Annotated in this window: 150 protein-coding genes and 1 pseudogene (1 of these 151 running past the window's edge); 63 read left to right on the forward strand and 88 right to left on the reverse strand. The window is 71.0% G+C overall.

Going from position 1 to position 171,210, the window contains the following annotated elements; translation table 11 throughout:
* The 15 genes from recQ to ACFYP5_RS04445 all read right to left on the reverse strand — a co-directional run.
* Positions 1-1,716: the 5' portion of a DNA helicase RecQ gene (recQ, locus tag ACFYP5_RS04375; protein WP_389030276.1), read on the reverse strand. Its footprint begins 294 nt before the window's first position; 1,716 of the gene's 2,010 nt are visible here — the first part of the coding sequence; its start codon is at positions 1,714-1,716; the stop codon falls past the left edge of the window.
* Between the two features lie 127 nt (positions 1,717-1,843).
* On the reverse strand, positions 1,844-3,508 hold the full coding sequence (nuoN, locus tag ACFYP5_RS04380) for an NADH-quinone oxidoreductase subunit NuoN (RefSeq protein WP_389030278.1): 1,665 nt from the start codon (positions 3,506-3,508) through the stop codon (positions 1,844-1,846).
* The gene (locus tag ACFYP5_RS04385) at positions 3,505-5,076 is read right to left on the reverse strand and encodes an NADH-quinone oxidoreductase subunit M (protein ID WP_389030280.1); all 1,572 of its coding nucleotides are present in this window, start codon (positions 5,074-5,076) and stop codon (positions 3,505-3,507) included. Before ACFYP5_RS04385 ends, nuoN begins: the two co-directional genes overlap by 4 nt.
* A gap of 4 nt (positions 5,077-5,080) precedes the next feature.
* Positions 5,081-6,976 carry an NADH-quinone oxidoreductase subunit L gene (nuoL, locus tag ACFYP5_RS04390; protein WP_389030283.1) on the reverse strand — a complete coding sequence of 632 codons (1,896 nt, stop codon included), beginning with the start codon at positions 6,974-6,976 and terminating at the stop codon, positions 5,081-5,083.
* Between the two features lie 14 nt (positions 6,977-6,990).
* On the reverse strand, positions 6,991-7,290 hold the full coding sequence (gene nuoK, locus ACFYP5_RS04395; protein WP_024493678.1) for an NADH-quinone oxidoreductase subunit NuoK: 300 nt from the start codon (positions 7,288-7,290) through the stop codon (positions 6,991-6,993).
* Positions 7,287-8,111, reverse strand: a complete 825-nt coding sequence (locus tag ACFYP5_RS04400) for an NADH-quinone oxidoreductase subunit J (protein ID WP_389030286.1) — start codon at positions 8,109-8,111, stop codon at positions 7,287-7,289. Before ACFYP5_RS04400 ends, nuoK begins: the two co-directional genes overlap by 4 nt.
* Positions 8,108-8,737 (reverse strand): NADH-quinone oxidoreductase subunit NuoI, encoded by a 630-nt coding sequence (gene nuoI, locus ACFYP5_RS04405; RefSeq protein ID WP_389030289.1) that lies wholly within the window; start codon positions 8,735-8,737, stop codon positions 8,108-8,110. The genes ACFYP5_RS04400 and nuoI overlap by 4 nt, the downstream gene beginning before the upstream one ends.
* Positions 8,730-10,154, reverse strand: coding sequence for an NADH-quinone oxidoreductase subunit NuoH (nuoH, locus tag ACFYP5_RS04410; protein WP_389030291.1), 1,425 nt, complete (start codon positions 10,152-10,154; stop codon positions 8,730-8,732). Before nuoH ends, nuoI begins: the two co-directional genes overlap by 8 nt.
* A complete protein-coding gene (locus ACFYP5_RS04415; protein ID WP_389030294.1) occupies positions 10,151-12,658 on the reverse strand; it encodes an NADH-quinone oxidoreductase subunit G in 2,508 nt (835 codons plus the stop codon). Before ACFYP5_RS04415 ends, nuoH begins: the two co-directional genes overlap by 4 nt.
* On the reverse strand, positions 12,655-14,037 hold the full coding sequence (nuoF, locus tag ACFYP5_RS04420; RefSeq protein WP_389030297.1) for an NADH-quinone oxidoreductase subunit NuoF: 1,383 nt from the start codon (positions 14,035-14,037) through the stop codon (positions 12,655-12,657). Before nuoF ends, ACFYP5_RS04415 begins: the two co-directional genes overlap by 4 nt.
* Positions 14,034-14,861, reverse strand: coding sequence for an NADH-quinone oxidoreductase subunit NuoE (gene nuoE / locus ACFYP5_RS04425; RefSeq protein WP_389030769.1), 828 nt, complete (start codon positions 14,859-14,861; stop codon positions 14,034-14,036). The genes nuoF and nuoE overlap by 4 nt, the downstream gene beginning before the upstream one ends.
* Positions 14,862-14,890: 29 nt before the next feature.
* Complete coding sequence (locus ACFYP5_RS04430; RefSeq protein ID WP_389030300.1) at positions 14,891-16,249, reverse strand: NADH-quinone oxidoreductase subunit D; 1,359 nt, start codon at positions 16,247-16,249, stop codon at positions 14,891-14,893.
* Complete coding sequence (locus tag ACFYP5_RS04435) at positions 16,249-16,959, reverse strand: NADH-quinone oxidoreductase subunit C (RefSeq protein WP_389030303.1); 711 nt, start codon at positions 16,957-16,959, stop codon at positions 16,249-16,251. Before ACFYP5_RS04435 ends, ACFYP5_RS04430 begins: the two co-directional genes overlap by 1 nt.
* Complete coding sequence (locus ACFYP5_RS04440; RefSeq protein WP_030975705.1) at positions 16,956-17,510, reverse strand: NADH-quinone oxidoreductase subunit B family protein; 555 nt, start codon at positions 17,508-17,510, stop codon at positions 16,956-16,958. The genes ACFYP5_RS04435 and ACFYP5_RS04440 overlap by 4 nt, the downstream gene beginning before the upstream one ends.
* A gap of 18 nt (positions 17,511-17,528) precedes the next feature.
* A complete protein-coding gene (locus tag ACFYP5_RS04445; RefSeq protein WP_003992243.1) occupies positions 17,529-17,888 on the reverse strand; it encodes an NADH-quinone oxidoreductase subunit A in 360 nt (119 codons plus the stop codon).
* 761 nt (positions 17,889-18,649) lie between these two features.
* On the opposite strand from ACFYP5_RS04445, the gene ACFYP5_RS04450 reads away from it, so the two are divergent.
* Complete coding sequence (locus tag ACFYP5_RS04450) at positions 18,650-19,459, forward strand: C40 family peptidase (RefSeq protein ID WP_389030306.1); 810 nt, start codon at positions 18,650-18,652, stop codon at positions 19,457-19,459.
* 129 nt (positions 19,460-19,588) lie between these two features.
* Here ACFYP5_RS04450 and ACFYP5_RS04455 read toward each other — a convergent pair whose 3' ends face one another.
* The 9 genes and pseudogenes from ACFYP5_RS04455 to ACFYP5_RS04495 all read right to left on the reverse strand — a co-directional run bounded on the left by ACFYP5_RS04455 (position 19,589) and on the right by ACFYP5_RS04495 (position 31,852).
* A complete protein-coding gene (locus ACFYP5_RS04455) occupies positions 19,589-21,382 on the reverse strand; it encodes an FAD-dependent oxidoreductase (RefSeq protein ID WP_389030308.1) in 1,794 nt (597 codons plus the stop codon).
* Positions 21,383-21,746: 364 nt separating this feature from the next.
* Positions 21,747-23,030: a geranylgeranyl reductase family protein gene (locus ACFYP5_RS04460; RefSeq protein WP_389030312.1), complete on the reverse strand. Its 1,284-nt coding sequence runs from the start codon at positions 23,028-23,030 to the stop codon at positions 21,747-21,749.
* A gap of 342 nt (positions 23,031-23,372) precedes the next feature.
* Positions 23,373-25,550 (reverse strand): hypothetical protein, encoded by a 2,178-nt coding sequence (locus ACFYP5_RS04465; protein ID WP_389030802.1) that lies wholly within the window; start codon positions 25,548-25,550, stop codon positions 23,373-23,375.
* A gap of 57 nt (positions 25,551-25,607) precedes the next feature.
* Positions 25,608-25,838, reverse strand: a pseudogene (locus tag ACFYP5_RS04470) (zinc ribbon domain-containing protein); the annotation flags it as partial.
* Between the two features lie 58 nt (positions 25,839-25,896).
* Positions 25,897-26,589, reverse strand: a complete 693-nt coding sequence (locus ACFYP5_RS04475; RefSeq protein ID WP_389030315.1) for a demethylmenaquinone methyltransferase — start codon at positions 26,587-26,589, stop codon at positions 25,897-25,899.
* 298 nt (positions 26,590-26,887) lie between these two features.
* A complete protein-coding gene (locus tag ACFYP5_RS04480; RefSeq protein ID WP_389030318.1) occupies positions 26,888-27,541 on the reverse strand; it encodes a hypothetical protein in 654 nt (217 codons plus the stop codon).
* A gap of 7 nt (positions 27,542-27,548) precedes the next feature.
* The gene (gene mqnC, locus ACFYP5_RS04485) at positions 27,549-28,748 is read right to left on the reverse strand and encodes a cyclic dehypoxanthinyl futalosine synthase (protein WP_326605206.1); all 1,200 of its coding nucleotides are present in this window, start codon (positions 28,746-28,748) and stop codon (positions 27,549-27,551) included.
* Between the two features lie 72 nt (positions 28,749-28,820).
* On the reverse strand, positions 28,821-30,584 hold the full coding sequence (locus ACFYP5_RS04490) for a serine/threonine-protein kinase (RefSeq protein WP_389030322.1): 1,764 nt from the start codon (positions 30,582-30,584) through the stop codon (positions 28,821-28,823).
* Between the two features lie 389 nt (positions 30,585-30,973).
* Positions 30,974-31,852, reverse strand: a complete 879-nt coding sequence (locus ACFYP5_RS04495; RefSeq protein ID WP_389030325.1) for a menaquinone biosynthetic enzyme MqnA/MqnD family protein — start codon at positions 31,850-31,852, stop codon at positions 30,974-30,976.
* Between the two features lie 353 nt (positions 31,853-32,205).
* Here ACFYP5_RS04495 and ACFYP5_RS04500 point away from each other — a divergent pair, with 353 nt between their 5' ends.
* The gene (locus ACFYP5_RS04500; RefSeq protein ID WP_003967102.1) at positions 32,206-32,409 is read left to right on the forward strand and encodes a cold-shock protein; all 204 of its coding nucleotides are present in this window, start codon (positions 32,206-32,208) and stop codon (positions 32,407-32,409) included.
* A gap of 169 nt (positions 32,410-32,578) precedes the next feature.
* Positions 32,579-33,406, forward strand: coding sequence for a MerR family transcriptional regulator (locus ACFYP5_RS04505; protein ID WP_389030328.1), 828 nt, complete (start codon positions 32,579-32,581; stop codon positions 33,404-33,406).
* Positions 33,407-33,511: 105 nt separating this feature from the next.
* On the opposite strand, the gene ACFYP5_RS04510 is transcribed toward ACFYP5_RS04505, so the two are convergent.
* The gene (locus tag ACFYP5_RS04510; RefSeq protein ID WP_389030331.1) at positions 33,512-34,738 is read right to left on the reverse strand and encodes an amidohydrolase family protein; all 1,227 of its coding nucleotides are present in this window, start codon (positions 34,736-34,738) and stop codon (positions 33,512-33,514) included.
* Between the two features lie 260 nt (positions 34,739-34,998).
* Here ACFYP5_RS04510 and ACFYP5_RS04515 point away from each other — a divergent pair, with 260 nt between their 5' ends.
* Together ACFYP5_RS04515 and ACFYP5_RS04520 are read left to right on the forward strand one after the other, a co-directional pair.
* Positions 34,999-37,956 (forward strand): BTAD domain-containing putative transcriptional regulator, encoded by a 2,958-nt coding sequence (locus ACFYP5_RS04515; protein WP_389030334.1) that lies wholly within the window; start codon positions 34,999-35,001, stop codon positions 37,954-37,956.
* Positions 37,957-38,160: 204 nt separating this feature from the next.
* The gene (locus tag ACFYP5_RS04520; RefSeq protein WP_389030337.1) at positions 38,161-38,325 is read left to right on the forward strand and encodes a hypothetical protein; all 165 of its coding nucleotides are present in this window, start codon (positions 38,161-38,163) and stop codon (positions 38,323-38,325) included.
* A gap of 97 nt (positions 38,326-38,422) precedes the next feature.
* On the opposite strand, the gene ACFYP5_RS04525 is transcribed toward ACFYP5_RS04520, so the two are convergent.
* Entirely contained in the window at positions 38,423-39,979 is a 1,557-nt protein-coding gene (locus tag ACFYP5_RS04525; protein ID WP_389030340.1) for a FadD3 family acyl-CoA ligase, read from the reverse strand.
* 97 nt (positions 39,980-40,076) lie between these two features.
* Here ACFYP5_RS04525 and ACFYP5_RS04530 point away from each other — a divergent pair, with 97 nt between their 5' ends.
* Genes ACFYP5_RS04530 through ACFYP5_RS04540 form a run of 3 tightly spaced genes read left to right on the forward strand, consistent with a single transcriptional unit; the run spans position 40,077 to position 42,477 of the window.
* Positions 40,077-41,225 carry a lipid-transfer protein gene (locus tag ACFYP5_RS04530; RefSeq protein ID WP_389030343.1) on the forward strand — a complete coding sequence of 383 codons (1,149 nt, stop codon included), beginning with the start codon at positions 40,077-40,079 and terminating at the stop codon, positions 41,223-41,225.
* Between the two features lies 1 nt (position 41,226).
* Positions 41,227-41,667, forward strand: a complete 441-nt coding sequence (locus ACFYP5_RS04535) for a Zn-ribbon domain-containing OB-fold protein (protein ID WP_389030346.1) — start codon at positions 41,227-41,229, stop codon at positions 41,665-41,667.
* 30 nt (positions 41,668-41,697) lie between these two features.
* A complete protein-coding gene (locus ACFYP5_RS04540; protein ID WP_389030349.1) occupies positions 41,698-42,477 on the forward strand; it encodes an enoyl-CoA hydratase/isomerase family protein in 780 nt (259 codons plus the stop codon).
* Between the two features lie 51 nt (positions 42,478-42,528).
* On the opposite strand, the gene ACFYP5_RS04545 is transcribed toward ACFYP5_RS04540, so the two are convergent.
* Positions 42,529-43,092 (reverse strand): hypothetical protein, encoded by a 564-nt coding sequence (locus ACFYP5_RS04545; protein ID WP_389030352.1) that lies wholly within the window; start codon positions 43,090-43,092, stop codon positions 42,529-42,531.
* Positions 43,093-43,285: 193 nt separating this feature from the next.
* On the opposite strand from ACFYP5_RS04545, the gene ACFYP5_RS04550 reads away from it, so the two are divergent.
* Positions 43,286-43,936 carry a hypothetical protein gene (locus tag ACFYP5_RS04550; RefSeq protein ID WP_389030355.1) on the forward strand — a complete coding sequence of 217 codons (651 nt, stop codon included), beginning with the start codon at positions 43,286-43,288 and terminating at the stop codon, positions 43,934-43,936.
* A gap of 69 nt (positions 43,937-44,005) precedes the next feature.
* Here the strand turns inward: ACFYP5_RS04550 and ACFYP5_RS04555 are convergent, their stop codons facing one another.
* Both ACFYP5_RS04555 and ACFYP5_RS04560 read right to left on the reverse strand, forming a co-directional pair.
* Positions 44,006-46,408 carry a PQQ-binding-like beta-propeller repeat protein gene (locus ACFYP5_RS04555; RefSeq protein ID WP_389030357.1) on the reverse strand — a complete coding sequence of 801 codons (2,403 nt, stop codon included), beginning with the start codon at positions 46,406-46,408 and terminating at the stop codon, positions 44,006-44,008.
* Between the two features lie 171 nt (positions 46,409-46,579).
* The gene (locus ACFYP5_RS04560; protein ID WP_389030360.1) at positions 46,580-47,551 is read right to left on the reverse strand and encodes a VOC family protein; all 972 of its coding nucleotides are present in this window, start codon (positions 47,549-47,551) and stop codon (positions 46,580-46,582) included.
* Positions 47,552-47,847: 296 nt separating this feature from the next.
* On the opposite strand from ACFYP5_RS04560, the gene ACFYP5_RS04565 reads away from it, so the two are divergent.
* A complete protein-coding gene (locus tag ACFYP5_RS04565) occupies positions 47,848-48,495 on the forward strand; it encodes a TetR family transcriptional regulator (protein ID WP_030975659.1) in 648 nt (215 codons plus the stop codon).
* 110 nt (positions 48,496-48,605) lie between these two features.
* Here ACFYP5_RS04565 and ACFYP5_RS04570 read toward each other — a convergent pair whose 3' ends face one another.
* Positions 48,606-49,097, reverse strand: a complete 492-nt coding sequence (locus tag ACFYP5_RS04570; protein WP_389030363.1) for a nitroreductase family deazaflavin-dependent oxidoreductase — start codon at positions 49,095-49,097, stop codon at positions 48,606-48,608.
* Entirely contained in the window at positions 49,097-50,341 is a 1,245-nt protein-coding gene (locus tag ACFYP5_RS04575; protein WP_389030366.1) for an acyl-CoA dehydrogenase family protein, read from the reverse strand. The genes ACFYP5_RS04570 and ACFYP5_RS04575 overlap by 1 nt, the downstream gene beginning before the upstream one ends.
* 140 nt (positions 50,342-50,481) lie before the next feature.
* On the opposite strand from ACFYP5_RS04575, the gene ACFYP5_RS04580 reads away from it, so the two are divergent.
* From ACFYP5_RS04580 to ACFYP5_RS04605, 6 genes are all read left to right on the forward strand, one after another.
* A complete protein-coding gene (locus ACFYP5_RS04580) occupies positions 50,482-51,663 on the forward strand; it encodes an acetyl-CoA acetyltransferase (protein ID WP_389030369.1) in 1,182 nt (393 codons plus the stop codon).
* Between the two features lie 138 nt (positions 51,664-51,801).
* A complete protein-coding gene (locus ACFYP5_RS04585; RefSeq protein WP_389030372.1) occupies positions 51,802-52,161 on the forward strand; it encodes a DUF805 domain-containing protein in 360 nt (119 codons plus the stop codon).
* Positions 52,162-52,421: 260 nt separating this feature from the next.
* A complete protein-coding gene (locus tag ACFYP5_RS04590) occupies positions 52,422-53,108 on the forward strand; it encodes a pyridoxal 5'-phosphate synthase (RefSeq protein ID WP_389030374.1) in 687 nt (228 codons plus the stop codon).
* A gap of 110 nt (positions 53,109-53,218) precedes the next feature.
* Positions 53,219-54,127 carry a zinc metalloprotease HtpX gene (htpX, locus tag ACFYP5_RS04595; protein WP_389030377.1) on the forward strand — a complete coding sequence of 303 codons (909 nt, stop codon included), beginning with the start codon at positions 53,219-53,221 and terminating at the stop codon, positions 54,125-54,127.
* A gap of 18 nt (positions 54,128-54,145) precedes the next feature.
* A complete protein-coding gene (locus tag ACFYP5_RS04600) occupies positions 54,146-54,730 on the forward strand; it encodes a hypothetical protein (RefSeq protein WP_389030380.1) in 585 nt (194 codons plus the stop codon).
* A gap of 34 nt (positions 54,731-54,764) precedes the next feature.
* Positions 54,765-55,367, forward strand: a complete 603-nt coding sequence (locus ACFYP5_RS04605) for a DUF1707 domain-containing protein (protein WP_389030383.1) — start codon at positions 54,765-54,767, stop codon at positions 55,365-55,367.
* Between the two features lie 34 nt (positions 55,368-55,401).
* On the opposite strand, the gene ACFYP5_RS04610 is transcribed toward ACFYP5_RS04605, so the two are convergent.
* Positions 55,402-55,812 (reverse strand): Zn-ribbon domain-containing OB-fold protein, encoded by a 411-nt coding sequence (locus ACFYP5_RS04610; RefSeq protein ID WP_389030386.1) that lies wholly within the window; start codon positions 55,810-55,812, stop codon positions 55,402-55,404.
* Positions 55,809-56,261 (reverse strand): DoxX family protein, encoded by a 453-nt coding sequence (locus tag ACFYP5_RS04615; RefSeq protein ID WP_389030389.1) that lies wholly within the window; start codon positions 56,259-56,261, stop codon positions 55,809-55,811. The genes ACFYP5_RS04610 and ACFYP5_RS04615 overlap by 4 nt, the downstream gene beginning before the upstream one ends.
* Positions 56,262-56,433: 172 nt before the next feature.
* Between ACFYP5_RS04615 and ACFYP5_RS04620 the strand changes: the two genes are divergently transcribed.
* From ACFYP5_RS04620 to ACFYP5_RS04640, 5 genes are all read left to right on the forward strand, one after another.
* Positions 56,434-57,651 (forward strand): flavin-containing monooxygenase, encoded by a 1,218-nt coding sequence (locus ACFYP5_RS04620; RefSeq protein WP_389030392.1) that lies wholly within the window; start codon positions 56,434-56,436, stop codon positions 57,649-57,651.
* A gap of 114 nt (positions 57,652-57,765) precedes the next feature.
* The gene (locus ACFYP5_RS04625) at positions 57,766-58,224 is read left to right on the forward strand and encodes a carboxymuconolactone decarboxylase family protein (RefSeq protein WP_389030394.1); all 459 of its coding nucleotides are present in this window, start codon (positions 57,766-57,768) and stop codon (positions 58,222-58,224) included.
* A gap of 148 nt (positions 58,225-58,372) precedes the next feature.
* Complete coding sequence (locus tag ACFYP5_RS04630) at positions 58,373-60,601, forward strand: acetate--CoA ligase family protein (protein ID WP_389030397.1); 2,229 nt, start codon at positions 58,373-58,375, stop codon at positions 60,599-60,601.
* 31 nt (positions 60,602-60,632) lie between these two features.
* Positions 60,633-61,463: an enoyl-CoA hydratase/isomerase family protein gene (locus tag ACFYP5_RS04635; RefSeq protein ID WP_389030400.1), complete on the forward strand. Its 831-nt coding sequence runs from the start codon at positions 60,633-60,635 to the stop codon at positions 61,461-61,463.
* Positions 61,464-61,535: 72 nt separating this feature from the next.
* Positions 61,536-62,141: a flavin reductase family protein gene (locus ACFYP5_RS04640; RefSeq protein WP_389030772.1), complete on the forward strand. Its 606-nt coding sequence runs from the start codon at positions 61,536-61,538 to the stop codon at positions 62,139-62,141.
* A 66-nt stretch (positions 62,142-62,207) separates the two neighbouring features.
* Here ACFYP5_RS04640 and ACFYP5_RS04645 read toward each other — a convergent pair whose 3' ends face one another.
* Entirely contained in the window at positions 62,208-63,539 is a 1,332-nt protein-coding gene (locus ACFYP5_RS04645) for an MFS transporter (RefSeq protein ID WP_389030403.1), read from the reverse strand.
* Positions 63,540-63,700: 161 nt separating this feature from the next.
* Here ACFYP5_RS04645 and ACFYP5_RS04650 point away from each other — a divergent pair, with 161 nt between their 5' ends.
* Entirely contained in the window at positions 63,701-64,033 is a 333-nt protein-coding gene (locus ACFYP5_RS04650) for a hypothetical protein (protein ID WP_389030406.1), read from the forward strand.
* Between the two features lie 19 nt (positions 64,034-64,052).
* Here the strand turns inward: ACFYP5_RS04650 and ACFYP5_RS04655 are convergent, their stop codons facing one another.
* On the reverse strand, positions 64,053-64,424 hold the full coding sequence (locus ACFYP5_RS04655) for a DUF2809 domain-containing protein (RefSeq protein WP_389030409.1): 372 nt from the start codon (positions 64,422-64,424) through the stop codon (positions 64,053-64,055).
* Positions 64,421-65,746: an MFS transporter gene (locus tag ACFYP5_RS04660; RefSeq protein ID WP_389030412.1), complete on the reverse strand. Its 1,326-nt coding sequence runs from the start codon at positions 65,744-65,746 to the stop codon at positions 64,421-64,423. The genes ACFYP5_RS04655 and ACFYP5_RS04660 overlap by 4 nt, the downstream gene beginning before the upstream one ends.
* A gap of 57 nt (positions 65,747-65,803) precedes the next feature.
* Between ACFYP5_RS04660 and ACFYP5_RS04665 the strand changes: the two genes are divergently transcribed.
* Positions 65,804-66,793, forward strand: coding sequence for a GlxA family transcriptional regulator (locus ACFYP5_RS04665; RefSeq protein ID WP_389030415.1), 990 nt, complete (start codon positions 65,804-65,806; stop codon positions 66,791-66,793).
* A 25-nt stretch (positions 66,794-66,818) separates the two neighbouring features.
* Here ACFYP5_RS04665 and ACFYP5_RS04670 read toward each other — a convergent pair whose 3' ends face one another.
* The 3 genes from ACFYP5_RS04670 to ACFYP5_RS04680 form a co-directional block, all read right to left on the reverse strand.
* The gene (locus tag ACFYP5_RS04670) at positions 66,819-67,868 is read right to left on the reverse strand and encodes a Zn-dependent alcohol dehydrogenase (protein WP_389030418.1); all 1,050 of its coding nucleotides are present in this window, start codon (positions 67,866-67,868) and stop codon (positions 66,819-66,821) included.
* Positions 67,865-69,016 (reverse strand): acyl-CoA dehydrogenase family protein, encoded by a 1,152-nt coding sequence (locus ACFYP5_RS04675; protein WP_389030422.1) that lies wholly within the window; start codon positions 69,014-69,016, stop codon positions 67,865-67,867. Before ACFYP5_RS04675 ends, ACFYP5_RS04670 begins: the two co-directional genes overlap by 4 nt.
* Positions 69,017-69,098: 82 nt before the next feature.
* Positions 69,099-70,013 (reverse strand): SDR family oxidoreductase, encoded by a 915-nt coding sequence (locus ACFYP5_RS04680; protein WP_389030425.1) that lies wholly within the window; start codon positions 70,011-70,013, stop codon positions 69,099-69,101.
* 99 nt (positions 70,014-70,112) lie between these two features.
* Here ACFYP5_RS04680 and ACFYP5_RS04685 point away from each other — a divergent pair, with 99 nt between their 5' ends.
* On the forward strand, positions 70,113-71,039 hold the full coding sequence (locus ACFYP5_RS04685) for a cyclase family protein (RefSeq protein ID WP_389030428.1): 927 nt from the start codon (positions 70,113-70,115) through the stop codon (positions 71,037-71,039).
* A 3-nt stretch (positions 71,040-71,042) separates the two neighbouring features.
* Here the strand turns inward: ACFYP5_RS04685 and ACFYP5_RS04690 are convergent, their stop codons facing one another.
* The 4 genes from ACFYP5_RS04690 to ACFYP5_RS04705 form a co-directional block, all read right to left on the reverse strand.
* Positions 71,043-71,537, reverse strand: coding sequence for an ATP-binding protein (locus ACFYP5_RS04690; protein WP_389030431.1), 495 nt, complete (start codon positions 71,535-71,537; stop codon positions 71,043-71,045).
* A gap of 527 nt (positions 71,538-72,064) precedes the next feature.
* Entirely contained in the window at positions 72,065-73,018 is a 954-nt protein-coding gene (locus ACFYP5_RS04695; protein WP_389030434.1) for an acyl-CoA dehydrogenase family protein, read from the reverse strand.
* 7 nt (positions 73,019-73,025) lie between these two features.
* Positions 73,026-74,192: an acyl-CoA dehydrogenase gene (locus ACFYP5_RS04700; protein WP_389030437.1), complete on the reverse strand. Its 1,167-nt coding sequence runs from the start codon at positions 74,190-74,192 to the stop codon at positions 73,026-73,028.
* Positions 74,189-75,394, reverse strand: coding sequence for an amidohydrolase family protein (locus ACFYP5_RS04705; RefSeq protein ID WP_389030440.1), 1,206 nt, complete (start codon positions 75,392-75,394; stop codon positions 74,189-74,191). Before ACFYP5_RS04705 ends, ACFYP5_RS04700 begins: the two co-directional genes overlap by 4 nt.
* A gap of 189 nt (positions 75,395-75,583) precedes the next feature.
* Here ACFYP5_RS04705 and ACFYP5_RS04710 point away from each other — a divergent pair, with 189 nt between their 5' ends.
* Positions 75,584-77,128, forward strand: coding sequence for a class I adenylate-forming enzyme family protein (locus tag ACFYP5_RS04710; RefSeq protein ID WP_389030442.1), 1,545 nt, complete (start codon positions 75,584-75,586; stop codon positions 77,126-77,128).
* A 139-nt stretch (positions 77,129-77,267) separates the two neighbouring features.
* Here ACFYP5_RS04710 and ACFYP5_RS04715 read toward each other — a convergent pair whose 3' ends face one another.
* The gene (locus ACFYP5_RS04715; RefSeq protein ID WP_327126241.1) at positions 77,268-77,789 is read right to left on the reverse strand and encodes an EF-hand domain-containing protein; all 522 of its coding nucleotides are present in this window, start codon (positions 77,787-77,789) and stop codon (positions 77,268-77,270) included.
* Between the two features lie 93 nt (positions 77,790-77,882).
* Positions 77,883-78,257 carry an STAS domain-containing protein gene (locus tag ACFYP5_RS04720; RefSeq protein WP_389030445.1) on the reverse strand — a complete coding sequence of 125 codons (375 nt, stop codon included), beginning with the start codon at positions 78,255-78,257 and terminating at the stop codon, positions 77,883-77,885.
* A 277-nt stretch (positions 78,258-78,534) separates the two neighbouring features.
* On the opposite strand from ACFYP5_RS04720, the gene ACFYP5_RS04725 reads away from it, so the two are divergent.
* Positions 78,535-79,164, forward strand: coding sequence for an RNA polymerase sigma factor (locus ACFYP5_RS04725; protein WP_389030448.1), 630 nt, complete (start codon positions 78,535-78,537; stop codon positions 79,162-79,164).
* Positions 79,161-80,585 carry a maleylpyruvate isomerase N-terminal domain-containing protein gene (locus ACFYP5_RS04730; protein WP_389030451.1) on the forward strand — a complete coding sequence of 475 codons (1,425 nt, stop codon included), beginning with the start codon at positions 79,161-79,163 and terminating at the stop codon, positions 80,583-80,585. The genes ACFYP5_RS04725 and ACFYP5_RS04730 overlap by 4 nt, the downstream gene beginning before the upstream one ends.
* A 63-nt stretch (positions 80,586-80,648) precedes the next feature.
* Here ACFYP5_RS04730 and purU read toward each other — a convergent pair whose 3' ends face one another.
* Entirely contained in the window at positions 80,649-81,527 is an 879-nt protein-coding gene (gene purU, locus ACFYP5_RS04735; RefSeq protein WP_389030454.1) for a formyltetrahydrofolate deformylase, read from the reverse strand.
* A 28-nt stretch (positions 81,528-81,555) separates the two neighbouring features.
* Positions 81,556-82,002 carry a hypothetical protein gene (locus tag ACFYP5_RS04740; RefSeq protein ID WP_389030775.1) on the reverse strand — a complete coding sequence of 149 codons (447 nt, stop codon included), beginning with the start codon at positions 82,000-82,002 and terminating at the stop codon, positions 81,556-81,558.
* Positions 82,003-82,176: 174 nt separating this feature from the next.
* On the opposite strand from ACFYP5_RS04740, the gene ACFYP5_RS04745 reads away from it, so the two are divergent.
* On the forward strand, positions 82,177-83,457 hold the full coding sequence (locus tag ACFYP5_RS04745; RefSeq protein ID WP_389030457.1) for an ABC transporter substrate-binding protein: 1,281 nt from the start codon (positions 82,177-82,179) through the stop codon (positions 83,455-83,457).
* A 90-nt stretch (positions 83,458-83,547) separates the two neighbouring features.
* On the opposite strand, the gene ACFYP5_RS04750 is transcribed toward ACFYP5_RS04745, so the two are convergent.
* Both ACFYP5_RS04750 and ACFYP5_RS04755 read right to left on the reverse strand, forming a co-directional pair.
* The gene (locus tag ACFYP5_RS04750; RefSeq protein WP_389030460.1) at positions 83,548-84,915 is read right to left on the reverse strand and encodes a hypothetical protein; all 1,368 of its coding nucleotides are present in this window, start codon (positions 84,913-84,915) and stop codon (positions 83,548-83,550) included.
* A 148-nt stretch (positions 84,916-85,063) separates the two neighbouring features.
* On the reverse strand, positions 85,064-86,446 hold the full coding sequence (locus ACFYP5_RS04755; protein WP_389030463.1) for a transcriptional regulator: 1,383 nt from the start codon (positions 86,444-86,446) through the stop codon (positions 85,064-85,066).
* Positions 86,447-86,782: 336 nt separating this feature from the next.
* Here ACFYP5_RS04755 and ACFYP5_RS04760 point away from each other — a divergent pair, with 336 nt between their 5' ends.
* Genes ACFYP5_RS04760 through ACFYP5_RS04770 form a run of 3 tightly spaced genes read left to right on the forward strand, consistent with a single transcriptional unit; the run spans position 86,783 to position 89,938 of the window.
* Positions 86,783-87,439, forward strand: coding sequence for a bifunctional DNA primase/polymerase (locus ACFYP5_RS04760; protein WP_389030778.1), 657 nt, complete (start codon positions 86,783-86,785; stop codon positions 87,437-87,439).
* Positions 87,440-87,479: 40 nt separating this feature from the next.
* Complete coding sequence (locus ACFYP5_RS04765) at positions 87,480-88,289, forward strand: ABC transporter ATP-binding protein (protein ID WP_389030466.1); 810 nt, start codon at positions 87,480-87,482, stop codon at positions 88,287-88,289.
* Positions 88,286-89,938: a transporter gene (locus ACFYP5_RS04770; protein WP_389030469.1), complete on the forward strand. Its 1,653-nt coding sequence runs from the start codon at positions 88,286-88,288 to the stop codon at positions 89,936-89,938. The genes ACFYP5_RS04765 and ACFYP5_RS04770 overlap by 4 nt, the downstream gene beginning before the upstream one ends.
* A 32-nt stretch (positions 89,939-89,970) precedes the next feature.
* Here ACFYP5_RS04770 and ACFYP5_RS04775 read toward each other — a convergent pair whose 3' ends face one another.
* Both ACFYP5_RS04775 and ACFYP5_RS04780 read right to left on the reverse strand, forming a co-directional pair.
* Positions 89,971-90,864: an alpha/beta fold hydrolase gene (locus ACFYP5_RS04775; protein WP_389030781.1), complete on the reverse strand. Its 894-nt coding sequence runs from the start codon at positions 90,862-90,864 to the stop codon at positions 89,971-89,973.
* 596 nt (positions 90,865-91,460) lie between these two features.
* On the reverse strand, positions 91,461-92,153 hold the full coding sequence (locus ACFYP5_RS04780) for a metal-dependent transcriptional regulator (RefSeq protein WP_030926443.1): 693 nt from the start codon (positions 92,151-92,153) through the stop codon (positions 91,461-91,463).
* A gap of 219 nt (positions 92,154-92,372) precedes the next feature.
* Here ACFYP5_RS04780 and ACFYP5_RS04785 point away from each other — a divergent pair, with 219 nt between their 5' ends.
* On the forward strand, positions 92,373-93,128 hold the full coding sequence (locus tag ACFYP5_RS04785) for an SIS domain-containing protein (RefSeq protein ID WP_389030472.1): 756 nt from the start codon (positions 92,373-92,375) through the stop codon (positions 93,126-93,128).
* Here the strand turns inward: ACFYP5_RS04785 and ACFYP5_RS04790 are convergent.
* From ACFYP5_RS04790 to pdxH, 3 genes are all read right to left on the reverse strand, one after another.
* Positions 93,116-93,406 carry a hypothetical protein gene (locus tag ACFYP5_RS04790; protein ID WP_389030475.1) on the reverse strand — a complete coding sequence of 97 codons (291 nt, stop codon included), beginning with the start codon at positions 93,404-93,406 and terminating at the stop codon, positions 93,116-93,118. The two genes, ACFYP5_RS04785 and ACFYP5_RS04790, sit on opposite strands and share 13 nt — an antisense overlap.
* Before the next feature lie 109 nt (positions 93,407-93,515).
* Positions 93,516-94,850 carry a PAS domain-containing protein gene (locus tag ACFYP5_RS04795; RefSeq protein ID WP_389030478.1) on the reverse strand — a complete coding sequence of 445 codons (1,335 nt, stop codon included), beginning with the start codon at positions 94,848-94,850 and terminating at the stop codon, positions 93,516-93,518.
* 365 nt (positions 94,851-95,215) lie between these two features.
* Entirely contained in the window at positions 95,216-95,842 is a 627-nt protein-coding gene (gene pdxH / locus ACFYP5_RS04800) for a pyridoxamine 5'-phosphate oxidase (protein WP_389030782.1), read from the reverse strand.
* A gap of 224 nt (positions 95,843-96,066) precedes the next feature.
* Here pdxH and ACFYP5_RS04805 point away from each other — a divergent pair, with 224 nt between their 5' ends.
* Positions 96,067-97,167, forward strand: a complete 1,101-nt coding sequence (locus ACFYP5_RS04805) for a citrate synthase 2 (RefSeq protein WP_389030784.1) — start codon at positions 96,067-96,069, stop codon at positions 97,165-97,167.
* A gap of 158 nt (positions 97,168-97,325) precedes the next feature.
* Here ACFYP5_RS04805 and ACFYP5_RS04810 read toward each other — a convergent pair whose 3' ends face one another.
* From ACFYP5_RS04810 to ACFYP5_RS04845, 8 genes are read right to left on the reverse strand one after another with little or no spacing between them, the layout of a single operon-like run.
* Complete coding sequence (locus ACFYP5_RS04810; protein WP_389030480.1) at positions 97,326-97,919, reverse strand: TetR/AcrR family transcriptional regulator; 594 nt, start codon at positions 97,917-97,919, stop codon at positions 97,326-97,328.
* Positions 97,907-98,641 carry an enoyl-CoA hydratase family protein gene (locus tag ACFYP5_RS04815; protein WP_389030483.1) on the reverse strand — a complete coding sequence of 245 codons (735 nt, stop codon included), beginning with the start codon at positions 98,639-98,641 and terminating at the stop codon, positions 97,907-97,909. Before ACFYP5_RS04815 ends, ACFYP5_RS04810 begins: the two co-directional genes overlap by 13 nt.
* Positions 98,638-100,263, reverse strand: a complete 1,626-nt coding sequence (locus ACFYP5_RS04820) for a 4-coumarate--CoA ligase family protein (RefSeq protein WP_389030486.1) — start codon at positions 100,261-100,263, stop codon at positions 98,638-98,640. Before ACFYP5_RS04820 ends, ACFYP5_RS04815 begins: the two co-directional genes overlap by 4 nt.
* 45 nt (positions 100,264-100,308) lie before the next feature.
* Complete coding sequence (locus ACFYP5_RS04825) at positions 100,309-101,505, reverse strand: acyl-CoA dehydrogenase family protein (RefSeq protein WP_389030489.1); 1,197 nt, start codon at positions 101,503-101,505, stop codon at positions 100,309-100,311.
* On the reverse strand, positions 101,502-103,448 hold the full coding sequence (locus ACFYP5_RS04830; protein ID WP_389030492.1) for an acetyl/propionyl/methylcrotonyl-CoA carboxylase subunit alpha: 1,947 nt from the start codon (positions 103,446-103,448) through the stop codon (positions 101,502-101,504). Before ACFYP5_RS04830 ends, ACFYP5_RS04825 begins: the two co-directional genes overlap by 4 nt.
* 8 nt (positions 103,449-103,456) lie before the next feature.
* Entirely contained in the window at positions 103,457-105,055 is a 1,599-nt protein-coding gene (locus ACFYP5_RS04835; RefSeq protein ID WP_389030495.1) for an acyl-CoA carboxylase subunit beta, read from the reverse strand.
* On the reverse strand, positions 105,052-106,770 hold the full coding sequence (locus ACFYP5_RS04840) for an acyclic terpene utilization AtuA family protein (protein ID WP_389030498.1): 1,719 nt from the start codon (positions 106,768-106,770) through the stop codon (positions 105,052-105,054). Before ACFYP5_RS04840 ends, ACFYP5_RS04835 begins: the two co-directional genes overlap by 4 nt.
* A complete protein-coding gene (locus ACFYP5_RS04845) occupies positions 106,767-107,588 on the reverse strand; it encodes a TIGR03084 family metal-binding protein (protein ID WP_389030501.1) in 822 nt (273 codons plus the stop codon). Before ACFYP5_RS04845 ends, ACFYP5_RS04840 begins: the two co-directional genes overlap by 4 nt.
* A 133-nt stretch (positions 107,589-107,721) precedes the next feature.
* On the opposite strand from ACFYP5_RS04845, the gene ACFYP5_RS04850 reads away from it, so the two are divergent.
* Positions 107,722-108,468: an NUDIX domain-containing protein gene (locus tag ACFYP5_RS04850; RefSeq protein ID WP_389030504.1), complete on the forward strand. Its 747-nt coding sequence runs from the start codon at positions 107,722-107,724 to the stop codon at positions 108,466-108,468.
* Between the two features lie 11 nt (positions 108,469-108,479).
* On the opposite strand, the gene ACFYP5_RS04855 is transcribed toward ACFYP5_RS04850, so the two are convergent.
* On the reverse strand, positions 108,480-109,454 hold the full coding sequence (locus ACFYP5_RS04855) for a DMT family transporter (RefSeq protein WP_389030506.1): 975 nt from the start codon (positions 109,452-109,454) through the stop codon (positions 108,480-108,482).
* 162 nt (positions 109,455-109,616) lie between these two features.
* On the opposite strand from ACFYP5_RS04855, the gene ACFYP5_RS04860 reads away from it, so the two are divergent.
* The gene (locus tag ACFYP5_RS04860; RefSeq protein WP_389030509.1) at positions 109,617-110,501 is read left to right on the forward strand and encodes a LysR family transcriptional regulator; all 885 of its coding nucleotides are present in this window, start codon (positions 109,617-109,619) and stop codon (positions 110,499-110,501) included.
* A 300-nt stretch (positions 110,502-110,801) separates the two neighbouring features.
* On the opposite strand, the gene ACFYP5_RS04865 is transcribed toward ACFYP5_RS04860, so the two are convergent.
* A complete protein-coding gene (locus tag ACFYP5_RS04865; RefSeq protein ID WP_389030512.1) occupies positions 110,802-113,621 on the reverse strand; it encodes an FAD-binding and (Fe-S)-binding domain-containing protein in 2,820 nt (939 codons plus the stop codon).
* A gap of 285 nt (positions 113,622-113,906) precedes the next feature.
* On the opposite strand from ACFYP5_RS04865, the gene ACFYP5_RS04870 reads away from it, so the two are divergent.
* The 7 genes from ACFYP5_RS04870 (at position 113,907) to serC (ending at position 120,491) form a co-directional block, all read left to right on the forward strand.
* Positions 113,907-115,397: an ATP-binding protein gene (locus ACFYP5_RS04870; RefSeq protein ID WP_389030515.1), complete on the forward strand. Its 1,491-nt coding sequence runs from the start codon at positions 113,907-113,909 to the stop codon at positions 115,395-115,397.
* Entirely contained in the window at positions 115,394-115,831 is a 438-nt protein-coding gene (locus tag ACFYP5_RS04875; RefSeq protein ID WP_389030518.1) for a roadblock/LC7 domain-containing protein, read from the forward strand. The genes ACFYP5_RS04870 and ACFYP5_RS04875 overlap by 4 nt, the downstream gene beginning before the upstream one ends.
* On the forward strand, positions 115,828-116,190 hold the full coding sequence (locus tag ACFYP5_RS04880) for a DUF742 domain-containing protein (RefSeq protein WP_389030521.1): 363 nt from the start codon (positions 115,828-115,830) through the stop codon (positions 116,188-116,190). Before ACFYP5_RS04875 ends, ACFYP5_RS04880 begins: the two co-directional genes overlap by 4 nt.
* Entirely contained in the window at positions 116,171-116,821 is a 651-nt protein-coding gene (locus ACFYP5_RS04885) for an ATP/GTP-binding protein (protein ID WP_389030523.1), read from the forward strand. The genes ACFYP5_RS04880 and ACFYP5_RS04885 overlap by 20 nt, the downstream gene beginning before the upstream one ends.
* Complete coding sequence (locus tag ACFYP5_RS04890) at positions 116,818-118,071, forward strand: cytochrome P450 (protein WP_389030526.1); 1,254 nt, start codon at positions 116,818-116,820, stop codon at positions 118,069-118,071. Before ACFYP5_RS04885 ends, ACFYP5_RS04890 begins: the two co-directional genes overlap by 4 nt.
* Complete coding sequence (locus ACFYP5_RS04895; protein WP_389030529.1) at positions 118,071-119,279, forward strand: cytochrome P450; 1,209 nt, start codon at positions 118,071-118,073, stop codon at positions 119,277-119,279. The genes ACFYP5_RS04890 and ACFYP5_RS04895 overlap by 1 nt, the downstream gene beginning before the upstream one ends.
* A gap of 93 nt (positions 119,280-119,372) precedes the next feature.
* The gene (serC, locus tag ACFYP5_RS04900; RefSeq protein ID WP_389030532.1) at positions 119,373-120,491 is read left to right on the forward strand and encodes a phosphoserine transaminase; all 1,119 of its coding nucleotides are present in this window, start codon (positions 119,373-119,375) and stop codon (positions 120,489-120,491) included.
* A gap of 65 nt (positions 120,492-120,556) precedes the next feature.
* Here the strand turns inward: serC and ACFYP5_RS04905 are convergent, their stop codons facing one another.
* The 3 genes from ACFYP5_RS04905 to ACFYP5_RS04915 form a co-directional block, all read right to left on the reverse strand.
* Positions 120,557-120,967, reverse strand: coding sequence for a DUF4259 domain-containing protein (locus tag ACFYP5_RS04905; protein ID WP_389030535.1), 411 nt, complete (start codon positions 120,965-120,967; stop codon positions 120,557-120,559).
* A gap of 147 nt (positions 120,968-121,114) precedes the next feature.
* Positions 121,115-121,642, reverse strand: a complete 528-nt coding sequence (locus tag ACFYP5_RS04910; protein WP_389030538.1) for a GNAT family N-acetyltransferase — start codon at positions 121,640-121,642, stop codon at positions 121,115-121,117.
* An 80-nt stretch (positions 121,643-121,722) separates the two neighbouring features.
* The gene (locus tag ACFYP5_RS04915) at positions 121,723-122,733 is read right to left on the reverse strand and encodes a WD40 repeat domain-containing protein (RefSeq protein ID WP_389030541.1); all 1,011 of its coding nucleotides are present in this window, start codon (positions 122,731-122,733) and stop codon (positions 121,723-121,725) included.
* Positions 122,734-122,792: 59 nt separating this feature from the next.
* Here ACFYP5_RS04915 and ACFYP5_RS04920 point away from each other — a divergent pair, with 59 nt between their 5' ends.
* A complete protein-coding gene (locus tag ACFYP5_RS04920) occupies positions 122,793-123,524 on the forward strand; it encodes a GDSL-type esterase/lipase family protein (RefSeq protein ID WP_389030544.1) in 732 nt (243 codons plus the stop codon).
* Here the strand turns inward: ACFYP5_RS04920 and ACFYP5_RS04925 are convergent.
* Together ACFYP5_RS04925 and ACFYP5_RS04930 are read right to left on the reverse strand one after the other, a co-directional pair.
* Positions 123,505-124,164 (reverse strand): TetR/AcrR family transcriptional regulator, encoded by a 660-nt coding sequence (locus ACFYP5_RS04925; protein WP_389030546.1) that lies wholly within the window; start codon positions 124,162-124,164, stop codon positions 123,505-123,507. The two genes, ACFYP5_RS04920 and ACFYP5_RS04925, sit on opposite strands and share 20 nt — an antisense overlap.
* Before the next feature lie 260 nt (positions 124,165-124,424).
* Positions 124,425-126,218 carry a protein kinase gene (locus tag ACFYP5_RS04930; protein ID WP_389030549.1) on the reverse strand — a complete coding sequence of 598 codons (1,794 nt, stop codon included), beginning with the start codon at positions 126,216-126,218 and terminating at the stop codon, positions 124,425-124,427.
* Between the two features lie 435 nt (positions 126,219-126,653).
* Between ACFYP5_RS04930 and ACFYP5_RS04935 the strand changes: the two genes are divergently transcribed.
* Together ACFYP5_RS04935 and ACFYP5_RS04940 are read left to right on the forward strand one after the other, a co-directional pair.
* Positions 126,654-127,982 (forward strand): AAA family ATPase, encoded by a 1,329-nt coding sequence (locus tag ACFYP5_RS04935; RefSeq protein ID WP_389030551.1) that lies wholly within the window; start codon positions 126,654-126,656, stop codon positions 127,980-127,982.
* Positions 127,979-129,043 carry a tetratricopeptide repeat protein gene (locus ACFYP5_RS04940; RefSeq protein ID WP_389030554.1) on the forward strand — a complete coding sequence of 355 codons (1,065 nt, stop codon included), beginning with the start codon at positions 127,979-127,981 and terminating at the stop codon, positions 129,041-129,043. The genes ACFYP5_RS04935 and ACFYP5_RS04940 overlap by 4 nt, the downstream gene beginning before the upstream one ends.
* A gap of 1 nt (position 129,044) precedes the next feature.
* On the opposite strand, the gene ACFYP5_RS04945 is transcribed toward ACFYP5_RS04940, so the two are convergent.
* The 4 genes from ACFYP5_RS04945 to ACFYP5_RS04960 form a co-directional block, all read right to left on the reverse strand.
* On the reverse strand, positions 129,045-129,908 hold the full coding sequence (locus tag ACFYP5_RS04945) for an ABC transporter permease (protein WP_389030557.1): 864 nt from the start codon (positions 129,906-129,908) through the stop codon (positions 129,045-129,047).
* Positions 129,868-130,734 carry an ABC transporter ATP-binding protein gene (locus ACFYP5_RS04950; protein ID WP_389030560.1) on the reverse strand — a complete coding sequence of 289 codons (867 nt, stop codon included), beginning with the start codon at positions 130,732-130,734 and terminating at the stop codon, positions 129,868-129,870. The genes ACFYP5_RS04945 and ACFYP5_RS04950 overlap by 41 nt, the downstream gene beginning before the upstream one ends.
* Complete coding sequence (locus ACFYP5_RS04955) at positions 130,731-131,186, reverse strand: MarR family winged helix-turn-helix transcriptional regulator (protein ID WP_389030563.1); 456 nt, start codon at positions 131,184-131,186, stop codon at positions 130,731-130,733. Before ACFYP5_RS04955 ends, ACFYP5_RS04950 begins: the two co-directional genes overlap by 4 nt.
* Positions 131,187-131,247: 61 nt before the next feature.
* Positions 131,248-131,742 carry a hypothetical protein gene (locus ACFYP5_RS04960; protein ID WP_389030565.1) on the reverse strand — a complete coding sequence of 165 codons (495 nt, stop codon included), beginning with the start codon at positions 131,740-131,742 and terminating at the stop codon, positions 131,248-131,250.
* A gap of 62 nt (positions 131,743-131,804) precedes the next feature.
* On the opposite strand from ACFYP5_RS04960, the gene pip reads away from it, so the two are divergent.
* Together pip and ACFYP5_RS04970 are read left to right on the forward strand one after the other, a co-directional pair.
* Positions 131,805-132,776 (forward strand): prolyl aminopeptidase, encoded by a 972-nt coding sequence (gene pip, locus ACFYP5_RS04965; RefSeq protein WP_389030568.1) that lies wholly within the window; start codon positions 131,805-131,807, stop codon positions 132,774-132,776.
* A 184-nt stretch (positions 132,777-132,960) separates the two neighbouring features.
* Positions 132,961-135,240, forward strand: coding sequence for an N-acetylmuramoyl-L-alanine amidase (locus tag ACFYP5_RS04970; protein WP_389030571.1), 2,280 nt, complete (start codon positions 132,961-132,963; stop codon positions 135,238-135,240).
* An 84-nt stretch (positions 135,241-135,324) separates the two neighbouring features.
* Here ACFYP5_RS04970 and ACFYP5_RS04975 read toward each other — a convergent pair whose 3' ends face one another.
* The gene (locus ACFYP5_RS04975; protein WP_389030573.1) at positions 135,325-136,320 is read right to left on the reverse strand and encodes an aldo/keto reductase; all 996 of its coding nucleotides are present in this window, start codon (positions 136,318-136,320) and stop codon (positions 135,325-135,327) included.
* Between the two features lie 55 nt (positions 136,321-136,375).
* On the reverse strand, positions 136,376-136,915 hold the full coding sequence (locus ACFYP5_RS04980; RefSeq protein ID WP_389030576.1) for a PadR family transcriptional regulator: 540 nt from the start codon (positions 136,913-136,915) through the stop codon (positions 136,376-136,378).
* 85 nt (positions 136,916-137,000) lie between these two features.
* On the opposite strand from ACFYP5_RS04980, the gene ACFYP5_RS04985 reads away from it, so the two are divergent.
* On the forward strand, positions 137,001-137,774 hold the full coding sequence (locus tag ACFYP5_RS04985) for an alpha/beta fold hydrolase (RefSeq protein WP_389030579.1): 774 nt from the start codon (positions 137,001-137,003) through the stop codon (positions 137,772-137,774).
* 132 nt (positions 137,775-137,906) lie between these two features.
* On the opposite strand, the gene thpR is transcribed toward ACFYP5_RS04985, so the two are convergent.
* The 3 genes from thpR to ACFYP5_RS05000 all read right to left on the reverse strand — a co-directional run bounded on the left by thpR (position 137,907) and on the right by ACFYP5_RS05000 (position 140,496).
* Complete coding sequence (gene thpR / locus ACFYP5_RS04990; protein ID WP_389030787.1) at positions 137,907-138,470, reverse strand: RNA 2',3'-cyclic phosphodiesterase; 564 nt, start codon at positions 138,468-138,470, stop codon at positions 137,907-137,909.
* A 150-nt stretch (positions 138,471-138,620) separates the two neighbouring features.
* Positions 138,621-139,955: an MFS transporter gene (locus tag ACFYP5_RS04995; protein WP_389030582.1), complete on the reverse strand. Its 1,335-nt coding sequence runs from the start codon at positions 139,953-139,955 to the stop codon at positions 138,621-138,623.
* A gap of 100 nt (positions 139,956-140,055) precedes the next feature.
* A complete protein-coding gene (locus ACFYP5_RS05000; RefSeq protein WP_030926516.1) occupies positions 140,056-140,496 on the reverse strand; it encodes a MarR family winged helix-turn-helix transcriptional regulator in 441 nt (146 codons plus the stop codon).
* 135 nt (positions 140,497-140,631) lie between these two features.
* Here ACFYP5_RS05000 and ACFYP5_RS05005 point away from each other — a divergent pair, with 135 nt between their 5' ends.
* Positions 140,632-140,826: a ribbon-helix-helix protein, CopG family gene (locus ACFYP5_RS05005; protein ID WP_389030585.1), complete on the forward strand. Its 195-nt coding sequence runs from the start codon at positions 140,632-140,634 to the stop codon at positions 140,824-140,826.
* 42 nt (positions 140,827-140,868) lie between these two features.
* Here ACFYP5_RS05005 and ACFYP5_RS05010 read toward each other — a convergent pair whose 3' ends face one another.
* Positions 140,869-142,326 carry an NCS2 family permease gene (locus ACFYP5_RS05010; RefSeq protein WP_389030587.1) on the reverse strand — a complete coding sequence of 486 codons (1,458 nt, stop codon included), beginning with the start codon at positions 142,324-142,326 and terminating at the stop codon, positions 140,869-140,871.
* A 185-nt stretch (positions 142,327-142,511) separates the two neighbouring features.
* On the opposite strand from ACFYP5_RS05010, the gene ACFYP5_RS05015 reads away from it, so the two are divergent.
* Complete coding sequence (locus tag ACFYP5_RS05015; RefSeq protein WP_389030590.1) at positions 142,512-142,796, forward strand: DUF2530 domain-containing protein; 285 nt, start codon at positions 142,512-142,514, stop codon at positions 142,794-142,796.
* A gap of 191 nt (positions 142,797-142,987) precedes the next feature.
* The gene (locus ACFYP5_RS05020) at positions 142,988-145,456 is read left to right on the forward strand and encodes an HAD-IC family P-type ATPase (protein WP_389030592.1); all 2,469 of its coding nucleotides are present in this window, start codon (positions 142,988-142,990) and stop codon (positions 145,454-145,456) included.
* A gap of 3 nt (positions 145,457-145,459) precedes the next feature.
* Here the strand turns inward: ACFYP5_RS05020 and ACFYP5_RS05025 are convergent, their stop codons facing one another.
* The 4 genes from ACFYP5_RS05025 to ACFYP5_RS05040 all read right to left on the reverse strand — a co-directional run bounded on the left by ACFYP5_RS05025 (position 145,460) and on the right by ACFYP5_RS05040 (position 152,036).
* Positions 145,460-146,227, reverse strand: coding sequence for a DUF5707 domain-containing protein (locus ACFYP5_RS05025; RefSeq protein WP_389030595.1), 768 nt, complete (start codon positions 146,225-146,227; stop codon positions 145,460-145,462).
* 174 nt (positions 146,228-146,401) lie between these two features.
* Positions 146,402-147,331, reverse strand: coding sequence for a hypothetical protein (locus tag ACFYP5_RS05030; protein WP_389030597.1), 930 nt, complete (start codon positions 147,329-147,331; stop codon positions 146,402-146,404).
* Positions 147,332-147,508: 177 nt separating this feature from the next.
* Positions 147,509-150,715, reverse strand: coding sequence for a sacsin N-terminal ATP-binding-like domain-containing protein (locus tag ACFYP5_RS05035; RefSeq protein ID WP_389030790.1), 3,207 nt, complete (start codon positions 150,713-150,715; stop codon positions 147,509-147,511).
* A gap of 385 nt (positions 150,716-151,100) precedes the next feature.
* Complete coding sequence (locus ACFYP5_RS05040) at positions 151,101-152,036, reverse strand: DUF3027 domain-containing protein (RefSeq protein WP_389030600.1); 936 nt, start codon at positions 152,034-152,036, stop codon at positions 151,101-151,103.
* A gap of 404 nt (positions 152,037-152,440) precedes the next feature.
* On the opposite strand from ACFYP5_RS05040, the gene ACFYP5_RS05045 reads away from it, so the two are divergent.
* The 4 genes from ACFYP5_RS05045 to ACFYP5_RS05060 are packed head-to-tail and all read left to right on the forward strand — an operon-like array spanning position 152,441 to position 155,998.
* Positions 152,441-153,877, forward strand: coding sequence for an MFS transporter (locus tag ACFYP5_RS05045; protein WP_389030603.1), 1,437 nt, complete (start codon positions 152,441-152,443; stop codon positions 153,875-153,877).
* Between the two features lie 27 nt (positions 153,878-153,904).
* A complete protein-coding gene (locus tag ACFYP5_RS05050) occupies positions 153,905-154,384 on the forward strand; it encodes a DUF2771 domain-containing protein (RefSeq protein WP_389030605.1) in 480 nt (159 codons plus the stop codon).
* A gap of 29 nt (positions 154,385-154,413) precedes the next feature.
* Positions 154,414-155,148 (forward strand): futalosine hydrolase, encoded by a 735-nt coding sequence (locus ACFYP5_RS05055; RefSeq protein WP_389030608.1) that lies wholly within the window; start codon positions 154,414-154,416, stop codon positions 155,146-155,148.
* Positions 155,132-155,998 carry a 1,4-dihydroxy-6-naphthoate synthase gene (locus tag ACFYP5_RS05060; protein WP_389030611.1) on the forward strand — a complete coding sequence of 289 codons (867 nt, stop codon included), beginning with the start codon at positions 155,132-155,134 and terminating at the stop codon, positions 155,996-155,998. The genes ACFYP5_RS05055 and ACFYP5_RS05060 overlap by 17 nt, the downstream gene beginning before the upstream one ends.
* Positions 155,999-156,050: 52 nt before the next feature.
* On the opposite strand, the gene ACFYP5_RS05065 is transcribed toward ACFYP5_RS05060, so the two are convergent.
* Entirely contained in the window at positions 156,051-156,434 is a 384-nt protein-coding gene (locus tag ACFYP5_RS05065) for a cold-shock protein (protein WP_037692759.1), read from the reverse strand.
* Between the two features lie 197 nt (positions 156,435-156,631).
* Between ACFYP5_RS05065 and ACFYP5_RS05070 the strand changes: the two genes are divergently transcribed.
* Positions 156,632-156,868, forward strand: a complete 237-nt coding sequence (locus ACFYP5_RS05070; RefSeq protein WP_030926548.1) for a hypothetical protein — start codon at positions 156,632-156,634, stop codon at positions 156,866-156,868.
* A 45-nt stretch (positions 156,869-156,913) separates the two neighbouring features.
* Here the strand turns inward: ACFYP5_RS05070 and ACFYP5_RS05075 are convergent, their stop codons facing one another.
* Positions 156,914-157,540 carry an HAD family hydrolase gene (locus ACFYP5_RS05075; RefSeq protein WP_389030793.1) on the reverse strand — a complete coding sequence of 209 codons (627 nt, stop codon included), beginning with the start codon at positions 157,538-157,540 and terminating at the stop codon, positions 156,914-156,916.
* A gap of 137 nt (positions 157,541-157,677) precedes the next feature.
* Here ACFYP5_RS05075 and ACFYP5_RS05080 point away from each other — a divergent pair, with 137 nt between their 5' ends.
* The 3 genes from ACFYP5_RS05080 to ACFYP5_RS05090 are packed head-to-tail and all read left to right on the forward strand — an operon-like array spanning position 157,678 to position 160,615.
* The gene (locus tag ACFYP5_RS05080) at positions 157,678-158,688 is read left to right on the forward strand and encodes a FecCD family ABC transporter permease (RefSeq protein WP_389030796.1); all 1,011 of its coding nucleotides are present in this window, start codon (positions 157,678-157,680) and stop codon (positions 158,686-158,688) included.
* Entirely contained in the window at positions 158,685-159,761 is a 1,077-nt protein-coding gene (locus ACFYP5_RS05085) for a FecCD family ABC transporter permease (RefSeq protein ID WP_389030613.1), read from the forward strand. Before ACFYP5_RS05080 ends, ACFYP5_RS05085 begins: the two co-directional genes overlap by 4 nt.
* A complete protein-coding gene (locus ACFYP5_RS05090; RefSeq protein WP_389030616.1) occupies positions 159,758-160,615 on the forward strand; it encodes an ABC transporter ATP-binding protein in 858 nt (285 codons plus the stop codon). Before ACFYP5_RS05085 ends, ACFYP5_RS05090 begins: the two co-directional genes overlap by 4 nt.
* Positions 160,616-160,786: 171 nt before the next feature.
* On the opposite strand, the gene ACFYP5_RS05095 is transcribed toward ACFYP5_RS05090, so the two are convergent.
* Complete coding sequence (locus ACFYP5_RS05095) at positions 160,787-161,890, reverse strand: hypothetical protein (RefSeq protein WP_389030619.1); 1,104 nt, start codon at positions 161,888-161,890, stop codon at positions 160,787-160,789.
* A gap of 76 nt (positions 161,891-161,966) precedes the next feature.
* Between ACFYP5_RS05095 and ACFYP5_RS05100 the strand changes: the two genes are divergently transcribed.
* The gene (locus ACFYP5_RS05100) at positions 161,967-164,426 is read left to right on the forward strand and encodes a helicase-associated domain-containing protein (protein WP_389030622.1); all 2,460 of its coding nucleotides are present in this window, start codon (positions 161,967-161,969) and stop codon (positions 164,424-164,426) included.
* Between the two features lie 239 nt (positions 164,427-164,665).
* Entirely contained in the window at positions 164,666-166,309 is a 1,644-nt protein-coding gene (locus ACFYP5_RS05105; RefSeq protein ID WP_389030625.1) for a DNA repair helicase XPB, read from the forward strand.
* 94 nt (positions 166,310-166,403) lie between these two features.
* Here the strand turns inward: ACFYP5_RS05105 and ACFYP5_RS05110 are convergent, their stop codons facing one another.
* The gene (locus tag ACFYP5_RS05110) at positions 166,404-166,631 is read right to left on the reverse strand and encodes a hypothetical protein (RefSeq protein ID WP_389030628.1); all 228 of its coding nucleotides are present in this window, start codon (positions 166,629-166,631) and stop codon (positions 166,404-166,406) included.
* Between the two features lie 382 nt (positions 166,632-167,013).
* On the opposite strand from ACFYP5_RS05110, the gene ACFYP5_RS05115 reads away from it, so the two are divergent.
* Entirely contained in the window at positions 167,014-169,101 is a 2,088-nt protein-coding gene (locus tag ACFYP5_RS05115) for a HelD family protein (RefSeq protein WP_389030630.1), read from the forward strand.
* A gap of 67 nt (positions 169,102-169,168) precedes the next feature.
* Here the strand turns inward: ACFYP5_RS05115 and ACFYP5_RS05120 are convergent, their stop codons facing one another.
* Positions 169,169-169,876: a copper homeostasis protein CutC gene (locus ACFYP5_RS05120; protein WP_389030633.1), complete on the reverse strand. Its 708-nt coding sequence runs from the start codon at positions 169,874-169,876 to the stop codon at positions 169,169-169,171.
* 243 nt (positions 169,877-170,119) lie between these two features.
* Here ACFYP5_RS05120 and ACFYP5_RS05125 point away from each other — a divergent pair.
* On the forward strand, positions 170,120-171,210 hold a 1,091-nt coding region (locus tag ACFYP5_RS05125; protein WP_389030635.1), incomplete at its 3' end, for a heavy metal translocating P-type ATPase.

Here is a 171,210-nt window from a genome sequence, read left to right on the forward strand (position 1 = left end):
GACGTACGCCGGGACGCCCTGCTCCTTCGCCTGGGCACCGCGCCAGGCGCGCAGCGCCTCGAAGACCGGTACGGCCTCCGGGGCCAGCTCGGCGACGGCCGCCGCCTTCGGGCTCCGTTCGCCCTTCGAGGAGCGCGACGCGGGCTTCGGCGCCTCCTTGCGCAGCCGCACCTCCCGCTCCCGGCCGAGCACCGAAGCGCTCTGTCCGGTGAGCACCAGCGTGCCGTACTCGCCCTCGACCTCCAGCAGGCCCTGGGCCAGCAACTGCCGCACCACACCCCGCCATTCCGCCTCGGACAGCTCCTCGCCGATCCCGAACACCGACAGCTGGTCGTGGTCGAACTGGATGACCTTCGCGGTCTTGCGGCCCAGCAGGATGTCGATGATCTGACCGGCGCCGAACTTCTGGCCGCGCTCCCGCTTCAGCCGGACCACGGTGGACAGCAGCTTCTGCGCGGCCACCGTGCCGTCCCAGGTCTCGGGCGGGGTGAGGCACGTGTCGCAGTTGCCGCAGGCCGCCTTCTGGGGCTCCTGGCCGAAGTAGGTCAGCAGCCGGGCGCGGCGGCAGTCGGCTGTCTCGCACAGGGCGAGCATCGCGTCGAGGTGGGCGCCCGCGCGGCGGCGGAACGCCTCGTCACCCTCGCCGCCCTGGATCAGCTTGCGCTGCTGCACGACGTCCTGGAGTCCGTAGGCCATCCAGGCCGTGGACGGCAGCCCGTCGCGGCCCGCGCGGCCGGTCTCCTGGTAGTAGCCCTCGACGGACTTCGGCAGGTCGAGGTGGGCGACGAACCGGACGTCCGGCTTGTCGATGCCCATGCCGAACGCGATCGTCGCCACGACGACCAGGCCGTCCTCGCGCAGGAACCGCGCCTGGTGGCGCGCCCGCGTCCCGGCGTCCAGACCCGCGTGGTACGGGACGGCCTCGATGCCGTTGCGACAGAGGAACTCGGCCGTCTTCTCCGTCGAGTTGCGCGACAGGCAGTAGACGATGCCGACGTCCCCCGCGTGCTCCTCCTTCAGGAAGGACAGCAGCTGCTTCTTCGGTTCGGCCTTCGGCACGATCCGGTACTGGATGTTGGGCCGGTCGAAACTGGCGACGAAGTGCTTCGCGTCGGGCATGCCGAGGCGCTGGGTGATCTCCTGGTGCGTGGCGTTCGTCGCCGTCGCCGTCAGGGCGATCCGCGGTACGTCGGGCCAGCGCTCGCCGAGCACGGACAGGGCCAGATAGTCCGGCCGGAAGTCGTGGCCCCACTGGGCGACGCAGTGCGCCTCGTCGATGGCGAAGACGGAGATCTTGCCCCGCGCCAGCAGACCGAGGGTGGAGTCCAGGCGCAGCCGCTCCGGTGCCAGATAGAGCACGTCGAGCTCACCGGCGAGAAATGCGGCCTCCATCACGCGGCGCTCGTCGAAGTCCTGCGTGGAGTTGATGAACCCGGCGCGCACGCCGAGCGCCCGCAGCGCGTCAACCTGGTCCTGCATGAGGGCGATCAGCGGAGAGATCACGATGCCCGTACCGGGTCTCACCAGGGCCGGGATCTGGTAGCAGAGGGACTTCCCGCCACCGGTCGGCATCAGGACGACGGCGTCACCGCCCGCCACCACATGGTCGACGACCGCCTCCTGCTCGCCGCGGAACGCCTCGTAGCCGAACACCCGATGCAGCGTCCGCAATGCGTCGCTCTCGGTCACACCCATGGTCACGCCCGTCCCGCTCATCGCTCTGTCCCCCGAGGTCCGCCCTGTTCCGTCCGGCACCGACCCTGCCACGATAAGCGCCGCCTACGACAACGCCGGACGGGCTTGACTTCTGGGGCCCGTCCGGCGTTCGCGTGGTCTCTGCGCGTTACCGCACGAACACTCCCGCCTGGCTCGCCAGGTCGAGGAAGTACTGCGGGGCCAGGCCCAGCACCAGCGTGACCGCGACGCCGACCGCGATCGTCGTCATCGTCAGCGGCGACGGGACGGCGACCGTCGGGCCGTCCGCCTTCGGCTCGCTGAAGAACATCAGCACGATGACCCTGATGTAGAAGAACGCGGCGATCGCGGACGAGATCACACCGACCACGACCAGACCGCCTGCCCCGCCCTCCGCCGCCGCCTTGAAGACCGCGAACTTTCCGGCGAAGCCCGAGGTCAGCGGGATACCGGCGAAGGCCAGCAGGTACACCGCGAAGACCGCGGCGACCAGCGGCGAGCGCCGGCCGAGCCCGGCCCACTTCGACAGGTGCGTGGCCTCGCCGCCCGCGTCGCGCACCAGGGTGACGACGGCGAACGCGCCGACGGTCACGAAGGAGTACGCGCCCAGGTAGAAGAGCACCGAGGAGATGCCGCTGGGGGTCGTCGCGATGACACCGGCGAGGATGAAGCCGGCGTGCGCGATGGACGAGTAGGCCAGCAGCCGCTTGATGTCGGTCTGGGTGATGGCGACGATCGCCCCGCCCAGCATCGTGACGATCGCGACGGCCCACATGACCGGCCGCCAGTCCCAGCTGAGGCCCGGCAGCACCACGTACAGCAGGCGCAGCAGCGCACCGAACGCGGCGACCTTCGTGGCCGCGGCCATGAAGCCGGTGACCGGGGTCGGGGCGCCCTGGTAGACGTCCGGGGTCCACATGTGGAACGGGACGGCACCGACCTTGAAGAGCAGCCCGGTGAGGATCATCGCGCCGCCGATAAGCAGCAGCACGTCGTTGCCCATGGTGTCGGCGAGCGCCGGGTCGATCTGGGTGACGGATCCGTCGACCACATCGGCGACGGCCGCGTACGAGACGGAGCCCGCGTAGCCGTACAGCAGGGCGATCCCGAAGAGCAGGAACGCCGACGAGAAGGCGCCGAGCAGGAAGTACTTCACCGCGGCCTCCTGCGACATCAGCCGCTTGCGGCGGGCGACGGCGCACAGCAGGTAGAGCGGGAGGGAGAAGACCTCCAGGGCCACGAAGAGCGTCAGCAGGTCGTTGGCCGCCGGGAAGACCAGCATGCCCGCCACCGAGAAGAGGAGCAGCGGGAAGACCTCGGTGGTGGTGAAGCCCGCCTTGACCGCGGCCTGCTCGCTCTCGCTGCCGGGTACGGACGCGGCCTGCGCGGCGAACGAGTCGACGCGGTTTCCGTGCGCCACGGGGTCGAGCCGGCGCTCGGCGAACGTGAAGACGGCGACCAGCGACGTCAGCAGGATGGTGCCCTGCAGGAACAGGGCGGGTCCGTCGACGGCGATGGCACCCATCGCGGCGATGTATGCCTTCGTCGTTCCGTATCCCCCGGCCGCGAGGCCGACGACCGCGGCGAACGCGGCGGCGAGGGCGACGACGGTCAGGAAGACCTGCGTGTAGTAGCGGGCCCGGCGCGGCACGAAGGCCTCGACGAGTACGCCGACGACGGCGACACCGATCACGATGAGGACCGGGGTCAGCTGGGCGTACTCGATGACCGGCGCGTTGAACTTCTCTTTCGGGGCGGCCGATGTCACCCCGCCCGCCATTGTCCACAGGCTGTGGACAGCTGTTGCGCTCACTTGGCGGCCTCCACCTCAGGCTGGGGGTCCTTCTTCTGGACGTCCGACATGGTGTGCTGCACCGCGGGGTTGACGATCTCCGTCAGCGGCTTCGGATAGACACCCAGGAAGATCAGCAGCGCGATCAGCGGGACGACCACCACCAGCTCCCGGGCCTTGAGGTCGGCCATGCCCTGGACCTCGGCCTTCACCGGGCCCGTCATCGTCCGCTGGTAGAGGACGAGGACGTAGAGCGCGGCGAGCACGATCCCGGTGGTGGCGACGATGCCGGCTGCCGGGTAGGCGCTGAACGTGCCGACCAGGACCAGGAATTCGCTGACGAACGGCGAGAGCCCCGGCAGCGACAGGGTCGCGAGCCCGCCGATCAGGAAGGTGCCGGCCAGGACCGGCGCCACCTTCTGCACCCCGCCGTAGTCGGCGATGAGCCGCGAACCGCGCCGGGTGATCAGGAAGCCGGCCACCAGCATCAGCGCGGCGGTCGAGATGCCGTGGTTGACCATGTAGAGCGTGGCGCCCGACTGTCCCTGGCTGGTCATCGCGAAGATGCCCAGGATGATGAAGCCGAAGTGGGAGATCGACGCGTAGGCGATCAGCCGCTTGATGTCGCGCTGGCCGACGGCGAGCAGCGCCCCGTACACGATGCTGATCAGCGCCAGGACCAGGATCACCGGCGTCGCCCACTTGCTGGCCTCCGGGAACAGCTGGAGGCAGAAGCGGAGCATCGCGAACGTGCCGACCTTGTCGACGACCGCGGTGATCAGGACGGCGACCGGGGAGGTCGCCTCCCCCATGGCGTTGGGCAGCCAGGTGTGCAACGGCCAGAGCGGGGCCTTCACCGCGAAGGCGAAGAAGAACCCGAGGAACAGCCAGCGTTCGGTGCTGGTCGCCATAGAGAGCGAGCCGTTGGCGCGGGCCTCGGCGATGTCGGAGAGCGAGAAGGTGCCCGCGACGACGTACAGGCCGATGACGGCGGCCAGCATGATGAGCCCGCCGACCAGGTTGTAGAGGAGGAACTTCACGGCTGCGTAAGAGCGTTGCGCCGCGGCGTTCTCGTCACTGCCGGTGTGGGCCCGGTCCCCGAAGCCGCCGATGAGGAAGTACATCGGGATGAGCATGGCTTCGAAGAGGATGTAGAAGAGGAAGACGTCGGTGGCCTCGAAGGAGAGGATCACCATCGCTTCGACCATCAGGATCAGGGCGAAGAAGCCCTGGGTGGGGCGCCAGCGCGAGGACTTCGTCTCCAGGGGGTCGGCGTCGTGCCAGCCGGCCAGGATGACGAACGGGATCAGCAGGGCGGTGAGCGCCATGAGCGCCACCCCGATGCCGTCCACACCGAGTTCGTACCGGACGCCGAAGTCCTTGATCCAGGCGTGCGATTCGGTGAGCTGGTAGCGGGCGCCGCCGGGCTCGAAACGGGCGAGCGCGACGCCCGCCAGGACGAGCGTGGCCAGCGAGAAGAGCAGCGCCAGCCATTTGGCGGCGGTGCGCCGGGCGGCCGGGACGGCTGCGGTGGCGATCGCGCCGATCGCCGGGAGCGCAGCCGTCGCTGTCAGGAGGGGAAAGGACATGTGATCAGACCGCCCTCATCAGCAGGGTCGCGGCGATGACGACCGCCGTACCGCCGAACATCGAGACCGCGTAGGAACGGGCATAGCCGTTCTGCAACTTGCGCAGCCGGCCGGAGAGCCCGCCCATCGACGCCGCCGTGCCGTTGACGACGCCGTCGACCAGGGTGTGGTCGACGTACACCAGGGAGCGGGTGAGGTGCTCGCCGCCGCGGACCAGGACCACGTGGTTGAAGTCGTCCTGCAGGAGGTCACGGCGGGCGGCCCGGGTGAGCAGCGAGCCACGCGGGGCGACGACCGGTACCGGCCGGCGTCCATACATCGTCCAGGCGATGGCGACGCCGATGACGAGCACCACCATGGTGGCGGCGGTGACGGTCGCGGCACCGACCGGCGATTCTCCGTGGCTGTGGCCGGTGACCGGCTCCAGCCAGTTCAGGAAGCGGTCGCCGATGGAGAAGAAGCCTCCGGCGAAGACCGAACCGAACGCCAGGACGATCATGGGGATCGTCATCGACTTCGGGGACTCGTGCGGATGCGGCTCATGGCCTTCCGCGTCGGGCTGCCACCGCTTCTCGCCGAAGAACGTCAGCAGCATCACGCGCGTCATGTAGAACGCGGTGATCGCGGCACCCAGCAAGGCGACGCCGCCGAGGATCCAGCCCTCGGTGCCGCCCTTGGCGAACGCCGCCTCGATGATCTTGTCCTTGGAGAAGAAGCCGGACAGGCCGGGGAACCCGATGATCGCCAGATAGCCGAGGCCGAAGGTGATGAAGGTGACCGGCATGTACCTGCGCAGGCCGCCGAACTTCCGCATGTCCACCTCGTCGTTCATGCCGTGCATGACCGAACCGGCGCCGAGGAAGAGCCCGGCCTTGAAGAAGCCGTGCGTCACCAGGTGCATGATCGCGAAGACATAGCCGATCGGGCCGAGCCCGGCGGCCAGGATCATGTAGCCGATCTGCGACATCGTCGACCCGGCGAGGGCCTTCTTGATGTCGTCCTTCGCGCAACCGACGATCGCACCGAAGAGCAGCGTGACCGCACCGACGACCACGACGACCAGCTGTGCGTCCGGCGCGGCGTTGAAGATCGCGCCGGAGCGGACGATCAGGTAGACGCCCGCGGTCACCATGGTGGCGGCGTGGATGAGGGCGGAGACCGGGGTCGGACCCTCCATCGCGTCACCGAGCCAGGACTGCAGCGGCACCTGGGCCGACTTGCCGCAGGCGGCGAGCAGCAGCATCAGGCCGATCGCCGTCAGCTTGCCCTCGCTCGTCCCCCCGGTCGACGCCAGGACGGGACCGAAGGCGAACGTGCCGAACGTGGTGAACATCAGCATGATCGCGATCGACAGGCCCATGTCGCCGACCCGGTTGACCAGGAACGCCTTCTTGGCGGCGGTGGCCGCACTGGGCTTGTGCTGCCAGAAGCCGATCAGCAGGTACGACGCCAGACCGACGCCCTCCCACCCGACGTACAGCAACAGGTAGTTGTCGGCGAGGACCAGCAGGAGCATCGCCGCGAGGAACAGGTTCAGATAGCCGAAGAACCGGCGCCGCCGCTCGTCGTGCTCCATGTAGCCGATCGAGTAGATGTGGATCAGGGTGCCCACACCGGTGATCAGCAGCACGAACGTCATCGACAACTGATCGAGCTGGAAGGCCACATCGGCCTGGAAGCCCTCGACCGGGATCCAGCTGAACAGGTACTGGTGCAGCGCCCGGTGCTCGGCGCCCTTCCCCAGCATGTCGACGAAGAGCACCGCGCCGACGACGAATGAAGCGGCGGCGAGCAGCGTGCCGATCCAGTGTCCGAAGCGGTCCAGCCGACGGCCTCCGCAGAGCAGGACGGCCGCTCCGAGCAGGGGCGCCGCGACAAGCAGCGCAATGAGGTTGTCCACGATTCAGCGTCCCCTTACAACTTCATCAGGCTGGCGTCGTCGACCGAGGCCGAGTGGCGGGAACGGAACAGCGACACGATGATCGCGAGCCCGACCACGACCTCGGCGGCGGCGACGACCATCGTGAAGAAGGCGATGATCTGGCCGTCGAGGTTGCCGTGCATCCGGGAGAAGGTGACGAACGCGAGGTTGCAGGCGTTGAGCATCAGCTCGACGCACATGAACACCACGATCGCGTTCCGCCTGATCAGCACCCCGGACGCGCCGATGGTGAACAACAGAGCGGCGAGATAGAGGTAGTTGACCGGATTCACTTGGCGACCCCCTCTTCTTCGTTGTCACGGCCGAGCCGCTCCTCGGAGCGCTGCTCCAGGGCCTTGAGCTGGGCGAGCGACTCGTTCGACACGTCGCGGATCTGGCCGCGCTTGCGCAGCGTCTGCATGACGGTGAGCTCGGACGGGGTGCCGTCCGGGAGCAGACCGGCGATGTCCACCGCGTTGTGCCGGGCGTAGACACCGGGTGCGGGCAGCGGCGGCAGGTGCTGGCCGCGTACGCGCTCCTCGGACATCTCCCGCTGGGTCTTGGCCCGTTCGGTGCGCTCGCGGTGGGTGAGCACCATCGCGCCGACCGTCGCCGTGATCAGCAGGGCGCCGGTGATCTCGAAGGCGAAGACGTACTTGGTGAAGATGAGGCTGGCGAGCCCCTCGACGTTCCCGCCGTGCGCGGCGTTGGCGGTGCCGAGTCCGTTGAAGCTGTTCAGGGATGCGTGGGCGATGCCCGCGATCAGCAGGACACCGAAGCCGAGTCCGCACCCCGCGGCCAGCCAGCGCTGCCCCTTGAGGGTCTCCTTCAGTGAGTCCGCCGCCGTGACACCGACGAGCATGACCACGAAGAGGAACAGCATCATGATCGCGCCCGTGTAGACGACGATCTGGACGACACCGAGGAAGTACGCACCGTTGGCGAGGTAGAAGACCGCCAGGACGATCATGGTCCCGGCCAGGCTCAGCGCACTGTGCACGGCCTTCTTCATCAGTACGGTGGACAGCGCGCCGAGCACGGCCACCGTGCCGAGCAGCCAGAACTGGACGGTCTCCCCGGTCGACATGAGGGAGGTCGCGGCGAGGCCGGTCATGCGTCCACCTCCTGGGCCGCACCGTTGTTCTCGTTGTCGCCGTCGGACGGCTTCTCGCCCTTGGAGACCGCGACCTGACGCTCCGTACCCGGCGCGGCCTCCGTCACCAGGCCCCGGTAGTAGTCCTGCTCGTCCGTCCCCGGGAAGATCGCGTGCGGGGTGTCGACCATGCCTTCCTCCAGGCCGGCGAGCAGCTCACTCTTGGTGTAGATGAGGCTCTCGCGGGTGGTGTTGGCGAGCTCGAACTCATTGGTCATCGTCAGCGCCCGGGTCGGGCAGGCCTCGATGCACAGTCCGCAGAGAATGCAGCGCGCGTAGTTGATCTGGTAGACGCGGCCGTAGCGCTCACCCGGGGAGTAGCGCTCCTCGTCGGTATTGTCCGCGCCCTCCACATAGATGGCATCGGCCGGACAGGCCCAGGCGCACAGCTCGCAGCCGACGCATTTCTCCAGACCGTCGGGGTGACGGTTGAGCTGATGCCGGCCGTGGAAGCGCGGCGCCGTCACCTTCTGCTGTTCCGGGTACTGCTCGGTCAGCCGCTTCTTGAACATGGCCTTGAAGGTCACGCCGAAGCCGGCCACAGGGTTCTGGAACTTCTCCCCCGAGGGTTCCGATGACTCAGGCACCGTCAGCCTCCTTTCCGTCACTCGGACTTGCGCCCATCTGACTGCCGTCACTCTGAGTATCCGACCCACCACTGACAACGAGCTCCCGCTCATGCCGCGGCCTGCGGCGCGGTACCGGCGGCAGGGTCTGTCCGGGCAGCGGTGGCACCGGGAATCCGCCCGCCATCGGGTCGAACGCGGGTCCTGGTTCCGGTGCCGGTTCCGCCCCGGCCCCCTTGCCCGAGCGGTCCCGGAAGATGTCGGCGACGAAGGAGATCAGCAGGATCGCGATCACGGCGCCCGCCACGGACAGCAACAGCGTGTTGAAGTCGTAGCCGTCGTTGCGCAGCGCCCGCACGGTCGCGACCAGCATCAGCCAGACCACGGAGACCGGGATCAGGATCTTCCAGCCGAGCTTCATCAGCTGGTCGTAGCGGACGCGGGGCAGGGTGCCACGCAGCCAGATGAAGAAGAACAGCAGCAGCTGGACCTTGACGACGAACCACAGCATCGGCCACCAGCCGTGGTTCGCCCCCTCCCAGAAGGTGCTGATCGGCCACGGGGCCCGCCAGCCGCCCAGGAACAGGGTCGTGGAGACCGCGGAGACGGTGACCATGTTGACGTACTCGGCGAGCATGAACATCGCGAACTTGATCGACGAGTACTCGGTGTTGAAGCCGCCGACCAGGTCGCCCTCGGACTCCGGCATGTCGAACGGGGCACGGTTGGTCTCGCCGACCATCGTGACGATGTAGATGATGAACGAGACCGGCAGCAGGATGATGAACCAGCGGTCGTGCTGCGCCTCCACGATCTTCGAGGTCGACATCGACCCGGAGTAGAGGAAGACGGAGGCGAACGCCGCGCCCATCGCGATCTCGTACGAGATCATCTGCGCGCACGAGCGCAGGCCGCCGAGGAGCGGGTACGTCGATCCGGAGGACCAGCCGGCCAGCACGATGCCGTAGATCCCGACCGAGGCGACCGCGAGGATGTAGAGCATCGCGATCGGCAGGTCGGTGAGCTGCATCGCCGTACGGTGGCCGAAGATCGAGACCTCGTTGCCGGACGGGCCGAACGGGATCACCGCGATCGCCATGAACGCCGGTACGGCGGCGACGATCGGCGCGAGGACATAGACGACCTTGTCCGCCCGCTTGACGATGACGTCTTCCTTCAGCATCAGCTTGATGCCGTCGGCGAGCGACTGGAGCATGCCCCAGGGGCCGTGCCGGTTGGGGCCGATGCGCAGCTGCATCCAGGCGACGACCTTGCGCTCCCACACGATGGAGAAGAGCACGGTCACCATCAGGAACGCGAAGCAGAACACCGCCTTGATGACGACGAGCCACCAGGGGTCGGTGCCGAACATCGACAGATCCTCGGCGGCGAGTACGGCACGGTCGGGTGCCGCGGCCAGTTGAGCGAGGGCAGTCACGCTCGCACCTCCGGTGTGACGTCGGGAGTACCCGGGGCGGCGGGACCGATCCGGACCAGGCCGCCGGGGTGGGCGCCGGTGTCGGCCGGGACACCCCGCCCGACGGAGTTCAGCGGCACCCAGACCACCCGGTCCGGCATGTCGGTGACCTGCAGCGGGAGTTCGACGCTGCCGGACGGTCCGGTGACGGCCAGCAGATCGCCGTCCTTCACCCCCGTCTCGGCGGCGGTGACGGCGGAGAGCCGGGCGACCGCGGCGTGCCGGGTGCCGGCCAGCGCGGCGTCGCCCTCCTGGAGCCTGCCCTGGTCGAGCAGGAGCCGGTGGCCCGCGAGGACCGCCTCGCCCTCGCCGGCCCGGGGCAGCGGCTGCGCCGACTCCTGCGGGTCGGAGGCGTGTGTGCCGGCCCAGCCGCCGAGCCGGTCCAGCTCACGGCGTACGGACTTCACATCCGGCAGCGCGAAGTGGACGTCCAGCGTGTCGGCCAGCATGTGCAGGACCCGGGCGTCCGTCGGGGCGGGCGTCCGCGTCAGCTGCTCGGGCTTGAGGGCTGCCTCGAACATCCGGGCCCTGCCTTCCCAGTTGAGGAAGGTGCCGGCCTTCTCGGCCACCGCGGCGACCGGGAACACCACGTCGGCCCGCTCGGTGACCTCGCTGGGCCTCAGCTCCAGCGAGACGAGGAAGCCGACCTGGTCCAGTGCCTCCAGGGCACGTGCCGGGTCCGGCAGGTCGACGGCCTCGACGCCGGCGACGAGCAGCGCGCCCAGTTCGCCGGTGGCCGCGGCCTCGAGGATCTGGCCGGTGTCGCGGCCGAACCGGCCGGGCAGTTCGGCGACGCCCCAGACGGCCGCCACCTCGTCCCTGGCCCGCGGGTCGGTGGCCGGACGGCCGCCGGGCAGCAGCGACGGAAGCGCGCCCGCCTCCACCGCACCGCGCTCGCCGGCCCGGCGCGGGATCCACACCAGCCGGGCCCCGGTCGCGGTCGCGGCCCGTACCGCGGCGGTCAGCCCGCCCGGCACCGCGGCCAGTCGCTCGCCGACCACGATCACGGCGCCCTCGCCGCGCAGCGCCTCGGCGGTCGCCGCCCCGTCGCCGTCGAGTCCGACGCTGCCCGCGATCGCGTCCAGCCACTCGGTCTCGGTGCCGGGTGCGGCGGGAAGCAGCGTGCCGCCCGCCTTCGTCAGTCCGCGGGTGGCGTGCGAGGCGACGGCGAAGGTGCGCTGGCCGTGCTTGCGGTTGGCCTTGCGCAGCCGCAGGAAGACGCCGGGGGCCTCCTCCTCGGACTCGAAGCCCACCAGCAGTACGGTCGACGCCTTCTCCAGCGTGGTGTACGTGAGGCCGCTGCCGTCCAGGTCACGTCCGCGTCCTGCGACGCGGGCCGCCAGGAAGTCGGCCTCCTCGCTGCTGTGCGCCCGGGCCCTGAAGTCGATGTCGTTCGTATCGAGGGCGATCCGGGCGAACTTGCTGTACGCGTACGCGTCCTCGACGGTCAGCCGGCCGCCCGTGAGGACACCGGTCCTGCCGCGTGCGGCGGCGAGCCCGGCGGCCGCGGCCGCCAGCGCCTCGGGCCAGCTCGCCGGTGCGAGGACGCCGTCCTCGTCGCGTACCAGCGGAGTGGTGAGCCGGTCCCGCTGCTGTGCGTAACGGAACCCGAAGCGGCCCTTGTCGCAGACCCACTCCTCGTTGACCTCGGGGTCGTTGGCGGCGAGCCGCCGCATGACCTTGCCGCGCCGGTGGTCGGTGCGGGTCGCGCAGCCGCCCGCGCAGTGCTCGCAGACCGACGGCGACGACACCAGGTCGAAGGGCCGGGAGCGGAAACGGTAGGCCGCCGAGGTCAGCGCGCCGACCGGGCAGATCTGGATGGTGTTGCCGGAGAAGTACGACTCGAACGGGTCGCCCTCACCCGTACCGACCTGCTGGAGCGCGCCGCGCTCGATCAGCTCGATCATCGGGTCGCCCGCCACCTGGTTGGAGAACCGGGTGCAGCGCGCGCAGAGCACACACCGCTCACGGTCCAGCAGCACCTGGGTGGAGATCGGGACGGGCTTCTCGTACGTCCGCTTCTTTCCGTCGAACCGGGAGTCCGGGTCGCCGTGCGACATCGCCTGGTTCTGCAGCGGGCACTCGCCGCCCTTGTCGCAGACCGGGCAGTCCAGCGGGTGGTTGATCAGCAGCAGCTCCATCACCCCGCGCTGCGCCTTGTCGGCGACCGGTGAGGTGAGCTGCGACTTGACGACCATGCCGTCGGTGCAGGTGATGGTGCAGGACGCCATCGGCTTGCGCTGGCCCTCGACCTCGACGATGCACTGCCGGCAGGCGCCGGCCGGGTCGAGGAGCGGGTGGTCGCAGAAGCGCGGGATCTCGATCCCGAGGAGTTCGGCGGCCCGGATGACCAGGGTGCCCTTGGGCACGCTGATCTCGATGCCGTCGATCGTCAGCGTGACAAGGTCCTCGGGCGGGAGCGCCGCCTCGCCGCCCCCGGAGGGCGCACTTGTGGTGACTGTCATGCGTTCACCCCCTGGTGAGCGTTCTTGTCGTCGGCCCAGGCGGTCGACTTGGCGGGATCGAAGGGGCAGCCCTTGCCGGTGATGTGCCGCTCGTACTCCTCGCGGAAGTACTTCAGCGAGGAGAAGATCGGCGAGGCGGCGCCGTCGCCGAGGGCGCAGAAGGACTTGCCGTTGATGTTGTCCGCGATGTCGTTCAGCTTGTCGAGGTCGGCCATCTGCCCCTTGCCGGCCTCGATGTCGCGGAGCAACTGGACGAGCCAGTAGGTGCCTTCGCGGCACGGCGTGCACTTCCCGCAGGACTCGTGGGCGTAGAACTCGGTCCAGCGGGTGACGGCCCGCACCACGCACGTCGTCTCGTCGAAGCACTGGAGCGCCTTGGTGCCGAGCATGGAGCCCGCGGCGCCGACGCCCTCGTAGTCGAGGGGCACGTCGAGGTGCTCGTCGGTGAACATCGGGGTGGAGGAGCCGCCCGGGGTCCAGAACTTCAGCCGGTGACCGGGGCGCATGCCTCCGCTCATGTCGAGCAGCTGGCGCAGCGTGATGCCGAGCGGCGCCTCGTACTGGCCGGGGCTGGCGACATGCCCGCTGAGCGAGTACAGCGTGAAGCCCGGGGACTTCTCGCTGCCCATCGACTTGAACCAGTCCTTGCCCTTGCTCAGGATCGCGGGAACCGACGCGATGGACTCGACGTTGTTCACCACGGTGGGGCAGGCGTACAGACCGGCGACCGCGGGGAAGGGGGGCCGCAGCCGGGGCTGGCCGCGTCGCCCTTCGAGCGAGTCGAGCAGCGCGGTCTCCTCACCACAGATGTACGCGCCCGCGCCCGCGTGCACGGTGAGTTCCAGGTCGAGCCCGGAGCCCAGGACGCTCGTCCCGAGGTAGCCCGCCTCGTATGCCTCGCGCACGGCCTCGTGCAACCGCCGAAGTACGGGGACGACTTCACCGCGCAGATAGATGAAGGCGTGCGAGGACCGGATCGCGTAGCAGGCGATCACGATGCCCTCGATGAGGCTGTGCGGGTTGGCGAAGAGGAGCGGGATGTCCTTGCAGGTCCCGGGCTCCGACTCGTCGGCGTTGACCACCAGGTAGTGCGGCTTGCCGTCTCCCTGCGGGATGAACTGCCACTTCATACCGGTGGGGAAGCCGGCGCCGCCGCGGCCGCGCAGTCCGGAGTCCTTGACGTACGCGATGAGGTCGTCCGGCGTCATGGCGAGGGCCTTGCGCAGCCCCTCGTAGCCGCCGTGCCGCCGGTAGGTGTCCAGGGTCCAGGACTCGGGCTCGTCCCAGAAGGCGGAGAGCACGGGCGAGAGCAGCTTCTCGGGGCCCGCCCCGCCGCCGTTGCCGCCCCCGTCGTTGATTTCGGCTGCCAATGTCATCACTCCCCCTCCTCAGCTGCCGGACCGGCCGGGTGGTCCGGGTCGGATGCAGAGGTCTGCTGCGGTGCGTCGTGGGAGCTGAGGTGCTCGGCGCCCGGCTGCGGACGGTCCTGCGGAGCTTCCGCGCGGGCTGACTCGCCACGCGGAGCGACGACCTTCGGGTGCAGCCCCTCGCCCTTCGCGAGCCGGAGACCGACGAGCGAGGCGGGTCCGGCGCCGCCGGTGGCCTCGACGGCACCGGGGCGCTGGTCGGGGAAGCCGGCCAGGATCCGGGCGGTCTCCTTGTACGAGCAGAGCGGGGCGCCGCGGGTGGGTTCGACGGTGCGCCCGGCGATCAGGTCGTCGACGAGCTGTGTCGCGCTCTCCGGCGTCTGGTTGTCGAAGAACTCCCAGTTGACCATCACGACGGGTGCGAAGTCGCAGGCCGCGTTGCACTCGATGTGTTCGAGGGTGACCTTGCCGTCCTCGGTCGTCTCGTTGTTGCCGACGCCGAGGTGCTGCTTGAGCCGGTCGAAGATGGCGTCGCCGCCCATCACCGCGCACAGCGTGTTGGTGCAGACGCCGACCTGGTAGTCGCCGCTCGGCCTGCGCCGGTACATCGAGTAGAAGGTGGCGACCGCGGTGACCTCGGCGGTGGTGAGGCCGAGCAGCTCGGCGCAGAGCGCCATGCCCGTACGGGAGACGTACCCCTCCTCGGACTGCACCAGGTGCAGCAGCGGCAGCAGCGCGGAGCGGCTGTCGGGGTAGCGGGCGATCACCTCCTTCGCGTCCGCTTCGAGCCTGGCGCGCACCTCGGCCGGGTAGGCGGGAGCGGGGAGCTGCGGCATCCCCAGACTGACTTCCTGACGTACTTCGGTCACCGGTCGACGCCTCCCATCACGGGGTCGATGGACGCGACGGCGACGATGACGTCGGCGACCTGGCCGCCCTCGCACATCGCCGCCATGGCCTGAAGATTGGTGAAGGACGGGTCGCGGAAGTGGACCCGGTAGGGGCGGGTTCCGCCGTCCGAGACGACATGCACGCCGAGCTCGCCCTTGGGCGACTCGACGGCGGTGTACGTCTGGCCGGCCGGGACCCGGAAGCCCTCGGTCACCAGCTTGAAGTGGTGGATCAGGGCCTCCATGGAGGTGCCCATGATCTTCTTGATGTGATCGAGCGAGTTGCCGAGCCCGTCGGGCCCGAGCGCGAGCTGCGCGGGCCAGGCGATCTTCTTGTCGGCGACCATCACCGGTCCCGGGGCGAGCCGGTCGATGCACTGCTCGATGATCCGCAGCGACTGGCGCATCTCCTCGAGACGGATGAGGAAGCGGCCGTAGGCGTCGCAGCTGTCGGCGGTGGGGACGTCGAACTCGTAGTTCTCGTAGCCGCAGTAGGGGTCTGTCTTGCGCAGGTCGTGCGGGAGTCCGGCGGAGCGCAGGATCGGACCGGTGGCGCCCAGCGCCATGCAGCCGGTCAGGTCGAGGTAGCCGACGTCCTGCATGCGGGCCTTGAAGATGGGGTTGCCGGTGGCGAGCTTGTCGTACTCCGGCAGGTTGTTCTTCATGGTCTTCACGAACTCGCGCAGCTGGTCGACCGCGCCCGGCGGCAGGTCCTGGGCGAGTCCGCCGGGACGGACGAACGCGTGGTTCATCCGGAGCCCGGTGATGAGCTCGAAGAGATCGAGAACCAGTTCACGATCGCGGAACCCGTAGATCATGATCGTGGTGGCGCCGAGCTCCATACCGCCGGTGGCGATGCACACCAGGTGCGAGGAGATCCGGTTGAGCTCCATCAGCAGGACGCGCAGGACGCTCGCCCGGTCGGGGATCTGGTCCTCGATGCCGAGCAGCTTCTCGACGCCGAGGCAGTACGCCGTCTCGTTGAAGAACGGCGTCAGGTAATCCATGCGCGTGACGAACGTGGTGCCCTGGGTCCAGTTCCGGAATTCGAGGTTCTTCTCGATGCCGGTGTGGAGGTAGCCGATGCCGCAGCGGGCCTCGGTGACGGTCTCGCCGTCGATCTCCAGGATCAGCCGCAGCACGCCGTGCGTGGACGGGTGCTGGGGGCCCATGTTGACGATGATGCGCTCGTCGTCGGACTTGACCGCCGACTCGACGACCTCGTCCCAGTCGCCGCCGGTGACTGTATATACGGTCCCCTCCGTCGTGGACCTGGCATTCGAAAGGTGCGTCCCGGAGGGATCCGACGAGGGGTGGGCGTGTGGAGTAGTCATCAGGAGTACGACCTCCGCTGGTCCGGAGCCGGGATCTGGGCGCCCTTGTACTCGACGGCGATGCCACCGAGTGGGTAGTCCTTGCGCTGCGGGAAGCCCTGCCAGTCGTCCGGCATCATGATCCGGGTGAGGGCCGGGTGCCCGTCGAAGACGAGCCCGAAGAAGTCGTAGGTCTCACGCTCGTGCCAGTCGTTGGTCGGATAGACCGTGACGAGCGACGGGACGTGCGGGTCGCTGTCCGGGGCCGAGACCTCCAGCCGGATCAGCCGGCCGTGAGTGATCGACCGCAGGTGGTAGACGGCGTGCAGCTCCCGGCCCTTGTCGCCGAGGAAGTGGACACCGCTCACCCCCGTACAGAGCTCGAAACGCAGGGCCGGGTCGTCACGCAGGGTCCGGGCCACGGTGAGCAGGTGCTCGCGAGCGATGTGGAAGGTGAGCTCGCCGCGGTCGACGACGGTCTTCTCGATGGCGTTCTCGGGAAGCAGGTCCTGTTCCTCCAGGGCCCCTTCGAGTTCGTCGGCCACCTCGTCGAACCAGCCGCCGTACGGACGGGACGTGGCGCCCGGCAGCGTCACGGTGCGGACGAGGCCGCCGTAGCCGGAGGTGTCACCGCCGTTGTTGGCGCCGAACATGCCCTTCCGTACGCCGATGACCTCGCCGGTCTCGTCGCGCGGCGCGGGTACGCCGTTGTTGTTCTGCTCGTCGCTCACCGCAGCAGCCCCTTCATCTCGATCAGGGGAAGCGCCTTGAGTGCCGCGTCCTCCGCCTCGCGGGCGGCCTCCTCCGCATTGACCCCGAGCTTGGAGCTCTGGATCTTCTGGTGGAGCTTGAGGATGGCGTCCATCAGCATCTCGGGACGCGGCGGGCAACCCGGCAAATAGATATCGACCGGGACAATGTGATCAACACCCTGCACAATGGCATAATTGTTGAACATTCCACCTGATGATGCGCAAACCCCCATGGAGATGACCCACTTGGGATTCGGCATCTGGTCATAGACCTGCCTCAGGACGGGCGCCATCTTCTGGCTGACCCGCCCTGCCACGATCATCAGATCCGCCTGCCGCGGCGATCCGCGGAAGACCTCCATCCCGAAACGGGCCAGGTCGTAGCGCCCGGCTCCGGTCGTCATCATCTCGATGGCGCAGCAGGCGAGGCCGAAGGTGGCAGGGAATACGGAGGACTTCCGCACCCAGCCGGCGGCCTGCTCGACAGTGGTCAACACGAAGCCGCTGGGCAGCTTCTCTTCGAGTCCCATGGTGTGCCCCTCAGCCCCTCAGTCCCATTCCAGGCCGCCGCGACGCCATACATACGCATAGGCGACGAAGACGGTGAGCACGAAGAGCAGCATCTCGACGAGCCCGAAGATCCCCAGGGCGTCGAAGGTGACCGCCCAGGGATAGAGGAAGACGATCTCGATGTCGAAGACGATGAAGAGCATCGCCGTCAGGTAGTACTTGATGGGGAAGCGGCCGCCTCCGGCTGGAGTGGGGGTGGGTTCAATACCGCACTCGTACGCTTCGAGCTTTGCTCGGTTGTATCGCTTCGGGCCGATTAGCGTGGCCATGACCACGGAGAAGATCGCAAACCCTGCCCCGAGGGCGCCGAGCACGAGGATGGGCGCGTAGGCATTCACGCTCCTCGCTCCTTCCAGTCGTCCTTGACCGTTGGACCGCATCGGGCGACCGGCTCGCCACCTCACCAAGATCGTGCACATGTGAGGCAGTTCACAAGCCCGACTGCCCCGCATCCTATGCCTGCCGTCCTGTGATCTGCGACACGGGGTGCTACACCGGCTTTGTGATCTCCACCACCCGGCGAAGGATCATGAAGCCGGATGAGAGGTGATCTTCGTACGCAAAGCGGCCGGGTGATCACGAGACGTGACATCTGATGTTGTTACCGCTGGTCAAAGCGATGTTCCTCTAACAATCAGACGCCTCGACATGCAAATTGGCAATGGACGACGGGGAGTGATAAGAGGATCCGTCCCGGTCTGGACTCACCCGCGCGAGGGGTTCACGGGGAGCGAAGTGGACGCGTGCACACATTCGCGATCTTCCGGTCGAAAGGCCACCCGCCCGGCGCCGTCGCGGCGCCGGGTGTTGTCGGCCGCTCGTATGCCCACCACGTAACAGTCATGCTGTGACCTGCGTCACTCCACTCGACCTTCAACAAAAGCGGGCTTGGCCATTGGTGTGAACGGATGGTAAGTGGCGGGCAATTCGGGCGAATTCCCGAAAGACCGTGATCACAGCGGTGATCACCCCTGCCTGTTTTGCCCGTTACGGCGTCAATAAGGGCCGCCAGAAAGCGGATTCATAGATTCCGTACGTAACTGTGTCGCAACACACGTTTCTTGAAGGGACCCCTGAGGCCCTGATAGCGCTAGTACTCATGTCCCACACCGCTCACATACCCAGCCACCGGAAGCCCCGCCGAAACGCCTCGAAGACGGCGCTGCGAGCCGGAGTTGCCGGTGGCGTCCTCAGCACCATCGCGGTCGCCGCGGCCGCCGGTCCGGCCCAGGCCGAGCCGGTGACCCAGACCATCGAGATGCCCACCCTCACCACCGGGCTCTCCACCGCCGTCGCCGCATCCGCCGAAGCCACGCAGCAGGTCGCCCTGGACCTGGAGACGCAGGCCCACGAGGACGCCGCCGCCAGCACCGCCGCAAAGGCCGCCAAGAAGGCCAAGGCCGAGGCCGTACGCAAGGCGGAGGCCAAGAAGAAGGCGGAGGCCGCCGCCAAGGCCAAGGCGGAGGCCGCCCTGCGCGCCTCCCGCTCCGAGGCCCGCACGACGCTCAGCGCCACCGCCGGCTCCGCCTCCGTCGCCTCCTCGTCGAGCGCCACCGGCTCCGCCGCGTCCGTCATCTCGTTCGTCAAGGCGCAGGTCGGCGACGCGTACGTGTCCGGCGGCACCGGCCCCAACTCCTGGGACTGCTCCGGCCTGGTCCAGGCCGCGTTCCGCTCGGTGGGCGTCGACCTGCCGCGCGTCTCGCAGGCCCAGTCGACCGCCGGCACCCAGGTCTCCCTGAGCAACCTTCAGCCGGGCGACATCCTGTACTGGGGCGGCGCGGGCTCCGCGTACCACGTCGGTGTCTATGTGGGCGGTGGCCAGTTCGTCGGCGCGCAGAACCCGAGCACCGGTGTGGTGCTCCGCTCCCTGGACTACGACCCGCCGTCGGGCGCGGTCCGCGTTCTCTGAGTTCCTCGAGTTCTCCGGGTTCGCCGAGTTCTCGGATTCACAAGCGCATGTGATCCGGCTGAGGGCCGTCACTCCCCGCTCGGGAGTGACGGCCCTCAGCCGTACGGTCCGCCCCGGCCGCCCCCGCGCTCACCCCAGGTCGAAGGTGTTCGGAAGCCCCAGCCCGAAGCGCACCTCGTCGATGCGCTTGAGGGGCTCCAGCTCGGGCGGCCGGTAGTGACCCCAGGTCGTGCAGCGCTCCGTGGTCGAGCCGTCGGCGTCGAGCAGAGCATTGACGGCGTGCCGGGCCGCCTCGTTGGCCCCCTCCATGGACGCCAGGTTCATTCCGGTACGGATGTAGTCGCCGGCCAGGAAGAAGTTGGGCACTGCCGTCCTGGCCGACGGCCGGTTGTAGAGCGAGCCGGTCGGGTGGATGAGCAGTTGCTCGCGGTTGGCCGGCTCGGGCCCGCCCATACCGGTGACCGCGGGGTCCAGGAACCAGCCCAGCCGGTCCTCGTCCTTCAGTCCCGGGTCGCCCGCGATCCCGACCGCGTCGGTGAGTTGGGCCCAGACCTCGGCCACGAACTCCTCACGGGTGCACTGCTTGGCTGTCTTCCCGTAGAGGATGCCCGGCTTGTCCCACTCGGAGGCGATCGCCGAGACGCAGTCGACGGCGCGTCCGTCCCCGTATTCGGCGGAGAAGTCGTGCGCGTCCCAGAACTGCGCCTGCCCGACCGCGGTGACGGACCAGGGCGAGTCCAGACAGTTGACGTGTCCGTTGACCATGGGGCTCGGGGTGCGCATGTAGAACTGCACCCCCACCATCCAGTCGGTACGCAGCGCGTCGCAGCGCCCGAGCTGGGGATCGGCGGCGCGCAGAGCCGCCCCCCACGTCGGTCGCGCGTGCTCGACGGGCAGCGCGCTGATGTAGTGATCGGCGGTGACAACCCGGTTGCCGGCGCCGTCGGCCGAGCTCACCCGCACGCCGGTGACCTGCCCACCGCTGTAGAGCACGTCGTGCACCCGCGTGGAGAGGACGAATTCCACGCCGAGTGAGCGCAGACGGGCCACCCAGGGGTCGAGCCATGCCTCGTTGGTCGGGCCGTTGAGCACCCGGTCGACATCGCCGTCGTGCCCGAGGCCCAGCAGCCCGAAGACCAGGAAATTCTCCATGTAGACGCCGGCGACGGTGCGGGTGGAGGACTCCTCCGCCTTGGTGGCGGTGAGGTTGCGGCTCTGCCCGATGCCGAAGAAGCGGCGGTACTCCTCGCTGAAGTCCTCCGCGCGGATGAAGTCCCACCAGGGGACCTTCTCCCACTGCTGGTCGCGGCGCAGCTCGCAGCTGGTGAGGAAGACGAGCAGCCGGTTGACGAAGTAGCCGAGCTCATGGGCGGGCATGTTGGTGGCCAGCTGGAGGGCGGCGAGCAGCTGGTCACGGATCCAGCCGGGAGTGATGTCCTGCGGCCGCGGCGGGGTGGTGACCCGGCGCAGCGGGAAGTGCAGGTCGGCGCGGCCGTCGGAGCGGGCGAAGAGGGTCTCGGTGCCGGCACGCAGATTGTCGTGGACGCCCTGCGCGTTGCCGGCGAACGGGATGCGGCGCAGCGTGTCGGGGAGGTTGCGGTAGAAGCCGGGGACGAACCGGAATCCGTGTTCACCGGGGAGCGGCTTGCGCCCGCCCTCGCCGGTGCCGGGCACATCCATGGAGCGTGCCTTGCCGCCGAGGACGTCGTAGTACTCGTAGACGGTCACGGCGTAACCGCGCTCGACGAGCTCGTGGGCGGCGCTCAGACCCGACACCCCGCCGCCCAGCACCGCCACGCGCTTGCCCTCGGCGTCCTCTGCGTCCCCTGCGGCCTCCGCACGGCCCGCCGGCCACAGCGCGGCGGTGCCGAGTGCCCCGCCGGTGCCCGCCAGGAACCGTCTGCGGGTATGTCCCTGAGTCATGAAGAAGCCTCCGCTTCGGATACGTCTGCCATGACTGCGTGAGGGTAGGGACGGGCCTTGCACACGGGAAGCCGGTGCGCGGGAAGGGCCACAGCATCCTCACCCACCGTTCGCACCGCGCCCGTGACGGCCGGTCTCGGTGGCTTCAACTCCCTTGCCCCGCACGTGAATACGCCCACCGGGCGAGGCGGGACGTAGCCCGCTGCCCGGCCGGTCCGGCATGCAGCGGGCGGTCATCCACCTGAAGCGCGAGGGGTTGTCCAAGGCGGATGCGCACCCGGCCGCGCCTCCCGGACAGCGGTGCGCCGTCGCCGACGAGGTCGCCGCGGCCCACGCCCTGGAGGACGTGGGCCGTCATCCCGGCTCAGGAGCTCGGGGCCACCTTCGCCAGGCCGTTGATGATGCGGTCCATCGCGTCGCCGCCCGTCGGGTCGGTGAGGTTGGCCAGCATCTTCAGCGTGAACTTCATCAGCACCGGGTGCGTCAGACCACGCTGCGTGGCGATCTTCATGACCTTCGGGTTGCCGATCAGCTTCACGAAGGCCCGGCCCATCGTGTAGTAGCCGCCGTAGGTCTCCTTGAGGATCTTCGGATAGCTGTGCAGTGCAAGTTCGCGCTGGGCCGGGGTCGCGCGGGCGTGCGCCTGGACGATGACGTCCGCGGCGATCTGGCCCGACTCCATGGCGTATGCGATGCCTTCGCCGTTGAACGGGTTGACCATGCCGCCCGCGTCGCCGACGAGCAGCAGACCCTTGGTGTAGTGCGGCTGGCGGTTGAAGGCCATCGGGAGCGCGGCGCCGCGGATCGGGCCCGTCATGTTCTCCTCGGTGTAGCCCCAGTCGGCGGGCATCGAGGCGCACCACGCCTTGAGGACCTCACGCCAGTCCAGCTCCTTGAACGCGGACGACGAGTTGAGGATGCCGAGACCGACGTTGGACGTGCCGTCGCCCATGCCGAAGATCCAGCCGTAGCCGGGCAGCAGCCGGTCCTGGGGGCCGCGCCGGTCCCACAGTTCCAGCCAGGACTCCAGGTAGTCGTCGTCGTGCCGTGGCGAGGTGAAGTACGTACGCACCGCCACACCCATCGGGCGGTCCTCGCGGCGGTGCAGGCCCATGGCGAGCGACAGCCGGGTGGAGTTGCCGTCGGCGGCGACGACGAGCGGAGCGTGGAAGGTGACCGGGGTCTTCTCCTCGCCGAGCTTCGCGTTCACCCCGGTGATGTGACCGGTGCGCGCGTCGACGATCGGGGCGCCGACGTTGCAGCGCTCGTACAGCCGCGCGCCCGCCTTCTGTGCCTGGCGGGCCAACTGCTCGTCGAAGTCGTCGCGCTTGCGGACCAGACCATAGTCCGGGTACGAGGCGAGGTCCGGCCAGTCCAGCTGGAGGCGGACGCCGCCGCCGATGATGCGCAGACCCTTGTTGCGCAGCCAGCCGGCCTCTTCGGAGATGTCGATACCCATGGAGACGAGCTGCTTGGTGGCTCGCGGGGTGAGGCCGTCGCCGCACACCTTCTCGCGCGGGAAGGCGGTCTTCTCCAGCAGGAGGACGTCGAGTCCGGCCTTGGCGAGGTAGTACGCGGTCGTGGAGCCGGCTGGGCCTGCCCCGACGACGATCACATCCGCGCTGTGTTCGGAGAGGGGCTCGGTCACGGTCGGATCTCCCGAAGACTCGAAATCGCGTGCCGCGCGGCACATGTCCCGTGCAGTCTATGGGGGCCCGCTGACCAACCTTCCGAAGGGCTCCCCGATGGCGGCCGCGGCCCCCGCCGCCCCCGTCCGTGCAGCTGCGTGTCCCGGCGGACGAGGCCGCCCTCTCCTGGCACCGGGCGTTCGACGACCCCGAGGTCGTGGAGTTCTCCGGCGGTGCGTCGGCGGAGCTCTCGCTGTACGAGGAGTGGGCCGCGCCTCCCCGGGCTCGCGACCTTCACGACCGAGCGTTCGGGACAGGTGGTGCAGTGCTTCCGGCCGGCGCCGGAAGCGTGACGAGCCGGATCAGTCGAGGTCGTTGAGCATCCAGGTGGACAGGGCGGTGTCGAAGATCTGCCGGGCGTCCGGCCAGTAGCGGTCGCGCTCGGTGGTGTAGATCGCGTACTCGGTGCCGTCGTCGGCGATGTAGCTCTGGTCGATCGCGTGGATCGTCTCGCCGCTCTGCTTGTCCTCGTACGTGTACTCCCAGATCGCGCCCTGGAGTCCCTGGAAGGTGTTGGCACCGAGCTGCAGCCGCCGGTAGTTCTTCTGGTTGGCGTCGGCGGTCCGCTCCAGGTTCCGGAAGTTCTCGTACGAGGTGTACGGGGCATTGCGGATGACGCCGACCTTCAGCTCGGCCCGGCCGGTGGAACCGGCGTACGTGATCTGATGGTTCTTCTCGCTCTCCCGGTCCCACCGGACCGGAACGGCGAAGGAGAAGCCGGCGCTGTCGGAGACCATGCGGTAGCCGTCGGGGACGGTGGGCGCGGCGGGGGGCGTGGTCGCGGACGCTGTGGGGGACGTGGTCGGGGACGGCGTCGGGCCGGCTTCGGGGGGCGCGCTGTCACTGCTCCCGGACGCCGCGGGCCTGTCGTCCTCGGCGGCCGCAGCGGGCGGCCGCCGGTCGTCGCTCCTGTCGTTCTTGAGGAACAGGACTCCGGCGGTGGCCCCGGCGCCCAGCACGACGGCCGCGACAAGGGTCACGCTCCAGACGACGACGGAGCGCCTGCGGGCGGCGGTGGCGGCCGTTGCGGTGGCTGCCACCGCGGGGCCGAGGTGCACGGTCCGCGGATCGTACGGGGCGTACGGCGCGGGCTGGGGGGTGGCCGTGGGGACGGTCGTGGGCGGTGTCTGCGGCGGCGGGTTCCAGGCGGGAGGCTGAGGCTGTGTTCCGGGGACCCACTCCGGCGCCGGCGCCGGAGTGCCGGCCGGACGCCCCACCAGCCGCAGCAGATGCGGCGCCACCAGCACCGCTCCCCCCACCCACAGCAGCCCGAAGAGCAGCGCGTCCGGCACGCTCGGGGCGATCTCCGCCATGCCCTGACCGCCCACACCGGCGACATCGCCCGAGAGCTCCGCGGACACCCCGCTCAACCCGGTGAGCAGCAGATACAGCACGAGGAACAGTCCACCGGTGATGGCCTGTTCGCGCCGCTCCACCGACCGGCGGGCGGCCGACACACCGGCGTACAGCGCGCAGACGAGGCCGGTCAGCACCGCACCGGTCACCGCCCACCCGTTCACCGCGTCGCCCAACTCGGGGAGTCCGAAGCCGCCGTGCTCCATCCCGGCGCCGAACCAGCCGAACTCGCCGCGCACGTCGTACTCGACCGGGGCGCCCCAGCTCACCCCGAGCACCGCCAGACCGATGTTGGGCAGCACCGGCAGTGCGAGCAGCATGGCCGTGCCGTCCACCCCGTCGGCGTTGGCGTACGCGACGAACCCGATCAGCGCGCAGAGCGCGATCACCGCTCCGAGCGCCCGGACCGCCGTGCCCGTCGCACGGACCACGGCATGCGCGGCAGGGCGCTGCGCCAGCCACTGGGCCGCCACGTCCTGCTGCAGAACGCCGCCGGTGACGAGCAGCGAGAGGACGAGCGCGCCGAGCGCCGCGAGCAGCGGGGAGGACGAGACCGAGACCCCGGCGATGTCCGGCTGGGCGAACAGTCCGAGGACCAGGATCGCGCCGGTGACCAGGGCACTGATCCGCACCGCCGCCTCCATGCCGCCGCCCTGCTTGCGGGCCGCCCGGGAGGCGAGCAGCAGCGCACCGACCCAGAGCACGGTGACGGTGAGCGGTACGAGGGAGAGCGTTGCGCCGGCCTGTCCGGCGGTCCCGTAGCCGGCGCCGAACGCGTCGGAACCCCCGGATCCGTCGGAACCGGAGCCGTACGGCGAGCCCGGCCCCGCCGCCCGGACCTCGAAGCCGCCGCCGAACGCCTGGAGCAGCATGGCGAGTGCGATCCGCAGCCGGTCGCTCCAGCCGACGACGACCTCGTCGCCCTGACCGTACGAGGGGACGGCCAGCGCCACCGCGAGCGCCAGGATCAGCCCGGTCGGCCAGGCGGCCGCCTTCAGCGACCCCGCCCAGTCGCCGCGCATCGCCCGGCCGAGGAACTCGCCTGCGGGCGACTGCCGGACGGGTGCGTGACCGGGCGGCGCCGGTTCGGGTGCGTGGCCGGGCTGCCGGGGCGGTGGGGCCATGGGCGGCAGCGCGGGAGGAACAGGGGTCCCTGCTCCCGTCGCGGTCGGCTGTTCCCGCCCGCATCTCATGCAGAAGCGCGCCCCTTCGGGCGCGGCGGTTCCGCAGTGCGGGCAGTAGGACGGCGGCATGGGAGGACTCCGGCGCGGCGACGGGGACACAGAGAACCGGTGACACACGGGAGCGGAGAAAACGCGTGCCGTATCAACGGACACATCTTCCCGCCCACCGGTTCCCGCATTCACCGAACCCGGCAACTTCCGTCCGCGCAGGGGCTCGTCCCGGTTCATCGCGGCAGCGCCGCCTCCGGGCCGCCTCGGTACCGTCGCGTCCCGACCGCCGCAGGCGTCAGGGGCGTACGCCCCGGTGCAGTGCCACCACACCGCCGGTGAGATTGCGCCAGGCCACCTTCGACCAGCCGGCCTTCTGCAGCAGCTGGGCGAGCCCGGGCTGGTCGGGCCAGGCGCGGATGGACTCGGCGAGATAGACGTACGCGTCGGGGTTGGACGACACGGCCCGCGCGACCGGCGGCAGTGCCCGCATCAGGTACTCGGTGTAGACCGTGCGGAACGGCGCCCAGGTCGGCTGCGAGAACTCACAGATCACCACCCGGCCGCCCGGCTTGGTCACCCGGTACAGCTCGCGCAGCGCCGTATCCGTGTCCTGGACGTTGCGCAGCCCGAAGGAGATCGTCACCGCGTCGAACGTCTCGTCGCGGAACGGCAGTTTCGTGGCGTCGCCCGCGGTGAACGGCAGCCAGGAGTGCCGCTTCTTGCCCACCTGGAGCATCCCGACGGAGAAGTCGCACGGCACGACGTACGCGCCGGTCGCGGCGAACGGCAGCGAGGACGTCGCCGTGCCCGCGGCCAGGTCGAGGACCTTCTCTGCCGGGCGGGCGTGCACCGCCTTCGCGACCTCCTTGCGCCACAGCCGGGCCTGGCCGAGCGACAGCACATCGTTGGTGAGGTCGTAGTTCGCCGCCACGTCGTCGAACATCGAGGCGACTTCGTGCGGCTGCTTGTCCAGGGTTGCTCGGGTCACCTACCCATTCAAGCAGCCCGGCCGGCGGCGCCTCGCGCCGGTCGGCACCCGACCCGCCGGAAGTCGGCCTCCCCCTGACCGGGCACCGGCTGGGGCATGGCCACGAGACGTGCCCGGAACCTCGACAGGACGGTGTGGCACCTGACAGGACCTCCCGACACGGGTGCCGGTACGCAGCGTCGGAGGCGATGCATCGCAAGGCGCAGGGGCGCCCTCATGGGCGTGTTCGGGGTTCCGGCAACGCGGCGAGGTGCCGTAGCTGTCGTCCTGCGCGCCGCCAGGGATTACGGGACGCCCCTCAGCGCCGCCGGTACACCAGCCGCCCGCCCAGCACCGTGGCCACACACGTCCCCGCGCCCGCCGCGCACAGCGCCGCCTCGTCGGGGACGTCGAAGACCGCGAGGTCGGCGCGGCCGCCGACGGTGAGCGGGCCGTGCGTCGAACCGGGCAGGTCGTGCCCCTCCGCGAACGGGTCCAGGCTCGGTTCGCCGACGAGGATGCCGGGGGCGCCGACGGCCGAGACCTCCGTCAGCCCCGAGCGGGCCACGGCGGTACGGACGGCCGGGTCGTGGAACCGGCCCGCGAGGTGCGTCGTCCCGTACCGCAGCATCTGCTGCAGCCCACGCCGTACGCTGCCCGCCCGCCGCGTCGCGTCCATCCCGGCGGCCAGCCGCTCGAACGCCTCACCCCACAAGGGCCGGTCGCCCAGCTCGTCCGCCTCGCGCGGGTCGGGGTGGTAGCAGCGGGTGAGGAGCCACAGGCCGTGCCACTGCCGCAGACCGGGGGTGATGACGCCGGGCCACCGGCGGACGCGGGCCGTCGGGTGGGCGGCCAGGACGTCGTCGTACGGGCCGAGCGCGACGATCCGGTCGCCGTCCACGGCCACCGCGCCCTGCCGGACGGCAGCCGCGCCGACCGGAAGGACCAGCGGCGCGGCATGAACGGTCAGCAATGCGGGCTCAGTTGGCGCTCAGGAGCTTCAGCTCCGGATGCGCGGTGCCGCCCTCGATCGCGGTGGACGAGATGTGCGAGACGACGCGCTCGTCGACCGGGTCGTTCGCCGGGTCGTCGTGGACGACGAGGTGCTCGTACGTCGTGGCGCGCTGCGCCGGGACGCGGCCCGCCTTGCGGATGAGGTCGATGATCTCCAGCCGGTTGGAGCGGTGCTTGGCACCCGCCGAGGAGACGACGTTCTCCTCCAGCATGATCGAGCCGAGGTCGTCGGCGCCGTAGTGCAGCGACAGTTGGCCGACCTCCTTGCCGGTGGTCAGCCAGGAGCCCTGGATGTGCGCGACGTTGTCGAGGAAGAGCCGGGCGATGGCGATCATCCGCAGGTACTCGAAGAGCGTGGCCTGCGTCCGGCCCTTCAGGTGGTTGTTCTCCGGCTGGTACGTGTACGGGATGAACGCGCGGAAGCCACCGGTCCGGTCCTGTACGTCGCGGATCATCCGCAGGTGCTCGATGCGCTCGGCGTTGGTCTCGCCGGTGCCCATCAGCATGGTGGAGGTGGACTCGACACCGAGCCGGTGCGCCGCCTCCATGATCTCCAGCCAGCGCTCGCCGGACTCCTTGAGCGGGGCGATCGCCTTGCGCGGCCGGGCCGGCAGCAGCTCGGCACCGGCTCCCGCGAAGGAGTCGAGACCGGCGGTGTGGATCCGCTGGATGGCCTCCTCGACGGAGACCTTGGAGATCCGGGCCATGTGCTCGACCTCGGAGGCGCCCAGCGAGTGGATCACCAGCTGCGGGAACGCCTTCTTGATCGCGGAGAAGTGCTCCTCGTAGTACTCGACGCCGTAGTCCGGGTGGTGTCCGCCCTGGAACATGATCTGCGTGCCGCCGAGTTCGACGGTCTCCGCGCAGCGGCGCAGGATGTCGTCGAGGTCGCGGGACCAGCCCTTGGCGGTGTCCTTCGGCGCTGCGTAGAAGGCGCAGAACTTGCAGGCCGTGACGCACACGTTGGTGTAGTTGATGTTGCGCTCGATGATGTACGTCGCGATGTGCTCCGTACCGGCGTAACGGCGGCGGCGCACGGCGTCCGCGGCCGCACCCAGTGCGTGCAGCGGCGCCGACCGGTAGAGGTCGAGTGCCTCCTCCGGAGTGATCCGCCCGCCCTCGGCGGCTCGGTCGAGGATGGGCTGGAGGTCGGCCTTCTCGGTCACCGGGCTGTCACCTTTCGGCGGTTTTTCAACGGATCTACGGACCGGTTCAGCCTACGCCAGCCCCTGTCGGGGTCAGCGGCCGGACCGGCTGAGCGTGCCGTACGGCAGGCCCGCGCCCCTCTCCTCCGACTTGAAGCGCAGTGTGCCGTCGCCGACCAGGGTGAAGACGACGTCGGTGGTGGTGCTCGTGCACAGCCCGGCGGTGTTGGGGCGGTCCGGATCGGTGCGTTCCCGGAGCGTCAGTTCCTTGGCGGTGCCCGAGGAGAGCCGGGCGATGCTGCTGCAGCTGACGGTCACTCCGAGGGTGGAGACCGTGGTGTTCATACGGACGACGTCCGTGCCCTTCTTCCCCTCGGTGAACACGGCGGTGAGGGTGCCGTGCGGTTGTCCGGTGGTCTTCTCGGTCAACGGCCCCTTCCAGGTGCCGACGAACGCCTTCGGCAGCGCGGCGACCTGGTGGGCGCTGCCCTCGTCCGCCGGGGTCGACGGCCGGGTGTCGGACGTGGTGGGCGGGGGCTGGGCCACGCCGCCGTGCCCCCCGGCGTCACCGCCACCGCTGCCCGGCAACAGATCGAAGAGGAAGGCGCTGCCCACGGTCACGGCGGCGAGCGCGCCCGCCACCGCGAGGGCGACGGTGCAACTGAGTCTGCGACCGTGGTTCCGGTCGGGGCGGGCGGGCCCGGAGCCGGCGCCGACGGTGAGGGAGAAGCGGGGGTCGGGGGTACGGGGGCCGGGCAGCCCGGTCGAGTTGTCCCCGACGCCCCCGGCCGGCCCATACGCCCGAGGAGGGAGGGCCGGCTCGATCGGCGGCCCGAACACCCCGAGCACAGCGCCGGCCCGGCCCGCGGCCTGCGCCTCGTCGCCACCCGGTGTCCCGTCGGCCTGGCCGTCGAGGAACGCGTTGCTGAACGGCACCGGCCCCGACTGCACGGGCGCGTCCTGCGGTTCCAGGTCCAGCAGCGCCACCGCGGCCCGGCTGAGCTCACGCACCAGGGTGCCGGGCAGCCAGCCCGCCGCCACCCGCGCGGCCGCCCCGTCCGGGGCCAGCCGCCGGGCCAGCTCCGAAGGGGTGGGCCGGAGCGCCGGGTCCTTCGCCAGACACGCGGCGATCACCTCCCGCAGTTCACCCTCGATCTCTCCCAGCTCCGGTTCCTCGTGCACCACCTTGTAGAGGAGCACGGCCGAGGAGTCGCCGAGGAAGGGTGCGAGGCCCGTCGCCGCGTACGCGAGCACCGCACCGAGCGAGAACATGTCGGCCGCGCCCGAGATGTCCAGGCCCCGGATCTGCTCCGGTGCCATGTAGCCGGGCGAGCCGACCGAGACGCCGGTGGAGGTGAGCGAGGCGGTGGCGTCGATGGCCCGGGCGATGCCGAAGTCGATCAGACGGGGGCCGTCCAGGGCGAGCAGCACGTTGGACGGCTTCACATCGCGATGGATGAGGCCCTGCCCGTGCACGGCTGCCAGCGCCTCCGCGAGTCCGGCACCCAGGGTCCGTACCGACTGTTCCGGCAGCGGCCCGTGCTCGGCGACCGCCCCCGACAGTGGCGGCCCGGCGACATAGCCGGTGGCCACCCACGGCACGGGCGCGTCCGGGTCGGCGTCCAGGACGGGCGCCGTCCACTGCGCCCCGATCCGCCGCGCCGCGTCCACCTCCAGGCGGAACCGGGCCCGGAACTGCTCGTCGAGCGCGAAATGCGGATGGACGACCTTGACCGCGACGGTACGTCCCCCCGCGCTGCGCCCCAGATAGACCCGGCCCATGCCGCCCGCGCCGAGCCTGCCGAGCAGACGGTAGGCGCCGATGGTGAGCGGCTCGCCGGCTTCCAGCGGCTGCATATGGACTCCCCCTGTGGACCGGCCGGACCTCCGACCGAAGCCTAGGGGGCGAAGGTCACGCGGTCACAGAGAAACCATCCGCCGATTTCGCCCCTATGGGAACGAACAGCGGTTTTCGACACAGCAAAAGGCGCGAATGTGTCGTTCACTCGAACGACTCCTGCACTCAACCGGGACGCACCCCGGACGCCGGCCGCTATTCGGATAAGGCGTGCGGGGTGGCCGGTCGCGGCATTCGCGGCATTCGCCGGAAGGGAATCCCCGGGAGGGAATCCCCCGGACCGGGCTATAAATACCGGGCTATAAATAACGCCGGCGCGGGCAGGGCGGGAAGGGCAGGAGAAGGTTCAGGATTCACCCATTGCCGGGCCCTTTCCCGTCCGCAAGGATCAGTGGTCGAGCAGCTCGACGTTCACATCTGCCGGGAAGCCGCTCGTCGGTCCCGTCCGGCGCGCGAACTCCCGTACACCCTCCAGCTGGGCCGCGCCGAAGCGGAAGTCCAGCGTCGTGAAGTACCGCTCCAGCAGTTCCGCGTCGAAGACCTCCCACCGCGCCGCGGTCTCCGAGACCTTGGTGACCTCTTCCAGGGACAGGTCGCGCGAGGCGAGGAACGCCCGGTGGACCTCGTTCACCATGGCCGGGTGGGCGGCCAGGTAGTCCTTGCGGGCCGCCCAGACGGCGAAGACGAACGGCAGCCCCGTCCACTCCTTCCACATCTGCCCGAGGTCGTGGACCTGCAGGCCGAGCCGCGGCGCGTCGTGCAGCGATGCGCGCAGCGCGGCGTCGCCGATGAGCACGGCGGCTTCCGCCTCCTGCATCATCAGGCCGAGGTCGGGCGGGCAGGTGTAGTAGTCCGGCGAGACCTCGTAGCGCTCGGCGAGCAGCAGCTGAGCGAGGCGTACCGAGGTGCGCGAGGTGGAACCGAGCGCCACCCGGGCACCGTCGAGCTCCTCCAGCGGCCGCTGGGAGACGATCACGCATGACATGACGGGTCCGTCGCAGCCGACCGCGATGTCGGGGAAGGCCACGAGCTGGTCGGCGTTGCGCAGGTACTCGACCAGGGTGATGGGGCCGATGTCGAGATCACCTCGGACCAGCTGCTCGCTGAGCTTCTCCGGGGTGTCCTTCGACAGCTCCAGGTCGAGCAGGGTTCCGGTCCGTGCCAGGCCCCAGTAGAGGGGGAGACAGTTCAGGAACTGGATGTGGCCGACGCGCGGCCTGCTGCGACGGTCGTCGCCTGCTGCGGGAGAGACGGTTGAATTGTCCACATCGCGAGGCTAGACCCGCGCGGGGAGCCCGGTGCCACCGGGGCTCGGAGGCTCACCCGATCCCGCTCTCCGGAGCGCCTCGGACCGCTCCGCGAGCACTCCCCCGACCGCCTCCCGAGCACCCCCTGGCCCCTATGTTCGTCAGCTCATCGGCACGGCTATCAAACGTCCGAGTGAAGTGATCTTTCCCTCTACCCCTCCGCACATGCTGCGTGCTAGGCTCAGCGCCAAGTTGCAGTTTGGTTTCCCTTGCAGTACAGAGCCTGCGGAGCATGTAACCCGCAGGCTTTTGTAGTTTTCAGACTTCTTTGCAGGTTCTGGAGCAGGGCAACCCTTTGGCCCAAGGAGGGCTTATGGCTACCGGAACCGTCAAGTGGTTCAACGCTGAAAAGGGCTTCGGCTTCATCGCCCAGGACGGCGGCGGCCCGGATGTCTTCGTTCACTACTCCGCGATCAACGCGTCCGGGTTCCGCTCCCTCGAGGAGAACCAGGTCGTGAACTTCGACGTCACTCAGGGGCCGAAGGGCCCGCAGGCTGAGAACGTCACCCCGGCCTAGTTGCCCGGGTCGGCCGATCGCGGCCGGCATGTAGTACCCAAGGAGCCCCGCTCCTCCGCTTCGGCGGGGGAACGGGGCTCCTGCCTTTTCGCCGCCCCGCCGCGGTGCCGGCGTCACGGACGAGAGGCTTGACCTTGACACCGTGTGAGGCCGTGCACTGGGAGACATCATGTTCACCATCGGAGACTTCGCCAGGTACGGACGGGTGTCGGCCCGGATGCTGCGTCACTACGACGCCATCGGACTGCTGCCTCCCGACCGTACCGACCCGGCCACCGGCTACCGCTTCTACGGTGCCGCCCAGCTCGCCCGCCTCAACCGCATCATCGCGCTGAAGGATCTCGGCTTCAACCTCCAGCAGGTGCAGGCCGTCCTCGACGACCAGGTCGGCCCCGAGGAGTTGCGCGGAATGCTGCGGCTGCGGCAGGCGGAGCTGGAGGCTGCCATGGCGGCAGCGGCGACCCGGCTGGCTCAGGTCGAGGCGAGGCTCCGGTCGATCGAGAGCGAGGGGCACATGCCCGCTGAAGAGGTTGTGGTCAAGAACGTTCCGGCCGTACGCGTGGCGGAACTGACCGGAACGGCGGCGAGCTATCAGCCGCAGGCCATCACTCCGGTGATCGGACCGCTGTACGACCGGTTGTTCCCGCTGTTGGAGGCGGCCGGGATCAGGCCCACCGGTCCCGGCGTCGCACGGTACGAGGACGCACCGGACGACACCGGAACGATCGTCGTGCACGCCGGCGTGACGGTTTCGGTGCCGGCCGGCCCGGTCGGCGACACGGGTGTCACGGTGGTGGAACTGCCCGCGTTCGAGGCGGCGACCATCGTCCACCGCGGCTCGATGGACGGGGTCCTGATCACCGAGCAGACGCTGGCCCGCTGGCTGGACGCCCATGGATACCGGTCGCTCGGCTACACCCGGGAGATCAATCTGGAGTGCCCCGAGGACAAGGACAAGTGGGTGACCGAGCTCCAGGAGCCGGTGACCAGGGCCTGATCCTGCGGGAGGCCACTGGAAACCGTGGGTGAACGTGACGACGGTACGGGTGTCACGTTCACCCACGACCCCGCATCCGGCCGCCTCCCACCGCAGCTCCCGGTGCTACGCCCCGGGCCCCGCCCACAGCCCGTCGGCCGTGAGCCCCAGAAGGTCGATCGCGTTGCGGCGCACGATCCGGTCCACCACGTCCGGGTCCAGGTGCCCCATCTGCGCCTCGCCGACCTCACGGGACTTCGGCCAGGTCGAGTCCGAGTGCGGGTAGTCCGTCTCGTACAGCACGTTCCCGACGCCGATCGCGTCCAGGTTCTTCAGCCCGAAGGCGTCGTCGAAGAAGCAGCCGTACACATGCTCGGTGAACAGCTCCGACGGCGGCCGGTGCACCTTGTCGGCGACCCCGCCCCAGGCCCGGTTCTCCTCCCAGACCACGTCGGCGCGCTCCAGGATGTACGGGATCCAGCCGATCTGGCCCTCCGCGTACATGATCCGGAGGTCCGGGAAACGTTCGAACTTGCCGCTCATCAGCCAGTCGACCATCGAGAAGCAGCAGTTGGCGAAGGTGATCGTGGAGCCGACCGCGGGCGGGGCATCGGCCGAGGTGGACGGCATCTTCGAGGAGGAGCCGATGTGCATCGCGATCACGGTGCCCGTCTCGTCACAGGCCCGCAGGAACGGATCCCACTCGTCCGTATGTATCGACGGAAGGCCGAGATGTGGGGGTATCTCGGAGAACGCGACGGCGCGCACCCCTCGCGTGGCGTTCCGCCTGACCTCATCGGCGGCGAGCTGCGCGTCCCACAGCGGGACGAGGGTGAGCGGGATCAGCCGGCCCCCCGCCTCGGGGCCGCACCATTCCTCGACCATCCAGTCGTTGTACGCGCGCACGCCGAGCAGTCCGAGTTCCCGGTCCTTCGCCTCGGTGAACGTCTGGCCGCAGAACCGCGGGAAGGTCGGGAAGCAGAGTGCGGACTGGACATGGTTGATGTCCATGTCGGCAAGCCGGTCGGGCACCGAGAACGAGCCAGGACGCATCTGCTCGTACGTGATGATTTCGAGCTTGATCTCGTCCCTGTCGTAGCCGACCGACGTGTCGAGCCGGGTGAGCGGCCGGTGCAGATCCTCGTACACCCACCAGTCGCCGATCGGGCCGTCGTCGCCCTTTGCACCCATGACCGGTGCGAACTTGCCGCCCATGAAGGTCATTTCCTTCAACGGGGCACGGACGACGCGCGGGCCGCGGTCGAGGTACCTGGACGGGAGCCGGTCCCGCCAGACATGAGCGGGCTCCACCGTGTGGTCGTCCACCGAGATGATCTTCGGGAAGGTCTCCATGCCTACCACGGTAGCGTCGATCTGACGAACCGTCAGCTACCTCGACCGGGGCCCGTTCCGGATCGTTGTCGAGGGCTTGTGCAGAGAGTCACCCACTGCTGACGTGTCCGCCCATGACAAGGCAGACTGTTGAGCGCGATAGCAACGGTAGGGCGTAATCCGGATCCACCCGGCGCACACGGGTGCACCAGCGGGCATTCCGGACAGAAACACCGGCGTGACCGGCAGGACTGGCGGGGCGAGCAGGACAGGGGGCATCAATGGACCGTGACAACGGGCCACGCGTGCGTGTTCCGGAGCAGCGGGCTCCGCAGCAGCAGACGGCCGACACCGACCTCCGCTTCGCCGTACTCGGCCCGGTACGCGCCTGGCGGGGCGGCGAACCGCTGCCCTCCGGCTCACCGCAGCAGCGCGCGTTGCTGATCGCACTGCTCCTGCGCGACGGCCGCACGGCCACCGCCGCCGAACTCATCGACGCCATCTGGGGTGAGGAGCCGCCGTCCCAGGCGCTCGCCGCCGTACGGACGTACGCTTCCCGGCTGCGCAAGGTCCTCGACCCGGACACGCTGATCAGCAACGCCGGCGGATACGCGATACGGACCCGGCCGGACGCGCTCGACCTCACGGCGGCCCAGGGACTGGCCGCTGACGCCGAGAAGGCACGGGCCGGCGGCGACCGGTCCCGGGCCCGCGCCCTGATCAACGAGGCGCTGGCGCTGTGGGACGGCGAACCGCTGGCCTCCGTCCCGGGACCGTACGCGGAGAACCAGCGCACCCGGCTGGAGGAATGGCGGCTCCAGCTCACCGAGGCCCGGCTCGACCTCGACCTCGACCTCGGCTGCCACGCGGAGGCCGTCTCCGAACTGACCGCGCTCACCGCCGCGCACCCGCTGCGGGAGCGGCTGCGCGAACTGCTGATGATCGCCCTGTACCGCAGCGGCCGTCAGGCCGAGGCACTCGCCGTGTACGCCGACACGCGCCGGCTGCTCGCCGACGAACTCGGCGTGGACCCGCGCCCGGAGCTCTCGCAGCTCCAGCAGCGGATCCTGCAGGCCGACGAGGAACTGGCCCACCCGGCCGACGAGGCTGTGCCCGCACCCGCCGCCGTCCGTCCGGCCCAGCTCCCTGCCACGGTCCCGGACTTCACCGGCCGCGCCTCCTTCGTACGCGAACTGAGCAACCGGCTGGCGACGGCCGAGGGTTCGGTCATGGCCGTGTCGGCGCTGGCGGGAATCGGGGGCGTCGGCAAGACGACGCTGGCCGTGCACGTCGCGCATCAGGCCCGCCCGCACTTCCCGGACGGCCAGCTGTACGTCGACCTGCAGGGCGCGGGCGCACGGGCCGCCGAACCGGAAACGGTCCTGGGCGCCTTCCTGCGGGCGCTCGGCACCGCGGACTCGGCGATCCCCGACTCCCTGGACGAACGGGCGGCGCTGTACCGCTCCACGCTCGACGGCCGCCGCATCCTGGTCCTCCTGGACAACGCGCACGACGCGGCCCAGATCCGCCCGTTGCTCCCCGGCACGGCGGGCTGCGCGGCCCTGGTCACGAGCCGCGTCCGCATGGTCGACCTCGCGGGCGCGCACCTGGTGGACCTCGATGTGATGTCCCCCGAGGAGGCGCTCCAGCTCTTCACCCGGATCGTCGGGGAGGAACGGGTCGACTCGGAGCGCGAGGCGGCGCTGGACGTGGTGGCCGCGTGCGGCTTCCTCCCCCTCGCCATCCGTATCGCCGCCTCCCGCCTGGCCGCCCGCCGCACGTGGACGGTCTCGGTCCTGGCGGCGAAGCTCGCCGACGAACGCCGCCGCCTGGACGAACTCCAGGCGGGCGACCTGGCGGTCAAGGCGACGTTCGAACTGGGCTACGGCCAGCTGGAGCCGGCCCAGGCCCGCGCGTTCCGGCTGCTGGGCCTGGCGGACGGCCCGGACATCTCCCTGGCGGCCGCGGCGGCGCTGCTGAACCTGGAGGCGCATGCGGCGGAGGACCTGCTGGAGTCCTTGGTCGACACGAGCCTGCTGGAATCGGCGGCGCCGGGGCGGTACCGGTACCACGACCTGGTACGGCTCTACGCGCGTGCATGCGCGGAGCGGGACGAGCAGCCGCCGGAGGAGCGGGAGTTGGCGCTGTCGCGCCTGCTGGACTTCTACCTGGCGACAGCGGCGGGGGTGTATGCGCTGGAGCGGCCGGGGGATCGGTTGGTGGCTCACTTGGAGCCGACGCAGCACGCGGGCCTGTCGTTCGCCGACCGGCACTCGGCACTGGACTGGCTCTACGCAGAGGCGGGCAACCTGCTCGCATGCGTATGCCAGTCGTCCGGTCCCGGCACCCAGCGCCGCGCCGTCGATCTCCTCTACGCCGCACTCGACCTGGGCGAGTCGGGGGCGAACTCGAAGCAGTACGAAGCAGCTGCGATCACGATTCGTAAAGCAGTCCAAGCGTGCGGCGATCCCCGGGCTGAGGGGCGAGCCGTCATGTCCCTGGCCAACGTGCACCAGCTTGCGGGGCGGTTCGACCACGCGGACCGTGAGGCCCAGGAAGCGATGCGACTCGCCGGCACGGTCCACGATCCGCTGCCGGTCTGCTGGGCGTCCAATGTTCGCGGCATGATCGCTCTCTACCAAAATCGGCATGCGGACGGCGAAGCCTTCCTGACCCAGGCGATCGAAGCGTTCCGGGGCGACAGGAACCGCCCCGGAGAAGCAAGCGCCCTGTGCAATCTGTCCCGCATACATCTGGCTACCGGGCGCACGAAGAGTGCCATCACTCTCGCCCAGTCCGGCATAGAGATCTACGAGTCCCTGGGCCACACGCTACGCAGTGCCAATGGCCGCTATGCCCTGGGACTCGCCCTCACCCAGAGCGGAAAGTTCTCGGCGGCGACGGACGAGCTGAACGAAGCCCTCGCCGTCTTCCGGGACAGCCGCCAGCGGCTGTGGGAAGGCATGACTCTGTTCCGCCTGGCAGAGGTCGACATCGCTGCCGGCCACCCCGCCCAGGCCGCCCGGTTCGCCGAGTTGGCCCTCACCGTGCTGCGTGGCATCGGCGGCGAGTGGCGTCGTGGGAACGTGCTCACGGTTCTGGGGCGAGCACTGGCCGGAATCGGACAGACCGGACGCGCCCAGGTCTGCTGGCGCGAGGCGCTGACCATCTACGAAGAGCTCGGCTCCCCGGAAGCGGAAGCCGTTCAGTCGCTGCTGGAACCTGCTGCGGCCGCCTGAGAACGGCGCGTTCATCATTCGTTTATCGCCCCCATGCATTCTCATACCTGTCGATCCGTCGCGTCGGGGGGCAGACGGGGCGACAGCGGCCCCACCACTAAGGTGAGCGGCCCGACAGAGGCCCGTCCGGCAGTCCACGGGGGAACAGCCGGGCGGGCCTCGCCCACCCATTGCACTTCGTGCGCTCAGAAGGAGTTGACCACCATGGCCGATGCCAAGAAGCAGGACCCGATCACCAAGCCGGCGGACCAGCACGCCACTGGCGAACCGGAGACGCCGGTCACCACGCAGGACCAGCACGCGACTGGCGAAGAGGTGACCACTCTGGACCAGCACGCCACGTCGGAGCCGTTCAAGCCGACCGTCTGAGCCCAACCTGCACGGGGGAACGGCCGCGGCGGCGCGGAGGGGGAGCCGCCGCGGCCGCCGCATGCCTGTGTACGGTCAGCGACCGGTCAGGCACCTCCTACCCCCTCCCCCGCAGCTCTCCCTTCACCACCTTGCCGCTCGCGTTCCGCGGAAGTTCGCCCACGAACTCCACCGCTCTCGGGACCTTGTAGTTCGCCATCTCCCGCCTCGACCAGGCGATCAGGTCGTCGGCCGTGAGCGTCGCGCCCGGGCGGCGGACCGCGTATGCCTTGCCGACCTCGCCCAGTCTGGGGTCCGGGATGCCGATCACCGCCACGTCGGCCACATCCGGGTGCAGGCCCAGGAGTTGTTCGATCTCCGCGGGGTACGCGTTGAATCCGCCGACGATGAACATGTCCTTGATCCGGTCCGTGATGCGCAGATTGCCCGCCTCGTCGAGGATGCCTACGTCTCCCGTGTGGAGCCAGCCGTCCGGGGTGATGGCGGTGTGCGTGGTGTCGGGGTCCTCGAAGTAGCCCTGCATCACGTTGAAGCCCCGGACCAGGACCTCGCCAGGGGTACCGGGAGGCGCCACGACGCGGACCTCCGTACCGGGGATCGCGCGGCCGGAGGTCGAGGAGATCACGTCGGGCCGGTCGCCGCGGCGGCACATCGTGACGATGCCGCTCGCCTCGGAGAGCCCGTACGCCGTGAGGACCGTCGCGATGCCGAGCTCCGTGCGCAGCCGTTCCACCAGCTGGAGCGGGACGACCGCCGCGCCGGTCACCACCAGGCGCAGGGCCGAGAGGTCGTGCGTGGCCCGGGCCGGGTGGTCCAGCAGGGACTGGTGGAGGGTGGGCGGGCCGGGGAGGACCGAGATGCGTTCGGCGGCGATGTTCGCGAGGACCGTGTCCACGTTGAACACCGGCTGCGGGATCATCGTCGCGCCCCGCATCAGGCACGCGATGATGCCCGCCTTGTAGCCGAAGGTGTGGAAGAACGGGTTCACGATCAGATAGCGGTCACCCGCGCGCAGGCCCGCCAGCTCGCTCCAGATCGCGTAGCAGCGCAGGGTCTGGGCATGGGTGATCACGGCGCCCTTGGGGCGGCCCGTGGTGCCGGAGGTGTAGATGATGTCGGAGGGCGAGGAGGGGGCGATCGCGTCCGCTCGCGCCCACACCTCCGCCGGGGAGATCCGCTCGCCCGTCGCCAGGAAGTCCTTCCAGGTGACGTAGGACTCGGGGGCCGCGTCCGCCAGCACCACCACCCTTTCCAGGTGCGGCAGTTCCACGTCCGCCCGGCGCAGCGACGCCACGTAGGACGTGCCGAGGAACGTGCCGGTGACGAAGAGCAGCTTCGCCCGGCTGCGTCGCAGGATGTACGCCGCCTCCGTGCCCTTGAAGCGCGTGTTGAGAGGAACCAGGACCGCGCCGGCCGTGACCGCCCCGAGCGCCGAGACGATCCAGTCCAGGGTGTTCGGCGCCCAGACCGCGACCCGGTCCCCCGGCTCCGCTCCCGACGCCATGCACGCGGCGGCGGCTCGCTCGACGCGGTCGCCCAGTTCCGCGTACGAGATGCGGGTGCGGCCCTCGACGACCGCCTCCCGGTCCCCGTACCGCCGCGCTGCCGTCCGTACCAGCCCCGGGATGCTGCCCCATTCCTCGTCGCCGCGCATCGCATGCCCTCCCGCCGAACCGCAATAGCTGACTATCCGTCAGATTAGCTGTAGCCTCTGCGGCTGTCAGCAGTCATGACGATCGCGGAGGTGGCGGATGGCGACGCTCAAGGACGTGACGGCGATAGCCGGGATCGGGCAGACGGCCTTCGCGAAACACCTTCCCGAGTCCGAGAAGACCCTGGCCTGCCGGGCGATCGTCGCGGCACTCGACGACGCGGGCATCGCCGCGTCGGAGGTCGACGCGTTCGCCTCGTACACGATGGAGGAGACCGACGAGGTCGAGGTCGCCAAGGCGATCGGGGCCGGCGATGTCACCTTCTTCTCCAAGGTCGGCTACGGAGGCGGGGGTTCGTGCGCGACGATCGCGCATCTGGCCGCCGCCGTCGCCACCGGGCAGGCGAGCGTCGGGGTCGCGTGGCGGTCACGGAAGCGCGGCTCGGGGCCCCGGCCCTGGAAGAACACCACCGTGCAGCTGCCGACCTCCGCCCAGTGGACCCGCCCGTACGGCCTGCTGCGTCCGGCCGACGAGATCGGGATGCTCGCACGGCGGTACATGCACGAGTACGGGGCCACCCGCGACCATCTCTTCAACGTCGCGCTCGCCTGCCGCAACCGCGCCAACCAGAACCCCGACGCGGTCATGTACGAACGCCCGCTGACCCGCGACATGTATATGACCTCGCGCTGGATCAGCGAGCCGCTCTGCCTCTTCGACAACTGTCTGGAGACGGACGGGGCGCTGGCCTGCGTCATCGTCTCCGCCGAGCGGGCCCGCGACTGCCGGCACAAGCCCGTCTACATCCACTCCGTCGCCCAGGGCCTGCCCGCCCAGCACCACGGGATGGTCAACTACTGGAACGACGACCCGCTCACCGGACCCGCCTGGACGGCTGCCCGGCAGCTGTGGAAGCAGGCCGACTTCGGTCCGGACGATGTCGATGTCGCACAGATCTACGACGCGTTCACCCCGCTCATCCCGCTCTCCCTGGAGGGCTACGGCTTCTGCGGTCGCGGCGAGGGCGCCGCGTTCACCGAGGGCGGGGCGCTGGAGAGCGGCGGCCGGCTGCCCATCAACACGGGCGGCGGCGGACTCAGCGAGGGGTACGTGCACGGTTTCAACCTCATCAACGAGGGCGTGAAGCAACTACGCGGCACCTCCACCGCCCAGGTGCCGTCCGCCGCCACCTGCCTGGTCACCGCCGGCGAGGGCGTGCCCACCTCCGCCGTACTGCTGAGGAGCTGACATGGAATCGCTGCTGCTGCCCGTCGTCGACGAGGACGGCGCGCCCTTCTGGGAGTACGCCGCCCGCGGTGAACTCCGCGTCCAGGCGTGCGCCGCCCCCGACTGCGGCAGGCTCCGCTTCCCGCCACGGCCCTGTTGCCCGCACTGCCGGTCGTTCGAGAGCGAGTGGCGGGCCATGAGCGGACGCGGGCGCATCTGGTCGTACGTGGTCCCACATCCACCGCTGCTGCCCGCGTACGCCGCACAGGCCCCGTACAACGCCGTCGTCGTCGAACTGGCCGACGCCCCGCACATCCGGCTGGTCGGAAATGTGGTCAGCGGACCCGACGCACCGCTGAACTCGGTCGCTCCCGAGAGGTTGCGGATCGGGGCATCGGTGAAGGCGGTCTTCGCGCCGGTGAGTCCGGAGCTGACCGTGGTCCGCTGGCAGTTGGAGCGGTGACGGCGAAGGGCCTGCGACGAAGGGACGACGATGACACTGCGGACGGAGACCGACAAGGAGACCGGGGTCGCCGTCGTCACCCTCGACCGGCCCGAGAAGCTGAACGCGATCGATCTGGCGACGGCCGGTGAACTGGCCGGTGTCTGGCGGGCGTTCCGCTTCGATGACGAGGTGCGGGCTGTCGTCGTGACCGGCGCGGGCGGGCGCGCCTTCTGTACGGGGCTCGACCGGGACGTGGAGGTGCCTCAGCCCTCGTCCCCGTACACGATCGACGATCCGCTGATCGCGATCGGACCGAAGGCGAACGACCTGTGGAAGCCGGTGATCGCCGCAGTGGAGGGGATGGCGTGCGGCGGGGCGTTCTATCTGCTGGGCGAGTCGGAGTTCGTCGTCGCATCCGAGGAGGCGACCTTCTTCGATCCCCATACGACGTACGGCATGGTCAGTGCGTACGAGGCGATCCACATGGCTCAGCGGATGCCGTTGGGGGAGGTGGCCCGGATGTCCCTGATGGGTACGGCCGAACGGGTGACGGCCCGCCGCGCCTACGAGACCGGGCTGGTCAGCGAGGTGACGGCGCCCGGCGGCGCGGTGGAGGCGGCGGTGCGGGCGGCGGGCGTGATCGCGTCGTATCCGACGGAGGCGGTGCAGGGGACGGTACGGGCGGTGTGGTCCGCGAAGGAGGCCGCGAGGACACAGGCGCTGGCCCATGCCCCGCAGCTGATCGCGCTCGGGAACCTGCCGGCGGAGCGGCAGGGGGAGCTGTTCAGGGGGCGGGGACGGGGCAGCGGGGAGTTCCGGCTGCGGTGAGGCGAGGCCGGAACTCCCCGCTGCAGTGACCGGAGCCCCCGTCCGCTGCGGTCAGTAGCTGAGTTCGGCCTCCGCCCGGCACTTCTTCACCCGGGACACCTTGCTCGGGCTGTCCATCCGCACGGAGACGGTCGCGCTGTCGATGCCCGTCAGTTCCACGTTCGCCTCGCCGGTGTCGACGGTGTTGCCGCGCGCGTCGAGGAAGGTGACATCGACCTGGTACGTGTGCGTGCCGAGCTCGCTCGAGCTCACCCGGACGGTGGAGGAGGTCACAGCCCGCCGCTTGCCCTTGCGGGGCTGGGCGCAGCGGATCACGGTCGCCGTGGGCGCGTCCGTGGCCGTGGCGTCGGGGGTCGCGGTCTCGTAGCCGGAGTTGTCGGACGAGCTGCTCGACGAGTCGTCGTAGCTGTCGTCGTCGTAGCTGTCGTCGTCGTAGTCGTTGTGGTGGTAGCTGCCGTTGCTCTTCTTGGAGTTGGAGCAGCCGCCTCCGCTGCTGCTCGAACCGTGGCTCCTGCTGCCCCGGCTCTTGCCACCGTGGCTCGACGTCGAGAATCCGGTGAGTGCGAGCACCACCACGACCAGGACCGCCGAAAGTTTCAGATGCTGCCGCATCATCGATGCAGCCCCCCTTGATTTGTTGTCATGTCGCTGTCCATAGACCGCGCGACACCGTAACGCATGGCCTGTGCAGGAAGAGGTGCCAGGCCGGTCCGTCCCTGGTGGCGAGGGCCAACGGCCGGGCGTAGCGTCGACGCCGAGAGCGGTGCAGATCCGCGACGCCGATCCGCACACCCGCAGGAGGCCGGAGATGATCCGCAACGTCCTCGGCTCGATCGTCGCTCTCGCAGGAGCGGCGGCCGTCGTGCTGAGCCCCTTCCGTGACTGGTACGACGGCCGTCTCGGGCGTCATTACCGGGTCACGGACCTCTTCAACGGCATCAGTGGCGCGCACCCGGGGCCGCTGGCCTCGATCTGGCTGCCTTTTCTGTTCGCGGCCGCCGTGGCGGTGGTGGGCGTGGTGCTGAGATCACGGCTGCTGGTCGCCTGCGCGGGAGTGATCGCGCTCGGCTTCACCGTGCTGTGGATGGTGCGGCAGGGGCAGGTGGGCGGGAGCCTGACGGTGGCGTCGGACGGGTCCGGGCTGCAGCTGGGGGTGGCGTACGCGGCGGGCGGCGGGGTGCTGCTCCTGCTGGGCGCGCTGCTGATGTCGGGACGGCACGGCGGTGGCAGCCGCCTCGGCCGCAGGGACCGCAACCAGCCGTACGCGACGCCCGGGGCGGAGGATCCGGATACGTGGCCGCCGACGCAGGAGCCGGGGCCGTCGGTGCAGACGAGTCCCTGGCCGGAGCCGGAGGTCGACCCGTACACGGGTCCTGACACGCACCCGAGGGACCGGGACACGGCGCCGTACCCCGTGCAGGACGAGGCCCCTGACAGGCGACGCCCGCCCCAGCCGTGACACGTCCCCGACGCAGGGTTCCGTCCTCGAACGCCGGACGGGCGGGACGCAGCCGCTGAGCGGCCGCCCCTACGTCCGCGCCCTGTTCCCCGTGCCCGTTCCCTTCAGCGCGTCCAGCGCGTACACGCAGCGGTCCTTGCTGCACGCGTACACCACGCCTCCCTGTGCCACCGGTGAACCCGTGATCTCGCCGCCCGTCGCCAGCTTCCATCTCAGCTGACCGCCGGCCGCGTCCAACGTGTACAGCACATGGTCGGCGGAGCCGAAGTGGACCCGGCCGTCGGCCACGACCGGTGCGCCGACCACCTCGCCGCCCGCGGCGAAGCGCCACTTCGGGGTGCCCGTCACCGCGTCCAGCGTGTAGAGCGCGTTGCCGCTGCCGACGTGCACGTTGCCCGCTGCCACCAGCACCGGTTCGATCGACTGTCGGGCCTCCGTCGCGATGCGCCAGCGGTCCTTGCCGGTCGACGCGTCCAGCGCGTACACCGTGCCGAGGTAGTCGGCCAGGTACACCCCGCCGCCCGTGACCGCGGGCCCCGGCGCGAAGGCCGGCGGCGAGAGGAAGACCGCGGGCGACTCGAAGTGCCAGCGCACCCGGCCCGCCGCGATGTCGACGGCGAGGACCCGGGTGCCGGCGGCGATGTACACATGACCGTCCGGCGCCGGGGTCACCCGGACGGGCACCCCGCCGCAGGAGGCCGCGTCGCCGATCGGGTACGACCAGCGCTCGATGCCCGTGCGGGCGTCGACGGCGCGCAGCCGGGCGTCCTGCCACAGGTACACGGTGCCTTCGTGGATCGCGGGCCCGGCCTCCGCCGTCTCGAAGTCGGTCTGTACGCCGCTCGTCTCCCACAGCTTCTCGCCGGTGGACGCCTCCCACGCCTGGACGCCGCCGCCACGCGTGCCGGTGACTACCGTGCCCCGGTCGGCCTTGAGGGAGTACACCCAGGCGTCCGTCTGCAGCCGCCACCGCTCGGCGCCGGTCAGCGCGTCCAGGGCGTACAGCGAAGGGCCGTCGGAGCCGTGGATGCGATCGCCGTCGAGCGCCATCGACCAGGCCACGTCGCGGGTCTTGAACTGGCGCCGGCCGTTGCCGACGTCCAGCGCGTGCACCTCGAAGGACGTCACGTACAGCAGGTCCCCGGCGACAACCGGCGTGCCCCACACGTCGTTCGACATCCGGAACCGCCAGGGTCTCCAGCGGTCCGGCCCGGCGGGTGCCGCTTCGGGGGCGTGCGCCGGCGCGGGCACGGGCGGGGCGGCGGCCGGGGCCGTGCCGTTCAGCCCGGCGGGCGGCCGCACCCAGCCGGTCGCGGGACCGGCCTCGACGCCGGCCATGGCACGTACGTCCCCTGCGCGCGGCCCGGGCCCGATCGGCACCTTCGCACCGCTCAGCCGCACCGGACCACCCCCGTCCGGAGCCTGAACGGGCGACCGGGAGAGGGAGGGTGCGGGGGACGGGGATCTCAGGTCGGCGCCACTGCGCCACGCCGGCTCCCAGTCCCTGCCCGGCGGGCGATGGGGCGGCGGGGGCGGCGGAGCAGGTGCCGGCGCGGGTGCGGAGGCCGCCGTACGGCCTCCCCCGCGCCGCTGCTCGATCATTGCCGTGGCCGAAGTCGGCAGCCAGGCCGACGCAGTACCGCTGTCGTCGCTGCCGGAGGCGAAGAGGTGCGGGGCCAGCTGGGCCTGCAGATCGGCGGGGCTGGGCCGCAGCGCCGCGTCCATCTGCATACAGGACTCGATCAAGGGCCGCAGATCGTCGGGAAGGCCCTCCACATCGGGGCCCTCGCGCAGCAGCATGAAGACCGTCTCGACCGGGTTGGCACCGTGGAACGGCGCATGGCCGGTGGCGGCGAACACCAGCGTCGAGCCGAGCGAGAACACATCGCTGGCACCCGTCACACTGCGCGAGTCCCGCGCCTGCTCGGGCGACATGTAGGCGGGGGTGCCGACCGCCACGTTGGTCATCGTCAGCCGGGTGTTGGAGACACCGGACGCGATCCCGAAGTCGATCACCCGCGGGCCGTCCTCGACCACCAGCACGTTCGACGGCTTGAGGTCACGGTGGACGAGGCCCGCGCCATGGATGGACTGCAGGGCCTCGGCGATCCCGGCGGCCAGCCAGCGCACCGCCTGGGTCGGCATCGGACCGCACTCATTCACTATTTCCTCGAGCGAGGGAGCGGGCACGTACGCGGTGGCCAGCCACGGCACAGCGGCGCGCGGATCGGCGTCCACCACGGCGGCCGTGTAGAACCCGCTGACCGCGCGCGCGGCCTCCACCTCACGCGTGAAGCGGACCCGGAACAGCTGATCCTCGGCAAGTTCTGTACGTACGGTCTTGATCGCCACCCGTCGGCCCGAAGCCGAGCGGGCGAGATAGACCAGCCCCATGCCGCCGGCCCCGAGCCGTCCCAGTACCTCGAACGGGCCGATCCGCCTCGGGTCGTGCTGCGTCAGCTGCTCCACCACTTACCTGCCACCTCCCCGTACGGACCTCAGCAACAGAGGCCCGCGAAAAACCGCCCCGTGCAGGGTCTCACCACTGGGCACCACCCGGCGGTGCGCACCCCGATTGTTCCTGGCTGAAGCGATGGTTGCGAACCCGGGGGCGGATCGGGGTGTCACATGCCACTCTGCCCTCTATCGGGACACCGGGGGCTGAAGTACGGCGAACTCGGCACCCTGATTGTCGTGCAGGACCGCCATCCTCCCGTACGGGATGTCGAAGGGCGGCACGGAGACCCGGCCGCCGAGGTGGGCGCCGGTCTCGGCCGTGGCGTCGCAGTCCGCGACGGCGAAGTAATTGAGGAAATAGCTGGGCATCTCGGCCGGGAACGCGTCGGTGATGACGCTGCGCCCGCCGATCGCGGTGTCGGGGCCCGGTTCGGTGCCTGCCGGGGACCACATCCGGAAGTCGACACCGGACACGTCTGCGCCCGATTCGCCGACGCCGGACCCGGGGGCCTCGGGCCCGGGGGTCCGCCGCGACTCACCCGCGCCGGACTCACCGGTCGCGGGCTCGGCGGTCGCGGGCCCGGTCGTGCCCGACCCGCCGGTTCCGGGCTCCCCCGTGCCGGACTCGCCACGGCCCGGCTCACCCGTGCCGGGCGCGCCGAGATCCGTTCCACGGAACCCGAAGACCTGCTCGTAGAAGGCGTCCACGCGGTCCTTCTGCCGGGTGTACACCTCGGTCCAGCAGAAGGATCCCGGCTCGTTCTGCTTCTGGAACCCGCTGCGGTCGCCCGCCTGCCAGAGTCCGAAGACCGCGCCTCCGGGGTCGGCGGCCTGCGCGAGCACCCCGGCGCCGCCCACCCTGACGGGCTCGGTGATCACCTGTCCGCCCGCCTTCCGGATCCTGGTGACGGTCGCGGTGATGTCGTCGGTGGCGAAGTAGATGCCCCAGGCGGTCGGCATCCGGCCGTCCCGCTTGGCGGCCAGTGCGGCAACCAGCTTGCCGCCGCTGAGGGCATCGACGCAGGGGCCGCCCCTGTCCACCTCTTCGCCGGTCCGGAAGGTCCATCCGAAGAGCTCACCGTAGAAGCGCTTGCCCGCTTCGAGGTCGGGGAGCTGCACATCCACCCAGCACGGCGCGGAGTGCGCGAATGCGGCCATGGGCCCGGATCCTTCCACAGTAGTGACGCTCGTCACACCCAAAGTAGCCGCGCACCGTCGGCGCCGCGCCGCGACGAACCATCGAACACGGTCTCGATATCGGAGTTCCTTGCCCATCGCGTGACGGAAAGTTATCCACGGAAGTTGTCCACAGGCTGTTGATAACACAATTCAAGCTGTGGATCGCACCCGCCGAAATCCGGCCACTTCCCCCGCATCACCCCACCGCACCTGCGGACCTCCCCATTTGCAGTCGGCCGAATCGCGCTCCGATCACCCCTCGGTAAGCTGACGGCATGACAGGACAAGTGCGCACCGTCGACGGCCGCGTGGCCGGTCGACGCGGACAGGCGACGCGGCAGAAGCTGCTCGACTGCCTCAGCGAGATGCTCAGCTCCTCGCCGTACCGGGACGTCAAAGTCATCGACGTCGCCCGGAAGGCAGGGACTTCACCCGCGACCTTCTACCAATACTTCCCTGACGTCGAAGGCGCCGTCCTCGAGATCGCGGATGAAATGGCCAAGGAGGGCGCCGGGTTGACGGAACTCGTCGCGGGCCGCTCCTGGGTCGGCAAGTCCGGCTGGCAGACCGCCGAAGAACTCGTCGAGGGATTCCTCGACTTCTGGCGGCGTCACGACGCGATCCTGCGCGTGGTCGACCTCGGCGCGGCCGAGGGCGACAAGCGGTTCTACAAGATCCGCATGAAGATCCTGAACTCGGTCACCAACTCCCTTACGGATTCGGTGAAGGATCTCCAGGCCAAGGGCAAGGTCGACAAGGACATCAGCCCCGCGGCGATGGCGGGCTCGCTGGTCGCGATGCTGGCCGCGGTCGCCTCGCACCAGAAGGGCTTCCAGACCTGGGGTGTCAAGCAGGCCGAACTCAAGCCGAACCTGGCGCTGTTGGTGCACCTGGGCATCACCGGTAAGAAGCCGACGAAGTAGCGCCGCCCCCCTTCCGCTCCGGGCACCGCACGGCCATCCGGGCTGCCCACGTCCTGTCGCGCCGACGGCGGACCACGCAATGTGGTCCGCCGTCGGCGTATCACCATGCCTTACGAAGTCGCGCGCCGCTCCAGCCGGAAGAGCCGGATCTCCCGCTCCACCCGCGCCTGGTACGTGGCGTACGGCGGCCAGAACATCAGCGCCGCCTGCCACACCTCCTCCCGTTCCGCGCCCTCCAGCAGCCGGGCGCGTACCGCGATGTCGTGGCCCTTCCAGTTGATGACGGCGTCGTCCGGATGGGCCAACAGGTTCGCGGTCCAGGCAGGATGACCCGTACGGCCGAAGTTGCTGCCGATGAGGACCCACGTCCCGTCACCGTGCTCCGGGGTGGGCATGCAGGCCAGTGGGGTGGCCCGCAGCTGCCCGCTCTTCGCGCCGCGCACCGTCAGGATCAGCCCCGGCAGCATCTGCGCGCTGAGCAGTACCTTGCCGCGGGTGAGCCGGTGGACGGTGCGGTCCATGGCCGGTATGACGTGCGGGGCGATCCTCGCGAAGGTGCGGGTCGAGGACACCTTCTGGATCAGCCGGACTCCGGGTGCCATCAGACCGCCACCTCCATGCGCGGCCCGTACCCGGGCCCCCGCGCCTGCCCGCGCCCCTGTCCCTGTGCGTCCTGCGTGAAGAGCCCGGCCTGCTCGGCCGCGTGGTCGCGCAGCCGGTGGACCGGGCCGAAGAGCAGTTCGTCGGCGGCGGCCCGCTTGAAGTAGAGATGCGCCTCGTGTTCCCAGGTGAAGCCGATCCCGCCGTGCAGCTGGACGGCCTCGGCGGTGGTGATCCGCAGGGTTTCCAGCGCCTGGGCCAGGGCGAGCCCTCCGGCCGCCGGGTCCCAGGCCGCGTAGTACGCCGCGGACCTGGCTGCCTGCACCCGCACGTACAGATCGGCCAGCCGGTGCTTCACGGCCTGGAAGGAGCCGATGGCACGGCCGAACTGCTCGCGCGCCTTGACGTATTCGACGGTCCGGTCGAGTGCGCTCGCCGCGGCTCCGACCGACTCCGTCGCCAGTACGGCTGCGGCGGTGCGCCCGACGGCGGCCAGGGCACCCGCCGGGCCGGCCACATCGACGGTGTCGTCCGCGCCGAGCAGTTCCGCGGCGGTGTCGCGCAGTTCGATGCGAGCCAGCGGCCGGGTCTCGTCCAGCGAGGTCTGCCGGGTGCGGGCGAGCCCGGTCGCCGTGTCCGCGCGGATGAGGAAGAGGAGCGTACGGCTGCGCGGGAAGCCGCCCGCGTGGGCCGCGACCAGCAGCAGTCCGGCGCTGTGCCCGTCGAGGACCCGCGCGGCCTCCCCGTACAGCCGCCACCCCTCCGGACCGGGCCGGGCCTGTACGCCACCGGCCCGGCCGCCGCCTGCCCAGGCCCCGCCGGTGGTGTCGCCGGTGAGACCCAGGGCCGTGGCCGGAGAGCCTCCGGGGACGGCGAGGGTCGCGGTCAGTTCACCCGCGGCGATGCGCGGCAGCAGGGCCGCGCGCTGGGCCCCGGTGCCGAGTGCGGCGATCAGAGGCGCGGCGAGCGCGGCGGTGGCGAGCAGCGGGGAGGGCAGCAGGGCGCGGCCGGTCTCCTCGCAGGCGACGGCCAGTTCGACGGGCCCGCAGCCGACTCCTCCGTATTCCTGCGCGAGCGCGAGCCCCGGCAGCCCGAGGTCCTGGGCGAGTTGCCGCCACAGGGCTTCGTCGTAGCCGTGCGCGGTCCGCACGGCGCTCCTGACTTCGCCGGGTCCGCAGCGTTTGACCAGCAGTTCGCGCAGGGTGCGGCGGATCTCGTCCTGCTCCGCGGTGAAGGCGGCGTCCATTGTCGGGCTCCTTCCCCTCAGGGGCCGTAGGCCTCTGATCTGACGGAGCGTCATGCTAGGCGTGATGTTGCGAGAAACCCAGAGCCGCGCACGTGCTCACCCACCCCCCACTTCGCCCTATCTGATGTACCGTCAGATTTATGCCTTCCTCACCCTCCTCCCGCCCGCGCAAGGTCGCTGTCGTCGGCATATCCCTCGCGGACTGCGGACGCGTCGACGGCCCCACTCCGTACGCCCTGCACGCCCAGGCCGCCCGCCGGGCGCTCGCCGATTCGGGTCTGGACCGCTCGGTCGTCGACGGCTTCGCCTCCGCCGGACTCGGCACGCTCGCCCCGGTCGAAATCGCGGAGTATCTGGGCCTCAAGCCCACGTGGGTGGACTCCACCGCGGTCGGCGGTGCGACCTGGGAGGTGATGGCCGCCCATGCCGCCGACGCCATCGCGGCCTGCCGTGCCGACGCCGTACTGCTGGTGTACGGGTCCACCGCGCGCGCAGACATCCGGGCCGGGCGCCGCACGTCGAATCTCCCGTTCGGCTCGCGCGGCCCGCTCCAGTTCGAAGTGCCGTACGGGCACTCGCTGATCGCCAAGTACGCGATGGCCGCCCGCCGCCATATGCACGAGTACGGGACGACACTGGAGCAGCTCGCCGAGGTCGCCGTCCAGGCGCGCGCGAACGCGGTGGCCAACCCTGAAGCGATGTTCCGGGACCCGATCACGGTGGACGACGTCCTGTCGGGCCCGATGATCGCGGATCCGTTCACCAAGCTGCACTGCTGCATCCGCAGCGACGGCGGGTGCGCGGTACTGCTGGCGGCCGAGGAGTACGTGCCGGACACGGCGAAGGACCCGGTGTGGATCCTCGGCACAGGCGAGTACGTCTCGCACTCCACGATGTCCGAATGGGACGACTTCACGGTCTCCCCCGCCGCGGTCTCGGGCCGGCTGGCTTTCGAGCGTGCCGGGGTACGGCCCGCCGACATCGATCTGGCCGAGATCTATGACGCCTTCACCTACATGACGCTGGTGACGCTGGAGGATCTGGGGTTCTGCGCGAAGGGCGAGGGCGGCGCGTTCGTCGAGAAGGGACGGATCGGTCGGTCCGGCGAACTTCCGGTGAACACCGACGGGGGTGGCCTTTCGGCCTGTCATCCTGGGATGCGCGGGCTCTTCCTCCTGGTGGAATCCGTCCGCCAGCTCCGTGGTGAGGCGGGGAAACGGCAGGTCAGAAGGGCGGACGGCAGCTTTCCAGAGCTGGCCGTGGCCTCGGGAACGGGTGGCTGGTTCTGTTCCTCGGGCACGGTTGTGCTGGGACGGGGCTGAGAAGCCCGAATCCCAGGCAGGCACTGCCTGAAAGCGCTCTCTCTATAACTTTTTGACCCGGGCACCTCAAACCTCTAGGTTCTGGCGTCCAGGCTCGGTCCAGCGAGGACGAGCCACCATCGTCCTTGGGGGGACAACATGCACTGGTATCTCGATGTCCTGAAGAAGTACGCGGTGTTCAGCGGCCGTGCGCGCCGCCAGGAGTACTGGATGTTCACGCTCTTCAATTACATCGCTTTCATCATCGCGGCTGTGCTCGACGCGGTGCTCGGCACGTCGCCGGTCATCACCGGCATCTACTTCGTCGCCATCCTGCTGCCCAGCCTCGGTGTCTTCGTACGCCGCCTGCACGACACCGGCCGCTCCGGCTGGTGGATTCTGTTCGGGATCATCCCGGCGGTGGGCGGGATCACTCTGCTCGTCTTCTCGTGCCTCGAGGGCGAGCGCAGCCAGAACGCGTACGGCCCGGACCCGAAGTCCGGCTACGCCGCGGCCTAGTGGCCCCGCCGTCGGCCCGCCGTCCGGCCGTCCGACCGCACGCATGACCGCATGACCGTGCGCTCACCGCTCTGAGCGCACACCACACAGGGCGTCGCCCGGCAACCCACTGCCGGCCGACGCCCTGTGGGCGTCCGGCCACAGCCACGTTCCCCGGGACCGTCGTCCCCACCCGGCCCTCGACACCGAAGAACTCGTCCGCCTCGCACCACCGCGGACCTCCCCGGCGGCCCCTCGCCCGGCGGGCATGATGGGGCCGCATGACCGATGTGACGCCTGATCCGCACTCCGCCCAGCAGGCCTTCCGGGACCTCCTGCACGCCCAGCGCGTATGGGACGTCGAGCTGCCCTCGTTCGATCCCGCCGCCGCGCCCCGCACCCCGCTCCCTCTCTTCCACGCCTGGTTCGCCGAGGCGGTGGCCGCCGGACAGGCCGAGCCGCACACCATGACGCTGGCCACCGTCGACGCCGAGGGCCACCCGGACCTGCGGACGCTGATGCTGCACGACGCTGACGACCGTGGCTGGCACTTCGCCACGCACGCCACCAGCGCGAAAGGCCGCCAGATCGCCGCGCACCCGCACGCGGCGCTCGGCTTCTACTGGCCCGCCCAGGGACGGCAGGTGCGGGTACGAGGTCCGGTCACCGCCTGCACCCCCGCCGAGAGCCGGGCCGACCTGCATGTCCGCTCGACCGGGGCGCTGGCATCGGCGCTGGTGGGACGGCAGAGCGAGGTGCTCGGCTCGTACGAGGAGCTGCACCGCGCGTCGGACGCAGCCTGGGAGCGGGCACAGGCGGAACCGGCGGCGGACGTGGCGAGCTGGACGCGGTACGTGGTCGAGCCGCGCGAGGTCGAGTTCTTCCAGGGTGACGCGAGGCGGCGCCACATCCGGCTGCGCTACCGCCGGACCGGCGGGGTGTGGGAGCACGAGCTGCTCTGGCCGTGACCGACCCCCGGCCCGCCCCGCTCACTCGTTCCATCCGGTTCCATTGCGTTTATCGGGTTCCAACGGAAAAGGGGCACTATGGGAGACAGGTGAGTCGCTGGAGGCATTCCATGACACGGACCCGTTCCCGCTACGCCCCCGACCACGGTCTGACCACGCGCATGGTCACCACCATGTTCCTGATCGGACTGCTGTACGTGATCCTGGTGGGCGTGCTCCTCGCGGTGCTGCGGGGTGCCTGGCCGATCATCCTGATCTTCACCGGCGGTCTGTTCATCGCCCAGTTCTGGTTCAGCGACCGCATCGCCGCATTCAGCATGGGTGCCCGCGAGGTCACCCCGGAGGAAGCACCCGAGCTGCACGGCACCATCGACCGGATCTGTGCCCTGGCGGACATGCCGAAACCCCGGGTGGCCATCGCGCGGACGGACGTACCGAACGCCTTCGCCACCGGCCGCGGCGAGAAGACCGCACTCGTCTGCGCCACCACCGGGCTCCTGCGCAGACTCGAACCCGAGGAGCTGGAAGGCGTCCTCGCGCACGAGATGTCGCACGTCGCCCACCGGGACGTCGCCGTCATGACGATCGCCTCGTTCCTCGGCGTCCTGGCCGGCATCGTCACCCGCGTCGCCCTCTGGGGCGGCTTCTCCCGCAACCGCAGCAGCGACCCCGTCGGCATCGCGATCATGCTGATCCCGCTGATCAGCGCCGTCGTGTACTGCCTGAGCTTCCTGCTCACCCGGCTGCTCTCGCGCTACCGCGAACTCTCCGCCGACCGCGCCGCCGCCCTCCTCACCGGCCGCCCCTCCGCGCTCGCCTCGGCGCTCACCAAGGTCAGCGGTCAGATGGCCAGGATCCCGACGGAGGACCTGCGGAAGGCGGAGCCGTACAACGCCTTCTACTTCGTCCCCGCGTTCTCCTCGAAGGAGAGCCTCAGCCGGCTGCTCTCCTCCCACCCGACACTCGAACAGCGCCTCGACCAGCTGGCCCGCATCTCCGCCGAACTCGCCCGCCCGTAAGGAACCAGGGAGTCCGCAGTGGGTCTTCTCGACACCATCCTCGGCCGCAGCAAACCGGTCCGCCCCGACCTCGACCAGCTCTTCGCCGTACCCTCCGCCGCCCTAACCCTCCAGGCGGGCGCCGGCTTCACCCCCACCGGTCGCGGCTCGGTCTGCTTCGCGGGAGTGGAGGGCGGCACCTTCGCCCGCATCCGGCAGGACGTACAGGAACTGCTCGACGCGGACACGGACCGGGGCGGCATCCCGGTGGAGTTCAGCCAGGACACGTACGGCTACACCTGGCTGCTCTCCCGCCGCTCACCCGACGATGTGGCCGCCCTGGTCAACGACCTGCACGCGGTCAACACCCTGCTCCAGGACGGCGGCTTCGGCCCCCAGTTGCTCTGCTCACTGATCGGCTTCCGGGATGCCGAGGGGCGAGCTCTGGCGCTGGTCTACCTGTACAAGCGCGGCACGTTCTATCCGTTCGCCCCGGTGCCGGGCGGGATCGAAAAGCGCGACAACCAGTTGGAGTTGCAGATCAGGGCGACACTCGGGGACGACCTGCGGGTCGAGAAGGATCTCTCCCGGTGGTTCCCGGTCTGGGGGGCGCCCGGACTGTGAGCCAGGCGCCGGGCCGTTCCGTATCATCAGGTTCATGACTGCTGAGCGCCCGAACTCCGTCAGTCGGCTGCGTGCTTCCGACGCCGACCGTGAGGCGGTGGTGGACCAGTTGAGGGAGGCCGCGGCCGAGGGCCGTATCGACCTCGACGAGCTGGACACCCGGCTGGGCCAGGCGCTGGTCGCCAAGACCTACGCCGAGCTGGCACCCCTCACCGCCGATCTGGGGCCCGCGCCGCAGGACGCGGGGAAGCCGCTGGTCCTCAAGGGCGGCATCCACGGCGCGGTGCGCACCGGGCGCTGGAAGGTGCCCGCGCACATCGATGTGGACGGCGGCATGGGCGGCGCCAAGCTCGACTTCACCCTGACCGACTGCCGGCTGCGCGAGATCGAGCTGGAGGTCAACGGGCAGATGGGCGGGGTCAGGATCATCATCCCCACAGGCTGGACCACGGAGACCGACGAGGTCGATCCCGGCCTGGGCGGCTTCAAGGACCGGACCAGGGACGAAAGGCTCCCGGGCACCCCGCTGATCCGCGTCACCGGCACGGCCGGCATGGGCGGTGTGGTCATCCGCCACCCCAACGTCTGGGAGCGGTGGAAGCTGCGGCGCGCGCAGCGGCGCAGCAGGTCGTTCTGAGTCGTGCCGGGTGAGCAGCGGAGCCCGCGCCGTCTCACGGCCGGAAGACCGGGACCGCCTCGGCGCCCTCCTCGCGCCGGAAGGTGACACGTAGTTCCATGCCGATGGCGAGGTCGGACTCCGCGCAGTCGACGATCTCCGTCATCATGCGCGGCCCCTCGGCGAGGTCGACGACGGCCGCCGTGTACGGGACGCGGGCGCCGAACGGCGGCAGGTCGTTCCGATGGACGACGGACCAGGTGTAGAGCGTGGCGCGGCCGCTCGCCCGCTCCCAGGTGACGTTCTCGCTCCAGCAGCGCGGGCAGAACTCACGGGGGTAGTGGTGGACCTTGCCGCAGGCGTGGCAGCGGCGCAACAGCAGCTGTCCCTCGGCGGCCGCGTCCCAGTAGGGCCGGGTGAAGTCGTCCGGTTCGGGCAGGTCGAAGCGGGGGGCGGCCTTGGTCATCCGAAAAGGCCGATCGCGTGGTCGAGGGACCAGACCTGCCAGGACATGGCGAAGAGTGCGACGAGGGAGATCAGCGCCATCATCGTGTTCTGCCCCTGCTCGGCCCAGTCGTGGATCATCAGCACCAGGTAGAGGAGGTTGAGGACCAGCCCGCCGAGGAGCGCGACAGGTGTCAGGAAACCGCTGACCAAGCCGAGACCCAGGGCGAGTTCGGCGTGGACGACGAGGTGGGCCATGAGCTTGGGGCGGGGTGCGACGACCCGCTGGAAGCCGGTCCGTACCGCCGCCCATCGGTGCTTGCCCGCGACGTCCGCCGCCCAGGCGATGCCCGTACCGCGCTCGAACCAGCCCTTCTTGTCCTTGTGCCGCCAGCTCTCCAGCCACCACAGGCCGAGCCCTATCCGGAGGACGGCGAGCCACTCGGCTCCGCCGAGCCAGATCGTCTGCATCGGGGCCCCTCCCACTCACCGAATCTGACGGTACGTCAGTTCACCTGATCCGGCAGCGCTGCGCAAGAGGTGCGCAGAACGCGGGTCGGACTCACACACTCGTGATCAATTCGCAATCGATTCCGGTCTTGACCGAGACCCATCAAGTAATCGGGCGATTACGCTCCGATCCATGCCCAACAGCACCTCCACCTCCGGCAGTAGTCCCATGCCCGCGCCCGCCCCCGCGCCAACCGACATCACGGAACACCGGCCCGTCTACGTCGTCGGCGGCGGCCCCGGCGGTCTCGCCGCCGCGGCAGCCCTGCGCGAGCAAGGGGTACGGGCCGTCGTGCTGGAGAAGTCCGGCAGCGTCGGCGCGTCCTGGCGCGGCCATTACGACCGGCTGCACCTGCACACCACCCGGCGCTGGTCCGCGCTGCCGGGGCTCGCGATGCCCCGCCGGTTCGGTCGCTGGGTGTCCCGCGACCACGTGGTGCGCTATCTGGAGAAGTACGTCGAACACCACGAGCTGGAGGTGGTGACGGGCGTCGAGGTGACCCGTATCGACCGGGAGGCCGACGGCACCGGGTGGCAGCTGACCGCGACCGGCGGCCGGGTGCTGACCGGGCGGGCCGTCGTCGTGGCCACCGGCTTCAACCACACCCCGCGGATCCCGGACTGGGCCGGCCGCGACTCCTTCGCCGGCGAGCTGGTGCACGCACGCGACTACCGCAACCCCGCCCCGTACGCGGGCAAGGACGTCCTCGTCGTCGGGATCGGCAACACCGGCGCGGAGATCGCCGTGGACCTGGTGGAGGGCGGTGCTTCCCGGGTACGGATCGCGGTACGCACCGTTCCGCACATCGTGCGCCGCTCGACGGCGGGATGGCCCGCACAGGCGACCGGCATCCTGGTCCGCAGACTGCCGGTGCGGCTGGTCGACCGGGCCGGCCGGCTGATGGCCAGGGCCGCCGTGCCCGACCTGGCCGCACAGGGCCTGCCGCGCCCGGACACGGGGCTCTACTCACGGGTCAAGGACGGCGCCATCCCGGTCCAGGACGTGGGGCTGATCGACGCGGTGCGGCGCGGCCGCGTGGTGCCGGTGGCGACGGTGGACTCGTTCGACGAGGACGCGGTCGTGCTGGCCGACGGGACCCGGATCACCCCGGACGCGGTGATCGCGGCGACCGGCTACCGGCGGGCCCTGGAACCGCTGGTCGGACACCTCGACGTGCTGGACGCACGCGGCCGGCCGGTGGTGCACGGCGGCCGCACGCCGAAGCACGCGCCCGGGCTCTACTTCACGGGGTTCACCAATCCGATCAGCGGCATGTTCCGCGAAATGGCCCTGGACGCACGGAAGATCGCCAGGAAACTGGCGAAGGACTCCGGCCGCCCCCGCCCCTGAACCGGATTGTTCCCGGCCCTCCGTCACATCTTTGCGTCGCGCTCCGTCATCGCTCCGAAGGACGAAAACGAACGGGTGTCACCACAGGCCCCGAAGATCCGGAGGAGCAGCATCATGGAAGCACGGATGAAGAACCCGGCCGCCCTCATCCCCGAGGCCATGCCCGCCATCCAGGAACTCCTGAAGGCCACCCGCAATCGCGGTGTGCCGGACTCGACACTGGAACTCGTCCACCTGCGGGCCAGCCAGATCAACGGCTGCAGTTACTGCGTCGACTACGGGGTCCGCAGCGCGAGGAAGGCGGGCGTGGCCGACGAGCAGCTGTTCACCGTGGCGGCCTGGCGCGAGGCGCCGTACTTCTCCGACGAGGAGCGTGCGGCGCTGGCGCTCGCCGAAGCGGCGACGCGGCTGAGCGACCGGGGCGACGCGGTGCCGGACGGGATCTGGGACGCGGCGGCCGATCACTACGACGAGCAGGGGCTGGCGGCGCTGACTCTGATGATCGGCATCACCAACCTGTTCAACCGCGTCAACGTCACGACCAGGCAGCCGGCGGGCCCGCCGACCTGGTAGCCGGTGCACGAAGAAGGGCAACCGTCGAGCCTTTGCCCTCCTACCCATTCCTGACGGGGCGTCAGTTCAGTAACCTGACATGGCGTCAGCTAATTGGACACGGGCGCCCCGACGCCCGGCCGGACCTCTAGCAGGAGTGGGCGGAACGATGCTTGGATCGACTCACGGCACCCTCACCACACACTTCCGCGCCCGGGTGGTGGCCTGCGGCGAGGAGCCGCACGCCGCCGTCCACAGCATGACGGCCGCCGCCGCGGAAGGCGATCTCGACGTCAGCGGCCGCCCGCTGCACGCGACCGTGCCCGACCTGGACCGGTTCTTCCGGCCCGAGTCCGTCGCCGTCATCGGGGCGTCCGACACCGAGGGCCGGCCCCGTACCGGCATCACCCGGCAGCTCGTCGCCTGGGCCGAGCGCGTCGGGGCACGCCTGCACCCTGTCCATCCCACCCGGGAGTCCGTCTTCGGCCGCCCCTGCGCTCCTTCCGTCGCGGACCTGCCGGAGCAGGTCGATCTGGCGGTGCTGCTGGTCGGCGACCCGCTCCCGGTGATCGAGGAACTCGGGCAGGCCAAGGTGAAGTTCGCGGTCGCCTTCGCCTCCGGGTTCGCCGAGACCGGCGAAGAGGGCGCCGCCGCCCAGGCACGGCTGGCGGCCGCGGTGGAGCGGTCGGGGGTGCGGCTGCTCGGGCCGAACACCAACCTCAACGCGTTCGAGGCGTTCCGGGACGACCTCGACGGGCCGGCGATCGCCCTGATCACCCAGTCCGGCCACCAGGGCCGCCCCGTCTACACCCTCCAGGAGCTGGGCGTACGGCTGTCGCACTGGGCACCCACGGGCAACGAGGCGGACCTGGAGACGGCCGACTTCATCTCGTACTTCTCGCAGCGCCCCGAGGTCGGGTCCATCGCCTGCTACGTGGAAGGGCTCAAGGACGGGCGTTCCTTTCTGCTCGCCGCCGACCGGGCGGCACGGGCCGGGGTCCCGGTCGTGGCGGTCAAGGTGGGGCGTACGGAGACGGGGGCCAGGACGGCCGCGTCCCATACCGGCAAGCTGACCGGCGCCGACCAGGTGGTGGACGCGGCGATGCGGCAGTTCGGCGTGATCCGGGTGGACGGCCTGGACGAACTCCAGGACACCGCGGCCCTGTTGGCCCGGGCGCGGAAACCGCAGGCCGACGGCGTCGTCGTGTATTCGATCTCGGGCGGCACGGGCGCGCACTTCTCGGACCTCGCAACGGGCGCGGGGCTTGAGCTCCCCACCTTGTCCGAGGAGAAGCAGCGCGAGCTGCACGAGTGGATTCCCGGCTATCTGAGCGTGGCGAACCCGGTCGACAACGGCGGGCATCCGGTAGGCGACTGGCGCGGCCGGAAGATCATCGACGCGATCCTCGCCGACCCGGACGTCGGCGTGCTGATCTGCCCGATCACCGGCCCGTTCCCCCCGATGAGCGACAGGCTCGCGCAGGACCTGGTGGACGCGGCGGAGACCACGGACAAGCTGGTGTGCGTGGTGTGGGGATCGCCGGTCGGTACGGAGGACGCGTACCGTACGACGCTTCTCGGCTCGTCGCGCGTCGCCACCTTCCGCACGTTCGGCAACTGCATCACCGCGGTGAAGGCCTATCTGGACCATCACCGGTTCGCCACCTCGTACCGCTCACCCTTCGACGAGGCGCCGCGCACGCCGTCGCCCTCGTTCCGCAAGGCACAGGCCCTGATGCGTCCGGGCCACCAGCTGAGCGAGCACGCGGCGAAGCAGCTCCTGCGGGCCTACGGCATCCGCGTCCCCCGTGAACAGCTGGTCACCAGTGCGGCGGCGGCCGTCCGGGCTGCGGGTCCGGTCGGCTACCCGGTCGTCATGAAGGCGTCCGGCGCGCGGCTGGCCCACAAGACGGAGCTCGGCCTGGTGAAGGTCGGACTCACCTCCGCCAGTCAGGTCCGCGACGCGTACCGCGAACTGACCGACATCGCCCGCTACGAGGGCATCGAGCTGGACGGCGTCCTGGTCTGCCAGATGATCGAGCGGGGCGTCGAAATGATGATCGGCGTCACCCACGACGCCCTGTTCGGGCCGACGGTGACGGTCGGGCTCGGCGGCGTCCTCGTGGAGGTACTGCACGATGCGGCGGTGCGGGTGCCGCCGTTCGGCGAGGACCAGGCGCGGGCGATGCTCGGCGAACTGCGCGGCCGGGCCCTGCTGGAAGGCGTACGGGGCGGGCCGCCGGTGGATGTCGACGCGCTCGTCGAGGTCGTGCTGCGCGTCCAGCGGATGGCACTGGAACTGGGCGACGACCTCGCCGAGCTGGACATCAACCCACTGATGGTGCTGGGGCGCGGGCAGGGCGCCGTGGCCCTGGACGCCCTCGCCGTCTGCCGCTGACCACCCACGCCACCTGCCGAGGAGCCGCCTCATGCCGTCCTCCCCCGAAGGCACCCCCGGGTCCGCCGGCCCGCTCGACCCATCGGTGCTCCACGCCACCGACAACGGCGTCTCATGGATCACTCTCAACCGCCCCGAAGCGATGAACGCCGTCACCTGGGACCAGCGGGAACGCCTCATCGCCCTCCTCGCCGGGGCCTCCGCCGACCCGGCGGTCCGGGCCGTCGTCCTGACCGCCACCGGACGCGGTTTCTGCGCGGGCGCCGACCTGCGCGGCGCCCCGTCCACGGGCGACCGGATTCCCGGCGATGTGGCCCGCACCATCCGGCTCGGCGCGCAGCGCCTGATCGCGGCGGTCCTGGACTGTGAGAAGCCGGTGATCGCGGCCGTCAACGGCACGGCGGCCGGTATCGGCGCACACCTGGCGTTCGCCTGCGACCTGGTGCTGGCCGCCGACTCGGCGAAGTTCATCGAGGTGTTCGTACGCCGCGGCCTCGTACCGGACGGCGGCGGCGCGTACCTCCTGCCCCGTCTGATCGGACCGCAGCGTGCCAAGGAGCTGATGTTCTTCGGCGACGCGCTCCCCGCGGCCGAGGCGGAACGCCTGGGTCTGGTCAACCGGGTGGTTCCGGGAGAGGAGTTGGCGGCGACGGCCCGCGCATGGTCGCAACGCCTGGCGGACGGCCCGACCCGCGCCCTCGCCCTCACCAAGCAGCTGGTCAACGCCTCCCTGGACGCCGACCGTGCGACGGCGTTCGCCGCCGAGGCGATGGCTCAGGAGATCAACATGACCACGCAGGACGCGGGCGAGGGCGTGGCGAGCTTCGTGGAACGCCGCGTACCGAAGTACCGGGGGCTGTGACGATCCGGGGCCCAGCCCTTCTTATCTGACGTTCCGTCAATTTAAATGGGAGATGTGATGGGACACGCAGGCATGGCCGCCACCGCCGTCCGGTACCTCAGGTCCGTCGGCGCCGCCACAACCGCCGGACCCGCGCCGGTCGATCCGCTGCCGCGCCCCGATCTTCGGGCCGTCGCCGACGACGAGCGGCTGCCCGTCGATCCGGCCGAGTTCCGGCGCGTGCTCGGTCACTTCGCGACCGGTGTCACCGTCGTCACCGCCCACGACCCGGACGATCCGGACGGCCCTGCGGGGTTCGCCTGCCAGTCGTTCGCTTCGCTCTCCCTCGACCCGCCGCTGGTCACCTTCATGGTCGCCCGCACGTCGACGACCTGGCCGCACATCGCCCGCGCCGGGGCGTTCTGCGTCAACATCCTGGGCGCGGAGCAGGGCGCGTTGTGCCGGGGGTTCGCGGTGAGCGGGGCCGACAAGTTCGCCGGGGTGACGTACCGGGCCGCTCCCGCGACCGGGTCGCCCCTGCTGGCCTCCGTACCGGCCTGGGTCGACTGCCGTATCCAGGCCGTCCACACGGGCGGCGACCATCTGATCGTGGTCGGGCGGGTGGAGGCACTGGGGGCGGCGGACGGGGCCGGTCCGCTGCTGTTCCACCGGGGGGCGTTCGGGCGCTTCAGCGGTTGAGTGGGCCTCGGTACCCGGCGCCACGCTTGGCCACGTCGCGCCACTCGACCGCGCCGACTGAGCCGGTCACCGAGCGACCACCACCGGCTCCGGGGTCTGCGCCTGCCGCCGGATCACCAGCGCCATCAGCGCCGCCGTCGCGCACAGCGCCCCCGACGCGTACCAGACCATGTCGTACGAGCCGAACACATCGCGCGCCACACCGCCCAGGAACGCCACCAGCGCCGCGCCCACCTGGTGGGAAGCGAGGACCCAGCCGAAGACGATCGCGCTGTCCTCGCCGTACTGCTCGCGGCACAGGGCCAGCGTCGGCGGGACCGTGGCCACCCAGTCCAGGCCGTAGAACACGATGAAGAAGACCATCGGCGGGTGCACCGTCGGCGCCATCAGCATCGGCAGGAAGAGCAGCGAGATGCCGCGCAGCGCGTAGTAGACGGCGAGGAGCCGGCGGGCGTCGAAGCGGTCGGTGAGCCAGCCGGAGAAGACGGTGCCGATGATGTCGAAGACCCCGATGACGGCGAGCAGCGAGGCGGCAGCCGTGATGGGCATGCCGTGGTCGTGGGCCGACGGCACGAAGTGCGTACGGATCAGGCCGTTGGTCGAGGCGCCGCAGATCGCGAACGTGCCCGCGAGCAGCCAGAACGGTCCGGTGCGGGCGGCGTCGAACAGGACGCGTACGGTACGGGCCGCCGCGCCCCGGGCGGGCACCGGCTTCTCCACGTACGCACCGCCGTAGGGGGCCAGGCCCACATCGGCCGGGTGGTCGCGCATCAGGAGCCAGACGAACGGGACGACGACGAGCGCGGCCAGCGCCACGGTCACCGAGGCCGGGCGCCAGCCGTGCTCCTCGACGATCCAGGCGCACAGCGGCAGGAAGACCAGCTGGCCGGAGGCGCCGGCCGCGGTGAGGATGCCGGTGACCAGGCCGCGCCTGGCGACGAACCAGCGGTTGGTGACCGTTGCCGAGAAGGCCAAGGCCATCGAGCCGGTGCCGAGGCCGACGAGCAGGCCCCAATAGATCATCAGCTGCCAGGAAGCCGTCATCCAGACACTGGCCAGGGCCCCCGCCGCGACCGTGGACAGAGCCACGACGACGACCCGGCGGATGCCGAACCGGTCCATCAGCGCGGCGGCGAACGGCGCGGTCAGTCCGTACAGCGCCATGTCGATCGAGACTGCCAGCCCGATCTCCCCGCGCGACCAGCCGAACTCCGTGTGCAGAGGGTCGATGAGGAGGCCGGGCAGCGAGTTGAACGCGGCGCCACCGATGATCGTCACGAATGTGACGACGGCGACGATCCAGGCACGGTGGATGCGCAGGCGGGACGGCGTGCGGTCGGCCGGGCGGGAGTCGTCCTGCGCGGGACCTGCAGCGGCGCTATCGGTTGTCTGGGTCACGTCACTCAGCATCCGGTCCCGGGGCAGGTCCCCACGAGTGGCCCGGAGGACATGGTTCGCAGGGATCGGGCCACAGAGGAAGGCGTACGATCATCCGTCGGCCGGGGCGAGCACTCACCCGGCCGAATGAGACGGACGAGCCGATCGAACCGGGGGATCTCATGCAATGGGTCGCGCGTCAGCAGTTCCATCACCGTTCCGCACTGATGCAGGCGTGGGGCGCCGGGCTGCTGCTCATCGCCACCGGGCTCTGGATCTGGCTGGCGTTCCTGCTGGTGGATCAGGCGGACGCGTACTGCTACCGCGTCACCATGGAGTGCACGGTGGTCTCGGAACTGCCCAAGCAGCTCACGGTCCTGACGGTCTGCGGACCGCTCTCCGTCCTCGGCGCCGCGCTGCTCGTCGGTGGCAGTGTGCGCAGGCAGACCAGCGCCCATGTATTCCAGGTCATCGAGATGCAGAAGTCCGAGGAGCGGGACCGCCAGAAGCGCTGACGGCCGTCGGCCCGGCCGGTCATGCGGCTGTCCGGGCACCCGCCACGCGGTGCACGACCCAGGCCGCACCCGCCCCCACCGCGTACCAGAACAGATCCGGCGCGTTGAACGTCGTGCCCAGCACCAGACGGGCAACCGTGCTGTGCCGGGAAAGTTCCCCCGGCACCCCCGTCAGCTGCAGCAGCTCCACCGCCCAGCTGAACGCCAGTGCGGCCCCGGCCGCCGTCAGTGGCCTCGCGCGGGGTGCGACCAGCACCACCAGGGCGTAGATCAGCACGGTGTAGAGCGCGTCCCCGGCGTACTTGGCCAGGTCGCCGGAGGCCGCCGCCCGGATTCCGAGCCCGGCCACGACCGTCAGCGCCACCGCCCCCGCCGCGGTTGCCCGGCTCACCCGATCCGCTCCAGGCGGCGGATCGGGCGGGCCGCCAGCAGCACCCCCACCACCAGCGCGTTGATCACCGCTCCGGCCAGCAGCACTTCCGGAGCGCCCACCGCGTCCGCGACCGGTCCCGCCAGCGCGCGGCCCGCCGCCAGCATCAGCAGGGAGCCCGCCACGTCGTAGGCGTGCAGCCGGTTCAGGGCCTCCGGCGGGACGTGCGTCTGCACCGTCGTCGACCACATCACCAGCCAGAACGCGAACACCGCACCCGCCACGAACTGCCCGACCCCCAGAGCGAACACCGGCATCTCGAGACCCAGCACCACCAGGTTCACGCACACCCCGATCAGGGCCGTCGCACCCGCCGCGAGCGGGCGTCGCGGTCTCAGCCGCAGGGCCAGCAGGCCGCCGACCACGCTGCCCGCGCCGTTCACCGCCATCATCACGCCGTACGTGCCCGAGCCGTGTGCCTCGGTGACCTCGACCGCGGTCAACGGGAGCATCGGGCCCATCACGGTGAAGCCGTACACCGTCCAGACCGCGATCACTCCCCACAGCCAGCTGCGCGCCCTGAACTCCCGCCAGCCATCGACCAGTTCGGCGACGAAAGTGCCGCGTCGCGCCTCGTCGGCCGGCATCGGGGCGAGGCGCAGCAGGAAGAGACAGACGCCGGATACGGCGAACGTCGACGCGTTCGCCGCGTACACCGCCCCGGCGCTCGCCAGCCCGACCAGCAGCCCCGCGAAGGCAGGGCCGGCCATGGTCATCAACGCCTCGGAGACCCGGAGCACCGCATTGCCGCGCTGCACGTCGAGCGCCACCCGGGGCACCGTCGACGCGACGCCCGGCTGGAAGAGCGCGGCGCCGACGCCGGCCACCGAGCTCAGCGCGTACACCGCCCACAGCGGCGGGTTGCCGGTGGCGAAGGAGACGGCCAGCACGGATGCCCCGACCAGTCGCAGCGCGTCGGCGATGATCATCATCCGGCGCGGGGTGAACCGATCCGCCAGTACGCCGCCGAAGAGCACGAAGAGCGCCAGTGGCCCCATCCAGGCGGCCAGCGCGAATCCCACGGAGGAGGGCGGCCGGCCGGCTCCGAGCAGACCCGCGGTGAGCGCCACGGGGATCATGCCGTCGCCGAAGAGTGCGGCGGTACGGGCGACGAAGAAGAGCCGGAAGTTGCGGTTCCAGAGCTCGCTCCCCGGCCGGTCCACGTCCCGCCGCGCGGCCAGGGGCGGCAGGGAAACCGTGGGGTCGAGGGAGGACGAAGGGGGTGGGGCGCTCTCGCGGATCGCGCCGGGAATGCACTCGTGCTCTGCTGACTTTTCCTTCACGTCAGTGACATGTATCAGTTTAAGGTCTATACCACTAGGGGTGAAAGGGGTCCGCCCATGCGGCATCGAGTCGTCGTCCTGGCCCTCGACGGGCTGCTCCCCTTCGAACTGGGCATCCCACAAAGGATCTTCGGCCTGGCACGCGGTCCCGAGGCCGGTGACCAGGGCCGGAAACTGTACGAAGTCGTGACCTGTTCCGTCCGCCCACCGGGACCGGTCGCCACCGACGCGGACTTCACCATCGCCGTCGAGCGCGGCCCCGAGACGCTGGCCACCGCGGACACGGTCGTCATCCCCTCCTCCTACGAACTCGGCCCCGTCTACGAGGAGGGCAGGCTGACGGACGCGCTGGCCACCGCGCTCGCGTACATCAGGCCCGGCACCCGGCTCGTCTCGATCTGCACCGGCAGTTACGTACTTGCCGCCGCCGGGCGTCTCGACGGACGCCCCGCCACCACGCACTGGTCGTCCGCCGACCACTTCCAGCAGCTGTTCCCGCAGGTCCGGGTCGACCCCGACGTCCTGTTCATCGACGACGGGGACGTCCTCACCTCCGCCGGGGTCGCCGCCGGGATCGACCTCTGCCTGCACATCGTGCGCCGCGACCACGGCACGGCCGTCGCCAATGACGTCGCCCGCCGCACGGTCGTACCGCCGCACCGTGACGGCGGACAGGCGCAGTACATCCGACGCCCCGTGCCCGAGGCACAGTTCGCGACCACGACGAGCGCGCGGGCCTGGGCGCTCGGGCGGCTCGACCGGCCGATCCTGCTGCGCGACATGGCGCAGCAGGACTCGATGAGCGTACGGACGTTCACGCGCCGGTTCCGTGAGGAGGTCGGGATCAGTCCCGGGCAGTGGCTCACCCAGCAGCGGGTGGAGCGGGCACGGGGGCTGCTGGAGGCCACGGATCTGTCGATCGACCAGGTGGCACGGGAAGCGGGGTTCGGGACGGCGACGTCGCTGCGCCAGCACGTCCAGGCGGCGTTGGGGGTGTCACCGACGGTGTACCGGCGGACGTTCCGGGCCGGGGTGGACGGTCGTTGAGGGCGCGGATGCGGCGCCCGAGGAGCTAGAACACCAGCACGCCGCGCGCCACTCTCCCGTGGTGCGCGTCGTCCGCCGCCTTCGCGAAGTCCTCCACCGGGTACGTCTCCGTCACCAGCTCGTCGAGGAGCAGCCGGCCGTCCCGGTACAGGTCCGCGTAGAGCGTGATGTCCCGCTGCGGGCGCGACGAGCCGTACCGGCAGCCCAGGATCGACTTGTCCAGGTACATCGACGAGACCAGGAACGACGCCTCCGCCGTCGCCGCCGGGACACCCAGCAGGATCGCCTGGCCGTGCCGGTCCAGGAGGTCGATCGCCTGCCGGATCAGCTCCGTGCGGCCCACGCACTCGAAGGCGTGGTCGGCGCCGGTCGGCAGGATTTCGCGCACGCCGTCCGCCGACGGCAGGAAGTGCGTCGCACCGAACTGCCGCGCCACCGCCTCCTTCGCCGGGTTGGCGTCCACCGCCACGATCGTCAGCGCGCCCGCGATCCGCGCGCCCTGGATCACATTGAGCCCGATGCCGCCGGTGCCGATCACGACGACCGTGTCCCCGAGGTCGACCTTCGCCCGGTTGAGTACGGCTCCGACTCCCGTCAGCACCCCGCACCCGATCAGGGCGGCGGACGTCAGCGGGATGTCGGTGGGGATCTTCACCGCCTGCACGGCCTTGACGAGGGTCCGTTCGGCGAACGCCGAGTTGGAGGCGAACTGGTACAGCGGCTTGCCGTCCCGCGAGAACGGCTGCCCGGGCATCCCGATCGCCTTGCGGCACATCGTCGGCCTGCCCCGGTCGCACTGGGCGCACGCGCCGCAGCTGGCCAGCGTGGACAGCGAGACATGGTCGCCGGGCGCGACATGCGCGACGCCCGCGCCGATCGCCTCCACCACGCCCGCACCCTCGTGGCCGAGCACCACCGGCAGCGGGAACGGAATGGTCCCGTCCACGACCGACAGATCGCTGTGGCACAGGCCGGCCGCGGCCACCGCGACGAGCACCTCGCCGGGCCCCGGGTCACGTATCTCCAGGTCGTCGACGACCTCGGTCTGCTTGCCGTCGAAGACGACGCCTCTCATCTCGGCTCCCTCGGTAGGCCGAGCACCCGCTCGGCGATGATGTTCCGCTGAATCTCGTCCGAGCCGCCGTAGATGGTGTCGGACCGGGTGAACAGGAACAGGTGCTGTGCCTCGTCGAGTTCGTACGGTGCGGTGGGCGACCAGTCGTCCGGGCCGACGGCTCCGGCGGCGCCCCTGATCTCCACGGCGAGCTCGCCGAGCCGTTTGTGCCAGCCGCCCCAGAGCAGCTTGGCGACGCTCGGGGCGCCCATGTCGCCGGAGCCTCCCAGGGTGCGCAGGGCGTTCCAGCGCATGGTCTTCAGTTCGGCCCACTGCCGGACGAGCCGTTCGCGCAGTACGGCGTCGGCGACCGCCCCGTCGGCGACGGCGGCCCTGACCACACGGTCCAGCTCGGCGGCGAAACCGATCTGCTGGACCAGGGTCGAGACGCCGCGCTCCAGGGCGAGCAGCCCCATGGCCACGGTCCAGCCGTCGCCCTCGCCGCCGACCACCTCCTCGGCGAGCGCGCCGTCGAAGAAGACCTCGCTGAACTCGCTCGTCCCGGACATCTGTCGGATCGGGCGCACCTCGACACGGCCCGGCTGGTCCATCGGCACCAGCAGGAACGACAGTCCGTGGTGGCGCTGCGAGCCGGGGGTGGTGCGGGCGAGGACGAAGCACCAGTCGGCGTCCTGAGCGAGCGAGGTCCAGATCTTCTGGCCGGTGACCCTGTACCGGCCGGCGCCGTCCGGCACGGCGGCGGTCCGCACCCCGGCGAGGTCGGAGCCGGCGCCTGGTTCGCTGTAACCCTGGCACCAGAGTTCTTCGCCCCGGGCGACGGCGGGGAGGAACCGCTGCTTCTGCGCGTCGGTTCCGTACGCGATGAGGGTGGGGGCGAGGAGGTTCTCGCCGATGTGGCCGACCCGGGCGGGGGCGGTGGTGCGCGCGTACTCCTCCGCCCAGGCGACCTGCTGGGTGAGGGTGGCGTGCCGGTTTCCGTAGCAGGCGGTCCCGGCGTCCCAGCCGAGGCCGATCCAGCCGGCGCGGCCCAGTTCCCGCTCCCAGGCGCGGCCGCCCTCGGCGGCGCAGGGCTGTGCGAGGTGGCCCTCCAGCCAGGACCGGGCCTCCTGGCGGAAGGCGGCGTCCGCCGCGTCGAACGCGAAGTCCACGTCCACTCCTTGGGGTCGGGCGGGAAATCCAGCCCCTCCGTCGGTCGAGGAGCGGGGTCCGGGGCGGGGCCCCGGCGGGAGGTCACGCGTTGGGCCTCGCCTTCGCCGCCGCCGCGGCCGCCATCGCCTCCAGCTGGGCCAGCATCGGCATCGGGTCCACTCCCACCGTCCCCGGCAGGAAGTCGGCGATCCGCTCCGGCGTCCAGGCCCCCTCCGCGTACCCCGCCCGCAGTTCCCTCGGCTGCGCCCAGACCGCGATCTTCGGGCCGGCGACCGTGTAGACCTGACCGGTGATCTTCTCCTCGCGGGCCCGGTCGCTCAGCAGGTAGACGACGAGTGCCGCCACGTCCTCCGGCTCGCCGATCTCCTTCAGTTCCATCGGGACGTTCGCGGACATCCGGGTCCGGGCCACCGGGGCGACCGCGTTCGCCGTGACGCCGTACTTGTGCAGGCCGAGCGCCGCGCTCCGGACGAGCGAGATGATCCCGCCTTTCGCCGCGCTGTAGTTGGCCTGGGCGACGCTGCCCTGATGGTTGCCGCTGGTGAAGCCGACCAGCGTGCCGCCGCCCTCCTGCTTCCGCATGACCGACGAGGCCGCCCGGAAGACGGTGAAGGTGCCCTTCAGGTGGGTGGCGACGACGGGGTCCCACTCCTCCTCGGACATGTTGAACAACATCCGTTCGCGCAGGATCCCGGCCACGCACACGACTCCGTCGATCCGCCCGAACTGCGCCAGCGCCGTGTCCACGATCCGCTGTCCGCCCGCCATCGTGGAGATGTCGTCGGCGACCGCTACGGCCTCGCCGCCCGCCGCCTCGATCTCCTTCACGACGGACTCGGCTATCTCGCTGCTCGGTTCGCCGCCCTCGACGGAGACGCCGTAGTCGTTGACGACGACCCGGGCTCCCTGTGCCGCCGCGGCCAGCGCGACCGCTCGCCCGATGCCACGGCCGGCACCGGTCACGGCCACCACCTTGCCTGCCAAGAAGTTCCCCATGCCCGGCCCCTTCCCGCGGTTTCTGACGGACCGTTAGATTTTACGGGTAGTCGGCTCCGTCAGCACAAGACCGGCGACCCATCGATTCCAGGAGGCCCCATGCCACTGCCGGCCGAGTTCCACGAGATCGCCAAGCGCGTGAACAACTGGGGCCGCTGGGGCGCGGACGACGAGATCGGGACGCTCAACCTGATCACCGACGCGGTGGTACGGGACGCGGCGGCGACCGTCCGCACCGGGCAGCGGATCCCTCTCGCGCTCGCCCTCCAGCAGGACGGTGTGCAGAGCGGGCTGATTCCGGGGCGGGTCAACCCGCTGCACACCATGGTCCAGATCAATCAGGAGATATTCGGCCCCGGCACGGTCGCCACCAGCGACGACGTCGTGACGCTCGGCCTGCAGGCGGCCACCCACTGGGATGCGCTCACGCACGCCTCGCACTCCGGGAAGATCTACAACGGCCGCCCCGCCGCCACCGTCACCGCGCACGGCGGCGCACAGTTCAGCTCCATCGCCGCACCCCCGCACCTCGTCTCACGCGGTGTACTGCTGGACGTGGCGCGCGCCCGCGGCGTGGACCGGCTGCCCGGCGACCACGCCGTCACACCGGAGGACCTGGCCGCGGCCGAGGAGTTCGGCGGGATCCGGGTCCGGTCCGGTGACATCGTCCTCGTACGGACCGGGCAGATCCAGGTCTATCTGGCGGGCGACAAGCATGCGTACGCCTATCCGTCTCCCGGCCTGTCGATCCGGACGCCCGAGTGGTTCCACGCGCGCGATGTCGCCGCGGTCGCCAATGACACACTGACCTTCGAGATCTTCCCGGCGGAGATGGAGGACCTGTGGCTGGGTGTGCATGCGCTGGACCTGGTCGAGATGGGCATGCTGCAGGGCCAGAACTGGAACCTGGAAGAGCTGTCCACGGCCTGTGCGCAGGCGAGGCGCTACGGCTTCCTGCTCTCCGCGATGCCGGAACCGTTCGTCGGCGCCACGGGCACCCCGGTCGCCCCGGTGGCCGTCCTCTGACTCCTAGGCGGGGTGGGTGACGACGGCGGGCGACGGCTCATGCACACCGGCCCCGGGCACCCCGACCTGCATCTGGACCTGCACCACGGGCGCCCCGCGGTCCACCTCGCACCAGATCTGCTTGCCGGCGCCTTCCGGCTGCCAGCCCCAGCGGTCGGCGAGGCCGTCGACCAGCTCCAGGCCCCGGCCGCCGGTGTCCTCGCCCGCCGCGTGCCGCTGCTGCGGCGGGCGGCAGCTGGTGTCGGCCACCTCGACCCGTACGGTCCCGGCCGTCCCCGCCGTCTCGGCCGCGCCGAACAGCATGCGCAGCACGGCCGGACAACCGGTATGGACGACCGCGTTGGTGACCAGCTCCGAGATCAGCAGGATGAGCGTCTCGGCCAGCGGCTCGTCGTCCCTTATCCCGGACCCGACCAGTCTCGACCGCGCCCACCTGCGGGCCCGCCCGACCTCTGCGGGATCCGGCCCGACCTCCAACTGAACCTGAAGCACCTGCACCGCTCACACCATCCGAACCGGCGGACACATCGCCTCGCGCCTCCTCAGGGTCACGGAACGTGATTCCCTTACGAGACAGCATGGTTGACGTACAGTCACCGCAACAAGCGCTTCGGGCATATTCCAGCGCGAAGGAGTACGCGTGGTGCATACTGTGCGACGCACGCTGCGGGGGGTCGAACAGAAGCACACGGAGGGCGCGGGAATCGCCCCACGGGCAGGCCCGGCGCTTCCGACGGGAACGCGAGCAGGGCGCCTCGTCCGCGCCGGAGTCGCCCCACGGGCCACACACGGATCGTCCGGTTCCACAACCACTCGCATCCAACGGAGCGTACCCGAGCCGACGGCAACTGCGGCCCGTGACGAATCACGCAAAGGACACAAGCCGGTATCGGCACTTACCGACTGCGCTGCGTGACTCCGCAGCGTGAAGCCGTGGGGTCTTTCGCGTGACGTGCATGCACTCGGCACTCATCGTCCGGCCGCAGCCGCACCCGTCCCCGATCAGCCCTCGGTCCGCCCCGCGCTCAGCACAGATCAGCCGCAAGCGCCTCCTCGGCCTCGGCCGCCGTCAGCCACTGCCCGGCCCGCAGCCACGCCCGCTTGAGGTGCAGATGCACGTCCGCCTCCCAGGTGAAGCCCATCCCGCCGTGCACCTGGAGACAGTCCCGTGCATTGCGGACGGCCGCCTCGTCGGCGAGCAGCTTCGCGCCGGCGATCTCGACCGGGTCCGCGGTCGCGGCCGCCGCGTACACCACGGTACGGGCCACCTCGGTGCGCACCAGCATCTGGGCGCACAGGTGTTTGACCGCCTGGAAGGCGCCGATCGGCGAGCCGAACTGCTCGCGCCCACGGGCGTGTTGAACAGCCATCTCGGTGGTGCGGGCGGCGCTGCCGAGCTGCTCGGCGGCGGCCAGCAGCACGCCTTCCCGCCGGAACCGCGCCGCCTCGGCCCCGGGCACGGGGTCCCCGAGCACGGCCGGAGCCGTCACACGGTGCAGCGGCGTGAGCGGATCGAGTGACCGTACGGGGCGGGCGGCGCCCCGTACGAGCTCGCGCAGCGCAGCCCCCTCCAGCACCCGCACCTCCCCTCCCACCAGGGCGATCAATGCGTCCGCCGCCCCCAGGTGGGCGACCGGGCGACCCTCGTCGAGCACCGCGACCACCGCCCCGCCCTCCGCCGCCCCCTTCACCGCACCGGCGGCGAGATGCGAGGCCGCCAGCGGTCCGGGCAGCAGCACCCGTCCCGCCTCCTCGAACAGCAGGACGGCTTCGGGCAGCCCGAGCCCCACCCCGCCCTCCGCCTCCGGCAGCCGCAACGCGAAGAACCCGGCCGCGCCCAGCTCTCCCCACACCACCCGGTCGACGTCCGTGCCCGCGTCGAGCGCCGCCCGCATCCGGTCCCTGCCGAAGCGGCCGGCGAGCAGCTCCCGTATCCCGGCCCGCAGGGCCCGCTGGTCGTCCGAAAGCTGGAAGTCCACAGTCCGCTCAGCGCCCCTTCGGCAGGCCGAGGATCCGCTCGGCGACGATGTTCCGCTGGATCTGCGAGGTGCCCGCGGCGATGGTGTACGAAAGCGAGGCCAGCCGGTCCAGGACCCACTCCCGGTCCAGATCGGCGCCGTCCGCGCCGAGCACCTCGGCCGCCGCGTCGTACAGCTCCTGGCGGGCCTGCGAGTAGCGCAGCTTGAAGACCGAGCCGCCGGCGCCGGGCACGCCACCGCTGCCCCCGGCCCGCTGCGCCTCGCTGACGTTCCATTGGGTGAGCCGCCACAGCGCCCGGAATTCGGCGTTCAGCCTGCCGAGCGTCCTGCGCAGCACGGGGTCGTCCCAGCGGCCGTTCGCCCGGGCCTCGGCGGCCAGGGCGGCCAGGGTGCGACGGCAGGCGACGACCTCGCCGACGAACGCCGTACCGCGCTCGAAGGAGAGGGTGACCATGGTGACCCGCCAGCCGTCGTTCTCCGCGCCGACCCGGTGGGAGACCGGTACCCGCACCTCGTCGAGGAACATCTCGGCGAATTCGGTGGACCCGGCGAGCGTGCGCAGCGGGCGGACGGTGACGCCGGGGGCGTCCATCCGCATCGCGAGCCAGCTGATCCCGCGGTGCTTCGGCGCGGCCGGATCCGTGCGTACGAGGAGCTCGCACCAGTCGGCGACCTCCGCGTGCGAGGTCCAGATCTTCTGGCCGCTGACCACGTAGTGGTCGCCGTCGCGGACCGCCCTGGTCCGCAGCGAGGCCAGGTCGGAGCCCGCTTCCGGTTCGCTGAACCCCTGGCACCAGATCTCGTCGCCGCGCAGGACCGGCGGCAGCCAGCGGGCCCGCTGCTCGGCCGTGCCCTCGGTGGCGATCGTCGGCCCGGCGTGCAGCAGCCCGACGAAGTTCGCGCCGACGTACGGCGCCCCGGCCCTCTCCGTCTCCTCCAGGAAGATCAGGTGCTGGGTGGGGGTGGCGCCCCGCCCGCCCGCGTCGACGGGCCAGTGCAGCCCCGCGTAGCCGGCGTCGTACAGCATCCGCTGCCAGGCGGTGTCGTACGCCCGCCGCCCCGGCCAGTCGTCGGGACGGGGCTTCGCGGGCAGGCCGGGGAGCACTTCGCCGAGCCACTCCCGCAGCCGCGTCCGGAACTCCTCCTCCTGGGGCGTGTACGACAGATCCGTCACTTGCCGCGGTCCCGGTCGAGGTCCAGGCCCAGCATCCGGATCGCGTTTCCGCGCATCAGTTTGTAGACGGTCTCGTCGTCCAGTCCCTTGACGTGATCGAGGGCGACCTCCTTCGTGTGCGGGAAGGTCGAGTCGACGTGCGGGTAGTCGGTCTCGAACGTCGCGTTGTCCCGCCCGACCACATCGAGCGACGCGACACCGTGCTTGTCGCGGAAGAAACAGCAGAACATCTGCCGGTAGTAGTACGTCGACGGCGGTTCGGGGATCAGATCACGCACCCCGCCCCACGCCCGGTGCTCCTCCCACACGTCGTCGGCGCGTTCCAGGGCGTACGGGATCCACCCCATCTGGCCCTCGCTGTAGGCGAGCTTCAGCCGCGGGTACTTCACCAGCACCCCGCTGAACAGGAAGTCCATCATCGAGGCCATCGCGTTGTTGAAGGAGAGCGAGGCCTGTACTGCGGGCGGGGCGTCCGGCGAGGCGGCCGGCATCTGCGAGCTGGACCCGATGTGCATGTTGACGACCGTGCCGGTCTCCTGACAGACCGCGAAGAACGGGTCCCAGTGGCCGGTGTGGATCGACGGCAGCCCGAGATGGGTCGGGATCTCGGAGAAGGTCACCGCCCGCACCCCGCGCGCGGCGTTCCGCTTGATCTCCGCGACCGCCAGGTCGATGTCCCAGAGCGGGATGATGCAGAGCGGGATCAGCCGGCCGCCGCTGTCGCCGCACCACTCCTCCACCATCCAGTCGTTGTAGGCGCGGACACACGCGACCGCCACTTCTTTGTCCTGCGCCTCGGCGAAGGTCTGGCCGCAGAAGCGCGGGAAGGTGGGAAAGCAGAGCGACGCCTCGACGTGGTTGAGATCCATGTCCTTGAGCCGTTCGACCGGGTCCCAGCAGCCTCGGCGCATCTCGGCGCGGGTGATGCCCTCCAGCGTCATGTCGTCGCGGTCGAAGCCGACTGCGGCGATGTTCCGCTTGTACGGGAACTTCAGGTCCTCGTAGATCCACCAGTCGGTCGGCGGGCCATCCGGATCCATGGTGATCACGTATTTGCCGCCCGTGTACGCCAGCTCGCCGATGCCCGCGGTCAGCGGCTGCGGACCGCGGTCGCGGTACTTGGCGGGCAGCCAGGTCGAGAAGAGGTGCGGCGGCTCGATCACATGGTCGTCGACGCTGACGATCCGAGGCAGTTCCGTCATGGTGTCCCCTTCGGCGCACACGGCTCGTACCGGACACGTGTCCGGTACGCATCCGATACATATCTGATGACCCGTCAGATTCAGTTCGGCTCCCAGGCTAGCCCCGCACCCCTGGACCGACAAGGCGCGGCGCTCTACGCTCTCCGCACGATCTGACTACCCGTCAGTTACGAGGGAACGGGGAACGCAGTGAACGAGACCGCACACGCCCTGGGCGCATCGGCCACCTTCTGGGAGCTCATCGAGCGCCGCGCCGCGCTGACGCCGGACCGCCCCGTCCTCCTCCAGGACGACCGCTCCCTCACCTTCGGCGAGCTGCGCGAGCGCTGCGAACGGGTCGCGGCCGGGCTGTACGGGCTGGGAGTGCGCCCCGGCAGTGTGGTCGCGTGGCAGCTGCCGACCCGCCTCGAAACGGCGCTGCTCTCCTTCGCCCTCACCCGGATCGGGGCCGTCCAGACACCCGTCATCCCGTTCTACCGGGACCGCGAGGTGGGGTTCGCGCTACGCGAGTCGAAGGCCGGCTTCTTCGCCGTACCCGGCACCTGGCGCGGCTTCGACCACACGGCGATGGCGCACCGGCTGGCCGCGGAGCTGGACCGTCCACCGCTGGTGTTCGAGGCGTACGACCAGCTGCCGGACGGCGACCCGGCGGTACTGCCCGCACCGCCCACCGACGGCACGGCGGTGCGCTGGATCTACTGGACGTCGGGGACGACCTCCGACCCGAAGGGCGTCCTGCACACCGACCGCAGCCTGATCGCGGGCGGATCGTGCCTGGCCCACGCGCTTCACCTGTCGGCCGACGACATCGGTTCGATGGCGTTCCCGTTCGCCCATATCGCCGGGCCGGACTACACCGTGATGCTGCTGCTCTACGGCTTCCCGGCGGTCCTTTTCGAGCAGTTCGCCATGCCCGGCGCGCTGGACGCCTACCGGCGCCACGGAGTGACGGTTGCGGGCGGCTCGACCGCGTTCTACTCGATGTTCCTGACCGAACAGCGCAAGGACACCACGGCCAGGGTGGTCCCCACCCTGCGGCTGCTGGCGGGCGGCGGGGCACCGAAGCCTCCGGAGATCTACCACGCGGTCGTACGGGAGATGGACGTCCAGCTCACCCACGGCTACGGCATGACCGAGGTACCCATGATCACCATGGGCGCCCCGGACGACATGGTGGAGCACCTCGCCGAGACGGAGGGCCGGCCGCCCGAGGGCATGGAGATACGGATCACCGACGAGGACGGCAAGCCGCTGCCGTACGGCAGGGACGGCGAGGTACGGCTGCGCGGGGAGGCCGTCTGCCAGGGCTATCTGGACGCGGCCGCGACACGGGACGCCTTCGACGGGGACGGCTTCCTCATCACCGGTGATGTCGGCCATCTCCTGAAGAGCGGCCATCTGGTCCTCACCGGCCGGCTCAAGGACATCATCATCCGCAAGGGCGAGAACATCTCCGCCAAGGAGATCGAGGACCTCCTCCACCGCCACCCCGGCGTGGCCGACGCGGCTGTGATCGGCCTGCCGGACATGGAGCGCGGGGAACGCGTCTGCGCGGTCGTCGAGCAGCCGGCCGGAGCCGGGACGCTGACACTGGCGGAGCTCGCCGGGTACCTGCGGACGGAGGGGCTCTCGGTGCACAAGCTGCCGGAGCAGCTGGAGGTGGTGGACGCACTGCCGCGCAACGAGACGCTGCGCAAGGTGCTCAAGTACAAGCTGCGCGAGCAGTTCTCCTGATGCGCGCACACGGAGCACGCCCGTGGGGCGCGGGAACCCACCCCGGCACGCCGGGATGGGGCCGGGTGGGGCCCCGGCGAGGAGGCCACGCACCCGGCCCGGTCGGTGACGCGCTGCGGACCGCTCCGAAGGAAGAGCCCTACGCGTCCGGCTCGATCACCGTGAAGTAGACGGCGAACGCGGCCACCGCGTCCTCCTCGGCGATCCGGCCATCATGGTCCGCATCCAGACTCCGTGCCGCCAGGCTCGCCGATTCGGCGCTCGCACCGAGCACCTTCAGCGCACGCTCCACCGCCGGCACCGAGGCCGCCCCGTTGTCGTCGTTGTCCGCCACGGCGATCGCCGCGCGGAGGAACGGACGAGCGATCTCCGCGAAGCGCTCGGGGTTGTCGCGCAGCCGTTTCACGGCCCCGCCCACGAACTCCTCACGGGTGACGCGCTGGTCCCCGTCGACGTCTGCGATGCCCGCCATGCCCTGCCAGAAGGCCTCGGCCCCGGTGTAGAGCGCCTGGCCCTTGTCGGAGCGGGCCGTCGTACCGAATTCGGCGAGCAGACGGGCCGCGGCGGCATTGAAATCGGCGCGATCGATGTATCCGTTGCCGTCCTGGTCGAAAGCGGCGAACCGGAAAGCGATCTTGCGCTCGTACTCTGCGCTGTCCATGCGGGGAGCGTACGACGCCGGACGGCGTCACGTGTCACTTACGCGCGCCACCGGTGTTACAACCTGGTCTTAACGCCGGGTGGCGGACACGTTTCAGGCCGAGAGCGGCTGGGCCTCTTCGTCGACGGCCGCGTCCCGGTCGGGGTAGACCTCGAACAGCCGGCGCACGCCGAGGGCGGCCAGCACCCGGTTGACGTGGGAGCCCTCCTCGGCACCCCGGGCAGGCAGGATCAGTCGCAGCCTGCCGCCGCAGGAGCGCATCAGGCGGCGCGCGGCGACCAGCACGCCGACGCCGCTGGAATCGCAGAACAGCACCTCGGAGAGGTCGAGCACCACATCGTGCCGTCCGACAGCGACCGCGTCGTGGACGCTCTGGCGGACGACCGGCGACGTCACCAGATCCAGTTCGCCGTATATGCGCAGTACGGTCCATGGGCCCTGCTCGGTTTCGGCCACTTGCAGAGTCACGCAACTCGGCCTCTCGTTCCGGGGATCCCAACGATCCGGAAGTATCCGTTCCTCCTCGCGGCTGCCCCGCCGCGCGCCCATGAAACACCGACCCACCGAGGAAGACACAGCTGGTTTCAGGCAGAAATGATCACTTCAGGTCCGATTCCAGCACCCTCGACGCCGCATTCCCTACCATCCAGGGCGTTCACGAGGGCGTACTTGCCGCAAAGAGACGTGCGTGGTCAGCACGGCCGACTACATTCGACGTGACGAGGGGTACAGGGCTGGGGGTCCTATGGCGAAAGACACACCACCCCGCTGGGACCGCAAGATGCAGCAACGGCTGGCACGCGGCGAGGCGGCGGCCCTCGGCGAGCTCTACGACCGTTTCGCCTCGCTCGTGCACAGCCAGGCCCACCGGATGCTCGACGACGAGTCGGCCGCCGACCTGGTGACCCGCGAAGTCTTCGGTTACGTGTGGGAGAACCCCGACGCGTACGACCCCAAGCAGGGCTCGATGCGGTCCTGGGTCGCCCGGCTCACCCACCGCCAGTCCGTGCGGCGGCTGCTCGGGACCGAGCCGTCCGCGTTCGCGCAGGGATACGAGGACGGGACGGACGACGACGGCGGCGAGACCGGCGGTGCGGAAGGAACCGTGGCCCGGGAGGAACTGGAGGAGCGGGTGCGGCGCGCCACGGCCGCGGCCCGCGCCGACTACATCGTCGCCTCCATGCCCGCACCGCTGCGGGCCGCGCTGGAGCTCGCGTACATCCAGCGCAGGGACTACCGGCAGACCGCGGCCGACCTCGGGGTGACCGAGGACGAGGCCCGCCGTCGCCTGCGGCTCGGGCTGCAGCTGCTCTCCACCGCCAACACCCGCGCGCTCGAAGGGTCCTCGCCACCCGGATACGGACGCGCCCTGTGAGCGCGAACGACGACGCGGACGGGCGCGACGACGAGGCGCAGGGCGCACGGCGCATACCGGGACCGCGGGCCGCCGCGGACGACTTCGACCTCGACGCCGTACCGCTGCCCGCCCCGCGCACGGACCCCACACAGCAGAGGACACCGGGGCCGGGAACGGAACCTGGAACGGAGCCCGAGCCCACGGCTGAACCGGCGGTGCCGCCGAGCCCGCCGGAGCCCACGGGACGCGCGACACCCATGGAACCCGCGGCACCGCCGGCCCTGGCGGCCTCGCCTGCCCTGGTGCTCCCCCACCGCGTCCTGAAGTCCCTGCTCGGCGCGTGGGCCCTCGCCGCCTGTTCCGCCGAGGAGACCGAAGCCGTCGAGGCGCACCTCACCGAATGCGCCGCCTGTGCGGACGAGGCGCTGCGGCTGCGCGACGCGGTCGGCCTGCTGCACACCGACGGCAGCCTGGACCTCGATCCGATGCTGCGCTCCCGGGTGCTCGACGCCTGTCTGAGCCGTCGCCCGGCCGATATCCCGGTACCGGAGTGGGCCGCTCCTTACGACGCGGAGACCGCCCGGCTCGATGCCCTGCTCCGTGACATCGGTCGCTCGGAGTGGCACGCGCCGGTGCGGCTGAAGTGGTTCGAGCGTGAGCGGGCGGTCAACCGGAAGACGACGGTCGCCGGCGTGATCGGCCATCTCATGACCGTCGACGGACTGGTCAGCACAGCCCTCGGCCTGGACGATCCGCTCGGCGTCGCCAGCGGCAGCCGGGGCGGGAGCGGCGCCGCGCCGGGCGGCGTCCCGCTCTCCCCCGGCGCGCGCACCGAGGCCTACTGGTCGGCCGCCCGGCGCCCGCCCACCCGGGCCGTCCGCGAGCCCTGGCGCGAGCAGAGCCACGCCCTCATCCGCACGGTGTCCTTCGCCGGCCGCGGGGCCGCCGAGCTCTCCGTGTCGTACGGGGAATTCGCCCTTCCGCTCCAGGACTCCATGCTGGACCGGGCCTTCGAGTGCTGGGTGCACGGCGGCGACATCGCGGACGCGGTGGACTATCCGTACGAGGCCCCGTCGGCAGCCCATCTCCACCGGATGATCGACCTGGCCGCGCGGCTCCTTCCGGCCGCCCTCGCCGGACGCCGGCGGGCCGGGCTCGCGGGGCCCGCCCGCCATCTGGTGACGGCCGGTTCGCCGGGCCGTTCGCTCCATCTGGAGATCGAGGGCTCGGGCGGCGGCGACTGGTACATCGCGCTGGACTCCCCGGCCGCGCTCGGCTCACCCGCCCACGCCGTCGCGCAGGTGGCACTGGACGGCGCCGAGTTCTGCCAGCTGGTCGCGGGCCATGTGTCGCCCGTCGAGGCGGCGGCCGGGCAGGAGGGCGACCGTGAGGCGATCCGCGATGTCCTGTTCGCCGCGGCGTCGCTCAGCCGCCTCTGAGCCGTACCGCAGCCGCCTCTGAGCCGTACCGCAGCCGCCGCTGAGCCGAACCGCCGGTGCGTGCTACGCGAAGATCACCGTGCGGCGGCCGTTGAGCAGAATGCGGCGCTCCGCGTGCCACTTCACCGCGCGGGCCAGCGCCTGGCACTCCACATCGCGTCCGATCGCGACCAGCTCGTCCGGCGTCACACCGTGCCCGACCCGCTCGACCTCCTGCTCGATGATCGGCCCCTCGTCGAGGTCGGCGGTCACATAGTGCGCCGTCGCGCCGATCAGCTTCACCCCGCGGGCGTGCGCCTGGTGGTACGGCTTCGCGCCCTTGAAGCTGGGCAGGAAGGAGTGGTGGATGTTGATGATCCGGCCGCTGAGCTGCTTGCACAGATCGTCCGAGAGGACCTGCATGTAGCGGGCGAGGACGACGAGCTCGACGTTCTCCGCGCGCACCAGCTCCAGCAGCTGCGCCTCCGCCTCCGCCTTGTTGTCCTTGGTGACCGGGATGTGCCGGAACGGGATGTCGTACGAGGCGACGAGCTCGGCGAAGTCCGTGTGGTTGGAGACGACGGCCGCGATCTCGACCGGCAGCGCCCCGATGCTGGCGCGGAAGAGAAGATCGTTGAGGCAGTGGCCGAACTTGCTGACCATCAGCACAACCCGCATGCGCTCCGAAGACCGGTGGATCTGCCACTCCATCCGGAACGAGTCCCCGACGGCGGCGAAGCTGGCCCGCAGCTTCTCCACGGTGACCGGGGCGTGCGCCGAGAAGTGGACGCGCATGAAGAAGAGACCCGTGTCGTGGTCGCCGAACTGCTGACTGTCCTCGATGTTGCAGCCGGTCATGAAGAGATAACTCGACACGGCGTGCACGATGCCCTGTCTGTCCGGGCACGAGAGGGTGAGGACGTACTGCTCCGGGATGGTCTCAGCAGGCTGCGGCGCGGTCATGTCCGTAGCGTGCCACACCGACCACGGTTCAGGCGGTCCTGGTCATGATGCGGAGCACGTCCAGTGAACGCGGCGGAACGTCCGGGTCCTCGCCGTCGTTCGTGGCGAGCAGCACATGGGCCTCGCGGGCGGCGCGCACGGCCTCCGGCCAGCCGTGGTGCTCCAGATAGGCGGAGACCAGGGCGTCCGCGCCGATCTGGTGCATGATGCGCAGCACCCGCAGCACGGCGACGTCGACGAGAGCGGCCTCGCCGGAGTCACGGAAGACCGTCCCGACGTACTTCTCGGCGGACCAGTTGTCCAGCCAGGTGTCCTCGACCAGGCGGTACACGGCGTCGGTGACGTCGCCGTACCCTTCCCGGCCGGCCAGCCAGCACTCGTGGTGGAAGACGGGGTCGGAGAGCATGTGCAGCGCCGAGCGCACGTTGCTGCGCCAGCGCCACCAAGGAACGTCATTGAGCGGCATGCCGCCCATGGTGGAGGAGCGACGGCCGCGACGGGAAGTGTTCTCCGAACCTTGCTGCACGGTTGTCGATCGTACGTTCCCCGCCGCCGGGCGCGCATCGGCCCCTGTAATTCACTTGGATGTCACCGAGCGTTGAGTGAAGCACACATCTGCGTTACCCGAGGCGCGGAAATGTTCATGCCCATGACCGGATGGCGACGCCTCACCTCCCCCCGTCCCTACAAACTCCTCACATGTACGGCGGCGGTCGGGGCGTTGCTGATGACCGGCTGTGGCGTGCTCCCTGGGGCCTCGGGGGACTCCAGGGAGCCCGTCACCGTCATGACCTGGGCCCCCAACGGCTCCACCGGTCCCGACGCGGCGAACATGGCCGGCATGACCGCCATGGCGCGGGCGTACGCGCGTTGGGTGAACAACAACGGCGGGCTCGACGGCCACAAGCTGCTCGTCGTCACGTGCAACGAGGGCGACACCTCGGTCGGAGCGGGGAACTGCGCCCGGCAGGCGGTCAAGGAGAAGGCCGTCGCGGTCGTCGGCTCGTACAGCCGGCACGGACAGGCCTTCATGGCTCCGCTGGAGGTCGCCGGGATCCCGTACATCGGCGGCTACGGAGCCTCCGAGGAGGAGTTCAGCAGCTACGACTCGTACCCGGTCAACGGCGGCCAGCCGGCGCTCCTCGCGGGCAACGCCAAGCAGCTCGCCCGCGACTGCGAGCAGGTCTCCGTGGTGCGGCCCGACACGCTGGGCGGCGAGAACCAGGCGTGGCTGCTCAACACCGGCCTCAAGGAAGCGCAGCGGCCGGCTGCGACGGACGTCCGGGCCGCGGAGGCGGCGACGTCGTACGACGAGGCGGCGGCTCAGGCGCTGCAGGGGGCGGGAACGGCCGACGGGTGTGTGACGGCGGTGCTCGGGGACCGCACGGAGACGTTCTTCGACTCCTTCCGCCGGCTCGAACCGTCGTTCGGGAACGTACGGATCTCCTCCGTGCTAGGCAGCATCGACCAGCCGCTGATCGACCGCACCGGCGGCCGGGACAGTCCGTTCGAGGGGGCGTACGTCGCCGGCTGGTACCCGGACGCGGGGGACGCCCGCTGGGACGAGATGCGCGAGGTGATCCGGAAGCACGCCTTCGGCGACAACCGGATCGACCCGGACGACACGGGTGTCCAGACGACGTGGATCGCGTACACGGTGCTGAAGCAGATCGTCACGGCGATCGACGAGCCGGAGATCACCGCGGGCAAGCTCACGGTTGCCCTGAACCGGGGAGCCCGGGTGGACACCGGCGGGCTCACGCCGGAGCTGAGGTGGCGGTTCGAGGACATGCTGGGGTCGTCGGCGTACCCGCGGATCGTGAACCGGAAGGTGACGTTCCAGATGGTACGCAAGGGGCGGCTGGTGGCGGAGAGCAAGGGGTTCGTGGACGTGACGAAGACCTTGGCGGACGCCAGCGCGAAGGGCTGACGGGCGGGGAACAGGCCACCTCCCTGCCCGATGCCCGGGGGCTGCGCCCCCGGGCCCCCTCCTCGAACGCCGGAGAGGCTGATTCTCGGATCAGAGATCGGTCGCCGATCGCCGGGTCAGCCCGTACTTCGTCGCGATCGAGTTCCACAGCCCTGACGCCTGCTGCTTCGCCTTGCTCGCCTCACCGCTCGCCACGGTGGCCTGAACCGTCTCGGACGTCCCACGGGCCTTCCCGTGCTTGCACACCTTCTTGCCGTTCTTGGCCTGGCGAGCCCACGCCGCGTAGTGGGCGTCGGCGGAGGCCGATGCCTGCCAGGCCTTCGTGAGCGCCTGGGTCAGCTGCGCGTGGTCGGGGAGCTTGTCGACGGACAGCCCCTGCAACCGTGTCACCAGCTCGCGGCGCTGCTGGGCGGCGCCCTGCAGATCCGTGACCGCCTGATCCAGGTCCGTGCAGGACTTGGTCTTCTCGACGGCCCCGATCACGGCGGAACGGCTGTTGTTGCTGTCCGCGAGCAGCTTGTCGAGCGCCTCGGCCTGCGGCTTCGCCGGGTCGGCCGCCGCCTGCTCGGAGGGCTGCGCGGCGGGTGAACTCGCCGCGGCCACCGGCTGCTTGTCGTCCTTGCCCTTGTCGTCGCCGCTCATCAGCGCACCCGCGCCGAGCCCGATGACCGCACAGCCGACCACGACCGCGGCGATCAGCGGGATGTGCGACGGCTTCTTGCGCTGCCCGGCCCGCCCCTGCGGCGGCTCACTGTGCTGCGGCTGCTGCGGCTGCTGGAACGGCGGTTGCTGGGCGCCTCCGTACGGCGCGGCTTGTCCCGGGTCGAAGCGGGGCATCTGCTGCGTGGCGCCCGCCGGCTCCTCACTGCGGAACAGGTTGTCGAACTCGGCGGGCGGCTGCCGCTCACCGGGCGTCCCGGGTCTGATGCTGTACGGAGCACCGCCGGGCACCGGCGGCATGTACTGGGTCGCCTCGGCGTCGGAAGCCGGCGCGGGCGACTGGGTGGGGGCCAGGAACTGGGTGGCCTCCGCGGAGCTCTCGGGCGGGAGACCGCCCGGCGCGGGGCCGGCCGGCACCGGGGCGATGTACTGCGTGGCATCGGCGTCCGCGCCCATGCCCGGCACGGCCTCCGGGGGCAACGGCTGCGCATACGGCTGGGGCATGGGCTGCCCCTGGGGCTGCAGTCCGTACGGCGGCTCCTGGCCGTACTGCCCCTGCTGGTCGTACTGCCCCTGCTGGTCGTACTGCCCCTGCTGGTCGTACTGGCCGTGGCCGTACTGCCCCTGTGACGCCTGAGGCCCCCAGGGCTGGCCCCACGGCTGCCCACCCGCCGGAGCGGCCTGGTCGGCCGCTCCGCCCGGTATCCAGGGCTCTCCGCCACCTGCGGGCAGCACGACACCTTCGTGCGTGGGCCGTACAGCAGGGAGCTGCTCGTCACCCTGTCCGCTCTGCGTCACCGGGACTCCTACGTGTAAACCTACGGAATCGTCGGCCCACGCTATCGGGTGGCTGCCACCCTTTGCCAAGCGCCCGTTGTCGCTCACCGCCGTTCCACCGGGGCAGTAACACACAGTGCCCTCACGGCGCAGTTAAAGGGCGCCCCGGTCAGGCCGCCTGGAGTTCGAGTCGAGCCCCGAACTCCCGTACCGCCGGCTCGTCCCCGTACGGCACGAGCCTCTGCTGCAGATCGTCCAGATACTCCGTGCCCCGGCTGGAACGCACCGTCCCCAGCAGCTCCATCGCCCGCATCCCCGTATGACACGCCTGCTCCACCTCGCGCAGCTGCACCTGCGCCGTCGCGAGCAGGACCAGGCCGATGCCGCGGCGGCGGGCCCGGGACTCCGGGTGGCCCTCCAGGGACTCCGTCGCCCGGCGGACGGCCGCCTCGGCCTGGCCGAGGTCGCGGTGGCAGTGCGCCAGCTCGTCGGCCAGATAGGCGTGGTCGAAGTGGGCGATCCACGCCGGGTCGTCGCCCGTGTCAGGATCGGCGTGCTCCAGGGCCGTCAGCGCCCGGCCCGTCACCTGCTGGCAGGTGCGGGCGTCGCCGAGCAGGGCGTGCCCACGGGCCTCCGCCGCGTAGAACATCGCCTCGGCGCGCGGGGTGACCCGCCCCCGCGCACCTTCCTGCGCGGCGCGCGCCAGCTGCGCGATCTCCCGTGGGTTGCCCAGCTGGGCGGCGAGATGACTCATCGACGCAGCCAGTACATAGCCGCCGTACGCCCGGTCGCCCCCCGCCTGCGCCAGCCGCAGCGCCTGGATGTAGTAGCGCTGGGCGAGCCCGGGCTGCCCCGTGTCGACCGCCATGTACCCGGCGAGTTCGGTGAGCCGGGCGACGGCCCCGAACAGCTGTCGCCCGACCGTTTCGCGGTACGCCCCCGCGAGCAGGCCGGAGACCACGCTGTTCAGGTAGTGCACCAGCACCGGCCGGACGTGCCCGCTGCCGAACCGGTGGTCGAGATCGACCAGCGCGGCCGTCATCGCCCGCACCGCCTCGACGTCGGACATCCCGACCCGGGCCCCGGCGGCCCGCGCCACCTGCGGATCGGCGGCGGTGATCAGCCAGTCCCGGCTGGGCTCGACCATCGCCGACGACGCCACCGCCGAACCGGACAGGAAGTCGCGGCGGCCGACATCGCTGCGCCACAGCTCGCAGACCTGCTCGATCGCGCCGGTCACGGTCGGTGCGAACTGCAGGCCGACGCCGGACGCGAGGTTCTTGCCGTTGGCCATCCCGATCTCGTCGATCGTGACCGTGCGGCCGAGCTTGCGGCCGAGCGCCTCGGCGATGATTCCCGGTGCCCGGCCGCGGGGTTGCTGTCCGCGCAGCCAGCGGGCCACGGAGGTCTTGTCGTAGCGGAGATCGAGGCCGCGCTCCGCTCCGACCATGTTGACGCGGCGGGCCAGGCCCGCGTTGGAGCATCCGGCTTCCTGAATGAGTCCCTGGAGCCGTTCGTTCGGCTGGCGGGCGACGAGAGGCCTGGCTGCCATGTTTCCCCCTGAGACCGCAGTGATCGATGGGCAGATCACTGCCCGGCGATTGCACAAGAAATGCACACATGAATCGTGTTGGTCGTTTCACGTTGTTCAGGGTGTTCGAGTACTCATCGAGTCATTGTCAGCTTTTGGTACGTATTCGCATGGGCGAACTGTTCCGGATTCCCCCAAGTGGCTACCCGTCCATCGACGCACCGCCTCACATGCGCCCCCGTCCATGCATCCATGCGCCCCATATGCGGGATCCGTGCACCGTGACCGCATTCACCACGCCCGTAACCCCAGGTGGTCGCGGCAGTTGAGGTGTTCGTGGAAGAGCCCGTCGAAGTCATGGAAGCCGCACAGATCCCCAAGCAGCGAGGAGAACAACTGCTCGACGCCGCAGTGCGGTACACGGAAGGGCGGCACTGGGAGGTACTCCCCGGCACCTGGCTCGAGCCCGTGGGAGGGGCGGAGCGATGCTCGTGCGGAGAGGCCGGCTGCGCCTCTCCAGGCGCTCACCCCACCCGGCCCGACTGGGCGGGCCGTTCGACCGGCAGCGGCGCCGCTGTCCGCCGGATGTGGTCCGAGTACCCCACGGCATCGGTCCTGTTGCCCACCGGGCGCACCTTCGACGCGCTCGACGTACCGGAGTCCGCCGGTTTCCTCGCGCTGGCCCGGATGGAGCGGATGAACCTGCCGCTCGGCCCCGTCACCTGCACCCCCGACCGCCGGATGCTCTTCTTCGTACTGCCCGGGACGGCGGCCGACGTGGACGGACTCGTACGGGGGCTGGGCTGGAGCGCTGCCGCGATCGGTCTGTCCGGCCGCGGCGACGGCGACTACGTGGCGGCGCCGCCGACCCGGATCGGCGGGCGCGGCGCGGTTCAGTGGGCGCGCCGCCCCACCCCCGCAAACCGGTGGTTGCCGGACGCGGCGGAGGTCATCGGCCCGCTCGCGTACGCCTGCGGGCGGGAAGCAGCCGCCGCGCGCGCACGCCTTTCGTAGGCTGTCCACCACACACGGGGACACCGAAAGGCAGTGCACCATGTCGGACCGGACAGCAGCGGAAGCGAGCGGGGCGGTGACGGCGCCGCCCGCCGTTCGCGTGCGGGGCCTCTGGAAGCGGTTCGGCGAGCAGACCGCGGTCGCCGGGATCGATCTGGAGCTGCCCGCCGGGAAGTTCATCGGCCTGGTCGGACCCAACGGCGCGGGCAAGACCACCACGCTCTCGATGGTGACCGGCCTGCTCCGCCCCGACCACGGGACGATCGAGGTCGGCGGACGCGACGTCTGGCGCGACCCGGTGGACGTCAAGGCCAGGATCGGCGTCCTGCCGGAGGGGCTGCGGCTGTTCGAGCGCCTCTCGGGGCGCGAACTCCTGGCGTACACCGGCCGGTTGCGCGGGCTTCCGGGCGCCGAGGTCGACAAGCGTGCCACCCAGCTCCTGGACGTACTGGATCTGGCGGGCGCCCAGCACAAGCTGGTCGTCGACTACTCGACCGGCATGCGGAAGAAGATCGGGCTCGCGGCGGCTCTGCTGCACAACCCCGAAGTGCTCTTCCTGGACGAGCCGTTCGAGGGCGTCGACCCCGTCTCGGCACAGACCATCCGCAGGGTGCTGGAGCGGTACACCGGCTCGGGGGCGACCGTCGTCTTCTCCAGCCATGTGATGGAGCTCGTCGAGTCGCTGTGCGACTGGGTGGCCGTCATGGCGAACGGCACGATCCGGGCCCAGGGCACCCTCTCCGAGGTGCGCGGCTCGGCGTCGTCGCTGCAGAACGCGTTCCTCGAACTCGTCGGCGCGGGCGGGCGGGACACCGGCGAGTCCCTCGACTGGCTGGGCGGCGCCCGATGAGCGTGCTCGACACCCCCGTCATCCCCGCTCCCCGCCCCTCGGACGGCCGGGGCGGTGAAGGACTCGTCTCCGTCTTCGTACAGCTCAAGCTGACGCTGCTGCGCAACGGGCTGCGACAGTCGTCCGGCCGGCGGGCCGCCTACATCTCGTCCGTCGTCGTCACCCTGCTGATCGGCGCCGGCCAGGTCATCGGGCTGATCGCGCTGCGCGGCAACGCCCACGCAGGTTCGCTCGTGGTGCTGCTCACAGCGGTGCTGGCGCTCGGCTGGGCGGTGATGCCGCTGTTCTTCCCCAGCGGCGACGAGACCCTCGACCCGAGCCGGCTGGTGATGCTGCCGCTGAGGCCGCGCCCGCTGATCAGGGCGCTGCTGATGGCGTCCCTGGTCGGCATCGGGCCGCTGTTCACGCTCTGCCTGGCGGTCGGTTCGGCGTTCGCGGTGGCGCACGGGGCTGCGGCCGTGGTGTGCGCGGTGCTGGCCGCGCCGCTGGCCCTGCTGGTGTGCGTGGCGCTGGCCCGGGCCGTCGCCACGGCCAACACCCGGTTGCTGACCTCCCGCAAGGGCCGTGATCTGGCGGTGCTCAGCGGGCTGGTGATCGCGGTCGGCATCCAGGTCGTCAACTTCGGTGCGCAGCGGCTCGGCCGGTCCGGCGGGCTGGCCGCGCTCGACCCGGCCGCGGACGTGGTGCGCTGGCTGCCGCCGGCCTCGGCGATCGGTGCGGTGGACTCCGCGGCGCAGGGGTCGTACGGCCGGGCCGTGCTGCAACTGCTGCTCTCCGTCGCGGCACTGGGGGCACTGCTGTGGCTGTGGCAGCGGAGTCTGGTGAAGCTGATGACCGCCCCGGACGGTTCGACGCTCGCCGCCGCCGAACCGACCCGCAAGAAGTCCGCGACGGCCGGCTCCTGGTTTTCCACGCTGCTGCCCGAGGGGCGCACGGGGACGGTGATGCGGCGCAGTCTGCGGTACGTCGCGCGGGACCCGAAGACCAAGGCGGCCTGGGTGACGGCGCTCGCCATCGGCCTGATCGTGCCGCTGCTCAACGCGGTGCAGGGCACCGGCTCGGTCTACTTCGCGTGTTTCGCCGCCGGGATGCTCGGCATCCAGATGTACAACCAGTTCGGGCAGGACACCTCCGCGTTCTGGATAGTGGCGCTGACGATCTCTTCCACCCGGGACGCGTACCTCGAACTGCGGGCGCGGGCACTGGCGCTGCTGGTGATCACCCTCCCGTACACGATCCTGGTGACCGTCGTGACGGCGGCGGTGCTCGGGGACTGGGAGGCGCTGCCGGGCGTCATGGGTCTCTCCTTCGCCCTGCTGGGCGCGATGCTGGCGACGGGCGCGGTGGCGTCGGCCAACTTCCCGTACTCGATCCCGCAGGACGGCGCGTTCAAGAACGTGGCGCCGGGGCAGGCCGGGCTCGCCTGGATCTCGATCTTCGGCGGCATGGTCTCGGCGGCGGTGCTGTGCGCGCCGGTGATCGTGGCGACGATCTGGCTGCATCTCGCCGATGCAGAGGACTGGTTGTGGCTGCTGGTGCCGGTGGGTGGCGCGTACGGCACGCTGATCGCCTGGGCGGGGCTTCGGCTGGCGGCTCCCCGAACGGCGAACCGGCTTCCGGAGATACTGGCGGCGGTCAGCAAGGGGTGACCTGAGCAGGTCCGGCCCGGGTGCGGCTCTCGTTACGAGGAGACGGGCTCGCGGTCGTCCTGGGGGTCCTCGGCGAACTGCTCGAGGAACGGCTCGACCGCGGCGCGCCAGCCCTCCGGCTGGTCGTAGTGGACGAGATGACCGGCGTCCGCCACCTCCGCGTACTGCCCGCGCGGCAGTACGCGGACCATCTCCTGGGCCTCCGCGCGGCCCAGTTCGCCGTCCAGGCCACGGACCACCAGCGTCGGGCACCGGACCTGCGCCAGCTCCTCCCAGTGCGCGTCGTGGACCCAGGTCGCGCGGGACTGGAGCATCTGGCGGCGGGAGAAGACCGGCCGCCAGCCGTCGGCTCGCTCGGCCATCACTTCGGCGAAGAACTCGCCGCGGGACGGGTTCGGCCGCTCCACCCAGGGGTCGTCCTCGCCGAACCACTTCCGTACGTCGGAGAGCGTCGCGAACGGCAGCGGCCAGGACTTGAACCAGTCCTCCCACTCCCGCTGCGAGGCGGCTCCGAGCGCGGAGGCCCGCATGTCGCAGATGATCAGGGCCCGGACGAGGTCGGGGCGCTTCGCGGCGACCTGCCAGGCGGTGAGGGCGCCCATCGAGTGGCCGACGACAGTGGCGGGGCCGAGGCCGAGCTGTTCGATCGCCGCCTCGGCGTCGGCGACGTACGCGTCGCGGGTGTACGGGCCTTCGGCCGGCTTCTCGCTGCGGCCGTGTCCGCGCTGGTCGAGGCCCACGGCCCGGTGCCGCTCGGCGAGCCAGCGGGCCGTGGGGGCCCAGTGGGAGGCCCGGCCCATCAGTCCGTGGAGCAGTAAGACCCCGGGGGCGCGCTCGCCCTCCGTGCGCCCCTTGGGCGGATCGGCGAACTCCCAGGCCGCGAGGCGTACGCCGTCGGATCCCGTCACATCGATGCGCCGCACCATATGTCCTGGCACCCCCTTCTGGTCCTCGATCACCGCTCGCTCACCGTGCGGTCGCGTCACGCCAGACTATCGAACCTTTATTCGAACAACGGGTTCCGGCTCGCAACACCCCTCGTTCGAGTGACAGCCACCAAGGATTGACGTCGGCCCCGGCGGGGAGATCTTCTTCGGGAGGCGGACCACTCGGGGATGAGGGCCCGCGGGACCGACCTTGAGAGCTCGGGGCTCCAGGTCGGAACAGGGGAGGACAGGCCCCGGCGCCGCGCGGCGCCGGGGCCCTCCCATGTCAGGGGGGCGTGCGGGGCGGTCTGCGCCGGAGTGCGGTCGGCCGGGACGACCGGGCCCGCGGGCGCCGGAGCGTGTGCGGGCGGGGCGGCGCGACCGGGCGCAGCCGTCGGGGCGGCCGGGCTCGTGGCAGTCACCTTCTGGTGCACATGCCAGTACGACGGGCGCATCTCCTGCTCCCTCCCCGACCGCGTGGCCAGGCGGCCGCCACTCTCAGGTATGCCTCAGCCACAGCCTGGCACGCGATCCGCCCGAGCGCTGCAATTCCGGACGGAAAAACGGAAAGCGGACGTTACGCTTCAGTATCCCGGTCAGCGCTTGGCGACGAAGACGTGCGAAGCGACCTCGGCGTCCAGCTCCGCCGCCTCGCCACTGCTGCCGACCAGCACCCCGCCGGGCGACTGGGTCACGCTGACCACGGAGCCGGGCTGCACGCCCGCCCGCCGCAACGTGTACATCAGCTGGGCGTCCGTCTGGATCGGCTCACCGATCCTCCGCACCACCACGGTCTTGCCCTCGGCCCCCGGGTCGAGCTCCGACAGGCTGACCATGTCCGCGTTGAGGAACGGGTCGGCCTCGGCCTTCTCGCCCAGTTCCTCCAGGCCCGGGATCGGATTCCCGTACGGAGACTCCGTCGGGTGCCGCAGCAGCTCCAGCACCCGGCGCTCCACGGCCTCGCTCATCACGTGCTCCCAGCGGCAGGCCTCGGCGTGCACCTGCTCCCACTCCAGGCCGATCACGTCGACGAGCAGGCACTCGGCGAGCCGGTGCTTGCGCATCACCCGGGTCGCCAGCCGGCGGCCCTCCTCCGTGAGTTCCAGATGCCGGTCGCCCGCGACCTGCACCAGCCCGTCGCGCTCCATGCGCGCCACCGTCTGGCTGACCGTCGGACCGCTCTGGTCCAGCCGCTCCGCGATCCGGGCGCGCATGGGGACGACGCCTTCCTCTTCGAGTTCGAGGATGGTGCGGAGATACATCTCCGTTGTGTCGATCAGTCCGGACATTCGTGCCCCTCGATGCTGTGACATGAAAAACGCCGTCAACGCCATGCGCTGGCCCTCAGCCAATTCTGACGCATACCTCCGACAACCGTGCCGCGCCGACCGAACCCTGGACCGCGTGTGCGGGCCCGGGCGGTATTGACAGGCCACTGGTCCAGACCGCAACGTGATCCGCGGCACAAACACCCCCCGGTCACCCACCCCGCCGAAAGGGCCTCCTCGATGAGCGACAGCAAGCTGGCCGGTCAGTTCCTCGACGCAGCGATCGGCCTGCTGGAGCGCGTACGCGACGAGGAGTCCGGCAACATCGCGGCCGCCGGGGCCGCGATCGCCGACACCGTCGCGGCCGGCGGCCGGCTCTTCGCGTTCGGCGCCGGCCACTCGTCGCTCGCCGCCCAGGACGTCGTCTACCGGGCCGGCGGTCTGGCCCTGATGAACCTTCTCGCCGTGCCCGGCACGCTCGGCGTCGACGTGATGCCCGCGACGCTCGGCTCGGCGCTGGAACGGGTCGACGGCCTGGCCGGTGCCGTGCTGGACTCCAGCCCGGCGCGCGCGGGCGACCTGCTCGTGATCATCTCGCTCTCGGGCCGCAACGCGCTGCCGGTCGAGATGGCGCGGGACGCCCGCGCGCTCGGCCTGACGGTCGTCGGCGTCACTTCGGTGGCGTACGCGGACGCGACACGGTCGCGGCACAGTTCCGGCGGATTCCTGCGGGACCACTGCGACATCGTCCTCGACAGCAAGATCGCGATCGGTGACGCGGAACTGACCGCGGAGGGCATCGAGGCACCCTTCGCGCCCGCCTCCACGGTGGTCACCAGTGCGCTGATGCAGGCGATGATGGCGGCGGCCGCGGAGCGGCTGGTGGAGCGGGGGATCGAGCCCCCGCTGCTGCGGTCCGGGAACGTCGACGGCGGGCACGAGTGGAACGGGCGCGTGATGACGGAGTACGCGGACCGGATCTTCTACCGCCGGTAGCGGAACCGGCGCCCGTCACGCAGCCGTTGCGTGCGGGCCCACGCACCGCGCTCAGCACCGGAGCGCCTCCGCCGGTGGGACCCGCGACGCCCGCCAGGCCGGGTAGAGACCGGCCGGCAGACCCGTCGCCAGCCCCAGTCCTCGCTCGTCCCGTTGAGTACGCCGATCTCGGCCTTGTCCGACGAACCGCGGTCCTGGGCGCCTTCCTTGAGTGCCGCGTCATAGGCGGCCATCTCCGTGGCGGCGGGCTTGTAACCGCGCTCCCTGGACAGGTTCATGTCGTGGTTGCCGTAACGCCAGTCGGTGAGCGTCTTCGGGCCCTGCCGACCTTCACCATCTGTCCAGCCCGTTCGGGCGATTTCGCCCCCGGTCCGGACCGGGCCCGGCTCAGCCGCCCAGCACCTGAGCCAGGTCCACCGCGCCCGCCACCCGGGCCGCAACGCTCTCCGCGTACGCCGCGTCCGGGCGCTCGAAGGCCGTGCGATGGGCGGCCCGCAGGAACGTCACCACACCCAGCGTCCGGCCCCGGCTGCGCATCACCGCGCACAACGCGTGCACCGAACCCTTCGGCCACTGACGCTCATCCGCCCAGGCCTCCGCACCTGGACCGGCGCTCGACCGCACCGAACCCGTCCGGTCCACCGCCTGCAGCGCCGGATGCCCCGGCGCGTACCGCAGAGGAAGGCCGCCGCCGGCCACCGGCAGACACGGACCCGGGGCATCGGCCGGCGTCGCCGCCGCCCGCACCAGCCGCTCCCCCACCAGCACATCGATCAGCACATGGTCGGCGAAACCCGCCAGCGCGAAATCCAGATACGACGTCGCCGCCTCCATCGGGTCATCGCACTCGGCCGCCGACCGGCACGCCCGGTACAGCTGATTCGACCGGAACCGCACCCGGTCCGCCTCCTGCGCCGCCAGCTTCTCCGCCGTCACGTCCTGGAACAGCCAGCCGACCCCCAACGGCACCGGGTCCTCCGCGAGCGGCGACGTCAGCTGCAGAAAGCCGCTGCGCCAGCAGCGCCGCCGGTCCCCGTCCGCCGACCGCAGCGTCACCCAGAGCTCGGTGGGCGCGGGTGGCTGCCCCTCGGCCAGGACGTGCTGCAGCGCACCCTCTAGCTCCTCCACCCCCTGCACGACCAGCTCGGCGAGCGGACGCCCCAGCAGCGTCGTACGCCCACCGCCCAGCGCCCGCGCCGCACACGCGTTGACGACCGTCGGCCGCAGATCCACATCGACGAGGACCACACCCCACGACGCGTCCTCGAACAGCGCCTCACTGAGCGCGATCGACCGCTCCAGATCGATCTGCGCATGCACCTCGCTGAACGCGCAGTACACCCCGGCCGGCTTCCCGTCCGCACCCCGCACCCCGGCCGACTGCATCCGCACAAGCACCCGCCCGCCGTCCTTGCGCAGCAACGCGAACTCATGCACCTGACGCCCCGGCGCATCCATGGCAGCCATCAGCCGCCCCTGCACCTCACCCACGTCCGCACTGCGCACCGCCCACCCCGCGAACCCGGGCCGGCCCACGGCCTCCTCGGCCGACCAGCCGAGAATCCGCTCCGCCTCACGGTTCCAGTGCGTGATCGCGCCGTCCGCGCCGAAGGCACAGAGCGCCGCGTCCATCCCGTCGAGCAACGCCGCAAGCAGCTCCGACCCGGGGATCGGGTCGGGGCCGAGGGCATCAGTGGTCCCACTGCTCGTGGAAGCGCTCATCCCGGACCCCCTGCAGGACGTGTCCGCCATTGCCGCACGTCAGACCATTGAACTCGAACGTGACCCAGCACACATCGACTTTCCGGAAAATCGGGACCTGCCGATCCTTCGGTAATTCGGTTGTGCGGTTCCGGCGGCGTTCCTAGGGTGTGTCGTACACGCGAAAGGAGGTGTTCCGGAAGTGATTTCTTCTCGGACTCGTGAGGTGGCTGCGGGCTGACGCCCGTCGTCGCGCTCTTGCAGTGCAGGCCGGTCGCCGGCCAATCCCAAGCAGTCACCGACCCGCGGGCTCGCCGGTAAGTCCGGCCGGCCCCTCCGCAAGGAGGGACCAGAGCCCGCGGGTTTCTGCATGTGCGGGGCACCGGTCACGGGGAGAGGCGCTCCACCCGCCAGCCGTCGCCCTCGCGTACGTATCGCAGCCGGTCGTGCAGCCGGTTCTCGTGGCCCTGCCAGAACTCGATGGTCTCCGGCACGACACGGAAGCCGCCCCACTGCGGGGGTGCGGGGATGCGTTCGCCCTCGGGGTAGCGGGCCGCCAGTTCCTCGTACCGGTCGATGAGCTCCTGCCGGGAGCCGATCACGGCAGACTGTTCGCTCGCCCACGCGCCCAGCTGGGAGCCGTGGGGGCGGGTGCGGAAGTAGGCGACCGTCTCCTCGCGGGCGATGCGGGCCGCGGTGCCGGTGACGACGACCTGGCGGGCCAGCGGGTGCCAGGGGAAGAGCAGCGAGACGTACGGGTTGGCGTCCAGTTCGCGGCCCTTGCGGGAGTTGTAGTTGGTGAAGAAGACGAAGCCCCGGGCGTCGTACTTCTTCAGCAGCACCGTGCGGGAGGACGGGCGGCCGTCGGGGCTGGCGGTGGAGACCACCATGGCGTTCGGCTCATAGACCATTCCACCCGCGGCGATCTGCCGGAACCAGTGGGCGAACTGATGCATGGGGTCGGTGGCGAGCGTGTCCTCGGTGAAGGCCTCGGAGCGGTACTGCTCGCGCATCGCGGCCGGATCGGTGGTGGAATCGGAAGGGGAATCTGCGGTGGGCACGGGGTCATCCTGCCGCAGCGGCCCAGTTTGCCCGGCGAGGAGGGGTGTCAACCACGCATCGGTAATGCCGGGTGCTGTGCGGGATGTCACGCTTCCCCGCGTCGTGGGAACCCGCCAATATCTTGGGGCAGGCCACTGTGGCCTCCGTACAGCCGCCGATTCGAGGGAGCCGCATGATGTCCGACTTCGTACCCGGGCTCGAGGGAGTCATCGCGTTCGAGACGGAGATCGCCGAACCCGACAAGGAGGGCGGTTCGCTCCGCTACCGCGGGGTCGACATCGAGGATCTCGTCGGTCAGGTGTCGTTCGGGAACGTGTGGGGTCTGCTGGTCGACGGAGCGTTCAACCCCGGTCTGCCGCCCGCCGAGCCGTTCCCGATCCCGGTCCACTCGGGTGACATCCGGGTCGATGTGCAGTCCGCGCTGGCGATGCTGGCGCCGGTGTGGGGTCTGAGGCCGCTGCTCGACATCGACGAGGAGACCGCGCGCAACGATCTGGCGCGGGCCGCCGTGATGGCGCTGTCGTATGTCGCCCAGTCGGCGCGCGGGCAGGGGCTGCCGATGGTCCCGCAGAGCGAGATCGACAAGGCGCAGTCCGTCGTCGAGCGGTTCATGATCCGCTGGCGCGGGGAGCCGGATCCGAAGCATGTTAAGGCCGTCGACGCGTACTGGACGTCGGCCGCCGAGCACGGCATGAACGCCTCCACGTTCACCGCGCGGGTCATCGCGTCGACGGGCGCCGATGTGGCGGCGGCGCTGTCCGGTGCGGTGGGTGCGATGTCGGGTCCGCTGCACGGCGGTGCGCCGTCCCGGGTCCTCGGGATGATCGAGGAGATCGAGCGGACCGGTGACGCGACCGCGTATGTGAAGAAGGCCCTGGACAAGGGTGAACGGCTGATGGGCTTCGGGCACCGCGTGTACCGGGCGGAGGACCCGCGGGCGCGGGTGCTGCGGCGTACGGCGAAGGAGCTGGGCGCGCCGCGGTTCGAGGTGGCGGAGGCGCTGGAGAAGGCGGCGCTGGAGGAGTTGCACGCACGTCGTCCGGACCGGGTGCTGGCGACGAACGTGGAGTTCTGGGCGGCGATCATGCTGGACTTCGCGGAGGTTCCGGCGCACATGTTCACGTCGATGTTCACGTGTGCGCGTACGGCGGGCTGGTCGGCGCACATTCTGGAGCAGAAGCGGACGGGCCGGCTGGTGCGGCCGTCGGCGAGGTACATCGGGCCGGGGCCGCGTGATCCGCGGGCGATCGAGGGGTACGACGACATCACGGGGTGAGCCGGCCGGGTGCCGGACGGATGCGGTGTCTCATCTCGGGGCGCCGCGCCCTTTGTGTCCGGTCGGGTCGGACTCGGTGCGGATGCGGCGGGCCGGGCGGGGCCGTCCCCGGCGGGGGAGCCGAGGCTGACGTACGCCTGGGAGCCGCTGCCCCGGCCTCAGTCCAGTGCGTCGTCCAGCAGGGCCGCCCACTGGGCGACGACCCTCTGCCGCCGGACGGTGTCGTCGGTCAGCACGTTGGCCAGGCCGAGGCCGCGGGCCATGTCGAGGAGGCCCTGGACGGTTTCGCGGGTGCCGGGACGGGATTCGTCGGCTTTCAGGAGCTCGACGGCGATGCGGTGGGTCTCGCGGCCGACGCGGGCTTCGAGTTCGCTGACGCGGGGGTGCAGTGACGCCTCGTTGGACGCGGCGACCCAGAGCTGGAGTGCGGCGCGGAACAGCGGTCCTGTGTAGAGGTCGACGAGGGCGGCGACGACGGCTGCGCGGCCTTGGACGGGCAGGGTGCGCAGGGCGGCGGAGCGTTCCTCGGCGACGTATTCGACGGCTGCGGTGAACAGGTCCTCGCGGGTGGGGAAGTGATGCTGGGCGGCGCCGCGCGATACGCCTGCGCGTTCCGCGACGACGGAGACCGTGGAGCCTGCCCAGCCGTGTTCGGCGAGGCAGGCGACCGCGGCTTCGAGCAGCCGTCGGCGGGTGGCGCGGCTGCGGTCCTGCTTGGGGGTCCTGTCGGTGGGGGGCGTCACAACACCCATGCGGGGTCCCGTCGTTCGTGAAATGCCGTCATCCCTTCTCGTGCCTCGGCGGAGGCGAAGAGTGCTGCCGAGCGGGCTATGAGGTCTTCGGCGTACTGGTCGAAACTTTCCCGCACAGTAGCTGTGACCAGCTCCTTCGATGCTGCCAGCCCCTGTGGTGAGGCTCGGCGCAGTCCGTCGAGCACGGGTTCGAGCGCCTTGTCCACGTCGTCGGCGGCGAGGGTGATCAGGGAGATCCGGGCGGCTTCGGTCGCGTCGAAGCGTTCTCCGGTGAGGTAGTAGCGGGCGGCCGCGCGTGGGTCGGTACGGGGCAGCAGGGGCAGGGAGATCACGGCGGGGGCGAGGCCGAGCCGGGATTCGGTGAGGGCGAAGGTGGCAGCGGGTCCGGCGGCGGAGATGTCGCAGGCGGCGAGGAGTCCGAGGCCGCCCGCCCGGACGTGTCCGTCGACGCGGGCCACCACTGGCTTGGGCAGGGTGACGATCTCCCGCATCAGGGCCACGAACGCTGCCGGGTCGGGGGGTGCGCCGAGGTCCGCGCCGGCGCAGAACGTGTTGCCCGTGTGGGTGAGGACCACGGCCCGTACGGTGTCGTCCTCGCCGTACCGGGCGAGGGTTTCACGGAGTTCGGCGACGAGCCGCGCGGAGAGTGCGTTGCGGTTCGCCTGCGAGTCCATCCGTACGGTGGCGATGCCACGTTCTTGGCCGGTGCGGACCAGTTTCATGCTTCTGCCGCCTTCTCGATGACTTCTTGGTCGGCCTGTTCCCGGTCGCGCAGTTCGCGCCGGAGGATTTTCCCGGAGGTGGCGCGGGGTACGGCGCCGATGAATTCGACCCGCCGGATCTTCTTGTACGGGGCGACGCGCTCGGCGACGTACGCCATGACGTCGTCGGCGGTGAGGTCGTCGGGGCTGACTCCCGCCTGCCGGACCAGATACGCCTTGGGGACTTCGTTGCCGTCGGTGTCGTACACCCCGATGACGGCGGCGTCCGCGATCGACGGGTGGCCGAGCAGCAGGGCTTCGAGTTCGGCGGGTGCGACCTGGTAGCCCTTGTACTTGATGAGCTCCTTGACCCGGTCGACGACACGGAGCCAGCCGTCGGCGTCGACGCGGCCGATGTCACCGGTGTGCACCCAGCCGTCGGCGTCGATCATGTCGGCGGTGGCCTCGGGCCGGCCGAGGTAGCCCTTCATCACCTGTGGGCCGCGGATGAGCACCTCGCCGTCGGTGTCGATGCCGGCGTCGCGGTCCGGGTCGTCGAGGGAGACGATCCGCATCTCGGTGCCCGGCAGGAGTTTCCCGACGGCGCCGGGTGGCGGGTTCTCGGCGGCCAGCGGGACGACATGGGTGCCGGGCGAGAGTTCCGTCATGCCGTACGCCTGCCGCACCGGTGGCAGTCCGAGGCGCCGGGAGCAGGCGGCGGCGAGTCCCGCGTCGAGCGGGGCGGCGGCGCTGACGATGTACTCCAGCGAGGACAGGTCGTACTGGGCGACGGCCGGGTGCTTGGCGAGGGCCAGGACGATCGGCGGGGCGACGTACAGTCCGCTGATCCGGTGCTTCTCGATCGCGGTGAGGAACTGGACGAGGTCGAAGCGCGGCAGGACGACGACGGTGGCACCCAGCCGCAGCGGGGCGTTCATCAGGGCGGTCAGCCCGTAGATGTGGAAGAACGGGAGCACGGCGAGGATCCGGTGGCCGGGGCTCATCGGGATGAACGGCCGCAGCTGCTCCAGGTTGGTGGCCATGGAGCGGTGGGTGAGCATGACGCCCTTGGGTGTGCCGGTGGTGCCGGAGGAGTACGGCAGTGCGGCGATGTCCTCGGCCGGGTCGATGGTGATCCGCGGTTCGGGGGCGGTGGAGCCCAGCATGTCGAGTACGGAGGTGTGTCCGTCGGCCCGGTCGCAGACGAATATCTCCTCTATGCCGCCGACGAGTTCGGCGGCGCGGCGGGCGGTTTCGAGGAGCGGGGAGACGGTGACGATCCAGCGGGCGGAGGAGTCACGGAGCTGTTTCGCGAACTCCTCCGCCGTGGCGAGGGGGTGCACGGTGGTGACGGTGGCGCCCGCCCGGGTGGCTCCGAAGAACACGGTCGGGTAGGCGAGGGTGTTGGGGCTGTGCAGGGCGACGACGTCGCCCTTGCGGACCCCGGTGGCGGCGAGCGCCGCTGCGATCCGGCGGTGGAACGTGTCGAGTTGCCGGTAGGTGAGCGTGGTGGTGCCGTCGGTGCCGTCGACCAGGGCGACCGTGTCGCCGTAGGTGCCGGCGGCCTGCCCGAGGACCGCGTCATGGATGGGGAGGTCGAGCGGCTGGACGTCTGCGTACTCGCTGCGGAACACGTTCACCATGGCGGGTCCCTTCGAACGGCGGCTGGAGGGACAGAGTCCCCTGTGTCAGTACGACTTGGGGAGACCCAGGGACTGGTGGGAAACGTAGTTCAGGATCATTTCCCGGCTGACGGGTGCGATCCGGGCGACGCGGGCCGCGGTGATCAGGGAGGCGATCCCGTATTCGCGGGTGAGGCCGTTGCCGCCGAGGGTGTGCACCGCCTGGTCGACGGCTTTCACGCAGGCCTCGGCGGCGGCGTACTTCGCCATGTTGGCGGCTTCGCCCGCGCCGATGTCGTCGCCCTCGTCGTAGAGCCTGGCGGCCTTCTGCATCATCAGGCGGGCCAGTTCGAGTTCGATGTGCGCCTGGGCGAGGGGGTGGGCGATGGCCTGGTGGGAGCCGATGGGCTCCTTCCACACCTGCCGGGTCCGCGCGTAGTCGACGGCGCGGCCGAGGGCGTACCGGCCCATGCCGAGGGCGAAGGCGGCGGTCATGATGCGTTCGGGGTTGAGTCCGGCGAAGAGCTGGAGGAGGCCCGCGTCCTCTCCCCCACTCTCGGCTTCGCTCGAGCGGGAGGTACCCCCTCCCACGAGGGCGTCGGCGGGCAGCCGCACGTCGTCCAGCACCAGCTCGAACTGCTTCTCCGGCGCCTGGAGTTCCATGTCGATCTGCGAGCGCTGGAATCCTGCGGCGTCGCGCGGGACGATGAAGAGGCAGGGCTTGAGCCTGCCGGTCCTGGCGTCCTCTGTGCGCCCGACGATGAGGGTGGCGTCGGCGATGTCGACGCCGGAGACGAACACTTTCCGCCCGGTGAGCAGCCAGTCCCCGCCGTCGCGGCGGGCGGTGGTGGTGATGCGGTGGGAGTTGGAGCCGGCGTCGGGCTCGGTGATGCCGAAGGCCATGGTGAGGGTGCCGTCGGCGAGGCCGGGGAGCCACTGCTGTTTCTGGGTGTCGGTGCCGAAGCGGGCGATGACGGTGCCGCAGATCGCCGGGGAGACGATCATCATGAGGAGGGGTGATCCTGCCGCTCCCAGCTCTTCCAGGACTATGGAGAGTTCGGCCATGCCGCCGCCTCCGCCGCCGTACTCCTCGGGGAGGTTGACCCCCAGGTAGCCGAGCTTGGCGGCTTCGGTCCACAGCTCGCGGGGGTGGCCGCCGTCACGTACGACGGAGGTCATGTAGTCGCGACCGTAGCGCTTTCCGAGTGCGGCGACGGCGGCGCGCAGGGCTTGCTGCTCTTCGGTTTCGAGGGCGGTGCTCATGGGGTCGGTTCCTCCTGTGCGTCTTGTACGACTGCGAGCAGGGCGCCGACCTCCACCTGGAGGCCGGTTGCGGCGTGGAGCGCGGTGAGGGTGCCGGAGGCGGGGGCGAGGATGCGGTGTTCCATCTTCATCGCCTCGAGCCAGATGAGGGGCTGCCCGGCGCGGACGGTGGTGCCCGGTGCGAGGCCGTCGGCGAGCCGGACGACGGTGCCGGGCATGGGGGCGAGCAGGGAGCCGGGTTCGGTGCGTTCGGTGGGGTCGGTGAAGCGGGGGAGGGCGGTGAAGGTGTACGAGCCGGTGGCGCCGTCCACGTGGACCCGGCCGTGGTGGGTGGCGAGGCGGAATCGGTGGGTGACGCCGTCGTCGGTCTCGAGGGTGACGTGGCCGGGGGCGGCGGTGAGGATCCGGGCACCGGGGACGTCGATCGCGCCGCTGCGGGTGGTGCGGTAGGCGATCTCGTGCTCGGCGCCGTCGGGTTCGCTGCGGTAGCGCCTGGTCTGCGGCTGGGAGGGGAGGTTGCGCCAGCCGCCGAAGCGGGATGTGCCGATGGCGTCCGGTTGCCGGGCCGCATGGGCGGCGGCCGCGGCGAGGGCCGCGAGGTGCCGGTCAGCGTGGTCGCCGGGGGTGCGGGTGAGGGCGTCCAGGTGGCGGTCGTAGAAGCCGGTGTCGGGACGGGCGCCGGTGAAGTCGGGGTGTCGCAGGGACCGTACGAGCAGCTCACGGTTGGTGACCGGGCCGTGGATGCGGGCTCGTTCCAGGGCGCGGGCGAGGAGCCGTACGGCCTGGGCGCGGGTGGGGGCGTGGGCGATGACCTTGGCGAGCATCGGGTCGTAGTGCATGCCGATGGTGTCGCCGCCGGTGTATCCGGTGTCGAGGCGCAGACCGGGTTCGTCCGGTACGTCCAGCGTGAGCAGTGCCCCGGTCTGTGGCTGCCAGTCGCGGGCCGGGTCCTCCGCGTAGAGCCGGGCCTCGACGGCGTGCCCGTGCGGGGCGGGGGGTGTGGTGGGGAGGGGATCGCCTTCGGCGACGGACAGCTGGAGGGCGACGAGGTCGAGCCCGAAGACGGCTTCGGTGACGGGGTGTTCGACCTGGAGCCGGGTGTTCATCTCCAGGAAGTACGGGCGTCCGTCGGCGGCGACGAGGAACTCGACGGTGCCCGCGCCCCGGTAGCCGACGGCGCGGGCCGCTGCGGTCGCCGCGTCGTGCAGCCGGGTGCGCAGCGCGTCGTCGAGGCCGGGCGCGGGGGCCTCCTCGATGACCTTCTGGTGGCGGCGCTGGAGCGAGCAGTCGCGGGTGCCGAGCGCCCATACGGTGCCGTGTGCGTCGGCCATGATCTGGACCTCGACATGCCGGCCGCGTTCGACGTAGGGCTCGGCGAAGACTTCGCCGTCACCGAAGGCGCTCGCGGCCTCAGCCGTGGCGGCCGCCATCTCGACGTGCAGCGCGGCCAGTTCACGCACGACGCGCATGCCGCGCCCGCCGCCGCCCGCCGCGGCCTTCAGCAGCAGCGGCAGGTCACCCGCGGTCGCCCGCGCCGGGTCGACGGGTGCGAGCAGCGGCACCCCGGCGGCGGCCATCAGTTCCTTGGCCCGGGTCTTGGACGCCATCATCTCGATGGCCTTGACCGGCGGGCCGACCCAGACGAGCCCGGCGTCCTGCACGGCCCGCGCGAATCCGGCGTTCTCGGAGAGGAAGCCGTATCCGGGGTGCACGGCGTCGGCGCCCGCCGTGCGCGCGGCGCGTACGACGAGATCGCCGCGCAGATAGGTGTCGGCGGGCGCGGCCCCCGGCAGCCGCACGGCGGTGTCGGCCTCCCTGACGTGCAGTGCGTCGGCGTCCGCGTCCGAGTACACGGCGACGGTGGCGATGCCCAGTGCACGGCAGGTGCGGAAGATCCGGCAGGCGATCTCGCCCCGATTGGCGACGAGCAGGGTGCTGATCATGTTCGTCCTCACATCCGGAAGATGCCGAAGCCGCCGCGGGCGCCTTCGACCGGGGCGGTGTGGATCGCGGACAGGCAGATCCCGAGGACGGTCCTGGTGTCGCGCGGGTCGATGACCCCGTCGTCGTACAGCCGTCCGGAGAGGAACATCGGCAGCGATTCGGACTCGATCTGCTGCTCCACCATGGCGCGCAGCCCGGCGTCGGCCTCGTCGTCGTAGGGCCGCCCCTTCGCGGCGGCGGAGGCCCGGGCGACGATGGACAGCACGCCCGCGAGCTGCTGCGGGCCCATCACGGCGGACTTGCTGCCGGGCCAGGCGAAGAGGAAGCGGGGGTCGTAGGCGCGTCCGCACATGCCGTAGTGCCCGGCCCCGTACGAGGCGCCCATCAGCACGGACAGGTGTGGGACCCGGGAGTTGGACACCGCATTGATCATCATCGCGCCGTGTTTGATGATGCCGCCCTGCTCGTACTCCTTGCCGACCATGTAGCCGGTGGTGTTGTGCAGGAAGAGGAGGGGGATGTCGCGCTGGTTGGCGAGCTGGATGAACTGGGCGGCCTTCTGCGACTCCTCGCTGAACAGCACCCCTTGTGCGTTGGCGAGGATCCCGACGGGGTAGCCGTGCAGCCGGGCCCAACCGGTGACCAGGCTCGTCCCGTACAGCGGTTTGAACGCGTCGAAGTCGGAGCCGTCGACGAGCCGGGCGATCACCTCGCGCGGATCGAACGGGATCTTGAGATCCCCGGGCACGATCCCGAGCAGTTCGTCCGCGCCGTACTTCGGTGGCTCGGCGGGTCCCGGATCGGCCTGTGCCTTGCGCCAGTTGAGCCGGGCGACGATCCGCCGTGCCTGGCGCAGCGCGTCGTGCTCGTCGACGGCGAAGTGGTCGGCGAGTCCGGAGGTGCGGGCGTGCATGTCGGCGCCGCCGAGGGACTCGTGGTCGCTCTCCTCACCGGTCGCCATCTTCACCAGCGGCGGTCCGCCGAGGAAGACCTTCGACTGCTCCTTGATCATGACGGTGTGGTCGGACATGCCGGGGACGTACGCCCCGCCGGCCGTGGAGTTCCCGAAGACGACCGCGACGGTGGGGATGCCGGCGGCGGAGAGCCGGGTGAGGTCCCGGAACAGTGCGCCGCCGGGAATGAAGATCTCCTTCTGGGACGGCAGATCGGCCCCGCCGGACTCGACGAGGCTGATGCAGGGCAGCCGGTTGGCGAAGGCGATCTCGTTGGCGCGCAGGGCCTTCTTCAGGGTCCAGGGATTGGAGGCGCCGCCGCGTACGGTCGGGTCGTTGGCGGTGATCAGGCACTCGACGCCCTCGACGACCCCGATGCCCGTGACGAGCGAGGCGCCCACGGCGTACTCGCTGCCCCAGGCGGCGAGCGGCGACAGCTCCAGGAACGGTGTGTCGGCGTCGACCAGCAGCTCGATCCGCTCCCGGGCGAGGAGTTTGCCGCGCCTCCGGTGCCGCTCGACGTACTTCTCGCCGCCGCCCGCGAGGGCCTTGCCGTGCTCGGTGTCGAGTTCGCTGAGCCGGTCGAGCATGGTGGCGCGGTTCGCGGCGTATTCGGGACTCGTGGTGTCGAGCCCGGTGGCCAGGACGGTCATGCGTGCGCCTCCGGTGCGTCGGTGGTTTCGAGCAGGGTCACGGGGACGGGGAGGTGCCGGGACCGCAGCCACTCCCCCACCGCCTTGGCCTGCGGATCGAAGCGGGCCTGCGCGGCGACGCCTTCGCCGAGGAGACCGTGGACGACGAAGTTCAGCGCGCGGAGGTTCGGCAGGACGTGCCGCACTACGGTCAACTCGGCTGTTTCGGGCAGCAGTTCCTGGAAGCGTTCGACGGTCAGTTCGTGCGCCAGCCAGCGCCAGGCGTCGTCGGTGCGGACCCAGACCCCGATGTTGGCGTCACCGCCCTTGTCGCCGCTCCGGGCGCCGGCGATACGGCCGAGGGGGGTGAGCTGAGTCAGCCCGGCCGGCAGTGGTTCGGGGAGAGCGGGCTCGTCCGCTTCCTCGAGCGCCGCCGTCCGTACGGGTGGCGCCACTCGCTCCCGCCGCCCGTCCGGCCCCACGGCGACGTGCTCGACGTCTTCCGCCGGTACGTACCTCGCCTCGAAGACTCCGTACGGCGCGCCCTTGCCGGGCGGGGCGGTGACATGAAAGCCCGGGTAGCTGCCGAGGGCCAGCTCGATCGCGGCCCCGGAGAACGGCCTTCCGACGGTCTCCGGGTCCTGGTCGCGGACGACGAGCCGGAGCAGGGCGGCGGCGGTCTCCTCGGTGTCGGCGTCGGCCCTGTCGGTACGGGCCAGTTCCCATCGCACCTCGTCGGGCGGCCCGGTGCGGGACCGGGTGAGCGCCTGCGCGAACTGGTCCTGCACCAGCTGCGCCTTGGCCTCGATGTCGAGCCCGGTGAGCACGAAGACGACCTCGTTGCGCCAGCCGCCGAGCCGGGTGAGCCCCACCTTGAGGGTGGGCGGCGGGGCCTCGCCGCGCACCCCGGAGATCCGGACCCGGTCCGGCCCTTCCTGGGCCAGGCGTACGGTGTCGAGCCGGGCGGTCACGTCCGGCCCGGCGTACCGGGCGCCGCCGGTCTCGTAGAGGAGCTGGGCGGTGACGGTCCCGACGTCGACGAAGCCGCCCGTCCCGTCGTGCTTGGTGATGACGGACGACCCGTCGGCATGGATCTCGGCGAGCGGGAAGCCGGGCCGGCGGATGTCGTGGCCGCGGAAGAAGGAGTAGTTCCCGCCGGTGGCCTGGGTGCCGCACTCCAGGACGTGCCCGGCGACGACGGCCCCGGCGAGGGCATCATGGTCGTCCGGCCCCCAGCCGAAGTGGGCGGCGGCGGGGCCGGTGACGAGGGCGGCGTCGGTGACCCGGCCGGTGACGACGACATCGGCCCCGGCGCGCAGGCAGGCGGTGATGCCGTGGCCGCCGAGGTAGGCGTTGGCGGTGAGGAACCCGTCGGGCACGGGCAGGCTGTCGCCCTCGACATGCGCGACCCGGACCGGAACGCCCACCTTGCGCGCCAGTTCGGCGACGGCCGCGGCGAGTGCGGCCGGGTTGAGCCCCCCGGCATTGGCGACGATCTTCACGCCGCGCTCGTGGGCGAGCCCGAGGCCCTCTTCGAGCTGCTGCAGGAACGTGGTGGCGTAGCCGCGGGCGGGGTCCTTGAGCCGGCTGCGCCCGAGGATGAGCATGGTCAGTTCGGCGAGGTAGTCGCCGGTGAGGACGTCGAGGGGGCCGTCGGTGAGCATCTCGCGTACGGCGTCGAAGCGGTCACCGTAGAACCCGGAGGCGTTCCCGATCCGCAGCGGTGCGGCGGTCATCGGGCGTCGCCCCGTGCACCGCCGCCGGGTGCACCACCTCCGGGCGCGCGGCCGGCTCCTGGTGGACCGGCGAAGGCCTGGGCGATGTCCAGCCACTGGTCGGCGTCGGCCCCGACGGCACGGACGGCGAGGTCGTCACGGTGGGCGCGCCGGGTGACGAGGAGGCAGAAGTCGTGCAGCGGTCCGGTGACACACTGTCCGGCGTCCTCGGGCCCGAATGCGATCACCTCGCCGTCGGGGGCTTCGAGTTCGACCCGGAACTCCTCATCGGGCGCCTTGATCCCCCGTACGAGGAAGGCGTAGTCACGGGTCCGCACCCCGATCCGGGCGATGTGACGCAGCCGGGTGGCCGGGGCGCGTACGGCACCGAGGGCGTCGGCGATGTCCTGCCCGTGTGCCCAGGTCTCCATCAGCCGCGCGGTCGCCATCGACGCGACGCCCATGGGCGGTCCGTACCAGGGGATGCGGGTGCCGGGCGGGGCGGCACGCAGGGCTCGTTGCAGCCGGTCGCGCCCGTCGCGCCAGCGTGCGAGCAGCGCGGCCGGCTCCTCGGCCACCAGCTCGTCGGCGGCCTGGTCGACGAAGCTGTCGGGTGCCGCCAGCGCCTTGGCGACCTCCGCGGCGAAGGCGTCCGGGTCGGTGACGGCGAGCAGGGCGACCTCGTCGGTCCAGGTCAGATGGGCGATCTGGTGGGCGACCGTCCAGCGCTCGGCGGGGGTCGGTCCGGCCCACTGTTCGGTACTCAACTCCGCTACCAGTAGGTCGAGTTCGTCGCTCTCGCTGCGCAGATCGTCGAGCACGGCTGCGGCATCGGACACGGTGCGCTCCCCTCGGGGCGTGGCGGTGTGCCCAGGAGCATGTCAGCGGACCAGGAAACAAGCAAGCATGCTTGCATTATTTGATGCCTCCGACTCCACGGCCGGGCCGGGACCCGGCTGCTAGCCTCCGCCGATGACTGACGAACCTCGCACCGCGGGTGTGCGTTTCGACGACAACAGGCTTGTCCTGGAACAGTTTCGGGACGAGACCGGCATCTACTACTCCTTCCCGGGTGTCACCCCCGGCTCCGCCCCGGGCTCCTTCCGCACCGGCGGCCGGACCACCGAGGGCACATCGGCCGCACTCTCCCTGACCGAGGCGCTGCACGCGCGGATCCGCCCGGTGGGCACGGCGGAGAACGTCCTGCGCGCGTGGTCGCAGGGAGCTGCCCCGCAGGACACGGCCGCGCTGGACGACCCGACGGCGGCCGAACCGACCCGGGTCCGCGGCGGCGCGATCGTCATCCGCGACCGGCGGATGCTACTGATCCACTTCCCCGGGGACGACGGCTGCCACTACGAGATCCCTGGCGGCGGCGTCGAAGCCGGCGAGACACCGGAGGTGGCGGCGGTCCGTGAACTCCGGGAGGAGACCGGCCTGCGCGGAACGGTCGTACGCGAGGTGGCCCGGATCTGGCGGGGCGGCACCCGGGGCCACTACTTCACGATGGAGGCGGACGGCGAGGTGGCCGAACCGGAGACCCTGGACAACTACGGGGGCGTCCCGGCCTGGGTACCGGTCTCCGAGCTGCCCACCACCCCGCTCTGGCCCCGCCGCCTGTCCTGGCGGATCGCCCACTGGCACACCTCCGGCTGGCCGACGTCTCCGGCGGAACTGGCGGATTCGGTCTGGGACCTGGACGCTGCCTGCGGGTGGTGACGGCGGAACCCCTAAGAGTTCGCCTTCGTGCGGCGGCCGGCGCCCACCTGGCTGCGGACCGCGCCCATGCTCGCCCCGATGACCAGCGCGATCGCCAGCGCGTCGGTGGCGGTCAGGGCCTGGTCGAGGATGAGGAAGCCGGCCGTCGCCGCGATGGCCGGTTCCAGGCTCATCAGCACGGCGAACGTGTGCGCGGGCAGCCGGCGCAGCGCCATCAGTTCCAGGGTGTACGGGAGCACCGAGCTCATCAGCGCCACCGCCGCACCCATCGCCAGCGTCGACGGGACCGCCAGCTTCGCGCCCGATTCCAGGATGCCCAGCGGCAGTGACAGCACCGCGGCGACCACCATCGCCAGGGCCAGACCGTCGGCCTGCGGGAAGCGCCGGCCGGTGCGGGCGCTGAAGACGATGTACGTCGCCCACATCGCCCCCGCACCCAGCGCGAACGCTGCACCGAGCGGGTCCAGCCGGTCGAAGCCTCCGCCGCCCAGCAGGAACACCCCGCCCAGCGCGAGCCCCGCCCAGACGAAGTTGATCAGGCGGCGGGACGCGATCACCGAGAGCGCCAGCGGGCCGAGCACCTCCAGGGTGACGGCCACGCCCAGCGGAATGCGGTCGAGAGCCTGGTAGAAGAGCATGTTCATGGCGCCCATGGCGATGCCGAACGCGACCACCGTGCCCCAGTCGGCCCGCGAGTGACCACGCACCTTCGGGCGGCAGACGACCAGCAGGACGACCGCCGCGACCACCAGCCGGAGCGTGACCACCCCGAGCGCACCGGCCCGCGGCATCAGCAGGGCCGCGACCGCCGAGCCGAACTGCACGGAGAGGCCGCCCGCGACCACCAGGGCCACCGGGGCGAGCGCCGCCCTGCGGCCGCCCGGACGCACCGGACGCGCGGAGCCCGCCCCGTCGAGGGCGGACACCGCCTCCGGTACGGCGACGGCTGCTGCGGCCGGCTCTGCGGCACTGCGCTGGTCGTTCACGTGGCGGCCTTCGTCCTCGAGGAGCTGAGCGGGATGTAGTGCACTGTATTGCACTTCGCGATTGAAGATACTGCACTCTTGCGGCATAGGCCGTTTCTTTACCGTAGAGACCTCCGCGCGGCGCGTGAAATGCCGAATGTGCTCCCGTTATGCTGCCGACGCATGAGCACAGCACAGGGCCGCAGCGTCGAACTGCGCCACTTGCGGGCCTTCCTCGCCGTTGCCGACGCGGGCAACGTCACACGCGCCGCAGCCGCCCTCCGCCTCACCCAGCCCGCCGTCTCCCGCACCCTCGCCGCCCTTGAGCAGCATCTCGGCGTCCGGCTCGTGGACCGCTCCACCCATCACCTCGCCCTCACCCCCGAAGGCGTCGTCTTCCGCGACAAGGCCGCCGCCGCGGTTGCCGCCTTCGACGAGGCGGTCGACTCCGGTGGCCTGCGCCACTGGCCGCTGCGGCTCGGACATGCCTGGTCCGCGTTCGGCCCGTACACCACACCGCTGCTCCGCGGCTGGCAGGAGCGGTACCCGGAGACCCCTCTCGAACTGCTGCGGATCGACGACCGCACGGCCGGGCTCACCCGCGGCGAGGTCGACGCGGCGCTGTTGCGTGGGCCCGTCGACGCGCCGGGGCTCGTCACCGAGGTGCTGTTCAGCGAGGACCGGGTGGCGGCGGTGACCGCGGACGGCCCGCTCGCCGCACACACCACGCTCCGTCTCGCCGATCTCGCGGACGGCACGGTCGTCCTGAACACCGTCTCCGGCACCACCACGGTCGGCCTGTGGCCGCCGCACGCCCGCCCCGCCGCCACCCTCACCGTCGCCAACACCGACGACTGGCTGACCGCCATCGCGGCCGGGCGCGGCTCCGGGGTGTCGGTCGCCTCCACCGCCGACATGCATCCGCACGCCGGGGTCGTGTACCGCCCGCTCGTCGACGCCCCTGCCGTGCCGCTGCTGCTCGCCCGCCGCGACGCACCCGGTCATCCGGCGCTGCCGAAACTCGCCGCGATGGCCCGCGAAATCATCGGAGAAGACATCACCGGATGAGGGAATTTCCCCGCACGGGGCAGTCGGTCCAGGAGCTCTTGGAGGAGGTGGGCACCGACCTGGTGGCGGGGCGGCGCCGGAGAACGAGCGGTTGGTGGCGGCGGTGATGCGGGCGGTCGCCGCGGGCTGACGGTGGGCAGGGCGGGTGGTCTGTCCGCCCGCCCCTTCCCGAACCCCGGGCCCCTTCCCGAACCCCGGGCCCCTTCCCGGACCCGGGGCCCCTTCCCGGACCCGGGGCTCCGCCGCGGAGCTCCGCTGCTCAATCACCGCAGGGACCTGGGTCGTGCCGCAGGGCTTGGGTCAGGTCGGTCGGGTGTCGGTACCGTTCAGGCCCTCTGCCAGCAGCTCCGCCAGGTGTCTCGACCGCACGCCTGCCAGCTGCGCCAGCTGGGTCCGGCAGGAGAACCCGTCGGCCAGGATGTCGGTGCCGGGCTCCGCACTCCGTACCGACGGCAGCAGCTGCTCCTCCGCGCATGCCACGGACACCCCCCAGTGGCCCCGTTCGAAACCGAAGTTCCCCGCCAGTCCGCAGCAGCCACCGGCCAGTTCCCCTTCCAGTCCGGCGCGTGCGCGCAGCCGTCGTTCCGCCGCGTCGCCGAGGACCGCGTGCTGGTGGCAGTGGGTCTGGCCGGTGACCGGACGGTCCAGGCGCGGCGGTTGCCAGTCGGGGGTGAACTCCTCCAGGTACTGCGCCAAAGTGCGCACGGATGCGGCGAGTTCCGCGGCGCGGGGGTCGTCGGGAAGGAGTTCCGGGAGGTCCGTACGGAGGGTGGCGGCGCAGCTCGGTTCGAGAACCACGAGCGGGTCGCCGAGGGAGGACCCCATCCGGTCCAGCGTGCGGCGCATGACCCTGCGGGCCTTGTCCAGCTGGCCCGTCGATACGTAGGTGAGGCCGCAGCACACGCCCCGCCCCGGATACAGGGCCGTCCGGCCCGCCGCCTCCAGGACCCGGACCGCCGCCCTGCCTACCTCCGGGGAGAGATGGTTGGTGAAGGTGTCCGGCCAGACCGTCACCGCCTGATCGCTCGACAACGGCACCGTCCCCCGGCGCCTGCGCTTGACCGCCCACCGGGTGAACGTCTCCCCCGCCAGCACCGGAATCGTTCGCTCCGCAGCAATGCCCGCGAGCCGTTTCCCCAGTGCGGCGAGCGGGCGGATCCGGGCCAGCGCGTTCAGCACGGGCGCGAACGGAGCCGTGAGCCGCAGCCACCCCGGCAGCCGGCCCATCACGTAGTGGGCGGCGGGGCGCAGCCGCCCCCGGTAGTGGTGGTGCAGGAACTCCGCCTTGTACGTGGCCATGTCCACGCCCACCGGGCAGTCGCTGCGGCATCCTTTGCAGGACAGGCACAGGTCGAGCGCGTCCCGGACCTCCTTCGACCGCCAGCCGTCCGTGATCACCTCACCGGCGAGCATCTCGTGCAGCAGCCGGGCCCGGCCGCGGGTGGAGTGTTCCTCCTCGCCGGTCGCCCGGAACGACGGGCACATGACGCCCGCGCCCGGCGCCTGCGCCGTCCGGCACTTCGCGACGCCGACACACCGCCGTACGGCCGCCGAGAAGTCGCCGTCGTCGTGCGGGTAGCCGAACGTGACGTCCACCGGTTGCTTCGGCAGGACGTCGAAGCGGAGGTTCTCGTCGAGGCGGGCCGGTCGGGCGAGCACCCCGGGGTTCATGCCGCCGTACGGGTCCCAGAGGTCCTTGAACCGCCCGAAGAGCGCGACGAGTTCGTCTCCGTACATGCGGGGGAGCAGCTCGGCCCGGGCCTGCCCGTCGCCGTGTTCCCCGCTCAGTGAGCCGCCGTGCGCGACGACGAGCGTGGCCAACTCCTCGGAGAAGCGGCGGAACCGTGCCACGCCGTCACCGCTCAGCAGGTCGAAGTCGATCCGCACATGGATGCAGCCGTCGCCGAAGTGCCCGTAGGGCGTGCCGCGCAGTCCATGGGCGGTGAGCAGGGCGCGGAACTCGCGCAGATAGGGGCCGAGGCGGGCGGGGGGAACGGCGCAGTCCTCCCAGCCCGGCCAGGCCTCGCTGCCGTCGGGCATCCGGGTCGCGGTGCCGGATGCGTCCTCCCGGATGCGCCACAGGGCGCGCTGCCCGGCCGGGTCGGTGACGACGGCCGCGTCCACCGCGTCGGCCGCCCGCAGGATCTGTTCGGCGCGTGCCCGCGCCTCGGCCGGGGTGGCGCCGCCCGTCTCGACGAAGAGCCAGGCTCCGCCGCGCGGCAGACCGGCCGGTACGCGTACGAGATCGGCGGCCATGCCCTCGACCGTCAAGGGGAAGTAGGGGAGGAGGCCGGGGGCGGCTTCGGCGGCCGCGGACTCGTCGGCGTACCCGAGTACGGCGAGGGCGCGGGCCTCGGGCGCCTCGACCAGCCGTACGGTCGCCTCCGTCACCACGCCGAGCGTCCCCTCGCTGCCGCAGAAGGCGCGGGCGAGGTCCGGTCCGCGCTCCGGGAGCAGCGCGTCGAGGGCGTACCCGGAGATACGGCGCGGGAGCTCGGGGAAGCCGGTGCGCAGCAGAGCGAGGTGGCTGCCGGCCAGTTCGCGCAGGCCGGCGGGGGCGCCGTCCCACCGGCCGCGCCCCAGCCGCAGCGTGTCGCCGCCGTAGCGGGCGACGGTCAGCGCTTCGACGTTGTCGGCGGTGGTGCCCCAGGCCACCGAGTGCGAGCCGCAGGAGTTGTTGCCGATCATCCCGCCGAGCGTGCAGCGGCTGTGCGTGGACGGGTCCGGGCCGAACGTCAGACCGTGCGGTGCGGCCGCCCGGCGCAGGTCGTCCAGGATCACGCCGGGCTGGACGACGGCCGTGCGGGCCCCGGCGTCCAGCTCCACGATCGACCGCAGATGGCGGGTGAGGTCGAGGACCACACCGGTGCCGGTGGCCTGCCCGGCGATGGAGGTACCGCCGCCGCGCGGCACCACCGGCACCTCGTGCGCACGGCAGACGTCGAGCGCGGCGGCGATGTCGTCGGCGTCGCGCGGGGCGACGACGCCGAGCGGTACGCGACGGTAGTTGGAGGCGTCCATCGTCATCAGGGCCCGTGCGGTGGCGTCGAACTCCACCTCTCCGCGCACAGCGCCGGAGAGGGCCCGCACAAGAGAGGTCCGCATCTGCTCGTCGGTCATACGCCCAGGATGCCGTCCGTCGTCCCGCCGGCCGGGCCACTGGAGCCGCCACCCCTCGCGTTTCCCCTGAATACGTCAGTACGTCGGAATACGTCGGATGCGTCAGCTCCGTAGTCGCATACGTAACAAAGAAAGACGCAAGCGCTTCCCAAACAGATCGTCAATTCTCATATAGTGACCCCGACTTGATTAGGAATTATCAGCTCCAGTTATCGCCTTCACCCTCTCCCGTGTCGAAGTGTCCGGATCCGCCCTGTCCGTCACCGTCCGCCCCAAGGACTCCGCTTGCGCTCCTCATCCCGGCCGACCGCACTGGCCCTGCTGGTCTCGGCGGCCGTCACCGGTTCCTGCTGCCTGTGGGCGGTCGTCGCCGCCCCCGCCTCGGTAAGGACCCCGCTGGCCTGGGGGGCGGGCGCCGCCGCCGTGCTCCTGTCGGTCGCCGTGGCCGCCACCGTGCACGCCCGGGTCACCATGCGTCTACTGCGTGCGCGTCACGCGGCGGAGGCCGAGCGGTTCACCGCGGAGACCTCGCGGCTGGTGTCGTCGTCCGCGGCCGAGGCCCAGCGGTTCACCGCGGAGACGGCCAGGATCAAGGCCGCCGCCTCGGCCGAGAACGCCCGGATCGCCGAGCAGGCGGCCGCCGAGGCCGCCCGGCTGGGCGCCGAGGTGGAGCAGCTGACCGCCCGCGCGGCCCGCAGCGCCACCGAGCGCTCCGCCGCGGTGGCCGCATGCGCCAATGCCGCGGGCCGGATGCAGGCCCTGGCCACGAGCATGCTCGCCGACCTGCGCGAGATGGAGCACCGGCACTCCGCCGAGGACATCCTCGGCGATCTGCTGCATCTGGACCACCGCACCGCCCAGGTCGGCCGGGTGGCCGACTCCATCGCCGTGCTGACCGGTGCCCGCTCCGGGCGCCGCTGGGCGAAGCCGATCGTGATGGAGTCCATCCTGCGCGGTGCGATGGGCCGGATCGGCGGCTATCAGCGGGTACGTCTCCACTCGACCAGTGATGTCGCGATCGCCGGTCACGCCGCCGAGGGTGTCATGCACGCCCTCGCCGAACTCCTGGACAACGCGGCCAACTTCTCGCCGCCCACCGCGGAAGTCCATGTGTACGTCGAGGAGGTGCCGGCCGGGATCGTGCTGACGGTCGAGGACAGCGGGCTGGTGATGAGCGATGTGCAGCTGCGGCGCGCCGAGCGCGCGGTGTCCGCCACCGACCAGGATCTGGCCGGACTGTCCGGCACCCGGCTCGGCCTGGCCGTCGTCGGCCGACTGGCCCGTAAGCACGGTCTTACGGTGTCGTTCCGGCCGTCCGCGCGGGGCGGCACGGGGGCATTGATGATGCTCCCCCAGGAACTCATCACCCGGGCCCCGGTGGGCGTCCCGGCACCCGCCCCGGCCGACGTGGCGACCCCCGCGCCGGCCGCCCGGCCGGAACCCGCCCACGACGCGACGGAAGCGGCGCCGAAGACCGACACCGGTGCCGGCACCGAACGCGACGCAGACACCGACACCGGCCCCGGCCCCGCGCCCGAGCCCGCCACCGACACCGGCGCCGGCCCCGCGCCCGAGCCCGCCACCGGCGACAGCGGACTGCCCAGACGCACCCGCGGCCGCACCCTCGCCGCCGCCGAAGCCCGCGCCCGGGCCGACGGCGCCACCGCAACTCCCCGGCCCCGTACCGCCGATCCCAAGGAACAGGCAGCGCGCTTCAGCAGCTTCCGCCAGGCTGTACGGCCCAATTCCCCGCACCCGGAAGGCAACACCCGATGACCGCGACCACCGACGAGAAGCTCAACTGGCTGCTGGAGGGGCTCCTGGAGCGCACCCCCGGCACCCGGCATGCCCTCGTCCTGTCCAGGGACGGCCTCAAGCTGTGCCGCACCCCCGAGCTCTCCGTCGACCAGGCCGACCAGCTGGCCGCGATCTCGGCCGGCATCCAGAGCCTGTCGCACGGCGCGTCCGTCGAGTTCGGTGACGGCACCGGCGGCGTACGGTCCGCGATGGCCGAGTTCTACGGCGGCGTGCTGTTCATCGTCGAGGCGGGCGCGGGCGCCCATCTCGCCGTCGTTGCCTCCGAGGACGCCGATGTCGGCCTCATCGGGCACAACATGAGCGAGCTCGTCGAGCAGCTCGGCGAGCACCTGAGCGCCCCGCCGCGCTCCGCGGACCCGGCTGCCACCATCGACGCGACCGCCGACGTATGACCCGCCCCCGACCCGGCCGGGACGACGGTCCGGACCGGCTGTACACCCTCACCGGTGGCCGCAGCCGGTCCGATTCGGACGCGTTCGACCTGGTGACGCTGGTGGTCGCCGAATGCGAGCCGTCCCCCGGCATGCAGTCGGAGCACGTCGCCATCCTGCGCATGTGCGAGCGCCCCACCGCGGTCGTGGAGATCGCGGCGGGCCTCGGACTGCCGGTCAGCATCGTCCGGATCATGCTGTCCGATCTGCTGGCCACCGGCCGGATCAGCGCCCGTCACCCCCGTACCGCCCGTGTCGCGGACCGGTTCCCCGACCCCGACATCCTGGAACAGGTGCTCGTTGGACTCCGCAACCTCTGACCGTTCCGCCCTGCAGGCGACGGCCGACAACGGACTGAAGATCGTCGTCGTCGGCGGCTTCGGGGTCGGCAAGACCACCATGGTCCGTTCCGTCAGCGAGATCCGTCCGCTGAACACGGAAGAGACCATGACCCGCGCGGGCGAGTCCGTCGACCGGCTGGACGGAGTGCACGCGAAATCGTCCACGACCGTCGCCTTCGACTTCGGCCGGATCACGCTCGACGAACGCTCGGTGCTGTACCTGTTCGGCGCCCCGGGCCAGGAACGCTTCTGGTTCCTGTGGGACCGGCTGTTCTCGGGCACGCTCGGCGCCGTCGTCCTCGTCGACACCCGCCGGCTCGCCGACTCCTGGTACGCGATCGACCGCCTGGAGCACCACGGCACGCCGTTCATCGTGGCGTGCAACGACTTCGGCGGCCCGCTCCACACCGAACAGCAGATACGTGAGGCGCTCGACCTCTCGGACGACGTACCCCTGGTGGAGTGCGACGCCCGGGACCGTTCGTCGAGCAAGTACGTACTGATCACGCTGGTCGAGCACCTCCATGCGCTCGCGCAGGGCAAGGTGCCCGTCCCGTCCGCCGCCCGCCCGGACACCACACCGCAGAAGACCCCGGAGCCCAGCTCGTGACACAGCCCCCGGCACCCCCCGCCGGCTGCCCCGTCCCGCACGGTCCCGCGCCGCTCTCCGGCCCCCGGTTCCAGACCGAACCGACCCGGCTGTACCGGGAGATGCGCCGCGACCACGGAGCCGTGGCGCCTGTCGTCCTCGACGGCGACGTACCCGCCTGGCTCGTCCTCGGCTACCGCGAACTGCACCAGCTGACCAACGACCCGGTGCTGTTCAGCCGCGACTCCGACCTGTGGAACCAGTGGGACCGCATCCCGGACGACTGGCCGCTGCTGCCGATGATCGGCCGCAGGCAGCCGTCGATCCTGTACACGGTCGGCCCGCGCCACACCGAGCGCGCCGCGATGATCAGCAACGCGCTGGAGGCCGTCGACCCGTTCGCACTCAAGCGGTACGCGGAGGACTTCGCGGACACCCTCATCGACCGGTTCTGCTCCAAGGGCGGGACCGACATCATCGCCGACTACGCGATGCTGCTCCCGGCGCTCGTCCTGGCGAAGATCTACGGCTTCGGCAGCGACACCGCATTCGAACTCGTCGGCTCGATCAACGACATGATCGACGGCCGGGAGCGGGCCCTCGCCGGGCAGCAGCACCTCGCCTCGTCCATGGCCCAGCTGCTGGTCGACAAGAACGCCGGGCCCGCCGACGACGTCGCCACCCGGATGCTCGCCGACCCGGGCGGCTTCACCGACGAGGAAATCGCCCAGGACCTGATGGTCATGATGGCCGCGGGCCACCAGCCGACCGCCGACTGGATGGGCAACTCGCTGCGGCTGATGCTCACCGACGACCGGTTCGCCGCGTCCCTGTCGGGCGGTCGGCACAGCGTCGCCGAGGCCATGAACGAGGCCCTCTGGGAGGACACCCCGACGCAGAACGTGGCAGGCCGCTGGGCGTCGCGCGACACCCACCTCGGCGGCCGCCACATCCAGGCGGGCGACCTGCTGCTGCTCGGCATCGCCGCCGCCAACGGGGATCCGCAGATCCGTACCGACGGCTCGTCACTGACCGGCGGCAACAACGCGTTTCTCTCCTTCGGCCACGGCGAGCACCGTTGCCCGTTCCCGGCCCAGGAGACCGCCGAGGTCATCGCCCGTACCGGCATCGAGGTGCTGCTGGACCGGCTGCCGGACCTCGACCTCGCCGTCCCCGCCGAAGAGCTGACCCGGCGCCCGTCACCCTGGCTGCGGGGTCTGACGGACCTGCCCGTGACGTTCACTCCCACTGCCGCCCTTGGAGGCCATTGATGACCCGGATCGCCCTTGACCCCTTCGTCACCGACCTCGACGGCGAGAGCGCCCGGCTGCGCGCGGCGGGACCGCTCGCCGAGGTGGAACTGCCTGGCGGGGTGCACTGCTACGCGGTCACCCACCACGCCGAGGCGCGGCAACTGCTCACCGACAGCCGGGTGGTCAAGGACATCAACGTCTGGACCGCCTGGCAGCGCGGCGAGATACCGATGGACTGGCCGCTGATCGGCCTCGCCAACCCGGGCCGTTCCATGCTGACGGTCGACGGTGCGGACCACCGCCGGCTGCGCACCCTGGTCGCGCAGGCGCTGACCGTGAAGCGGGTGGAGCGGCTGCGGGCCGGCATCGAGGCACTGACGACGGCGAGCCTGGACCGGCTGTCGGCGCTGCCCCGGGGCGAGCAGATCGACCTGAAGGCGGAGTTCGCGTACCCGCTGCCGATGAACGTGATCAGCGAGCTGATGGGCGTGGACGGCACCGACCACCCACGGCTGAAGGAGCTCTTCGAGAAGTTCTTCTCCACGCAGACGCCGCCGGAGGAGGTCCCGCAGATGATGGCGGACCTCGGCGCCCTCTTCACGAAGATCGTCGACGCCAAGCGCGAGAACCCGGGTGACGATCTGACGAGCGCCCTGATCGCGGCCTCCGAGAACGGCGACCACCTCACCGACGAGGAGATCGTCAACACCCTCCAGCTGATCATCGCGGCCGGTCACGAGACGACGATCAGCCTGATCGTGAACGCGGTCGTCGCCCTCCAGACCCACCCCGAGCAGCGCAAGCAGGTACTCGGCGGGGAGGTGCCGTGGGAGAACGTGATCGAGGAGACCCTGCGCTGGAACACCCCGACCTCGCACGTGCTGATCCGGTTCGCCACGGAGGACGTCGAGGTCGGCGACAAGGTGCTGCCGAAGGGCGAGGCGCTGATCGTCTCCTTCGGTGCGCTGGGCCGCGACGAGGCGCAGTACGGGCCGACCGCCGGTGACTTCGATGTCACCCGCTCCCCCAACCGCCACATCGCGTTCGGCCACGGCCCGCATGTGTGCCCCGGGGCGGCGCTGTCCCGGCTGGAGGCGGGGGTGGCGCTGCCCGCGCTGTACGAGCGGTTCCCGGATCTGGAGCTCGCCGTCCCGGCCTCCGAGCTGCGGAACAAGCCGATCGTCACCCAGAACGACCTGCACGACCTGCCGGTCGAGCTGGGCTGATCCGCCGTTCGAGGTGTTCCACAGGCCGGAGCGGGTGTCTCATCCGACGGACACGGTCCTCGACCGTGTCCGTCAGGTACTACGCTCCGGTTCGTGGCCGATATCCAGATTCCCGCTGACATCAAGCCCTCCGACGGACGCTTCGGCGCCGGTCCTTCCAAGGTGCGGACGGAGGCGCTCGACGCGCTGGCCGCCACCGGAACGTCTCTTCTCGGTACGTCCCACCGCCAGGCCCCGGTCAAGAACCTGGTCGGCTCGGTGCGTCAGGGTGTGCGCGACCTCTTCTCCCTCCCCGAGGGCTATGAGGTGATCCTGGGCAACGGCGGTTCCACCGCCTTCTGGGACATCGCGACGCACGGTCTGATCGAGACGAAGTCCCAGCACCTCAACTTCGGTGAGTTCTCGTCGAAGTTCACGAAGGCCGCCCAGCTCGCCCCGTGGCTGGCCGACCCGAGCGTCATCGCCTCCGAGCCGGGCACCCACCCGGAGCCGCAGGCCGAGGCGGGCGTCGACGTCTACGCGTTCACGCAGAACGAGACGTCGACCGGTGTCGCCATGCCGATCAAGCGTGTCGCGGGTGCCGACGAGGGCTCCCTCGTCCTGGTGGACGCCACCTCCGGCGCCGGTGGTCTGCCGGTCGACATCACCGAGACGGACGTCTACTACTTCGGGCCGCAGAAGTCCTTCGCCGCCGACGGTGGCCTGTGGCTCGCCGCGTTCTCGCCGGCGGCCCTGGAGCGCGCCGCGCGCATCCACGCCTCCGGCCGGCACATCCCGGAGTTCTTCTCGCTGCCGACGGCGATCGACAACTCCCTGAAGAACCAGACGTACAACACCCCGGCGCTCGCCACGCTGTTCCTCCTGAACGAGCAGCTGACCTGGCTGAACACCCAGGGCGGCCTGGACTTCTCGGTCCGCCGCACCGCCACGTCCGCGCGGAACCTGTACGGCTGGGCCGAGGAGTCGAAGTACGCGACCCCGTTCGTCACCGACCCGGCGAAGCGCTCGCAGGTCATCGGCACCATCGACTTCGCGGACGAGATCGACGCGTCGGCGGTCGCCAAGGTGCTGCGCGCCAACGGCATCGTCGACACGGAGCCGTACCGCAAGCTGGGCCGTAACCAGCTGCGTGTCGCGATGTTCCCGGCGATCGACCCGGCGGACGTGCTGGCCCTGACGGCCTGCATCGACTACGTGATCGAGAAGCTGTAACGAGCAGCTGTACGACTGCGAGGGGCCCTCGGTACGGATCCGTACCGAGGGCCCCTCGCCATTCCTCACCCCGCCGCCTCCACCAGGACCGTCCGGAGCCTGCCGATCCCTTCCTCCCAGGGTTCCCCGTGGCCGCCCTCGCTCCACAGCTCGAGCAGCTCGGACGGCTCGGTCACCACCCGGTCAAGAGCCTGAACCGCAAGACCCCGCAGCTCCAGGGGAAGCTCCGGAAGCGGCTCGTCCGGCCCGTACGCCGTCGTCACGGGCTCCCCGCCCGGGCACTGCGCGGCCACCAGGGCGGCCGCCGCCACGGCCACGACGGCCTCGTCGGAGTCGAGGTAGTCCTGCGTCCCGGCGACGACCGTCAGAGCCGCCCGGATCAGCTCGGCACGCTCGCCCTGCGAGGCGTCGTCCAGATCCCCCGAGAAGTCCGCCGCGGTGTCGCTGTCGAAATGACCGATGTCCCAGGTGCCCATGGCAACCCCTCCCTCAGTGATGCGGTTCATCGTGCCAACGACCACTGACACGGGCGTGTCCCGCTCGTTCACTCGTCCGAGTGGACGAGCACCGACGGGACATGTGGGGGCGCACCGTCCCACGATGATGCTCTGTTGGGGATCTGCTCAAGGCAGGGCAGCACCGGAGGAGGCGTCCGTGCGGCGCCACCGCCGCTCCCCGTCCTCCCACTCGTCGGTGGGGACGAGACCTGCCGCGGCGGCCACCGCCGCGGACGCGGTGTGGTCGGGGTGGATGTGCGCGACGACCGTATGGACCGTCCCTCCGGCCAGCAGGTGCGCCACCAGCCCTGCCGCCGCCTCCTTCGCGTAGCCCAGGCCCTGCCACCGGGTGCCGACCACCCAGGCGATCTCGGCCCGCGGGCCCGCCACCGTGGCCTGGACCCAGCCCACCAGGCGGCCGTCGGCGCGGACCCGGAGTACCCAGTTCCACCAGTGTTCGGCGGGGTCGGGGGAGCCGGATTCCCAGCGGGTGTACCGGGCCCGGAGGGTGTCGAGATCCTCCGGGGCGCCGCCCGTGTACGTGTGCAGGGCCGGGTCGGCGAGGACCGTCGCCATCTCCTCGGCGTGCGCGGCTCGCAGCGGAGTTGCGTCGAGCCGCTCGGTGGAGAAGGCCTGGGGCCCGTGGTTCGTCATAGCGCCCGACCCTACGTGCGGCGCACCGGGGAATGGCTGCGGGCCAGGGACGTGGCACCGAGCGGGCCGGGGGCGGTCGGTCAGCCGCGCTTGCGGCGCCGGTTCGTGAAGACGAGTGCACCCACGGCGGCGAGCACCGCCGCTCCGACCAGCGTGCTGCCCTTCATCTCGCTGCCGCCCGCACCCGCGCCGCCGGCGGACGACGCACCGCCGCCGTCCTTCGAGGGCGACTTGGAGTCGCTGCCGTTTCCGCGCGCTCCGGCGACGTCCACCCGTAGCACCTCGCTCCGCGCCCCCTCCGAGCCGAACATCAGCGCCGAGCCGTCCGCCGTGTACGTCACGGACTCGGCCTGCCCCTGCAGCGGCGCGTCCACGCGGTGGTCGGCGCCGAGCCGGCCGTCCTCGAACGCGTAGCCACGGGCGCTGAAATAGGACCGCAGCACCAGTTCCTTCCCGTCCGGCGAGAACGTCCCGTCCGTCACCCACGGCACCTCCCCGACCCGCCGGAACACATTGGTCCGGCCGGTGGTGAGCCGTGCGGGACCTTCGTAGAGTCCGCCGCCGCCCTCGTTCTTCGAGGCGATGTAGACGCGGCCGGTCTTCGGGTGGACCATCAGCGCCTCGGCGTTGCGCGCCCCGTCCGCGTACTTCACGTCGAACTGGGTCGCCCGGACCGTCGCGTCCTTCAGCACCTTCGGCTCGGGGAACCGGTAGATCCAGACGTGGTCCCAGCTGCCGTTCAGGTTGTCACCGATGTCGCCGACGTACAGGTTGCCGTCGGGGCCGAGCGAGATCGCCTCCACGTCGCGCGGCGCGCCGACCCCGCGCATGGTGATCGTCGCGACGGTCCTCCCGGTCCGGGAGTCCACGGCGTAGATGTACGGACCGTCCTCGCTGTCGTTGTGCGTCCAGTAGATGCCCGGGTGGGCGTGGCTCGCGGCGAGGCCGCTGGACTCGGTGATCCGGGGGTCCTCGATCGTGAAGCTGCGGTCGGCAGCTCCGTCGTCGGCCGTGGCCGGGGCCGCTGTCACGGCCGCGCCGGCGAGGACGAGCAGCGCGGCGGCGCCGGAGGCAGTCAGATACGAACGCATGGGGTCAAGTGTCCATCGTCACGTCGCAGCCCGGCGCGTTGATCCGCCATGATGTCGCCATGCGTTTCATGTTCGTCGGCGATTCCATGACCATCGGGCGCGCCGGCGACTTCACCTGGCGCTACCGCATGTGGCAGCACCTCGAAGCGGCCTTCGACGGCCCGTACGAGATCGTCGGTCCGCGCACCGAGCTGTACGACACCGTGACGAACACCCCGGTCTCGTACGCTTACGGCGACCCGGAGTTCCCCGCCGAGGCCCGCCGCCATCTGGCGGGCTGGGGCGAGGGGTGGCTGCACATGGCCCCGGTGATCGCGGACACGGTCACCGCGACCCGCGCGGACGTGCTGCTCGTCTCGCTCGGCCTGATAGACCTCGGCTTCTACACGGACAGCGAGCAGACCGCCCTGAACGTGAGGGCGTTCATCGAGGCCGCCCGCACCGCCGCACCGCACATCAGGGCCGTGCTCCTGCCTGTGATACCGAACGTCCGGGCCGAGTCCGACGCCCCGTTCGCCGCCGAGTGCGACCGCTTCAACGAACTGCTCGCGAAGGCCGTCGCCGATCTCGACGCGCCGAAGTCCCCGATCCTGCTGGCGTCGCGCCCGGCCACCTACGACATCCACACGGACACCTACGACGGTACGCACCCCGGCCCCACCGGCGAGCAGAAACTGGCCGCCGCGTTCGCCGATGCGATGCACCAGGCGTGGGCCCTCGGCGCTCCCTACATGTCGAGCCCGTCCGGCGATCGAGGGCAGCGGCGAACTGTCACGGCGAGCCCAGCATGATCAGGGAGAGCCGGGTCAGCTCATCGGTCAGCCAGTCGGGCGTGACCTGACGCGGACGCCGGCCGTGGTGGGCGAGGAGTTCGTCGACCGAGTGGGTCATCACCATGACCGCGACCCGCTGGTCGCCGTCCCCCACCTCCCCCCGCTCCGCGGCGCGCTCGGCCTCGCAGGTCAGGAACTCCGACCACATCGTCCGCCACATCGCGAGATGGTCGTCCACCGTGCGGCTGACGCCCAGCACTTCGACGAACGCCACCCGCGCGGCGCGCGGATCAGCCGTCACGGCCCGCACATAGGCGTCGAAGAGGCGACGGAACCGCTCCTCGGTCGAGCACTCGTCCATGCCTTCGGAGAGCAGGACCGCCTCGGACGCGCGCAGCCCGCGGGTCGCCACCTCGTCGTACAGCGCGATCAACAGCGCCTCCCGCGAGGTGAACTGCTGGGAGAAGGCCCGGACCGGCACCTTTGCCTCGGCACAGAGCTGCTCGACGGTCGTGTTCGCGTAGCCGTATGCGGCGAACAGCGCCCGTCCGGCCCGCAACAGCCGTCCACGCCACTGCGGACGGTCCTCGGCGATCGCATGGACCGTCCCGACCGCCTCGCCCGTCCCCGTTCCGCGGCTCACCAGGGCATCCACCACAGGTCCTCTTTCGTCGGCCCCGACATCCCGACTCGGGGCGGCAACCCAGGAAACGCCGCCCATTCTCCCCGTTTCGCCCCACAAGCAGAGGATCCGCCACGCCTTCGACGGCCGCCGATCGACAGACACTCCGCGGCCGCCCCAACGCCGTCCGTCCGCCGCGCTCCTGCCGCTGCGGACCGGCCCTTTCGTTGACAGGAGGCGGAGTTGTCACCGCCCCCATGACCGGCTCACACATGGGGGGCGGGTGCGACGCGGGCTCAGCCGCCCGAGCCGGAGGCGACGGCGTTGCGCCAGACGGTGACGTCCAGAGTCATGTACGTACTGGGCGAATCCTCGGCCGAGAAGCCCTGCACCGTCACCAGCCCCATGTGTCCCGTGCCGGTGGTGACGCAGATCTGCCGCCCCTTGGAGAGCTTGTTCACGTAGATGTTCTTGGTGAACCGGGTGTCCTCGCGGCAGGCGTCGAGCGATCCCTTCTGCCCCGGATCGAGCAGGACCAGGTTTCCGTCCTGGCTTTCCGCGTCGAGATATCCGCCGGTGTCGTAGGAGAGTTCGTACTCACCGTCCTCGCCCTGCACGGGCCGGACGTCGTCGTCACCGAGGGTCAGGTGGTACCCGGCTGTGAGGTTGATGCCCTTGTGGACGACGGGCTTCGCCGCGGGCTCGGCATCGGGCTTCCCGGCCGTCCCGCCCCCGCTGCTCTCCCGACTTTCCGGCTTGTCCTCCTTGCCCTGGCTGCCCTGTGACGAGCCGCTGCTCTGCGCCTGCCGCCCCTCGTCCTTGAGCAGGACGTATGTGCCGCCACCCGCGATACCGAAGACCAGTGCGGCGGCAAGGGCGATGACCACGCCCCGCCCGCCCGCGCCCTTCGAGGGCCGGGGCGCCGACGCAGCAGGCTGTCCGAAGTGTCCGGGGTACGGCTGTGCGTACGCCGGGCCCTGGGTCGGTGCGTGAGCGTGGGCATGGGCCTGTGCCTGTGCCGCGGTGGGCGTCCGGTACTGCTGAGGAGGCTGGTACGCCATGGGCGGGCCGAAGCCCGGGGGCGCGGCGGCCGGGCCCACCGGGGTGGTGGGCGAGTACGCCACGGACGGGGCGGAGTTCGGTGGTGGCGGGGTCCGGGCTGGGGCGGGGGCCGCCGCCCGCCCGGTGATGTCGGCGGCGACCGAGCCCGGCAGCCAGTCCTCCGGGCGCCGCAGCACCGTCTCCCCGTTCGCGGACTGGCAGAGCCCGATGACCTCGGTGACCGACGGCCTGGCCTCGGGATCCTTCGCGAGGCATCGCGTGACCAGTTCCGTCAGCCGCTCCGGGACTCCGCTGAGGTCGGGCTCCTCATGGACGATGCGGTAGAGCACACCGTGCGAGGTCCCCTCGCCGAAAGCCGGCGTCCCCGTCGCCGCGTACGCGGCTACCTGACCGAGCGCGAAGATGTCGGTGGCCGCGGTCACCCTGCGCCCGGCGGCCTGTTCGGGCGCCATGAACGAGGGCGTGCCGATGGTGACGCCGCTGCCGGTGAGCGAGGTCGCGTCCGCGGCGTGGGCGATACCGAAATCGATGACCCGGGGCCCATCGGCGGCGAGCAGCACATTGGACGGTTTGAGATCGCGGTGCACGATGCCCGCGCCATGGATGACGTGCAGGGCCTCTGCCATGCCCGCGATCAGCAGCAGCACCGTCTCGACGGGCAGCGCCCCATGGGCGACGACCGCGTCGGCGAGCGAGGGCCCCGGCACGTACGCGGTGGCCAGCCAGGGCTGCGCTCCGTCGGTGTCGGCGTCGATGACGGGTGCGGTGAAAAGACCCTGCACCCGCTGCGCGGACTGCACTTCCTGGGCGAACCGGCGACGGAACTCCGCGTCCTCCCCGAACTCGGGGCGGATCACCTTGATGGCCACGGGCCGCCCACCGGGCGTGTACGACAGATACACCTTGCCCATGCCGCCCGCGCCGAGCTTGGCGGCCAGCCGGTATCCGCCGATGGTTGTCGGATCGTCTCCCGCAAGCGGCTGGAAGACCGGAGACGAACTCCCCCGGTCCGGCTGCTGAGCATTCATGAACTCACGTCTCCCCCGAAGAACGCCACCGTCGACACGGCACCCTATCCAAGGCCGAGCCGTCGGCGCTCACCACGACGGGACGTACCGAACTCCGGCCAGGGGGACGTCAGTTCAGCGGCCGGTCAAGCAGCCGGCGAACGATGGCGACGTCACCGTGCCGTACCCGGCTCCCGCTCCACCACACGGACCGTCAGCTCGTACGGCAGCCCTGCGCCCGCGAGAGGCGTCCCGCCCCTGAGCAGTCGAGCGGCCACGTCGGTCCGTTCGGCGCGGTCACTTCGGCGTCCGCGCCTCCAAGGACCTCGCCGTCCCCCGCGCGCCCATTCCCCCACCGTCCGGGCGGACTTCCTCCCGTACGCCGCGCGGCAGCAGGGGCCGGCCGCGCCGGAGGCCGCGTCCCCGGCTGCCGGAACCGCTCCGTAGGGTGTTGGCATGTCCACCGAGTCGCCCCTGATCCAGAGCATGCGGACCGCTGTCGCCGCAGCTCCCACCGACGTACCTCTGCGCCTGCATCTCGCCGAGCTGTTGCTCGGTGAGGGTCTGAGCGAGGCCGCGGTCGCCCAGGCAGCCGTGGCGTTGCAGCACGCGCCCGGGGACACGGGGGCGCGGGCGCTCATGATGCGGGCGATGGGCCTGCCCGCACCTGCTGCCGAGCAGCCGGAGTCGGTGCCGCCTCCGGCACCGGAGACACCCCGGGCACAGGAGCCGGCACAGGAGGCGCCCGACGCAGCCGCGCCGCCCACCGGCTTCGACTGGGCAGCCGCCGAGAACGAGGTCGCGGACGCCGTACCGCCGCGGTTCGTGACCCCCGGCCCCGCCTCGACCGCCCCCGGGTCACCCCTCGCCGCGGACGGCGGCGGCGACCCGGGGGACGCCATGGTCTGGGAGGTCGACACCCCCGGTACCGTGACGCTCGCCGACGTCGGCGGCATGGAGGAGATCAAGGAGCGCCTCGAAGCCGCGTTCCTCGCCCCCATGCGCAACCCCGAGCTGGGCAGGCTGTACGGGAAGAGCCTGCGCGGCGGGCTGTTGATGTACGGGCCGCCCGGCTGCGGGAAGACATTCATCGCGCGGGCCGTGGCCGGTGAGCTCGGGGCGAGCTTCATGTCCGTGTCGATCAACGACGTGCTCGACATGTGGATGGGCAACTCCGAGCGCAACATGCACGAGGTCTTCGAGACCGCCCGCCGCCAGGCGCCGTGCGTGCTGTTCCTGGACGAGGTTGATGCGCTGGGAGCCAAGCGCAGTCGTATGCAGCACGGCGGGATGCGCAACACCGTCAACCAGCTGCTCACCGAGCTGGACGGCGTCGGTGGGGCCAACGAGGGCGTGTTCGTGCTCGCCGCGACCAACGTCCCCTGGGACGTGGACATCGCGCTGCGACGCCCCGGCCGGCTCGACCGCACGCTGCTCGTCCTGCCGCCGGACGCGCCCGCACGTGAGGCGATCCTCCGCTACCACCTGCGCGACCGGCCGATCGAATCCGTCGACCTGGGCAAGCTGGTCAAGGTCACCGAGGATCTGTCGGGCGCCGATCTGGCCCACCTCTGCGAATCCGCGTCGGAGCGGGCGCTGCTCGACTCGACCCGTACCGGGGTGGTCCGGATGATCAACATGAAGGATCTGCTGGGTGCGGCGAAGGAGATCCGACCGTCCACCGATCCCTGGTTCGCCTCGGCGCGCAACGTCGCGATGTTCGCGAACGAGGGCGGAATGTATGACGAGTTGCTCGCCTACCTGAAGAGGAAGCGCAAGCTGTGACCACTGCCGAGCACCCCCTGACCGAGCAGGCGGCCGCCCTCATCGCCCTGGACCGGCTGGACGAGGCGAAGGCACTTCTGACCAAGCGCCTCGCCGAGGACCCCGAGGACTTCCGGGCCTGGGTGCGGCTGGCGCGCTGCCATCTGCGCGAGCGGGAGTTCGAGGACGTCATCACCACGACCGGCGAGGCACTGCGGATCGCCCCGCAGGACTGCGACGCGTGGATCGTGCGGACGTACGGGCTGCGCAGGACCGGTCGTCGGGACGAGGCGCTCGCGGCCGCCCAGGAGGCGGTGCGGATCAGCCCCCAGACGTGGCAGGCGGTCAACGCGCTCGCGGAGGCGGTCATGGCCTGGCAGCCGCGCTGGCCCGAGGCGCTTGAACTGGCCCGGACGGCGGTCCGGCTGGCCCCGGAGGAGCCGGAGGTGTACCAGGGACTGTGGAAGGCGGCGCTGCTCAACGGGGCCTTCGACGTGCGGGACCATGCGATCCGCGAGACGCTGCGGCTCGACCCGACGAGCGCCTGGGCGCTGCGTGAGCTCGCCGAGAAGCAGGCCGCCGCGCCCGGCGCGGGTCCCGGGCGGCGGGCGGAGGTGTACGCGTCCGCGCTGGCCGCCGACCCCGGTTCCGACAGCATGCGCATGGGGCTGGACCGGGCCGTGTTCCAGATGCTGCGCGGCACCCGGTGGCTCGCCGTGCTGAGTCTCGTGCTGGCGGGTGCGGCGATCAACCTGTTCCCGTCCGACGGGGACGGACCCGAGCTGCCGCTGCCGATCGGTACCCGGCTGTACGTACTGGCGCTGATCGGGGTGGTCTGGGCGTTCGGCGCGTGGCGGCGCTACCGGAAGCTGCGCGCGGGGGTGCAGCTGAGTGTCCGGTCGCTGGTGCGGCGGATGTTCTGGGCGCGGCTGGTGCTGGTGCAGGCGGTGCTGGGGACGCTGTGCGCGGTGGCCGTCGTGGCGGTGCCATGGACGGACCGGGGTGTTCCGCAGGTGGTGTTCTGGGTGGGGCTCGGGCCGACGCTGCTGACGATCTGGTTCGACCGTCCGCGCACGCGGTAGCTCAGCGGGCCAGCCGGCCGAGGAGCGAACCTGCGGCGACGATGCCGAGGAGCGCGGCGGAGGCGAGTATCGCGAAGTCGAGCCCCAGGTGGGCCGGCGTACCGATGAGCAGCCCGCGCAGGGCGTCGACCTGGTAGCTCAGCGGGTTCACCCTGCTGATGGCCTGGAGCCAGTCCGGCATCAGGGCTACCGGGTACAGCGCGTTGGACGCGAAGAACAGCGGCATGGTGATGGCCTGGCCGATGCCCATCAGGCGGTCGCGGGTCAGGACGATGCCGGCGATCGACATCGACAGGCAGGAGAAGAACGCCGAGGCGAGCACGACGACCACGACCACGCCGAGCAGGCGCAACGGGTTCCAGGTCATGCCGACACCGATCAGCGCGGCGATCACGATGACGACCGCCGCCTGGATCACGGCCTTCACTCCGGCGGCGAAGGCCTTGCCGGTCACCAGGGCGGTCCGGGGCGTCGGTGTGACCATGAGTTTGGTGAGGACACCCGAGTCCCGCTCCCAGATGATCATGATGCCGTAGAAGATCGCGATGAACATGGCGGACTGGGCGATGATGCCGGGCGCCAGGAAGTCGAGATAAGGGACGCCGCCGGTCGGGATGGCGTGGATACGTGAGAACGTCACGCCGAAGATCAGCAGCCAGAGCGCCGGCTGTACGGCGCGGGTGTAGATCTCGGTGCGGTCGTGGCGCAGCTTCTGCATTTCGACGACGCACATCGCGGTGACGCGTGCGGGGACGACACGCCAGCCCGTGCGGGACGGCGGCGGGTCCAGCAGGAGAGCGAACCGTTCGTCGGGTGAACCGGGTTCAGCCGAGGCGTGATGCGGTGCGACGGGTACGGCGGACATCGCGGAACGCTCCCTTCCCTTCGTCGGAACCCGAGCCGGTGCCGGAGCCGGGGTCGTCCAGGCCGCTTCCGGAGTGGTACCGGAAGACGTCCTCCAGCGTCGGCTGCGGCAGGCCGGTCTCGCCGGACTCCCGGCGGTCCGCGATCAGTTCGGCCTTGAGCTCGGTGGGCGTGCCGAGCGCGCGGAGCCTGCCGAGGTGCATGAGGGCCAGCCGGTCGCAGCGCTGATCGGCCTCGTCCATGGAGTGGGTGGTGACCAGCACGGTCATCCCGGTGCCGGTCCGGATCTCGGTGATGCGGTCCCAGACACTGTCGCGCGCGATCGGGTCCAGGCCGATGGTCGGTTCGTCCAGGATCATCAGGCGGGGTGCGCTGACCAGGGCCTGGGCCAGTTCGAGGCGGCGCACCATGCCGCCGGAGTATGTGGCGGCGAGCCGGTGCGCCTGGGGGCCGAGACCCACCGCGTCCAGCGCCTGTCCGACGCGGGCCGCGCGCTGGCGGCGGGGCACGTCGAAGACGCGGGCGAAGAGGGCGACGTTCTCCCGGCCGGTGAGGCCGGCGTCGGCCGACAGCTGTTGCGGTACGTAACCGAGCAGGCGCCGTACGGCCATCTTCTGCCGGGCCGCGTCATGGCCGAACACCTCGATGACACCGGACGGCACGGGCAGCAGGGTGGTGATCGCGCGCAGGGTGGTCGTCTTGCCCGCGCCGTTGGGCCCGAGCAGGCCGAAGACCTCGCCGGGTCGGACCAGCAGGTCCAGCCCGTCGACGGCTTTCGACGTACCGAAGGAATAGGTCAGACCGGTGCAGCTGAGAGCGGGGGTCACGGGGGCTCCTCCCCTTCGCGCAATGAGTCGGCGAGTCTGCGCAGTGACGGGAGCGCGGCGGTCAGCGCGGCCCGGTCGGCCGCGTCGAGCTTCGCGACGTGTTCACGGAAGAGCGCGTCGCGCCGGGCACGCCATTCGTGCAGCCGCGCGACGCCTGCGGGGGTCGGGTACAGCAGCGCGGCCCGCCCGTCACCGGGGTCGCTCTCCCGTCGCAACAGTCCTTGCGCGACCAGACGGTTGATCAGGGTGCTGACGGAATTGGCCGCGAGGCAGAGGTCGTGCGCGGCGGCGGAGACCCGGATGCCGGGTTCGGCGGCGACGAGACGGAGCAGTTCGGCGTGCGCCCCACGCAGTCCGGGCGGGGGCAGCCCGCTCCACAGCCGCCGCCGGGCGAGCCTCTGGATGCGGGGCAGAAGTCCGGCGAGCTCATCAGGTAGCTCACCTGCCGCCATGTGTCCATTTTAGCTCTGTGTGCGAGGTATCGGCCCCGGCGAGGACTCGACCGCGCCGGCCTCACCGCTCCGGGAACCGCTCCCCGCACCTGCTGCAGAACACCGGTGCCGGATCCACCGAGAGGCGGCCGCAGTCGGGACAGACCCGGTCCAGCATGCAGGGCCCCTCACCGCCTTCGTGCGCCGCCGGGATCTCGCCCGAGGGCTTGATGGTCAGGCCCGGACGGCGGCGGTGGACGGTGAGGTACGCCAGGCCGTCCGGTCCGGCCGCGAGGGCGCGGCGGGAGGTGCGGGGCAACCAGAGGACCGTGGTGGGGGCGAGCTCCAGGACCTCTGCGCCCGTGACCGCCCGGCCGCTTCCCGCGACGACGACGAGAAGCACGTCGAGGACGTCCTCCTGATGCTCACCGATCTCGCCGCCCGGCGGCAGACGCACCAGGTTGGCGTCCAGCTCCCGCCCCTGTTCCGCCAGTTGCCAGAGTGCACCTCGCCGGTCGGGGGCTGCGGTGGCGAGCAGAGCGTCGAGTACGGCCAGAACCCGTGGGGTGGAATTCACGGCAGCCACGCTACGCCCCGCCATAAGGTGAGCTCTTCGGCCCGGACCGGAAGGACGCCGCCATGGACCGCGAGCCCGATGCGAAGTACCCGCCGATCGAACCGTACGACCAGGGCATGCTCGATGTCGGTGACGGCAACCTCGTGCACTGGGAGGTCTGCGGCAACCCGGACGGCAAGCCCGCGCTCGTCGTCCACGGCGGTCCGGGGTCGGGGTGCGGCGCGCACGCCCGGCAGTACTTCGACCCGGACCGGTACCGGGTCGTCCTCTTCGACCAGCGGGGTTGCGGCCGGTCGACACCGCACGCGAGTGACCCGGCCGCCGACATGCGGCACAACACCACCGCCCACCTCATCGCCGACATGGAGCGGCTGCGGGTCCGTCTCGGGATCGAGAAGTGGCTGCTGTACGGGGGGTCCTGGGGGTCGACGCTGATCCTGGCGTACGCCGAGGAGCATCCGGAACGGGTCTCCGAGATCGTGATCCCGGCTGTCACGACGACCCGGCGCAGTGAGATCGACTGGCTGTACCGGGGCGTCGGGCGGATCTTTCCGGAGGCGTGGGACCTGTTCCGGGCGGGCGTCCCGGAGGCGGCCGGGGACGGCGGTCTGGTGGCCGCGTACGCCCGGCGGATGGAGAGCCCGGACGCCGCGGTACGGGCGAAGGCCACGGCCGACTGGTGCGCCTGGGAGGACGCGGTGCTCTCCCAGGAGACGTACTCGGGACCGCCGCCGTACAGCGGCCGGCCGGGCAGGGCGCAGCAGGCGCTGGTACGGATCTGCTCGCACTACTTCTCCCACGGCGCCTGGCTGGAGGAGGGGCAGCTGATCCGGAACGCCGGGCGGCTGGCGGGGATCCCGGGTGTGCTGGTGCACGGCCGGTTCGACCTCGGCGGCCCGCTGATCACCGCGTGGGAGCTGTCGAAGGCATGGCCGGACGCGGAGCTGACCGTGATCGACGGGACGGGTCATCTGGGCGGACCGGCGACCACCCGGACGGTCCTGGAGGCCCTGGACCGGTTCGCCGCGCAGTAGGGGACAGGAGCCGGCGCAACACGGGGGCGGTCCGGTCGGCCGGAAAGAGTAATGGCATGCTGTGCAGCCCGCCGCACTGCGGTGGATCTTGTGCTCCTCTCGTCGGAATTCCCGTGGCGTTCCCCCAACGTGCCCCCGAGCCGACGGAACCTGACTGTCCAACCACTCTCCCAAGGGATACGACTTGAGATCGCGGCGAAGACTCTGGGCCACGGCTGCTGTTGCAACCACGGCGGTGGCCGGCGTCCTGGTGTTCCAGGGCATCACCGGAAAATCCGACGACAGCGCCGACAGCAAGGCAGGTCCGGTCCGGGCCGAGGTGCGCGCGGCGGCGCTGGAGGTGTCCGCCGACGGCAGTTCCGCGTCGCTCGGCCGGCGGGACACCGATCCGTTCAGCATGCTCGGCGTCACCTGGACCGACCCGGCGGCGAAGGTGACGGGAGCGGTCGAGGTACGGACCAGGTCGGTCTCGAAGGGCACCTGGTCGTCCTGGATGCCGCTGGAGACCGACAACGACGCCCGTACGGAGGCAGGCCGCTCCGGTGTCCGCGGGTCCACCGAACCACGGTGGGTCGGCCCGTCCGACGGCGTCGAGGTACGCGTCACCGCGGGCGCCAAGGTCTCCGCGAAGCTGCCCGCCGGGCTGCGGCTGGACACCGTCGACCCCGGCAAGGGCTCGTCGCTGCACGCGGCCCCGGCCGCCTTCGTCGCCGAAACCGAGATCCCGGCCGACCCGTCGTCGTCCGAATCCCCCTCGGCCGATCCGACGGCCACCTCGGAACCGACCCCCACGGCCACGGAGTCCGACACCGCCCCGGCGTCCGGGACACCGACCGTGACACCGTCCGGGACGGCAACGGACAGCCCGTCGCCCACGGCGAGCGACAGCTCCTCGCCGACCGCGAGCATCTCGCCGTCCGCTTCGCTGCCGCCCGCACCGCCGTCGACCGTGCCCAAGCCGCCCATCACCTCGCGTGCGGGCTGGGGCGCCGACGAGTCGATCAGCCCGGAGGCGCCGGAGTACAACGCCACGGTCAAGGCCGTCTTCGTCCACCACACCGCAGGGACCAACGACTACTCCTGCGCCGACTCCGCGGCGATCGTGCGCAGCGTGTACGCGTACCACGTCCAGAGCGAGCACTGGAAGGACATCGGCTACAACTTCCTGGTCGACAAGTGCGGGACGATCTTCGAGGGCCGTAAGGGCGGCGTGGACCGGCCGGTCCTCGGCGCACACACCTACGGCTTCAACCGGGAGTCGGCCGGTATCTCCGTCCTCGGCACCTACACGGATGCGGCCGCCCCCAGCGCGGTGACCACCTCGGTGGCCCGGATCGCCGCGTGGAAGCTCGGCCAGTACAAGGGCGACCCGGCGGGCAGCACCATGCTCACCGCGGGCGCCACCGGGTCCAACGGCTTCGGGAAGACCTTCACCGCCGGTACGCAGTACTCCTTCAAGCAGATCTCCGGCCACCGCGACGGCTTCAACACCGAGTGCCCCGGCACCAAGCTGTACGGGCAGCTGCCCGCGATCCGCAGCCTCGCCGCGGGCCCCGTCACCGGACTGGCCCTCAAGTCGGTGACCGGTGCCACGCTGTCCGGGACGTCGTACTACACCAAGTCCGCGATCACCGTGGGCTGGACGGCGACCACACCGAGCACCCTGATCTCCAAGTACGAGCTGCTGGTCGACGGCAAGAGCGTCGCCACGACCGGGGCCACCGCCACCTCGGCGAAGGCCGCGCTCGGTGCCGGCACCCACAAGATCCAGGTACGCGCCACGCACCAGTCGGGGAAGACGGCCGCGTCCGCGGTCGCGACCGTGATCGCCGATCAGACGGCTCCCACGTTCACCACCAAGCCGAACCTCGCCCTGCGCACCGGCACCGTGAACACCACCGCCGTCCCGCTCACCCTGAAGTGGAAGGCGACCGACGCCGCTTCCCTGAAGGAGGTCCGGCTGACCGCCCCGGTCGCCAAGACCTACGGGCCGACCACCACGAGCGCCTCGCACACCGCCAAGTCCGGCGTGGCGACCGCCTGGTCCATGACCGCGTACGACCTGGCGGGCAACACCGCGGCCGCCTCCGTATCCGGCACCCCGGTCATCCTGCAGGAGACCTCGGCCACGAAGACCGGTACCTGGACGACGAAGTCGTCGGCCAGCTATCTCGGCGGCAAGTCGTACTCGAGCTCGTCCAAGAACGCGAGCCTGACCTGGACGTTCACCGGCAGGTCGGCCGCCTGGGTGGTCTCGCGCGCCAGCACGTCCGGCCAGGCGTACGTCTATGTCGACGGCACGAAGGTGGCCACGGTCGACCTGAAGTCGTCCACCACCAAGTACCGCGACGCGCTGTGGACGAAGAGCTGGTCCACGAGCGCCAAGCACACGGTCAAGATCGTCGTCGTCGCCACCTCGGGACGGCCGGCGATCACCACCGACGGCCTGGTCTACCTCAAGTAGCCTCCACGCACGATGACCTGAGCCCGGCTCCGCGCGCTTGTGCCGCAGAGCCGGGCTCAGGTGTTCACAGAGAGGTTCCCCTGCTCACCAGGCGAAGGCCTCCGGCGACGGGCCGGGGCCCGGGAAGATCTCGTCCAGGGCGGCCAGCACCTCGTCCGACAGCTCCAGGTCCACGGCGCGCACCGCCGAGTCCAGCTGCTCACGCGTACGCGGACCGGAGATCGGGCCCGTCACGCCCGGACGGGTCAGCAGCCAGGCCAGGCCCACCTCGCCGGGCTCCAGGCCGTGCTTCTCCAGCAGGTCCTCGTACGCCTGGATCTGCGCGCGCACCGCGGTGTTGGCGAGCGCGTCCGCCGAACGGCCGGACGCCGAACGGGCCGCGCCGCCCTCACGCTCCTTGCGGATCACTCCGCCGAGCAGTCCGCCGTGCAGCGGGGACCACGGGATGACACCGAGGCCGTACTCCTGCGCGGCCGGGATGACCTCCATCTCGGCGCGGCGTTCGGCGAGGTTGTAGAGGCACTGCTCGCTGACCAGACCGTACGAGCCGAGGCGCTTCGCGGTCTCGTTGGTCTGGGCGATCTTCCAGCCGGCGAAGTTGGACGAGCCCGCGTAGAGGATCTTGCCCTGCTGGATCAGGACGTCGATGGCCTGCCAGATCTCCTCGACCGGGGTGGTGCGGTCGATGTGGTGGAACTGGTACAGGTCGATGTGGTCCGTCTGCAGCCGCTTGAGGCTGGCGTCGACGGCGCGCCGGATGTTGAGCGCGGAGAGCTTGTGGTGGTTGGGCCAGGCATCGCCCTCCGCGGCCATGTTCCCGTACACCTTGGTGGCGAGCACGACCTTGTCGCGGCGTTCACCGCCCTTGGCGAACCAGGTGCCGAGGATCTCCTCCGTGCGGCCCTTGTTCTCACCCCAGCCGTAGACATTGGCAGTGTCGAAAAGGTTGACGCCCGCGTCCAGCGCGGCGTCCATGATCGCGTGGCTGTCGGCCTCATTGGTCTGCGGACCGAAGTTCATGGTGCCGAGGACGAGTCGGCTGACTTCAAGTCCGGTGCGTCCGAGCTGCGTGTACTTCATGGGCACCAAGCCAACGCCTTCGAGTCCGCTCGAAGCAAGGGCTCAACGGGCGGTCTCAGCGGGTTCCGAGATCCTCGAGGGTCGTTGTCAGCCAGCTCAGTTCCGCTTCGCTCGCCGCCCGGGCGATCGTGAGAACGCCTCGCCGGAACGGGTCGCCGAAGGCCTCCGGGCCGAGCGGGCGCTCACCCCCGGAGCCGTAGTCGTAGAAGAAACTGCTCGGCTCCCGCAGGAAGGTCAGCCTGCGCCGCAGTACGGCCGCCTGCTCGGCGGGGGCCTGCAGGTGGCGGAGGAAGGCGAGGACGGTGAACCAGCGGTTCTCGTCGCTGATGTCGACGTCGTCGGCCTCGCGCAGCCGGCGGCGCAGCTCCTCGCGCCCGTCGTCCGTCAGGGTCAGCGTGTGGCGGGGTGCGGCCCTGCTGCCGGGCTCGGTCCGGCGGCCGAGCCACCCGGCGCGCTCCAGGCGCTTGATCGCCGGGTACAGCGTGCCGTCCGCGATCGGGCGGACGTGGCCGGTGAGGTGGGCGACGCGTCGCTTCAACTCGTAGCCGTGCAGCGGCTGCTCGTACAGAAATCCCAGGATGGCCAGTTCCAGCACCCGAGCATCCTCCCCTCTCGCTTCATACATCGGGACCGATATATGGTCTCGCCGATGGTTTCATGACCGGAGGGGAACGGGAGACATGAAGAACGCACAGGTGACTGCGGACGGTGCGCGCATCCGGTGGGTGGAGATCCCGGGCAGCGACGGACGGACCCGCGTCTATCTGCATGGGCTCGGTGCCTCGTCCGGTCCTTACTTCACCGCGAGCGCCGTCCATCCGCTCCTCGCCGGCAGCCGTTCGCTGCTCATGGACATGCTCGGCTTCGGCATCAGTGACCGGCCCACGGACTTCGACTACACGCTCGAAGCGCACGCCGACGCGATCGCCGTCGCGCTCAGGGCCGCCGGTGCGTACGACACGGACGTCGTCGCACACAGCATGGGCGGTTCGGTGGCCATCGTGCTCGCGGCACGCCACCCGGAGCTGGTGGCGCGGCTCGTCCTGGTCGACGCCAACCTCGACCCGGTCGCGCCCGACCGGCAACGGCCCGGCAGCAGTGGCATCGCCGCGTACACGGAGGAGGAGTTCCTCGATCAGGGCATGGCCGAGGTGCGCGACCGGGTGGGGCCCCACTGGTGGTCGACGATGCGGCTCTCGGGATCGGAAGCGCTGCACCGCAGCGCCGTGCACCTCGCGCGCGGAACGACGCCCACGATGCGCGAGCAGCTGCTGGAGCTGAAGATTCCGCGCACGTACCTGCGGCCGGAGAGCGACGGCCCACTGCCCGACGAGGACGGCCTGGTCGAGGGCGGGGTGCGGGTCGTGCCGGTCCCGGGGTGCGAGCACAACATCATGCTGGACAACCCCGAGGCGTTCGTGAAGGAGACCGCCCGGGCCCTGGGGCTCGGCTGACGGGAGCCGGTGTCAGCGCCTCAGCCCCCGACCGCGGCTGCCACGGCGACAACGGCGAACATCAGTACGAGCACAACGGCCATGATGCGGTTTCTGGTCTTCGGGTCCACCCGTCGAGCGTAACCGCACCGCTCAGTGCCCCAGCGGCCAGGAGGCCACCACCTCGTACCGCGGCTGCTCCCCCGGCACCCCGGCGACCGGCAGATTGCTGCGTACGAGAGCGACCTCGCCGACCTCCCACGGTGTGCCCTCGAAGCTGTCCAAGGCCTCCACGTAGGGGTGCAGGTCCGTCTCGGAGCGACTGCGGGCGAGGGTGAGGTGCGGGGTGTAGCGGCGGTGCTCGTCCATCGCTACACCGGCGCGGCGGGCTGCCGCGTCGGCGCGCTCGGCGAGGAGCCTCAGCGTGTCGAGTCCGCCCGCGGCCCCGGCCCACAGCACATGGCCGTCGAACCGGCCGCCCCGGTGGATGCGCAGCGGGAACCGCTCGGTTCGGCGGGCGGCGCGCCCCAGCCGCTCGTGCAGATCGGGCAGCAGCTCTTCGTCGACCACGCCCAGGAAGGCGAGCGTGAAGTGCCACGCGTCGGTGCCGGTCCAGCGCATGCCACCGGCCCCCGGAAGGGTGTGCAGCGGGGCGACGGCACGGCGGAGCTCCGCGACGGCGGAGTCGGGCGGCAGGACGGCGACGAAGAGTCTCATGCGGCTCATGGGCCGAGTGTCGCACCGTACCGGCGCGCACCCCGGTCACCGTGCGTATCGCGTTGTACGCGGGAAACGGCCCGAGTGCCTACGGGACGGCCCCGGCCGTATCCACCGGCCGGGGCCTGTCACGTCGCGTACGGGCGGTCCTCAGGCCGCCGTCGCCAGCTCCTCGCGGGGGACGAACCGCACATGCCGGTGGCCCGGCCGCAGGTCGACCTTGATGCGCAGCCCGCCGACGCGGGCCAGCATGAAGCCGACGCCGAGTGCGGCGAACATCGAGAACGCGCCGCCGACCGCCATGGCGGTCCGGACGCCGTACGTGTCGCTGATCCAGCCCACGATCGGGGCGCCCACCGGCGTACCACCGGCGAAGACCATCATGTACAGGCTCATCACCCGGCCGCGCATGGCCGGGTCGGCGGCCATCTGGACGCTCGTGTTCGCGCTGATGTTGGTGGTCAGGCCGATCATGCCGATCGGGAGCAGCAGGATCGCGAAGAGCCAGACGTACGGCGACATGGACGCGATGATCTCCAGGAGACCGAACACCGTCCCCGCCGCCACCAGCATCCGCAGCCGCGAGGAGCGCCGGCGGGCGGCCAGCAGTGCGCCGGCCAGCGAACCGGCCGCCATGAGGATGTTGAAGAACGAGTACATCCCCGCGCCGCCGTGGAAGATCTCGTCGGCGAAGGCGGTGAGCCAGATCGGGAAGTTGAAGCCGAACGTGCCGACGAAGCCGACCAGGACGATCGGCCAGATCAGCTCGGGGCGCCCCGAGACATAGCGCAGCCCCTCGCGGAGCTGCCCCTTGGCACGCGGCACGACGACCGCCTTGTGCAGTTCGCTCGTGCGCATCAGCAGCAGGCCGATGAGCGGGGCACCGAAGGACAGGCCGTTGAACATGAAGGCCCAGCCGCTGCCGACCGTGGTGATCAGGACACCCGCGACGGCGGGACCGATCAGCCGGGCCGACTGGAAGTTGGCCGAATTCAGACTGACCGCGTTCCGCAGCTGGGCGGGGCCGACCATCTCGGAGACGAAGGACTGGCGGGCCGGGTTGTCCACGACCGTGACCATGCCGAGCAGGAAGGCGATCAGGTAGACGTGCCACACCTGGACGACACCGGAGAGGGTGAGGGCGGCCAGGGAGAGCCCGCAGAGGCCGAGCGCGGCCTGGCTGACGAGGAGGAGCTTGCGCTTCGGGAGCCGGTCGGCGATGACGCCGCCGTACAGGCCGAAGAGCAGCATGGGAAGGAACTGGAGGGCCGTGGTGATGCCGACGGCGGTGGCGGACCCGGTGAGGCTCAGAACGAGCCAGTCCTGCGTGATGCGGGACATCCAGGTACCGGTGTTGGAGATCACCGCGCCTGTGGCGAACAGGCGGTAGTTGCGGATCTTCAGCGACGAGAAGGTCCCGCCGGGCTTGCTCTCGTGGGTGGACGTCGGTGCGGGGGCGGAGTCTGCTCCGGATCCCGTACTCAAAAGGGTTCGCCTCCTCGGGCGTGGACTGCGTGCGCTGACTGACGGGATGCGGCCGTACGGGCAGCACGCGGACCCAGGCCCGGCGTACCCCCCCGTACCGCTACAGGTGGGCGAGCTTCTCCAGCACTGGTGCCGCCTTGCGCAGCGTCTCCCACTCGTCCTCGTCCAGGCCTTCGGCGAGGGTGGCCAGCCAGGCGTTCCGCTTGGAGCGGCTCTCCTCGAGCATGGCTTCGGCCTGCTCGGTCTGGCTGACCATCTTCTGGCGACGGTCATCGGGGTGCGGTTCCAGTCTGACCAGCCCCTTGGCTTCGAGCAGCGCGACGATGCGGGTCATCGACGGGGGCTGCACATGCTCCTTGCGGGCCAGCTCACCGGGGGTGGCGGAACCGCAGCGGGCGAGTGTGCCGAGCACCGACATCTCGGTGGGGCTCAGCGACTCGTCGACGCGCTGGTGCTTGAGGCGTCGGCCCAGCAGCATCACGGCGGAGCGTAGGGAGCTCACGGCGGCGGCACTCTCGCCGTCGTGGATCAGGTCAGGCATGTTTGTTAGCGTAACTCATTACCTACTCTAAATACCACTCGACTGGTACACGCGCGGGCTATCGATCACCCAAATGAGTGAGTGAGATCCGGAAAGTGACGCGAAACGACCTCAAAGGCCGTATCCCTGCTTGCCATGGGATCGACAGTGCTCAGCCTGCGGATAGACGGTGAGCTGCTCGACCGGCTCCGGCAGCATGCCGCCAGACGCGGAATGAGCGTCCAGGACTATGTCGTCAGGACGCTCATCCGCAGCGATTTCGACGAGCGCTTCAAAGCCGCCGTCGAGGAGACGGAAAAGTTCTACGGGGCGGACGACCGGGTGAACTGATTCGCCCGGTCGTCCGCCCCGCAGAGGGCGACGCGTGAAGGGTTACGACGTCAGGCCGAGAGCCGGCATCGCGTAGTAGAAGACGAAGACCGCCGACACCACGTACATGGCCACCGGCACCTCGCGCCAGCGACCGGCCGCCACCCGCAGCACGGAGAAGGCGATGAAGCCGATGCCGATGCCGTTGGTGATCGAGTACGTGAACGGCATCATCACCATGGCCAGGAAGGCCGGGACGGCGAGCGTGTAGTCGCTCCAGTCGATGTCCCGCACCGACCCCGCGATGATCAGGAAGCCGACCGCCAGCAGCGCCGGCGTGGCCGCCTGCGACGGAACCATGGTCGCCAGCGGCGTCAGGAACAGCGCCACCGTGAACAGCAGACCCGTCACCACGCTCGCGAAGCCGGTGCGGGCCCCCTCTCCGACACCCGCCGTGGACTCCACGAAGCAGGTACTGGCGGAGGAGGAGCTCGCACCGCCCGCGGCGACCGCGATGCCGTCCACGAACAGCACCTTGTTGATGCCGGGGAAGTTGCCGTCCTTGTCCGTCAGCTTGGCCTCGTCACCGACACCGAGGATGGTGCCCATCGCGTCGAAGAAGCAGGACAGCAGCACGGTGAAGACGAACAGGATGCCGGTCAGCGCACCGACCTTGTCGAAGCCGCCGAACAGGCTGACCTTGCCGATCAGTCCGAAGTCGGGGGTGGCCACCGGGTTGCCCGGCCATTGCGGAACGGTCAGGCCCCAGGCCTCGCCCGGCAGGTCGGCGATCGCGTCGATGACCATCGCGACGACCGTCATGGCGACGATCGAGATCAGGATCGCGCCCGGCACCTTGCGGACGATCAGTGCGAGGGTGAGCAGCGCGCCGAGGATGAAGACCAGAACGGGCCAGCCGTTGAGGTGGCCGTCAGTGCCGAGCTGGAGCGGCACGGTGGTGTGCGCGACGTCCGGGATACGGGAGACGAAGCCCGAGTCGACCAGACCGATCAGCAGGATGAAGAGACCGATACCGATCGCGATGCCCTTGCGGAGCGACTTCGGTACGGCGTTCATCACGCGTTCGCGCAGCCCGGTCGCGACGAGCAGCATGACGACGATGCCTGCGAGGACGACCATGCCCATCGCGTCCGGCCAGCTCATCCGGGGGGCGAGCTGCAGGGCGACGACGGTGTTGACGCCGAGACCGGCGGCCAGAGCGATCGGCACATTGCCGATGACGCCCATCAGCAGGGTGGAGAACGCGGCGGTCAGCACGGTGGCGGTGACCAGCTGGCCGCCATTGAGCTGATGCCCGTACATGTCCTTCGCGCTGCCGAGAATGATCGGGTTCAGCACGATGATGTACGCCATCGCGAAGAACGTGGCGAATCCGCCACGGATCTCACGCGCGACCGACGACCCCCGCTCGGAGATCTTGAAGAAACGGTCCAGACCGCCGTGCGGCTGTGGAGCTATGGGCTGCCTGGAGTCGACCGAAGCGGTGGCCGAGGGGGACATGTATGACCTCAGTCGTGCGTAGAGGGGGAGAAGAGTGGTCAGCTTTGGACTTTTACACGAATAATTCGAGACAGCCGCAAGCAGATTCAGTATGAATACATAAGGCGAAGATCGCTATCTCCGCGCGTAGACCCTTGGGCCGACTGGCCCGACAGGCTTTACATAGGGCCGCATACACTGACCCCATGGCGAAGTGGACACCGACACACGAGGCACCCGAGCCCCTGGAGGGGCCCGTCGTCGCCACCATCACCGGCGGAACGATCCTCTGGTTCGTCCTCTTCCTCGTCCAGCTCCCGTTCTACGGCTGGTTCGACGAGCACGGGCACACCTGGTGGGTGTGGACGTGTCTGGCCGGTGCCGGGCTCGGACTGATCGGCATCTGGTACGTGCGGGGGCGCGACGCGGCGCTCAAGCGGGCGGCCGCCGCCAAGGCCGGAACGCCCGACGCGGCCGACGGCAGCCACTGACGCCACCGGCGCAAGCCGCCATCGCGAACCACCGGCGGAAACCGGGACACCGGCCGGCGCGTCGACCATCGGGGAAGTCAGGGACGCGACCCCGACTTCCCCGAAGCCCCGGACCGCGCCCACTCCTCCTGCGGTCCGATCTTCGGATCCCCGGCGGGTGAATCGGACGTTCCACCCGTACCGTCGGAACCATGACGCAGCGGGCAGTCGACTCCTCCGGGAAGCAGAAACCCCGCCGGCCCCGGCCGGCCCCCATCGACGCCGGTTCCGAACTCGACCCGGTCCACCCGATGAAGCTGCCGGACCCGGCCGTACGCAGCACCGGACTGACCGCCGCCGAGGTCGCCGAGCGGATCGCCCGGGGCGAGGTCAACGACGTACCCGTCCGCTCGTCCCGCTCCGTCGGCGAGATCGTCCGCGCCAATGTCTTCACCCGGTTCAACCTGATCATCGGCGTGCTCTGGCTGGTCATGCTGTTCGTCGCGCCGTTCCAGGACAGCCTCTTCGGTTACGTGATCATCGCCAACACCGGCATCGGCATCGTCCAGGAGTGGCGGGCCAAGAAGACCCTCGACGGCCTGGCCGTCATCGGCGAGGCGAAACCCACGGTCCGGCGCGACGGGGTCGCCGCCGAGATATCCACCTCGGAGATCGTCCTCGGCGATCTGGTCGAACTCGGCCCCGGCGACAAGGTCGTCGTGGACGGCGCGGTGGCCGAGGCCGACAACCTGGAGATCGACGAGTCGCTGCTCACCGGTGAGGCCGACCCTGTGGTGAAACAGCCCGGCGATCCGGTCATGTCCGGCAGCTTCGTCGTCGCGGGCGGCGGTGCGTTCTCCGCCACCAAGGTCGGCCGCGAGGCCTACGCCGCGCAGCTCGCCGAGGAGGCGTCGCGCTTCACCCTCGTCCAGTCCGAACTGCGCAGCGGCATCAGCACGATCCTCAAGTACGTCACCTGGATGATGGTGCCGACCGCGATCGGCCTGATCATCAGCCAGCTCTTCGTCAAGAAGACCGACCTCAAGGACTCCATCGCCCGGACGGTCGGCGGAATCGTCCCGATGATCCCGGAAGGCCTGGTGCTGCTCACCTCGGTCGCCTTCGCGATCGGTGTCGTACGGCTCGGCCGCAAGCAGTGCCTGGTGCAGGAGCTGCCCGCCATCGAGGGCCTCGCCCGGGTCGACATCGTCTGCCTCGACAAGACCGGCACGCTCACCGAAGGCGGCATGGACGTCACCGAGTTGCGGGCGCTGGCCGGTGCGGACGACCCGTACATCCGCCAGGTGCTGGCCAACCTCGGCGCGTCCGACCCGCGGCCCAATGCCAGCCTGCAGGCGATCATCGACGCGTACCCGTCCCCGAACGGCGAGGCGTGGCACTGCACGGAGGCGCTGCCGTTCTCCTCGGCACGCAAGTACAGCGGCGCCGCGTTCGACGAGGGCAGCGGCAAGGCGTCGAGCTGGCTGCTCGGCGCACCCGATGTGCTGCTCCCGGACCACGACCCGGCACTCGGCGAGATCGAACAGCTCAACCGGCAGGGACTGCGGGTCCTGCTGCTGGCCCGCGTGCAGGGGGAGCTGGAAGGGCCGCGGAGCGCCGCCGGAGCCGAACCGGCCGCGCTGGTCGTCCTGGAGCAGCGGCTGCGGCCGGACGCCGGGCAGACACTCCGCTACTTCGCCGACCAGCAGGTCGCCACGAAGGTCATCTCCGGGGACAACGCCGTCTCGGTCGGCGCGGTCGCGGGCAAGCTCGGCCTGCCCGGCGCCGAACACACCCTCGACGCGCGACGGCTGCCCACGGACCCGGACGACATGGCCACGGCCATCGAGGAGAACGCGGTCTTCGGCCGGGTCACCCCGCAGCAGAAGCGGGAGATGGTCGCCGCGCTCCAGTCCCGCGGCCACACGGTCGCGATGACGGGGGACGGGGTCAACGACGTGCTGGCGCTCAAGGACGCCGACATCGGGGTCTCGATGGGGTCCGGCTCGGAGGCGACGCGCGCGGTGGCGCAGATCGTGCTGCTCAACAACAGCTTCGCGACCCTGCCGTCGGTGGTCGCCGAGGGCCGCCGGGTCATCGGCAACATCACCCGGGTCGCCACCCTGTTCCTGACGAAGACCGTCTATTCGGTGCTGCTGGCGATCCTGGTGGTCTGCTTCCAGGTCGAGTACCCGTTCCTGCCCCGGCATCTGACCCTGCTGTCGACGCTGACGATCGGCATCCCGGCGTTCTTCCTGGCCCTCGCGCCCAACAAGGAACGGGCCCGGCCGCACTTCGTCCGCAGAGTCATGCGGTATTCGGTCCCGTCCGGCGTCATCGCGGGCATCGCCACGTTCGTGACCTATCTGATCGCCCGGCACTACTACACGGGGCCGGGTGCGCTGGACGCGGAGACCAGTGCGGCGACGCTCACGCTGTTCCTGGTCTCGATGTGGGTCCTCGCGATCATCGCCCGCCCCTACACCTGGTGGCGGATCCTCCTGGTCGCGGCGATGGGGGCGGCGTTCCTGGTCGTGCTGGTGGTGCCCTGGCTGCAGGGCTTCTTCGCCCTGAAGCTGGTGGGCACGGTCATGCCGTGGGCAGCGGTGGGGATCGCGGTGGTGGCGGCGACCGCCCTGGAGTTCTCCTGGCGCCTGGTCAGTCGCCGCTTCCCCGTATAGCTGTCAACGCACGTCGACGTAGTCGCCGGTGGTGGTGACGGCCGGGGTGGTGGACGTGCCGGCGAAGCTGTAGCGCCAGTAGCCGTCGACCGAGGCCTTCACCGTCGTCTTCAGGGCGCCGGTGCTGCTCGACCTGATCGTCTTCACCGTGGTGCAGGCGGTGCCGGTCTTCTTACGGAACTGCAGCTTCACCGGCTGGACGGTGTAGCCGGCGTAGGCGTGCGTCTCCCAGTTGGCGCGCGTCAGCTTGCCGGTGACCGTGATGGTCCTGCCCTTCTTGACGGGCTCCGGGGCGGCGTTGACCGTCAGCTTCGACAGCCGCTGCACACGGGTCGTGGCGAAGGAGTCGTACGACGTGCTGGAGCCGTCCTTGGCCTCGGCGCCCGCGAGGACGTGCCAGGAACCGGCCAGTGCGTTGCTGGTCAGGTCGGCCCTCGGGTCGACCGTGAGGGTGAGCGAGCAGGTGGCGGTGGTGGCGCTCGCGTTCTTGCAGGTGGCTTCCTGCGTCGGCACCAACGCGCCGTCCATGCCCTTCTCCAGGCTCGTCCCGTGCCAGAGGATCGCCCAGCCGGTGGCTATGCCCGAGGCGTGCGAGGCGGTGACGGAGACGGTGACCGTCTTCGGCACCGTCGTCCCCAGAACGATGTCCTTGCCGCCGTTGACGGTGACCTTGGAGAGGACGGGAGCCGTTGCCGCATGCGCGGCCGGCACGGCGAGGGCGGAGAGAGCCAGGGCGCCCGATACGGCGGCGACAGTGGCACGAATGCGCATGAGTGTCCCCAGGTGAGATCAGGAGTATGGGCCCCGCCGGCGGTGGCTCCGATGGCTCCGGCCTCGGCGGGACCCGATGAGTCGGTGGGTCCGCCGGGTAGCGGGACCTCGCTCGGAGATCCCGCTGCCCGGGTGGAACGTTGGTGGAACTTGTTGGTGGAACTGCTGCCGTGACTACTGCACGTCGACGTAGTCGCCCGTGGTGGTGACGGCCGGGGTGGTGGACGTGCCGGCGAAGCTGTAGCGCCAGTAGCCGTCGACCGAGGCCGTGACGGTGGTCTTCAGGGCGCCGGTGCTGCTCGACTTGATCGTCTTCACCGTGGTGTAGGCGGTGCTGGTCTTCTTACGGAACTGGAGCTTCACCGGCTGGACGGTGTAGCCGTGGTAGGCGAAGTCGTCCCAGTTGGCGCGCGTCAGCTTCCCGGTGACCGTGATGGTCCTGCCCTTCTTGACGGGCTCCGGGGCGGCGTTGACCGTCAGCTTCGAGAAGCGCTGCAGCTTGGTGGTGCCCAGGCCGTCCTGCACCGCGGAGTCGATCTGGGAGGGGTCGAAGGCGGGGTCGGACGGGTCCTGCCCGTTGAAGTCGAAGGCCCAGCCCACGGCCTTCCACGTCGTGGCGTCCGCGTTGCCGATGAAGTCGTCCTGCGGCCAGACGTCGATCTGCCCCTTGCAGGTGGCGACCGTCGAGGAGACGGTCTTGCAGGTGGGGGCCACGTCGCCGAACAGGTCGTTGGTCGGCGCGTCGAACGAACCGCGGTAGAGGTCGACACCCAGCTCGAAGTCGTCACCGAAGATGTCCACGTCGGCGGCGTGCGTCACGGTGAACGTGGTCGGCACGGTCACCGTGTTGGTGGTGCCGACGACGATCGGCTTGCCGCCGTTCACCGTGACCTTGGAGAAGGTGAGGTCGAGCGGGGCCCCGGCGGTTTCGGCGGCGGCGACGGAGCGCGCGCCGGTCTTCGAGCCGGACGTGGTGTGCGCGGCACGCAGGACGTCGGCGAGGACCGAGTGGTGCGCGTCGGCGGCCTGGGCCGCCGACGGTACGACGAGGGCGGAGAGAGCCAGGGCGCCGGTCACGGCGGCCACAGTGGCACGTATACGCATGTTCATTCCCCATGTGGAGAAGGGGGCCCGCGGAGGTCGTCCGTCCGTGGGGCCCAAGATCGTCTGTGAAGCCTGGTGGCTTCACGGAGCGAGATCATCGGGGCGGGTGAACGGTTGCGCGGCCAGGGAGATTCTTTACGCACGCGTGACCGGGCCCTGGCAATTGGGCCTGCGCCGTCAGTCGAACCAGCGGTCCCGGGCCAGTTCCTCCGTACGCGACGGGTCCTCCAGCAGCGCCGCGACCTCGAAGCGGCGCGGCCACTGCCCCGCCGCCCACGCCAGGCCCGCCGCGACACCCTCGAGCGTCGACGCGTGGACGACCCCGTCCGGGGTGCGGCGCCAGTCCAGTTCGACGCCGCCCGCGCGGAGTTCGCCGTGTTCGATGTACGTGTCCGGGGTCCCGGCGCCGAGCAGGATCCGTACCGGCTCCGGCACCTGGTGCTCCTCGCCCTCCGTCGTCACCTGCGCCTCGACGGTCTCGCCGAGCCGCCGCACCTGGAACAGCTCGGCCAGTTCGGCGGCGCGTGCCGGGGCCACCGGCAGCAGCGGAAGGCTGTCCGTCAGGGGCAGCAGATCGGGGGCGTCCGCGATCACCGCGTCCGCCGCGTCGACGACCTGCACCTCGCCGTCGACCACGGCCCGCAGTTCGTCGGGCAGCGTGACGTGTTCGGGGTCGAGGTCCGCCAGGGCCGTGTACAGCTCGTGGAGTTGCACGGAGCCGACCGGGCGGCTGCCGTCCGCGAGCCGGCCGAGGAGTTCGGCGGCACCGCCCGGCTCGTCGAGGAGCGCCGCGACGGACGTCCGTACGCCGAGCGCGCGCAGCACCTGGACGTCGTCGAAGCCGGTCGCGTCCGCGGAGTCGTACAGTCCGGACAGCCGCGGGTCGCCGCCCGCGGCCCGCAGACCCGCCGGGCGGCGGCCGTCGAGCACCGGGTGGTCGCGCAGCCACCAGGCGGTGTACGGGCGCACGGACCGGGTGGTGCCGTCCGGGAGCAGCACCCGCACCGGCTGCGTCAGTGCGTCGCGCAGCGGCGGGCGGGAGAGCAGGGCGAGCGCCTGCGGCCAGGCGTCGTCGTCGACGAGGTCGAGGTCGCGGACGGCGACGAGTTCGGTGGCGACCGGCGGCACCGGGGTGTCCGGCAGCTGGTCGAGGATGTCCTCGCACCACACGTCGACGGCGTCCAGCAGCCCCGCGTCGTCGGGCTCGGCGAAGTCACCTTCGCGCGGCTCGAGTTCGTCCGGGTCGAGGACGACGTCGGTGGCGCGGACGAGCGCGAAGGTGGCCAGCACCCCGCAGGCGGTCAGCGGCTGTTCGCCCCAGCGCGCGGTCAGTTCCTCGTCGCAGAGGGCGAGTTCGCCGTCACGCATGATCTGTGCGAACGGGCTTCCCGGCAGCACGAGTTCACCGGCCGGAGCGGGCTCGCCCTCCTCGTCCGGGAGCGCGAGTGCGCCGAGCCAGGGTTCGTCGCCGGGCGACAGGTCCGCGTCCCGGACCAGCGTGAGCACGGTCTCCGCGAGCTCTTCGGCGTCCAGCGCGTCCTCGTCCCACACCTCGCCCGCGTCCAGCGAACCGGCGACGGCGGCGCGCACCTGCGGGGTCGTCAGCACGGCGCGCGGGGTGGCCGGCAGGGCGCCCAGCTTCTCCAGGAGCGGATGGGCGGCGTCCGGATGCGCGACCTTCAGGCCGAGCCGGGCCAGCCGGCCGAGGACGGGGCCGGTGACCGCTTCGGGCAGCGGCAGCAGGACCTGACGGGGACCGATCGTGGTGCGTGGGGTCGCGATGCCGTCCGGCCCCTCCACCGCATGGTCCACCGTCCCGGCCAGCGGCACCGGCAGTCCGGAGAGCCGGTCCGGGTCGATGCCGGACAGGCTGTCGTACAGCCGCCGCCACCAGGCGGGATCGCGCTCCAGACCGGCGAGGCGGTCGATGGCCTCGGTCAGCGGCACCCTGGCCACCCCGAGCGTGCGCAGTTCGCTGCGGCGCTCGAGTCCCGCGGGCAGCAGGCACGGCAGCACCTCGGCGAGCACCCGGACGGTCTCGGCGCCGACCCCCTCCAGCACTTCGGCCTCGATGGGACGCAGCGCGGTGGTGGCCTCGTGGGCGCTCTCCGGCTCCGCGTCCCAGGCGTCCCAGCGGTCCGGTTCGGCGGCGGTGTCACGCGGGGCGGCGGGCTCCAGGAACGCGACGCGCGGCAGCCGTTCCAGGATCGCGCCGCGCAGCGCACCGTCCAGTTCGCCGCTGCCGAGCGGGCCGGGCACCAGGTCGATCGTTCCGACACTCACCGGCTGCCAGTCCCCGAGCAGTTCGGCGTAGGCGTCGGCCGCGCGCTGCACCAGGAAGTCGGTGAGCGGGCCGGGAGCGGGGTGGCGGCGGGTGGTGTCGAGCGGCAGCGACGCGATGAGCAGGGCGGGCACACCCAGGGGTTCGTCGGTGGGGGTCGGGGCGTGGACGACGGGAGCGGTACGGGGGTAGACCGGCGCCCCGTCCAGGTCCACGGGCACCGCCCAGGTCACCGACCAGTGCGGGCGCAGCCGTTCCTCGAGGGGGCGGTCGGCGAGCAGGGCCGGCTCGATCGGGCCGTGGTGCGCGACCGTGCGCCAGCGGTTCCTGCCGTGCACGGAGTCGTCGACGTGCGTGTACGGGCCGTGCTGGGAGCGGTGCAACGTCCGTACCCCGTCAGGGGTGTCGATGACGATCTCGTCGAGGCCGGGCAGCGTCAGGAGCAGCGCGTCGTCGACGGCGGCGAGCAGCCGGCCGACGAGATCCTCGGCGACGCCGTCGCGCAGCGGCAGGACGACGACCGTGTCGTACCCGTCCGGCGCGGTGCCCTCGGCGGGCAGCGGGAGCCGGAGCAGCGGTACATGACCGTCGCGGCGGCGGAGTTCGTCACCGAGGCCGGGGCTGCCGACGGCTGCCTGCCGGGCGAGGCCACGGGCCTCGGCGAGGGACCAGCGGACCCCACCGTGCCGGCCGACGACGGCGGGCTCGTCACTGACCGCGAGCACGGCGGCGAAACCGACACCGAACCTGCCCACGGCGGACTCGTGGCCCTCACGCTTGGCGGAGGCACGGAGTGTGCTGAGCGACTCGACACCGGTGGCGTCGAGGGGGGCGCCGGTGTTGGCGGCGGCGAGGACGGCGGTCCCGGCGTCGCCGGGGTGCAGGGTGAGACGGAGACGGCCGGGGACGCCGGCGCGGGCGGCGGCGTCGGCGGCGTTCTGGGCCAGCTCGACGACGAGGCGGTCACGGTAGCCGCCGAGCGCGAGGTCCTCCTCGGCGTTGGCGTCCTCCCGGAACCGGGCGGGACCGGCGCCCCAGGCATCGAGCACCCCGCGCCGCAGCCGTGCCGTCCCGAACGGATCGGCCCCCTCGGTCGCATTCATGCTCACGCTCTGACTCCGCTCTGTCCGGTGACGCGTTATCCGTGTGCGGCGGGGAGTGCGGGTGCACCCGTGCCGCCAGTGTGCGCCCGAAGGTACCGCGAGCGGAAAGCCGGTGCGCCGAGCCCGTGCGCCACGTTTTGTCCTCAGACGCCGGACAGGCTCGGGCCGAGCCCGTCGAACGGGTGCCCCATGCCCTTGAGGTCATGGGGGAGGTCGAGGAGGAAGCGGTCACCGGACAAAGCGGTCACCCGGTGGCCGGGTGCCGCAGACGGCCCCCCTGGCACCACAAGGCACATCGCGGGCGTCGTGGAACCGGATTCGGTGGCCGGGTGCCGCAGACGGCCCCCGGGCACCACAGGCCCGGATTCCCCGGCGGCCAGGAGCGTCAGGAGTGGCCGAGGTCCTCCGACGGCGCATCCGGCTCCGCCGGAACCGACCCGCCGTCCCTCGCCGGGCGCAGGAGATACTCGTCCACCTGCATCGTGTCCAGTGCGTGCGGCGCCGGCTTCGGCGGCTTCGGCATCACCGCGGCCTCCGAGTGCCCACCGCACCCGTACGACAGCGAGACGACCCGCCCGTCCGCCGGGCTGAACTCGTTCGCGCACACCCCGAACGCCTGCCGCAGCGATCCCGCGACGGGCACCAGGAAGGCACACGTGGCGCAGGACGCCGGTGCCGCCTGCGCCATCGGCGTCTTCGCGCCGAACGCCTCGTCCCACCGGTCGGCCGCCGCGTGCAGCCCGTACCGGGACAGCACCCGCGCCCGCCGCATCCCGAGCTCTTCGGCGACCGCCGCGATCGAGCCGCGGTCCGTCGCCTCCGGGCGCGTCGTCAGCTCCGCGTCCTCCGCGTCGACGAGATCGGCCAGTTCCTCCGACATCTCGGAGACCACCGAGTTCGGCGGCGGCTCGTCCTCACCGGTGTACCCGGGCTCCAGACGGAGATCCTCCGCCTCGGTGGGCAGCAGGTCGCCGGGTCCCATGTCGCCGGGACGCAGCCGCTCGCTCCACGGGACCCACTCGGGCGCGAGCAGCGCGTCCGTCCCGGGCAGCAGTACCGCCTCGTCGAGCGTGACGTTCTTGGCGCGGGAGGCCCTGGCGACCGTCACCGCCCAGCGCCAGCCCCGGTAGCCGGGTTCTTTGCACTCGAAGTAGTGCGTGACGACCCGGTCCCCTTCGGAGACCAGCGCCACATGCTCACCGACCACTCCTGGCGCGGCGGCTTCCTCGGCCGCCGAGCGCGCGAGGTCTACCGCCTCGGCGCACAGGCGGTCGGGGGCAGGGGTACGGGCAGTACGGCTTCGCGTCGTAGCAGCACTCACAGGTCTCGCTTCTCTCCATACGCCGTCTCACGAGCGCGCCAGCAGATCCATCGATTACGGCCATAACGGTTGCGGGCGGAGCGGACCTGGGGGCCGCGTCGACGTCCACACCCGTTGTGCCTGCCTCGGGCGCGCCTTCTGCTATCCATTCTGCGGGATCGCCGAGAGGCGCGCGGCCAAGAACAACCGCCGGTGGCGCGCTACGCACGCTACCCTCTCTGCCGCTCCCCGCCCACCTGCGCGTCCCAAACAAGGCCGTATCCACTGCCGTGTCCGTGTCAGAACGGGCCGGGCAGCCGCGACGAACCGGTGGCCGCGGTCCTCACTGACCCGACAGGGCGGCGCTCATCGTGCCTCGCAACGTTCTCGGTTCGTTACCGGTGTGACTGGGGCACTATGACGGGGTGGCTTCCGCCAGGTCGCACGACGGGTCCGGCCCGCTCCGCAGGACGGCCCGGACGATCGGTCATGCCCTGCACGTGCCGTTCACCGGCACGGCGAAGGGCATCCGCAAGGCGACCCACGCCCACGGCGCCGGCGAATCCGGGCTCGGCAAACTGATCGAACTGCATGCCGTGAACGGCGCGGGCGACGTGATGATCACCGTCGCGCTCGCCTCGACGGTGTTCTTCTCGGTGCCGACGGACGAGGCCCGCGGGCGCGTCGCCCTCTATCTCGCCATCACGATGGCACCCTTCACGCTCCTCGCCCCCGTCATCGGCCCGCTCCTGGACCGCCTGCCGCACGGCCGCCGCGCCGCGATGGCGGGCGCCATGCTGGCCCGGGCGCTGCTGGCGATCACCATGTCGAGCGCGGTCGCCACGGGCGATCTGGAGCTGTATCCGGCGGCGCTGGGTGTCCTGGTCTCCTCGAAGGCGTACGGGGTCGTGCGCAGCGCGGTCGTGCCGCGCCTGCTGCCCCCCGGTTTCTCCCTGGTGAAGGCGAACTCCCGGGTCACCCTGGCCGGGCTTCTGGCCACGGGTGTGGCGGCGCCGATCGGCGCCGGGCTGCAGACCGTCGGGCCCGGCTGGCCGCTGTTCGGCGCGTGCGTGATCTTCGTCGGCGGCACGGTGCTCGCCTTCACACTGCCACACAAGGTCGACTCGGCGAAGGGTGAGCGCCGGGCCCAGCTGGTCGAGCACCACGGGCACCAGCCGTCCGTCCCGGCCAAGCCGTCCAAGACCAACGGAAAACGGGCCAACGGCAAGAAAACCACCACGAGGTCCGGGCCGAAGGAGAAGCGGCCGGGGCTGCGGACCGTCGGGCCGTCGGTCCTGCACGGGCTCCAGGCGAACGCCGCGCACCGCGCCCTCTCCGGTTTCCTGATCTTCTTCCTGGCGTTCCTGCTGCGTGAGCAGCCGCTGGCCGGGCAGAGCGCCGCCGTCTCGCTCGGCATCGTCGGTGTCGCGGCCGGTGTCGGCAACGCCCTCGGTACGGCCATGGGGTCCTGGCTCCGGGCCCGTGGCCCGGAGGTGATCATCGCGTCGGTGCTGGGGCTGGCCCTCGGCGTCGCCGTCCTCGCCGCGGTCTTCTTCTCCACCCTGATGGTCGCCGCGCTCAGTGCGGTGGCGGGCTTCACCCAGGCCCTGTCCAAGCTGTCGCTGGACGCCACGATCCAGCGTGACGTGCCGGAAGAGGTACGGACCTCCGCGTTCGCCCGGTCCGAGACAGTGCTGCAGATGTCCTGGGTGGTCGGCGGCGGCATCGGCATCTCCCTCCCCCTCAACGGCGTACTGGGGATGTCTGTCGCCGCGGGGATCCTCGCCCTCGGCGCGGCAGCCTCCGTACGGGGTCTGCTGAGCGCCGCGCGGCGCGGCTCGCCGCACCCCCGCGTGGCGTGAGCCGGAGCGACCGATAACCTTCGGCCCATGACCGTTGCGTTCTTCTCCGGTAAGGGCCGTCGTATCGGCGTCGCTCTTGGTGCCGTGTCCGCGGGACTCCTTGTCCTGTCCGCCTGCGACAAGCCGACGCCGCTCGCCACCGTGACGGTCGGCGACACCTCGGTGTCCACCGAGGCGTCCTGCTACAACGATGGCGACGCCCTCAAGGACTCGCAGATCCAGGCCTGCTTGAACAAGAAGGCGGAGAAGTCCGTCAAGGTCGCGATGGACGACAAGGTCCGCTTCGGCGTCGACCCCGAGGTCGCGGACAACGGCTGGACGCTCTTCATCAACGGCCAGCAGGCCGAGCAGGAGCCGTACAAGAGGACCTACCGGTCCGTCCCGGGCAGCGCCTTCTTCTCCAGCCAGACCGGCGAGACCACGAACAAGACGCAGATCAGCATCGTGGAGACCAACGGCAAGAAGCTCACCGGCATCTGGCACTTCGAGCTCAAGAAGACCGACTGATCCCCTCCTGACCTGGGAGGGCCCTCCCCGTGCGTGTGCTTGTCGTGACCGCTGTCCCGGTGGAACGGGACGCGGTCACGCGTGCGTTCACGGACAGACCGCAGATCCTCGATGTGCCCGGCGCCGAGCTGCACCGCGCCGGCGCCTTCGATGTGGTCGCGGGCGGCGCGGGTCCGGCTTCCGCGGCCGCCGCGGCCGCCTTCGCCCTGGCCTCGGGGGCCGGGGCGGAGGCCGGTCCGGGCTCCGGGGCGGGACCGTACGGCCTGGTCGTCTCTGCCGGGATCGGCGGCGGGTTCGCGCCCGGCGCCCCCCTCGGCTCCCTCGTCGTGGCGAGCGGGATCGTCGCCGCCGATCTGGGCGCCGAGACCCCCGACGGCTTCGTGCCCGTCACCGCCCTGGGCTTCGGACGGGAACGGTTCGTGCCGCCGCCCGACCTGGTACGGGGCGTGGCCGCGGCCACCGGCGCGCTGACGGGCGAGGTCCTCACCGTCTCCACCGTGACCGGCAGCGCCGGACGCGCCACCGCTCTGCGCACCGCCCACCCGCACGCCGTCGCCGAGGCCATGGAGGGGTTCGGGGTCGCCGAGGCCGCCGAGCGTCTGCGCGTACCCGTGCTGGAGATCCGGGCCGTCTCGAACGCCGTCGGCCCGCGCGACCGGAACGCCTGGCGCATCGGCGACGCGCTGGCCGCGCTCACCGAGGCATTCGGGAAGCTCACCCCCGTACTGGAAGGCTGGACCACTCCCCATGACCGACACCGCTGACACCACCGGCGACGCCCTGCGCATCGCCTTCTCGCCGTGCCCGAACGACACGTTCGTCTTCGACGCCTGGGCGCACGGCCGGGTCCCCGGCGCGCCCGCCCTCGATGTCACGTTCGCCGACATCGACCTCACCAACGGCATGGCCGAGCGCGGCGAACTGGACGTGCTGAAGGTGTCGTACGCGGTGCTGCCCTGGGTCCTGGAGGAGTACGCGCTGCTGCCCTGCGGCGGGGCGCTGGGACGCGGCTGCGGGCCGCTCGTCCTGACGAAGGAGCCGGGTACGGATCTGGCGGGGAAGACCGTCGCCGTGCCGAGCGAGCGCTCGACCGCCTATCTGCTGTTCCGGCTCTGGGCGGCGGATGTCGTCCCGGGTGACGTCGGCGAGATCGTCGTCATGCCGTTCGACGAGATCATGCCCGCCGTGCGGGACGGGAAGGTGGACGCCGGTCTCGTCATCCACGAGGCGAGGTTCACGTACCGGAACTACGGCCTGCACAGCCTCGCCGACATGGGCGAGCATTGGGAGTTGACGACCGGCTTGCCGATCCCGCTCGGCGCGATCATCGCCAAGCGGTCGCTGGGCGCCGAGAAGCTGAAGGCGCTGGCCGAGTCGGTGCGCACGTCCGTACGGATGGCCTGGGACGACCCGGAGGCGTCGCGGCCGTACGTGCTGGAGCACGCCCAGGAGATGGACCCGGCCGTGGCCGACCAGCACATCGGGCTGTACGTCAACGAGTTCACCGCGGACCTCGGCGAGAACGGCTACGCGGCGGTCCGCGGGCTGCTGACCCGCGCGGCGGCCGAGGGGCTGGTGCCGCCCCTCGGCCCGGACGCGCTGTCGTTCGTCTGAGTGACCGGCGCCGGCCGGTCGGCGACAGGCTGCGCGGCCTGTCGCCGGTCCGCTATACGTCGAGCTGGTCGGCGACCGCGCGCAGCAGGCCGCCGATCTGCTTGCCGGCCGCCTTGTCCGGGTAGCGGCCCCGCTCCAGCATCGGCGTGATGTTCTCCAGCAGCGTCGTCAGATCCTGCACGATCGATGCCAGTTCGTCCGGCTTGCGTCGCTGGGCGGCCGCGACGGACGGCGTCGGGTCCAGAATCGCCACCGACAGCGCCTGATCACCGCGCTGACCTGCGACGACGCCGAATTCGACGCGCTGACCGGGCTTGAGGGCGTCCACTCCGTCAGGGAGCACCGACGAGTGCACGAACACGTCGCCACCGTCGTCGCGGGAAAGGAAGCCGAAGCCCTTCTCGCTGTTGAACCATTTGACCTTGCCAGTCGGCAAAGCACGCACCCCATCTCAACCTGTATGCCGGAACCAAGCCTCAGCAGGTCAGGCCGGACCATGGTCGTGCTCCCCTGCTGGCAGAAGCCTCCACAGGTGCAGTACCCCTCGTCAAGCCTGGTCATCCGGACTGTGTCCAGAAACGGCGCACTACGGGTGAAGAGGGGTTCTTCCGGGGTGGGAACTACCCTTGCGGGGTGAGTACTCCTCCTTCTGGTGCAGGCGACCGGCTCGTCCGGGTCGGCGCGATCGTCTTCTTCATCGGGGCGCTGGCCACTCTGGTCACAGTGGCCCCGCTGTTCCTCGGGACCGACCCGTTCCCGTCCATCGCGTACGCGGTGTGCATGTTGATGGGGGTGGGATTCCTGATCGCGGCGGCCGGCGTGGTGCGGTCGGCGTGGGCCGGGTCTCCGAAGCGGGACGCCACGCGGTAGAGCGAAGACCGGGGGCGGAGGGTGGCGTTGTTCCGCCGGACAGCCCTACGCGGCCCGGTAGGCGTCCAGCCAGGCCGGGAACTCCGTCAGGTTCTGCAGGATCACATCCGCGCCCGCCGCTCGCAGTTCGTCCGCGTCGCACGGGCCCGTCGTGACCGCCACCGACAGCGCCTCCGCCGTGCGGGCGCCGCGTACGTCCCCGGTGTGGTCGCCGACGTACACCTGCGCGCCGTGCTCGCGCAGCGCCCGCGCCTTTCCCTCCGCCCACAGGCCGCCGATGATCTCGTCGGCCTCGATCCCGAGGTGCGCCAGGTGGAGCCTGGCGTTCGGCTCGTGCTTCGCCGTGACGACGATCGTCCGGCCGCCCCGCTCGCGGATCGCGGCGATGGACTCCCGGGCGCCGGGCAGCGCCGGGGTCGGGGTGATGGCGTGTGTGGGATAGATCTCCCGGTAACGGTCGGCCGTGGCGGCCACGACGTCCGCCGGGAACCAGTTCGCCAGTTCGTCCTCCAGGGGCGGACCGAGCCTGCTGACCACCAGATCGATATCGATAGACCTCCCCGTCTCGGCGGAAAGCGCCTGGTAGGCGGCCTTGATGCCGGGCCGGGAGTCGATGAGCGTCATATCGAGGTCGAAGCCGACCGTCAGGGGGTGCGAAGCCATGCCCTCCATTGTGCCGAGGTCACGGATCTGCCCCTCGCCCTCCGGGCCCCATCGCACCCGGCCTAGACTAAGCCAAGCCTTACCTGGCTGTGCCGGCCCTGCGTGGCTGCACAGAGCCAGGTCGTCCAGTTTGCCGATTGGGTCCGATGCCAGCCGCCGCACCTCGCCGTCACAGACGCGCTCTCGCGACGGCGACGGCCGTCCTGGCGCTGCTCGTGGCCGTCCTGCTCAGCCTCGCCGTGGGCGCGCGCACCATCGCGCCTTCCGCGGTGCTCGACGCCCTGCTGCACGGCGGGCACTCCGACGCCGCCGAGGTGATTCGCCAACTGCGGGTGCCACGCACCCTGATCGGGCTGATGGTCGGTGCGGCACTGGCCCTCGCGGGCACGGTGCTCCAGGGCATCACCCGTAACCCCATCGCCGACCCCGGCATCCTCGGCATCAGCCAGGGCGCCTCGGTCGGCGTGGTGCTGGCCATCGCGTACGCGGGGATCCACACGCTGACCGGATACGTCTGGTTCGCGTTCGCCGGGGCGGCCGTCGCGTCCGTCGCCGTGTACGCGATCGCGTCGCGCGGGCGCGGCGGGGCGACGCCCGTGAAGCTCGCGCTGGGCGGCGCCGCGATCAATGCGCTGCTGGTGTCCGTGACGATGGCGGTGCTGACGACGAAGGCGTCCGCACTCGACGAGTTCCGCTTCTGGCAGGTCGGTTCGATCTCCGGACGGGAAGCCGAGGTGGCGCAGCAGATCTGGCCGTTCCTGCTGGCCGGCACGGTGCTCGTGCTGTCCGTGGCGCGAGGCCTCGATGCGCTGGCGCTGGGCGAGGACGTGGCGAAGGGGCTGGGGCAGAAGGTCGCGACGGTACGGATCGTCGGCGGTGTCGGGGCCACGGTGCTGACCGGGGTCGGGGTGGCCGCGGCCGGACCGATCGCGTTCATCGGGCTGGCAGTCCCGCACATCGCCCGCGCGATCGTCGGCAGCGACCACCGGTGGGTACTGCCGATGGCGGCGCTGATCGGCCCCGTGATGCTGCTGGTCTCGGACGTCATCGGCCGGATCGTCTTCCCGCCGAGCGAGGTCCCGGCGGGCGTGATGACGGCGCTGATCGGAGTGCCGTTCCTGGTCGCACTGGTACGTCGGAAGGCGGTCCCGGCATGAGCGGCACCCTCACCCGGACCCCGGTCCGGCCCGCCGGGTACAGCGTCGTGAGGATCGGGGCGCGCGGGCGGTTCCTGCTGCACCGGCGTGCGGCCGTCGCCGCGGCGGTCCTCGTCGTGCTGCTGGCGGTCGTCTGTGTCGCGTACCTCTGCGTCGGCGAAAGCTTCGTCGCGCCGGCCGAGGTCGTGAAGGTGATCCTCGGGCAGCCGTCGCCGTACGAACTGGTCGTCGGGACGCTGCGGCTGCCGCGCATGGTCGTCGGCCTGCTCGTCGGCGTGGCTTTCGGGATCGCCGGGTCGCTGATCCAGACGGTGGCCCGCAATCCGCTGGCCAGCCCCGACATCATCGGCATCAGCCAGGGTGCGGGCGCGCTCACGGTCGGCGCGATGACGTTCGGCGTCACCTCGTACACCGTGCTGCCGTATCTGTCGGTCATCGGCGGGGTCGCGGCGGCGGCGCTCGTGTACGTCTTCGCATGGCGCGGCGGGCTGCACGCCACCCGGTTCGTCCTCATCGGCATCGGCTTCGCCATCGCGCTGCGGTCCGTCACCACACTGTTCCTGACCAAGGGCGACTATCTGGTCGCCCAGCAGGCGCAGATCTGGATGACGGGCTCGCTGAACGGCCGCGGCTGGAACGAGGTGGCGCCGATCGGCTGGACGCTGCTCGCGCTGCTGCCGGCCGTCCTGTGGGCGGCCCGCGCGCAGCGCACCGTGTCGATGGACGACGACACCGCGACCGCGCTGGGGGTGCGGCTGGGCCGGGTACGCCTGGGGCTCGTCGCGCTCGGGGTGATCCTGGCGTCCGTGGCGACGGGGACCGCCGGGCCGGTCGACTTCGTGGCGCTGCTCGCCCCGCAGATCGCCCGCCGCATGACACGTACCGCCCAGATCCCGCTGCTGTGCTCGGCGCTGCTCGGCGCGGTGATCGTCGTCTTCGGTGATCTGCTGGCGCGCAAACTCTTCTCGCCCACCGAACTGCCGGTGGGTGTGCTGACGGCGGCGGTCGGCGCCCCGTATCTGATCTGGCTGATCATCCGCGGTCACGGTGGCCGTAATGGAGGCAAGGCATGAGCCCGACCCGTACGACCGATGCCGATGCCGTCGCCGAGGCGACGACCGGCCGTCTCGCCGCGCACCGGCTGACCCTCGCCTACGAGGACCGCACGGTCGTGCACGAGTTGGACCTCACCGTTCCCGACGGCCGGGTCACGGTCATCGTCGGCCCGAACGCATGCGGCAAGTCGACCACCCTGCGCGCGCTCGGCCGGCTGCTCAAGCCGCGCGGCGGGGCCGTACTCCTCGACGGCACCGAGCTGTCCCGGATCCCCACCAAGAAGATCGCCCAGTCGATAGGACTGCTGCCGCAGACCCCGGTCGCGCCAGAGGCGATCACCGTCTCCGACCTCGTCGCCCGCGGCCGTCAGCCGCACCAGCACTGGTGGCAGCAGTGGTCGGAGGAGGACGAGCGGGCCGTCACCGACGCCATGGACCGTACGGACATCACGGCGCTCGGCGACCGGCCGGTGGACGAACTGTCCGGTGGGCAGCGGCAGCGGGTCTGGATCGCGATGGCGCTGGCCCAGGAGACGGATCTGCTGCTGCTCGACGAACCGACGACCTACCTCGACATCTCGCACCAGGTGGAGGTCCTCGACCTGGTGCGCCAGCTCGCCGCGCCGGCGGCCGACGGCAGCCGCGGCCGGACGGTCGTCACCGTCCTCCACGACCTCAACCAGGCCGCGCGGTACTCGGACCACCTGGTCGCGATGAAGGCGGGCCGGATCGTCGCCGAGGGCCACCCGGCGGACATCGTCACCGCGGAGCTCGTACGCGAGGTGTTCGGCCTGGAGGCAGTGATCGTCCCGGACCCGGTGACGGGTTCACCCCTGGTGGTCCCGGGCGCCCCCTGGACCCCGTCCTCCTGAGCCCCACACCGGGCCGCGGGCGCGAGTGATGCCCGGGTGGGGCCGTGCAGGGGTGTCCCCGCAGGGACCGGCGCGCGCCCGTCCGGCGCTCGAGGACGGAATCGCCCACCCCGTGGACCCGAACCCGCCCGGACGAAACCGGCAGCCGGACACCGGCACGAACACCCCCGCCTACTCCACCCGCCTCCGCGCCCGCCACACCAGGAACAGCGCCGACGCCACCGCCGCCCCCCGCACCACCACCGGCCACACCCCGCTCAGCGCCTCGCCCATCCCGTCCTCCGGGATCGGCTCGCCCCAACGCCCGTCCAACCGCCCCCACAGCCAGACCAGGCCACCCGCCGCGACCGCCCCGGGCAGCCACATCGCGGCCAGTTTCGCCTCCGTACGCGAGAGCGTGCGTGAGCCGTACGCGAGCAGCCAGCCGCCCGCCAGGGCCACCCAGTACCCGGTCACCGCACCGGTGACCAGCAGCGCGGCGGCGAGCAGCAACAACGGGTGGGAGAACCGGAACCCGTTGTTCTCGCGGGGTGCACGCCGACGCGACCGGGGCCGCCACCGACCGCGCGGCGTGTCGTCCGCCTCACCGGGATCAGCACCGTCGGAGCCGGCCCCGGCACCGTCACCGCCCTCTTCCGCGTCGGCACCGGCGGCCCCCTCCGCGGTCCCCTCCACCGGCGGCCGCGGCGGCCTCAACAGCTCGGCGATCTCCACCCCGCCGACGAACCCCGGCACCTCCACGCCGTCCCCGAACGGCCCCGACTCGATGCGCCACCAGTCGGGTTCGCTCCCGGACGCGCCCAGTTCGTCCGTCCCCGCCATGTGCGGCGGCGACGGCACCCGCTGGGCCGGCACATCACCGCCCGAAGCCCCCGAGGTCCCCGAGATCTCCGGGGCCCGGGAGGCCCCCGCCGCCCCCTCCGACGCGCCCTTGCGCGAACTCTCTTTCCGGAGCGTCCCTCTGCGCGGCCGGGGGATCCCCCGCGACTGCGGATCACCCGCATCCGGAGCCTCCGCCGCCCCCGGCAACGTCACCGTTCCGTCGGCCGACCGGGCCGCCGCGGCGACCAGTTCGTCCGGTGTGCCGAGCCGCCCGATGATGCGGCGCACCGCCGCCGGTGTGTCCGTGGCCTGGCTTCCGCGCTGCCGGTCGATCTCGGTGCGCAGTGCCGCCACGAGCCGCATCCGGGTGCCCGAGGACAGCTGCTGCTGCTGGGCCAGATCCCCGACCCGGCTCAGATAGTCGTAGACGAGCTGGTCGCTCTCGATCCCCACGCGATGGTTCCCCTCTGACCGGCCTGCACCGACGGTAGCGCCCTCGGGCCTGTCCGGAGCGACTACCGTGGGACGGATGGGGATGACCACACCACCGCGGACGCTCGCCGAAGCTCTGCGCTCCCGGGACGACGAGTCGTTGGCCGGGCTGCTCCGCGCCCGCCCCGATCTTCTGTCTCCGGTGCCGAACGACATCACCCAGCTGGCGACGAGGGCCGGCACCCGGGCCTCCGTCGTACGCGCGCTGGAGCACCTCGACCGGTTCGCCCTGCAGACCGCGGAGGCGCTGGCCGTCGCGCCCGATCCGACCCCGTACGAGACCCTGCTCGCCCTGCTCACCGGCGACGGCCAGGACGACGGCACGGCCCGCGACGACGTGGGTACGGCGATCCGGAGCGCGGCACCCGGCGCCCTCGCGACCCTGCGCGAACAGGCCCTCGTCTGGGGCGAGGACGACCGGCTGCGGCTGGTGCGTACCGCGCGCGAACTCCTCGCCCCGTCCCCGCAGCACCCCTCCCCCACCGGGCTTGGGCCGACCGTCGCCGAGGCCACGGCCGGCATGTCGCCGGGCCGGCTCCAGGAGATCCTGGCGGCGGCCGGGCTGCCCGCCACCCATGACCCGGTCTCCGCGGTGGCCTCCCTGTCCGCGCTCTTCACCGACCGCGCCAGGATGGGCGAGCTGCTCGACACCGCGCCCGTCGAGGCCCTGTCGGTGCTGGACCGGCTGGTGTGGGGCCCGCCGTACGGGGAGGTGACCCCGAACCCGACGCCGCCCGTGAAGTGGCTGCGGGACCGCGGGCTGCTGCTGCCCGTGTCGACGCGCACGGTCGTCCTGCCGCGCGAGGCCGCCCTGCATCTGCGGGCCGGGCGCGCCCACCGCGTTCCGGAGCCGCTGCCGCCCGCCGTCGTGGCGGCCGCGACGCGGGATCCCCAGGCTGTGGACAGTGCGGCGGCGGGCCAGGCATTCCTGGCGGTGTCCACCGTCGAGGAACTCCTGACGAGCTGGAACGGCGGCGGGCCACCGATACTGCGCGCCGGCGGCCTCAGCGTCCGCGAACTGAAGCGCACCGCGGCCGTCCTCGACGTCTCGGAGCCGATCGCCACGTTCTGGCTCGAACTCGCTTACGCGGCCGGACTGCTGGCCTCCGACGGCGAGGCCGACGAGCGGTACGCGCCGACGCCCGCGTACGACGACTGGACCGAACTCCCCGTCCAGGACCGCTGGGTGCACCTCGCCACCACGTGGCTCACCGCCACCCGCACCGCCGGCCTGGTCGGCGGTCAGGACGCCAAGGGCCGGGCCCTGTCCGCGCTCGGCCCGGATCTCGACCGCTCGGCCGCTCCCGAGGTACGCCACCGCATCCTGGCCCTGCTCGCCTCGCTGGACCCCGGCACCGCCCCGGACCCGGAGTCGCTGCTCGCCCGGCTCCGCTGGGAGCGGCCGCTGCGCGGCGCCTCCACCTCCGCCGGGAACACCACCGACCTGCGGTCCCGGATCGCCCTGTGGACGCTGAACGAGTCCGAACTCCTCGGCATCACCGGCCGCGGCGCGCTCTCCTCCCAGTCCCGCGCCCTGCTCGACTCCGGGCCCGCGAAGGCCGCCGCGCTGCTCGCCCCGCTCATCCCGGAACCCCTCGACCACGTGCTGCTCCAGGCCGACCTGACGGCCGTCGCGCCCGGCCCGCTGGAACGCCCCCTCGCCGACACGCTGTCCGTCCTCGCGGACATCGAGTCGAAGGGTGGTGCGACGGTCTACCGGTTCACGCCGGGCTCCGTACGCCGCGCACTGGACGCCGGACAGTCCGCGGCCGATCTGCACGCGTTCCTCGCCGCGCACAGCCGTACGCCGGTCCCGCAGCCCCTCAGCTACCTCATCGACGACGTCGCCCGCCGCCACGGCCATCTGCGGATCGGCGCCGCGTCCGCGTACGTACGCTGCGACGACGAGGCCGTGCTCAACGAGATCCTCGCCGACAGACGCTCGGCCACCCTGCGCCTGCGCCGCCTCGCGCCGACGGCCCTGGCCGCCCAGATCGACCCGGCGTCCCTGCTCGAAGGGCTGCGCGAGATGGGCTACGCCCCGGCCGCCGAGTCCGCCGAGGGCGACGTCCTGATCACCCGCGCGGGCACCCGCCGCACCCCGCCCCGTACACCGCCCGCCCCCGTCCCCGAGGGCCCGCCGGTCCCCGACGGAACTCTGCTGGGCGCGGCGGTGCGGGCGATCCGCGCCGGGGACACGGCCGCGACGGTCGTCCACAAGGAGACGGACGGGACCGCCGCCGCCACGGCCGGCTCACTGCCCCGCACGACGTCCGCGGAGACCCTCGCCACGGTCCAGGCGGCGGCCATGACGGGTGCCGCGGTGTGGATCGGGTACGTCAACGCGGACGGCGCCGCCAGCCAGCGGGTCATCGCCCCGGTCCGGGTGGAGGGCGGCTTCGTGACGGCGTACGACCACACGGCGGACGAGGTCCGCACCTACCCGCTGCACCGGATCACCGGCGTCGCCGAACTTGCCGACGGCGCCACCGACTGAACTTCCGGCCCATCGGGAGGCACCGCCGGCGTGCGTTCCCACCGCCGGCGTGCGTTCCCACCGCCGGCGTGCGTTCCGCAGCCCGGCGGCAACGGCGTGCCGGGACACATCCCTACAGGACGGCGAGCGAGTGGCCGGACATCCCGCGCACCGTCACCTACGCGCCACCTACCCCGCATGCGGCACACTGGACGTTTGGCCGCACGGGCGGCCGCACCCCGTAGAAAGGGCCGAGACGCGTGACCGGACCCCTCATCGTCCAAAGCGACAAGACGCTGCTCCTGGAAGTCGACCACGACCAGGCCGATGCCTGCCGTCGCGCGATCGCGCCGTTCGCGGAACTGGAGCGGGCGCCCGAGCACATCCACACCTACCGGCTGACCCCCCTCGGACTGTGGAACGCACGCGCCGCCGGGCACGACGCCGAGCAGGTCGTCGACGCGCTCGTGCAGTACTCGCGCTATCCGGTACCGCACGCGCTGCTCGTCGACATCGCCGAGACGATGGCCCGGTACGGCCGCCTCACGCTCTCCAAGCATCCGGTCCACGGGCTGGTGCTGACCTCCACCGACCGGCCCGTGCTGGAGGAGATCCTCCGGTCGAAGAAGGTCCAGCCGCTGGTCGGGGCCCGGATCGACCCGGACACCGTGGCGGTGCACCCGTCCGAGCGCGGACAGATCAAGCAGACACTGCTGAAGCTGGGCTGGCCGGCCGAGGACCTCGCCGGGTACGTCGACGGCGAGGCGCACCCGATCGAGCTGGCCGAGGACGGCTGGGCTCTGCGGCCGTACCAGAAGCAGGCCGTCGAAGGGTTCTGGCACGGCGGCTCCGGTGTCGTCGTACTTCCCTGCGGTGCGGGCAAGACACTGGTCGGGGCCGGTGCGATGGCGGAGGCCAAGGCGACCACGCTGATCCTGGTGACGAATACCGTCTCGGCCCGGCAGTGGAAGCACGAGTTGGTGAAGCGGACGTCGCTGACCGAGGACGAGATCGGCGAGTACAGCGGTACGCGCAAGGAGATCCGGCCGGTCACCATCGCCACGTACCAGGTGCTGACGACCCGCCGTAAGGGCATCTATCCGCATCTGGAGCTGTTCGACTCCCGCGACTGGGGCCTGGTGATCTACGACGAGGTGCATCTGCTGCCCGCACCCGTCTTCAAGTTCACCGCCGACCTGCAGGCCCGCCGGCGGCTCGGCCTCACCGCGACGCTCGTCCGGGAGGACGGCCGCGAGTCGGACGTCTTCTCGCTGATCGGCCCCAAGCGGTTCGACGCTCCGTGGAAGGAGATCGAGGCGCAGGGGTACATCGCGCCTGCCGACTGTGTGGAGGTCCGGGTCAATCTGACGGATTCGGAGCGGCTGGCCTACGCGACCGCGGAGACCGAGGAGAAGTACCGGTTCTGCGCGACGACGGCGACGAAGCGGAAGGTGACGGAGGCACTGGTGCGCAAGCACCGGGGCGAGCAGACCCTCGTCATCGGGCAGTACATCGACCAGCTCGACGAGCTGGGCGAGCATCTGGACGCACCGGTGATCAAGGGCGAGACGAGCAACGCCCAGCGGGAGAAGCTCTTCGACGCGTTCCGCCAGGGCGAACTCAGCGTCCTCGTCGTGTCGAAGGTCGCGAACTTCTCGATCGACCTGCCCGAGGCGACCGTCGCCATCCAGGTGTCGGGCACGTTCGGCTCACGGCAGGAGGAGGCACAGCGGCTCGGCCGGGTGCTGCGGCCGAAGGCGGACGGGCACGAGGCCCGGTTCTACTCGGTGGTCGCGCGCGACACGATCGACCAGGACTTCGCGGCACACCGCCAGCGTTTCCTGGCGGAGCAGGGGTACGCGTACCGGATCGTGGACGCGGACGAGCTGCTGACGGACAACTGAGCAAGTGCGTCGAGCGGGTCCCGGCGCGGGCCGGGGCTCGCCCCCGCGCCGGATGCTCATACCGGCGCGCGCGGGCCCGGTGGCCTCGCCGTACTCACTGGTCGCGGCGTACGGCGTGGTCGTGCTGTTCTCGGTGGTCGCGGCGGAGGACGCCCGCCTCCTCCGCGTACTCGCCGAGGACGGCCACGCCGAACGCGGCGCGTGCGAAGACCTTCACGGCGCGCACGGCGTCGCCGACGTGGTGGGTGGGCGGGTGACCGGTGGCGGCCGTCGCGCCGTGCGCGGGACCGGTTCCGTGTGGGTTCAGGCTGGCGGTGCTCATGTGATCCATGGTGCTGCGCCCGTCCCGGATGGGCATCGGCCCACGGACGGAATCACTGTGGTCTTCGCATAGGCCTCCGGTCGCATGCCGTCCCCTACGGGGTGGGGCGGGGGACCGGGGGTGGGCCGGACAGCTCAATTCGTTCGACCCCGCCGATCGCGGTCGATACAATCGCCGGTCTGCCTGCCTCCCGCACCGTGGTACCGGCTCGTCGCCGGCAGCCGGGGGAGCGCCGCCGACCGGACGGAAACCGGCCGACAGTCGTACGTGCACCTGCGTGCGCACCCCGTGATCGATCCTCGAGCGGACCGCATCGCCCCTGACGGTAACCGGGAGCGAGCTGCGGTCCGCCGTCCTGCGTTGAAAAGCCGGAGGCAACACCGTGTCCGCGCACGAACACGAAAGCGACACCACCACCGATCCGCTGGCTCGCGAGCGCGCCCATCTCGCGGCGTCCCGGGCCGCGTTGCGCGCCATGCGGGAGGACGCCCAGGCCCTCGATATCCGCGATGTCACCGCGAACTGGGTCAACGCCGCCGTCCTGCAGGCCCAGATCAGCGAACGCATCAAGTCGCTCGCCGACCTCGCCCACACCCCGCTCTTCTTCGGCCGCCTCGACTATCTGCACCCGGTCGGCGCCGAACAGGCCGAGGGCGCGGAGGGCGAGCAGTTCTACATCGGGCGGCGCCATGTCCATGACGCCGACGGCGACCCCATGGTCATCGACTGGCGTGCGCCCGTCTCGCAGCCGTTCTACCGGGCCTCGAAGAAGGACCCGCAGGACGTCGGACAGCGCCGCCGCTTCGGGTACACCGGCGGCGAGCTGACCGCGTACGAGGACGAGCACCTCAGCGACCCCACCGAGGCCGCGCAGACCAGCAAACTGCTCCAGGCGGAGATCGAGCGGCCGCGCGTCGGTCCGATGCGCGACATCGTGGCGACGATCCAGCCCGAGCAGGACGAGATCGTCCGCAGCGGGCTCGGCGGGACGGTCTGCGTGCAGGGAGGGCCCGGAACCGGCAAGACCGCCGTCGGCCTGCACCGGGTCGCGTATCTGCTGTACGCGCACCGCGAGCGGCTCGCCCGCACCGGCACGCTGGTCATCGGGCCGAACCGGTCGTTCCTCCACTACATCGAGCAGGTGCTCCCGGCCCTCGGTGAGCTGGAGGTGAAACAGGCGACCGTCGACGATCTGGTGGCGGCGCATGTCGAGGTGCGGGGTACGGACGCGGCGGAGGCGGCCGTCGTCAAGGGTGATGCCCGGATGGCGGAGGTGCTCCGGCGGGCGATCCGTTCGCATGTGACGCTGCCGACGGAGCCGGTGATGGTGGTGCGCGGTTCGCGCCGCTGGCGGGTGCCCGCGTACGAACTGGAGGAGATGGTCACCGAGTTGCTGGCCCGCGACATGCGGTACGGCGCGGCGCACGAGGCTCTTCCGCAGCGCATCGCGCACGCCGTCCTGGTGCGGATGGAGGAGGCCGGCGAGGCCCCCGACGACCGGGTGCAGAACGCGGTGGCCCGTACTCCCGCGGTCAAGGCGGCCGTGAAGGCGATCTGGCCGGCCGTCGACCCGGCGAAGCTGGTGCTGCGGCTGCTCTCCGACCCGGAGTTCCTGGCCGCGCACGCGGACGGGCTGCTGACCGAGGACGAGCAGAAGACGATCCTGTGGACGAAGCCGGCCCGGAGCGTGAAGTCGGCGAAGTGGTCGGCGGCGGACGCGGTGCTGATCGACGAGGCGAGCGATCTGGTGGCGCGTACGCACTCGCTGGGCCATGTCGTCCTCGACGAGGCGCAGGACCTCTCCCCCATGCAGTACCGGGCGGTGGGCCGCCGCTGCACGACCGGTTCGGCGACCGTGCTCGGCGACCTGGCGCAGGGGACGACGCCGTGGTCGACCGAGAGCTGGGCGCAGGCGCTGCACCACCTGGGCAAGGGGGACGCGGTGGTGGAGGAGCTGACGGCGGGCTTCCGTGTGCCGAGGGAGGTCATCGCGTACGCGTCACGGCTGCTGCCGGTGATCTCGCCGGGCCTCGCGGAGGTGGAGTCGGTGCGTGAGTCACCGGGTTCACTGGCGGTACGGGAGGTGGCCGGCCCGGCCGCTCTGGACGCGGCGGTGCTCGCGGCGTGCGAGGAGTCGCTGACGCAGGAGGGGTCGATCGGCCTGATCGCGGCGGACGCCCGGATCCCGGCGCTGGCGGAGGCGCTGACGGCGGCGGGGCACGCGTATCTGTCCCCCGGTGAGGAGACGACGGCCGAGTCCCGGCTGACGCTGGTCCCGGCGTCGCTGGCGAAAGGCCTGGAGTACGACTATGTGGTGCTGGACGAGCCGGCGGCCGTGGTCGACGGCGAACCGGACGAACGCACGGGCCTGCGCCGGTTGTATGTGGCGCTGACCCGTGCGGTGTCGGGATTGACGGTGGTGCACGCGGCTGGGCTGCCGGAGGCGCTCGGGGGCACCGGGGGCCGGTAGTCGCCCAGCCCCGGTCGCCGGACGGGCTCGGCTGTCCCGCCCTTCCGGCGACCGAGGACGGAACCGGTCACTCCGGCGAGCCGACCCGTCCGTCGAGCCGCGCCCGCCACTCCCGTACCGCTGCCACGTCCACCGGCGCGTCCCATCCCTCGGGTCGCGCCGCGCCCCCGATGTGCACCGCGTCGATGCCGGCGGCCAGCAGGTCCGGCAGGTGTTCGAGCCGCAGCCCGCCCCCCACCAGGATCTGCGGCTCGTACCCGGGCTCGCCCTTCCGCTCCGCCTCGCCGAGCAGCGTCGGGATGCCGTCGTCGACGCCGAGCGCCGATCCGGCCGTGAGATACGTGTCGAGGCCGGGCAGGTCCGCCAGCTGCTTGCGCAGGGCGTCCCGGTCGGCGGCGCGGTCGATCGCGCGGTGAAACGTCCAACTGCAGCCGTCCAGCTCGGCGACGAGCCGTTCGACGGCGACGAGGTCCGCGTGTCCCTGCGCGTCCAGGAAGCCGAGGACGAATTCCTCGGCGCCCTCGGCCCGCAGCTCGCGCGCCTTCCGTACGAGTACGTCGATGTCACCGGCCGCGAAGCCGTCCGCCACCCTGAGCATCACCCGCAGCGGAATGTCGACCGCGGCACGGATCTTCGCGAAGGTCGCGCAGGACGGGGTCAGTCCGTCCGCCGCCATGTCGGTGACCAGCTCGAGCCGGTCTGCACCACCCGCCTGGGCAGCGACCGCGTCCTCCGCGTCGAGAGCGATCACCTCCAGGACTGCACGGTTGCTCATGGGCCCCATTCCTCCAGTAAACAGCTATAGGTCTAGTCCAATGGCCAGCCTACGGGTCGGTCGGCTGAAGGCGCAGCTTCCCTGCGGACGTGAAGATACGCGAGGTCAGAGCGGTACCCGGCGGCCGGACACACCCGAGTCCGCCGCTCGATACCGGATCCACCCTTGCGCTTGATAGGGGAGGGGGGTATACATGCATCAGTATCAGATACCCCCTAGGGGTATATATGCCAGGAGGACACCGTGCCCGCGCACACCGCCGCAACCGGCACCGGCACCACCGCAGAGGTCGAGCTCTCCATCGGCGGCATGACCTGCGCCTCGTGCGCGGCCCGCATCGAGAAGAAGCTCAACCGGATGGACGGCGTCACCGCCACCGTCAACTACGCCACCGAGAAGGCCAAGGTCAGCTACCGGGGCGAGGACCTGTCCGTACAGGACCTGATCGCCACCGTCGAGAGGACCGGCTACACGGCGCAGGAGCCCGCGCCTCCGGTGCGAACCGAGGAGTCCGCACCCGCCGCCGAGGACGAGGCCGGCGCGCTCCGCCCGCTGCGGCAGCGGCTGCTCACCGCCGTCGTGCTCGCCGTCCCGGTGATCGCGATGGCGATGATCCCGGCACTGCAGTTCACGTACTGGCAGTGGCTCTCACTGACCCTGACCTTCCCGGTCATCACCTACGCCGCCTGGCCGTTCCACCGCGCCGCCTGGACCAACGCCCGGCACGGCGCGGCGACGATGGACACACTGATCTCCGTCGGCACGTCGGCCGCGTTCCTCTGGTCCGTATGGGCGCTGTTCTTCGGCACGGCCGGGATGCCGGGCATGACGCACCCCTTCGAGCTGACCATCGGCCGCAGCGACGGCGCCGGGAACATCTATCTGGAGGCCGCGGCCGGAGTCACCGCGTTCATCCTGGCCGGCCGCTGGTTCGAGGCCCGCTCCAAGCGGAAGGCCGGCGCGGCGCTCAAGGCGCTCCTGGAGCTGGGTGCCAAAGAGGTCACCGTGCTGAGGGACGGTCGCGAGGTGACCGTGCCGACGGCTGACCTGCAGGTCGGGAACCGGTTCCTGGTCCGTCCCGGCGAGAAGATCGCCACCGACGGCACCGTCGTCGAGGGCGCCTCGGCGGTGGACGCGTCGATGCTCACCGGCGAGTCCGTCCCGGTCGAGGTCGGGGTCGGTGACGCCGTCACCGGTGCCACGCTCAACGCGGGCGGCCGGCTCGTCGTCGAGGCGACACGGATCGGCGCCGACACCCAGCTGGCACGGATGGCGAAGCTCGTCGAGGACGCGCAGAACGGCAAGGCGGCGGTCCAGCGCCTCGCCGACCGGAT

The sequence above is a fragment of the Streptomyces sp. NPDC005262 genome (assembly GCF_042872425.1).
Classification (GTDB): Bacteria; Actinomycetota; Actinomycetes; order Streptomycetales; family Streptomycetaceae; genus Streptomyces.

Coding starts and splice junctions, on each gene's coding strand:
- ACFYP5_RS04385 (WP_389030280.1), bottom strand. CDS start 5,076: ATGTCCTTTCCCCTCCTGACAGCGACGGCTGCGCTCCCGGCGATCGGC.
- ACFYP5_RS04400 (WP_389030286.1), bottom strand. CDS start 8,111: ATGACCGGCCTCGCCGCGACCTCCCTCATGTCGACCGGGGAGACCGTC.
- ACFYP5_RS04415 (WP_389030294.1), bottom strand. CDS start 12,658: ATGACAGTCACCACAAGTGCGCCCTCCGGGGGCGGCGAGGCGGCGCTC.
- nuoE (WP_389030769.1), bottom strand. CDS start 14,861: ATGCCGCAGCTCCCCGCTCCCGCCTACCCGGCCGAGGTGCGCGCCAGG.
- ACFYP5_RS04430 (WP_389030300.1), bottom strand. CDS start 16,249: ATGACTACTCCACACGCCCACCCCTCGTCGGATCCCTCCGGGACGCAC.
- ACFYP5_RS04440 (WP_030975705.1), bottom strand. CDS start 17,510: ATGGGACTCGAAGAGAAGCTGCCCAGCGGCTTCGTGTTGACCACTGTC.
- ACFYP5_RS04450 (WP_389030306.1), top strand. CDS start 18,650: ATGTCCCACACCGCTCACATACCCAGCCACCGGAAGCCCCGCCGAAAC.
- ACFYP5_RS04455 (WP_389030308.1), bottom strand. CDS start 21,382: ATGACTCAGGGACATACCCGCAGACGGTTCCTGGCGGGCACCGGCGGG.
- ACFYP5_RS04465 (WP_389030802.1), bottom strand. CDS start 25,550: ATGGCCCCACCGCCCCGGCAGCCCGGCCACGCACCCGAACCGGCGCCG.
- ACFYP5_RS04490 (WP_389030322.1), bottom strand. CDS start 30,584: ATGCAGCCGCTGGAAGCCGGCGAGCCGCTCACCATCGGCGCCTACCGT.
- ACFYP5_RS04500 (WP_003967102.1), top strand. CDS start 32,206: ATGGCTACCGGAACCGTCAAGTGGTTCAACGCTGAAAAGGGCTTCGGC.
- ACFYP5_RS04505 (WP_389030328.1), top strand. CDS start 32,579: ATGTTCACCATCGGAGACTTCGCCAGGTACGGACGGGTGTCGGCCCGG.
- ACFYP5_RS04510 (WP_389030331.1), bottom strand. CDS start 34,738: ATGGAGACCTTCCCGAAGATCATCTCGGTGGACGACCACACGGTGGAG.
- ACFYP5_RS04515 (WP_389030334.1), top strand. CDS start 34,999: ATGGACCGTGACAACGGGCCACGCGTGCGTGTTCCGGAGCAGCGGGCT.
- ACFYP5_RS04520 (WP_389030337.1), top strand. CDS start 38,161: ATGGCCGATGCCAAGAAGCAGGACCCGATCACCAAGCCGGCGGACCAG.
- ACFYP5_RS04525 (WP_389030340.1), bottom strand. CDS start 39,979: ATGCGCGGCGACGAGGAATGGGGCAGCATCCCGGGGCTGGTACGGACG.
- ACFYP5_RS04530 (WP_389030343.1), top strand. CDS start 40,077: ATGGCGACGCTCAAGGACGTGACGGCGATAGCCGGGATCGGGCAGACG.
- ACFYP5_RS04535 (WP_389030346.1), top strand. CDS start 41,227: ATGGAATCGCTGCTGCTGCCCGTCGTCGACGAGGACGGCGCGCCCTTC.
- ACFYP5_RS04540 (WP_389030349.1), top strand. CDS start 41,698: ATGACACTGCGGACGGAGACCGACAAGGAGACCGGGGTCGCCGTCGTC.
- ACFYP5_RS04545 (WP_389030352.1), bottom strand. CDS start 43,092: ATGATGCGGCAGCATCTGAAACTTTCGGCGGTCCTGGTCGTGGTGGTG.
- ACFYP5_RS04550 (WP_389030355.1), top strand. CDS start 43,286: ATGATCCGCAACGTCCTCGGCTCGATCGTCGCTCTCGCAGGAGCGGCG.
- ACFYP5_RS04560 (WP_389030360.1), bottom strand. CDS start 47,551: ATGGCCGCATTCGCGCACTCCGCGCCGTGCTGGGTGGATGTGCAGCTC.
- ACFYP5_RS04565 (WP_030975659.1), top strand. CDS start 47,848: ATGACAGGACAAGTGCGCACCGTCGACGGCCGCGTGGCCGGTCGACGC.
- ACFYP5_RS04570 (WP_389030363.1), bottom strand. CDS start 49,097: ATGGCACCCGGAGTCCGGCTGATCCAGAAGGTGTCCTCGACCCGCACC.
- ACFYP5_RS04575 (WP_389030366.1), bottom strand. CDS start 50,341: ATGGACGCCGCCTTCACCGCGGAGCAGGACGAGATCCGCCGCACCCTG.
- ACFYP5_RS04580 (WP_389030369.1), top strand. CDS start 50,482: ATGCCTTCCTCACCCTCCTCCCGCCCGCGCAAGGTCGCTGTCGTCGGC.
- ACFYP5_RS04585 (WP_389030372.1), top strand. CDS start 51,802: ATGCACTGGTATCTCGATGTCCTGAAGAAGTACGCGGTGTTCAGCGGC.
- ACFYP5_RS04590 (WP_389030374.1), top strand. CDS start 52,422: ATGACCGATGTGACGCCTGATCCGCACTCCGCCCAGCAGGCCTTCCGG.
- htpX (WP_389030377.1), top strand. CDS start 53,219: ATGACACGGACCCGTTCCCGCTACGCCCCCGACCACGGTCTGACCACG.
- ACFYP5_RS04605 (WP_389030383.1), top strand. CDS start 54,765: ATGACTGCTGAGCGCCCGAACTCCGTCAGTCGGCTGCGTGCTTCCGAC.
- ACFYP5_RS04610 (WP_389030386.1), bottom strand. CDS start 55,812: ATGACCAAGGCCGCCCCCCGCTTCGACCTGCCCGAACCGGACGACTTC.
- ACFYP5_RS04615 (WP_389030389.1), bottom strand. CDS start 56,261: ATGCAGACGATCTGGCTCGGCGGAGCCGAGTGGCTCGCCGTCCTCCGG.
- ACFYP5_RS04620 (WP_389030392.1), top strand. CDS start 56,434: ATGCCCAACAGCACCTCCACCTCCGGCAGTAGTCCCATGCCCGCGCCC.
- ACFYP5_RS04625 (WP_389030394.1), top strand. CDS start 57,766: ATGGAAGCACGGATGAAGAACCCGGCCGCCCTCATCCCCGAGGCCATG.
- ACFYP5_RS04630 (WP_389030397.1), top strand. CDS start 58,373: ATGCTTGGATCGACTCACGGCACCCTCACCACACACTTCCGCGCCCGG.
- ACFYP5_RS04635 (WP_389030400.1), top strand. CDS start 60,633: ATGCCGTCCTCCCCCGAAGGCACCCCCGGGTCCGCCGGCCCGCTCGAC.
- ACFYP5_RS04640 (WP_389030772.1), top strand. CDS start 61,536: ATGGCCGCCACCGCCGTCCGGTACCTCAGGTCCGTCGGCGCCGCCACA.
- ACFYP5_RS04650 (WP_389030406.1), top strand. CDS start 63,701: ATGCAATGGGTCGCGCGTCAGCAGTTCCATCACCGTTCCGCACTGATG.
- ACFYP5_RS04665 (WP_389030415.1), top strand. CDS start 65,804: ATGCGGCATCGAGTCGTCGTCCTGGCCCTCGACGGGCTGCTCCCCTTC.
- ACFYP5_RS04670 (WP_389030418.1), bottom strand. CDS start 67,868: ATGAGAGGCGTCGTCTTCGACGGCAAGCAGACCGAGGTCGTCGACGAC.
- ACFYP5_RS04680 (WP_389030425.1), bottom strand. CDS start 70,013: ATGGGGAACTTCTTGGCAGGCAAGGTGGTGGCCGTGACCGGTGCCGGC.
- ACFYP5_RS04685 (WP_389030428.1), top strand. CDS start 70,113: ATGCCACTGCCGGCCGAGTTCCACGAGATCGCCAAGCGCGTGAACAAC.
- ACFYP5_RS04705 (WP_389030440.1), bottom strand. CDS start 75,394: ATGACGGAACTGCCTCGGATCGTCAGCGTCGACGACCATGTGATCGAG.
- ACFYP5_RS04715 (WP_327126241.1), bottom strand. CDS start 77,789: ATGGACAGCGCAGAGTACGAGCGCAAGATCGCTTTCCGGTTCGCCGCT.
- ACFYP5_RS04725 (WP_389030448.1), top strand. CDS start 78,535: ATGGCGAAAGACACACCACCCCGCTGGGACCGCAAGATGCAGCAACGG.
- purU (WP_389030454.1), bottom strand. CDS start 81,527: ATGACCGCGCCGCAGCCTGCTGAGACCATCCCGGAGCAGTACGTCCTC.
- ACFYP5_RS04740 (WP_389030775.1), bottom strand. CDS start 82,002: ATGGGCGGCATGCCGCTCAATGACGTTCCTTGGTGGCGCTGGCGCAGC.
- ACFYP5_RS04745 (WP_389030457.1), top strand. CDS start 82,177: ATGACCGGATGGCGACGCCTCACCTCCCCCCGTCCCTACAAACTCCTC.
- ACFYP5_RS04755 (WP_389030463.1), bottom strand. CDS start 86,446: ATGGCAGCCAGGCCTCTCGTCGCCCGCCAGCCGAACGAACGGCTCCAG.
- ACFYP5_RS04760 (WP_389030778.1), top strand. CDS start 86,783: ATGGAAGCCGCACAGATCCCCAAGCAGCGAGGAGAACAACTGCTCGAC.
- ACFYP5_RS04765 (WP_389030466.1), top strand. CDS start 87,480: ATGTCGGACCGGACAGCAGCGGAAGCGAGCGGGGCGGTGACGGCGCCG.
- ACFYP5_RS04770 (WP_389030469.1), top strand. CDS start 88,286: ATGAGCGTGCTCGACACCCCCGTCATCCCCGCTCCCCGCCCCTCGGAC.
- ACFYP5_RS04775 (WP_389030781.1), bottom strand. CDS start 90,864: ATGGTGCGGCGCATCGATGTGACGGGATCCGACGGCGTACGCCTCGCG.
- ACFYP5_RS04780 (WP_030926443.1), bottom strand. CDS start 92,153: ATGTCCGGACTGATCGACACAACGGAGATGTATCTCCGCACCATCCTC.
- ACFYP5_RS04785 (WP_389030472.1), top strand. CDS start 92,373: ATGAGCGACAGCAAGCTGGCCGGTCAGTTCCTCGACGCAGCGATCGGC.
- ACFYP5_RS04790 (WP_389030475.1), bottom strand. CDS start 93,406: ATGAACCTGTCCAGGGAGCGCGGTTACAAGCCCGCCGCCACGGAGATG.
- ACFYP5_RS04795 (WP_389030478.1), bottom strand. CDS start 94,850: ATGAGCGCTTCCACGAGCAGTGGGACCACTGATGCCCTCGGCCCCGAC.
- pdxH (WP_389030782.1), bottom strand. CDS start 95,842: ATGCGCGAGCAGTACCGCTCCGAGGCCTTCACCGAGGACACGCTCGCC.
- ACFYP5_RS04805 (WP_389030784.1), top strand. CDS start 96,067: ATGTCCGACTTCGTACCCGGGCTCGAGGGAGTCATCGCGTTCGAGACG.
- ACFYP5_RS04810 (WP_389030480.1), bottom strand. CDS start 97,919: ATGGGTGTTGTGACGCCCCCCACCGACAGGACCCCCAAGCAGGACCGC.
- ACFYP5_RS04815 (WP_389030483.1), bottom strand. CDS start 98,641: ATGAAACTGGTCCGCACCGGCCAAGAACGTGGCATCGCCACCGTACGG.
- ACFYP5_RS04820 (WP_389030486.1), bottom strand. CDS start 100,263: ATGGTGAACGTGTTCCGCAGCGAGTACGCAGACGTCCAGCCGCTCGAC.
- ACFYP5_RS04825 (WP_389030489.1), bottom strand. CDS start 101,505: ATGAGCACCGCCCTCGAAACCGAAGAGCAGCAAGCCCTGCGCGCCGCC.
- ACFYP5_RS04830 (WP_389030492.1), bottom strand. CDS start 103,448: ATGATCAGCACCCTGCTCGTCGCCAATCGGGGCGAGATCGCCTGCCGG.
- ACFYP5_RS04835 (WP_389030495.1), bottom strand. CDS start 105,055: ATGACCGTCCTGGCCACCGGGCTCGACACCACGAGTCCCGAATACGCC.
- ACFYP5_RS04840 (WP_389030498.1), bottom strand. CDS start 106,770: ATGACCGCCGCACCGCTGCGGATCGGGAACGCCTCCGGGTTCTACGGT.
- ACFYP5_RS04850 (WP_389030504.1), top strand. CDS start 107,722: ATGACTGACGAACCTCGCACCGCGGGTGTGCGTTTCGACGACAACAGG.
- ACFYP5_RS04860 (WP_389030509.1), top strand. CDS start 109,617: ATGAGCACAGCACAGGGCCGCAGCGTCGAACTGCGCCACTTGCGGGCC.
- ACFYP5_RS04865 (WP_389030512.1), bottom strand. CDS start 113,621: ATGACCGACGAGCAGATGCGGACCTCTCTTGTGCGGGCCCTCTCCGGC.
- ACFYP5_RS04875 (WP_389030518.1), top strand. CDS start 115,394: ATGACCGCGACCACCGACGAGAAGCTCAACTGGCTGCTGGAGGGGCTC.
- ACFYP5_RS04880 (WP_389030521.1), top strand. CDS start 115,828: ATGACCCGCCCCCGACCCGGCCGGGACGACGGTCCGGACCGGCTGTAC.
- ACFYP5_RS04895 (WP_389030529.1), top strand. CDS start 118,071: ATGACCCGGATCGCCCTTGACCCCTTCGTCACCGACCTCGACGGCGAG.
- ACFYP5_RS04905 (WP_389030535.1), bottom strand. CDS start 120,967: ATGGGCACCTGGGACATCGGTCATTTCGACAGCGACACCGCGGCGGAC.
- ACFYP5_RS04910 (WP_389030538.1), bottom strand. CDS start 121,642: ATGACGAACCACGGGCCCCAGGCCTTCTCCACCGAGCGGCTCGACGCA.
- ACFYP5_RS04915 (WP_389030541.1), bottom strand. CDS start 122,733: ATGCGTTCGTATCTGACTGCCTCCGGCGCCGCCGCGCTGCTCGTCCTC.
- ACFYP5_RS04920 (WP_389030544.1), top strand. CDS start 122,793: ATGCGTTTCATGTTCGTCGGCGATTCCATGACCATCGGGCGCGCCGGC.
- ACFYP5_RS04930 (WP_389030549.1), bottom strand. CDS start 126,218: ATGAATGCTCAGCAGCCGGACCGGGGGAGTTCGTCTCCGGTCTTCCAG.
- ACFYP5_RS04935 (WP_389030551.1), top strand. CDS start 126,654: ATGTCCACCGAGTCGCCCCTGATCCAGAGCATGCGGACCGCTGTCGCC.
- ACFYP5_RS04945 (WP_389030557.1), bottom strand. CDS start 129,908: ATGTCCGCCGTACCCGTCGCACCGCATCACGCCTCGGCTGAACCCGGT.
- ACFYP5_RS04955 (WP_389030563.1), bottom strand. CDS start 131,186: ATGGCGGCAGGTGAGCTACCTGATGAGCTCGCCGGACTTCTGCCCCGC.
- pip (WP_389030568.1), top strand. CDS start 131,805: ATGGACCGCGAGCCCGATGCGAAGTACCCGCCGATCGAACCGTACGAC.
- ACFYP5_RS04975 (WP_389030573.1), bottom strand. CDS start 136,320: ATGAAGTACACGCAGCTCGGACGCACCGGACTTGAAGTCAGCCGACTC.
- ACFYP5_RS04985 (WP_389030579.1), top strand. CDS start 137,001: ATGAAGAACGCACAGGTGACTGCGGACGGTGCGCGCATCCGGTGGGTG.
- thpR (WP_389030787.1), bottom strand. CDS start 138,470: ATGAGACTCTTCGTCGCCGTCCTGCCGCCCGACTCCGCCGTCGCGGAG.
- ACFYP5_RS05000 (WP_030926516.1), bottom strand. CDS start 140,496: ATGCCTGACCTGATCCACGACGGCGAGAGTGCCGCCGCCGTGAGCTCC.
- ACFYP5_RS05005 (WP_389030585.1), top strand. CDS start 140,632: ATGGGATCGACAGTGCTCAGCCTGCGGATAGACGGTGAGCTGCTCGAC.
- ACFYP5_RS05010 (WP_389030587.1), bottom strand. CDS start 142,326: ATGTCCCCCTCGGCCACCGCTTCGGTCGACTCCAGGCAGCCCATAGCT.
- ACFYP5_RS05015 (WP_389030590.1), top strand. CDS start 142,512: ATGGCGAAGTGGACACCGACACACGAGGCACCCGAGCCCCTGGAGGGG.
- ACFYP5_RS05020 (WP_389030592.1), top strand. CDS start 142,988: ATGACGCAGCGGGCAGTCGACTCCTCCGGGAAGCAGAAACCCCGCCGG.
- ACFYP5_RS05025 (WP_389030595.1), bottom strand. CDS start 146,227: ATGCGCATTCGTGCCACTGTCGCCGCCGTATCGGGCGCCCTGGCTCTC.
- ACFYP5_RS05030 (WP_389030597.1), bottom strand. CDS start 147,331: ATGCGTATACGTGCCACTGTGGCCGCCGTGACCGGCGCCCTGGCTCTC.
- ACFYP5_RS05035 (WP_389030790.1), bottom strand. CDS start 150,715: ATGAATGCGACCGAGGGGGCCGATCCGTTCGGGACGGCACGGCTGCGG.
- ACFYP5_RS05050 (WP_389030605.1), top strand. CDS start 153,905: ATGACCGTTGCGTTCTTCTCCGGTAAGGGCCGTCGTATCGGCGTCGCT.
- ACFYP5_RS05060 (WP_389030611.1), top strand. CDS start 155,132: ATGACCGACACCGCTGACACCACCGGCGACGCCCTGCGCATCGCCTTC.
- ACFYP5_RS05075 (WP_389030793.1), bottom strand. CDS start 157,540: ATGGAGGGCATGGCTTCGCACCCCCTGACGGTCGGCTTCGACCTCGAT.
- ACFYP5_RS05080 (WP_389030796.1), top strand. CDS start 157,678: ATGCCAGCCGCCGCACCTCGCCGTCACAGACGCGCTCTCGCGACGGCG.
- ACFYP5_RS05085 (WP_389030613.1), top strand. CDS start 158,685: ATGAGCGGCACCCTCACCCGGACCCCGGTCCGGCCCGCCGGGTACAGC.
- ACFYP5_RS05090 (WP_389030616.1), top strand. CDS start 159,758: ATGAGCCCGACCCGTACGACCGATGCCGATGCCGTCGCCGAGGCGACG.
- ACFYP5_RS05100 (WP_389030622.1), top strand. CDS start 161,967: ATGGGGATGACCACACCACCGCGGACGCTCGCCGAAGCTCTGCGCTCC.
- ACFYP5_RS05110 (WP_389030628.1), bottom strand. CDS start 166,631: ATGAGCACCGCCAGCCTGAACCCACACGGAACCGGTCCCGCGCACGGC.
- ACFYP5_RS05120 (WP_389030633.1), bottom strand. CDS start 169,876: ATGAGCAACCGTGCAGTCCTGGAGGTGATCGCTCTCGACGCGGAGGAC.